Raw genomic sequence first — 199,595 nt, forward strand, 5'->3', positions numbered from 1 at the left:
CCGCTCACACTCGTCCACGCCTCCCCCCCCCCCCCCCCCCCCCCCCCCCCCGCCCCCCCCCCCGCGGCGGGGGGGGGGGGGGGGGGGGCGGCCCCCCCCCCCCGGCTCTTGCCGGACGTACCAAAGTGGCGGGGCCCCCTCACCCCGACCCTCTCCCCAGAGGGGAGAGGGAGAAAGTGCCCCCTCACGCCGCCTGGGGCCGCGCCGACGGGGCGATCTCGCCCTTGCGGTTCAGGGCCTTGGCCAGCGCGTCCAGGCGCCGCTGCACGGCTTCCCCGGCGGGGACGCTGTTGTCGTCCGGCAGGGTCAGCGTCAGCCGTTCGCCGGCCACCTTCAGGGTCGTGCGCTGCAACAGCGCCGTCGCTCCCCCGGTCAGCGTGTGCGCCAGCCGCAGCGCCAGGCCCAGCACCGTCGCCTTCAGCGCCTGCGCCTCGTTCAGCAGGGAGCGCGGGCCGACCGTCGCCGGCCCGTCGATGGTGCCGGCGTAGCGGGCGTAGACGGCCAGGGCCAGGAACGCCCGCTCGTCGTGGTCCACGCCGGGGAAGGGATAGCGCAGGATGCGCAGGCAGGCGTGCTCGGCGCGGTAGTCCGGGTGTTCCCCCCAGCCCACGTCGCTCAGCAGGCAGGCGGCCTGACGCAGCCGCTGCGCCGCGTCGTCCTCGCCGGCGAACAGGCCGCTGGTCCAGGACACCAGCAGGGCCGGGTCGCCCATCCGGCCGAAGCGCTGCGCCCAGTCGTCGGCCGCCGCGATCAGCGGGTCCTGGCGCTGCACCTCCGGGCGCAGCAGAGAGAACAGATGCCCTTCGCGCAGCCCGAAGGCCGAGAACACGACCGTCGAGGGCTGGGCCGCCCGCAGCAGGCGTTCGAACACCAGGGCGGCGTAGGGCAGCGTGTCGACCCGGCGGCGGGAGCCGGACATCTTCTCCAGCGACGACCGGCTCTGCTTGGCGATCAGCCCGGCGAAGTCGCGCGCCTCGCCGCAAGGGACGGCGTAGTGGTGGATGATGTGCAGCGGGTGCTTGACCTGCTCCATGTGCAGCTTGGCGAGCGCGCGCCAGCCGCCGCCCACCGGGTAGAACGGCTTTCCCTTCACGCGCGGCAGCCAGTCCAGCTTTTCCAGATGCTGGTCGATCACCCGGTTCAGCCCGTTCTGCTTGCCGCTGGCCGATTCCATCAGCCGCAGGGGGCCGAGCGGCATGGTCACATGCTCGCCGATCACGCCGCGGTCGAGCCGGACCAGCTCCAGGCTGCCGCCGCCCAGGTCGCCGACCAGCCCGTCGGCGGCGGGCGTGCCGGACAGCACGCCGAGCGCGGACAGCCGCGCCTCCTCCTCGCCGCTGATGACGCGGACCTCCAGGCCCGTGCGCGCCTTCACGGCATCGACGAAGGCCTCCCCGTCGCTGGCGTCGCGCACGGCGGCCGTGGCGATGATGTCCAGCCGGCCGACGCGCATGCCGGCGGCCAGCACGCTGAACCGCTCCAGCGCGTCCAGCGCCTGGGCCACGCCCTCCGGGTTGAGGCGGCCGGTCTTCTCCACGCCGCGCCCCAGCCCGCACAGGACCTTCTCGTTGAAGACCGGCAGCGGCGACCGTTTCAGCGCGTCATAGACAACGAGCCGGATGGAGTTGGACCCGATGTCGATCACCGCGACGCGCTCCACCCGGTCGAGAACACCGTTCTCGACAACGCCAGTGTTCGGCGAGCCGGCCCCGTTTTCCTGCGCAGACGTCATGGGAATCCGTCACTCCTTGCTTCAGGTCACCGTACGGAGCTTCAACCGCGGCGGCGTCCGTTTGCTGCTCAGCGCGCTGCCCCGGCCCGACAGGCTGGGGTTGGTCATGAAGTAGTTGTGGGCGCTGAAGCCGTCCGGGCCGGCTTCCACACGGTGGTACACGCCGTCGGGGCCGAGCGTCCAGCTGTTCGCCTCGTCCTTCAGGTTGGCGACCATGATCTGGTCCAGCACCTGCTCGTGCACGGTGGGGTTCTCGATGGGCACCAGCGTCTCGATTCGGCGGTCCAGGTTGCGCGGCATCCAGTCGGCCGAGGAGATGTACAGCTTGGCCTGCGGGCTCGGCAGCGCGTGGCCGTTGCCGAAGCAGATGACGCGCCCATGCTCCAGGAAGCGGCCGACGATGCTGCGCACGCGGATGTTCTCCGACAGGCCCTTCACGCCCGGCCGCAGGCAGCAGATGCCGCGGATGACCATGTCGATCTGCACGCCCTTCTGGGAGGCCTTGTAAAGCTTGTCGATGATCTCCGAATCGACCAGCGAGTTCAGCTTCACCCAGATGTGCGCCGGCTTGCCGGCGGCGGCGTGGGCGATCTCCGCGTCGATCAGCTCGCCCAGCCGCTGGCGCAGCGTGATCGGCGCGATGGCGATCTTCTCCAGCACCTTCGGCGTGGCGTAGCCGGTCATGAAGTTGAACATCACCGCCGCGTCGTGGCACAGCGCCGGGTCGCAGGTGAAAAAGGACAGGTCGGTGTAGATCTTGGCGGTGATCGGGTGGTAGTTGCCGGTCCCGAAATGGACGTAGCTGCGCAGCGCCTTGTTCTCGCGCCGCACGACCAGCGACACCTTGGCGTGCGTCTTCAGATCGACGAAGCCGTAGACCACCTGCGCGCCGGCACGCTCCAGGTCGCGAGCCCAGCGGATGTTGGCCTCCTCGTCGAATCGGGCCTTCAGCTCGACCAGGGCGGTGACCGACTTGCCGGCCTCCGCCGCCTCGATCAATGCCGCGACGATGGGGCTGTCCTTGCTGGTGCGGTAGAGCGTCTGCTTGATGGCGACCACCTGCGGGTCGCGCGCAGCCTGCCGGATGAACTGCACCACCACGTCGAAGGACTCGTAAGGGTGGTGGACGACGATGTCCTTGTCGCGGATCGCCGCGAAGCAGTCGCCGCCGAAGTCGCGGATGCGCTCCGGGAAGCGCGCGTTGAAGGGCCGGAAGACCAGGTCCGGCCGCTCGTCCACGATCAGGTGCTTGGTGTCGGTCAAGCCGATCAGCCCGTCCAGGATGAACACGTCGTCGTTCGACACGTTCAGCTCGTGGCGCAGGAACTCGCGGAGATCCGCGGCCATGCCCGCGTCGGTGGCCAGCCGGATGACGCTGCCGCGGCGACGGCGCTTCAGCGCGCTTTCGAAGGTGCGGACCAGATCTTCCGCCTCCTCCTCGATTTCGATCTCGCTGTCGCGCAGCACGCGGAAGACTCCGTGCGCCTTCACCTGGAACGGGGGGAACAGGCGGTCGATGAACAGCATCACCACCTTTTCCAGCTGGATGAAGCGGATGTCCGACCCCGGCAGGCGGATGAAGCGGTCGAGCTGCGCCGGCAGCGGCACCAGCGCGTCGAGGTGCCGTCCCTTGGCCGAATCGTGCAGCTGCAGCGCCAGCGAGAAGCCCAGGTTCGGCAGGAACGGGAACGGGTGCGCCGGGTCCACCGCGATGGGGGTCAGGATGGGGAAGATGTCGTCCAGGAACTTCGCTTCCAGCCAGTCCTTCTCGCCATCGGTCAGCTCGTCGGCGTCGACCACGGCGATCCCGGCCTCGCGCAGGTCCACCTTCAGGCTGCGCCACATGGCCTGCTGGGCGTTCATCAGCTCGATGATGCGCTGGTTGGTGGCGGCCAGCTGCTGGGCGGGGGTCAGGTTCTCCGGGCTCGGCGCCTTCACGCCGGCGGCCACCTGCCCCTTCAGGCCGGCGACGCGGACCATGTAGAATTCGTCCAGGTTGCTGGCCGAGATCGACAGGAAGCGCAGCCGCTCCAGCAACGGGTGGTTGGGGTTCGACGCCTCCTCCAGGACCCGCTGGTTGAAAGCCAGCCACGACAGTTCGCGGTTGATGAAGCGCTCCGGCGCGTTCGCTTCGATGCAATACGCTTCCAGGTCCTGAAGGTTCGTCACAGCAGCCTCGGGCTTTCGCGTGGATCACGGGGCCGGTAGAGTCCGGCGGGTACGGTCGGGGCGGGCAGTCTACCCCATGTCGGTTACGGTTTCGGGTCAATCAACGTGATTCAACGATAGACCCGCGCCTAAAACAGGTTCAAGAGCGGCCAATCACGCCGGGAGGGGCAATCCGCCATGAAAACCCTATACCTTCTGCGCCACGGCAAGTCGTCCTGGGACGATCCGTCCGTCGACGACCACGACCGCCCCCTGGCGCCGCGCGGGCAGAAGGCCAGCCGGCGGGTCGGCGCCTACCTGAAGGACCGCAAGGCGCACATCGACCTCGCCCTCTGCTCCACCGCGGTCCGCGCCGAGGACACGCTGCGCCGCGTCCTCGCCGCCATGGACGCGCCGGACCTGCCCGTGGAGTTCGAGCGCGGCCTGTATCTCTGCGGCGCGCGGGTCCTGCTGGAGCGGCTGCGCGACGCGCCGGACTCGGCGGCGTCGCTGCTGCTGGTCGCCCACAACCCCGACCTCCACGACCTCGCGCGGGAGCTGACAGGCTCCGGCGACGACGGGCACCGCCGGGCGCTGGAGGAGAAGTTTCCGACCGGCGCCTGCGCGGTTCTGCTGTTCGAAGCGGCCCACTGGCGCGACCTCGACCTCGGCGCCGGGCGGCTCGCCGATTTCGTCCTGCCGCGCAAACTCTCTTAACGCCCTTCCCCGGTTGGGGTATTTCAGGCCTGCACCATTCCGGCCAGCCCTGTCAGGGAGTTCCGCCCCTTGCCGACCGCTCCCCCGACCGCCGCCGTCCCTGTGCCGTCTGCTGCGCCGTCCGCCGTGCGCGAGGTGGAGATGAAGCTCCACCTCGACCCGCGCGACCTCGGCCGCGTGCCGGCGCTGCCCGCCCTGCGGGAGCATGCGGACGGCGAGCCGGTGGTCCGCGATCTGCACACGGTCTATTTCGACACGCCCGACCTGCGGCTGTACGCCAACGGCGTGGCCCTGCGCGTGCGGCGGGAGGACGGCCGCTTCATCCAGACGCTGAAGACGGTCAACTCCGCCACCTCCGGCGATTCGGCCGCCGTCGCCGTCCGCAAGGAATGGGACTGGACCATCGCCGGCCCCGAGCCGGACCTCGCCCCGCTGGAGGCGGAGGGCGTGGCGCTGCTCGTCCCGGCGGACGCGCGCGGCGCGCTGGCCCCTCTCTTCACGACGGAGTTCCGGCGCACCACCCTCCTCCTCCGCCCCGACGCGCTGACCGCGATCGAACTCGCCGTGGACGAAGGGCGGATCACCGCCGGCAACGCCTGCGCGCCCATCAGCGAAGTCGAGCTTGAGCTGAAGTCCGGGCGCGTCGGCCGCCTGTTCGACACCGCATTGGCACTCCAGCGCAGCGTGCCCGCCCGCATTGGGACGGAAAGCAAGGCGGAGGTCGGCTACCGCCTCGTCACCGGCCGCCTCCCCGCCCCCGTCCTGCCGGAGCCGCTGGGCCTGTCCCCCGTCACCACGGTGGCGGAGGCATACCGGCACATCGTCCGCCACTGCCTGCGCCAGCTTCTCGCCAACGAGGCCTGCGCGCTGGCCGGCGGCGACGTGGAAGGCCTGCACCAGATGCGCGTCGCCCTGCGCCGGCTGCGCACCGCGATCCGCCTGTTCCGCCCCCTGGTCGGCAAGCCGGAGGCCTGCCGCGCCGACAACGGCATAGATAAAACCAGCGGCGACGGCATCCGCTGGTTCATCGGCCAGCTCGGCCCGGCGCGGGAATGGGACGTGCTGCTGTCCGGCGTGATCGCCCCCTTCGCCGCAACGGACAAGGCGCCCGACGGCCTGCCCGCCCTGGCCGACGCGGTGCGCCAGGCGCGGCGCGACCCGGCCGAGGCCGCCGTGCGGGCCATCCAGTCGCCGCGCTGCACGGGGCTGATCCTGGCGCTCGGCGCGTGGCTGGAGGACGGACGCTGGCACAGCGGGGCCGACCCGGCGTTGCGCGCCCAGCTCGACCGCCCGATGGCCAGCCTGTCCGGCGCGTGGCTGGCCGTCCAGCACGCCAAGGCGCTGAAGGCCGGAAAGGAACTCTCCGATCGGGACGGCGACGAGGTTGGAGGCGCCGCGCGCGACCGGCTGCGCCGGCGCCTGCGCAAGCTGCGCTACACGGCGGAGTTCTTCCGCGGCCTCTACGCCGAATCCGCGACCGTCCCCTTCATCGGCGCGCTGGAGGCCATGCTGGACGCCCTGGACGCCGACCACGACGCGGTCGTCGCGCGGGCCCTGCTGCGCCGGCTGAGCGACGAGGATCGGGCCCGCCGCTCCGCCGCCGACGCGGCGGCCAAATGGCTGGCGAAGCGCGCCGGCAGACGGCGCAAGCAGTCGGTCGACCTATGGAAGACGTTCCGTGACACGCCGGTCTTCTGGCAGGCGTGACCGGCACGTTCCGCGTGACGAAACTTCTTTGTACGCAAACAACCCAAACGTGTAACGTTTCGCCGCACCCCTTGACTTCAGGTTCCAAAATCGCCCCCGATCGCGGAAACATTGTGCCCCGTGAAGCGGCCCGGCGCCGCCCCGCACAAGAACGAGAACCCTGGGGGCTACGCGATGCGAAAGATTCTACTCGGCCTGTCGATGGTGTTCGCGCTGACCGGCGCTGCCTCCGCGCAGACCTTCAAGATCCACACCGGGATCATCCCGCCCTACATCAACGAGGCGGAAGGCGGCAAAGGCAGCGGCGTGATCCTGGAGATCATGACGGGCGCCCTGTCGGCCGCGAACCTGAACTATGAGATCATCAGCGCCGTGCCGTGGAAGCGCGCCCAGTCCGACGCCATCGGCGAGCCGGGCAGCCTCGTGTCGCCCTTCGCCCGCACCCCGGTGCGCGAGCCCGACTGGACCTGGGTGGCGAAGATCCTGGAAGAGAAGATGTACGTCTACGTCCCGGCCGGCGCCGCCAAGCCCGCCAACAAGGACGAACTGCTCCAGGTCGCGTCGCTCGGCGTGCTGTCCGGCGGCGCGCCCGAGAGCGTGGCGAAGGAACTGAACCTGGAAGGCGTCATGCAGGGCGTCGCCGCCGAGTCCATGAACGCCAAGAAGCTCGTCGCCGGCCGTCTCAACGCCTGGATGTCGCAGGGCTACATGGCCACCGCCGGCATGCGCGAGGCGGAAGTCCCGGCCGGCCAGATCGAGCGCAAGTTCGAACTGCGCGACCTGCCCCTGTGGGTGGCGACCTCCAAGTCGACCCCGCCGGACCACGTCGCCCTGCTCCAGGCCGCGTTCGAAAACTTCCTGAAGACCCCGGCCTACACGGCCATCCTCGCCAAGTACCAGTGAGCGGAATCCCCTGACACCACTCTGCCACTCCCGAAGGCGTGTTCGTCGGGTGCGAAGCCCTTCTCCCCTTGTGGGAGAAGGGTTTGGGTTGAGGGGTATTTACGCCCGGATGGGCGGATATGAATGCCCGTCCGGCCATCGCCAGCGTTTCCCCCTCACCCCACCCCCTCTCCCACAAGGGGAGAGGGGCTCGCGGCTGCCTCCGAGTTCCACGCCATAGACAGGAGGCCTCCCACCGTCACAGCGTCCCCGGATAAGCCCCGCCGTCCAGCAGCACGTTCTGCCCGGTCATGAAACCGGACTGCGCGGAGCACAGGAAGGCGCACATCGCCCCGAATTCCGCCGGATCGCCGAAGCGGCCGGACGGGTTGGTGGCGCGGCGGGCGGCCATCTCGTCGTCGACGCTTCGGTTGTTGGCCTTGGCGGCCCCTTCCATGGTGGTGCGCAGGCGGTCGGTCTCGAAGGGGCCGGGCAGCAGGTTGTTGATGGTCACGTTGTGGCGGACCGTCTGCCGCGACAGGCCGGCGACGAAGCCGGTCAGGCCGGCGCGCGCGCCGTTCGACAGGCCCAGGTTGGAGATCGGCGCCTTCACCGCGCCCGAGGTGACGTTCACGATCCGCCCGAACTTGCGGGCGATCATGCCGTCCACCGTCGCCTTGATCAGGAAGATCGGGGCCAGCATGTTGGCCTCCACCGCGCGGATCCAGTGCTCGCGCTCCCACTCGCGGAAGTCGCCCGGCGGCGGGCCGCCGGCGTTGTTCACCAGGATGTCGGGCTCCGGGCAGGCGGCCAGGGCCGCGGCGCGCCCCTCCTCCGTCGCGATGTCGCCCACGGCGGTGGTCACGGTGACGCCGGTCGCCTTGCGGATATCCTCCGCCGTCGCTTCCAGCAGGTCGCGGCTGCGCGCGGTGATGGTGACGTGAACGCCTTCCTGCGCCAGCGCCAGCGCGCAGGCCTTACCCAGCCCCTTGCTGGCTGCGCACACGATGGCGCGGCGACCGGCGATTCCCAGATCCATCGTCCTTACCTCCCGTTTCGTGGTCCAGCTCGGCCAGCACCTCGCGGGCGAGCGGGACGGTCAACGGACGGTGTGCGGCCAACGACGCCCGGTCAAGGGCGGCGACCACCCGGCGCGCGGCGTCGAGCGAGCGCTCCATCCGCGTCAGCAGGTAGGTGAGGAGATCCATGCCCGGCCGCAACTGGCGGTCGGCGAACAGCTTCACCAGCACAGCGGCCAGCAGGGCGTCGTCGGGTGCCTCCACCCCCACCGCGGGCGCCGCCTTGATGCGCGACCGCAGGTCCGGCAGCTTCACGCGCCAGCGCGCCGGCGGCTTGCGCGACAGCAGCAGCAGATGGCCGCCCGAGTCGCGCGCAAGGTTGTAGAGATGGAACAGCGCCTCCTCCCGCGCGGGCGCGCCGGCCACCCGGTCGGCGTCCTCCACCACCACGGCGTTGGCGCGGCCGAGCAAGGCCGGCAGGTCGGCCGAATCCAGCGCATCCCCGCTGACGATCGGCGCGTGGCTGCGCGCCCGCCAGACGTGGCCCAGATGCGTCTTGCCGCAACCCGCCGGCCCGTAGACCGCCAGGGCGGGCGCCGGCCAGGATGGCCAGCGGTCGAGCCACGCTACGGCGTCGGCGTTGCTGGGCGCGACCAGGAAATCCTCGCTCCCGATGGCCACGCGGTGGCCGAGGTCGAGCGGAAGCTGCGCCGCGATGGTCATGGCCGCCCCGCCGTCATGGCGCCGCACCGCCCCGATAATAGGGGCTCTGCAGGTAGCGGCCGAGCGCGAAGCGCGTCAGGACGCCGATCACCGCCGCCACCGGCACGGCCAGCAGCACGCCCACGAAGCCGAACAGCGTTCCGCCCGCCAGAAGGGCGAAAATGACCCACACGGCGTGCAGCCCGACCTTATCCCCCACCAGCTTCGGCGTCAGGACGTTGCCCTCCACCGCCTGGCCGAACAGGAAGATCCCCACCACCACGCCGACCCGCCACAGTTCGTCGAACTGCAACAGGGCCAGCCCGGTGCTCGACACGAAGCCGAACAGGGTGCCGACATAGGGGATGAAGGACAGAAGGCCCGCCAGCAGCCCGATGACCAGCCCGAAATCGAGGCCCGCCACCGACAGCCCCACCGCGTAGAACAGCCCCAGCACCAGGCAGACCAGCGCCTGCCCGCGCACAAAGCCGGCCAGCGTCATGTCCACCTGCCGCGCCTGCTCCCGAATCGTCTCGGCGTGGTCCAGCGGCAGCCAGCTGTTCACCTTGGCGACCAGCAGGTCCCAGTCGCGCATCAGGTAGAAGGCGACGATCGGCGTGATGAACAGCACCGACAGCACATCGAACAGCGCCAGCCCGCCCGACAGGATCCCGGACAGCACCCGGCCGACCCAGCCGACCATCTCTCCCGCGTAGTTCCCGGCGGCCCCGCGCAGCCGCTCCACGTCCTCCGGCGACAGGCGGTGCACCAGCCGGTCGATCATCGGGAGCACCCGCTCCTTCATCGCGGTGGCGTAGTTGGGCAGCACCTCGATCAGGTGGGCCACCTGCGCCTGCACCAGCGGCAACAGAAGCAGGCTCAGCAGCACGAGGACGACGACGAAGGACAGCAGCACCAGCGTCGTGGCCAGCCAGCGCGGCAGGCGCCAGCGCTCCAGCCGGTCCACCACCGGATCCAGCAGGTAGGCGACGGCCAGCCCGACCACGAAGGGCAGCAGCATGCCGGACAGCAGCCACAGGGCCAGGACGAACAGCCCCAGCCCGATCAGCCAGAAACGCAGCTGACGGTTCGTTGCTGGCGGGTCCGACAGGCGCTGGTCCGGCATCAGGGCACGCCCCCATGCCGGTTGAACAGCAGGCCGCCCCGGTAGACGTAGGCCAGCCCGGACAGCACCGTCGTCACGGCGCAGGCCCAGATCAGCAGGGGAAGGACGCCCATCCCGAACAGCTGGAATTCCGGAAGCCCCAGCCCGGCCGGGGCGAGCGCCGCCGCGGCGAGCGCCAGCTGCACCGCCGTGTTGATCTTGCTGATGTAGAGCGGCTGCATCGCCAGCGACTCCTTCAGCGTGTACAGCAGCATCACGCCGCCGACGATCATCACGTCGCGGAACACCACCAGGATCACCAGCCACAGCGGCAGCACGTCCATGTGCCCCAAGGAGACATAGACGCTGACCAGCAGCGCCTTGTCGGCGATGGGGTCGAGATAGGCGCCCAGCACCGTGCGTGCGCGGAACATGCGCGCGACCGCCCCGTCCAGCCCGTCCGACACGGCGGCGCCGACGAACAGCCAGAAGGCCACGCCCAGCTCGCCCGCCAGGATGAAGTAGACGGCGACGGGAACGATCAGGATACGCAGGAAGGTGATGATGTTCGGAATGCTCACCGCGGACTCTTTCGCCGTTGCGACACTTTGAAACAGGCCAGGCTCAATAACGAGTCGGCCCGGTCGCGGGCAAGGTCCCCAGAACGCGCGGCGGCGCCCCCGGCGCCACGCCGCCAGTGACGGCCCCGCCGACCGGCGCCGGCGCGGCACCGGACAGCGGCGCGGGCGCGGCAACGGCCGGCTGGACCGGCGCGGTCGACAGCAGGTCGGCCCCGGCGCCGCGCGGCAGCACCTGCAACTGCCAGTCGGCGACCGGCTGCGCCACCGGCGGCATCCCCGGCTGGACCGGCTGGACCGGAGCCGCCACGGCGCCGGTGCGGGACAGGCCGAGGTCGCGGCGGGCCATCTGCTGGCGCAACCGCTCCACGTCGCCGCGGTGGGTCAGCGCGACCACCGCCTCATACCGGCTCAGCGACACCACGTCGGTGCGGGTGATGCCCTGCACGCCGCCCAGACGCTTGCGGGTCTCCACCCAGTCGGTCAGGCTCGACAGCGGCACGCGCACCAGGGTGGACTGCTCCGGCCCGGTCGGCATGGTGTTCTCCCGGCGCCAGGATTCGTCCACCGCCGCGGTGACGAAGGTGACGGCGCGGCCCAGGAAGTCGGCGGTGCGGTCCGACACGTCGGCCTTCACATTGACCGCCTGCTGGTCCTTCGACCCGTCCGGCGCGTAGCGGGTGACCTCCACCGTCAGCGGCCGGCCGAGGTCCGGCCCGCCGCTCGGCAGCTCCGTCTTGGCGACGATCACGCCCGCGGCGTTGTAGCGCTGGGCGATGCGGGCCAGCGCCTCCGGCGTGCCGGCCAGCGCCTCGTTCACGCCGATGGCGGAGATGTCCGACAGCTCGCCGTCCGGCACGACCAGCGGCACCAGCGTCCCGCCGGCCGGCCGGCCCTCCCAGGCCTCGCGCCAGGCGGTGCGGTCCTCCCACAGGACCGGGCGCCCGTCGGTCACGGTGACCGGCAGCACGACGAAGGGCCGGGCCGGCGGCTCCACATACTGCTGCGCGGCGCCGCCCAGCATGTCGCGCACCGCGTTGGGGCGGAATCGCACGGTGATGCTGCCGAGGTAGCGGGTGGCCGACACCTTCTCGTCGTCGATCTCGAAGCCCTGCACCAGCCGGGCGAGGTCGTTGTCCGACACCTTCGGCGCCGTCGTGGCGTTGGGGACCAGCCGCTTGTACATCTCGGCCCAGGCCTTGACCTGCGCTTCGCGGATCGCCTGGTCGCGCGCGGCGTTGGCGTTGGCCGCGCTGACGTCCACCTTGACGCCCTGGACCGTGTAGCCGTCCGCCGCCAGCGCCGCGGACGGCGCCAAACCTGGAGCGGCCACCGGAGCGGCCACCGGAGCGGCGGGCGGGGCGGCCCCCGGCGCTTGCGCCCGGGCGGACCCGGCGGGAACGGCCAGCGTCAGGAGGGCGGCGGCCACGATGACGGGGGCGAAGCCCGCAAACAGCGGCGCGTGGCGGCGGTGGAGCATTGCAATGCCTTCCGATTCGAGTATGTTCGGCCCGTTCCGGCGACCCGGCCGAATTGGCCCAGGTATATAGCTCAGCCCAAGCGAGGATACCATCAGCACCCAGTCTAATAACACGTCCGACGCCTACAAGCAGGCCGGCGTGGACATTGACGCGGGCAACGCGCTCGTTGACGCGATCAAGCCGCTCGCCCGATCCACCGCGCGCCCGGGCTCCGACGCCGGGCTGGGCGGCTTCGGTGCCCTGTTCGACCTCCGCGCGGCCGGGTACCGGGATCCGCTCCTGGTCGCCACCACGGACGGCGTCGGCACGAAGCTGAAGGTCGCCATCCTGGCGAAGAAGCACGACACGGTCGGCATCGACCTCGTGGCGATGTGCGTAAACGACCTCGTCGTGCAGGGCGCGGAGCCGCTGCTGTTCCTCGACTATTACGCCATGGGCAAGCTGGACGTAGCCGCCGGCCGCGCCATCGTCGCCGGCATCGCCGAGGGCTGTCGCCAGGCGGGCTGCGCGCTGGTGGGCGGCGAGACGGCGGAGATGCCCGGCATGTACGCGGCCGACGACTACGACCTCGCCGGCTTCTCCGTGGGTGCTGTGGAGCGCGAGAACGCGCTGACCGGCTCGAAGGTGCAGGCGGGCGACGTGCTGCTGGGCCTCGCCTCCTCCGGCGTGCACTCCAACGGCTACTCGCTGGTGCGCAAGCTGGTGGAAAAGTCCGGCCTCGGCTACGACTCGCCCTGCCCCTGGGACGCCGGAAAGACGCTGGGCGAGGCGCTGCTGGTCCCGACGCGCATCTATGTGAAGAGCACGCTGGCCGCCATCCGCGCCGGCACCGTGAACGCCATGGCGCACATCACCGGCGGCGGCCTGATCGAGAACATCCCGCGCGTCCTGCCGGACGGGCTGGGCGTGACGCTGGACGCGGCCAAGTGGCCGCTGCCGCCGGTCTTCTCCTGGCTGATGAAGACGGGCGGGCTGACGCCGCTGGACATGGCGCGCACCTTCAACACCGGCCTCGGCATGGTCGTCGCGGTCCCGGCGGAGAAGGCGCAGCAGGCGGCCGAGATCCTGGCCCAGGGAGGCGAGACGGTCTTCACCGTCGGCACGGTCCACGCCATCCAGGACGGCGAGGCCCGCGTGACCGTCAGCGGGATGGACACGGAATGGCGCGCCTAACGCCATCTCCATTGAGGGTCGGCGTCCTGATCTCCGGGCGTGGCAGCAACCTGCAGGCGTTGCTCGACGCCTGCGCCGCCCCGGATTTCCCGGCCGAGATCGCGCTGGTCCTGTCCAACAAGGCCGACGCCTACGGGCTGGAACGCGCGGCCTCCGCCGGCGTTCCGACCGCCGTGGTCAGCCACCGCGACTTCCCCGGCGACAAGCGGGCGTTCGAGGAGGCGATGGACGCCCGCCTGCGTGCGGCCGGGGTCGAGCTGGTCTGCCTCGCCGGCTTCATGCGCCTGCTGTCGCCCTGGTTCGTGGACACGTGGCGCGACCGGCTGATCAACATCCACCCGTCGCTGCTGCCCTCCTTCAAGGGTCTGGACACGCACGGGCGGGCGCTGGCCGCCGGGGTGCGCTTCCACGGCTGCACGGTCCACTACGTGCGTCCGGAGATGGACGAGGGGCCCATCATCGCCCAGGCGGCGGTCCCCGTGCTGCCCGGCGACGACGCCCACACGCTCGCCGACCGGGTCCTTGAGTCGGAACACCGGATCTACCCGCAGGCCGTCCGCCTGATCGCCGAGGGGCGCACCCGGGTGGAGGGCGACCGCGTCCTGCTCAGCGGCGACATGCCCGCCCTGCCCGCGCTGATCAACCCGCCGGCCTAAGCTGATCGTTGGCCACGCCAGCGGAACCCTTGCCGGAACCGTTGGCACCCCTTACATTTTCCGCCGAATAAGGCGCAATCAACGGGGGGACGACATGGCGGTTACCGAACACACCCACAACGAGGTCAGCGACGAGCTGGTCCGCGAGCACGCGGCCGGCTGGCACGCCTTCACGCGCTTCCTCACCATCGGCACCGTCGCCGTGGTGGTGCTGCTGATCCTGATGGCGATCTTCCTGCTGTAGCAGAAGCACCGTAGGTTGGGTGGAGCGCAGCGCAACCCAACATCGTCCGTGTGGCGACGTGTGTTGGGTTGCGCTGCGCTCCACCCAACCTACGGAAACTGCCTCACTGCCCCGGCAGGCGGCCCAGCAGCAGGTCGCGCATGTCGCCGACCAGCGCGTCCACCTGCTGTTCCCAGGCGTCCTGGCCGCCCTGGATGGCGTGCATGACGTGGGTCGCCAGATGGATCAGCCCGGCCCGGACGCAATCCTCCGGCGCGAAGTCCAGGTCCAGCGCGTCGCGCAGGAACACGCCGAGCTGGTCGGCGGAGTTCCAGGGGTGCACCACCACCGTGTCGAAGCCGCTCGTCCCCAGGAACACCGCGTTCAGCGCCGTCGCCTGGCCGTTGATGGCGTCGATGGCGGTGTCCAGGTCCAGCTCTTCACCCAGCACCTGCTGGAAGGCCGACAGGCACTGGTCCACGTAGCCGCGCACCAGCAGCTCGACCACGCCGGGCTCGCCCAGGTCGTTTCGCCCCGCCGTGAGCTGGGGCAGCGGCTCCAGAAGGGAGGCGACGATCGGCTTGCTGTCCTGGCTTTCCATGGGGGTACTCCTGACGGTTGCCACCCCGAATACTCGAACTCGCCCCGCCTGTCCACGGGGCTTTGCCCGCGCCGCGAGACAAGTTCGTGACGGGGAACGCAAAAAGGCCGCCCTGATGGGGCGGCCCTTCGGCGATCCTCATGAACCGGTGGCTGGAATCAGCCGACCAGCTCGATGCCGGCGAAGAAGAAGGCGATCTCCTGCGCGGCGGTCTCCGGGGCGTCGGAGCCGTGCACCGAGTTGGCCTCGATCGACTCGGCGAACTCCTTGCGGATGGTGCCCTCGGCGGCGTTGGCCGGGTTGGTGGCGCCCATGATCTCGCGGTTGCGGGCGATGGCGTTCTCGCCTTCCAGCACCTGCAGGACGACCGGGCCGGAGATCATGAAGGAGACGAGGTCGTTGAAGAACGGGCGCTCGCGGTGCACGCCGTAGAACTGCTCGGCCTGGGCCTTCGACAGCTGGACGCGCTTCTGCGCGACGATGCGCAGGCCGCCGTCCTCGAACTTGGCGTTGATCTTGCCGGTCAGGTTGCGGCGGGTGGCATCGGGCTTGATGATCGAGAGGGTCCGTTCGACGGCCATGGCGGTGGGCTCCTGCTGGAAAGGCATTATGGGGCGCCACCTGTTGCCCGGGGCGCCGGTTGCGCGGGGTTATATAGGCGCTTTTCGATCACGGCAACCGCTTCGTGGAGGCTGCCATGATCGACGCTTGTCACCCGTTCCGCTTCAAATATGGTGCGGCCTCGTGGTACACCGACCCGGCCATGCTGCACATCAACGATCTGACGTTCCGCTTCGGCGGACGGGTGCTGTTCGACCGCGCGACCGCGGTCGTGTCGAAGGGCCACCGCGTGGCCCTGGTCGGCCGCAACGGCACCGGAAAGTCCACCCTGCTGAAGCTCATCGCCGGCCAGCTCCAGACGGACGCCGGGGCGATCTCCGTGCCGACGGGCACGAAGATCGGCATGGTCGCGCAGGAGGCGCCGAGCGGCTCCACCAGCCTGATCGACGCCGTTCTCGCCGCCGACACGGAGCGCACCGCCCTGCTGGCGGAGGCGGAGACGGCGACCGACCCCATGCGCATCGGCGAGATCCATTCCCGCCTGGCCGACATCGAGGCGCACTCCGCCCCCTCGCGCGCCGCACAGGTGCTGTCGGGCCTGGGCTTCGACGCCGACGCGCAAGCCCGCCCCTGCTCCGACTTTTCCGGCGGCTGGCGGATGCGCGTGGCGTTGGCCGGCGTGCTGTTCGCGCGGCCGGATCTGCTGCTGCTCGACGAGCCGACGAACCACCTCGACCTGGAAGCCACACTGTGGCTGGAGAGCTACCTTAAGAATTACCCGCACACCATCCTGCTGGTCAGCCATGACCGCGACCTCTTGAACTCGGTCCCGACCACGACCATCCATGTGGACCACGGGAAGCTGGTGACCTACGCCGGCAACTACGACCAGTTCCTGAAGCAGCGCCGCGCCAACCAGGAGCGGCTGCAAGCCATGGCAACCAAGCAGGAGGCCAAGCGCAAGCACATGATGGCCTTCGTCGAACGCTTCCGCTACAAGGCCACCAAGGCCCGCCAGGCGCAGAGCCGCCTGAAGGCGCTGGAGAAGCTGGAGACCATCACGCTGATGGAGGACGACGCCGAGGTCGTCTTCAACTTCCCCCAGCCGGACGAGATGGCCCCGCCGCTGATCGCGCTGGAGAACGTCACCATCGGCTATGGCGAGCGCGCCATCCTCCGCCGCGTCAACCTGCGCATCGACATGGACGACCGCATCGCCCTGCTGGGCGCCAACGGCAACGGCAAGTCCACGCTGGTGAAGCTGCTGGCCGGCCGGCTGGACGCCATGGGCGGCGACGTGCGGCGGCCGAACAAGCTGCGCGTCGGCTATTTCGCCCAGCACCAGCAGGACGAGCTTGACCTGTCGCTGACCCCCATCCAGCAGACCCAGCGCATCATGCCGCTGGCGCCGGAGGAGAAGGTGCGCGCTCATCTCGGCCGCTTCGGCTTCCAGCAGAGCAAGGCGGAAACCCGCATTTCCGACCTCTCGGGCGGCGAGAAGGCACGCCTTCTGCTCGCGCTGATGAGCCGCGAGACGCCGCACATCCTGATGCTCGACGAGCCGACGAACCATTTGGACGTCGACAGCCGCGAGGCGCTGATCGAGGCGATCAACGGCTTCGAGGGCGCGGTGATCCTCATCAGTCACGACCCGCACCTGATCGAGCTGACCGCCGACCGGCTGTTGCTGGTCGCCGACGGCACCGTTTCCGCCTACGACGGCGACCTGGACGACTACCGCCGCTTCCTGCTCGACCGGGCGAAGGCGGAGCGCGCCGTCGCCAAGGGCGATGCCGCGGACGCGGGGCCCAGCCGCAAGGACCAGCGCCGCGCCGCCGCCGAGGCGCGCGCGACGCTCGCGCCTTTGAAGAAGAAGGCGACCGACGCCGAATCGCTCGTCAACAAGCTGAGCGAGGAGAAGCGGAAGATCGAGGCGAAGCTCGCCGACCCCGCCCTTTACAGCGGGCCCAGCGACAAGTTGCAGAAGCTGCAGATCGACCTGGGCCTGGTCGAAAAGAAGCTCGCCACCGCCGAGGAGAGCTGGTTGGAATTCCTGGAAGCCTACGAGTCCGCCGCCGCGGAGGCCGGCGTATGAGCGCGTCCCGCGACGTGCCCTACACCGGAACGGCCACCGGCGAAGAAACCGAGGAGCGCACCTCCGACGTCCTCGCCGCCTTCCGCGCGAACCTGCCGGAAGGCCGGGTCTCGCTTGGCGACCTCGTCCGCGCGTTGGGCGACCGCTCGCTCGGCACCATCCTGCTGGCGCTGGCGCTGCCGACCGTGGCGCCGGTGCCGCTCGGCGTGTCCTGCCTGTTCGACCTGCCGATCCTGCTGTTCTCCGCGCGCATGGCCTTCGGCCGGACCGGCACGGCCCTGCCCGACTGGCTGCTGCGCCGGTCGGTCAGCCGGACCCTCGCCGGGCGCATGATCGACGCGGCGATGCCGCGCCTGACGGGGATCGAGCGCATGCTGAAGCCCCGCTTCCCGCGCTTCGCCCACATCGACGGGGAGCGCTGGTTCGGCGTTCTGATCCTGTTGCTGTCGCTGACCTGCGTGGTGCCGCTGCCGCTGACCGGCTGGCTGCCGGGCTTCGCGCTGGTGCTGCTGTCGCTCGGCCTGATCGAGCGCGACGGTGCGGCGATCGCGGGCGCGCTGGGCCTCACAGTCGCCTCCCTGGTCTTCTTCGCGCTGGTCGCCAGCGGCCTGTCCTACGCAGGGCAGGAGCTTTTGCGCTAGCACCATCGTCATACCGGCCGGGCTTTCCCGCGGGTTGCAGGGGGGTGGCGGATCGGACATAAGTGCTTAACGGAAACTAACGTTCGGGACCCCCTGCGGCTCTTGCTTGTTTAGCCCCGGGGTTAAAACGCTCAACAGCCAACGGCGAAAGGCCGACCATGACACCAACGGAAATCACCGTCGCCGAAAAGCAAAAAAGCGGCAAGACGCCGCCGGCCGCGTGGCTTTTCTTCCAGCGTTGGTTGGCAAATCCCCTGTCCATGGGCTCCGTTACACCGTCCTCCGGTGCCTTGTGCAAACTGATCCGTCAGCATGTCGTCTGCGGCCCCGACCAGATCGTCGTTGAATTCGGCGGCGGCACCGGCGCGATCACCAAGGCCCTGCTGCAATCCGGCATCCCCGGCGAGCGCATCTTCACCTTCGAGATCGACGACCACCTCAGCCACTTCCTGCGCGGCCACTACCCGGACGTGAACGTCATCCACGACGACTGCCGCAAGGCGGCGGACCGGCTCGGCCCCAACCTCGTCGGCAAGGTCGGCACGGTGGTCATCGGCATCCCCATGCTGAACCTGCCGATGCGCGTCCAGAAGGAGGTGGTCGAGGCCTGCTTCCGCATTCTTCCCGAGGGCGGACGCTTCGTGCTCTACACCTACGGCGTCGGCTCCCCCCTGAACCAGCGCGCGCTCGGCCTGAAAGGCAAGCGCCTGGGCTTCACCCCCCTGAACGTCCCACCCGCGTCGGTCTGGGGCTATTCCAAGGCGTAGCCGGACCGTTGGGTTCCGCTGCGCTTCACCCAACCTACGCCCCTACGCCCCCCGCCATCGCGACACCCGTAGGTTGGGTGGAGGCGAAGCCGCAACCCAACATCACTGGGACTGTTTTCCCGCATCGCAAAGTTCCTGCGTTGGGCCCCCACCCAACCCTCCCCCACTTCGCGGGGGAGGGCTTTCAGGGACGCGTGGCGGCAGTCCCCTCCCCCGTCGAAGATGGGGGAGGGTTAGGGTGGGGGCCCAACGCGACACCCCCCCTCACCCCTTCCGCGGCGCCTGCCGCAGCAGCGCGTCCGTCCACCTCGCCGGCAGCGCCGCCATCAGCCAGACCGCCGCAACCATCGGCCAGGGGAAGGAAATCCGGCCCCGGTTCCGCGCCAGACCGCGCCGGATGACCTGCGCCGCGCGGTCCGTCTCCATCAGGAAGGGCATGGGGAAGCGGTTCACCGCGGTCATGCGGCTCTTCACGAAGCCGGGGCAGATCACCGACACGCCGATCCCCTGCCCGGCCAGATCCCCGCGCAGCGATTCGCCGTAGACCCGCACCGCCGCCTTGCTGGCGCAGTAGGCCGGCGCTCCCGGCATGCCGCGGAAGCCGGCCAGCGACGCCATCAGCGCGATCTGCCCGCGCCGCCGCGCCTGCATACCCGGCAGCAGCGGGTGCACGGTGTTCAGGACGCCGTCCAGGTTCACCTGGAAGATGCGCCGCGCCTGCTCCTCGCTTTCCGTGCCGTTGCCCGTCCCGGCCGACACGCCGGCGTTGGCGATCACCAGATCCACCGGCGCCCGCCGGTCCAGCCCGGACAGCCAGTCCGCCATCGCCGCCCAGTCGGCCGCGTCGATCACCACGTCCTCGACCTCCGCCCCTAAACCCCGGCACCGTTCGGCCACCGCCGCCAGCCGCCCCGCGTCACGCCCGGTGAGCGCCAGCCGGACGCCCGGTGCCGCGTAGGCATAGGCCAGTTCCTCCCCGATGCCGCTCGACGCCCCGGTGATGACGATGGAGCGCGGATCGCGCATGTTCCCTCCCTCTCCTTAGCCTTGTTGCCTCGGCGTCGCGACGCTATAACTTGAGCCCCGAGATCCCACAAATTGTAGTCGAGGCTGTTTTGTCCGCCCAACGCCCCGCTGTATCCAGCATGACCGGCTTCGCACGCGTGGACGGACACGCCGACGGCTATTCCTGGACCTTTGAGGCGAAGAGCGTCAATGGGCGCAACCTCGACATCCGCTGCCGCCAGCCCACGGGCTTCGACACGCTGGAGGCCGCCGCCCGCGCGGAAATCCCCAAGCGGCTGGCCCGCGGCAGCGTCAACGTGAACCTGACCGTGAACCGCAGCCAGGCTGTGACGCAACTCCGCATCAACCGCGAGCTGCTGGCCCAGGTTCTGGAACTGGCGCGCGAGATCGAAGGCGCCGGGGCCGCCCCGCCGCGGCTCGATTCGCTGCTGTCCGTGCGCGGCATCATCGAACCGGTCGAGGAGGACGAGAGCGAGGCGCGGGAGCGCGTGGAGACGGCGCTGAAGGCCGACCTCGGCCGCCTGATCGACCAGCTCGCCGCCGCGCGCCTGTCCGAGGGCGCGCGACTCGTCACCGTCCTGAACGGCCACCTGGACGAGATCGAGCGGCTGGTCGCCGCCGCCTCGGCCTGCGCCAGCACCCAGCCGGAGGCGCTGCGCGACCGCCTGCGCAACCAGGTCGCCGCCCTGCTCGACGCGTCCCCCGCCCTGCCGGAGGAGCGGCTGGCCCAGGAGGCCGCCATCCTCATCGCCAAGGCCGACGTGCGGGAGGAGCTTGACCGCCTGCGCGCCCATATCCAGGCCGCCCGCGACATGCTGAAGGAGGGCGGCGCCATCGGCCGCCGCTTCGACTTCCTGTGCCAGGAGTTCAACCGCGAGGCCAACACGCTCTGCTCCAAGTCATCCGACGTCGAGCTGACCCGGATCGGCCTGTCGCTGAAGGCCTCCATCGAACAGCTGCGCGAGCAGGTCCAGAACATCGAATAAGTCAGACACGGCACCGCACCCATGATCGCCAAGCCCATTTCCAGGCGCGGCCTGATGCTCGTCCTGTCCTCCCCTTCCGGGGCGGGCAAGACCACCATCTCCCGACGCCTTCTGGACATCGACCCGAACATCACCATGTCGGTGTCAGTCACCACCCGGCCGATGCGCCCCGGCGAGAAGCCGGGCGTGGACTACTACTTCGTCGACATGCCGGAATTCGACCGCATGGCCGAGTCCGGCGACCTGCTGGAACACGCCCGCGTCTTCGGCAACTGCTACGGCACGCCGCGCAGCACGGTGGAGCAGGCGCTGGGCGCCGGCCGCGACGTCCTGTTCGACATCGACTGGCAGGGCACGCAGCAGCTCGCCGCCAACGCCCGCGCCGACCTCGTCAGCGTCTTCGTCCTGCCGCCCTCCGGCGCCGAGCTGGAACGCCGCCTGCACACCCGCGCCCAGGATTCGGCCGAGGTGATCGCCCAGCGCATGGCCAAGGCGTCGGACGAGATCAGCCACTGGGCCGAGTACGACTACGTCATCGTCAACAACGACGTGGACGAGAGCGTGGCCGCCGTGCAGGCCATCCTGCGCGCCGAACGCCTGCGCCGCACCCGCCAGGTCGGCCTTCCGGCCTTCGTGCAGAGCATCCAGGCGGCACTTTAATTCCCTCTCCCGTCCCGGGAGAGGGTGGCCGCTGAAAGCGGCCGGGTGAGGGTAGAACCAAGAATCAGCGCCGGATTCTCGCGCGACCCTCACCCTGCGCCTTACGGCGCTTCCCTCTCCCGGGGCGGGAGAGGGATGTTCGCCCGGTACGCCCGCGCCAGCGCCGCGAACTTCGCGACGCTCACCTCTTCCGCCCGCGCAGTCGGCTCGATGCCGGCCGCAGCCAGCAGGGCCTCGGCGTCGCCCAGGCTCTTCAGGCTCTGGCGCAGCATCTTGCGGCGCTGGCCGAAGGCGGCGGCGGTGACCTGCTCCAGCGCCTTCCACTCCGCCGGCTCCGGGTTGGCGCGCGGGGTCAGGTGCACGACGGTGGAGGCGACCTTCGGCGGCGGGGTGAAGGCTTTGGCCGGCAGGTTGAACAGCACCCGGGCGTCCGCCCGCCACTGCGTGATGACCGACAGGCGCCCATAGGCCTTGCTGCCCGGCTTGGCGACCAGCCGGTCGGCGACCTCCTTCTGGAACATCAGCGTCAGGCTGACGAACTCCTCGATCCGCGCCAACCAGCCGATCAGCAGCGGGGTCGCCACGTTGTAGGGCAGGTTCGCCACGATGGCACGCGGGGCGGGGGCGATTGCGATGGGATCGACCTCCAACGCGTCGCCCTCCACGATGGCGAGCCGCCCGTTCGCCGCCTGCACCACGTCCTGCAAGGCCTCGATGAAGCGGTGGTCGCGCTCGATGGCGATGACCTGACGCGCCTTGGTGGCGAGCAGGGCGCGGGTCAGCCCACCGGGGCCGGGCCCGACCTCCACCGCCGTCACGCCGGTCATGTCCCCGGCGGAGCGCGCGATGCGCCCCGTCAGGTTGAGGTCGAGCAGGAAGTTCTGCCCCAGCGCCTTGCGGGCGTCGAGCCCGAAGCGGGCGATCACCTCGCGCAGCGGCGGCAGTGCCTGCGGGTCGAACGGAGCGGCGGAGTCGTTGGTCGGGGCAGCGTCGGTCATGCCGACCTTATAAGGCCGCCAGTTTCAATCGTCACCCCTCCAGCAGGAAGCCGCGCACCGCCGCGATCTGGTCCTCGGTCATCAGGGCCGGGGCGTGGCCGGTGTTGGCGAACTCCACGACGCGCGCCCTGGGGCCGCGCCGGGTCATCTCCTCCGCCGTCTCGCGCAGCAGGATGTCCGACGTCGCCCCGCGCAGCACCAGCACCGGGCATTGGATGCGGTCCCAGAAGGCCCAGAGGTCGACGTCCTGCATCGGCTGCGCCTTGAACGCCTCCGCGATGCCGGGATCGTAGGCGAGGCCGTAGCGCCCGTCCGGCCGCGTCCGCGCGCTGTGCTCCGCCATGTGCCGCCACGCCTCGTCGGGCAGGCGGCCGAAGCCCATCAGGACGAAGCGCAGGTAGGACTCGACCGCGGCGATGTCCTCGAAAACCGGATCCTTGCCGACATAGTCGGCGATCCGCTGCAGCCCGATCTTGGAGACGAAGGGCCCGACGTCGTTGATGACCAGGCGGCGGATCGGGCTGTTCGGCTGCGCCGCCAGCATCAACCCGATCAGCCCGCCCATGGAGGTGCCGACCCAGTCCACCTGCTCGACGCCCAGCCGCGCGACCAGCGCCGCCATGTCCGCGCAATATTGCGGGTAGCCGTAGAGCGCCGGGTTGGCGAGCCACCCGCTCTTGCCGCGCCCGACCACGTCCGGGCAGGCCACCCGCCAGCCGTCGGCCAGATCCAGCGCCAGCGCGTCGAAGTCGCGCCCGTTGCGGGTCAGCCCATGCACGCAGACCGCCGTGCGCGGCGCGTCGTCGCGGCCCCACTGGGTGTAGGCCACCTTGTGGAAGCCGGCCGCGCTGAGGCCGAGAAAGCTGCGTTCGGACATCGGCACGGTGCGCGTCTCCCCTGTTCCTGAGCGGAAAATCAACCTTTGTTCGGCCGCGCCAGTTCGGCCGCCTGCCGGGTCACCAGCGGCGACGGCTCCGCCACGGCCGCGTCGAACGGGTGCCGCGGCGCGTCGTACAGGCGGCGGATGGCGCGCACGTAGTTCCGCGTCTCGTCGTAGGGCGGAACGCCCTTGTAGCGGTCCACGGCCCGTTCCCCCGCGTTGTAGCCGGCCAGCGCCAGCGTAACGTCCCCTTGGAAATAGGCCAAGAGCCAGCGCAGGTACTTGATGCCCCCCTTGATGTTTTCGGCGGGGCTGAAGACGTCGGCGACGCCGAACCGCTCCGCCGTGTCGGGGATCAGCTGCATCAGCCCGGCCGCCTCCTTCGGCGACACCGCGTCGGAGCGGTAGGCGCTCTCCACCTGGATCACCGCCAGCACCAGCGCGGGGTCGAGCCCGTATTTCGGCGCCTGCTCCCGCACCATGGCGACGATCTGCGGGGGCGGCGGCCCGATCTCCCGCAAAGGGGCGGCACCCGGCCGGCACCAGGGGCGGACATGCCCCATGCGGCCCGGCACATAGGCAACCAGCCGGCGCGCGTCCGGATGCCCGCGCGAGGCGGCGGCGCGCAGCCAGGCCGTGCCGACGCGCTGGTCACGCCGCACGCCCACGCCGAACAGGAAGTGGCGCGCGACCCGGTAGGCGGCTGCGGCGTCACCCTTCTCCGCGGCTTCGCAGTCGGCGGAGAAGGCCACCCGCTGCGCCGGGCCGCCCCGCGCCACGCCCGGCTTGGCCTTCGTCGCGGCCTCCCCGACGGCGGGCGCCGTCACCGCGACCAGACCGGCCAAAGCCCCAAGCAAGGCCAACGATAATGCGCGCACGGCCACCCCTAAGCGTCGGTTCGAGCCGGCAGCTATATGCGAGCCGTCCCCCGAATCGGCAAGCTTTCGGCCCAACTACCCCCTATTCGCCAGGCGCAGGGCCCACCCGCGCAGGTTCCGCAGCATGCCGTGCGCCGCGTCCTTCACCCGCGCGGCGAGGCGCTTGACCGCCACCCAGGGCGGCAGCGCGTTCAGCCAGTCGAGCCAGCGCACCACGCGGACGTAGCACCAGGCGAAGGCCGGGATGGTCAGCAGCTTGTCCCGGCTGATGCGGAACAACCGCTCCACCAGGGTGATCTTGATGATCTCGGCCGCCGCGATGATCGCCCCGCCCTCCAACGGATGGCCGGTGCCCATAAGGTAAAGCCCGACGGGCTTCAGCGGCTCCAGAACGACCAGGGGAACGACGAACAGCGCCAGCGTCGGGTAGGGGCCAAGGCGCCCGATCCAGGCGGCGATGCGCGCGACGATCTTCAGCCGGCCGATCCAGGCGGCGACGGGACGCAACGCCGCGAAGACCAGGGCGTCGACCAGAAAATACAGCACGGCCGCCACGGTCAGCAGCGGGCGCAGCAGTGCTTGCCTCACCCATTGTCCGGGCGTTCGGGGCATCGCTCCTCCGTTCAGTGTAGTCAATACGTCCTTCGGCCGCCGCCATGGTCCCGTTCGTCGGATTGGGCCGGTTCGGGAATTCCCCTATGTAACACTCCGGCGCTTCGACGTCCCCGGAGTCTTGCGCGCCGTCGTTCCCCGTCCTGATGGTGCTCACCCATCGTGCCTGGCCATTACGATCCGTTTCTCGTCGCCCTGTCCGTCGTCGTCGCTGCCTTCGGCGGGTATGTGGCGCTCGACCTCGCATCACACGCGCGGGAGGCGCGCAGCGGGCGCAACGCGTGGCTCGCCGCCGCCGCGGTCGCCCTGGGGGCCGGGATTTGGTCCATGCACTTCATCGGCATGCTGGCCTTCCGCGCGCCGGCCCCGGTGGCCTACGACCTTGCCCTGACGGCGCTGTCCTTCCTGCTGGCCGTCGGGGTGTCGGGGGCCGGACTGTTCGCCGTCGCCCGCGCCCCGCAGCGCCGCCTCGCCCTGGCGATGGCCGGCGCGCTGACCGGGCTCGGCATCGTGTCGATGCACTATGTCAGGATGGCCGGCATGCGCATGCCGGCGCGCATGACCTACGACCCGGCGCTGGTCGCGCTGTCGGTCGCCATCGCGCTGGCCGCCTCCACGGCGGCGCTCTGGCTCGCCTTCCGCACCGCCAGCCTGAGGCAGCGGCTGGCCGGCGCGCTGGTCCTGGGCTTCGCGGTGGTCAGCATGCACTACACCGGCATGGCCGCCGCCAGCTTCGGCGAGTCCCACGCCGCCACGCCGCACGAACCCCTCCCCGGCGAAACCGCGCTGTCCGATCCGCTGCTCGCCGTGGGGACCGGGGCGGCCACGCTGCTGATCCTGTCGCTGGCGCTCGCCTCCGCCCTTCTCGACCGGCGCCGCGAGGCGGAACGCGCGGCCGAGCAGGAGGCCCGCTACCGCTCCATCGTCGACACGGCGGTCGACCCCATCGTGGTGATCGACGAGACGGGCACCATCCAGTCCTTCAACCGCGCCGCGGTGACGACCTTCGGCTACACGGTGGAGGAGGCGGTGGGCGCCAACGTCCGCCTGCTGATGCCGGACGACCACCGCGACGCCCACGACGGCTTCCTCGCGCGCTACCGTGAGACGGGGGAGAAGCGGGTCATCGGCATCGGGCGGGAGGTCGAGGGGCGGCGCAAGGACGGCTCCACCTTTCCCCTGGAACTGTCGGTCGCCGAATGGCAGGGCGGGCGCAAGCGCTTCTTCACCGGCATCATGCGCGACATCACCGCCCGCAAGGCGGCGGAGTCCGCGCTGCGCCGCGCCAAGGAGGACGCGGAGCGCGCCGACCTCGCCAAGACCAAGTTCCTGGCGGCGGCGAGCCACGACCTGCGCCAGCCGCTGCAATCGCTGTTCTTCTTCGCCCACGCCCTGTCCGACCGGCTGCACGGGCACCCCGCCTCGCCCCTGCTGGCGAGCATGAGCGAGTCCCTGACCGGCCTGCGCCTGCTGCTCGACAGCCTCCTGGACGTGTCGCGGCTCGACGCCGGGGTGGTCAACCCCGCGGTGACGCAGTTCGCGCTCGGCGCCCTGCTGGAGCGGCTGGCCAACGAATACCGACCGCGCGCCGCCGAGGCCGGGATCGAGCTGCGCTATCGGCCGACCAGCGGCTGGACGGTCAGCGACCCGGCGCTGCTGGAACGCATCCTGCGCAACATCATCGAGAACGCGATCCGCTACACCGAACGCGGCCGCATCGTCATCGGCTGCCGCCGGGTCGGTGCGACCCTGCGGATCGAGGTGCTGGACACCGGCATCGGCATCCCCGCCGACGAGCAGAAGGCGATCTTCGAGGAGTTCACGCAGCTCGCCAACCCGGAACGCGACCGGCGCAAGGGCCTGGGCCTCGGCCTCGCCATCGTGCGGCGTCTGGCCGGCTTGCTCGACCACAGCCTGTCCCTGCGGTCGGAGCCGGGGCGCGGCAGCGCCTTCTGCATCGCCGTCCCGTCCGTCGCCTCCCGCCCCGTGCCGAAGACCTGCCGGCCCAACGGGCAGCCGGCGAACAGCAAGGGCCTCGTGGTGCTGGTGGACGACGACGCCATCATCCTGCTCAGCATGCGCACCATGCTGGAGGGCTGGGGCTACGAGGTTGTCGCCGCCATGTCGGCGGACGAGGCCATCGGCACGCTGACCAGCCTGGGCCAGACGCCGAGCATGATCGTCGCCGACTACCGCCTGCGCGAAGGGCGGACCGGCCTCCAGGCCATCCGCGACATCTTCGGCGTCTGCGGCATCCGCGTGCCCGCCCTGGTCCTGACCGGCGACACCGACCCCGCCCGCATCGCCGAGGTGCAGCAGAGCGGCTACCGCGTCCTGCACAAGCCGGTGTCCGCCGCCGTCCTGCGCGACGCCCTGTCCTCCGCGGCGTAGGCGCCACGCGCATTGCACACCATGTGTTAGCGGGAGGTGGTCGCGTCGGGCCCCCCTCCCAACCTCCCCCCACTTCGCGGGGGGAGGGGCTTGTCCGCGGAGCGGCGGCAGTCCCCTCCCCCGTCGAAGATGGGGGAGGGTTAGGGTGGGGGCCCAGCGCAACCACTCCACCACGCGCCGCAACACCCCCCGGGAACCGGAGCCCGCATGATCCGCCGCGTCCTCGTCGTCGTGCTCGCCGTGCTGGCTTTGGTCGTCCTGGTTCCGGCCGTCGGCGCGGGCGGCTTCCTGCTGTGGATGCGGGAGCAGGCGCCGGCCTACAGCGGCAGCGCCTCCGTGCCCGGCCTGGACCGCCCGGTGGAGATCCTGCGCGACCGCCACGCCATTCCCCACATCTTCGCCGCCACCGAACGCGACGCCTATTTCGCGCTGGGCTATGTCCACGCCCAGGACCGGCTGTGGCAGATGGAAACCATGCGCCGCGGCGGCGCCGGCCGCCTGTCGGAGCTGGTCGGCACCCGCTTCGGCGACTGGGCGCTGCGCCTCGACCGCTCCATGCGCACGCTCGGCGTCTACCGCCGGGCGGAGGCGATCTACGAGGACATGCCGCCGGACGTGCGCGGCGCCTTCGACTCCTACGCGGCCGGCGTGAACGCCTGGCTGGAGACGCACACGGAGGCGCTGCCCATCGAATTCCAGCTGCTCCGCCACACGCCGGAGCCCTGGCGCCCCGCCGACAGCGTCGTGTGGGGCAAGCTGATGGCCTTGCAACTGTCCGGCAACATGTACGACGAGCTGTTCCGCGCCCGCGCGCTGCAAAGCCTGTCGCCGCAGCAGGTGCAGGACCTCTTCCCCGCCGACCCTCCCGGCGCGCCGGTCACCCTGGCAGCCGAGTTGCAGGGAATGGACCTCAAGCGCGCCCTGGCCGCCCTGCCCGACCTCGGCTTCGACACCGCCTCCAACGAATGGGTGTTGACCGGCAAGCGCACGACGACCGGCAAGCCGATCCTCGCCAACGACCCGCACCTGGGGCTGGAGGCGCCGATCCTCTGGTACCTCGCGCGCATCGACACGCCCAACCACAGCGTCGCCGGCGCCACGATCCCCGGCGTACCGCTGACCATCCTGGGGCACAACCGCACCGTCGCCTGGGGCTTCACCACCACCCACAGCGACACAGAGGACCTGTTCATCGAGAAGATCGACCCGCAGGACCCCACCCGCTACATCACCCCGGACGGACCAAAGCCCTTCGACACCCGCACCGAGACGATCAAGGTCGCCGGCCAGCCGGACGAGACTCTGACCGTGCGCGAGACGCGGCACGGCCCCGTGCTCACCTCTCCCGACCTGGCCGGCGTCGCGCCGGAGGGGCATGTGCTGGCGCTGGCCTTCCCCGGCCTGACCGCGCGCGACACCTCGCCGGAGGCGCTGTACCGGCTGAACCACGCCGCCGACGCCGAGGCGGTGCGCGAGGCGTTGTTCCTGCACGTCGCCCCGCAGCAGAACGTCGTCTACGCCGACACCGGCGGCACGGTCGGCTTCCTGTCCCCGGCGCTGGTGCCGGTGCGGCGGGCGGGCGACGGGCGGGTGCCGGTGCCGGGCTGGACCGGGGAATACGACTGGGTCGGCTACATCCCCTTCGACGCGCTGCCCCAGGCGATCGACCCGCCCGCGGGGCAGTTCGTCAACGCCAACAACGCGGTGGTCGGCCCCAACTACCCCTACCTGCTCGGCAGCGACTGGCCCGACCCGGCGCGCGCCCAGCGGATCGGGCAGATGCTGGAGAAGGACCGCTTCTCGGTCGAGGACGTCGTCTCCCAGCAGATGGACACGCTGTCGCTGCCGGCGCGCGAGCTGCTTCCCCTCCTGTTGACCGTCCCGCCGGACGGCAAGCAGATGGCCGAAGCCCTGGACCTCTTGAAGGGCTGGGACGGCCGCATGGTCCGCGACCGGCCGGAGCCGCTGATCTTCGACTGGTGGCAGCGGGAGCTGGTGCGCACCCTGTTCGCCGACAAGCTCGGCACCCTGTTCCTGCCCTATTGGGACCTGCGCCCGCGCGCCGTCCAGCATGTGCTGACGGAGGCGCCGCAGTGGTGCGACGACATCACCACCCCCGCCAAGGAAAGCTGCGCGGTGGCGCTGGCCGGGGCGCTGAAATCGGCGCTGGCCCAGATCGAACGCCGGCACGGACCCACGATGGCATCCTGGCGCTGGGGCAACGAGCACAAGGCCGACCTGACCCACCGCCTGCTCGGCCGCATCCCGCTGCTGAACCAGATGTTCGACCTGACCATCGAGACGGACGGCGGCGCCTTCACCGTCAACCGCGGCACGACCCGCGTGCGCGACCCCCAGAACCCCTTCGCCCATGTGCACGGGGCCGGGCTGCGGGCGGTCTACGACCTGTCCGACCTCGACAACTCCCGCTTCATGATCGCCACCGGTCAGTCGGGCAACCCCTTCTCGCCCCACTGGGGCGACCTTGTGAGCCGCTGGCGCGACGGCGGGACGCTGCGCCTGTCCGGCGACCGCGGCGCGCTGGCCGCCGACGGCGCCCGGCTTTTCACCCTCGTTCCCCGCGACCCTGGAAAATCGTCATGAGCACGCCGTCTTCCAACACTGTGGCCGACTCCGCCCCGCTTGCCATCTCCATCGATGACGTGCGCGCCGCCGCCGACCGCCTCCGCGGCCTGCTTCCGGTCACCCCCGCGGAAGCCTCGCCGCGCCTGTCGGAGCTGGCCGGCTGCACCATCGTCCTGAAGCTGGAGAACCAGCACTACACCGGCTCCTTCAAGGAACGCGGGGCGCTGAACAAGCTGCTGTCGCTGGGCGAGGCGGAGCGGCGGGCCGGGGTGATCGCCATGTCCGCCGGCAACCACGCCCAGGCCGTGGCCTGCCACGCCAGCCGGCTCGGCATCCGTTCCACCATCGTCATGCCCAGCTTCACCCCCTTCACCAAGGTGGAGCGGACGGAGGCGCTGGGCGCCCGCGTGGAGCTGCACGGCGACACGCTCAGCGACGCGGCGGCCTACGCCCAGGACCTCGCGGCAAAGGAGGGGTTGACCTTCGTGCACCCCTACGACGATCCCCTGATCGCCGCCGGCCAGGGCACCGCGGCGCTGGAGTTCCTGGAGGCCGCGCCCGACCTCGACGTCCTGGTCGTCCCCATCGGCGGCGGCGGGCTGATCGGCGGCATGGCGGTGGCGGCCAAGGCGCTGAAGCCGGGCATCCAGGTGATCGGCGTGCAGTGCGCCATGTACCCGGCGATGCGCCAGGCGCTGGCCGGGCAGGACATCGCCTGCGGCGGCGCCACCATCGCGGAGGGCATCGCGGTCAAGGCGCCGGGCGCGGTCACCCTGCCGCTGGTCCGCCGCTGCGTGGACGACGTGGTCATGGTCGGCGAGCCGCGCCTGGAGGAGGCCGTCTACCGCCTCGCCACGCTCCAGAAGCTGGTCGCCGAGGGGGCCGGCGCCGCGGCGCTCGCCGCCGTGCTGGACGACCCGGCGCGCTTTTCCGGGAAGAAGGTCGGCGTCGTCGTGTCCGGCGGCAACATCGACGCCCGCATCCTGGCCCAGGTGCTGATGCGCGGCCTCGTCGACGAGGGGCGCATGGTGCGCCTGCGCATCGGCATCACCGACGCGCCCGGCGCGCTGGCCCGCGTCGCCCGCCTGCTGGGCGAAGCCGGCGCCAACATCGTGGAGGTGCACCACCAGCGCCTGTTCCACAACGTGCCCGTGCGCATGGCGGAGATCGACGTCGTGCTGGAGACGCGCGACCGCAACCATGTCCAGCAGCTGATCGCCCGGATGCAGGACTCCGGCTTCCCGACGGAGCTGATGACGGAGATTTCGTAAGGTCGCCCTTACGCGAGCTTCTGATACCCGCCGCGGAAATACAGGAGCGGCTGGCCGCTCTCCGACCCCTTCAACCGACGGACACGGCCGACGATGATCACGTGGTCGCCGCCGTCGTAGAGGTGTTCCCGGTCGCATTCCAGGTTGGCGAGGCAGCCCGTGAGGATCGGCACGCCGGTGTCCCAGCGCTCCACGCCCAGCCCCTCCCAGCGCTCCTGCAGGTCGCGGCGGGAGAAGCGCGCCGACAGCTCCGCCTGGTCCTCCGCCAGGATGTTCACGGCGAAGGACGGGGCGGTCGTGAAGGCCTCGAACGACATGGCCGCGCGGCCCAGGCAGAACTGCACCAGCGGCGGCTCCAGCGACACCGACGAGAAGGAGTTCACGGTCACGCCGATCTTCTCCCCGTCCGGGGCGATGGTGGTGACGACGGCGATGCCGGTGGCGAAGCATCCGAGGGCGTTGCGGTAGGCCCGAGAATCAAAAGTCATGGCGGCCTTTGTTCGGCTCGACGAAAGGGCGGTTGCCGGGGCTTAACCCAGCCGGCCCGCCGGCGCAAGCCGGAACTGCCGCGGCAAAAGTCCCCGGCGACCCGGCGTACGCTCCGCTCCATTAAATGGATCTTAAGGATGAGGGACCAACCTTCGGACGCTCGACGAATCCACAAGGTCCGACCCGCCCGCCATGTCCGCGAACCCCGGCGGCACCGAACAGCCGATCATCATCAAGAAGAAGAAGGGCGGGCACGGCGGCCATCACGGCGGCGCGTGGAAGGTGGCCTACGCCGACTTCGTGACGGCGATGATGGCCTTCTTCCTGCTGCTGTGGCTGCTGAACGTCACCACCTCGGACCAGCGCAAGGGCATCGCCGACTATTTCTCGCCCGCAGCGGTCAGCCGGGAGCAGTCGGGCTCCGGCGGCATGCTGGGCGGCCGCACCATCACCGCGCCGGGCGCGCAGATGTCGCCCTCCTCCCCCATGTCGGCCGACGTGCCCGTCTCCGGCCCGCCCGGCTACGCGACGCAGGACGGCGACGAGTCCGCCGACCCGACCGAAGCGGCGTCCAACCAGTCGTCCTCCCCGACGGAGCAGAAGCCCAACGAGTCGCGGATGGACTACCAGAAGCGGCTGGAGGAGCAGGCCAAGCAGCTGGGCATCCCCGGCCAGAAGCCGGGGGAGAAGCTGTCCGACTTCGCCGACCGCGTGAAGGAGGGCGGCGAGAAGCTGGTGGAGGCCCAGAAGGAGGCCCGGCAGTTCCAGCAAGCGGCCACGGAGATCCGCCAGGCCATCCAGTCCGTGCCGGAGCTGGAGCCGCTGGCCCAGAACATGATGATCGACCAGACGCCGGAAGGCCTGCGCATCCAGATCGTCGACCAGGACCGCGTGTCGATGTTCCCCGGCGGCTCCGGCCAGATGTACCCGCAGACCCGGCAGCTGGTCATGCAGGTGGCCAAGGCGCTGGCGAAGCTGCCCAACAAGCTGTCGATCAGCGGCCACACCGACGGCACGCCCTTCCCCTCCGGCTCGGGGCGCGACAACTGGGACCTCTCGGCGGAGCGCGCCAACGCCACGCGCCGCGCGCTCGTCCAGGGCGGCATCGCGGAGGACCGCATCCAGGAGGTGACCGGCCGCGCCGACCGCGACCTGCTGGTCCCCGACCAGCCCGGCAGCCCGCGAAACCGCCGCATCAGCATGGTCCTGATGCGCGAATCCCAAACCGGCGCCGCCTCCCCCGCGACCGGCGGGGCGTCCGCTGCACCGGCTGATACCAAAGCCGCAACGCCGCCGGCACCTAAGCGTTAGCTTCTTTCTTTCCGCTATACCACTTCTTGTTCTGTCATTGCGTCGCACAACGCCCGGAACGTTTGCCCCTGTTCAAAACGCGAAACGTTGGTCCATACTTCCTCTCGGACACCATTGCCATTCGGCATCGGTCAATTGAGAGCAGAAGCTGCGGGGGAGTCTGTGAGCGTACCCGAGGGCAAACCGACCGACCTTCTGTCATCCTACGATCCGGGCCTGTACCACGACGAGCTGTTCGGCGGCCGTGACCGCCCGGCCGATCACGCGGCGCTGATACGGCAGCGGCTGGCCGGGCTGAATTTCGAGGAGCTGCTGCGGCGCTCCCAGGACGCCGAACGGGAGTTGTACAACCTCGGCATCACCTTCCTGGTCTATTCGAACAAGGACGCGGTGGACCGCATCCTGCCGTTCGACATCATTCCCCGGGTCATCTCGGCCAAGGAATGGGCGCATCTGGAGGCCGGGATCAACCAGCGCGTCGCCGCGCTGAACCTGTTCCTCCACGACATCTACCACGACCAGAAGATCCTGAAGGACGGGGTGGTCCCGGCGGACCTGGTGCTGGGCAACAACTGCTTCCGGCCGCAGATGGTCGGGCTGGACGTGCCCTTCGACACCTACATCCACATCATGGGCGTGGATCTGGTGCGCGACCGCGAGGGCACCTTCCGCGTGCTGGAGGACAACGGGCGCGTGCCGTCCGGCGTGTCCTACGTGGTGGAAAACCGCCACATGATGCAGCGCGTCTTCCCCGACCTGATGCAGGACATCGGCATCCGCCCGGTGGACAACTACGGCCACAAGCTGCTGGACGCGATGATGGAGATCGCGCCGCAGGACGTGGGCGATCCCCAGGTCGTGCTGCTGTCGCCGGGCTCCTACAACTCGGCCTATTTCGAGCACATCTTCCTGGCGCGCGAGATGGGCGTGCCGCTGGTCGAGGGCCGCGACCTGGTGGTCGAGAACGACCGCGTCTACATGAAGACGACCAACGGGCTGGCGCGGGTGGACTCGATCTACCGCCGCATCGACGACGCCTTCCTCGACCCCAAGGCCTTCAACCCCGACAGCATGCTGGGCGTGCCCGGCATCCTGGAGGCCTACCGCAAGGGCAACGTGGCGCTCGCCAACGCCATCGGCACCGGTGTCGCCGACGACAAGGCGATCTACTGCTACGTGCCGCGGATGATCAAATACTACCTGGACCAGGACGCGATCATCCCCAACGTCGACACGCGCATCTGCCGCGAGGCGGATTCGCTCCGGTACACGCTGGACAACCTGGACAAGCTGGTGGTCAAGCCGGTCGGCGAGGCCGGCGGCTACGGCATCACAATCGGCCCCCGCGCCAGCAAGGAGCAGCTGGCGGAATGCCGGGACAAGCTGCTGGCCGACCCGGCGAACTACATCAGCCAGCCGGTCGTCGACCTGTCGGTCTGCCCCACCGTGACGGAGGACGGGATCGAGCCGCGCCACGTCGACCTCCGCCCCTTCGCCATCACCGGCAAGAACACCTGGGTCCTGCCCGGCGGCCTGACCCGCGTCGCGCTGAAGAAGGGCACGCTGATCGTCAACTCGTCGCAGGGCGGCGGCTCGAAGGACACCTGGGTTCTCCAGGATGGTGTCGGGGTTCAGGAAGGGGGCGCGTCGTGAATCTTCTGGCCCGTTACGCCGAGTGCATCTTCTGGATGGCCCGCTATATGGAGCGGGCGGAGAACCTCGCCCGCATCCTGGACGTGCACGAGACCTTCGCCCGCGACACGCGCGGCATGACGAACTGGTTCTCCATCGTCCAGCTGAACGCCGACGAGAAGGACTTCTTCAGCCGCCACGACCGGCCGACGGCCGAAGCGGTGGTGCGCTACTACATGTTCGACACCCAGCACCCGAACTCGCTGGTGTCGATGCTGCGCATGGCGCGTGAGAACGCGCGCGTCCTGCGCCCCTGGATCTCGACCGAGATGTGGACGCAGATAAACGTGTTCCACAACAAGCTGGTGGAGATGAGCGGCAAGGACGTACCCATTCCCAACCTGTCCAAGGTCTGCACCTGGATCAAGGAGGAATGCCAGACCCACACCGGCATTACCGAGGGCACCTTCTACCGGGACCAGGGCTGGTATTTCTACCAATTGGGCAAGTACATCGAGCGGGCCGACCAGACGACTCGGCTGCTCGACATCAAGTACCACACGCTGCTGCCCTCCCCGCTCGACATCGGCTCGACCCTGGACATGAGCCAGTGGACCACCGTGCTGCGGTCGGCCGCCGGCTATCACGCCTTCCGGCGTGTCTACCCGCGGGGCATGACGCCCACCACGGTCGCCGGCTTCATGATGTACAACGAAGGTTTCCCGCGATCGGTTGTGATGTGTGTGCGACAGATCGACGGCCTCTTGACCCGCATGAAGTCGCGCTACACCTTGCGCGGTGGCAGCGAGGCGATGGAGAAGGTGGACGAACTGCTGGGTGCGCTGTTGGCGCGTCCGATCGAGGAGGTGATCCACGGCGGCCTGCACGAGTATCTGGACTGGGTGCAGGGCCAGCTGAACGGCATCACCAACGAGATCGGGCTTGCATTCTTCGGCCGGGAACCCGTCGCAGCCACCCAAATCCAGAGCCAATAGGCCCCAAAGCCAATAGGCTGCCAAGCCAACAGGCCCAGACCCCAACAGCCGGTTTCCATGTCGGTCATCCAGCCGCAGCACCGCCCGCTCCAGCAGTTCTTCCGGTCCGGGCCGATGCCCTGCCCCTATCTGCCCGGGCGGGTGGAGCGGAAGCTGTTCACCCGGCTGTTGGGTCCCTATTCGGCGGAGGTCAACTCCACCCTGTCCCGCGCGGGCTTCCGCCGCAGCCACGACATCGTCTACCGCCCGGTCTGCCCGAACTGCCAGGCCTGCGTGCCGGTGCGCATTCCCGTGGCGACCTTCGAGGCGAGCCGGTCGCAGAAGCGCGTGGCCCGCATCAACCAGGATCTCCGTCTCAACGAGGCGCCGGCCGTCGCCACGGGGGAGCAGTACCGGCTGTTCGCCACCTACCAGAATTCCCGCCACGGCGAGTCCGACATGGCCCGCATGGCCATGGCCGATTTCGCCGCGATGATCGACGAGGGGCGCGCCGACACCAGCCTGTTCGAAGCCCGCGACGCGCACGGCCGGCTGGTCGGCTGCATGCTGACGGACCGGCTGACCGACGGCTTCTCCGCCGTCTACAGCTTCTACGACGCGCGGCAGGACCGGCGCAGCCTGGGCACCCACATGATCCTGAGCCTGATCGAGCGCGCCCAGGCGGAGGGGCTCCCCTACGTCTACCTGGGCTACTGGATCGAGCAGAGCCGCAAAATGGCCTACAAGGCAAAGTTTCGCCCGCTGGAGGCCCTTGGCCGCGATGGTTGGTACCGGCTGCCCGAAGACGCGAACCGCTGAGCGTTTAGCCACCGATCGGGCGGGCTTTTCGCTCGCTCTTATTGCGGCAATCCCGTAAGTACCCTTCCAAGCTCTTGCAAAATGCTAGTCGCCTGCGGAATATTGCCGCAGACGACACCCATTGGTGTTACCTTTTAAGATTGGGCCATCGTCGTCGGCGCGCCGCCTACGGCTTCGGTCAACGGACAACAAAAAGGGACAGAGCGGGGCGCGCCCCGCTTCTTGCACAGGGAGGCTCTCCGTTGAGGTTCCTGCTCCGAATCAGCGGGCTCATCGATGCTGTCAACGACGGAATCGGCAAGCTCGTCTACTGGCTGGTGCTGGCCGCCGTCGTGGTCAGCTCCGTCAACGCGGTGGTCCGCTACAGCATCAACTACAGCTCGAACGCGTGGCTGGAGCTGCAGTGGTACCTGTTCGCCGCCATTTTCCTGTTGTGCTCGGGCTACACGTTCCTGCGCAACGAACACATCCGCATCGACATCATTCTCGGCCGCTTTTCCAAGCGGGTCCAGGCGGCGGTCGACATCTTTGGCATCCTCGTTTTCCTGTTCCCGATGGCGATCCTGATCATGTGGCTGTCCTGGCCCATGTTCCGCGACAGCTTCGTCACCAACGAGATGTCGAGCGACGCCGGCGGGCTGATCCGCTGGCCGGCCAAGCTTCTGGTTCCCGTCGGCTTCTTCCTGCTCACCGCGCAGGGCCTGTCGGAGCTGATCAAGCGCATCGCCTTCCTCGCCGGGGTCATCGACCAGCCGGGCGAGAAGATGCACAGCCACTAAAGCACCGGGAACCCGACCATGGCTGAATTCCTCGTCGCCAACATGGCGCCACTGATGTTCGTGGCGCTGATCTTCTTCCTTCTGATGGGCTTCCCGGTCGCCTTCGCGCTGGCCGCCAACGGCCTCCTGTTCGGCCTGATCGGGGTGGAGCTTGGGCTGTTGACCCCGGCGCTGTTCCAGGCTCTGCCGGAACGCGTGTTCGGCATCATGCGCAACGACACGTTGCTGGCGATCCCCTTCTTCACCTTCATGGGCCTGATCCTCGAACGATCCGGCATGGCGGAGGACCTGCTCGACACCATCGGGCAGCTGTTCGGCCCCCTGCGCGGCGGTCTGGCCTACGCGGTGATCTTCGTCGGCGCCCTGCTCGCCGCGACGACCGGCGTGGTCGCCGCGTCGGTCATCTCCATGGGCCTGATCTCGCTGCCGATCATGCTGCGCTACGGCTATGACCGGCGGCTGGCGTCGGGCGTCATCGCGGCGTCGGGCACGCTGGCCCAGATCATCCCGCCGTCGCTGGTGCTGATCGTTCTGGCCGACCAGCTCGGCCGCTCGGTCGGCGACATGTACGCCGGCGCCCTGGTCCCGGGCCTGGTGCTGACCGGCCTGTACACCGGCTACATCCTGATCACGACCATCGTGCGGCCCGACTTCGCGCCGGCCCTGCCGCCGGAAGCGCGCAGTTTGCGCGGCTTCAAGCTGCTGCTGCGCGTGCTGACCTCGCTGGTGCCGCCGCTGGTGCTGATCTTCCTGGTGCTGGGCACCATCTTCCTCGGCGTCGCGACACCGACGGAAGGCGGCGCCATGGGTGCCGCGGGGGCCATCCTGCTGGCGCTGGCCAAGCGGAAGCTGGGGCTGAGCCTGCTGCGGCAGGCGATGGACACGACGGCCAAGCTGTCGTCCTTCGTGATCTTCATCCTGATCGGCTCGACCGTGTTCGGCCTCGTCTTCCGCGCGGTGAACGGCGACCTGTGGGTGGAGCACCTGCTGACCAGCCTGCCGGGTGGCGAGCTGGGCTTCCTGATCGTCGTCAACCTGATGGTCTTCCTGCTGGCCTTCTTCCTCGACTTCTTCGAGCTGGCCTTCATCATCGTGCCGCTGCTCGGGCCGGTCGCGGAAAAGCTGGGCATCGACCTGATCTGGTTCGGCGTGCTGCTGGGCGTGAACATGCAGACCTCCTTCATGCACCCGCCCTTCGGCTTCGCCCTGTTCTTCCTGCGCAGCGTCGCGCCGCGCGAGGATTACAAGGACAAGATCACCGGCAAGATCATCGCGAAGATCACCACCGGCCAGATCTACTGGGGTGCGGTGCCCTTCGTCTGCATCCAGCTGATCATGGTGGCGTTGGTCATCATCTTCCCCGAGCTGGTCTTCTCCGGCCTGGACCGCGGCGAGAAGATCGACCTCGACAAGGTGAAGATCGAGATCCCGCAGTTCGACACCAACGAACCGCCCCCGCCCTTCGGCACGCCCGACCAGCCGGCCGACGATCCGAACGCGGACATCATGAAGCAGTTGCAGGGCAAGTAAACGCAGCCAAAGCCCCTCTCCCGCCCCCGGCGGGAGAGGGAGGGACCCACGAAGTGGCAGCCCTTCGTAGGTTGGGTGGAGGCGTAGCCGAAACCCAACATTGCCGGCATCGCGACGTGTGTCGGGTTCCGCTGGCGCTCCACCCAACCTACGCATCGAACGGAGACTTCGTAGGTTGGGTGGAGGCGTAGCCGAAACCCAACATCGCCGGCATCGCGACGTGTGTTGGGTTCCGCTGGCGCTCCACCCAACCTACGGATCCACAAATCCCGGTCCGGCAACAAAAAAGCCCCGCTTTCGCGGGGCTTTTTCTTGTGCAGCCTTCTCAGCCCTTCGTCTTGGGCGGCGGGGCGCCGAAGACGAAGTTGTCGAAGGTGTTTTCGGCGACGCGGAACCACAGGTATTCCTCGTCGCGGAACTTGCGCCACTGCTCGTAGACCTTCTTGAACTTCTCGTTCCGGGCGGCCTCTTCCTCATAGACCTCGAAGCTCGCTTGGTAGCAGGCTTGCAGCATCTCGCGCGGGAAGGGCTTCAGGATGGTGCCGGCGCCGACCAGCCGCTTCAGGGCGCGCATGTTTTGGACGTCGTACTTGCCGAGCATGTCCAGCGTGGCGTCGGAGCAGGCGGCCTCGAAAACCGCCTTGTAGTGCTTCGGCAGCTGTTCCCACTGCGGCAGGCTGACCAGCATCGACACCTGCGGGCCGCCTTCCCACCAGCCGGGGTAGTAGTAGTACTTGGCGACCTTGTTGAAGCCCAGCTTCTCGTCGTCGTAGGGGCCGACGAACTCGGCGGCGTCGATGGTGCCCTTTTCAAGCGCCGGGTAGATGTCGCCGCCGGCGATCTGCTGCGGCACGACGCCCAGCTTGGTCAGGATGGTGCCGGCGTAGCCGCCGATGCGGAACTTAAGGCCCTTCAGGTCCTCAATGGTCTTCAGCTCCTTGCGAAACCAGCCACCCATCTGCGTGCCGGTGTTGCCGGCGCCGAACTGGATGATGTTGTAGCCCTTGTAGAACTCCCGCATCAGGTCCATGCCGCCGCCGTGGGTCATCCAGGCGTTCTGCTGGCGGGCGTTCAGGCCGAAGGGCATCGCCGAATCGAAGGCGAAGGTCGGGTCCTTGCCGACATAGTAGTAGGAGACGGTGTGGCCGCACTCCACGGTGCCGTCCTTGACGGCGTCGAGCACCTGCAGGCCGGGCACGATCTCGCCGGCGGCGAAGGTGCGGATCTGGAACTTGCCGTCCGTCATTTCGGCGACGCGCTTGCCGACGAACTCGGCACCACCATAGATGGTGTCCAGGCTCTTCGGGAAGCTGGAGGCGCAGCGCCACTTGATCTCGGGGTTGCTCTGCGCGATGGCCGGGGCGGCCAGGGTGCTGGCGGCGACACCGACACCGGCGGTGGTCAGGAATGCACGGCGTTTCATCAAAGTCTCCCTGAGTCCCTTCCTTGGAGCGCCCGTGCACGCCGTCGTTCCGGCCCCCGAACGGGAGCCCGGCCTGCAAGGCGGGAAGGTGTTGCGTGAGTGATTGGCAGCGCCAGGGCGCCCATTACCGCGTGGGCTACGGCCGACGCATAACGGTCTCGTTTGCCGGTGCGCGGTCACACGGAGTGGCGGAGCCCATGCGTTTGCCTCCCTGCGGTCCGGAGCTTGGCCATTCCGGGGTAACCCCAGGGACAAACCGCTCCGGCTCCATTTGATGGAACGACTATGCCGGAAACGCGGGTCAGAGTTCAAGTCAAAGCATGGCTTGGCCGTCGCGGAATCGAAATTTTGTGCGCGAACAAGCGTCGAAAGTGAAACGGGAGGCCGAAGCCTCCCGTTCCCTTGTGCGTCAGGTGAAGCGGTTCACCTTGGGGAAGCCGTTGGGCGGCATCTTGCCGACACCGGCCCGGTTGCCGAGCCAGCCGGTCAGGTTGGTCACGTTGAACTGCCGCTCGCCGTGCTTCCAGCTCAGGCCCTCGGCCAGGGTGAAGACCTTCAGGTCGGACAGGCTGCCGTCCTTGTACTTCTGCAGCTGCACGCCCTTGCCGCGCGCCATCACCGGCACCTGGTCCAGCGGGAAGACCAGCAGCAGGCGGTTGTTGCCGATGACCGCGACGTGGTCGCCTTCCGCCGGGATGCAGATCTTGGCTTCCTTGTTGTCGTCCGGGTTCAGCACCTGCTTGCCGGCGCGGGTCTGGGCGACGACCTCCGTCTCCTCGACCTGGAAGCCGCGCCCGTCCTCCGACGCGACCAGCAGCTTGCGGCCGGGCTGGTGCTTGAACAGCGCGAGGATGTCCACGTCGTTGCCAAGCTCGATCATCAGCCGCACCGGCTCGCCGAAGCCGCGGCCGCGCGGCAGCTTGTCGGCCGACAGCGTGTAGAACTTGCCGTTGGTGCCGAAGACCAGCAGCTTGTCGGTCGTCTCGCAATGGACCCAGAAGCCCTCCGCGTCGCCGTCCTTGTACTTCACGTCGGCGCGCTCGGCCTCGTTCAGGTGGTTGCGCACCGCGCGGATCCAGCCCTTCTTGGAGCAGAGCACGGTCAGCGCCTCGCGCTCCACCATGGCGTCGACGGGGATGTCGATCACCGCGGCGGCCTCGGCCACCTGGGTGCGGCGGTCCTCGCCGAAGCGCTTGCGCGTCTCCTCCGTCTCCTTGCCGATGGACTTCCAGCGCAGGGACTCGTCCGCCAGCAGCTCGACCAGCCCCGCCTTCTCGGCGCTGAGCTTCTCGTTCTCCTTGCGGATTTCCATCTCCTCCAGCCGGCGCAGGTTGCGCAACCGCATGTTGAGGATGGCTTCCGCCTGCACCTCGGTCAGCCCGAAGGCGCGCATCAGCTCCGGCTTTGGCTCGTCGGCCTCGCGGATGATACGGATGACCTCGTCCAGGTTCAGGAAGGCGATGAGGTAGCCGCCCAGCACCTCCAGCCGGTGGTCGATCTGCGCCAGCCGGTGGCGGCTGCGGCGGACCAGCACCTCGTGCCGGTGGTCGAGGAAGGCGTCCAGCACCTCGAACAGGTTCATCACGCGCGGGACGTTGTCCTTGTCCAGCACGTTCATGTTCATGGCGAAGCGGATCTCCAGGTCGGTCGCCTGGAACAGCGAGGCCATCAGGACCTCGGGGTCGACGTTGCGGCTCTTGGGCACCAGCACCAGTCGGACATCCTCCGCCGACTCGTCGCGCACGTCTTCCAGCAGCAGCAGCTTCCGGTTGGCCAGCAGCTCCGCGATCTTCTCGACCAGCCGGGCCTTCTGCACCTGGTAGGGCATCTCGGTGACGACGACCTGCCAGGTCCCCTGGCCGAGCTTCTCCACCTCCCACTTGGCGCGCAGGCGGAACGATCCGCGTCCGGTTCGATACGCTTCGACAACGTTCGCCCGCGGCTCCACCAGCACGCCGCCGGTGGGGAAGTCGGGGCCGGAGATCAGCGTGACCAGATCCTCGATCTTCGTCGGCGCCGGCTTCTCCTTGCCGGCGAGAACCGCCTTCACGCAGTCCTGCTTGTATTTCAGGACCAGCCGCAGGGCGGAGCAGATCTGGGCGACGTTGTGCGGCGGGATGTTGGTCGCCATGCCCACGGCGATGCCGCTGGAGCCGTTGGCCAGCAGGTTGGGGAAGTTGGCCGGCAGCACCGCCGGCTCCTCCCCGTCGCCGTCGTAGGTCGCCCGGAAATCGACGGCGTCCTCGTCGATGCCCTCCAGCAGGGCCTTGGCGACCTCGGTCAGGCGGGCTTCCGTGTACCGCATGGCCGCGGCGTTGTCGCCGTCGATGTTGCCGAAGTTGCCCTGCCCGTCGATCAGCGGGTAGCGCACGGCGAAGTCCTGCGCCAGGCGGACCAGCGCGTCGTAGACCGCGGTGTCGCCGTGCGGGTGGAACTTGCCGATCACGTCGCCGACGACGCGGGCCGACTTCTTCGGCGGCGTCGACGGGTCCAGCCGCAGCTGGCTCATGGCGAAGAGCAGCCGCCGGTGCACCGGCTTCAGGCCGTCGCGCACGTCGGGCAGCGACCGCGCCATGATCGTGGACAGGGCGTAGCTCAGGTACCGCTCGCTGAGGGCTTCGCGGAGCGGCTTGTCCGAAATGTCGAGGACGGGGTCTTGGGACGTCATGCCTTTTCTACTACCAAATCTAGCTGCGGCGCGCCACCGCGTTCGCGTAACGTTCTCTTAATCGTTCACGGGCCGGCGGCACGGGGCCGCTCAGCACGTGGCGTTCCAGGAAGTGGCCGGTCAGCCGCAAGCCCTCCTCCACCTCGCGCGGGCCGCCGCCGCTGAGGCCGATCAGGAAGCCCGGCAGGGGCAGCAGCCGGTCGCGGTACGGCTCGCCGACGGCCGCCGACACGGCGCGGCCGGTCCGCGGGCTGACATAGGCCAGATAGTCGTTGGTGCCGGTCACTGCGCAGCGGTCGAGGTCCAGCCCGAAGCCCAGCTCGCCCAGCAGCCCGACCTCCCACCGCACGTAGGTCTCGGCCCAGGCGTCGGTGCCCAGCAGGCCGAACAGGGCCAGCAGGCCGTCGAACAGGGCGGTGTGCGGCTCATGCTCCGGGATCGCCGCCTCGACCAGCGCGCAGGCGGCGGTCAGCGCGGCCAGCCGCAGCGGGTCGTCCAGGAAGGCCGCTGCGTAGCCGTGCGCCGTCTCCAGCGAGAAGTTGCCGAGATGCTCGGGCAGCCGGCCGCGCCAGCGCGCCGCGACCAGCGTGCCGGGTTCCAGACTGCCGCGCTGCCGACTGGACCGGCCGCCCATCACCATCCCGGCGTGGCGCCCGTGCTCCCGCGTCAGCAGGCTGGCGACCGCCGACGTTTCGCCATGGGGGCGCGTCGACAGCACGATGCCCTGATCGGACCATTCCATGCCCATGCTCTACCAAGTTGTCCGCGGGCCCGCAATTCGTCCGACGGTTCCCGGCGGCCGCCGCCTGCGCGTCAAAGACGTTTCGTCGGCGCGGAAGAAAGTTCGTAAGGGCACGAACTTCACCTCTCCTTCACCATTCCGGCACTATGGTGGCCGCCGGCGTGCGGACGTTGCGGGGGTCAGGCGGCGGCACGGTCACCGCGGGTTCATGAGGGGGGTCTTGAGCAGCACGATCGACCGTTACCTGTTGGCCGAGAAAGCCGGCTCCGAGGGCGTTTGGGACTGGGACCTGCGCAACGACACGATGTTCCTGTCCCCGCGCTTCAAGGAATTTCTCGGACTGCCGCCGGGCGACTCGAACCGCCCGGAGGATTGGCTCGACCGCGTCCACCCCGAGGACATCGACTGGCTCTACGCCTCCTTCGAAGGTCAAATGGTGGGTGTTTCGGTCCCTTTCCAGATCGAACACCGCGTGCTGCGCGCCGATTGCGACTCCACGGACGACCCGGGCGCGAACCCAGGCGCGAACGGCGGCTGGCGCTGGCTGGTGTGCCGGGGCATGGCCGTTATGGACGAATCGGGCGACCCGGCCCGCCTCGTCGGGTCGGTCGCCGACATCACCGACCGCAAGAACGCCGAGCGTGACCTGCGCCGCAGCGAGGAACGCTACGCCCTGGCCGCCGCGGCCAGCAACGACGGGCTGTTCGACTGGGACCTCGCCGCGGGCACCGTCTATTACTCCCCGCGCTGGACGGCGCTGCTGGGATTCGCGGACAAGACGATCGGCAACAGCCCGGAGGAGTGGCTGGGCCGCGTCCTGCCCGACGACCGCGCCGCCCTGCGCGCGGCGCTGGACGCGCTGGGGACCGACAACACCCTGTTCCAGATCGAATACCGGATGCGCGACGCGGCGGACGGAGTCCGCTGGATGTCCTGCCGCGGCATCGCCGTGCTCGACGCCCACGGCACGCCGGTCCGGCTGGTCGGCAGCCAGGCCGACGTCACCGACCGCAAGACCGCCGAACAGCGCCTGCGCCAGAGCGAGGAGCGCTACGCCCTGGCCGCCGCCGGCGCCAACGACGGTCTGTGGGACTGGCGGATCGGCACGGGCGAGGTCTACTACTCGCCCCGTTGCGCGTCCCTGCTCGGCCTCGACGCGGCCACCCCGCCCAACACGATCGAAGCCTGGTTCAATCGCATCCTGCCCGACGACCGGGAGGGGCTGAAGACCGCTATCGACCTGCATCTGGCCGGCGAGCGCGACCACGTCGAGCACGAATTCCGCATCCACGCCGCCGACGGCGGGACATCCTGGCTGCTGGTGCGCGGCCTCGCTGTCCGCGAAGGCGGGCGCGAAGGCGGGCGCGCGGTGCGCATCGCCGGCTCCATGACCGACATCACCGCGCGCAAGAGGGCGGAGCAGCAGGTACTGTTCGACGCCTTCCACGACGGCATGACCGGCCTGCCGAACCGCACGCTCCTGCTCGACCGCGTCGGGCAGGCGCTGGACCGCAACCGGCGCGCGGGGGGCAAGCCCTTCGCCGTGCTGCTGATCGACCTCGACCGCTTCAAGGCGATCAACGACGCGCTGGGGCCGGCGGCCGGCGACACGCTGCTGAAGATCATCGCGGAACGGCTCGATTCCATCCGCCGGATGGGCGACACGCTGGCCCGGCTGTCGGTGGACGAGTTCGCCATGCTGCTGGACGACGTCGCCGACGTGGGCAGCGCCCTTGCGGCGGCGGAGCGGATGGCCGCGACCATCAGCCGCCCACTGGCGCTGGACGGGCACGAGTTGGCCCTGACCGCCTCCATCGGGATCGCGCTCAGCGCCACCGGCTACGACCGGGCGGAGGACATGCTGCGCGACGCCGGGCTCGCCATGTACCGGGCAAAATCGGGGGGCCGGGCGCGCATCGACGTGTTCGACAGCAACCTGCGCCGGCAGGCGATGACGCGCATCCGCACGGAAACCGACCTGCGCACGGCGTTGGAGCAGAACCAGCTCTGCCTCTTCTACCAGCCGATCATCGCTGTGTCGGCCGGGCGCATCGCCGGCTTCGAGGCGCTGATGCGCTGGCGCCACCCGGAACGCGGGCTGGTCCCGCCCGGCGAGTTCATCCCGCTGGCCGAGGACTCGGGCCTGATCGTCCCCATGGGCCGCTGGGCCCTGCGCGAGGCAACGCGGCAGCTCAGCCTGTGGCAGCGCGGCTTCCCGCGCCGGACGCCCCTGTTCATGAGCGTCAACGTCTCCTCCCGCCAGTTCCGCGACGACGACCTCGTCGGGCTGGTGCAGGAGGTGCTGATTGAGAACGGCGTCCCACCCTCCAGCCTGAAGCTGGAGATCACGGAAAGCCTGCTGATGCAGGACCCGGCCAAATGCCGGGAGCTGATGCAGATGATCCGCGACATGGACGTCCGCCTGTCCATCGACGATTTCGGCACCGGCTATTCGTCGCTGTCCTACCTGCACAAGTTCCCGGCCGACACGCTGAAGATCGACCGCAGCTTCGTCCAGGCGGTGTCCACGGGCGAGGGCAACGCCGCCATCGTGCAGGTCATCACCACGCTGGCCACCATCCTGGGCATGGACGCCGTCGCCGAGGGCGTGGAGACGGAGGAAGAGGCCGAGTTCCTGCGCGACATCATGTGCAAATACGCGCAAGGCTACCTCTACGCCCGCCCCGCCCCGCCCGAGGAGATCGAGCGGCTGCTGGTCAAGGAACTGGCCGAACCGCTGGCCGACGGCATCGCCTGACCGCCGGCCTATCCTTGACCCAACGGGGACTTCCCCCGGGACCCGCTCTGTGCGAGTGTCCGCGCTCGCCACCAGGACATAGAGGAATTGGGGTTATGGCCGACCGCACCTGCGGAGAGTGCACGCTGTGCTGCAAACTGATGGGCGTGCCCGAGCTGAAGAAGCCGTCGGCCAAATGGTGCGTGTCCTGCGACCAGGGCAAGGGCTGCACCGTCTATGAGGAGCGCCCGCCCTCCTGCCGGAACTTCCAGTGCTTCTGGCTGATGGACGAGAACTTCCCCGACGAGTTCCGCCCCGACCGCATCCACGCGCTGGCCGCCTTCAACGACACCAAGGACAGCTGCGTCCTCCACGTCGACCCGGCCAAGCCCCGCGCCATGTCCAGCCCGGAAGTCAACGCGCTGATCGACGCCCTGCTGAAGGCCTACAAGAAGGTCTTCATCCTCTCCGGCAAGGAAAGCGCCCTGATCCAGCGGTGAGATTTGCGTGTTGGGTTGCGTTAGCGCTCCACCCAACCTACGAACCACGAAACCGTAGGTTGGGTGAAGCGCAGCGCAACCCAACAGACCACAGCTACCGCCGAACCACCGCCATGCACGTCGCCAGGAACGCGCCGAACACGATCAGCGCGTTCGCCGCGTGCGCCCATTCCCATCGGCGGCGCAGCGCCTCCCAGTTCTCCGGCTGCCGGGTCCAGTTCGCGGTTTCCTGGTTGGCCGGGAAAATCCAGGCGAAGAACACGACAAGGCTCAGGAGAACCAACAGGGCCGCCACCCCGGCCCAGCGCGCAGCCGCGCGATCACGGCGACGCTCCAGAACCGCCAGGGCACCGTTCGCGAAAACCGCAACGATGATCGGAACGCCGAACAGGGCCCAGCCGGCGTAAACGCCCTGGACCACGAAATAGGGCTCCCGCTCCATCCCGATCTTGGCCGGCAACTCGAAGAGGTGAGCGCCGCTCGGGACGAGGATGATCGCCATGACGGCGATGGTGAACAGCCGCAGCATGGTCATGGGGGACATCGTCTTGCGCAAAATCCCTCTCCCGTCCCGGGAGAGGGAAGGGGCCCGCGCACGAGCGCGGGAAGGGTGAGGGTCCATCCAAGCATCAGCGATCGATCCTCGGCCTTACCCTCACCCGGCCCTTCGGGCCACCCTCTCCCGGGTCGGGAGAGGGGACAGAGCAAACCGTCGGCGTCGATCCTCACCCCGCCAAACTGCGCCCCGCCGACCCAAGATCCGCAAACGCCTCGTCCAGGCGGGCGGCGACGCCCTTCTCGCCGACCCGCAGCCACTTGCGGGGATCGTAGAGCTTCTTCTGCGGGGCGCCGGTCGCCGGGTCGATCTGGTGCGTGAAGGCGACGGGGTTCGCGTTCACATAGCCGCCGATGGCCGAGGCGAAGGCGAACTGGGTGTCCGTGTCGATGTTCATCTTGAACACGCCGTAGGACACCGCGTCGCGGATCTTGTCCTTCTCCGACCCGGACCCGCCGTGGAAGACGAGGCTGAGCGGCTTGTCGCCGCCCGTCCGTACCGCGACCGCCTCTTGCGAGGCCTTCAGGATTTCCGGACGCAGCTTCACGTTGCCCGGCGCGTAGACGCCGTGGACGTTGCCGAAGGACGCCGCGATGGTCACGTGGCCGATGGGCGACAGCGCGTCCCAGGCGCGCAGCACGTCCTCCGGCTGGGTGTAGAGGTGCGCGTTGTCCGCCGATTCCTCCAGGTCATGGCCGATGCCGTCCTCCTCGCCGCCGGTCACGCCCAGCTCGATCTCCAGGCTCATTCCCAGCGGAGCCAGCCGTTTCAGCACCTTGGCGCATTCGGCGATGTTGGTCTCCAGCGGCTCCGCCGACAGGTCGATCATGTGGGAGGAGAAGAGCGGCTTGCCGGTGCGGGCCATGAAGGCCTCGCCGTGGTCGATCATGCCGTTCACCCAGGGCAGCAGGGACCGGTCGGCGTGGTCGGTGTGCATGATGACGCAGACGCCGTAGGCCTCGGCGAGCAGATGGACGTGCTGCGCGGCGGAGACGGCGCCGAGGACGCGGGCGGTGTGGGCGTCCGGGCATCCCTCGCCGGCGAAGAAGCGCGCGCCGCCGTTGGACAGTTGGATGATCACATCCGACTTGTTGCGGGCGGCCGCTTCCAGCACCGCGTTGATGCTGTTGGTGCCGATCACGTTCACCGCCGGCAGGGCATAGCCGCCGGTCCGGCAGGCGTCCAGCAGGGCCAGGTAATCCGCCCCCGTGACCACGCCCGGCGCCAGCTTCGGACGCTGCCGGAGTTCCTGATCAGACATTCGTTCCTCCCAACCTTCATTGATCGCCGGCGCAGAATGCCCCGGACGGTCCGGACCTGTCGAGCGTCGCGACACCGCACCGCTCGACAGGTCGCCCCCCTTCAACACGGTCGCCCCGCCTTCCACGCAAAAACCTTTCATTAACCATAACCCCCCACCCTGCCGGCGCCCCTTCACCAGCGGACCGCCGGACGATGACCGCATTTCTCCGCCTCCTCCTGGCCCGCCTTCTCCTGGCCCGCCTCCTCCTGGCCATCGCGCTCTCCACCCTGCCTTCCCTGCCCTTGGCCGGTCTCGCCCTGGCGGACGGCCCCCTGGCCTTCGGCAACGATGGCGGGGAGGCCTGGACCTTCCGCAAGACCGTGGAGGGCACCGTCGCGCCGGGCGCCTGCGACCGCGTGGAGGTCGACTCGCCGCTCGGCTCCGCAGTGGCGGAGGTCGACGGCACGCGCTTCATCGCGACGGTTCCACTGGCGTCGGGCGCCAACGATCTCCGCGCCGTCTGCCTGCGCGATGGCCGCCCCTCGGCCACCGACGCGCAGCGCTGGACGGTCCGGCTTCCCGACGGGCCGAAGGCCTGGGTGCGCGCCGTCGCCACCGCCGACGGCCTGATCCTCGACGCCGGCCGCAGCGAGCCCGCCGAAGGCCACCCAAGCGTCATTGCGAAGGCGGAATGGCGTGCCGCGCCCGGCAATCCGGCACCGCTCCCGTCATTGCCCAGCACCGAAAAGCGCCTGACCCTGCCCACGCCGCCGGCCGACGGCGACTACCGCGTCACGCTGCGGGTGACCGACGCGCTCGGCCGGACCGACGAGAGCACGGCCTTGTTCCGGGTCCGCAACGGCCGCGCGGAAGCCATCGACCCGCAGCGCCACCGCCCCTCCTGGATGGCCGGGGCGGTCGTCTACGGCGTCGTCCCGCACCTGTTCGGCCCGCGCGGCCTCGCCGACGTCACCGCGCGCCTGGACGACATCGCCGCGCTGGGCGCAACCGCCCTGTGGCTGTCGCCGCTGACGGAGGCGCCGGGGCTCGATTTCGGCTATGCGGTGACCGACCATTTCCGCGTCCGCGCCCGTTTCGGCCGCGAGGACGACCTGAAGGCGCTGGTCGCCGCTGCCCACGCTCGCGGCCTGCGCGTGCTGATGGACTTCGTCCCCAACCATCTCGACGAGCATCACCCCTACCACGCCGACGCCGCGGCGCACGGCCCGGCCTCGCCCTATTACCGCTTCTTCGACCGCAAGCCGGACGGGGCCGTGTCCAGCTACTTCACCTGGACCAACCTGAAGAATCTCAACTACGACAACCTAGAGGTGCGGCGCTACATGACCGCGGCCTTCGCCCATTGGGTGCGCGATTTGGGCATCGACGGGTTCCGGGTGGACGCCAGTTGGGCGGTGAAGGAGCGCGCGCCGGAGTTCTGGCCGAGCCTCCGCGCGGAGCTGCGCCGCATCAACCCCGACCTTCTGCTGTTGGCCGAGGCCTCGGCCCGCGATCCCTGGTATGTGGAGAACGGCTTCGACGCCGCCTACGACTGGACCGACCAGCTCGGGCAATGGGCGTGGCAGGATGCCTTTGGCGACGGCGCCTTCGACAATGGCGCCTTCGACAACGGCGCGCCCACCGCCGCCCGCCTGCGCGCGGCGCTGTCAGCCTCGGCGCCCGGCACGCCGGTCTTCCGCTTCCTCAACAACAACGACACGGGCGCCCGCTTCATCACGCGCCACGGTCTGGCCCGCACGAAGGTCGCCGCCGCCCTGCTGATGACCCTGCCCGGCATCCCCGGGCTCTACACCGGCGACGAGGTCGGCGCCGCCTACGAGCCCTATGGCGAGCCGAAGCCGATCGCCTGGGACGACCCGCAGGGCCTGCGCCCCGTCTACACCCGCCTGACCGAACTCCGCCGCAGCGAACCCGCCTTGCAGGGACCGGCGCTGGAGTGGCTGGACACCGCCAGCCCCGACACTGTCCTGGCCTACCGCCGTCCCGGCCCGGAGCCGGTCACCGTCGTGCTGAACTTCGGCGCGGAGCCGGCCAACCCGCCCCGCTTCGCCGGCCCGATGCGCGACCTGCTGACCGGCGCCGTCCTACCGCCCGGCGCGGCGCTGCCCCCTACCACCGCCTGGGTGCTGAAGCCCGCCAACGCGCAGATGTGAATTGCGAAAAGGACCACTTTCCTATAGGATCACACCCATCGTCGCCCGGCCGGCGGCGGATGAAACATCACGCGAAAACACGTCGCACGGTGTTTCATAGCGTTTCATCCGGGGCCACCAGCGCGTCGCCCCAGTCCAGCCGGCGCGCAGCCTTGAAGAGCGCGCCGTCGCGCTTGCCCAGCACCCGCTCCGACGCGCCGCCGTCCCGGCCGCAGAGCTTGAAGCCGATGCGGCCGTTCCCGGCCGACCAGGGCGGGGCGATGATCCGGGCCTCCGACCGGGCCCCGGGATGGCGGGAGGCGGCCACATAGGCGTACTTCTCGTCCTCCCACGGCACCTCGGCCCCCTTGGCCAGCCGGTGCAGCCGGGACCGCGCCACCCGGCGGGAGAAATGGCACCAGTCCGGCGCCGCCAGCGGGCAGGCCGCGCTGTGGACGCAAGGCGCCAGGATGTGGGCGCCGGCCTCCGCCAGCCGCCGCCGCGCCCGCAGGATGCGGCCCCACCCCGCCGGGGTGCCCGGCTCCACGATTAGCAGCGTGTCCGCGGTCAGCGCCCACAGCCGGTCGACCAGCCGGTCCCGCGCCTCCTCCGACAGCTCGTCCAGGACATAGGCCAGCGTGACCAGATCGCGCGGCTCCCCCTCCGGCAGGGCCGAGGCCACGTCGCCCGCCCGCCACTCGATCCGGGCCGGCGCCGCCTCCCGCGCCAGCGCCTCGCCCACCGCGCGGATCGCCGGGCTTCCCTCGACCAGAAGGACATCGTCCAGGCTCGCCCAGCAGTCCGCCGCCGCCCACAGCGCCGTCCCCGGCCCCGCCCCGACATCCAGCCCCGTCACCGGCGCAAAGTCCGGCCGCACCTCCGCCACTGCGCCCATGCTGGCGCGCACCGCGGCGTAGGTGGCCGGCAGCCGGGTCGCCAGATAGGCCCGCGCGGCCAAGTCGTCCGACAGGTGGAAGCGCCCATCCCGCACCTCCGCCCGGTACCGCTGCGAGAGCCGGTCCGCGGCGCGCTTCAGATCGGACAGCGCGATGCCATCCAGCGCGCGGTCCACCGCGCGGCGCAGCGTGGGGGGAAGGTCCATGGCCGTGGGTTCAGAGGTGGGAGGTCAGGCGTTGTCCGCCTTTTTACAGCCCGGCCGCGCCGCCACCGGCCAGCGCCACGCAGACACGGTCCTTGCCTTCCAGGCTGCCGCAACCACCGCTGCGCTGGGACACGAAGCGGATGACCACCCGCTCCCCCTTGGCAGCGGCGTTCGGCGGCAGGAGCGCTTCGGCGACCATCGTCTCGACGGAATGCTCCCCGGGCTTGGCCGCGACGGCCCGCGCATTCGCTGAACTGCTGCGATCGGCGGCGGCGACGAACTCCAGGACGGGCTTGGCGCTGGACCGCCCCTTCGGCTCGACCGAGCGCGGCGGAGGCGGTTCCAGAGCGGCGACCGCCACGGAGGGAGCGGCGGGGGCCGGCGTGCCCGGCTCAAGCCGCGGCTCCGGCTTGGGTGCCTCCGCGACCACCACGCTGGGGGTTGGCTGCGGAGCGGGCTGCGGCGCGGTTGCCGGAACGACGGCCACCTCGATGGCGGTGGCGCCCGCCGACTGCGAGGCCGTGCGCGGTTCGACGCCCCGGAGCACCGGCGTCAGCGCCGCCAGATACATCTTGGTCTCGCGCGGCAGCTTCTGCTTCTTGGCAAGGACCGCCGCATAGCAGGCCGGGCCGCAGTTGTAGGCCGCCAGGAACCCCGGCGCGCCGAACAGGTCGTACATCTCGCGCAGGTAGGCGGTGCCAGCCAGGATGTTGTCCCGCGGGTTCGACGGGTCCGCACCCAGCCCGTACTGCCAGCGCATCATATCGTAGGTGCCCGGCATCACCTGCATCAGGCCGATGGCGCCGGCCGAGCTGGTGATGGTGCGCCCATTGACGACGGAGCGCCCGCCGCTCTCCCGCATCATCACCGCGCGGATCCACTTCTCCGGCACGTCGAACCGTTCCGACGCCTCGCGGATGTGCGGCACCCAGGGGGCCAGCGGATCATTCGGGTCGATGGGATTGGCCGCCACCTCCACCGGTGCAATGGGGGTCGTCGCGGTTTCCGGAGCGTTCGAGGCGCAGCCCGCCAGACCGATGGCGACAATCAGGGCAACACCGGCGGCACGGGCCGCTTTGAGGTCTCGATAAGCCACAAGGAAGGGTCCGTGCTGGTGGCGCAAAGTCGAAGGCGTTACCCCCTCTTTGCGATGTATAGAAGGCCGCTGTCAAGCATCAACGCGGGTGTAATGGCCGGATTCGACGGCATTTAGCTTTTTTCATCTCCGTATGGAATGGATTCGCCGCAAAAGCCGTTCATCCACTTTCCGTCTTCCCTGGCGAACGGCGTAGCCGGATTTGCCGAAGCCCGTCCACGGGAAACGCGCTGTTTTGTCACGCCTTCCGCGCGTGGCGTTTGGGCGGAAAAAGGCTGACAAAGCCTTGACGTCTATACGGTCGATGCTTATTGAATGAGTGTTCATTTAGTTCTGAGCCGACATGCCCGACGCCGCCCCGCCGTCCGCCACACGCCGATCCCGCCGCAAGGAAGCCCGCCCGGCCGAGGTCATCGAGGCCGCGCGCGACCTGTTCATGTCGCGCGGATACGCCGCGACGAAGCTGGAGGATGTCGCCCGCAAGGCCGGGGTCAGCGTCGGCCTGCCCTACCTCTATTTCGAGAACAAGGAAGGGCTGTTCAAAGCCGTCGTCCGCGAATCGATCTTGCCCCAGTTCCGCATGGGGGAAGAGATGCTGGACAGCTTCACCGGCAGCAGCGAGGAGTTCCTCCGCTTCCTGGCCCACAAGTTCTGGGAGATGGAGCAGAGCCCCAACGCCGGCCTGTCGAAGCTGGTGATCGCGGAGGCCGGCAACTTCCCCGACATCGCCCGCTTCTACATGGAGGAAGTCGTGCTGCGCGGCCGCCGCTTCTTCGCGCGCATCCTCCATCGCGGCATCGACCGGGGAGAGTTCCGCCCGATGGACGTGGAGCAGATGGCCCGCGTCGCGGCGGCCCCGCTGACGATGCTGTCACTGTGGAACCGCTCCCTGCGGCCCTACGAGCCCGACCCGGCCCACGCCGCCGGCGAACCCTACATCGACGCCTACCTCGACCTCATCCTGCACGGGCTGAGGGCCGCACCCAAGGACGCACAGCGCCATGATTGACGCCAACCCCGGCACTCTCGATCAATCCAGGGGGGACCACCCCGTGGGCCCGCGCCGCAGCTGGCTGCGCCGCTTGGCTCTGCCGGTGCTGATCGTCGCCACGTTGGCGGCGGGCGGGGCAGCCTGGAAGGCCCACACCGCCGGCGAGGCCGCGGCCGTGCCGACCCATGTCCCGCTGCCGGCGGAGCGGCCGGTCGAACTGGCGGCGGTCGAGATCACCCGCGCCGCGCCGCGTACCCTCGTGGAGACCGTCCGGGTCAGCGGGTCGGTGCAGCCGCTGGAACAGTCGCTCGTGAAGTCGGAGGTCGCGGCGCGGCTGGTCGAGGTGCCGGTGCGCGAGGGGCAGGCGGTGCGCAAGGGGCAGGTGCTCGCCCGCTTCGACACCGTGGAGCTGACCGCCAAGCTGAACGAGAAGCTGAGCAACCTGGAAGGCGCCAAGGCGCAGCTGGTGCTGGCCGAGAAGACGCGGGCGAAGAATTTCGCCCTGCGGCAGAAGGACATCGTGTCCGAGACCAACATGGACCAGGCGCAGAGCACCTTCCGGTTCCAGCAGGCCGCCGTGTCGGCGCTGGAGGCGCAGGTGGAGCTGAGCCGCAAGGCGCTGCGCGACGCCACCGTACTCAGCCCGATCGACGGCACCGTGGCGGAGCGCGCGATCAACCCCGGCGAGACGCTGGCGGTCAACGCCAAGATGTTCTCGGTCGTGGACCTCAGCCGCGTGGAGGTCGAGGCGACCGTGCCGGCCGACGACGTGGCCCGGCTGAAGCCCGGCCAGACCGTGCGGCTGCGCGTCGAGGGCTTCGGCGCGCGGGAATTCGTGGGGGAGATCGCGCGCATCAACCCCATGGCCCGCGCCGGCACCCGCGCCATCCCGGTCTATGTCAGCCTCGACAACGCCGACGGCAGTTTGCGCGGCGGCATGTTCGCGGCCGGCGACGCGGTGGTCGCCCAGGCCGACCGCGCCTTCGCCCTGCCCCCCGCCGCCGTGCGCCACGACGCCGAGGGCGACTTCGCCCTGGTCGTCGCCAAGGACCGTGTGGAGCGCCGCAAGGTGCAGGTCCTGGGGACCTGGTCGCGCGGCGACCTCGTGCAGGTTGACGGACTCGCGGAGGGCGACGTGGTGGTGACCGCCCCGCTGCCCGGCCTTGCCGCCGGGCGGGCGGTGAAGGTCGTGGGGAGCTGAAGTTTTTTAAAGATTGAGGGGGCCGATGCCCATCACCCGCATCAGCGTCGACAACCCCGTCTTCGCCACCATGATGATGGTGGCGCTGATGGTGCTGGGCCTGTTCTCCTACCAGCGGCTGGGCGTCGACCAGTTTCCCGACGTCGACTTCCCGCTGGTCGTCGTCTCGACCGAATATCCCGGCGCCAGCCCGGAGTCGGTGGAGACGGACGTCACCCGCCCCATCGAGGACGCGGTCAACACCATCGCCGGCATCAAGACGCTGACCTCCCGCTCCTACGAGAGCCGGTCGGTGGTGATCGCCGAATTCGACCTGAAGACCGCCTCCACCCAGGCGCTCCAGGACGTGCGCGAGAAGGTCTCGGCGCTCCGCCCGTCCTTCCGGGACGAGGTGAAGGACCCACAGATCACCCGCTTCAACCCGGACGATCAGCCCATCCTGTCGATCGCGGTCAAGTCGGACATCCGCACGCTGCGCGACCTGACGACGATGACCGACCAGATCGTGCTGAAACGGTTGCAGAACGTGCGCGGCGTCGGCCGGGCGACCATCGCCGGCGGCGTCAAGCGGCAGATCCAGGTGCGGCTGCGGCCGGAGCGGCTGGAGGCGCTGAACGTCGGCGTCGACCAGGTCATCAAGGCGATCAAGGACGAGAACCAGGACCTGCCCGCCGGCACCGTGTCGGGCGGCGGGGCGGAGCGCGTGGTCCAGGTGGACGGGCGGGTGATCGACCCGCGCCAGCTTCTCGACCTGATCGTGGCGCGGCGCGGCGGCGAGCCGGTCCGGCTGCGCCAGGTGGCCGAGGTGCTGGACGGGCAGGAGGAGCAGGAGTCCGTCGCCCTCTTCAACGGCGCACCGGCGCTGGCCGTGGACGTGGTCAAGATTCAGGGCTCCAACACGGTGGAGGTCGCCCGCGGCCTGTACAAGGCGCTCGACGAGTTGCGCCGCGACGGCTCCCTGCCCAGCGACGTGGCGCTGGAGGTGGTCCGCGACACCTCGCGCGGGATCACCAACTCGCTCAGCAACGTGCAGCGGACGCTGGTCGAGGGCGGCGTGCTGACCGTCTTCATCGTCATGATCTTCCTGGGATCCTGGCGCAGCACCGTGATCACCGCGCTGACGCTGCCGGTGGCAGTCATGGGCACCTTCGGGGTGCTGGCGGCCTTCGGCTTCACGCTGAACGTCATGACGCTGATGGCGCTGTCGCTGGCGATCGGCATCCTGATCGACGACGCCATCGTGGTGCGCGAGAACATCATGCGCCACCTGGGCAAGGGCCAGGGGCACCGACAGGCGGCGCTGGACGGTACCAAGGAGATCGGGCTGGCGGTTCTGGCCACCACGCTGACCATCGTGGCCGTCTTCCTGCCCGTCGCCTTCATGGGCGGCATCATCGGGCGCTTCTTCCTGCAGTTCGGCATCACCGTTTCCGCAGCGGTCCTGATCTCCCTGTTCGTGTCCTTCACGCTGGATCCGATGCTGTCGAGCCTGTGGTACGACCCGGCGGCGCACGGGCGGCACGGGCGCGGCCTGTTCGGCCGCTTTGCCGGCGGCTTCCAGCGCGGCTTCGACGCCATCGCGCGGGTCTATGGCCGGCTGCTGGGCTGGGCGCTGCGCTGGCGCTGGCTGGTGCTGCTGATGGCTTTTGCCATCTTCGTCGGCAGCTTCTTCCTGGTGCCGCGCATCGGCGTCGAGTTCGTGCCGGCCGCGGATCTGGGCGAGTCGGTCGTGGACGTGGAGACACCGGTCGGCTCCTCCCTCGACTACACCGCGGCCAAGCTGCGGCAGGCGGAAGCGGCGATCCGCGAGTTTCCGGAGGTCGCCTACACCTACGGAACGGTCAACACCGGCGCCGCCGTCGGCAAGAACCGCGGCAGTATCTACGTCCGGCTGGTGCCGATCGACCAGCGCAAGCGCTCCCCCAACGACCTCGCCCCGGCGATCCGCGAGCGGCTGGCGGCCATCCCCGGCATCAGCGTCGGCATTGGCATCCCCGGCGTGGGCGGCGTGCAGAAGCAGATCCAGGTGTCCGTCCAGGGCCGCGACATCGCGGAGCTGGACCGCATCGCCCAGCAGGTGACCGCCGCCATGGGCCGCATTCCCGGCTTCGTGGACGTGGACAGCAGCCTGAAAGCGGCCAAGCCGACCCTGTCCGTCCGGCTGGAGCGGGAGATCGCCAGCGATCTGGGCGTCGGCACCGCGCAGGTCGCCAACACGCTGCGCCCCCTCTTCGCCGGCGACACCGTGTCGACCTGGAAGGCGCCGGACGGCGAGAGCTACGACGTGCTGGTCCGCCTGCCGGAGGGCGACCGGGTCGGCCGGGCCGACCTGGACCGCATCTACCTGACCGGCACGAACGACGACAACGGCATGCCGCGCATGGTGCCGCTGTCGCAGGTCAGCCGCGTCTCCACCACGCTCGGCGCCTCCCAGATCAACCGCCGCGACCTGTCACGGGAGGTCAACGTCGCCGCCAACGTCCAGGGCCGCGCGGCCGGCGACGCCGGAAAGGAGCTTCAGGCGGCCATTGCCGACATCAAGCTGCCGCCCGGCTACCGCATCGTCTTCGGCGGTTCCACCAAGGACATCGCGGAGACGACCGGCTACGCCGCGCAGGCGCTGCTGCTGGCGGTGATCCTGATCTACCTGATCCTGGCCTCCCAGTTCGGCAGCTTCCTCCAGCCCGTGGCCATCATGGTCTCCCTGCCGCTGTCGCTGGTCGGCGTGTTCCTGGGCCTGCTGGTCGCGGGGTCCACCCTGAACATTTTCAGCGCCATCGGCTTCATCATGCTGATGGGGCTGGTGACCAAGAACGCCATTCTGCTGGTGGACTTCGCCAACCAGGCCCGCGCCCGCGGCGTGGAGTTGCGCGATGCGGTCGTCGAGGCCGGCGTGATCCGCCTGCGCCCCATCGTCATGACCACCATGGCGATGATCTTCGGCATGATCCCGCTGGCGCTCGGCCTCGGGGAAGGCGCGCAGCAGCGGGCACCCATGGCCCACGCGGTGATCGGCGGGCTGATCAGCTCCACCCTGCTGACCCTGCTGGTAGTCCCCGTGATCCTGACCTACCTCGACGCCGTTTCACGGCGTTTCAAGCGCTGGTTCGGCCGCAAGGATCCGGACGCCGTGGCGCACGGTGTGGCGGCGGAATGACACCGCGTCACACGTTCGTGTCCTCGGACAAGGCGAAGGACGTGTGGCGCACGCGCAGTGTGTCGCAGGTCAGTTCCAGGCCGTACATGTAGAAGGTGAACAGCCGCTCGGCCAGGAAGCCCATGGCGCGGGACTGGTAAGGATCGTCCGGGATCACGATGCGGGCCGCGACGCGCTCCAGGACCGGCATCGACATCGACATGTAGTCGTCGAACAGTTCCGCCCGCAGGACGAACAGGTTGCCGAAATAGTCCCAGTACTGCTGGAACGGCGTCAGCGGGCGGAGGCGCGCGAAGAACGGTTCCTTCAGCATCTCCTCCATCAGGACGTCGAAATGCTCCCGCACATGGGCGCCGGCATAATGTTCATCTGGGGGCACGTTGCGCCCCGTGCGGTAGGGCAGGATGGCGTCGTGGGCGCCCGCGACCGCGCGCAGCCGCTCCACCTCCCCACTGGTCAGCGCGTTCAGGGCGCGCAGGCAGGACAGGAAGCTTTCGCGGTCGATGGTCAGCGCCTGGAAGGACGAATAGCGCACCGTTTCGGCGTGAAGCTGCCGCAGCACCGGGTCAGGGTTGGTGAAGTTCCCGGTCGGCCAGATCATCACCCGGCGGTAATGCTGGAACCCGACATAATCGAACCGGTGCAGCAGGTTCTTCCAGACGTAATGGTGTCCGCGAATCTCGCAATAGGACGCGCGTTCCAGAATATGCTCGGGACGCTCCACCGGCAGGCGCGGACAGGCGACGGAGGGCGCGCGCTGCATGTGAAGAGCGTAGAACGGCCCGTTATCGAGTGGGATCACCGGATCCTTATGATACAATGTGAAGATACCAAGCCGCACGTTTCACCTTCACCGTGAACGATCTGTCCGGCAGGGTATCACGCCGGGAATCCCCCAGCATCGGGAATGTCGAACGGGAATTTGGGGCGTGGACTGGAGCGGCTTTCCCATCGTGATCGTCGGCGCCGGCTTTTTCGGCGCCACTATCGCCGAACGCGTGGCGATGGTCCTGGATCGTCCGGTCCTGCTGCTCGACCGGCGCACGCACGCCGGCGGCAACAGCTTTTCCCGGCCCCACCCCGGCACCGGGATCGAGCAGCACCTTTACGGAACGCACGTCTTCCACACCTCCAACGCAGAGGTGTGAGGGTATGTCAGCCGCTTCTCCCGCTTCAACAACTACCGCCACAGGGTCTTCACCCGGCGCCGGGGGCGCGTCTTTTCCCTCCCCATCAACCTGAGCGCGACCTCCGGCCGGCGACCGTGGTCATGCGCGAATATTCGCGCGGCGCCGGCCGCGGGGACGAGCCCTACTACCCCATCGGCACGCCCCGCGACCGGGCCCTGTACGACGCTTATCGCGATCTGGCCCGGCGGGAGGAGCGGGTGATCTTCGGCGGTCGCCTGGGAAGCTACCGCTACCTCGACATGGATCAGGCCATCGGTGCCGCCCTGACATGCTTCGACCGCGACGTCCGCCCGCGCCTGACGGGGGAGATGCCCATGGGACCGAAGGCGTAGGGTTCCCCTACTCCCCGCCCGGCACGGGATGGCCGGCGTCGGGGGCCACCGCGGGGCGGCGCTTCAGCAGGCGGGCGACGGCGTTGCCGGCGCTGTCCATGTAGAGGTAGAGGACCGGCGTGATGTAGAGCGTCAGGATCTGCGACACGCACAGGCCGCCGACCACGGCGAGGCCCAGCGGCTGGCGCAGTTCCGCCGCGGCGCCGTGAGCGATGGCGATGGGCAGGGTGCCCATGACCGCGGCCATGGTCGTCATCATGATCGGGCGGAAGCGCAGCAGGCAGGCCTGCTCGATCGCCTCGCGCGCGGTCATGCCCTGGTTGCGCTGCGCATCCACCGCGAAGTCGATCATCATGATCGCGTTCTTCTTCACGATGCCGATCAGCATCAGGATGCCGATGATCGCGATCATGCTGAGTTCCTGCCCGAACACCATCAGCGTGGCGAGCGCGCCGATGGCCGCCGAGGGCAGGCCCGACAGGATGGTCAGCGGGTGTATGAAGCTTTCGTAGAGGACGCCCAGCACGATGTAGATCACCAGCACCGCGGCCAGCAGCAGCAGGCCCTGGCCCGCCTGGGCGTCCTGGAAGACCTGGGCGGTGCCGGCGAAGCCGGTGGTGATGGTCGGGGGCAGCGCCATCTCCTGCTCCACGGTGCGGATCGCGGCCACCGCGTCGCCCAGCGCGGCGCCGGGGGCGAGGTTGAAGGACAGCGTCACCGCCGGAAGCTGGCCCTGGTGGTTGACCGTCAGCGGCCCCGCGGTGCGCCGCACGCTGGCGAAGGCGTCCAGCGGCACCAGCTTGCCGGTGGTGGAGCGGACGTAGATGCGCGACAGGGCGTCGTCGCCCACCTGGTACTTCGGCGCCAGTTCGATCAGCACCTGGTAGTCGTTGCTGGGCGTGTAGATGGTGGACACCTGGCGCTGGCCGAAGGCGCTGTAGAGGGTGGAGCGCACCTGGTCCACGCCGATGCCCAGCGTCGCCGCCTTCTCGCGGTCCACATGCACGTAGGCCTGCGGGCTGTTGAGCTGGAGGTCGCTGGTCACGTCCTGCAGGATCGGGATGTCGTGCAGCGCGCGTTCCAGCCGGCCCGACCACTGGTACAGCTCGTCCAGGTCCAGGCCCTGGATGGTGTACTGGTAGAGGCTTTTCGACTGGCGGCCGCCGATGCGCAGGTTCTGCACCGGCTGCATGAAGACCGCCATGCCGGGGATGCCGGCCAGCTGGCGGCGCAGCTGCTGGATCACCTCGCCGGCGCCGGGGCGCTCCTCGCGCGGCTTCAGCACGACGAACATGCGGCCGGAATTGATGGAGTTGCCGCCGATCGCGACGGAGGAGGTGACGTCCTCCACCGCCGGGTGGGCCTTGATGATCGCGGCGGCCTTCTGCTGCCGCTCCGCCATCGCCGGGAAGGAGATGTCGGGGGCGGCCTCCGTCGTCACCTGGATCTGGCCGATGTCCTCCGTCGGGAAGAATCCCTTCGGGATGGCCTGGAACAGGATGGCGGAGCCGATCACCGTCCCGATCATGACGATGCCCATGATCGGCCGGTATTTCAGCGCCAGCCGCAGGGTCGAGCCGTAACCCCGCAGCAGGGCGTCGAAGCCGCCTTCCAGGATGCGGCCGAACGGGCCCTCCTTCGCGCCGTGCGGCTCGTGCGTCAGCATGCGGGAGCACATCATCGGCGTCAGCGTCAGCGCCACGAAGGCCGACGCGGCGATGGACATGGTCACCACAAGCGCGAATTCGTGGAACACGCGGCCGACCACGCCGCCCATCATCAGGATGGGGATGAAGACCGCCACCAGCGACAGCGTGATCGACACGATGGTGAAGCCGATCTCGCGCGATCCCTTGATGGCCGCCTCGTAGGGGCGCATGCCCTCTTCGACGTAGCGGACGATGTTCTCCATCATCACGATGGCGTCGTCGACCACGAGGCCCACCGCCAGCGTCAGCGCCATCAGCGAGATGTTGTCGATCGAGAAGCCCATCACATGCATGCCGCCGGCCGTGGCGATCAGCGAGATGGGCACGGTCAGCGCCGGGATCAGGGTCGCCGACAGGCGGCGCAGGAACAGGAAGATCACCATCACGACCAGCGCAATGGTCAGGCCGAGCGTGAACTGCACGTCCTCCACCGCCTGGCGGATCGAGGTGGAACGGTCGTTCATCACCTCCACCTTGGCGCTGGGCGGCAGCTGGGCGCGGAAGGTCGGCAGCAGGGCCCTCACCCGGTCCACCACCTCCACCGTGTTGGCGTCGGGCTGGCGCTGGACGGCCAGCACGATGGCGCGCGTGCCGTTGTGCCAGCTGGCGGTGCGGACGTTCTCCACGCTGTCCAGCACGGCGCCGACGTCGCCCAGCCGCACCGGCGCGCCGTTGCGCCAAGCGATGATCAGGTCGCGGAAGGCCGCGGCGTTGGGCAGCTGCGGGTTGGCGGCGATGACCAGCTGCTGCTTCTCGCCGGACAGGGTGCCGACCGGCGTGTTGGCGTTGGCGGCGGCCAGCGCCTTTTGCAGCTCGTCGATGCCGATGCCGCGCACCGACAGGGCGTTGGGGTCGACCTGGACGCGGACCGCGTATTTCTGCGAGCCGTAGATCTGCACCTGCGCGATGCCCGGCAGGGTGGCGACCTTCGGCTGCACCGCCGTTTCCGCGAAGTCGTTCAGCTGCGACAGCGGCAGCGTCGGGGAACTGAGCGACAGCAGCAGGATCGGCGCGTCGGCCGGGTTGACCTTGCGGTAGCTGGGCGGGGTCGTCATCTCCGCCGGCAGGCGGCGCTGGGTGCGGGCGATGGCCGCCTGCACGTCCTGGGCGGCGGCGTCGATGTCCCGTTCCAGCACGAACTGGATGGTGATCGAGGTGTTGCCGAGGCTGGAGGTGGAGGTCAGCGTGTCGATGCCGGCGATGGTGGAGAACTCGCGCTCCAGCGGGCTGGCCACCGACGCGGCCATGGTTTCCGGGCTGGCGCCGGGCAGCGTGGCGGAGACGTTGATGACCGGGAAATCCACCCGCGGCAGTGCGGCGACCGGCAGCTGGCGGTAGGCCGCGAGGCCCCCCAGCACGAGCGCCGCCGTCAGCAGGATGGTCATCACCGGACGGCGGATGCAAAGCTCCGAAATGCTCACGACGCACCTCTCAAAGGAAACCCGCCCCTGCCAGCGTGGATTTCACGCGATCGAACGACACGTGCCAAGGTTTGTTGTGTGGCCGCAACGGTTCCCAGTCGCCCAGGGTCTCGCCGACGACGCAGCCGTACCGCGCGCCGCGCAGGTTCGCGATGCGCCGGAACAGCCAGTTCAGGTACAGATCCATCTGGAGTTCGCAGACGGAAACGGACGGATCGCAGTAGACCAGGTTCGTCAGCCCGGCCCCGTGGGCGGCGACGATGTGGGTCGCCTCGGCGAAGCGCTGGGCCTGCTCCCGCAGCGGCATGCCGTCGGTGTCCAGGATCTCGTAGCCGGCGGCCGCCAGCAGGCCGATGATCGCCTCCTCGTTCACCAGCTTGCGGTTTTCCGCGTTCCGGCGGGTGACGTAGAGGCGGCGGTGCGGCGGCCGGGTGGGTACGCCGGACAGCACGCGGCCGAAGACGGACAGCTGCTCCGGGCGCGGGCGCGCCCCGAACTCCCCGATGTTGGGGATGAGGATCAGCTCGTCCAACTCGACTGTTTCGCAGTTCGGGACCGCCTGGACCCGCATCGCACGGTCGCCGGCCACGGAGGCCAGCATGTCCCAGTGGTAGGGCTGCGGCAACGGCGGCACCAGGAACAGGTCGTCGAAGCAGGCGTCGGGCAGCACGGAAAGCCGCGACACGACGTCCATGGTCCAGTGGTAGTAATTGCGCGACCCGCCGCCGGCCAGAAGATGCACGGCGCGCCCCGGCAGCCGGCTTTTCCCGTTGGTCTGCAAGGAAATGAGGCCGCTGTCGGTGTGGAACTCGATGCCATGCTCCTTGGGCACGAGGTACTGGAGCGTCTCGTCCAGGAGGAGGAACCAGCCCTCGTCGGAGTCGCGCCGGAACGCCTTCACCATGACGATGCCGCAGTCCGAATGGACCGCCGCGCCGCGCAGGCGGTAGAGGCGCACCGGGTCCACCCTGTAGCGCTCCTCCCTCCAGGCGCCCTCGTAGGGTCGCTCGAACACCGGGCGGGCGGAGAAGTCGCGGTCGCCGAAGGCGAGCGGAGCGATGGACACCTCGCGGGACGGCAACAGTTCGACCGACTCCACGACCGGGCGCCCGTCCTCGGTCACCAGATCCAGCGCCTCAAGCTCCGGCAGCGGCAGGCTCCCACGGGTGGTCATGTCAGGCGGCTCCGCGCGTCACGATGCACCTCCGGGGGACGCGGGGGCGAGGTCGCTCTTCTTCTTCTCGTCGGTCTTCTCGGGGCCGCGGGCGCTGACCTTGGCGCCGGGGAAGAGGCGGGATTGGCCGTCGACCACCACCCGCTCTCCGGCCTGGAGGCCGTTGGCGATGACGGCGAGGCCGTCCTGGCTGCGCGACACGGTCACCGGGCGGACCTCCACGGTCTCGTCCCCCTTCACGACGTAGACGAAGCGGCCCTGCTGGCCGGTCTGCACCGACTCGTCGGGCAGGGTCAGGGCCTGCGGCTCGACGCGCAGGGTCAGCACGACGTCCACGAACTGGCCGGGCCACAGGCGGGTGTCGGTGTTGGGGAACTGGCCCTTCACCAGGATGGTGCCGGACTGCTGGTCCACCTGGCTGTCCACGAAGGACAGGACGCCTTCCTCCGGCGCGCGGCTGTCGCCGGGGATGCCGGCGGTGACCGGCAGCTTGCCCGTCTCCATCGCCTTGCGGATGGTCGGCAGGTGGCGCTCCGGCACGTTGAAGGCGACGGTGATCGGCCGCAGCTGGGTCAGGGTGACCAGCGGCGTGGCGTCGGCCGCGCGCACCATGGTGCCGGCCTTGGCGTTGACGGCGCCGGTGCGGCCGTCCATCGGCGCGGTGATGCGGGTGAAGGACAGCGCGACCCGCGCCGCCTCGATTGCCGCGTTGTCGGCCTTCACCGTGCCTTCCAGCGCGTCCGCCGTGGCGGTGGCGGCGTCGAGCTGCTGGCGCGAGATGGCGTTGGAGCGCACCAACTCGCTGTAGCGCCGCACGTCGCCGCGCGCCTTCTCCAGGTTGGCCTTGTCGCGTTCCAGGTTGGCCTGGGCCTGGCGGAGCTGGGCGTCGAGCGCGCGGGCGTCGAGCGAGAACAGCAGGTCGCCGGCCTTCACCTCCTGCCCTTCGGTGAAGTGGACGGTGTCCACCACCGTGTCGACGCGCGCCTTGATGGCGATCGCCGCCAGAGGTTGGACCGATCCAATGGTGCCGAGCCGTTCCGGGACCGCGCGAACCTCCACCGGCTTCACCACCACGGGCACCGCGCGTGGGGCGCTGGCCGGGGCAGCGGCCTTGGCAACCTCCGCCCCGCCGGTCTTCAGGCTGTACCAGTACCCGCCGCCGGCCAGCGCGGCCACCAGCAGGACCGGAAACACTATGCGTCTCGTCACGTCGAACTCCCGGCGCGGTGGCCTTGATCAGCCAAGGCTTCGGCCCTGGCCACGGTGGTGGCGTCTGTTATGGTGGTGCCTGCGGTCACGAAGTCGAGGACGGCGCGCTCCAGCCGCTCGCGCGGGCGCTCGCCCAGCCCCATGACGCCGCCGCGCACCATGCCGATGATCAGCATCGGCGTGATGTCGGTGTCGAGCGCGCGGAACTGGCCGGCGGCGATCCCGTCCTCCAGCACCGTCCGCAGGACCGCAGCCATGTGGGCGTTGCGGTGGCGGATCAGGCGGCGGCCCTGCTCCGCCAGGTCGGACTGGTGGCCGCCCAGCAGCTTCAGCGTGGGCAGCTGTTCTCCGAAGATGTCGATCAGCGCCGACACCCAGGCGCACAGCCGGCTGCGCGGGTCGGAGCCGACCGGCGCCAGGGCCGACATCCGGCCTTCCAACTCATCGAGTGCGCGGGCCAACGATTCGAGGTACAAATCCTCCTTCGACGGGAAATAGCGGTAGAGCGTCGCCTTCCCCACCCCCGCCAGCTTCGCCACCTCGTCCACCTGGACCGCGGCGTAGCTGCGCTGCGCGAACAGGGTCGAGGCGGCCGCGAGGATCGCTTCGCGTCGCTTCAGGCGCCAGCCGGGCGCCGCGTCGCCGGGTGCCACGTCAAAGGGCATCGATCCGGATACCTCGAATGTCCGATGAAGAAAAAATGAAACTCGCCGGTTTCAAAAACTGAAAATACCTGAGCGCCGTACGCTGTCAAGCCGCATGGTTCGCGTACGTCTGCATACGGGGTAATTCGGCGGCCCCTTGCGCGCGGGGCGGCGACATCGGAAGATCGGCCCGACATCATCGAACCCACACCCAAACGGTCACATAACAGGGGGGCACCCACAACATGACCGCGATCAGCCTGCGTTCCACCCTTATCGGGGCGACCGTCGCCCTGGGCCTGTCCACCCCGGTCGCGGCCTTCGCCGAGACCTGGGACATGCCGACGCCCTACCCCGACACGAACCTGCACACCATCGTGGTGCGCCAGTTCGCCGACGACGTGAAGGCGGCCACCAACGGCAAGATCCAGATCACCGTCCATTCCAACGGCTCCCTCATCAAGCATCCGGAGATCAAGCGCGCCGTGCAGTCCGGCCAGGCGCAGCTGGGCGAGGTGCTGATCAGCTCCTGGGCGAACGAGGACCCGCTGTACGGCCTCGATTCGGTGCCGTTCCTGGCGACCGACTTCGCCTCGTCGAAGAAGCTCTATCAGGTCTCCAAGCCGTATCTGGAGAAGAAGCTGGAGCGCCAGCGCCTGAAGCTGCTCTACTCGATCCCCTGGCCGCCGCAGGGCCTGTACGTGAAGGAGGACATCAGCTCCGTCGCCGACCTGAAGGGCCAGAAGTTCCGCGCCTACAACCCGGCCACCACCCGCATCGCCGAACTGGCCGGCGCCGTCCCGACCAAGATCGAGGCCGCGGAGGTCGCGCAGGCCTTCGGCACCGGCATCGTCACCGCGATGATCACCTCGGCCGCGACCGGCGTGGACACCAAGGCCTGGGACTTCGTGAAGGACTATTACGACATCCAGGCCTGGCTGCCCCGCAACATGGTCTTCGTCAGCGCCGAGGTCTGGAAGGGCCTGGACGCCGCCACCCAGAAGGCCGTCCAGGACGCCGCCGCCAAGGCCGAGGCCACGGGCTGGGCCGAGTGGGAGAAGAAGACCGCCGACCTGAACAAGACGCTGGCCGACAACGGCATGAAGGTGCTGGCCCCGACGCCCGCCATCAAGGACGGCTTCGCCGCCATCGGCAAGACCATGACCGACGAGTGGATGAAGGCCGCCGGCGCGGACGGCGAGGCGATCATCGCGGCGTATAAGAAGTAAGGGCAGCGGCCCCCTCCCTCCCACGCTTACGCGCGGGTCCCTCCCTCCCCCGCTTTCAGCGGTGGAGGGGAAAGAACCGGCAGTCCCCTCTCCCGCGAAGCGGGGGAGGGTTAGGGAGGGGGCATCGGCCCACACAACAACAACTCCCCGCCCGATTTCCGGAGGTGGTTGCGCCATGCGCACCGCATTGTCCTTCCTTTACCGCGCCGCCGAGTTCCTGGGCGCGGTGTTCCTGGTGCTGATCGGCGTGCTGATCGTCAGCCAGGTGTTCGCGCGTCTGGTCGGGCGCATGGTGCCGGGGGCCGACGAGCTGGCCGGCTACTGCATGGCCGCGTCCTTCTTCCTGATGCTGGGGCCGGCGCTGCGCCGCGGCGCGCACATCCGCGTCGGCGTGCTGGTGGACCGCCTGCACGGCGCCCCACGGCGCGTGTTCGAGGTGGTCTGCCTGGGCTTCGCCAGCGCGCTCAGCCTCTATTTCGCCTTCTACTGGGTGCGCATGACCTACGATTCCTACGATTTCGGCGACCTGAGCCAGGGCGTGCTGCCGATCCCGCTGTGGATCCCGCAGGCGGCCATGACCGCCGGGCTGGTCGTGCTCGTCGTGGCGCTGCTCGACGACCTTGTCGCCGTTCTGATGGGGCGCGAGGCGTCCTACCAGAGCGCCGGCCTGCAGAGCGAGGGCTGAGCCATGGACCAGTCAACCGCCTCCATCATCGTCATGGTGACGATGTTCGTGATGCTGGGCGCCGGCATCTGGGTCGCACTCGCGCTGGCCGGCGTCGGCTTCGTCGCCATGGCCCTGTTCACGTCGCGCCCCATCGGGCTGGTCATGGCGACCAACGTCTGGGGGGCCAGCACCAGCTGGACGCTGACCGCCCTGCCGCTGTTCATCTGGATGGGCGAGATCCTGTTCCGCACGCGCATCTCGTCCGACATGTTCAAGGGCCTAGCCCCCTGGATGGGCTGGCTGCCCGGCCGGCTGATGCACGTGAACATCGTCGGCTGCTCCATCTTCGCCGCCGTCTCCGGCTCGTCGGCCGCGACGGCCGCCACCATCGGGCGCATGACCATCCCGGAGCTGACCCGGCGCGGTTATGACCCGATGATGATCGTGGGATCGCTGGCCGGCGCCGGCACGCTGGGCCTGCTGATCCCCCCGTCAATCATCATGATCGTCTACGGTGTCGCCGCCGACGTCTCCATCGCCCGGCTGTTCATCGCCGGAGTCATCCCCGGCATCCTGCTGACCGGCCTGTTCATGGCCTATGTCGGTGGCTGGTCGCTGTTGAACCCCCGCCGCGTGCCGCCGCCGGAACCGCCGCAGAGCTTTGCGGAGAAGATCCGCGACACCGGGTCGCTGATCCCGGTGATTCTGCTGATCGTCGCCGTGCTCGGCTCCATCTACGTCGGCATCGCGACGCCGACGGAGGCCGCGGGCGTGGGCGTGCTGGGCTCCCTGATCCTGGCGCTGGTGACGGGCACGCTGAGCTGGGCGACCTTCCGCGACAGCGTGCTGGGGGCGGCTCACACCTCCTGCATGATCGGCTTCATCCTGGCGGGGGCGGCCTTCCTGACCGTCGCCATGGGCTACACCGGCATCCCGCGTCTGCTGGCGGAGTGGATCACCTCCATGCAGCTGTCCACCGCGGCGCTGCTGGTCGTGCTGACCATCTTCTTCATCATCATGGGCTGCTTCCTGGACGGCATCTCCATGGTGGTGCTGACCACGTCGGTCATCATGCCGATGGTGCAGAAGGCGGGCATCGACCTGCTGTGGTTCGGCATCTACATCGTGATCGTGGTGGAGATGGCGCAGATCACCCCGCCGGTCGGCTTCAACCTGTTCGTTTTGCAGCCGATGACCGGCAAGGACATCTTCACCATCGGAAAGGCCGCGTTCCCATTCTTTCTCGTCATGGCGCTGATGGTCGCCCTGCTGTGGATCTTCCCGGGGCTGGTGACGTGGCTGCCGTCGAAGATGATCGGGTGAGGAAAGGCTTGTGACTGTGCGTTTCACGACGGCCGGCGACACCGCCTTCAACGTCGAGTTCGGCGAGGGCATCGACCGGCCGACCAACGCCCGCGTCATGGCTCTGCACGCCCGCCTGAAGCGGGCGGCGGTGCCGGGCCTTGTGGAGACGGTGCCGACCTTCCGCTCCCTCCAGGTGGTCTACGACCCGGCGGCGACGTGCCGCCGGGAGGTCCAGGCCGCCGTGGAGGCGCAGATCATTCCCGACGACGAGGCGGCGGCGGAGGGTGCGCTGTGGCGCCTGCCCGTCTGCTACGACCCGGAGCTTGGCCCCGACCTGCTGGAGGTCTCCGCCGCGCTGGGCCTGACGCCGGAGCGGCTGGCCGCGCTGCACGGGGCGGCGGAGTATTTCGTCTACATGCTGGGCTTCATGCCGGGCTTCGGCTACATGGGCGATCTGCCCGCAGAACTGGAACGGCCGCGCCGGACGGAGCCGCGGGTGCGCGTGCCGGCGGGCTCGGTCGCCATGGCCGGGCGGCTGACCACCGTCTACCCGTGGGAGAGTCCCGGCGGCTGGCACCTGATCGGGCACTGCCCGGTGCCCCTTTATGACGGCACCCGCCCCTCCCCCGTCCTGCTGGCCGCCGGCGACCGGGTGCGGTTCGAGGCGGTGGACCGCGCGCGCCACGACGCGCTGGCGGCGGAGGTCGCCGCCGGCCGTTTCGATCCGGAGACGTTGAGGGCTTCGGCATGAGCGCGCCCGAATTGCGTGTGGTCCGGCCCGGCCTGTTCGCCACCATCCAGGATCTCGGCCGCGTTGGCTATCAGGAGCTGGGCATGCCGGTGGCCGGCGCGCTCGACCCCATCGCCCTGCGGCTGGCCAACGCGCTGGTCGGCAACCCGGCGGGAACGGCGGGGGTGGAGATCGCCCTGCTCGGCCCGGCGCTGAAGGTCGAGGCCGAGTCGGTGCGCGTCGCCGTGGTCGGCCCCATGGCCCTGCGGCTGGAGCGCGAGGGCGAGCCGCCCGCAGCGTTGGAGCCGTACCGCACGCACACGCTGGCGCGTGGCGACGTGCTGGCGCTGGGGGCCGTGACCGGCGCGTCGGTCGCCTATCTGGCCGTGGCCGGCGGCTTCGCGCTGGAGCCGTTCCTGGGGAGCCTGTCCACCTACGTGCGGGCCGGCATCGGTCCGCTGGGCGGCAAGCCGCTGGGCGACGGCGCGCGGATTCCACTGGGTCGCAACGCCGCACCGGCCGGGGCCGATGTCGGGTTGCCGGAGCCTCCGGAGTATGGCGGCGGTCCGGTGCGCGTGGTGCTGGGGCCGCAGGACGACCGCTTCACCGCCGCGGCGGTGGAAACCTTCCTGTCCGCCACCTACCGCGTCGGCAAGGACGCCGACCGCATGGGCCTGCGGCTGGAGGGGCCGACGCTGGCGCATAGGGGCACGGCCGACATCCCGTCGGACGGGCTGGTGACCGGGTCGATCCAGGTGCCGGGCAACGGCCAGCCGATCCTGCTGCTGAACGACCACCAGACGGCCGGCGGCTATGCCAAGATCGCCACGGTGATCTCCGCCGACCTGCCCCGCGTCGGCCGCCTGCGGCCGGGCGACCCTCTCAGCTTCCGCGCCGTGAGCGTGGAGGAGGCGGAGGCGATCCGCCGCCGGCAGGAGCAGGCCATCGCGGGCTGGATCCGCGCCATCCGCACGGTGCGTCCGGCCGGCGGCGTGGACCTGGACGCGCTCTATTCGGAAAACCTCGTGTCCGGCGTCGTGGACATGCGCAACGCCGATGATTCGTAGGTTGGGTGGAGGCGTCAGCCGCAACCCAACAGCGTTCGCCGTGCGAGGTCTGTTGGGTTTCGCTGCGCTCCACCCAACCTACGGGGAAAGATTTTTGGGAGGATCCTCATGACCATCACGGTCAACCTGAACGCCGACCTGGGTGAAGGGTACGGCGCCTACGCCATGGGCGACGACGAGTCGATGCTGGGCATCGTCGCGTCGGCCAACGTCGCCTGCGGCTACCACGCGGGCGACCCGCTGGTGATGACGCGCACGGTGAAGAGCGCGCTGGCCATGGGGGTCAGCCTGGGCGCGCATCCGGCCTTCCCCGACCTGCAAGGCTTCGGGCGCCGCCAAATGCGCCTGTCGGCGGCGGAGCTGGAGGCCATGGTCGCCTACCAGATCGGCGCGCTGATGGGCATCGCCGCGACCTGCGGCGGCCGGGTCACCCACGTAAAGCCGCACGGCGCGCTGAGCAACATGGCGGCGGTAGACGAATCCATGTCCATGGCCATCGGCCGCGCCATCAAGGGCGTCGATCCGTCGCTGATCTTCCTGGCCATCGCCGGTTCGGAGATGGCGGAGGCCGGCCGCCGGCTGGGCCTCGCCACCGCGGAGGAGGTGTTCGCCGACCGCGCCTACGACGACAACGGCAACCTCGTCTCGCGCGCCCTGCCCGGCGCGATGATCCACGACCCGGACGTGGCGGCCACCAACGTGCTGCGTATGCTGGAGGAGGGCGTGATCGTGTCTATCACCGGCAAGCGCATTCCCTGCACCGCCCATTCCGTCTGCGTCCACGGCGACGAGCCGAGCGCGGTGGCGATGGCGACGAATTTGCGGAAGACGCTGGAGGCAAAGGGCGTGCGGATCGCGACCCTGCCGGAGATGCGGGAAGGGTTCTAAATTCCCTCTCCCGCCCCGGGAGAGGGTGGCGCCGGAAGGCGCCGGGTGAGGGTGCCGGCGAGGATCAGCGCCTTCTCCGTTGCGCGACCCTCACCCTTCCCGCGCCACCGGCGCGGGCCCCTTCCCTCTCCCGGGGCGGGAGAGCGAGCTTACTCCGCCGGATGCGCTGCCGCGCCGTGCGGCGGGTGGGCGGTGGTGGCGTCCTCCGCGGGGAAGGGCTTCTTCTTGGCGATGTAGCTGTAGACCGTCGGCACGACGAACAGCGTCAGGAAGGTGCCCAGCATCATGCCGCCGACGATCACCGCGCCGATGGCCTGACGGCTCTCGCCGCCGGCGCCTTGGGCGTTGGCGAGCGGGACGGCGCCCAGGACCATGGCGCCGGTGGTCATCAGGATGGGGCGCAGGCGCAGCACGGCCGCCTCCTCCACCGCCTTGCGGATCTCCACCCCCTCGCGCTGGAGCTGGTTGGCGAACTCCACGATCAGGATGCCGTGCTTGGTGATCAGGCCGACCAGCGTGACGAGGCCGATCTGGCTGTACACGTTCATGGTGGCGCCGGTGTAGTGCAGCGCCGCCAGCGCGCCGGTCATCGACAGCGGCACCGTCAACATGATGACGAAAGGGTCGATGAAGCTCTCGAACTGCGCGGCCAGCACCAGGTAGATGAAGGCCAGCGCCAGAACGAAGACGAAGTAGAGGCCGGTCGCCGATTCGCGGAACTCGCGGCTCTGCCCGGCGTAGTCGGTCTGGGCGGTGACGGGGAGGACGCGGTTCGCCGCCTCCTGCAAATAGCCCAGCGCCTCGCCCAGCGAGGTGCCCGGCGCCAGCGTGGCGGTGATGGTGACGGAGCGCAGCTTGTTGAAGTGGTTCAGCTCCTTCGGCGCCACCCGCTCCTCGACACGGACGAGGTTGGCGAGCGAGATCATCGATCCCGCCGTGGTGCCGACGCCGGCCGCCGACGCCATGGGCGGCGTGCCGCGCACGTAGATGGAGGCGATGTCGTCCGGGTTGCGCCGGTCCACGTCCGCGACCTTCACGATCACGTCGTACTGCTTGCCTTCCTTCTTGAAGCGGGTGACCTGCCGGCCGCCGAGCAGCGTTTCCAGCGTGCGGCCCACCGTCTCCACGTCCACGCCCAGGTCGGCCGCCTTGTCGCGGTCGATGGTGATGCGCAGCTCCGGCTTGTTCAGCTTCAGGTCGGTGTCGAGGTTGGTCAGGCCGGGGAACTTGCGCGCCTCCGCCAGCAGGCCGTCCACCATCTTCTGAAGCTCCCCGTAGGGCAGCGAGCTTTGGATGACGAAGTTGACCGGCTTCTCCACAGGGCTCTGCCCCAGGGACGGCGGGTTGGTGACGAAGGCCAGGATGCCGGGGATGCCGAACATCTTCGGGAACAGCTGCGCGGTGATCGCCTGCTGCTTCACGTCGCGCTGGTCCCAGTCGACGAGGCGGACGAAGCTGATGCCCTGGTTCACCACCGGGAAGCCCACCACGACGAAGAACTTCTCCAGCACCGGGATGGTGCGGAAGAGTTCCTCCATGCGCTTGGCGTAGCTCTCGGTGTAGTCGAGGGTGGAGCCTTCCGGCGCAATGGCGATGCCGACGATGGTGCCGCGGTCCTCCACCGGCGCCAGTTCCGACTTCAAGCCGGTGAACAGCGTGTAGCTGAGTCCCGCGACGCCGGCCCCGACCAGCAGCACGAGCGGCCGGGCGCGCAACGACAGGCGCAGCACCGCGCGGTAGCCGCTGGTCAGGCCGTTCAGCAGCCGCTCGATCGCGTTGTAGATGAAATTGTGCTTGGTCTGGTGCTTCAGCAGCTTGGAGCACATCATCGGCGACAGTGTCAGGGCGACGAAGCCCGACACGATCACCGCCCCCGCCAGGGTCAGCGCGAATTCGGAGAAGAGGCGCCCGGTGCGGCCGGTCATGAAGCCGATGGGGGCGTAGACCGCGGCCAGCGTGATGGTCATGGCGATGACCGCGAAGCCGATCTCCTTGGAGCCCTTCAGCGCCGCCTGGAAGGGGGGCATCCCCTCCTCCACGTGGCGGTAGATGTTCTCCAGCATCACGATGGCGTCGTCCACGACGAGGCCGATGGCCAGCACCATGGACAGCAGGGTCAGCGTGTTGACCGAGAAGCCGAAGGCGTACATCAGCGCGAAGGCGCCGATCAGCGACACCGGGATGGTCACCAGCGGCACCAGCGTGGCGCGAAGGCTGCGCAGGAAGACGAAGATGACCAGGACGACCAGAACGATCGCCTCGAAGATCGTGTGGAACACGGCGTCGATCGACCGGGCGATGAAGACGGAGCTGTCGTAGCCGACGTCCACCCCCATGCCCTCCGGCACGGCCGCGCGGATCTTCGGCAGCGCCTCGGTCACCGCCTTCGACACGTCCAGCGGGTTGGCGGTGGACTGCTTCACGACGCCGATGGCGACCGCCGGGCGGCCGTTGAAGCGGGCGCTAACGCGCTCGTCCAGCGCGCCGATCTCCGCGTGGCCGACGTCTTTCAGGCGGACGAGGTAACCGGCCTCGTCGCGCAGGATGATGCGGTCGAACTCCTCCGGCGTGCGCAGGTCGGTCTCCGACACCACGGTGAACTCGCGCGCCTTGCTCTCCACGCGGCCGGCGGGGATCTCCACGTTCTGCTTGCGCAGCGCGTTCTCCACGTCCTGCGGGGTGACGCGGTAGGCGGCCATGCGCTGCGGGTCAAGCCAGAGCCGCATGGCGAAGCGCCGCTCGCCGAAGATGCGCACCTGGGCGACGCCGGGCAGGTTCTGGAGGCGGTCCTTGACGTAGCGGTCGGCGAAGTCGGTCACGTCCAGCGACGAGTGCCGGTCGGAGGAGAAGGCGAGGTAGATGATCGGCTGCGCGTCGGCCTCCACCTTCGCGATGACCGGCTCGTCGATCTCGTTGGGCAGCTGGGCGCGGACGCGGCCGGTGCGGTCGCGCACGTCGCTGGCCGCCACGTCCACGTTGCGGTCCAGGCGGAAGCGGAGCGTGATCTGGCTCTTCTCTGCGCGGCTGATGGAGGACATCACGTCGATGCCCTCGATGCCGGACAGGCTGTCCTCCAGGATCTGGGTGACCTGGGATTCGATGATCTCGGCGGACGCGCCCTTGTAGGTGGTCTCCACCGTGACGACGGGCTCGTCGATCTTCGGGTATTCGCGCACCGACAGGCGCTGGTAGGAGACGAGGCCGATGAGCATGAGCGCGAGGCTCATCACCGTCGCCAGGACCGGCCGGCGGATGGAGATGTCGGAGAGGACCATCGGATCAGCTCCCCGCCGGCTTGGCGTTGATGACCGCGACCGGGGCGCCGTCGCGGATCTTCAGCTGCCCGGCGGTAACGACCATGTCGCCCGGCTTCAAGCCCTCGGCGATCTCCACCTCCGCGTTGCGGCGGCCGCCCAGCGTCACGGGGGCCTGCACGGCCTTGCCGTCCACGACCTTGAAGACGAACTGCTTGTTGCCGAAGGCGACGATCGACTGCTCCAACACCAGGACGGCGTTCGGCTGCGTGTCGATGGTCAGGCTGACGCGCGCGAACAGGCCGGGGCGCAAGCTGCCGTCGGCGTTGGCGACGCGGGCGCGGACCGCCACGGCGCGGCCGTTCACGTCGACCAGCGGGTCGATGGCGATGACCTTGCCCTCGAAGCTGCGGCCGGCGAAGGCGTCCACCGCGACCTGGAGCGTCTGCCCGGCCTTGACCGCGGGCAGGTACAGCTCCGGCACGCGGAAATCGAGCTTCAGGGTGTCGATGGCCTCCAGGTTCACGATGTCCTTGCCGGCGGCCACCACGTCGCCGACCGACACCTTGCGCAGGCCCAGAACGCCGTCGAAGGGGGCGACCAGGGTCATCTTCTCCAGCTGGGCCTTCGCCAGCTGGATCGCAGCCTCGTCGGCCTGGAGCTTGGCCTGCGCCTGCTCCTTGTTGCGGGCGGGGCCGGTCTTCTGCCGGTACAGCTCGTCGGCGCGGTTCAGCTCGGCGCGGGAGAAGGCGATGCTCGCCTGCGCCTGGGCCAGGGTGGCGCGCGCGATGCTGTCGTCCAGGCGGACCAGAACGGCCCCCTTCTTGACGGCCTGCCCTTCCTGGAAGGCGATCTCCGCGATCTTCCCGGCGACCTCCGGCCGGATCACCACCGATTCGTTGGACAGCAGCGAGCCCACCGCGGTCACCGTGCGCGACACCGCGCCGACCCGGACCGGCACGGCCTCCACCGGCATCGGCGGCATGCCGCCGGGGGGAGCACCGGCCGGGGGCTTGCCGGCGGACGCGCCGCCGGGCGAGGGAACGAAGGTTCCGGCCAGCAGCGTGTCGATCGTCCCGCCCTGCTTCACGAAGTACCAGTAGGCGCCACCGCCGAGGGCGACCAGAACCAGAAGGGCGACGATCCGAAGCGTGTGGCGCATGAAAACGGGACCCGGACAAGCCCTTCCGCGCGCGGCGGAGCGGATGGGACGTTTCGTTTCAACCGCGCCGCGATGTGCAGCGGACGGCAAACTGAACTATATCGTTCAGTTCACTTCCGGAGTCGAGAAAGTTGCGCGTCTTTACGCAGTATACAGGCGATTCGGTTCGGAAACCATCTGCCCGCCCTGCATAATCAGCCGTTCCCCCTCGGCGGTGACCAGCATCAGGTCGGCGGGAAGGCCTGGTCCGATGCGGCCGTCGGCCTCCAGAGGGCGGACGCTGCCGCCGTCCAGGCACAGGCCCGGCGCGCAGCAGGGCGACTCGCCGGCCGGCAGGATGGCGCGGATGCGCCCCTGCTCGATGCGGAGGTCGGCGAGCAGGAAGCCGTCCGGCCCGGCGCTGGGAGTTTCGGCGGGACTGTCCGCGGCGAGATGAGCGGCGTCGATTCGCGCGCGCTTCAGCCAGAACTTTCCGTTCGCCAGCAGACGCCCGAGCAGGCAGGTGGTGGAAGTGCCCATACCCCGTCCCGATGCAACACGACCGATCTGTCGAGTATCATAGTCATCGAATTGTAAAGGAAGGTTTGCCGTCCGACGGAATGCTTGCCCGGCGTTGCAAAATCGGCGATGTCGATGGCCGGGCCAATCTATGGCCGAGCCAAACCTTCTGACGGGTGCCCGATGCTGATCGCCCAGATCTCCGACCTGCACGTCGTGGCCCCCGGAAGCACCCCCACCACCGCCTACGACACCAACGCGCGGCTCGCGGCGGCGGTCGCCCACCTGAACGCGCTGGACCCGCGTCCCGACCTGGTGCTGATCACCGGCGACCTGATCAACGGCCCGAAACCCGGCGAGTACGAGGCGCTGGCCGAGATTCTGGCGCCGCTCGCCATCCCCTACCGGGTGCTGGCCGGCAACCACGACGACCGCGACGGGCTGCGGCGGAGCTTCGCCGGCACGGGCTGGATGCCCATGGCCAACGAAGACATTCAGGGCGACTTCATCCAGTACGCGGTGGAGGAGTTTCCCGTCCGCGTCCTGATGCTCGATTCGGTGGTGGCGGGCAGCCCGGTGGGCGCGCTGTGCGAGCGGCGACTCGCCTGGACGGCGGAGCGGCTGGCGGAGCAGCCGGAGCGGCCGACGATCATCGCCCTGCACCACCCGCCCTTCGACACCGGGCTCGCCTTCCTGGACACGCTGCGCTGCGTGGAGGGGGCGGAGGAACTGGGGCGGCTGGTGCGATCGAGCCCGAACGTGCTGGCAGTCCTCAGCGGCCACACCCACCGGCAGACCGCGCTGAACTGGAACGGCGCCTACGGCTATGTGGCGCCGTCGATCGCCTACCAGATCGCGCTGGACCTGACGCCGGAGCCGCCCTACCGCTGGACGGAGGAGCCGTCGGCCCTGGCGCTGCACCTGTACCGGCCGGGCGCCGGGCTGATCACGCACCTGAGCCCGATCGGCGGCTACCCGGCCAAGGACTTCTCCCGCAAGGCCAGGAATTCCTGAAAGTTCGCGCAGCGGCCGCCCCGGTGCGCGGCCTCGTAGGCGGCGTTCAGGGCCCGCTTGGCCTCCAGAGCGGCGGCGAAGCGGCGGCGCAACATCTCGTCTTGGATGCGCAGCCCGTCGCCCTCCAGCCGGGCGAGCACATGGCGGTAGCAGCGCTCCGCCCGGTCGCCGCTGTCGGCGGAGAAGGTGATGGAGCCCTCGCGCTGCCGGTACTCGTAGAGAGGCTGGCCGACGAGCGGCAGCGGGCCGACGCGGTCGATGACCTGGACGTTGAAGACCACGTCGTCGCAGAAGTTGACATCCTCCTCCCAGCCGGGGACGAGGTCGCGGCGCACCACCGGGAACATCGGCACGGAGGTCGCCAGGAATCCGTCGGCGTCGAGTTCGCCCACCCCCTCGGTCGGTGGGAAGAGGGTGGAGAGCGGCGCGCCGTCGCGGTCGCGCACCACGGCCACATTGTCCACCGCGGCACCATGCCGCAGCGCCAGCGGCGCCAGCCGGGCGAGCCGGCCGGGCAGGAAGCGGTCGTCGGCGTCGAGCGGCGCCACCAGCGGCTTCGACGCGGCGCGGAGCCCGGCGTTGCGGGCCGCCGGGGCGCCGGCGCCGATCCGGCCGGTGCTGGTGAAGACCAGCCGCGGGCCGCTGAGGCCGGCCGCCTCCAGCGTGGCGCGGTAGTCGGTGCCGTCGTCGCTGACCACCACCGCTTCCCAGTCGGCCCAGCCCTGGTCCAGCAGGCTGGAAACGGCGCGCGCGATCGTGTCGTGCGCCCGGTGGGCCGCGATGATGACCGAGACTCCGCCCCCGTCCATATCTCGAACTCCTCTTACCGCCCGGCAGTGTGCCGAGCGCGGGGCCGGAGGCGCAAGTCCGAAGCGGGGCCTATGCCGATCTCCGGGGGGCCACCCCAACGGCAACTGGGCGGGATTTGGCGTCGCGGCCCGTTGAACATTGACCCCATACGGGCTATGTGGAGAGCCGAGAGGCGCGATGCGGCTCACATCCGATGGCCTGATAAAGGCACGACAGCCGAAGCCCCCCGATAGACTATGCCGACGTCAGGGAGATCAAAAACGATGGCGCACGACGGATACACCCGCTTCGACGACGAACCCGAGCAGGAGCCGGACGAGAAGTCGAAGGAAAGCGCCCAGCCGCCCTTCGCGGCCGTGCAGTCGAACCTGTTCAAGGCGCGCACGGTCCTGATCTTCGGCCAGATCGACATGAAGCTGGCGCAGGCGGTTTCCGCCCAGCTGCTGGCTTTGGCGCATGAGAGCAACGACGACATCACGGTGGTGGTGAACTCCCCCGGCGGCCACGTCGAGGCGGGCGACACCATCCACGACATGATCCGCTTCGTGAAGCCGCGCGTGAAGATGCTCGGCACCGGCTGGGTCGCCAGTGCTGGCTGCCACATCTTCCTGGCCGCGAAGAAGGAAGACCGCTTCTGCCTGCCCAACACCCGCTTCCTGATCCACCAGCCGCTGGGCGGCACGGGCGGACGCGCGACGGACATCGCCATCGAGGCGAAGGAAATCATCCGCATGCGCGAGCGCCTGAACCGGATCATCGCGCGTGAGACGGGCCAGCCCTACGAGAAGGTCGCGAAGGACACCGACCGGAACTTCTGGATGCAGGCCGAGGAGGCCCGCGAATATGGCATCGTCAGCCACATCATCGACACCTTCGATGAGCTGAAGTAACCGGCGCCATCCGGAACACGCGAAAGCCCCTCCCAACAGGGAGGGGTTTTTTTTGGTGGATGCACGATTGCTTGAGTGTAGTGCGCAAGCGCACTACAATGTCGAGACACAGGAGGAGTGACATGGCTCATCCCGTTTCCGTCCGCCTGGACGATGACGTCCAGTCCACTCTTGAAACCGCCGCCAAGCAGCGTGGCATCGGACTATCGACCTACCTGCGTGAACTTGCATCCGCAGAAGCGAAGCGCGTCCGAAGAGAGCGCATCCGGGAGCAGAGTCGCGCCGTCGGGCGCCATGCCGCCTCTTCCCAGGATGCGCAAAGCTTCTATGAGGACTGGGGCATGCCAAGCCCCCTTAGCGACGCACAATGAACTTAGAAGCCGGGCAAATCGTCCTGGTGGACTGGCGCGACGCGCTGCCCAAGGAGCCGAACAAACTGCGCCCCGCCATTGTGGTCGAGGACAGCGATCTGTTCGACCCGTCCTATCCAAACGTCATCCTGGTGCCGCTCACCACGGAACCACAGATAGCGATTGAAGACCTATCGGTGACAATCGTGCCGTCCGTCGAGAACGGGTGCAGCAAGCCGAGCTTTGCGCTGGCCCATCATGTGACCACGACGTCGAAACACAGGATCAAGCCCACATCGTCGCGCGTCACCAACGACCAACTTTCCGAAATCCGGATGCTGATCGGCATTTCCGTCGGACTTGGCTAAAGGTCCCGCCGATTCACACCACGATGTTCAGGTTCTGGCCGCGCGTCGCGGTGACGTTGCCGCCGGCGCTGCTGCCTGCGGGCTGGAGCAGGCTGGTGACGGCCTGTTGCTGCTGCTGGGCCGACTGGTTCAGCGTCTTCATGCCGAAATCGGCTTGGCCCTGCGCCTGACGCAGGCCGATGGCCGCGCCCATGGATGAGGAGGTGACGTCGAGTGCCATGGGTCAGCGCCCTTCAAGAATCCTGAACCGGATCGTCCGGATCAGATGACCACGTTGACGCGCGCGCTGCCGGAGCCTGACGAGGTTCCCGACGGTGCGGCGGCGTGCGTGGTTGCGGGCGTGGAATGTACCACGGTCGGCGGGTAACCGGAAGTGGTGTGCGTCTCCACGCCGGCGCCGCGGTGCGGACTGGTCCCCGGCCCGGTCCCTTGCCCGGTCCCCTGCCCGGCCCGCTGGCCCGTGGCGAGGTCGCTGGACGCGCTTCCCTGCCCCGGCTGCCGGGCTTGGCCATCGTCCGAGCCGCCCACGAGCAACTGCAGGGACGATCGGCCGTCCTTCCGGTCCTTCTGCGCTTCCCGGTACTGCTTCAGCGCCGCCTCGGTCGGGATCTGCTCGACGGTCGCACCGTCGGCCGGATTGCGGAACAGGAGGACGAGGCGCGACGCGTCCTGGTCGAAACGGACGGCGACCCGCGGGTAACGCCCGAGGATCGGCAGATCCTCTCCGGACTTTCCGGTATCGACCTTGACCGCCGACGTGTCCCCGGCGGCGTCGGCCGCGGACGGAGTCCCGGTGTCGGCCCCCTTCCCAACGGCAATGCCGTTGCGGGCCGCCATGACGGGCAACGGCGCCTGGGCCGTTGCGGTGGCGAGGGCCACGTTCATGACAGGAACACCGGTCTATGGACACGATCAGCTTCTGATATTGCATCCAATGCCGAGCATTGTAAAGGGTTTGTTCATTATTATACGGTCTACGACGAAGGTCGGAGTCACCCAGGCTGTCAAGCGCCCGGCCGGTTCGCATTCGGGTAGGTTCGGCAAGGCCTTCCAATCTTTTTTACAGCCCGACAAGCGCGCCCACGCTTGCGGATCGCGGACGGCGCCCTTAAGCCTTCGCCATGGCTACGATCGCGGAAGCGCTGGCGCTTGCCCTGGACCACCACCTCGCCGGCCGGCTGGCCGAAGCGCAGGAACTCTACCACCGCATCCTGGACGCCGAGCCGGACCAGCCCGACGCCCTGCATTTCCTGGGCGTGCTGGCGGGCCAGGTGGGGGAGCACGCGCTTGGCCTGCAGCTGATCGGCCGCGCGCTGGCCCAACGGCCGGACGCCGCGGACATGCACGCCAACATCGCCAACATCTGGCGGGCCGCCGCAAGGCCGGCGGAGGCCGTGGCGTCGTACCGGCGCGCCATCGCCCTGCAACCCGACTTCGCCGAAGCCTGGACGGACCTGGGCAACGCCCTGCACCACAGCGGCGACACCCCCCGCGCCATCGCGGCGCTGGAACGCGCCGTGGCCGCCGCACCGGCCCTGGACGTGGCGCGCGAACGGCTGGGCGCCCTGCTGCACGAGCGCGGCCGGCTGCTGGTGGAGGCCGGGATGGGCGTGGAATCCCTGCCCGCCCTGGCCCGCGCGGCGGCGCTGATGCCGCTGGACGCCGACGTCGCCTTCCTGCACGGCAACGCGCTGTTCGCGCTGGGCCTGCGCGAGGACTCGCTGGCCGCCTACCGCAACGCGCTGGCGATCACCCCGGATTTCCCGTCGGCGGCCTTCAACCTGGGCATCGCGCTGGGCACGGTGGACCGCCTGCCGGAGTCCGCCGCGGCACTGGAGCGCGCCGCCCGCCTGAATCCGCGCCACACCGAGGCGATCGACCGGCTGGTCGTGGCGCTGGCCCTGCTCGGGCGGGAGGAGGCGGCGGCTGCCTGGGGCGAACAGGCGCTGGCGCTGAAGGACGGGACGGCGCGCCACCGCCGGCACGGCCTGCCCTTTCCCAACTCTTGAAACATCAACCCCTGAACAGGCCGGAGTAGGCCAGCGCCGCGATGAGGACGCTGACCAGCAGCGTCACGATCGACGCCAGGAACCAGCGCAGGGTCTTGGCGTATTCGGCCTCGTCGTCGTCGGAGAGTTGCAGCGACCGCCACAGGCAGACCATCTGGAACAGGATCGACACCGCGAGGATGACGGCCGCGATGACGGACGGCACCGTCCAGGCCCCTTCCGCCTCGAAGCTCCAGAAGCGCAGGAAGACGAGCGAGAAGCCGAGGATCACCGTCACAGCGGTGATGATGCCCTGCCGGTAACCCGGCGGCAGTTCCTTGCGCGCCGGCTTGGCGGCCGGTTTGGCAGGAGAATCGGGCGTGCCGGTCATGCGTCCGCCCCCCGCACCGCGACCACGACCAGCCCGTCGACCGGTTCGCCGCTTTCGAAACGCAGCGTGTCGCGGGACAGGCGGGCCATGGACAGCCCGGCGGCGTCGAGGCACCCGCGGACGTAGCCTTCGGCGTGGGCGTAGCGGCCGTGCGGGCTGACGCGGTGGGGCTGCGCCGCGTCCAGCCGCTCCACCGTGAAGGCGAGCCGGCCGCCGGGGCGCAGCGCCGCCGCCGCCTGCGCCAGGACCGTGTCGAGCGCGCCGAAGTAGCACAGCACGTCGGCGGCCACGATCAGGTCGAAGGCGCCGGGGTGGGCGGACAGGAAGGCGCCCAGCTCCGCCTCCGCCAGTTCGTCGTACAGGCCGCGCGCGCGGGCGTGGTCCAGCATGCCCGGCGACAGGTCCACCCCGACCAGCCGGCGCGCCCAGGGCCGCAGGAGCGGCGCGCAGAGCCCGGTGCCGCAGCCGGCGTCGAGCATCGCGAGAGACGTGTCGGCCGGCGCCCCCTCCTTCTCCAGGGCGTCGGCCAGCAGCGCGGGCGCGCGGTAGCCGAGTTCGGCCAGCTTGCTCTCGAACTCCCCGGCGAAATGGTCGAACACCTGCCGGACATAGGCGTCCGACGCCCGGTCGTCGGGGACGAATCCGGCAAGCGCCGCGCCGATGTGGCGCGCCACGGGGTGGTCCGGATGGTCGCGCAGCCACAGCCGGGCGAACCGCGCGGCCTCCTCATCGCGCCCGTCCTCGTGCAGCAGGTAGAGGGCGCCGGACAGGTTGTCGTGCGCCTCGTCCCAGTCCGGCCGCAGCGCCAGCGCCCGCCGGTAGGCGTCCGCGGAGTCGGTCAGCCGGTCCTGCTCGCGCAGCAGGTTGGCGAGGTTGTTGAAGGCTTCGGCATAGTCCGGCCGCATCGCCAGGGCGCGGCGGAAGGACCGCTCGGCCGGCCCCGCCTCGCCCACCGCCTTCAGGGCCGAGGCGAGGTTGTAGTGGACCAGCGGGTGGTCGAGCCCGCAGGCCAGCGCCTCCCGGTAGGCCGCCACCGCCTCCGCAACCCGGCCCAGGGCGCGCAGCACGTTGCCAAGGTTGTTGTGCGCCTCCGCCAGCCGCGGATCGAGGGCGAGCGCGCGGCGGTAGACGGCCTCCGCCTCCGCGGGGAGGCCCTGTTCGGCCAGCGCGTTGGCCTCCGCGAAGAGGCGCTGGGCCTTGGCGGCGAAGCCGCCCAGGCGGAACGGAGTGCTCGGTTCGGTCACGGACAGCCTCCCGGCAGCGGTGCGGCAACAACAGCTTCTTTACCTGGATCGGCGGATCATGGCACTCCCTTCCGCAAGCCCTGGCCCAGGCCCATAAGGGGCGAGGCGGGACCGGCAACGGACGATAAGGCGATGACCATGGACCAGCGCGCGAAACACGGCACGGCGGCCGACATCGCCGCGGCGCTCGGCCGCGCGGTCGGGCACCATCAGGCCGGCCGCCTGCGCGAGGCGGAGCGCGACTACCGCGCCGTGCTGACCGCCGACCCGCAGCATCCCGACGCGCTGCACCTGCTGGGCGTGCTGGCGTTGCAGGTCAACCAGCCGGCGGCGGCGGCGGAGCTGATCGGACGGGCCATCGGGCACGACGGCGGGGTGGCCGACTACCACGACAACCTCGGCAGCGCGCTGGCCGCCCTGAACCGCCATGCGGAGGCGGCGGACGCCCACCGCCAGGCGATCGCGCTGGCCCCCGGGTCGGCGCAGCCGCGCTACAACCTCGGCAACGCGCTTCAGGCGCAGGACCTGCCGGGACTGGCGACGCTGGCCTTCACCGCGGCGGTCGAGCTGCGGCCGGACTACGCCAAGGCCTGGTACAATCTGGGCAACGTGCTGCGCGCCCAGCACCGCACCGCCGACGCGGTGCGGGCGCTGCAACGGGCGGTGCGGCTAGCCCCGGCCATGGTCGAGGCGCACAACAACCTGAGCGACGCGCTGACCGCCAGCGGCCGGCTGGACGAGGCGCTGGCCCAGACGCGCTTCGTGCTGCGCCAGCGGCCCGACGACGCCAAGGCGCACTACAACCTGGGCGCCGTGCTCCAGAAGAAGCAGGCGTATGAGAGCGCGGAGATCGCCTACCGCGAGGCGCTGAAGCGCGCGCCCGACCATCTGATGGCCCTGAACAACCTGGGCTCCGTGCTGCAGAAGCTCGGCCGGCTGGAGCAGGCCGAGCAGTGCTTCCGCGAGGTGCTGCGGCGCCAGCCCCATTTCGTGGAGGCCATCTACAACCTGGGCAACGCCTTGCAGGCGCAAGGCAGGCTCGACAAGGCCGAGGCCTGCTACGAGGAGGCGCTGGCCCACAAGCCGGACCTCGCCACGGCCAGCTACAACCTCGCCCTGCTGGCGCTGCTGCACGGGCAGGTCGGGCGCGGCTGGCAGGGCTATGGGACGCGCTTCGCCGCCGGCCAGGTGGTGCCCGACCGGCGCATCGACGCGCCGCTGTGGCAGGGCGAGGGGCTGCGGGGCCAGCGCCTGCTGGTCTGGCGGGAGCAGGGCGTGGGCGACGAGATCCTGTTCGCCTCCTGCTACGCCGAGGTCATCGCCTTCAGCGGCGGGCGCGTGACGATCGAGACGGACCGCCGGCTGGTCGGCCTGTTCGCCCGCTCCTTCCCGCGCGCCACGGTGCGCGCCCAGACCATCGACGCCGACGGGCGGGAAACCATCGTCCCGCCGGATTTCGACCGGCACATCCCGGCCGGGTCCCTGCCGCGGCTTCTGCGCTCGACGCTGGCCGGCTTCGACCAGCCCGGCCCCTGGCTGGTGCCCGACTCGGCGCGGGTCGCGCTGTGGCGGGAGCGGGTGGCGGCGCTGGGGCCGGGGCTGAAGGTCGGCATCGGCTGGCGCAGCCAGCTGATCACGCCGGAGCGCAAGGCGGCCTACACGACGCTGGACCAGTGGGGTCCGCTGTTCGCGCTGCCCGGGGTCACCTTCGTGAACCTCCAGTACGACGACTGCGCGGCGGAGATCGCGGCGGCGGAAACGCGCTTCGGCGTGCGCATCCACCGCTGGGCCGACCTGGACCTGAAGGACGACTTCGAGGGTGCCGCTGCGCTGACCGCCAACCTCGACCTCGTCATCACGCCGGCCATGTCAGCGGGCGAGCTGGCCGGTGCGCTGGGGGTTCCGACCTGGCGCTTCGGGCACCGGGACTGGACGCAGCTCGGCACGGACGCGCGCCCCTGGTTCACCAGCATGCGGGTGTTCCAGCCACGCCCCGGCGAGACGTTCGACGGGGTGATCGCCCGCATGGCCGCCGCGCTGGCGGGGCTGGCCCGGACGGCCGCCGTTCCGGTTCCTCAGCCTGTGCCGCAGCCCTCCCCGCCCTCCACTGAGGAGCGGTTGACCCAGGCGATCCGGCTGCATCGCGCGGGCCGGCTGGACGAGGCCATGGAGTCCTACCGCGGCGTCCTCGACGCGCAGCCGGACCACGGCGACGCGCTGCACCTCCTCGGCCTCGCGGCGCACCAGTCCGGCCGGCACGCGGATGCGGAGGCCCGCATCGCCGCGGCCCTGCGGCTGGACCCGGAGTTCCCGGCGGCCTGGAACCATCTGGGGCTGGTCCATCAGGCGCTGGACCATCCGGGGCGCGCGCAGGCCTGCTTCGCCCGCGCCATCGCGCTGCGCCCCGATTTCCCGGAGGCGCTGACCCACCTGGGCCTGGGGCTGCACCGGGCGCCCACCGTCGCGGCGGCCAAGCGCTGGCACCGGCGCTCCATCGCGCTGGCCCCGGAGAACCCGGCCGCCCACACCAACCTGGGCCATGCCTGCGAGGTGGCGGGGTCCTTCGCCGAGGCCGCCGGCCATTACCGAAGGGCTCTGACCCTGCGCCCGGACTCCGTGGACACGCTGAACAACCTCGGCACCATGGCGAAGGCGGAGGGGCGCGACGCGGACTCCCTGCGGCACATCCGGCGCGCGGTGCGGCTCGACCCCGCGCAGCCGCTGGCGGCCTGGAACTTCAGCCTGCTGGCGCTGGCGGAGGGGGACCTGGGAGCGGGCTGGGCCGGCTTTGAGCGGCGCTTTTCCGCCCGGCAGCTCCAGCGGGCGCGGCGCATCGCCCTGCCGTGGTGGCGCGGCGAGGACCTCGCCGGGCGGCGCCTGCTGGTCTGGCCGGAGCAGGGGCTGGGCGACGAGGTGCTGTTCGCCTCCTGCTTCGAGGATCTGCGCGGCTGCTGCGATACGGGCGGCGGCGCGGTGGTGATCGAGTGCGATCCCCGGCTGGTCCCCCTGTTCGCCCGCGCCTTCCCCTGGGCGGAGGTGCGCACGGAGTCCGGCGACAGCTCCGGCCGGGAGTCCATCGATCCGCCGGACTGCGACCTGCAAATCGCGGCGGGGTCCCTCCCCGCCCTGCTGCGCCGCCGGCTGGACCGCTTCCCCGCCCGCCGGGCTTTCCTGAGCCCGGACCCGGAGCGCGCCGCGCTGTGGCGCCGCCGCGTGGACGCCCTCGGCCCGGGGTTGAAGGTCGGCATCAGCTGGCGCAGCCAGATCGTCACGGCCCAGCGCGAGAGCGCCTACACCGCCCTTGAGGACTGGCGGCCGGTGCTCGACCTGCCCGGCGTGCAGGCCGTGAACCTGCAATACGGCGACTGCGCCGCCGAGCTGGCCGCCTTCGAGCGGGACGGCTGCCGGCGCCTGCACCGCTGGGACGACCTGGACCTGAAGAACGACCTGGAGGGGCTGGCCGCGCTTATGGGCGCGCTCGACCTCGTCCTGCTGCCGGCGACCGCGGCGGGCGAGTTGGCGGGCGCGCTGGGCGTGCCGGTGTGGCGCGTCGGGGGCCTCGACTGGACGCAGCTCGGCAGCGGGGCGCGCCCCTGGTTCCCGACCCAGCGCCTGTTCCAGCCCCGTTCGGGCGAGGGGCTCGGCGACGTGGTCCGGCGCATCGCCGCTGTGCTGGGCGGCATGGTGCGGACGGCATAGACGCGCAACAAAGCTCTGCCGAAAGGCAAAGACCCGCAACGAACGGCAAGGCGGAGCCCTATGCGGCGAATTGTCCTATCCCCCATCGTTCGGGGCGGTCATCCCCCGTCTTTGGTGTACTAGGACAAAAGTTTAGGGTTGTTTGGCGGCTCGGATGGGTGAACACTATGGTTTCCGGCCTGCCGGACTTGGCAGGAGCCGGTTCGATCCGATGGAGAGCAGACCATGCACACTGATGCTCGCCTATCTTCCTTGCAGGAAAAGCACATGCGTCTCGACCGCGCGATCCTCGACGAGGAAAAGCGCTCTTGGCCGGATGAGAGCGCGATCAAGCGCCTTAAGATCGAGAAGTTGCATGTAAAGGAAGAGATTGATCGCTTGGCCAGAACCTCCCACCGGGTGAATTGACGCACCCACAGACCTTTCCCGTTTCGGTGAAAAGCCAGGGGTGGTTCAAAAGGCCATCTCTGGCTTTTTTTATTGGCCCGCGCGAAGCGGCTGTTCCGCCAGACGGCACAGGCGGCGCGCGATCAGGGGCAGCGCGCCCGAGGTCGGCTGGCCCGGCGGCGCCGTCACGAGGGTCATGCTGGGGAACCACGGCCGCGTCCCGGTGCCGAGCGCCGTCCAGTCCCCGCCCAGGCCGAAGCGCCAGACCGGTACGCCCAAGGCGCCGGCCATTTCCCCGACGGAACTGGCCGGCGTGATCACGAGGTCGAGTCCCGCCATCAGCGCCGCAACGCCGTCCAGGTCGTCCTTGAGGTCCAGGTCGGGCCAGGTGTGGATGGTCACGCCGAACCTCCGCTGCGCCTCCGCCAGTTCGGCCGCGCAGTCGCCATACTGGAGATTGACGAAGCGGACGCCCGGCACCGCGAAAACCGGCCCCCAATCCCCAATGGCGGCGTAGGCGCCGCGCCGTTCCGCGGTGACCAGGCCGCTGCGCCACGCGATGCCGACCCTCAAGCCCGGCCCCGGGGCGGCCACCCGCTCCCGCCAGCGCAGGACCTGCGCCGGGTCGGGGACGAGGTATCCCGCGCGCGGCGGGAAGTCGGCCAGCCCCGGCCGCAGCAACCGGGGAAGCGACCCCATCGCCACATGGCGGTCAATGCGGCGGTCGATCCCCGCGCAAGGCGCCTCGGGGTCGGCCGGCGCCGGCCGTATCGTCGCCGCCGGGAAGGACCGGGCAAACAGCGGGACCAGCCGGCGGTCGCACTCGACGGTGACGGACCCCGCCCGTGCGATCAGCTCCGGCAGGCAGCCGCAGAACAGGATTTCATCGCCGAGGCCCTGCTCCCGCCAGACCAGCAGGTGGAGGCCTGCGGGATCCTCGCCCTCCCAGGGCGGCACCGGCAGGACGCGCGCCGCCCCGGCCAAGTCCCGCGCGCGGAAGCGGCGGTCGTAGCCCCACCAGCCCGTCGGGAGGTCGCCGCGCGTTAGGCACAGCAGGCCCTTGTTGAAGGCGGCGGCCGGCTGGTCCGGATCCAGGGCAAGCGCGCGGTCGCACCAGCGCTCCGCCTCCTCCGCCCGGCCGAGGTCGCGCAGCAGGCGGCCGAGGTTGGCGAGCGCGTCCGCCGTGCCGGGTTCGAGCGCCAACGCCCGCCGGAGCGCGTGGTGCGCGACGGGCCATCGGCCGGACCGCCGCAGCGCGACGCCCAGGTTGAGCCAGCCCGCCCCGCGGGCCGGCGCCAGAGCCACGGCCCGCCGGTGGCTCGCGGCCCCGTCGTCGAGGCGGCCCAGGCGGGTCAGGACGGCCCCCCGGTTGTCGTGCGCCTCGGCCAGCGCCGGATCGGCCAGCGCGGCGCGCTGGTGGGACAGCGCGGCGCCCTCCAGGTCGTGCCCCGCTTCCAGCGCGTTGCCGAGGTTGGTCAGGGCGGCGGCCGAGGCCGGCTGCAAGGCGAGCGCCCGGCGGAAGCGGCCCGCCGCGGCGTCCGGTTGCCGCGTGTCGAGAAGGACGGTTCCAAGGCTGGTCTGGGCCGCCGCGTAGGCGGGCATGTGGGACAGGGCTGCGGCGATCCGCTCCACGGCCTCCTCCGACCGGCCGGTCTGGTGGGCGAGCAGACCGGAGAGGTGCAGCGCCACGGGATGGTCGGGCTGCGACCGGAGCACGCGGTCGTATAGCGGGGCGGCGTCGGCGAGGCGGCCGGCGCGGTGGTGCGCGGCGGCCTGTTCCAGCAGCGCCTCCGGGTCCGGCGGCGGGGATGGTGGCGGAGGAGCGCTCGACGGTTCCGGCATGAGTCGGCGCAAGACCACGGCCATGCGGGCCAGGACCTCCCCCAGCCCTTCGCCGGGACGCGGCTGGAAGAGGCGCTGGGTCGGGTACCAGGGGCGTGCCCCGGTGCCGAGCTGGGTCCACTCCGGCAGTCCGAAGCGCCACACCGGCACGCCCAGCGCGCCGCCCAGTTCGCCCGCCGACATGGCCGGCGAGATCATCAGGTCGAGGTTCGCGGCCAGGGCGGCCGTGCCCTCGAAATCGTCCTTCAGGTTCAGGTCGGCCCAGCGGTGGATGCGCACGCCGAAGCGCGCCTCCGCCGCCGCGATCTCCGCTTCGCAGTCGCCGTACTGCACGGTGATGAAGGTGACGCCCGGCAGCGCGAACAGCGGCCCCCACTGGTCGAGCGCGGTGTAGCAGTGCCGGCGGTCGCCGTCCATGAGCTGGCTGCGCCACGCGATGCCGAGCTTCAGCCCCGGCCCGAGCGCCGCCACGCGGTCCCGCCACAGGGCCACGCGCTGCGGATCGGGCACCAGCCAGGGCTGCGCCGGGAAGCGCTTCAGGTCCGGGCGCAGCAGGCGCGGCAGGCTTCCCGCCGCGACCTGCACGTCCACGTCGCGCGGGTCGGGGGTCGGCGGGCGGACCGTGGCGCCGGGGAAGGACCGCGCGAACAGCGTGACGAGGCGGCGGTCGCATTCGATGACCAGATGCCCGGCCCGGCGCTGAAGATCCGGATAGCAGGAGGCGAAGAGGATCTCGTCGCCCACCCCCTGTTCCCGCCAGACCAGGACGCGGGCGGCCGAAATGTTCTCCCCCCGCCAGCCGCGCGCGGCGAAGCGCCGCGCCTGGTGAAGGAACTGCGGCGACCCGAAGCGCCATTCATGGTCCGCCCAGCCCGGACGCAGCGCCCCCTCCTCCAGCAGCAGGAGCGACAGGTTGTAGCGGGCGGTCGCCAGCCGGGGATCGGCCTGGATCGCGTCGCGGTAGGCGGCCTTCGCCTCCTCCAGGCGGCGCTGGCGCCCCCAATGGATGCCCAGGTTGGCGTGCGCCTCGGCCAAGTCCGGGGCGAGGTCCAGCGCGCGCCGGTGGCAGGCGAGCGCCTCCGCGAGCCGGTCGCGCTGGTCGAGCACGCTGCCGAGGTGGCTCCAGGCCGCGGCCTCGCCCGGCGCGACCCGCGTCGCGCGCCGCAGGAGCGTTTCCGCCTCGGGAAGGCGCTGCGCGTCCTGGAGAGCGGTCGCCATGTTGACCAGCTCCGCCGCCCCGGACGGCGCCAGGAGGAGCGCCAGCCGATGGCTGCGCGCGGCGCCGGCCCGGTCGCCCCGTCCGGCGCGGAGGTGGCCGAGGTGGGTGTGCGCCGGCCCCAGCCCCGGACGCAGCAGAAGCGCGCGGCCAGCGGCAGCCTCCGCCCCATCCGATTGTCCCAGGGCGCGCAGGAGCGCCGCGCGGTTGACCCAATGCTCCGCGCCATCCGGGCGGGCGGCGATGGCGTGGCGCTGCGCGGCCTCCGCTCCGGCGGTGTGGCCCAGCGCCTGAAGGGCGTCGGCCAGCGCCGCATGGGCGGCGGCGTTTCCGGGATCGGCGGTCGCGGCGCGGGCGAGCACCGCGGCGGCCTCGGCCGGCTCCCCCCGCCGCCGCAGCAGGATGCCGAGGAGGTGGAGGGCAACGGCGTGATCCGGCGACGCGTCGAGCGCGGCGCGGCACAGGCGCTCCGCCCCGGCCGGGTCGCCCGACCGGTGGCGGTCGATGGCGTCGGCGACCAGCCGGTCGACGTCGGCGGGTTCGGATGGCGCGGCCGGCGCCGCCGCGGCGCGCATCCGGTCCAGCGTGCGCGCCATGCGGGCCAGCATGTCCTCCAGCCCCTCGCCCGGGCTGGGCTGGAACAGGCGCTGGGTCGGGAACCAGGGGCGCACGCCGCTGCCGAGCTGCGTCCAGTCCCGGTGCCCCAACCGCCAGACCGGCACACCGAGCGCGCCGGCCAGCTCGCCCGCGGAAATCGCCGGGGTGATCACGAGGTCAAGGCCGGCGATGAGCGCCGCGGTCCCCTCGAAATCGTCCTTCAGGTCCAGGTCGTCCCAGCGGTGGATGCGCACGCCGAAGCGCGCCTCCGCCGCGGCGATCTCCGCGGCGCAGTCGCCGTACTGCACGGTGACGAAGACGACGCCCGGCAGCGCGAACAGCGGCGCGAAGGCGTCCAGGGTCACGTAGGCGGCCTTGCGGTCGGTCGTCATCATCTGGCTGCGCCAGCCGATGCCGACCTTCAGCCCCGGCCCCAGCGCGTCCAGCCTTTCCCTCCAGGCGGCGGCACGGGCCGGATCGGGCACCAGCCAGGGGGCGGCGTCCGAAAAGGCGGACAAGGCCGGGCGGACCAGGCGCGGCAGCGCGCCGGCGGCGATGTGCGCGTCGCAATCCATCGGCACGATGGTCTCGCGCCCATCGTCGGTCAGGGTTTCCGCGCGCACCATGGCCCAGGAGAAGGACCGGGCGAAGAGGCTGACCAGGCGCCGGTCGCATTCGACCACCACATGGCCGACCCGATCCGCCGCCGCGCGGAAGCAGGAGGCGAACAGGATTTCATCGCCGACGCCCTGTTCCCGCCAGACCAGCAGGCGCTTGCCGGGCATGGGCTCGCCCCGCCAGGGCGGGGCCGCGACCGCCCGGTCCCGGTAGCCCTTGGCGCGGAAGCGCCACTGGTAGGACTCCCAGCCGACGCCGAGCTTGCCGAGCGCCAGGCTGACGAGGCCGAGGTTGAGATGGGCAGCGGCCAGCGACGGGTCGAGGTCGAGCGCGTGGCGCAGCGGCCCCTCCGCCTCCTGCGGCCGGTTGGTCAGCCACAGGAGCATGCCCAGGTTGGCGTGCGCCTCCGCGTTTTGGGCGTCGATCTCCAGGGCCGCGCGGTGGGCGGCCTCGGCCTCCTCCGGATGGCCGAGCATCTGGAGCGCCAGGCCGAGCGCGGTGCGCGCCGGCGCGTTGCGTGGGGACAGCCGCACGGCCCGGCGGTGCACCGCCAGCGCCTCCGCCCAGCGGTCCAGCGGGTGCAGGGACGTGCCCTGGTTGGTGTAGGCTTCGGCGTGCTCGGGCTGGGCGACGATGGCCATGCGGTGCAGTCGGATCGCCTCCTCGTGGCTCGCCACGCTCGCGAGCGCGTTGCCCAGGTTGTCCAGCGCCTTGGCGTAGTCGGGCCGGACGGCCAGCGCCCGGCGGTAGACCGGCACGGCGTCGCCGGAGCGCTCCAACGCTTCGAAGCCCGTGCCGAGGTTGTTGAGCGCCATGGCGTCGGCCGGTTCCAAGGCCAGGCAGGCGCGCAGGGCCGCCGTCGCCTCCTCCGCGGCGCCGAGGTCGAGGAGGACCACGCCCAGGTTGTTCCAGGCGCTCGCCAGCATCGGCTCGTCGGCCAGGGCGCGGCGGTAGTCGTCCGCCGCCTCGGCCCGGCGTCCCTGGTTCTGCAGCGCGCCGGCGAGCGCGAAGCGCAGGCGCGCGTGCGCGGGAGTCGCGTCCAGCGCGGGGCGGAGCACCGCCTCCGCCTCGGCCCAGCGCTGCCGCTCGCCAAGCAGGGTTCCAAGCTCGATGGCAAGGTCGGCGTCGCCGGGAGCGTCGGCCAGCGCGCGGCGCAGGCAGGCCTCCGCATCGGGGTGGCCGAGCGCGCGCAGGGCGAGCGCCAGCGAGCGCCAAGCCGGGGCGTGGCCGGGCGACGCCTTGACGGCCTCGTGGAAGCAGACCGCCGCGCGGTCGAGGTCGCCCAGCTGCTGGTGCAGCAGGCCAAGGTTGTGGAGGGTGCCCGGACGGGCGGGTTCCAGCCGCAACGCCTCGTTGTAGGCCGCCAGGGCGTCGGCGTGACGCCCCTCGGCCTGCCGGACGGTTCCGAGGTTGCCGAGCGCTTCCGCATAGCCGGGCTGGAGGGTGATGGCGCGGCCATAGGCCGCAGCCGCCTCGCCCCAGCATCCCGCGTCGGCCAGCGTGTTGCCCAGGCTGTTGTGCGCCTCCGCAAAGGCCGGATGGGCGGCGAGCACGGCGCGGAAACGGCGCGCGGCGGCCTCCGCGCGGCCCGACTGGTAGTCGGCGATTCCGGAAAGGTGAAGCGCGTCCGCGTGGTCCGCCCGCAGGGCCAGGATCCGGGCATAGAGCCGCTGCGCGTCGGCCAGCCGGCCGGCTCGATGGTGGTCGATGGCGGCGTTCAGCTGTTCCTCAAGCATCCGGCCCTCAAGCGAACCGGCCCGGCTGGGCCTGTCTGCCGGAACCGGCGCTCTTCCGGAGGGGTCGCGGCGGTTCCCGACGCGCGTCACGGGGCCGGATCGGCGGAGGAATCGCCGGAGCCGCGCGCCGTCTCGTCGGCGGAGTCCGGGCCGCCCCGAAACATCTTACGGCACAGCTTGAGCGCGCGATAGTAGTTGCGCGATTCCACCAGACGTTCGATCTCGTCGAGGTCCTTGGCGCAATCGGGGCGCGCTTCCCGCGTCTCGTTCAGGATGGAGGCGAAGCGCTGCAGGTTCAGCGTTCCGTCCTCGGGAAAAATGTAGACGAGCTGAATGACGAAATAGAGCTTCTTCTCGATGCAGTCGATCTGCTCTTCCTTCAGCACTTCCCGGCCGCGCAGGAAGTTCGCCGTGTTGTACAGGAAGAAGGAGCCCGGACGGTCTCCGGCGCCGATGACGGCGCCGTTGATGATGACTTTTTCGTTGGGGCGAAGAACGAACTTCAAAGGCATGACAACCGACCCGGTCTTGGCTGGGCGGTGCGGGGAACCGGGGCGATCCCCCGGAGGCGCCGCGCACCAAATGGAACGGGCGGCGGCTCGCGCCGCCGCCCGCCGGGCGTGATCCTACCCGAAGTTCCCGGCTTAGAACAGGCGCAGGATCGACTGCTGCGACTGGTTGGCCAGCGAAAGGGCGATGGTGCCGAGCTGCTGACGGGTCTGCAGCATCAGCAGGTTCGCGCCTTCCTCGTTCTGGTCCGCCAGCGTCAGCTTGCTGGCGCCTTCCGTCAGCACGTCGCTGAACTCCTTGGTGAAGTTTTCGCGGGTCGTGATGATGTTCAGGTTCGTCGACAGCGTCTGCGAGGCCGAACGCAGGTTCTGCTTCGCGTAGTCGATGCTGGCGACCGCCTTGTCGATGTCGGAACGGTCGGTCCAGTCGTTCTGGGCGTAGTCGAGGCGCAGGCCCTGGCCGCTGGTGGTCAGGTTCTGGGCCTTCACCGTGATCGCGTTGGTGTTGCGCTCGTTCAGCTGCACCGACAGGTCGTTCGACGTGTTGGCGTCGGTCACCTGGACCGTCACCAGGTTCGCCGCCGAGTTGGCCGAGGCCGCCTGCTTGATCTTGTTCTGATCGACGCTGAAGCGGACCGTGCCGGTGTCGAACGCGAAGGCGTTCTCGCCGTTGGACAGCTTGCCCTCGCCGCGGTTGGCCATGCCGTCGCGGGTGATGGTGGCGCCGCTGAGGTTGCTGGCCTGGACCTGGATGTCGACCTTCTTCTCGATGGTCGAGATGCCGTTGCCGCCGTTGGCGGCCTGCTCCAGCAGCTTGCGGTCGACCGTGAAGGACACGACCGTGCCCGACGAGAAGCTCTCGGAGATGCGCTTGGTCAGGGCGTTCTCGGAGGTGGCCTTGACGCTCATCTCGCGCGTGGAGTTCGGCGAGGTGGCGCCGGTCAGCGTGATCGTGCCGTTGGTCGAGACGGTGACCGTCTTGGCGTCGCTGGTGGACAGGCGGCCGGTGCCGGCGATCGCGGTGCTGATCGAGTTGCGCAGCGCCGAGGCGACGTTGGCCCGGGCGTTGCTGCCGACCGCGACGTCGCTGGCCGTGGCCGTGTAGGAGAAGGTCTGGTCTTCGATGGTGATCGTGAAGGTGTCGCCCGCTTCGATCGTGCCGCCCAGCTGGACGTTGGTGACCTGCGCGGTGCCGGACGTCGACGCCCGGGTCGTGTTGGCGGCGATGGTCTGGCTGTTGTCGAAGTACTTGACCGTGCGCGACTCGGTGCCGTCCGACACGATGAAGGAGCGCTCGCGGCCGGTGGCGCCGCGGACCTCGATCTGCACGTCGGAGAAGCTGCCGGCGGTGGTGGACATCGTGCCCGACAGCTTCAGGCCGACCAGGCCGTGCGCCATTTCGGCGTTGTTGATGTCGCCGGCCGCACCCTCGATGGAGCCGTCGCCCTTGACGCGCACCGTGTAGGTGTCGGCCGACACCACGTTGGTGACGCGGGCGTTCTCGATGCCCTGGATGGTGTTGACCGCCTGGCGCGAGGCGCTGGTGCTGTCCATGCGCAGGCCGTTGCCGGCCAGCAGGTTCTTGCCGCCGTAGCTCGAGTCACCGGCCAGCTTGTCGATCTGGTCCTTCAGCGCGTTGAACTGCGAGGCCAGCGACTTGCGGGTGGCCATCGAGCCGGCGTCGTTGCCCAGCGCCGAATAGGCGGCGGTGGTCAGGCCGCGGGCCTGCTCGATCATGTCGTCGATGGAGGTCAGGCCCTTGTCAGCCGCCTTGATGGTGCTGATCGCCTGGCCCATCGTGTCCTTCAGCGCGGTCAGGTCGCCGGCGCGCTGGTTCAGACCCTTGGCCGCGAAGAAGGAGGTCGGGCCGTCGAGGGCGGTGTTGATCTTGTTGCCGGTCGCGAGGATGTTCTGCTTTTTCGCGATCGAGTCCTGGACGCCCTGCAGCTGCAGCAGGTTCGTGCGCATGGACGACGAGAGCGAGACGCCATTGGTAGCCATGATGGTCACTCCATTTGGAGGATTGTGATCCGCCGCGCTTCGCGCTGGCGGAGAGGGACTAATTCCCTCGGGGCTACGCTAGGCAAAATACGGGCCAGCCCAAAATTGCCGCTCTTTCGTGGTATTTCCTGCCGGTCGGCAAAAGCAGGGTCGGCAAAAAATGCCTACCGCCCGGCAGAATGTGCCGGGTTCCCGGCACCCTTTGCCGCCCCGTCCGCGCCGGCGGCAGAATTTGCCGGGCTCTCCACCGGGTTGCCGTCGGCGTCGATCCGCATCGTTCCGCACACATCCAGCGGGCCGGCCGTGAGCGCGGCGCTTCCCCAGGACCAGCCAACGCCGAAGCCGGACAGCAGAAGCCGCGCGGGAGCGGAGCGCAGCCGGCCGCCAAGCTCCGACGCCAGGGCGAGCGGGATGGAGGCGGAGCTGGTGTTGCCGTAGCCGGCCAGCCCGACCACCGTCTGGGCCGGGACGGCGCCGAGCTTCTGCGCCAGATGGCGGATCATCTGCGCGTTCGCTTGGTGCAGGACAAGGTGGTCCACCCCGTCCATGGTCCAGCCGGCAAGGTCGAGCGCGGCGCGGACGCTGGCCGGCACCTCCCGCAGGGTGAAGGCGAAAACCTGGGTGCCGTCCATGAAGAGGTGGGCGGGGGCATCGGGCTCCCGCAGGGCGCCACCGGGCACGGTGAGGTAGGGCGCGCCGGCCCCGTCGCTGCCGAGCGTGAAGGCCATGGGGGCGGCACCGGGGTCGGTTTCGAGCGCGGTCGCCGCGGCGGCGTCGCCGAACAGCGGGGCCACGGCCCGGTCGTTGGGGTCGAGCACGCGCGAGGTGGTGTCCCCGGCCACCAGCAGCGCCCGCCGCCCCCCGGCCGCCTTCAGCATCGCCGCGGCGGTCCACAGACCGTAGACGTAGCCCGAGCAGCCGAGCGTCAGGTCCATCACCGCCGCCTGCCGGCCCAGGCCCAGCCGATGGTGCAGCATGAGGCCGGAGGCCGGCATGATGCGGTCGTGCGTCTGCGTCACCATGACCAGCAGGTCGACCGTGCCGGCGTTCCAGCCCAAGCCGTCGAGCAGACGCCGTGCCGCGGCCTCGCCCAGGTCGGAGGTGCACTGGTGCGGGGGCACGAGGTGCCGCGCCTCGATCCCCGTGGCCTTGGCGACCTTGCGGGCGGCGTCCTCCCCGAAACGGGCGGCCAGATCCTCCACCGTCTCGCGCCGTTCCGGCACGCAGGCGACCAGCCCGCGGAGGGCGACGCCGTCGATCACGCTCGCGACCATGGGCTGCTCCTGCTTCCGGTTGCCGTCAGCCGGTGATGCCGCCGTCCACGACGATCGTCTGGCCGGTGACGAAGGCGGCCCCGTCGCCGAGCAGGAAGCGGACCACCGGGACCACGTCGGCCACCTCCCCCAGCCGGCCGAGCGGCGTGCGGCGCACGATCTGCTCCCGCTGGCCCTCCGCCAGGGTGCCGGACATCTCGGTGGTCAGGTAGCCCGGCGCCACCGAATTGACGGTGACCTGGAGCCGTCCGACCTCCCGCGCCAGCGCGCGGGTCAGCCCGTCCAGGCCGGCTTTCGACGCGGAATAGGCGGCGAGCCCGGTGTAGCCGCGCTGGCCGATGATGGAGGAGATGTTGACGATCCGCCCCGGCCCGCGCTTCAGCAGCTTGGCGCGCAGGAAGGCGCGGGCGACCTGGATCGCGCCGGTGAGGTTGGTCTGGATGACCTCCTCCACATCGATCTCGGGGAAGGTGGCGAGCACCCCCTCCCGCGCGATGCCTGCGTTGTTGACCACGCCCCACAGCGGCGACGCCCCGCCCCACTCCACCGCCGCGTCGACGAAGGCGCGGACCTCGTCCCCGTCGCCGACGCGGCAGGCCTTCCAGAACAGGTCGGGGCCGGCCAACCGCTCGAGTGCCGCGCTGGGCGCGCGGCTGCAGGTGGACACGCGGTAGCCATCGTCCAGCAGGGCCTCCACGAGGCCGAGGCCGAGGCCCCGGCTGCCGCCGGTGACGATGACGTGGCGCTTGACGGTGTTGTGTTGGGTGGCGGTTTCCGTGGCGTCGCTCATGCGGCCCCTTCCCGTGTCTTCTTGCCCGCGGAGCCCAGCGGGATGTGGTCGGCCAGGGTGATGACGCGCGGCCGCGCGGCCGGCGGGAGATCCGCGATCGCCTCCCGGACGGCGGCGCGGACATCCGCTTCCGTCACGCCGGGGGCCGGCACGACGGTCGCCGTCAGGATATGCCCGGTGATCGGGTTGGCCGCGGCGCGGACCAGGGCGTCCTGGACGTCGGGCACCCCGAGGAGACGCTGCTCCACCGCCTCCGGAGACACCTTCACGCCGCCGACATTGACGCGGCCGTCCAGCCGCCCGGCGAACAGAGCGCGGTCGCCGCGCACCTCCACCACGTCGCCGGTGGACAGCCAGCCGTCGGCGTCCGGTGCCCCGCCGCCGGGGCCGGCATAGCCGGTCATGGCGCGCGGGCTGCGCACCTCCAGCACGCCGTCGCACAGCCGCAGGGCGACGCCGTCCACGCCCGTCTCCAGCCAGGACGCCGGGAAGCCGGCGCGCCCGTCGGTGACGGCGAACAGAGCCCCAGCCTCGGTGGAGGCGTAGATGTGGCGCAGCTTCGCACCCGGGAAGCGCGCGGCCAGCCGGTCGAGCAGGGGCTGGTCCACCGCCTCCCCGCCCAGCGTGACCGACGCCAGGGGCGGGCCGGCGTTGCCCAGGGCCATCAGGAAGGCGCGCCAGAAGCTGGGCGTCGCGCTGACGTGGGTGACCGCGTGCCGGAGCGCCGCCTGGGCAAGCTCCGCAGCACCCCCGCCGGGCACCGACACCAACGTCCCGCCGGAGGCCAGCGCGGTCAGGATCACCTGGAGGCCGGCGAAAGAGGCTGGCTCAAAGGTCAACAGCCAGCGCGCGTCCGGATCGGGGGCGCCGCGCAGCCGTCCCCGCAGCCGGTCGAAGCCGTGCCGGGCCCGCTTGGGCGCCCCGGTCGTGCCGGAGGTTTCCAGCAGGACCGCGAAGCCGGGCATGGCCGGCGTTGCGTCTTCAGCGACGGGAGCCCCCGGATTTGGGCCATGGCGTTTCAGGAAGAGCGGGACATTGGCGCGTTCGGCGGCGATCAGCGCGGCGGCGACGGTGGAGGCACGGTCGCCCTCAACGGTCGCTATGCCGACGGTCGCCATGCCGGATTCGCGGCGGAATGTCGCCTCCAGCGCGTCGGCCGCCGCCGCGATGTCCGGCCAGCCGAGATGCGTGTCCGCTTCGATCAGGCGGACGCCGGGATCGATCCAGGGCGGCGGGACCGCACTCATGCCGCGCCGGTCGGGGCGTCGAGGCGGTAGAGCGCCGCCAGTTCGCCGACCGTGGTGAACTGGATGAAGCCGGCGCGGAAGGGATCCTGGCCGGTGCGCTGTTCCAGCACGACCAGCAGCGTGGCGAGGTCGAGGGAGTCGATCGGCAGATCGCCGCCCAGGAACCGGGTGTCCGGCCCGACCGGTGGCAGAGTCTCCCCCTTGTCGGCGGCGATGCGGGCGAGTTCTTCGGCGATCAGGGCGAGCATGGTCTGGGTCATGAAGGATCGTGGGTGGCGAGGAAGTCGCGGAGGATGGCGGTGACGGGTGTCGCGGCCTCACTATGCGGCAAGTGCCCGGTGTTGTCGAAGACATGCAGCGGGGCCGCGGGCGGCAGCCGGTCGCGCGGCGGCAGGGGGATGATGCGGTCGTCACGCCCCCACAGCAGCTGGACCGGCGGGGCGACGGCGCCCCAGTCCACCGGCCGCCAGCGTTCCGCCGCCGTGGCGAAGGAGCCCTCGACGATCCGTTCCAGCGCCGCGCGGCGCGCGGGGTCGGCGGCCTGGGCGTGCAGGACCTCGCCGATCCGCTCCGCCAGCGGCGACGGTTCGGCGAACAGGCGGTCGGCACAGGCCTGCCCCTCGGCGGGGGAGGACAGCGCGGTCACCCGGCGCAGGAAGGCGAGGTCGAAGTCGGGCCCGAGCCCGGCGCTGGCGATCAGCGACAGGCTCGCCACCCGCTCCGGCGCCTGCCGGGCCAGTTCGAGGGCGACGAAGCCGCCCATGGAATGGCCGATGGCGTGAACGCGCGGGATCTCCAGCGTGTTCAGCAGCCGCACCAGCCAGGGTGCGAAGGCGCCGACCCGCCCGTCGCCCACGTCGAGCGTCGAGCCGCCATGGCCCGGCAGGTCCACCGCCAGCACCCGGCGGACGGCGGCCAGGGGCGAGAGGTTGTACTGCCAGGTCAGCGAGTCCCCGGCGAAGCCATGCAGCAACAGGGCCGGAACGCCACCGCGCCCAAGCGACAAGTAGGCGGCCGGGCCGCCCGCGATGTCGGCCCGCGCGCGGCGGAGACGGCCGGTGGTGTTGGTCATGGGGACGGTCGTGGGTTGAGTGAGGCGGTCGCGTTGGGCCCCCACCCTAACCCTCCCCCACTTCGCGGGGGAGGGGACTTGGTCGCGGAGTGGCGGCAGTTCCCTCCCCCGTCGAAGATGGGGGAGGGTTAGGGTGGGGGCCCAATGCCAGGACCTACTCCCCCCAGTTACGCCGCGACGGCGACGCCGGCGAGCGCCAGCAGGTCGTCGACGGTCTTGGCCTTGGCGAGCTTCTCGCCCTCTACGACCAGACCCAGCTTCTCGTCGACCAGCGCGATGAAGCTGATGACGGCCAGCGAGTCCCAGTTGTCGAGCGACAGAAGCTCCTCCGCGCCGGTCAGGGTGCCGGCGTCCAGTTCCAGCATCTCGTCGAGGGCGAGCAGGAATTCCTTGCGGTCCATGGGAAAAACTCCGTGTCAGTGCAGCGTGCGCTGGCGTACAGCGCGGTTGATGTCGGCCCAATCGGGATGCTGGTCCAGGAGTTTGCAACAATCCTGCCACCCGAAGTCGGGCTTTTCGGGAAGGAGAGCCCCCAGCAGCGTGCGGATGAGGTCCAGGTCGGACGGCTCGTCCACGCACCAGCGCTGGTCCACGGGGGCCCCGTCGGGCTGGAGGGGCGCGCCGAGGCGGAAGCGGTCCGGGCGGCGGTAGATGTGGGCGGTGACGTGCTCGCGCTCCGCCGGGTCGGTGGCGTTGGCGGCGGCCTCGTCCAGGGCGGCGCGGGTGAAGACCTCCGCATCGAGGCCGCGCGGGTAGCGGGTGACGTCCAGGCTGACGTAGTCGAGCGGCGGATCGGACTCCAGCAGCGCCGCGACCACGCGGTCCACGAGATCCGGGTCGATCAGCGGGCAGTCGGCGGTCACGCGCACCACCACGTCGGCCCCGGCCATGGCGGCGGCCCCGGCGAAGCGGGACAGCACGTCATGCTCGCTGCCGCGGAAGACCGGCACGCCGAGCGTCGCGGCGAGATCCGCGACGGGGTCGTCGGTGGCGTTCACGGTGGTCGCCAGAACCAGCGCGTCGAGGTTGCGGCAGCGCGACAGCCGGCCGAGATGGTGCGCCAGCAGCGGCTTCCCCGCCGCCTCCATCAGCACCTTGCCTGGCAGGCGGGTCGAGGTCATGCGGGCCTGCGAGATGCAGACGACGCGCGGCTTTCCGGTGGTCATGGCGTGTCCTCCGGCAACAGCATGTCCCAGCGCAGGGGGGCGCCGCGTTTGAGATCGCGGGCGGCGCGGCGGCCGAGGACGGCGGGAAGGTGCTTGGGCTCCATGCCGAAGCCGGGGCGGATGGAGCGGACGTTTTCCGCGGTCAGCGACGCGCCGGCCGGCACGTCGGCGACGACGTAGAGGGAGCGGCGGTAGTCGCGCCCGCCGGCCTCGCTCGGCTCTACGCCGTAATGGACGCGGCCGAGCGCCGCCCAGGCGGTGCGCACGCTGTCGGCCATCGCCTTGAACTCGGCCGGCTCCAGGGAGAAGGCGCTGTCCACCCCGCCCTCGGCGCGGGACAGGGTGAAGTGTTTCTCGATCACCACCGCGCCCAGCGCCGCCGCGGCCACCGGCACCGCCACGCCGTGCGTGTGGTCGGACAGGCCGACGGCGACGCCGAAGGCGTCGGCCAGATGCGGGATGGTGCGTAGGTTGCAGTCCTCCGGCGGCGTCGGATAGCCGCTGACGCAGTGCAGGAGGACGAGCGGAACGTCGCCGGCAGCCTCCACCGCCTCGGCCACCTCGCCCAGCGTGGCGAGGCCGGTGGAGACGATCAGCGGCTTGCCCGACCGCGCGGCGCGGCGGATCAGGGCCGAGTCGTTCAGCTCGAAGGAGGCGATCTTGAAGGCCGGGGCGTCCAGCCGTTCCAGGAGTTCCACCGCGGTGTCGTCGAAGGGGGAGCTGAAGATGGACAGGCCGATGGAGCGGGCGTGGGCGAACAGGGGCTCGTGCCAATCCCAGGGCGTGTGCGCCTCGCGGTAGAGGTCGTGCAGGGTGCGCCCCTGCCACAGACCGCCCTCCAGCCGGAAGCCGGGGCCGTCATGATCGATGGTGATGGTGTCGGCGGTGTAGGTCTGCAGCTTCACCGCGTCCGCCCCCGCCGCCTTGGCGGCGTCGACCAGCGCCAGCGCGCGCGCCAGCTCGCCGTTGTGGTTGCCCGACAGCTCGGCGATCAGATAGGGCGGGTGGCCGGGGCCGATGGGGCGGCCGTTGATGATGACGTCGCGCGGCACGGGTGTCGTTCTCTGATCTGTTGCGGTGCCCACTGTGCCACGGGACCGGTTAACGGGTCTTAATTTTGTGCGGCCTTTGAGGTGCGGGCTCGCAGAAGGTTGCGGGCTTCCTCGCCGTAGGCCAGCAGGCGTTCGGTGCAGCGGTGCCGGTCGCCGACGGTCTCGAACCGGGCGCGGGACAGGGCGGCCTGCCGGGCGCGCTCCGCCGGTTCCGCGAACAGGGCGGCGGCGCGCTCCACGAAGGCGGCGCGGTCGGGCACGGGGATGCCCTCCCCCGCTACGCTGGCCACGTCGCCCCAGGCGAGCGTCACGACCGGAAGCTCCTCCGCGATGGCGTAGGCGGCGCTGCCGCCGCCGCCCTGGCGGGAGGGGTTCAGGTAGACGTGGCAGCGCCGGTAGAAGGCGCGGATGTCCGCCACGTGCCCGAGGCTGCGCATGCGGGCGGCGTTGCGCGTGGCGGTGAGGCGCGCGGGCAGCTGCTCCACCCGGCCGGCGAAGGCCATCACGGCGCCGGGGCAGCGGTCGAGGATGGCGTCGGCGAGATCGAGGAACTCCGCCGTCACCTCCTGGTCCAGGCGCGTGCCGACCACGCAGAAGACGAAGGGCGCGCCGCCGAGGCCGTAATCGCCCTCGTCGCCCGCCGTGGGCGGTGGGGAGAAGCCCAGCGTGAAGGGCCGGAAGCGCCGCGCGAAGGGTTCCCGGTAGAGCGCCGGCATGTGCGCCGTGTGGTCCCCCTCCTCGTAGCCGAGCACGAGGTGGGCGAGCGAGATGGTCATGCCGGAGGTCGTGGGGATGCAGACGACCGGCCGGGCGTCGCCGTCGGCGAACAGGTCACCCACCACGTTGGCGCCGCCGAAGCAGACCAGCAGGTCCGGGTCGAAGTCGTCGATCGCATCGACGATGGCGCCGATCTTGTCCTTGGAGAAGGCCCGGTCGGTGAAGGAGGCCATCTTGACGCGCCGGCCGAACATCTGGAGCGCGGTGACGCCTTCATAAGCGGCGACCACCTCCGCCATCATCGGCGGGATGAACAGGTTCTCCAGCCGCAGCGGCATGGTGTTGCAGTTGATGATGGCGACGTCCAGGCCGAAGTCGTCCTGCAGGCGGCTGGCGTAGTCGAAGCAGTCGCGCGAGGGCTGGTGCTGGTCGTTGGTCAGCTGGTTGGTCAGCACCGCCACGCGGCGGATCGGCCCGTCGCGAGGGGTCCGGCGCGGCGGCACGATGCCCCAGCGGCGGGGCACCGCCCGCACCAGCTCCTCATAGAAGCGGAACAGGTCGCAGGGGCCGAAGCTGGCGGCCTTTTCCGGCGCCGCCGCCCCCAGGAACAGCTGCCGTGCCATGCACCAGTAGGTGTAGTGCATCAGCTCCGGCCCGACCCGCTCCCCGCCCAGCAGCAGGTAATGGAGGATGCGCTCATAGTGGTAGAGGTCGCCGGTCAGCTGGAACAGCACCGACTGGAGCAGGACCGTGTCGCCGCTGGGTGCCGCCCGCCGCAGCGCGTCGGCGACGGCGCGGCGCGTGTCCGCGTCCAGACGGCGGCGCAGCGCGTCGCAGTGGGCGGACAGCCGGTTGACCTTGTCGGCATTGAACTGCCGGTCGGCCAGCAGGGTCGTGAGGGCGGCGGTCTCCGCCGCGACGGTATCGGACATCAGGTGGGCCTCCGCGCCGCGTCCGGCCCGTCAGGTGTCGCGGCCGCCGATCACGCTGGCCGCGACGGCCAGGCTTTCGGGCGTGCCGAGGTCGATGAAGCGTGCCTTGGCGATGTGGGCATGCAGCGTGCCCGGCGGCATCTTGTGAAGCACGTCGCGGGTGAGCGAGCCGGTGTCGGTGGTGTCGAGCCGGTCAAGGAAGGCGGCGGAGAACAGGTAGACCCCGGCGTTGATGACCCCGCGCCCCGGCGTCTTGTCGATGAAGCGGCGCACGCGGCTGTCCGGCCCGACCTCCACCCGGCCGAAGCGGGCGGCGTCCTCCACCTCCACGCAGAGGACCGACGCGTCGGCCCCGGATAAGCGGTGGGACGCGACGAAAGCGCGCAGGTCGGCGTCGAGGAAGGTGTTGCCGCTCATCACCATCACCGTGCCGGTGCTGAGATCCTTGCGGACGTAGCCCAGCGCGGCGGCGGAGCCCAGCGGGCGCGGCTCGATCTGGCAGACGACGTCGAGCGACCGGTTGGTGTCGCCCTGCGCCAGCCAGGCGGTGACGTGGTCGGCGAGGTGCCCCAGGCACAGCACCACGCGGCGCGCGCCGTAGGCCGCCAGATAATCCAGCAGGTGGCCGAGGAAGGCGCGGCCGGCGATGGGGGCCAGCTCCTTCGGCGCGTCACCCGACACGCCGCGCATGCGCGTGCCGAGCCCGCCGGCGAACAGCATGACGTCGATGTCCGTCAAGGCTTCCTCAGGACGCACGATGCCTCCCCTTCCCGCTGTCGGCGCGGCAACACCGCTCCACACCCGCCGCATACCGCGTCGGCGGTGGATTGGTCAAACATTCGGTTGGGGTCGGCGCCGACTTTCGGAACCGAAGCCTGTGACAAGGCTCTCTTCCGGGCATCTACCCGGCAAAAGCGGCCAGGGTCTTGTCCCGGGGGAACAGGTGGGGGTGCGTCTCCCAGTCGCTGCGCAGCGTTTCGAACACGTACACGTCGTGGAAGCGGCCGTTCTTGTGGACGTGCTGGCGCAGCACCCCGACCTCCCGCGCCTTCAGCAGGCGCTGGATGCGGATGACCGCGTCGTTGCCCTCCATGAACTGGTTGACCAGCTTGTTCATCCCCAGCCCGTAGAAGCAGTAGTCCATGATGAAGGGGTGCAGAAATCCCGCCAGCTTCCGCCGGTCCTCCGGCTCCGCGATGTAGGAGCCGGAGGAGCAGCGCCGGTGCACGGGGTCGATCTCGGAATAGGACAGGTAGCCGACCGGCCGCCCCTCATGCTCGATGATGAAGTGGCGGAAGTCGCTGCGCTCCTCCATGGCCGTCAGCCAGGCGCGCTGCCGCTCCACGTCCGGGTTCTCGATGTCGGTGAACATGAAGCGCGTGATGAAGGGGTCCGTGCGCCAGCGCAGCAGCATCGCGGCGTCGTCGAGCGTCGGGCGGCGGAAGCGGAACATGGGGACTCACCGTTCTGAAAAAAGCGCGCGTTATTTCGCCAAATACCCGCCGTCCACCGGCAGCATGACGCCGTTGATCCAGCGGCTGGCGTCGGACAGGAGGTAGGCGATAGCGGACGCCACGTCCTCCGGCTTGCCGAAGCCCATGGGGTGGGCGGCGCGGATGGCGTCGAACTGCTCCGCGGTCGTGGTCTGGCGGAAGCGTTCCATCATCTCCGTCTCGACCATGGCCGGGGCGACGCAGTTGACGCGGATGCCGTCGCGCAGGAACTCCATGGCGAGGCCGCGGGTGGCCGACACGAGACCGCCCTTGGCCGCGGAATAGACCACGTTGCCCGGCTGGCCGATCTCCGCCGCCACGGAGGAGACGAGCACCATGGCGCCCGACTCGGCGTGGCAGCCCTTCTGCCGGAAGCCGCGGGCGAGCGCCAGCGCGCTCAGCAGGTTGGCGTGCAGGATCTGGTCGAAAAAGGCGCGGTCCACGCTCCGCACCGGCTTGCCGACCTGGACGCCGGCGCAGTGGGCCACGCCGTCGAAGGGGCCGCCGGACTCCGCCTGCGCCTTGACCCAGGCGGGAATGGCGTCGGTGTCCGACAGGTCGAAGGCGGCGGTGCGGTGCCCCTCCCCGGCCAGCAGAGCCAGCGTTTCGGCAAGCCGCGTCGCGTCGCGGCCGTTGAGCGTCACCCGCGCGCCGAGCCGCGCGGCCAGCACCGCCGTCGCGCGCCCGATGCCGGCCGAGGCGCCGGTGACGAGGACGCGCCGGCCCGACAGGTCGACCAGCGGAGAGTTGGTGTCGGTCATTCCGCGGCCATGCGGTCCAGATAGGCCTTGTGGAAGGCGAAGATGCGCTCCTCCCCCCAGCCCGGCACGGCGGGGCGGGTGACCTGCTTCAGCCCCTTGTGCGCGGCCTCCGACACCACCTGGTCCTCGCGCAGGACCTGGACGTTGAAGCCGCGGAGGTTGTCCTCCACCGCCTTGCGGGCGGCGCCACCCTTGGTTTGCGGCTTGGAGGTCTCGCCCAGGAACAGGCGGTAATGCAGGTTGCAATGGTCGGGATCGACCGGGTCGTAGGTCTGCACGCTCATCAGCGAGCCGTGGGTGATGCCGATGGCGAGGTTGGGGAAGACGAAGAAATGGTCGTAGTTGCGCAGCATCTCGCTGCGCGGCAGGCCCATCTTCTGGTTCACGCCGTCCCACCAGCGCACGCTGCCGTCCGACAGGTGGGTGGTGCCCCGCGAATGCTCCTTCTCGTAGGAGCAGTCCCAGACCTTCTTGGTGAACTTCTTGAAGGTCTCCGGGTGGGTGGCGTCGACGTGGTAGACCTCCAGCACGCTCTCCACACCGGCCTTCCAGTTGGCCGCCCAGGGCAGGATGCCGTCGTCGATGCGGTCGGTGAAGGTCTCCGACAGGTGGTCGAGGACCAGGCCGTAGGCGCCCAGCTGCTCGTCCAGGCTCGTCCCGCCGGCCTCCAGCCGGACGAAGACGAAGCGGCCGCGCACCGCGACCTCGAACCGCGGCAGGGCGAGGCGCCGCCTGTCCTCCTCGCTGAAGCCGAACTGCTCCCGGTTGCCGGGGATGCCGACGGGGACGCCGTCCTTGTTGAAGACCCAGCCGTGGTAGGGGCAGACCGGCTTGCCGTTGCCGCAGGGCCTGAGGTGGATCAGGGAGTAGCGGTGGGTGCAGACGTTGTGGAAGGCGCGCAGTTCGCCGTCGAAGTTCTGGACGAGCACCGAGGTGCCGGCGATCTCCGCCGTGATGAAGTCGTTGTCGTTGCGCAGGTCGTCCGCAAAGCCAACGAACATCCAGGACCGCCGGAAGATCTTGGCGACTTCTTCGGCGTAGGCGGCGTCACCGGAATAACGCTGGGGCGGGATCACCGTGGTCGGCAGGGGAGGAAGCTGGCGTTGCTGAGCCCGGTCGTCCATGGTTGGTCCCATTTATCGGTTCGTTAATCATTCGACCCTAGCGTCTTGTCGGTTAATATTTCCCGAATGTGCCGGGCCGGTGCATAGACCGTTATAGGATAGAGGGAGTATCCGGTGAAGGCGATCATCGAAGGCGTGCGCATCGCGGGGTTCCGGGCCGCCGTGCCGCCGCACCGCCATTCCTTCATGGAGGACCACTCCCTGTTCTCCGCCGAAGAGGCGGAGAAGCTGCTGGCGACCACCGGCGTGTACGAGCGCCGCATCGCGCCCCCGCACATCTGCGCGTCGGACATGTGCGTGGCGGCGGCGGAGGGGCTGCTGGCCCAGCTGGGCTGGGACCCGGCCACCGTCGACGTGCTGGTCTTCGTGTCGCAGGATCCGGACTACAACGTCCCCGCCACCTCCTGCGTCATGCAGAAGCGCCTGGGCCTGCCGACGAGTGCCGCCTGCTTCGACGTGAATCTCGGCTGCTCCGGCTTCGTCTACGGGCTGTGGATGGCAGGAAAGCTGCTGGGCGGGTCGTCGGGCAAGCGGGCGCTGGTGCTGTGCGGCGACACCAGCTCGCGCCACCTCGTGCCCGGCGACCGCTCCACCCTGCCGCTGTTCGGCGACGCCGGCGGCGCGGCGGCGCTGGAATGCGTGGAGGGCGCCACGCCGATCCACGTCGTCGTCGGCACCGATGGCGGCGGCGCCAAGAACATCTGGGTCAAGGCCGGCGGGCGCCGCAACTCGCTGGTGCCGGGGCGGGAGCCCTGGCCGGCGGAAACGCAGGAACGCCTGTTCACCGACTCGCGCCTGTCGCTGAACGGGGCGGAGGTCTTCGCCTTCACCCTGCGCGCCGTGCCGCCGCTGGTCCGCGACACGCTGGAGTTCGCGGGCATCGGCGTGGAGGACATCGACCTGTGCGTCATGCACCAGGCGAACGCCTTCATGCTGGAGCATCTGCGCAAGAAAACCAAGTTCCCGCCGGAAAAATTCGTCGTGGACATGCACGATTTCGGCAACACCAGCTCCGCCTCCATCCCGCTGGCGGTTAGCCACCGGCTGGGCGAGGCGCTGTCCACCGGCACGCGCAAGATGCTGCTGGCCGGCTTCGGGGTCGGCTGGTCCTGGGGTGCCGTGGTCGCCGACGTCGGCCCGATCCCGGCGCCGGAGGTGCAGGAGATCCCCGACGACTTCCCCCTGCTGACGCCCTGAGCCGACCATGCGCAACCCGCTCGACCTCACCGGCCGGCGCATCCTGGTGACCGGCGCCTCCGCCGACAGCGACATCGGGCGGGAGCTGTGCCGGACGCTGGCCGACCTGGGCGCCGCGCTGACGCTGGTCGGCCGCCGGGCCGATGCGCTGGAGGCGACGCGCGCCCTGCTGGCGGAGCCGGAGCGGCACATCGTCGCCCCCTTCGACCTGACCAATCTGGACGCCATTCCCGGCTGGATGAAGGGCTTGGCCGAGGCCGACGGGCCGTTCCACGGGCTGGTCCACTCCGCCTCCGAACAGGGTTACTCGGTGCTGCGGCAGGTCAATCGGGCGCAGTTCGAGCGGTACTTCACGCTGAACGTCGGGGCCTCGCTGATGCTGGCGCGCGGCTTCCACCAGAAGGGCGTGTTCGCGCCGGGCGGCGGGGCTATCGTCTATGTGGGCTCCGTCGCCGGGCTGAAAGGGCAGAAGGGCCGGTCCCTCTACGCGGCAAGCAAGGCGGCGCTGGTGTCGGTCGCGCAGTCGCTGGCGCTCGAGTTGGCCGACCGCAAGATCCGCGTGAACGTGGTGGCCCCGGCCGTCGTGCTGGGCGCGAAGGCGGAGAAGCAGTTCGCCATGCTGCCGGCGGAGCAGAACGCCGCCCTGGCGGCGGCCCACCCGCTGGGCTACGGCAACCCGCAGGACGTGGCCGACGCGGTGGCCTACCTGCTGGCCGACAGCGGGCGCTGGATCACCGGGACCGCCCTGCCGGTGGACGGCGGCTTCACCGCGCAGTGACGCGTCGGGCCAGCGCCTCCGCGATGCGCACGGCCCCCTGCCCATCGACGATCCCCGACAGCCGCGCGGCCATGGCGACCCGCAGCGAGGGGTCCGCCCACAGCGCCGCGGCGGTCTCGGCGATGCGCTCCGGCGCGTCCGGGATCCGGCCGTTCACCAGCCGGCACCAGCCCAGCGCCTCCGACTGGCGGGCGGCCTCAAGCTGGTTGTCGGCGATGGTCACCAGAACGGCCGGCGTGCCGATGGCCGCCAGTTCCGCCGTCGTGGTGCCCGCCGCCGACACGGCCAGCCCAGCCCCAGCCATCAACTGCCCCATGCGGGGCGTGTCGCGATGCACGCTGACCCGGTCGCCGAGAGGTGCTGCGGCTTGCACCACCGCGTCGGCGTTCGGCGCCGCCCCGCCGACCGCCACGTCGATGCGCACGTCCGGCGGCAGCGCCGCGGCGAGACGAACCAGCACCGGCGCGGTCAGGCCGAGGGGGTCGGAGCCGCCGAAGGTGACCAGCATCGCGCGGCGCTCCGGCAAAGGCGCCTTCACGGCGGCGGCAGCCCGACGCACCTCCCGCCTCAAGGGCGCGTAGGCCGGGCCGAGCAGCAGCGTGGCGTCCGGGTTCCCGGAACCGTACGGCAGGCGCGCGGCGTCGGGTGCCGCGTTGACGATCAGGGCGGCGTGCAGAGGCTCGCCCGTGCCGGCGTCGTCAAAGGCGAGCACCGGCAGCCCCGCCCCCGCCAGTCCGGCCCGCCAGTCCGGCCCGAAGCGGTAGCCGTCCACGACGATGGCGGCGGCCTCGCAATCCCGTATGACTATAAGCGTCGCGGCAAGGTCGTCCTCGCTGCCGGGCTCCGCGTCGATGCGGTGGACGTCCATGCCGGCCGCTTGCAGGCGGTCCTCCAGCGCCGGCGGCAGCGCGGCGGACACGAACCCTGCGGCAAAGCCCATGTCCTGCACGGCCTCGGCGACCGCGAGGCAGCGCATGACGTGCCCGGCGCCGATGGACGCGCCGGCGTCGGCGCGGAACAGGATCACGGGGGACACGGCGACCGGTCCGCTCAGTGCAGGGTCGGCGCGTTCGGACCGGTCGGGCGCAGGCGGGCACGGGCGGAGGACAGCAGGAACGCGTGCCAGAACAGCGCGACCAGCGCGGCCGGAAGGCCGGACACCTCGTGGCCGGGCAAGGCCGCGATGCCCGCGGCGTGGGCCATGGCGGCGTTGGCGGCGTTGACGCTGCGCTGCGCGGCCGGGCCGATCAGGGACAGCGTCTGCCCGAGCGCCTTGGCGTCGAAGCGCAGGGTCGCCGGGGCGACGGTCATCTGGGCAGCGCCATCGCGCATGCGGCCGATGGCGACGTAGGCCTCCAGCAGGTCCTGGCGGTCCTCCGGGCGCAGCACCGCGGCGACGACGCGGTTGCCGGTCAGCGGGCCGGTGCCGTCGAATTCGAAGACCACGGCGCGCTCTGCCTGACGGGCCTCGGCCAGCGCCGCGGCGCGCTCCCCGGCCGACACGCCGGTCAGGCGGACGGCCTCCGCGAACAATTCCGGCCGCTCGCCGCCCTCCGCGTGGACGACCAGCGGCGCGTCCACCGTGGCCGCGACGGCGAGCCGCCGGGCCATGATGTTCACAGCCTCCTCCGGCCCTTCAACCATCTGTTCCGGGGCCATCTGTTCCTGGAGCAGTTCGGCGCCTTTGCGCAGCATCACCTCGGCGAAGCTGATCTCCGGGGCGAAGGCGGGTTCGTGGTTCATGGCGCTGTCTCCTGCCGCAGATAGTGGATGTTTTCTACGACAGGGCCGACGTCAATGGTAGCCGGGTTAGTGATAGCCGATCGCACCGGTCACCTTGCCGCGGAAGACCCAATAGCTGTAAGCGGTGTAGATCAGAATCGTCGGGATCAGGAAGGCCATGCCGACCAGCAGGAAGACCTGCGTTTCCGGCGGGGCCGCCGCCTGCCAGACGGTGATCCGCGGCGGCACCAGCATCGGCCACAGGCTGATCGCCAGCCCCAGGTAGGACAGCGCGAACAGCCCCATGGCGAAGACGAAGGGCAGCACGTCCCTCCCCTCGTCCAGCGACCGCCACAGGCCGAAGGCCAGCACCGCCACCATCAGCGGCACCGGCGACAGCAGCAGGATGTTGGGCATGGAGAACCAGCGCTGGGCGATGGTCGGCTCCAGGAACGGAGTCCACAGGCTGACGACGGCGACCAGCAGCAGCACCACGACCAGCAACCGCCGCGCCGTTTGATAGCACCAGTCCTGCAGCCGCCCGATGGTCCGCCAGATCAGCCAGGTGCTGCCCAGCAGAGCGTAGCCGCCGATCAGCGCCACGCCGCAGAACAGGCTGAAGGGCGTCAACCAGTCCAGCATCCCGCCGGCGAAGGCCCGCCCCTGCACCTCGATCCCCTGGATGAAGGAGCCCAGCACCACGCCCTGCGCGAAGGTGGCCAGCAGCGAGCCCAGGAAGAAGGCCTTGTTCCACAGGTGCCGGCTGGTCCGCGCCTTGAACCGGAACTCGAAGGCCACGCCGCGGAAGATGAGCGCGATCAGCATCAGCAGCAGCGGCAGGTACATGGCCGGCAGCACCACCGCGTAGGCGATGGGAAAAGCGGCGAACAGACCCGCCCCGCCCAGGATCAGCCAGGTCTCGTTGAAGTCCCAGACCGGCGCCACCGAGTTCATCATGACGTCCCGCGCCTCCTCGCTGGGCGCGAAGGGATACAGGATGCCGATGCCCAGGTCGAAGCCGTCCATCAGCACGTACATGAAGACCGCGAAGCCGATGATGGCGACCCAGGCGAGGGTGAGGAGGCTGCCTTCCATGGCTCTTACTCCGCTGGCTCGATGGATTCGCCGGGCAGCGACAGCGGCCGCTTCGGGCGTTGCGCCTCCTGCACGGCCTGGGGCGCATAGTCCTCGTCCCGCAGAACGGCGGGTCCCATCTTCAGGATCCGGATCAGGTAGTAGGTGCCGAAGCCGTAGATCAGCGTATAGACCACCATGAAGGTGACCAGCGAGACCAGCACCGCCCCGCCGGTCAGCGCCGGGGTGACGGCGTCGGACGTCCGCAGATGGCCGTAGACCACCCAGGGCTGGCGCCCGATCTCCGTCGTGAACCAGCCGGCCAGGATCGCCACGAAGCCGATGGGCATGCAGGCCACCAGCACCCGATGGAACCAGTTGGGGGTGTAGAGCCGCCCCATGACCCGCAGCACCAGATGGACCAGCGCGACCGCCAGCATCAGCAGCCCGATCCCGACCATGATGCGGAAGGTCCAGAAGATGATGCGCGGGTCGGGCCTCTGGTCGGCGGGGAACTGCTTCAGCCCCGGCACGGCGCCGTTGAAGTCATGGGTCAGGATCAGGCTTGAGAGCGCCGGGATGCCGACCTCCAGGTGGTTCTTCTCCTGCTCCACGTCGGGGATGGCGAAGAGGACCAGCGGCGCGCGGGTCCCACCCTCCCAGTTGCCTTCCATGGCGGCGATCTTGGCCGGCTGGTGCTCCAGCGTGTTGAGCCCATGCAGGTCGCCCAGGAAGATCTGCAAGGGCGCCAGGATCGTGATGAGGCCGAGCGCCATGCTGAGCCCCACCCGCGCGTGGTCCAGGAAGCGGTTGCGGATCAGGTAGAAGGCGCTGATGCCGGCCACCACGAAGCTGGTGGTCAGGAACATCGCCGTCAGCATGTGGGTCAGCCGGTAGGGGAAGGAGGGGTTGAAGACCACCTGCCACCAGTCGGTGACGTAGAACCTGCCGTCCCTCAGTTCCGCCCCGGCGGGGGTGTGCATCCAGCTGTTGGCCGAGAGGATCCAGAAGGAGGACAGCACGGTCCCCGTGGCCACCAGCACCGCCGCCATGAAGTGGATGCCGCGGGGCACGCGGTCGCGGCCGAACAGCAGGATGCCGAGGAAGGCAGCCTCCAGGAAGAAGGCGGTGACGACCTCGTACTGGATCAGCGGGCCCAGCACGTTGCCCACCACGTCCGACCAGCGCGCCCAGTTGGTGCCGAACTGATAGGTCATCACGATGCCGGAGACCACGCCCATGCCGAAGGAGATGGCGAAGATCTTGGTCCAGAACTCCGCCAGGCTGCGGTAGAGCGCCCGGCCGGACATCAGCCACCGCGCCTCCAGCACCGCGATCCAGCAGGCCAGCCCGACCGTGAAGGCGGGGAAGAGGATGTGGAAGGAAATGACGAAGGCGAACTGGATCCGGGAAAGGATCAGCGGATCGAGGTCCATGGCCGCGGTCCCTTCGCGCAAGATGATGGGGCAAGAAGATGCCGAGGCTGGCGTACGGCCCCAACCTCCAAGCCTCACCCCCAAACGCGGCCAGGGCCGTTCGGTTCCGCGCCTTTTTTAATGCCCCCTGCCCTTGAAGCGCACCGCCGCCCGCCTATTTATAAGCTCTTCCCGACATCCACCCTTATGTCTGGCCGGCCCTGGGCCAAAAACCGACCCCGCTCCGTCCTCCTGGTCCACACGCGGCTGACCAGTCTGGAGTGCGGCGGTGTTCGCAGGGCGTTCGAGGATGCCGGAACAGGAGATGGTCTTTGACGGAACAGGTTGTTTCTGGCGAACCCCTCACGCAGTTTTTGAAAGAAACCCGGAAGTACGAGTATCTGACGCCCGACCAGGAACGTGATCTCGCCCTGCGCTGGCGGGATCGGCAGGACCGGGCGGCCTTGGACAAGCTGATCGGCAGTCACCTGCGCCTCGTCTTCAAGATGGCGCGGGGTTACCAAGGCTATGGCCTGCCCCTGTCGGACCTGATCGCCGAGGGCAACGTCGGCGTCATGCAGGCGGCGCAGAAGTTCGACCCCGACAAGGGCTTCCGCTTCGCGACCTACGCCAGCTGGTGGGTCCGCGCGGCGATCCAGGAGTATGTGCTGCACAACTGGTCGCTGGTGAAGATCGGCACCACCGCGGCGCAGAAGAAGCTGTTCTTCAGCCTGCGCCGGCTGAAGGCCCGCATGAACGACCTCGACAGCGCCGGCTCGGGCGACCTGACGCCGGAGGCGGTGGAGAGCATCGCCACGGAGCTGAACGTCCCGCAGGCCGAGGTGGTGGAGATGAACCGCCGCCTGGGCATGGACCGCTCGCTGAACGCCAGCCTGGCGGAGGACGGCGACAGCGAGTGGCAGGACCTGCTGGCCGACGACAGTCCGGACCAGGAAACGGTGCTGGCCGGGACGGAGGAGCGCAAGCGCCGCCAGCAGTTCCTGAAGCTGGGCCTCGGCGTGCTCGACGACCGCGAGCGGCAGATCCTGGTCGCCCGCCGCCTGCGCGAGGAACCGCTGACCCTGGAGGAGCTGAGCCAGCACTTCCACGTCTCGCGCGAGCGTGTCCGACAGTTGGAGGTGCGTGCGTTTGAGAAGGTCCAGAAGGCCGTCATGGCCCAGGCCCGGCAGCAGCCGGGGGCCGCGGCGGGCAAGGCCCTGGTCAATGCGTAAAGGGTCAACGCGTAACGGCGAGGGGGCGGCGTCCCCTCGCGCTGACCTCCCAGGGGTCGAAAGACCCCTGGACGCCCTTTTGAATGAAACGGAATGAAACACCGTGAAACGTCGGCACGCGTGGTGTTTCAAAGAGCCCGGCCCGCAAAGCCCGATTCCGCGACACCCGATTCCATGACGTCCGGATCCGCGATGTCCGGGTCCAGCCAGTCGTCCGGACCGTAGGGAAGCCGGCGGTGCGCGTGCTCCCGCTCCGGCAGGGCGGCCATCTCGGCGGCCTGCTCCGCGGTGGGACTGAAATCCTTCTCCATGCCCATGGGATCGTCGTCGTCCAGACGGTAGCGGTCCATCATGCCCAGCCGGTCCGCGGCCCAGCGGACCGTCTTCATATCCCCCCGCGACACCGCCGTTTCGATCTGCACCGCCACCATCTTGTGCAGCGAGCGGATGGCCTGCCGCGCCTCGCGCTCGTGATGGCGCTTTTCCCACGCGATCCGGTGCCGGAAGTCCGGCGACGGGGTGTAGGCCCGCCACAGCGTGCTGCGGCTGCACCCCATGGTCCGCGCCACCTGGATGAACGGACACCCCGCCGCGATCATGTAGGCCGCCCGCGCCCACTGCTCGTCCGAAAAGCGCGACCCCGGCACCAACTGCCCACCCGGCGGCTCCGGCGGTTCGTCCAGCGGGTGGATGTGCCCATAATCGGGCGTCTTCGCCCACCCCTTCCACGTCGGCACCGGCCCAGCGAAGCCATCCTTCGCACGAGCCTCCATCGCGGCGCGGTGGGCGATTTCGTCAGGGTCGTCGTTGCGGATCATGGGAGGGCCTCCTGTGATAGAGAATGGACTATTTTCCTATCATAGAGCGGCGCCGATTTTCAAGAAAAGCCATTCCTTCAAGCGCAAATCCTCCCTCTCCCGCCCCCGGCGGGAGAGGGAGGGACCCGCCGCCCCAGCGGCGGGAGGGTGAGGGCTTGGTTTCATGGAATGACCTTGCCCTCACCCTCCCGCTTCGCGGGCCCCTCCCTCTCCCTGCGGAGCAGGGAGAGGGGCTTGGCGCGCCGGCTTCCGTCTGGAAATGCACCCTTTTGCCGCCTATACTCCCTTCATGAGTCACGCACCCGTCAACACACCGGAAACGTGGCTGCTGTCCCTCGCCGAAAGTGAGGCCCAGCTTGCCGCCGGTCAGACCGTTCCAGCAGCACCCGCCCTGGAGCGCCTTCGTGGCAGCATTGCCCGGCTTGAAGCTGAGGCGAACGGAGGGAAGCGCCGAGAGGCTGTGCCCCGGCGGTGATCGAGTTCACGGGCAGAGCGCGGAATCGGAGCCATCATTCGCTCAAGCGCATACGGGAGGACGGGAGGACGTGTCGATCATTGACTTCAGCCATCTGTCGCTTCAGGAACGCCTGGACCTGATCAGCGAGCTTTGCGACAGCCTGGACCAACAGCAGGTGCCGTTGACACCGGCGCAGGATGCGGAACTCGACCGGCGGATCGCCACAGCCGACGAGGATTTGGCCGACTCCGTGCCGTGGGAGAGCATCCGAACCGAGATCGCCCGGCGCTTTGGATGATGCGCGCGGTCGTCTTCACGAAGGCCGCTCGTCAGGAATTGTTTGACGCCATTGATTGGTATGAGAGCCGGCGGCCGGGATTGGGGCAACGGTTCGCCGATGAAGTCGGCGCCCTGACCGAACGCATGGCCGCCTCTCCGCAGCAATTCCCCGTCATTCGGCAAAATATCCGAAAAGCACCTGTGCGCAGCTTTCCTTATCGACTGATTTTCCGGACGACCTTGGATATCGTCCAAGTTATAGCTTGCTTCCACACCAGCCGAAGCCCGATGACTTGGCAGTCACGACTACCCTGAGGATTGGTGAAAGAGTGCTGTTATTCCACACCCGTGATGATGCTTTTTCCAGGCGGTGCCGGAAATCCGGCGACAGGGTGTAGGCCCGCCAGAGTGTGCTGTGGCCGCGCCACTTGGATGAACGGACACCCCGCCGCGATCATGTAGGCCGCCCGCGTCCACTGCTCGTCCGAAAAGCGCGCCCCCGGCACCAACTGCCCGCCTGGCGGCTCCGGCGGTTCGTCCAGCGGATGGAAGTGGCCGTAATCGGGCGTCTTCGCCCCCCTTCCACGTCGGCGCCGGCCCAGCGAAGCCATCCTTCGCACGAGCCCCCATCGCGGCGCGGTGAGCGATTTCGTCGGGTTCGTCGTTGCGGATCATGGGGGATCTCCCGGGACAGGAAATGGACATTGTTCCAAATATGGAGATACTAAAATTTCAAGTGAGCCAATTGAAGGTGTGAACGAGGGGTTAGCCAAGCATCATCTTCCCAGAACGTTGCGCCCCCATCGCAACCACAGCCAACAGCGTCAAGGGCATTGATTTATAAATAAAATATAGAGCTTTCACTATATCTTCCACATGCTAGAGTGTAGCAAAAAACATCTTGTAGATAGGATCCTTAACATTCTCCAGCAAAAAGCGCTTCAGTTTACTTTTTTCTTCGCTTCCGAAGTTCTCAGATTGCAAAACCTCAAGGCAAATTAAAAATTTATGCAAGGGGAATGTCTTGTCAGCCGCGTTTCCATGCTTAAAATAAAGAATATCTCTGCCATCAAATTTTTCTGCCAATCTAATATTGTCCAAGTTCCTCAACACGGACGCGGCTCCAGACAAACCTCTATCGCTAACCTTTCGCTCGATCTCGGTACAAAGTTTTTGCATTCGCCGAAGCCGGGGGAGTGTAGCAACAACTTGCCTTGCAAGAAATGAGCTGGACAGCCATCGACTCGTATTGTAGTTAATAAAGTTTCTGAGTTGCCCATCCTCCGCATATTTCGCATTGAGCCACACTGAACCCACTAAATTATGACGATCTTCCTTTTCTATTTGAATTGCCAACTCTCGTATTCTGTGCGCGGCATCGTCATTCCACTCTATGTGCCAACCGACCAAAACCCTTACTGCGGAAAACATAGAAACGTCATCGATAGAGTGCTTACTCTCCAAATAAGAACAGATATGATCTAGCCGTGATTTAGAGGGCCCTAGTGAAGAGTAATACCTGAATATAGCATCTCGCAATTCAGGAGAGCTGGACAGATGCTCAGGCATAAGATCGGATGCAAATTCATCATTCAATTCCGCGAATAGACCAAGATACCTCTTAAAAACTTTACCCCAACGCCCTCTCCTTTCACCGTCATGGAACTTCCTAAACCTTTTTCTTAATACACCGATAGTCTCAGAGGAATCCCAACCCTTCTCGCAATTTTGGATGATTTCCTTTACATCATCGAGAAATGAGTTCTCACTGGAAAAAAGATAATCGCTAGCTTTTTCAGCACTTAATATTTTTGTCTTTGAGCTGTTAAGCCGCTACCCTCGCGTCATAAGAAGTTCGTCCAACCTGCATAAAAGAACTTTCGCCTCCTCCTCCGACTTCGAAGGGATGTCAATATCATCCATCCAACGAACGAATACATCATCTGTCATTGAAGCCAGATCTTTATCTATCTCAAAGAGAAATGCATGACCCAATAGCCTAGGAGCATCAAAATCTACTTGAGGAAGTCCTGATCCCGTGGGAGGTAAGTAATCAGGCCGCCAAGAGAACCCTTCAAGGCAGAAAAACAGAAAGTCTAGAATGTCCTCCCCCATACCGGTCAGCGATGAAACTACGTTCCTCAGGGATTTTAGGTCGATGTTATCGAAATAGTTAGCTACGTCCGCGACAATTAGGTATGGATATGCATCGGTAATGCGCTCTAGCTTTTTAACAAATTTTCTATATTGGACAAACCAGACATAGTCGATTTCGAAGTTAATCCTCGGCAGGTTAGCTTTGTGGCTCCTGCTATAAAAAGCATTTTCGGAAGGTTGCATATTCAAGATGTGAGGTGCTATTTTTTCGACTACCGTCTGCAGAACGACAGCATCTTCAGCCGAAGGAACCGCGATTCTTCGGCAAATTCCATTACTCTTTTCAAGACGCAAAAAAAGTGGCGGAGCTGGTTTGTAGTTTCCTTTTCGGATATCTTGGCGCAGCTGGGTCAAACGCTCTCTGATGTTGCGGTGAAAGTCATAGTTGTCATGTAGATCAAGCCAGTATTGGCTCCTCATTCCTTGTTTTACATATTTTTTCCATGCGCTTTCCATATTACGGACGGTGAAAACATCGCTAAGAGTTGCCTGACGATGCTCTAGCCGCGCTGTATGGTGGGAGCTAACAATGGAAGACGGGCGACTGTTGGATTCGACGTAGCTTCGCCCTTTGGCGCGCTCCTGAACATCAATGTCACCATTTGATACAGTGGCATGTCGATTTTTCATGAGCACACTCTCTCCGTCAGCCAAACAGTTACCGCGAAAATACAAGCTGGTGGATGCCACCGGAAGAGGATCAACCACCCCAAGGTTAGCCGTATGTGGCGTGATTTGCGAGGCTGAATGCGCTGAGCTGAGCCCAATGGGACAGCTTCACCATGAAGCGCTGCCCCTGCGTCTCGTGTGCGCGAGAGAAGAGCCGTAACGATGCTCGTCGCGTCGCGGTGGCGTTCCGTGAAGTCCACAGCTATGGGAAAGAGTTTTCTTAACCGATCCTCGGCGCATCTCTGGACGATCTGCGGGCGTTGGTAGAGGCTTAACCGGCGATTCAGCACCGCTGGCCGGTCCTGGTTGCCGCTTTGGCGTTCGGGGTGGCGCCGGGGGATCGGCTGGGAGGAACGGTCCGCCGCGGGGGCGCTCGTGTCGGCTCCGTCGCAAAGCGTTTGATCCGATTTATCGTCAAGGATGAACTCTTGGCACGGAGTCTCCTGGCGTGTTTGCGCGTTTCATTCCTGTTGACGGGCTGTCGCCGGTGATTTTCCAGCGGCTTGATCCGTCTGTTGTTTGTCTTCAGGGTGATTTTTGAAGCGATCTTTCAACGACATTATTTTGGAGACAGGAAATGAGGCGAGTATTTGCCGCTGGTTTGTTTGTTCTTGCTTCGGCGTCTCTGTCCGCTTGCGGGACGACCACGGATGCCAAGGCGCCCTCGGCACAGGGCGGCGGGTGCTCGGTGTCCGGTGGTTCGTCCTGCCATGGGGCCACGGGTCAGACCAACATGGCGACGCAGCCGCCGGTCGCGTCCCGCGGCAGCAGCGGGTCGGGGATCAGCGCGTCGCCGGGCAGCAAGGCGGGGCGGAGCGGGTTGGGCGGAGCGGGCGGCGGGCGTGGGACCGGCGCTGGGGGGCGTGGCGGAGCCGGGGGCGGCGGGACGCACTGAGGCGGGCCTGTTTGGCAGGGGGTTGCGTCGTCGCCGGACGTACCAAGGTGGCGGGACCCCCTCACCCTCCCGGTCGCTCGCAAGTCTCGCGACCACGCTCCGCCTACAGTCGCCTTCGGCGCCTGTCCCGCCTTCGGCGGTCGGCTTCACGCCCCAGGGGGGAGAGGGTGTTGATATGCGGCGCTCTTGCGCGCTCGGTTAGGCGGGGTAAGGGTGACTTTTTTGGGGCAGGCGGTTGCGCGACAGGCGGTCGCAGGTGGCGCTAGGTAGAATACTAGTATACCAATATGGGACCTCGACGGGGCGCCGGTGGGTGGCTCCGGTGGGGTCAACGCTGATAATCGTGAGGAAATCATGCTCAAGAACGGTATCTCCACCAAGGCTTTCCGGGCGCGGCGCGCGCTGCTGGCCGGGTCGGCGGCGGCTTTGGCTCTGCCGGCGGTCGCGGCTCCGCTGGCCTCGGCGCTGGCGCAGCAGGACGAGGCGGGCGCGGTCGCCAAGGCCGTGGAGGCTCTGCGCGCGGCGATGCTCGCCGGCGACGGGGCCGCGCTGAAGGCCATGACCATGGAGGAGCTGACCTACGGGCATTCCAACAGCCGGTTGGAGGACAAGGCTGCCTTCGTCGCCAGCCTGGACGGCAAGAACGCCTTCAAGTCCATCGACCTGTCCGACCACGCGATCCAGGTCGTCGGCGACACCGCCATCGCGCGCCACACCTTCGACGCCGTCAACAACCTGCCGGACGGCAAGACCAGCACCGCGCACATCAAGGTGCTGCAGGTCTGGAAGAAGGACGGCGGCGCTTGGAAGCTGCTGGCGCGGCAGGCGGCTCCGCTGCCGGCGTAAGGGCTTTATTGCCCCCACCCCGACCCTCCCCCGCTGGGCGGGGGAGGGAGAGTGGTTACCAGCGATGATGGTGGCGGTGGTGGTGGGGGCGGCCGTGGTAGCCGTAGGCGGGCGGGCCGGAGTAGCGGTAGTGGGGGCGCTCGTAATAGCCGTAGCCGCCGTAGCCGCCGTAGCCGTAAACGGCCGGGGGCGACGCGTCGACGACGTAGCAGCCGGTGAGCAGCAGGCCGGTCAGGGCGAGAAGCGACAGGCTGCGGAGCGATGGAATGCGGAGCGTCATGTGTGGCCGTCTGTGCCGTTGTTTGCGGCGATCCCCGTGGGGATCGCCTGTGGGAATGAACGGCGGCGGCGGGGGATTTATTCCGGATGAGCGTCAGCGCCTCGCGCGGCGGGCCTGCTTCTTGGGGGCGCCTTCGGGGATGCCGCGGGCTTGGCGGGCGGTGCTGATGCCGATGCTGCCGGGCTGCTCCAGGCCCAGGTCCATGGCCTCCAGCCGGCGGAGTTCGTCGCGCAGGCGGGCGGCCTCCTCGAACTCCAGGTCGGATGCTGCGGCCTTCATGCGCTTTTCGATGTCGGCCATCACGGACTTCAGGTTGTGGCCGACCAGCTCCGTCGCGTTCAGGCCGGTTTTCACGGTGACGTGGTCGCCGCGCTCGTAGACGCTCTCCAGGATGTCGCCGATGGCCTTCTTCACGGATTCCGGCGTGATGCCGTGCTCCAGGTTGTAGGCCTGCTGCTTCTCGCGGCGGCGCGCCGTCTCGTCGATGGCGTACTGCATGCTGGCGGTGATCTTGTCGGCGTAGAGGATCGCGCGGCCCTCCACGTTGCGGGCGGCGCGGCCGATGGTCTGGATCAGCGAGGTCTTGGAGCGCAGGTAGCCCTCCTTGTCCGCATCCAGGATCGCGACCAGCGAGCATTCGGGGATGTCCAGGCCCTCGCGCAGCAGGTTGATGCCGACCAGCACGTCGTAGGCGCCGAGCCGCAGGTCGCGGATGATCTCGATGCGCTCCAGCGTCTCCACGTCGGAGTGGATGTAGCGGACGCGCAGGCCGGCCTCGTGCATGTATTCGGTCAGCGCCTCGGCCATCTTCTTGGTCAGGGTGGTGACCAGGACGCGGTTGCCCTTCGCCACCACCTCCTTGCACTCGTGGATCAGGTCGTCGACCTGCGTCTCGGTGGGGCGGATGATGACTTCCGGGTCGATCAGGCCGGTCGGGCGGACCACCTGCTCCGCGAAGACGCCGCCGGTGCGCTCCAGCTCCCACGGGGCGGGGGTGGCCGAGACGAAGACCGTCTGCGGGCGCATGCCCTCCCACTCCTCGAACTTCAGCGGGCGGTTGTCCATGGCGCTGGGCAGGCGGAAGCCGTACTCGGACAGCGTCTCCTTGCGCATGCGGTCACCGCGGTACATGCCGCCGATCTGCGGCACCATCACGTGGCTCTCGTCCACGATCAGGAGCGCGTCGCCGGGCAGGTATTCGAACAGGGTCGGCGGCGGATCGCCCGGCGCGCGGCCGGTCAGGTAGCGGGAGTAGTTCTCGATGCCGGCGCAGGAGCCGGTCGCCGCCATCATCTCGATGTCGAAGGTCGTGCGCTGTTCCAGGCGCTGGGCTTCCAGCAGCTTGCCCTGGGCGTTGAACTCCTCCAGGCGGAGCTTCAGCTCGCGCTTGATCTGCTCGATCGCTTGGTTGAGCGTCGGCTTGGGCGTCACGTAGTGGCTGTTGGGGTAGACGCGGACGGCCTCCAGCGCGGCGATCTTCTCGCCGGTCAGGGGGTCGATCTCGTGGATGCCCTCGATCTCGTCGCCGAACAGGGAGATGCGCCAAGCGCGGTCCTCCATGTGGGCGGGGAACAGCTCCACCGTGTCGCCGCGCACCCGGAACAGGCCGCGGCCGAACGCCGCGTCGTTGCGCTTGTATTGCAGTTCGGTGAGCTTGCGGAGGAGATCGGGCTGGGCGACGACCTCGCCCTTGCGCAGGTCGACCGTCATCTCCGAGTAGGTCTCGACCGAGCCGATACCATAGATGCAGGACACGGAGGCCACGATGATGACGTCGTCGCGCTCCAGCAGCGCCCGCGTCGCCGAGTGGCGCATGCGGTCGATCTGCTCGTTGATCGAGGATTCCTTCTCGATGTAGGTGTCGGTGCGCGGGACGTAGGCCTCCGGCTGGTAGTAGTCGTAGTAGGAGACGAAGTATTCCACCGCGTTGTTCGGGAAGAAGGACTTCATCTCCCCATAGAGCTGCGCCGCCAGTGTCTTGTTGGGGGCGAGGACCAGGGTCGGGCGCTGGACCCGCTGGATGACGTGCGCCATCGTGAAGGTCTTGCCCGAGCCCGTGACGCCCAGCAGCACCTGGTCCTTCTCCCCCGCGCGCAGGCCGCCGGTGAGTTCCTCGATGGCCTTGGGCTGATCGCCGGAGGGTTTGAACTCCGACACCAGCTCGAACTTCTTGCCCGCCTCCAGCTTGGGGAGGGACTTCTGCGGCATCACGGAAAGGACGGGACTGGCCATGGGGAGCGGGGTCCGGGAAGGGTACGGAACGGGAACCGATTATATGGCCCGTAACCCCTCCCCTGTCGAGCGTGGGCTTGTCGGGGAGGCAACTCATAAGCTGGGATATGCCCGGCGAAATGCTTCCACCAGGATCCAGAACTTGGGAACAGGCCATTTTTGGCATTTACAAAATGCCAAAACCAGCATATTTCTCGTTTGCCACCCACAATCGTTCCAAGGAGAAGCAGACCAGGATCTGCTGCGCATAGAGCCCCCTTCCAAACCCGGAGACCCACCATGATGCGCCCTACCTTCATTTCTCGCGTCGAGCGAAGAGGAATACACTATGGCTCCCAAAGAGAAGGCTGTTTTATGGGTTTCGAGTGCGCGCGATGATCTTGTCGATTTCCCAATCCCGGTCAAAAGAACGATTGGCTTCGCTGTCCACCTTGCCCAAATCGGCCTGAAGCATGAACAAGCCAAGCCGTTGCAGGGCTTTGGCGGGGCTTCCGTGCTGGAGGTGGTGGAGGATCACCGGGGCGACACCTACCGGGCCGTCTACACGGTGCGGTTCGAGGACGCCGTGATCGTGCTCCACGCTTTTCAAAAGAAGTCCAAACGAGGGATTGCCACGCCCGCCCACGAGATCGACCTGATCCGTAAGCGGCTGAAGCTGGCTGAGGAGTTGTACGCGCAATGGAAGACAGGAAAGCGGAAGCCGAGCTGACGCTCGTCGAGGGAAGCGGCAACGTCTTCGCGGATTTGGGCATCGCCGATGCCGAAGAGTCCATGGCGAAGGCGCGGCTGGCCGGGCAGATCGCGCTGGCGATTCGCGACCTTGACCTGACGCAGAAGCAGGCGGCGGAGCGCATGGGGCTGGACCAGCCCAAGGTATCCGCGCTAATGCGCGGGAAGCTGGCCGGCTTCTCGATCGAGCGGCTGGTGCGTGGGCTGGTGGCGCTGGATCGCGACGTGGAGATCACCGTCCGGCCGAAGCCGGAGTCGCGAGATCATGCGCGGGTCGTGGTGGTGGAGCGGTAGGCACTGGATTGCCCCCTCCCCGGCCCTCCCCCGCTTCGCAGGGGAGGGAGAGAGGAGCGCGGTAGCGCTTACCCGCGCACCAGCGCGTCGTAATCCTTCACCAGAGCCTCGCATACCGGGCCCGGGGTGAAGCTGTGGTCGCCGATCTGGCCGACGGGGGTGACCTCGGCGGCGGTGCCCGTTAGGAAGACCTCCTGGGTGTTGGCCAGTTCGTCCGGCTGGATGTGGCGTTCGATCACCTCGATGCCGCGCTTCCGTGCGAGATCGATCACCGTGCGACGGGTGATGCCGTCCAGGAAGCAGTCGGGCTTGGGCGTGTGGATCTTGCCGTCCATCACCAGGAACAGGTTGGCGCCGGTCGCCTCCGCCAGGTAGCCGCGGTAGTCCAGCATCAGCGCGTCCTGGTAGCCCTTGGCCTCCGCCTCGTGCTTCGACAGGGTGCAGATCATGTAGAGGCCGGCGGCCTTCGAGGCGGTCGGGGCGGTGTCCGGGGCCGGGCGGCGCCACGGGGCCCAGGTCAGCTTGATGCCGGCCATCTTCGCTTCCGGGCTGAAATAGCTCGGCCACTGCCAGACGGCGATGGCAACGTGGATCCGGCTGTCCTGCGCGGCCACACCCATCATCTCGCTGCCGCGCCACGCCACCGGGCGGACGTAGGCGTCGGTGAAGCCCATCGCCTTCACGGTCTCGTTCGTCGCCGCGTCGATCTCCGCCACCGAATAGGGCAGATCGAATCCCAGGATGCGGGCGGACGCCGCCAGACGCTCGCTGTGCTCCGTCAGTTTGAAGACCTTGCCGTTGTAGACGCGTTCGCCCTCGAAGACGCAGCTGGCGTAATGCAGGCCGTGCGTCAGGACGTGCAGGTTCGCCTCGCGCCACGGGACCAGCGCGCCGTCGTACCAGATCACGCCGTCACGGTCGTCGAAGGGAAGGATGGACATGGGTGTTTCCTGCGTGGCTTTGGCCCCGCGGTGGGAAAAATTCCTCCGGGAGATTTTGGCCCGGAAATTTTACCACGGGGAATTTGTTGAGCGTTTCCCTTGTTTAAGGGCGTTTGTTCGTTTATGTCTGTGTGACTGACCCATTTGTAACGATTTGCACCGATCACGTCAACATGGCTGACATAAAAGCAGGCGTGAACCAGCTGTTCCTCCGCGAGGAGGAGCTGCGGACGGGGATGGAACTCCTGTTCTACGCCTACCGGGAATTCACGGCGGAGCCGGACGAGATTCTGGCGGAGATCGGTTTCGGCCGGGCGCACCACCGCGTCATCTATTTCGTCGGGCGCTACCCGAAGATCACCGTGTCGGAGCTGCTGGCGATCCTGAAGATCACGAAGCAGAGCCTGTCGCGCGTGCTGGGGGAACTGGTCCGGCAGGAATACATCCTGCAGCAGACGGGCGTGCGCGACCGCCGGCAACGGCTTCTTGAGCTGACGGACAAGGGCGTGGAGCTGGAACGGCTGCTGTCGGAAACGCAGCGGCAGCGGATCGCCCGCGCCTATCGCATGGCGGGAGCCGAGGCGGTGGAAGGCTTCCGCAAGGTCATGCTGGGGATGATGGACGAAGAGGACCGGGCGAAGTTCGCGCCGCCGGTGCCGGCCCGGCTCGCCGCCGTGAAGCGGTAGGAACCAGGCGCGGCCCGCGTGACGCGCCCCGGACGCTAGTCGTTGTTGTTCGGGGCGGCCGCGTTGGACGCGTCGCCCGTCGACGCATCGCCGGCCGGGGCTTCACCGTTCGGAGCGGCGGGCGCGCCCGCCGCCTCGTCCTTGCCGGCCGCGGGCGCGCCACGGCGGCGGAAAGAGGTCCTTTTGTAAACCACGCTGTCGGAGGACCCCGGCGGGCACTGAACGATCTTGCCCCCCTTCGCGAGGAACTCGCGGGTCATGGAGTCGATCTCATTCCGATCCGCGCTGCGGTTATCGGATGCCATGCATGCCTCCTGCGATCGTGATCGGCCCTTTTTGGATCGGAGCGCCGGATCCATGCGCTGGGATCCATGCGCTGGACTGCGGCGACAAAAAAGGGCGCTTCCTGGACGTGCGGCTTTGGAAATGCCGGATTCGGAAAAGCCTTCGTTCAAACGGCCTTCAGGTTCGCCGCCGCGCTCTTGCCCTTCTTCGGGTCGCGCTGCAGCTCGTAGGACAGCTTCTGGCCTTCGTGGACGTTGCCGATGCCCGACCGCTCGACGGCGGAGATGTGGAGGAACACGTCCTCCGTGCCGTCTTCCGGCTGGATGAAGCCGTAGCCCTTGGTGGTGTTGAACCATTTGACGGTTCCGATAGCCATCTGGCAGTTCCTTGGACGCAAGTTGCCCACGGCAGACCTGCCGCGGGCATCAAATCCCGAGGGGGGACCAAACGCAGAACCCTGCACGCGGACCGCATTCCCAGAAATTCGACTCCTTAGACGTGGGGTTTGCGGGGCCTGGATGCAACCCAACCCCTTGGCCCGTCCGGTTAAGACCGGCACGCCGGAACGGCAGGACGGGGTAGCCAAGCCTGCCCAATGGCCGAATTGTGCGCCTTGCGGACGATACCCCATAGTTTCCGCCACCATGAACGTGCGAGGGAGGCGAAGGCGTGCAGCGTGCCCATCTCGTGGCTGCCTTCCTGGCCTTCGCCGCCCTGTGCGTCGGCGGGTCGGCGCTGTCGGTCTGGCATGACCGCACCGCCACGCTGGACCAGGCGCAACGGGAGATCGCCGCCACCGCGCAGCTTCTGGACGAGCACGCCAACCGGGTCTTCGAATCGGGCGACACGCTGCTGCAACTGTTCACGGCCGTCGTGGCAGGGTGGGACCTGACCGACCCCGACGAGGAACGGCGGGTGTGGGAGACGCTGCGCGCGCGCATCGACCGGATGCCGCAGCTGGACGCCGTCCGGGTGGTGGACGCCGAAGGGCGGACCGTCCTGGACAGCGCGCGGCCGCCCGGGACCGCCCACGCGCGCGCGCCGGCCCCAGCCCTGGCCCCGTTGGATCGGGACACCGTCCAACGCTCCATCCTGGCGCACCGCGTCGGCGGCCTGCGCGTCGGGACGGCCATGGGAGAGGCCGACGGCGCCCGCGACCGCTTCACGATCAGCCGCGCCTTGCACAACGCTGACGGCCAGGTCCGCGCAGTCGTCGTGCTGGCGATCCGCGGCAGCTATTTCTCCCGGATCTACGGGCAGACCGGGTGGGGCACCGGCGCGCGCCTCGCCCTGTTCACCGCGGCGCGGGAGCGGCTTGCCGAATGGCCGCCGGACGGGACGGTGGAGCCCCCGGTCGCCGCCTGGCCGCAGCCCTGGGATCCGCCGGACACGCCGGCCATGCCCGACGGCACCCACCTGACCGCCGCCCGCCAGCTCGACCCCTACCCCGTCGTCGTCGTGGCAAGCCGGCCGCTGCACGAGATCCTGGCCGGCTGGCGGGAACGCGCCGCCTGGGCCGGGGCCATCACCGGCGGCGTCCTGGCCGGCACGGGCCTGCTGTTCCTCTATGCCCTGTCCGGCATCCGGCGCGAGGAGGCGGTGCGCGCCGAGCTGGTCCGCGCCAACCTGAGCCTGGACGAGCGCGTCCGCCGCCGCACGGCGGAGCTGGAGGGGGCGCTGCGCGCGGCCGAAACCGCCAATCTCGCCAAGATGAAGGTGCTGGCCACCGTCAGCCACGACCTGCGGCAGCCGCTCCAGGGGCTGGCGGCCTTCCACGACCTGCTGCTGAAGGATTCGCCGAACCCCGACCTGCACCGGCTGGGCCGCATGGCGTCGGCCTCGCTCCAGGCCGGGCAGAGGCTGCTCGACGACCTGCTGACCCTGTCGCGGCTGGAGGCCGGGGTGGTCCCGGTGGAGGAGGCCGACTTCGCCGTCGGGCCGCTTCTGGAACAGCTGGCGGCCGAGCTGGCGGCGGAGGCGGCGGGCAAGGGCCTGCGGCTGCGGGTCGTCCCGACCACCGCCCGGGTGCGCAGCGACCCCGCGCGGTTGCAGCCGATCCTGCGGAACCTGCTGTCCAACGCGGTGAAGTACACCATCAGTGGCGGCATCGTCGTCGGCGTGCGCCGGCGGGGCGACCATGTGCGGGTGGAGGTCTGGGACAGTGGCCAGGGCATCCCCCAGGCCGAACTGGGGACCATCTGGGAGGAGTTCTACCAGATCGGCAACCCGGCCCGGGACGGGTCGCGCGGCGCGGGGCTGGGCCTGTCGATCGTGGACCGCACGGCGCGCCTGCTGAACCATCCGCTGGACGTGCGGTCGCGCCCCGGCCGCGGGTCCGTGTTCACGGTCACGCTGCCGCGCGCCGAGCCCGCAGGCCGGGGCGGGCTGGTGGATGACAGGGCTGCGGATGTGGCGGCGGAGCCGGCGCCGGCGCCGGTGCTGGTCCTCCCCGTGGGAACGGCGCCCACGGCCGCGGCCCGGGCGGCGACGTCCGCCGGGCGGCTCGGCGGGCGGGTGATCCTGATTGTCGAGGACGACCCGTTGCAGCGCAGTTCCCTGACCCTGCTGCTGGAACAGGCCGGCGCCGTCGTGGTGGCCGCTGACAGCTTCGACGCCGCGCTGGCCATGACGCGGGCGGCCGTGAACGCGCCGTCGGCGATCCTCAGCGACTATCGCCTGCCGGGCGGCACGGACGGGCTGAGCGGGATCGAACGGCTGCGCGCCACGCTGGGCACCGGCCTGCCGGCCGTCCTGCTGACCGGGGAACTGTCGGCCGAACTTGCCCGCGCCGCTGAGGGCGCCCGCTGCACGGTGCTGACCAAGCCGGCCCAACCCGCGCGAATCCTCGCCACCCTGGCCGAGCTGACCACCGCCGAGGCCGCGGCGTGAGGTCACCGTGGACAACGCCTGATGGCGGTTGTCCTTCCGCCACCCTTTCGCTACCGTTGTTCCGTGATCCGCCGCGCGCCGCGGCGCTGTGACGGAGGCGGTTGGTGATGGGCGGACGCGGATTGGTCGGGCTTTTCGTGGCGATGGCCGTTGTCTTGGGCGCCGCGCCGCTCCTCGCCCAGACGACGCCCCCGCCGCAGCCTCATCCTCCCGGGGGCCATCCGCCGCCGCCCCAGGCCTATGAGGACTGCCGCGGCCGGAAGGCCGGGGAGACCGTCCAGCACACGACCCCGCGGGGCCGGGTGCCCGCCACCTGCGAGCCGTCGCCGGAGGGGCTGGTCGCACGCCCCCACCACCCGCCGCCGCCCGCATCCCCGCCACCGCCCCCGCCACCCGCGCCTCCACCCGCGCCGCGCGGCTGAGGCCGCCACCGGCGGATGGTGCGGCGCGCGCGGGCGCGCGATGGTGTAGCGCGCGCGGGCGCGCTATAGTCGCGCCATGACCGAAGACCAGCCCCACATCCTGGTTGTCGATGACGACACCCGCCTGCGCGAGCTGCTGCGCAAATACCTGGCCGGCAACGGCTTCCTGGTGAGCACCGCGAAGGACGCCGCCGACGCGCGGGCCAAGCTGGGCGGGCTTTCCTTCGACCTGCTGGTGCTCGACATCATGATGCCGGGAGAGACCGGGCTGGAGCTGACCGAGTCGCTGCGCCGGGACCGCGACATGCCCATCCTGCTGCTGACCGCGCGCGGCGAGCCGGACGACCGCATCGCCGGGCTGGAGGCCGGGGCCGACGACTACCTCGCCAAGCCCTTCAACCCGCGGGAACTTCTGCTGCGCATCAACTCCATCCTGCGCCGGCAGGCCAGCCGCCCGCCGGAGCCGGTGCCGCCGCAGCCGGTGAAGCTCGGCCCCATGATCTATTTCCCGGACCGCGACGAACTGCGCGCCGGCGAGGAGGTGATCCGCCTGACCACGGCGGAGGCCAGCCTGCTGCGCATCCTCGCCGCGTCGCCCGGCACCACCTTCTCGCGCGAGGAGCTGACCGAGCGCAGCAAGGTCGCCGGCAACGCCCGCACCATCGACGTGCAGGTGACCCGGCTGCGCCGCAAGATCGAGCCGGACCCGCGCGAGCCGCGCTATCTGCACACCGTGCGCGGCGAGGGTTACGTGCTGCGCCCGGATCCGTAAGGAAAGAGGACGTTTCCATGACCGCCGACGCCGCCGCGGGTCCAGCCCCCCTGCCGAAACGGGAGCGGACGGGCTTCCTGAAGCGATTCCTGCCGCGCACGCTGTTCGGACGGTCGCTGGTCATCATCGTCACGCCGGTCATCCTGGCCCAGGCGGTGGCGACCTGGATCTTCTACGACCGCCACTGGGACACCATGACGAACCGGCTGGCCTTCGCGGTCGCCGGCGACATCGCCATGGTCATTTCCGTGCTGGAGCACGACCCGACCCCGGAGGGGCGGAACTGGATGCTGGCCAACACCGCGCGCAGCACCGACCTGATCGTGACGCTGGAGCCCGGCAACACCCTGCCCGAACAGCGGCCGCAGCTGCGCGGCCTGCTGGAGCGCACGCTGGGCAAGGCGCTGGACGAGCGGGTGCACCGGCCCTTCGCCATCAACACCCGCGTCGCCCACGAATGGTACGAGATCCGCGTGCAGATGCCCGACGGCGTGCTGTCGGTCATGTCGCCGGAGCGGCGGCTGTTCAGCCCGACCAGCTACATCTTCATCCTGTGGATGGTCGGCTCGGCGCTGGTGCTGTTCACGGTGGCGATCATCTTCATGCGCAACCAGATCCGGCCGATCAAGCGGCTGGCCGCCGCCGCGGACGCGCTGGGCAAGGGGCGCGACGTGGCGAACTTCAAGCCGGAGGGCGCCACGGAGGTGCGGCAGGCCGCCGCCGCCTTCCTGAAGATGCGCGAGCGCATCCACCGCCAGATCACCCAGCGGACGGAGATGCTGGCCGGCGTCAGCCACGACCTGCGCACGCCGCTGACGCGCATGAAGCTGGCGCTGGACATGCTGGGCGACGGGCCGGAGGTCGAGGAGCTGATGACCGACGTCGCCGAAATGGAAACGATGATCGAAGGCTACCTGGCCTTCGCCCGCGGCGAGGGGACGGAGGCGGTCGCCCCCACCGACCTGACACGCATCCTGAACGAGACGGTCGCCGGCGCCCGCCGCGAGGGGGCGGAGGTGCTGCTGGAGACGGAAGCGGACATGACGCTGCCGCTGCGCCCCAACGCCATGCGGCGCTGCCTCGCCAACCTGCTGTCCAACGCCCGCCGCCACGGCGCCCGCATCTGGGTGCAGGCGGAGCGGCGCGGCGCCAGCATCGAGATCCTGGTGGACGACGACGGGCCGGGCATCCCCAAGGGATCGCGCGAGGACGTGTTCAAGCCCTTCTTCCGCCTGGACAGCTCGCGCAACCAGGCGACGGGCGGCGCCGGCCTGGGCCTGACCATCGCCCGCGACGTGGTGCGCAGCCACGGCGGCGACGTCACGCTGAGCGACAGCCCCCACGGCGGCCTGCGCGTGCTGATCCGCCTGCCGGTGTGAGGGGATGAGATGAGCGCTGGGAGTTGAGCCCCCACCCTAACCCTCCCCCACCTTCGGCGAGGGAGGGGACTGCCGCCGCTCCGACGCTTAACTCCTCCCCCCGCGAAGTGGGGGGAGGTCGGGAGGGGGGCCCAATTCAACCACGCTCCCGATCCGCCGCTCAGTACAGCCGGCCGCCGTTGGGGACGGGCTGGGTCGGGGCGATCAGGACGACGGCGTCCTCGGCGTCGGGCAGGCCGAGGCACAGGACCTCGCTGGTGAAGGGGCCGATGCGCTTGGGCGGGAAGTTGACCACGGCCAGGACCTGCCGGCCGACCAGCTCGTCGAGGGTGTAGTGGGTGGTGATCTGGGCGGAGCTGCGCTTCGTGCCGATCTCCGGACCGAAGTCGACGGTCAGCTTGTAGGCCGGCTTGCGCGCTTCCGGAAAGGGTTCCGCCGCCACGATGGTGCCGACGCGGATGTCCACCTTGAGAAAGTCGTCGTAGCTGATGGTCACGGTGCGTCCTTGCCCAATAGGAATGTCCGAGGGAGGCTAGCACCGGCTCCGCAAACGCGAAAGGGCCGCCCCAAGGCAGGGCGGCCCTTTCCGGAAACATCCGCGGCGGATGCTTACTTCGCGCTCTTGGCGATGGCGGCCTTGACCTCGTCCAGGCTCTCCGACACGCGCTTGGACAGCACGTCGGCGGCCTCGGTGTTGGACTTGGCGACCAGCTCGGCCAGCTCCTTGATGTTGGACAGCGCCTTCTCGAAGGCGACCTTCACCAGCTCGGCCTGCTTGGCGGCCTTCTCCTCCGGCGTGCCGGCGGCGACGACCTGGTTCACGTAGGTGCCGGCCTCTTCCACCGAGGCGCGGACGATCTCGGCCTGGCGGCGCAGGACGGCCTGCAGGCCTTCGATCGCCAGCTGGTTGGCGGCGGTGACGGCCTCGATGTTCTTGCGCTGGCTCGCCAGGATGGCTTCGACGTCCATGCCGGGGACCTTGTAATCGCCCAGCACCTTGGAGACGTCGAATTCGAGGAACGGGTTACCGGACGACTGCTTGGCCATGTTCATCACCCCCGACGAAAGGTTTTGCCGGTATGCTGCGGCGCAACATACCTGGAGCGGGACTATGCAGAGTGCCAAAAAGATAGTCAACGCGTTTGTGCGTCGCACCATGCGCTAGACCGGAGCGACGGACATTCAACCGACGGACGCGGGTTCCGGTTCCTTCAGATCGCCGGATCGATCGCACCCGCCGGGGGTTCCACCGGCTGGGAGCGGCGCGGACGGCGGCGCAGCGTGCCGGCCCAGCGCTCCGCCCGGCGCAGCTCCGCGTCCAGCGCCGCCATGGTGCGGGACAGGTCGGCGGTGTCGTCGTCCAGGAACACGCGCATCACGCGCGCCTGCACGGCGCCCAATCCGGCGGTCAGGACGGCGCCGCCCAGCCGGTCGGCCTCCACCCCCGCGGCGCGCAGCATCCAGGCCATGGAGCGGCCGAACTGACGGGAGAAGGCCAGCGCGGTCAGCGGCTCCCCCCGCAAGTCGCGCATCACCACGCGCAGGCCGTCGCGGTAAGGTTGCAGCGCGTCATAACGACGCATCATCACGTCGAACAGCCGGTCGCGGGCGCTTTCCCCCGAATCCAGGGCCGGGTCGGGGGGCTGGTCGTCGGCCAGCACGGCCATGTCCGCGGTGCGGGACACGGCGGCCAGCACGTCGGCGCGGTCCGGATAGCGTTGGTAGAAGGCGGCGGCGGACAGGTCCGCGGCCCGCGCGATGTCCAGAAGGCCGGTGCGCGACCAGCCCTGCTCCGCGGCCAGCCGCATCGCCGCGGCGGCGACGCGCCGGTCCATCTCGGCGGCCTTGGAGCCGGGCTCGGAACCGGAGCCGGTTTGGGGCTCGGTGTGGAAGGGGGAATCGGCGGTGTCGTCCATGGGTCCGGGCCTCTCGTCTGATGCCCCTTATGTGGTGGGCCGTGGCGCCGCCGCACAGGTCAGCACGGCGGCGCGCAGCCACGCGTGGGCCGGGTCGCCGTGCCGACGCTCGTGCCACAGCTGGGTGATGGCGAAGGCGGGCATCGGCACCGGCGGGTCGAAGACCGCCAGCGGCACCATGGCCCGCAGATGCTCGGCCAGCCGGCGCGGCAGCGTCAGGACGAGGTCGCTCTCCGCCACGATCAACGGCGCCGCCAGGAAATGCGGGGTGCGCAGCACGATCCGGCGGGCCAGCCCCAGCCGGTCCAGCGCCGCGTCCACGAAGCCGGCGCGGCTGCTGTCGCGCCCCACCGTCAGGAAGGCGTGGCGCAGCCCGGCAAACCGCTCCGCCGTCATCGGGCCGTCCTGCAGCGCCGGGTGGTCGGCGCGCACCACGCAGGCGAAGTCCTCGCGGTAGAGGGTCTGCTGGTAATAGCCGGCCTCCGCCACGTCGAAGACTCCGATGGCGAGGTCGATGGTGCCGGAGGCGATCCCCTCCTCCGCCGCCGGGCCGTGGAGCACGACCTCGACGTCCAGGTTGGGGGCGACCTCGGCGAAATGGGCGAGCAGGCGGGGCAGCAGCACGACGGTCTGGTAATCGACGGTGGCGATGCGGACGGTCCCGGTCTGCGCGGCCGGGTCGAAGTCCGGCGGCTGGACCATGCGCCCGACCTCCGCCAGCACGCGGGCGAGCGGGGCCGCCAGCGCCTCCGCCCGCGGAGTCGGCTCCAGCCCCGCGGCGGTGCGGACCAGCAGCTTGTCGCCGAACAGGGCGCGCAGGCGGCCGAGCGCCCGGCTCATCGCCGGCTGGCTGAGCCCGACGCGCCCGGCGGCGCGGGTCACGTTCCGCTCATCCAACAGCGCCGCCAGGGCGACCAGCAGGTTCAGGTCGATGCCGGCCAAATTCACTTCACGCATGGAGATCATATACTCCATGCATTGGGCACATGCGAGCGGGATCCGTATCGTCACCGGCAGACAAGACTTCCACGGGCCAAGACTTCCACGGGCCAAGACTTCCACGGGCCAAGCCTTCCACGGACGGAGACGGAACCATGTTTGCAGTGATGGGCGTGACGGGACACACGGGCGCCGCGGTGGCCGAGACCCTGCTGGCGCGCGGCGCCGAGGTGCGGGTGGTGGTGCGCGACGCCGGCAAGGCGGCCCCCTGGGTCGCGAAGGGTGCGGAGGTCGCGGCGGCCGACGCCCGCGACGCCGACGCGCTGACCGCGGCGTTTCAGGGCGTCGAGGGCGTCTACGCGCTGAACCCGCCGGGCTACGGCTCCGACGACCCGCTGGCCGAGGCGCGGGCGGTCGGGGCGGCGCTGGCCGACGCCGTGGCGCACACACACGTGCCGCATGTGGTGGCGCTGTCCTCCATCGGCGGGCACCGGCCGGATGGGACCGGCATCATCGTGACGACGCACCTGCTGGAGAACGCCCTGCGCGCCGCCGGCCGGCCGCTGACCATCGTGCGCGCGGGATTCTTTATGGAGAACTGGGCCAACGTTCTGGCGCCGGCGCTGGGCCAGGGCGTGCTGCCCTGCTTCACCCTGCCGCTCGACAAGCCCTTCCCGACGGTCGACGTCGCCGACATCGGCCGCACCGCCGCGGAGGCGCTGCTCGGCGGGCCGCGTGGCCTGCGCGTGGTGGAGTTGAACGGCCCGGCCGACCGCACCCCGCAGGACGCCGCGGCGGCGCTGTCCGCGGCGGCCGGGCGGCCGGTGCAGGCGGTCGCCGTCCCGCGCGAGGCCTGGGTCCCGACCCTGCTGGCCGCCGGCCTCGCCCAGCGCCCCGCCGAGCTTCTGGCCGAGATGTACGACGGCCTGAACGAGGGCCGCGTCGTGCAGGAAGACGGCACCGAGCGCGCGAACGGCACGGTGACGCTGGAACAGGCCATGGCGCGGCTGGTCCAGGGCGCGCGGGCGGCGGCGTAACATGAGAAACCCTCTCTCGCCCCCGGCGGGAGAGGGAGGGACCCGCCGCCATGCGGCGGGAGGGTGAGGGCTTGGTTTCTCGGGAAGACCTTGCCCTCACCCTTCCCACTTCGTGGGCCCCTTCCCTCTCCCTGCGGGGCAGGGAGAGGGAGCTTACGCCCACCCCTTACCGGCAGAAGGGGAAGGTCTCCACGTGCTTCATGTAGGTGGGGATCCAGTAACACTGGCCGGCGGGGCTGGGCAGGCGTCGGCCCTCGATGACCGGCCAGACATGGGCGACCAGGACGACCAGCGCGACCGTGCCGTAGATCCAACGGCGCGTCTTCGCGCGCTCCAGAAGGCCGGGGAAGCGCACCAGCACCCAGGCGGCGGCGAGCGCCACCAGCGGGTCGGTGTAGGCGGCGTAGGCGCGCTGGAAGCCGCGCAGGGAGAACAGCGTCTCCAGCCCCCAGGCGACCAGCAGGAGGAATCCCGCCTGCACCGCCGCCAGCCGCTCGCCCCGGCGCCACAGGGCGATGGCGCCGCCGATCACGAACCACTCCACGACCACGGTCTGCGGGACGTTGTCCGGGTGCAGGACGATGGTGCGGATCGCCAGCGTGCGCCACAGGCCCTTGGCCAGCAGCAGGAACAGGCTTTCCGACAGCACCTGCTGCTCCCCGCCCAGCGCCGCCTGGTGCTTCCAGGTGGTGAAGACGAACATGTGCTCGATCAGGTTCGAGACGGCGATCACGTTCTGCTCGTGCAGCCGAATCTCCAGCGCCAGCACGCCGAGCGCCAGGCCGAGCACCACCGCCCCCGCGCAGGCCAGGGCGAAGGCCGGGCGGACGCGCCACACCGCGGCATAAACCATCATGCCGAGGAAGACCCAACCGACGATGATCCCCTGGTAGACGCCCGACAGGCCGCCGCCCACCGTGTGATAGGGGAACATCGCGTGGCCCGCGTCGGCGATGCCCTGCCGGATCAACGCCACTGCGGGCATCGCAGCGATCCCGGCGACGGCCAGCAGAAGCAGGGCGGCCAGCCACCAGCCGGGGCGCGGGACGGACGCGAAGCGCCGGCCGAAGAGCAGCGCGATCACCGGGATTCCCATCGCCAGGAAGATCGCCTGGATCTTGGTGACGACCGCCAGCGCCGCGAGCAGGCCCGCCAGCCCAAGCATCAGCACCGGCCGCCAGCCCGGCGCCGTCCGCACGGCGGCCAGGGCGAGGAGAAGGGCGGTGACGACGAAGGAGGCCGACAGCAGGTCGGTGCGCATCTGCCGCGCCTGGGTCGTGATGCCGATCCCGAAGGCCAGCACGATGGCCGACAGCAGCGCGACGCGGCGGTCGCCGACCAGCGCGCGGACCAGCGTTGCATAAACCATGACGAAGCCGGCCGTGAGGGCGATGGACAGCGCGCGCCCGGCCTCCACGAGGTTCTGCCAGGCGGCGTCATAGGCGGCGGTGTCGGCGGCCGGCGGCAGGCCCGAGACGGTGATGACCGGCATCAGCCCGAGCGCGTGCAACAGCCGGTACCAAGCCTCGATCACCAGGAAATAGGTGTAGCCGGGGTGGTCGAAGTACTCCTGCGTAAGCCCCTGGTTGAACAGCAGCCCATGGTAGGCGAGCACAAGATCCTGGTCGGCGTGCGCCCAATAGGGCAGCCGGAAGCCCACCAGCAGCGACGAGACGGCCATCACCGCGGCCAAGCCAAGGCACAGCCCCCACCAGGGCCACCGGTCGAAGACGGAGCGGGCCGGGAAGGCGACGTGATCGAGGAGGGTCATGAAGGGCTCGGCGATGGTGGACGCGGTGATTTTACAGGATATCCCCTCTCCCGCTCACGGCGGCCAATGGCCGCCTGTCGCCGACAGCGCCCGCAAGCGGGCGCGAAAGGCCAGGGGGGAGAAGGGATGCTCCGGGGTTGTGCACGATTCCGGACGGTTTGGGAACCCGGACCGGGTCGGGCTGTTGGATGCATTGCACAAGTTGCAGGCATTTTCCTGGATTGATGGAGCTGAGCCACCGCAATGCCAGACCCCGACGATCGCACCCCGCTCCGCTCTCCCGACACCGCCATGCAAGGCCAGAGCGCGGACGGCGCTTCGGTCTCCGCACCGGCCCCTACGGGCCGCGCGCTGGTGATCCTGCCGCTGCTGCCCGGCGAGACGTCGACCCGCCAGCCGCAGGCCCGGCTGGCCGAGGCCGTAGCGCTCGCCGAGGCGATCCGGCTGGACGTGCCGCACTGCGAAGTCGTCAAGGTGGCGCGGCCGGATCCGGCCAGCCTGTTCGGGCGCGGCACCGCGGAGCGGATCGGCGGCATGGCGGAGGCCTTCGAGGCCGACCTGGTGGTGATCGACCACGCGCTGTCCCCCGTGCAGCAGCGCAACCTGGAACGCATCTGCATGGCCAAGGTGATCGACCGCACCGGCCTGATCCTGGAGATCTTCGGGGAACGCGCCCGCACCCGCGAGGGGCAGTTGCAGGTGGAGCTGGCGGCGCTGACCTACCAGCGCTCCCGCCTCGTGCGGTCCTGGACCCACCTGGAGCGGCAGCGCGGCGGCTTCGGCTTCCTGGGCGGCCCCGGCGAAAGCCAGCTGGAGCTGGACCGGCGCCTGATCGCCGAGCGCATCACCCGCCTGAAGCGGGAGCTGGAGGAGGTGCGCCGCACCCGCGGCCTGCACCGGGCCTCGCGCCAGCGCGGCGACACGCCGCTGGTCGCGCTGGTGGGCTACACCAACGCCGGCAAGTCCACCCTGTTCAACCGCCTGTCGGGTGCCGACGTGACGGCGCAGGACATGCTGTTCGCCACGCTCGACCCGACGGTGCGGCAGGTCCCGCTGCCGTCGGGGCGGACCATCGCCCTGTCGGATACGGTGGGATTCATCTCCGACCTGCCGACGCAGCTCGTCGCCGCCTTCCGCGCCACGCTGGAGGAGGTGCAGGCGGCCGACGTCATCCTGCACGTCCGCGACGTGTCCCACCCCGACAGCGAGGCCCAGAAGGCCGATGTGGAGCGGGTGCTGGCCGAACTGGGCATCGACGCGGAGAACGACCCGCGCGTGGTGGAGGTGCTGAACAAGACCGACCTGCTGCCGGCCACCGCGCGCGGCGCGCTGGGGATGCGGCTGACCAACCAGCGGATGATGGAGGGTGCGGAGCGCGCGGTTGCCGTGTCGGCCCTGACCGGGCTGGGCCTGGACGACCTGCTGGATACGCTGGACCGGCGGCTGTCCAGCGGCTGGCGCGTGATGGAGCTGTCCATCGACCTCGCCGACGGGCGGGCGCTCGCCTGGCTCTACGCGCACGGGCAGGTGCTCGACCGCCGGGACGAAGAGGGGATGGCCCGGCTGCGCGTGGCGCTCGATCCGGCCGACGCGGCGCGCTTCGAGACCCAGTTCGCCGCCGGCTGAGGCCAATTCCGAAACTCCGGCGCGGTTTGCCCGTTGAAGCGGAAAGGCCGTTCCCCAACGCGCCGGGATCGTGCTTCCCGGCGGCGATGGCCGCGGAACCGCCGGAGCGAGGAGGCCGATTCCCCATGAGCGACAAGACCGAGCGCATCCAGCGCCGCGCCCACGAGATCTGGGAGCGGGAAGGCCGGCCGCACGGCCGGCACGACGAGCACTGGTCCCAGGCCCAGGCGGAGATCGACGCGGAGCTTCGCGCTGAGGCGGAGGGTTCCGCAGGAAAGGCCAAGCCGGCGCGTGCCAAGACCGGCGCGGCGAAAGGCAGCACGCGCGCGGCGGCGGAGAACCTGTCGGCGGTCGCCGCCGGGCGGACGGAGCAGACCGGGACCACAAAGACCGGCGGGCAGATCTCCCGCGGGGGTGCGTCGCGCGGCAAATCCGCCAAGGCCTCCCGCAAGGACGCCTCGCCGGGCTGATCCCCTAGGCGTCGGCGCGGCGTTTTCCGGGCCGGGCGCGCCTTTGTGCCCGCCGCAGCCCTCCCATGCCTCCACCCACCTTTGCCTTCACAACGAGAGGTCTGGTTTCTGCCGGAAGGGATTGCTAGTGTTGCGGCCAACACGCATCCGCACGCAATGTTCGATCTCTGAGGTGGACCCATGCCGCACTACCGTTCCCGCACTTCCACGCACGGCCGCAACATGGCGGGCGCCCGCGGCCTGTGGCGCGCGACGGGGATGAAGGACGGCGATTTCGGCAAGCCGATCATCGCCATCGCCAATTCCTTCACGCAGTTCGTCCCGGGGCACGTGCACCTCAAGGACCTCGGCCAGCTGGTCGCCCGCGAGATCGAGAAGGCCGGCGGCGTCGCCAAGGAGTTCAACACCATCGCCGTGGACGACGGCATCGCCATGGGCCACGACGGCATGCTGTACAGCCTGCCGTCGCGCGAGCTGATCGCCGACGCGGTGGAGTACATGGTGAACGCCCACTGTGCCGACGCGCTGGTGTGCATCTCCAACTGCGACAAGATCACGCCGGGCATGCTGATGGCCGCCATGCGGCTGAACATCCCCGTCGTCTTCGTGTCCGGCGGCCCGATGGAGGCCGGCAAGGTCAACTGGCGCGGCAAGACCAAGTCGGTCGACCTGATCGACGCCATGGTCGCCGCCGCCGACCCGACCGTGACCGACGAGGAGGCGGAGGCAATGGAGCGCAGCTCCTGCCCGACCTGCGGCTCCTGCTCCGGCATGTTCACCGCCAACTCCATGAACTGCCTGACCGAGGCGCTGGGCCTCGCCCTGCCCGGCAACGGCACGATCCTCGCCACCCACGCCGACCGCAAGGAGCTGTTCCTGGCCGCCGGCCGCATGGCCGTGGAGCTGTGCCGCCGCTGGTACCAGGAGGAGGACGCCACCGCCCTGCCCCGCGGCATCGCCACCTTCGAGGCGTTCGAGAACGCCATGACGCTGGACATCGCCATGGGCGGCTCCACCAACACGGTGCTGCACCTGCTGGCCGCCGCACAAGAGGGCCAGGTGCCCTTCACCATGGCCGACATCGACCGGCTGTCGCGCCGCGTCCCCAACGTCTGCAAGGTCGCCCCGGCCGTTGCGGACGTGCATATCGAGGACGTGCACCGCGCCGGCGGCATCTTCGGCATCCTGGGCGAGCTTGACCGCGCCGGCCTGCTGAACCGCGACGTCGCCACCGTCCACGCCAAGACGCTGGGCGAGGCGATCGAGCGCTGGGACGTCAAGCGCACCGGCGACGCCAGCGTGCACACCCTCTACAAGGCGGCCCCCGGCGGCATCCCGACCACCATCGCCTTCAGCCAGGAAAAGCGCTGGCCTGACCTGGACCTGGACCGCGACAAGGGCGTCATCCGCTCCGTCGACAGCGCCTTCAGCAAGGACGGCGGGCTGGCCGTGCTGTTCGGCAACATCGCGGAGAAGGGCTGCATCGTGAAGACGGCGGGCGTGGACGCGTCCAACCTCGTCTTCGCCGGCCCGGCCCGCGTGTTCGAGAGCCAGGACGCGGCGGTCGAGGCCATCCTGGGCGACAAGGTCCAGGCCGGCGACGTTGTGGTCATCCGCTACGAAGGGCCGCGCGGCGGCCCGGGCATGCAGGAGATGCTGTACCCGACCAGCTACCTGAAGTCGAAGGGGCTGGGCAAGGCCTGCGCCCTGGTCACCGACGGCCGCTTCTCCGGCGGCACGTCCGGCCTGTCGATCGGCCACGCCTCGCCGGAAGCGGCCCAGGGCGGCGCCATCGGCCTGGTGCAGGAAGGCGACCGGATCGAGATCGACATCCCGAACCGCTCCATCCGCCTCGCCGTGGCGGACGAGGAGTTGCAGCGCCGCCGCGACGCGGAGAACGCCAAGGGTGCGGCGGCCTGGAAGCCGGCCGGCCGCAACCGCGTGGTCTCCCCCGCGCTGCGCGCCTACGCCGCCCTGACCACCAGCGCCGACCGCGGCGCCGTGCGCGACGTCAGCCAGGTCGAGGGGCTGGCCGTGAAGCGTTGAGGGGCAAGCGCCGGGCCGGCGGTCATAGGACCAAAGCGGAATCCGCGGCGACTCGGGGGCGAATCGGAGCCTCCGAGTCATACGGAATTCGATATATATTAGAATAACATTCATGAAATGAGCGCCGCCGTGCCAGTCACGGCGGCGCTTTTCCATAATGTTGTCCGCGATGACATACATCTGTATGCAGAAGCGGCGTCTTCTAAAAAAGAATCGGTCGCAGATTGGTTTGAAATCCACAAATCTGGAATTGCATGCTCTAATATGTCAAAGAGAGCTCCGGCGGGGGGCTTCATGGCAAACGCACGTTTCGACTTGGTTGGGATACCGGAGGGACTGCCCGGAGCGGCGGGGCCCCGCACCATGCCCGCGCACCCGGAACCGGAGGTTGCGGACGGCGGCCCGGACGGCGCGATCCGCCGCAAGCCGCCGGAGCGCAAGGTCGTCACCGTCCTGTTCGCGGACATCGTCGAATCGTCGAGCATGGTTTCCGGCCGCGACCCGGAAGAGGCCGACCAGACGCTTCTGGGCATCCTCCAGATCCTGACGGACAGCGTCGCGCGGTACGGCGGCACCATCGCGCAGATGCTGGGCGACGGCATGATGGCGGTGTTCGGGGCGCCGGCCGCGATGGAGGACCACGCGCTGCGCGCCTGCCTCGCCGCCCAGGACATCGCCCGCGCGGCGATCGATTCCGCCGATTTCAAGGTGCGCGTCGGCATCAGCTCCGGCGAGGTGGTGGCCCAGGTCGTGGAAAGCGGCGTGTGGACCGACTACCGCACCGTGGGCGAAACCGTGCACGTCGCCGCCAAGCTGCAGCAGCGCGCCGAGCCCAACAGCGTGCTGCTGTCCCGCGGCACGGTCGACCTGGTGCCGACCGGCCTGACCGTGCGCCCGGCGGGGACGCTGCGCCTGGCCGCCGCGGCCGAGCCGGTGGCCGCCCACGCGCTGGAATCCGTCCGCGCCATGCGGCGCACGGCCATGGACATGCTGTCGTCGGATGGGAACCTGTTCGTCGGGCGGCAGCAGGAACTGGCCGAGCTGACCGAGGCCCTGCACCGCGCGCAGGAAGGCGAAGGCGCCTTCATCCTGCTGAGCGGCGAGGCGGGCATCGGCAAGTCGCGCCTGACCAGCGAGCTGACCCGCACCCCGGCGGCGCAGGGATTCGGCACGCTGTACTGGCCGCAGTTCCCGATCCGCCGCCTGGGCGAGCCCGACGACCTGGAAGCGGTGGCGCAATCCCTCGTCCGGCTGGTCGGTGGAAGCGCCGCGAACGGCGACTCCACGGCGCTGCTGGCGGCGGCGGCGGAGCGCGGCGGCGGCGAACTGGCCGGCGAGGCCATGCGGGAACTGCTGGGTGTACCCTCCGCGCACCCCATCTGGCAGGGGCTGGATCCGGCCCAGCGGGTCGATTTCACCATCGAAGGGCTTGCGGCGGCGCTGGTCGACCTGTCGGCCGCGCAGCCCCTGCTGGTCCTGGTGGAGGACGCGCACTGGACGCGCGGCCTGACCACCCGCCTGCTCGACACGCTGGCGGGGGTGGCGGAGGACGCGCGCCTGCTGATCCTGGTCACGTCGCGCCCCAGCACGCCCGGAGGCTGGAAAGCCCCCGAGCAGCTGCGCCGCATCGAGCTGGAGCCGCTGGAAGCGCTGCAGGTCGACGAGTTCCTGGACCACTGGCTGGGCCACCATCCGTCCCTGTCCGAACTGAAAGGGCGGCTGGCCGCCCAGAGCCAGGGCGTTCCGCTGTACCTGGAAGAGTCGCTCCGTTCGCTGGAGACGGCGGGGATCATCGTCGGCACCCCCGGGCATTACCAGGCCGGCGACACCGACGCGAAGCTGGTCCTGCCGACGACGATCCACGGGCTCCTGGCGTCGCGGATCGACACGCTGGATCCGGACGCGCGGCGCACCCTGATGCACGCCGCGGTGATCGGCCCCTCGGTCGACCTCGACCTGCTGCGGCTGATCGCCCCGGTTCCCTCGGGCGAGTTGCCGTCGATCCTGGCCCGGCTGGAACAGGGCGGCTTCTTCGCCGCATCCCGCCTCCTGCCGAACATGGAGGTCATGTTCCGCCACGCGCTGGTCCAGGAAGTCGCCTACGCGACTCTGACCAAGCGCGAGCGCCAACCGTTGCACGGGCGCATCCTTCACCGGCTGCGCAACCGCCGGGAACGCGAGTTGCCCGGCCGCATCGAGCTGATGGCGCACCATGCCTTCTACGCCGAGGACTGGGCGGCGGCCTGCGTCTATGGCCGCCGCGCCGGGAAGCGGGCGGAGGGAAGCTGCAAGCACGCCGACGCCGGCCGGTATTACGGGAACGCGCTGAAGGCGCTGGACCACCTGCCGGAAACGCGGCGCAACCAGCAGCGCCGGATCGACCTGTGGATTTCCATACCGCTGATCCTTCTGCCCCAAGGCGGGCGGAGCGCCGACAACCTGCTGGACAAGGCATGTTCCCTGGCGGAAGTTCTCGGCGACCGGTACCGCTACGCGCGGGCGGCATCGCTCATGGCGTCCTTCCAATGGGTGTACGGCGACCTGGACGCCTCCGTCGCCCTGTGCCGGGCCGCCATGGCGGCCCTTCGCGACGACGAAGCCCGGGACGTGCGGGTCCAGATCCTGCTCCGCCTCGCGGGCATACTGATGGATCAGGGGAATTTCCGCGAGTGCCATGACGCGGTGAGCGAGGCGCAGAAGCACCTGCAACCCGGCGACCTGCAAGGCCGCTACGGGCTGACCATGGTCGCGGCCACCTGCGCTGCCTCCTGCCGGGCCCGCTGCCTGGCCGAATTCGCCGAACACGCGGAAGCGGAGCGGGCGGCGCGGCTGGCGGTGGACATCGCCGACGAAAGCGGCCACGGCTTTTCAAAAGCGGTGGCGAACCTTTATCTCGGTCTGGTCTGCCTGATCGGCCAACGGGTCGAATCCGCGGTTCCGCCATTGAAGGCGGCGCTGAACATCATGGAGGCCACCCGCCTCCATATCTTCCAACCGCTCGCCCTTGGTGCGCTTGGCAGTGCGCTGGTCCGCACCGGGCAAGCGCAGGAAGGCCTTCCCCTGCTTCTCGCGAGTCGCGAGCACGCCCGCATGCTGCGCGTAAGCCGGCAGGAGCCGCAAATTCTGATCTGGATCGCCGACGCCGCTCTGCGAACGGGGAATGCGGACCAAGCGGTCGCGACCGCGCGCGAAGCCGCCCGACTCGCGCGCACGGCCGGCCAGTTGTCCGACGTCGCTTGGGCCAGTCTGGTCCTTTCCATGGCTCACGCCGCGCAGAGCCAAGCGTCGCCGTCCATCGACGCGCTCGAAGAGGCTGAGAGTCTTGCCGAACGCCTGTCGCTGACGGCGCTGCTTGCGAAATGCCGGGCGCAACGGTTTTTGACGGCACCGGCACCCCGTCCCTGACGGGAAGGTCCGCCCGTTCCGGAAACCCGCGGCATCGGCGGCCGCCGTCCGGGACGGATGCCCCACGCAAAGCCGAGTCCCGCCGCGTCAAACCGTGAGCCGGTTCCACCGCTCAGACCGCAAGCGCCGGGCAGCCCGCCGCGCCCTCGCGGAAATAATTCAGCACATAGACGCGCACGGAGGTTGCGAACGGGATGCCGGCGGATCGACCCCGGTCGATGTCCGTGCAGAGCGCCTCGATTGAGCGGCTTTCCCGCTGGGCAATGTCCTTCAGCCCGTCCCAGACGGTCGATTCCAGCCGCAGACTGGTCCGGCGCCCGCCGACGGTGACCGAACGTGACACAACGGTCGGCGGTGCCGCCAGGGAGCTGAGATCGGCCATCTCGTCAAGGCTGCGGGGGATACGGCGATCCATCTTCATCGGTGTGCTCCTGGCGGCGTTGAGCTTGCGGTGCGCGTGCGCACGCGTGTGGGTGTTTTGTACCGCCGGAGGTACCTCGCGGCGTGTGAAGTTCTTCACAGTCTGGACGGCCCCTTCCCGACGACAGTCTGGGCATACCGCGGTATTCGCGGACCCCGACAAACGCCGAAGACAAGGAGCAACGTCCATGACCACCACCATCAGCCAGACCGCCCTCATCCGTGGCGCCGACGGCCGTCTCTTCTCCGTGTCCGCCCAGGGCGTCGCCGAGGTTGCCGAGCAGGCCGCCACGCTGACCGCCTCCACCCGCATCGGCGACCGCCGCGGCTTCGGCAACGACGACCACCAGGCCGGCCGCAACTGGATCACCCCGGGTCTCTGATCGCCGGGTTTACCCTGCGTCTTCGGGCCGTGGCGGCCGGCATCGATCCGGCCAGCCACGGTCCCGCGCAGAGGATGTCCCCAGCGAACGGGACAGTTTGAAAAGTTGATCGATTCCCCGCGACTGTCCATTCTCGCGTTGCCTTCGGACCGTCCATCGCGTTGAATATGGAATGATGTTCCGAACGGACGCGCGTTCCCCATGCCGTTGAGCACGCTCTTCCGATTGCGCAAGAACGTGGCGCTTGGGCTGGTTTTCGGCGTCGCGGCCTTCGTGGTCGCCCTGGTCGTCCGGATGGCGATCGGCGATCGGCTACCTCCCGGCTTTCCCTACCTGACCTTCTTTCCGGCCGTCATCATCACCACCGTCCTGGCCGGACTGTGGCCGGGCATCCTGACCGCGGTGCTGAGCGGTCTGGCGGCGTGGTACTTCTTCATCGAGCCGCTGAATTCCTTCGTGGTCACCTCCGGCACGGCGCTGGCGCTGGGCTTCTACATCGTCGTGGTCGCGGTGGACATCGCCGTCATCCACATCATGAACGTCGCGCTGGAACGGCTGGCGGAGGAGCGCAACCGGAGCGCCGCGCTGACGCAGCAGGCGCAGGTGATGTTTTCCGAGTTGCAGCACCGCGTGTCGAACAATTTGCAGCTCGTCTCCGCCCTCATGCTGATCCAGAAGGCCAACGTGACCGATCCGGCGGCAAGGCGCGCGCTGGAGGACGCCTGCGGACGCCTGACGACGCTGGGCCGCCTGCACCGCACGCTGCACGATCCCAACCGCGAACGGACGTCGCTGGCGGAGTTCCTGTCGAGCCTGTGCCAGGACGTGCTGGACAGCGCCGGCGCGGACAAGGTCCGCTGCCCCGTCTCCGCCGACGCGGTTGACATCCCCGCCGACAAGATGATCCCGCTGGCTCTGATCGTCACCGAACTGGTCAGCAACGCGCTGGAGCATGCCTTTCCCGGCGATAGCGGCGGGACGGTCGCGGTCGGCCTGCGGGCGGACGGGGACGCGGCGGTGCTGACCGTGCGCGACAACGGCCGCGGCCTGCCCGACGGCTTCAGCCTGGACCGGCCGAGCAGCCTGGGGCTGAAGCTGGTGCAGGCGCTGGCGGGGCAGATCGGCGGCCGGTTCAGCATGACGGGCGCCAGCATGGGAGATGGGGGCATGACGGGTGGCGGGACCACCGCCACGCTTCGGTTTCCGAACGCTGCCGCGTGACGGGCGGGTTTGGCCGCCGTGTTTGGCCACCGTGATTGTTGCAACTGCAAAATTCCGGATGGCCGGGCTGCGCTCTTTGGGTTTGTGGAGCCCGCCGCAGCGCTTCACACTGCCAGCATGCCGAACACGCCCCCTCCCCCCGCCCAAAGCCCGCCCCAAACGCCCGCCGGAACGCAGGACGTCCGCTTCGGCGAATTCGTCGCGCTGATGGCGCTGCTGATCGCGCTGACCGCCCTGTCGATCGACATCATGCTGGTAGCACTGCCGGACATCGCGCAGACCTACGCGCTGACCGGGGCGAACGACCGCCAGCTGATCATCACCGCCTACATGCTGGGCCTGGCGGTCGGCCAACCCTTCCACGGCCCGCTGTCCGACCGGTTCGGGCGCAAGCCGATCCTGGCCGTGGGCCTGATCATCTTCGCCATCGGGTCGCTGGGCGCCGCCTTCGCCCCCAGCTTCACCACGATGCTCGCCGCCCGCGCCTTGCAGGGGCTGGGCGCCGCGGCGCCGCGGGTGGTCGCCATCGCCATCGTGCGCGACCGCTTCCTCGGCCGCGAGATGGCGCGGGTGATGTCCTTCGTCATGATGATCTTCATCATCGTGCCGGTCATCGCGCCGAGCCTGGGCGAGGGCATCCTGCGCCTGGGCACCTGGCCGTGGATCTTCGGCGCGCTGTTCCTGGCGAGCGCCTTCGCCTTCGCCTGGTCGATGCTGCGCCTGCGCGAGACGCGCCGGCCGGAGGACCGCATGTCGCTGACCCCCGCCGCGCTCGGCCACGCCTTCCACAGGGTGGTCACGACCCGCGCCACCGTCGGCTACACCACGGCCATGGGCTTCCTGTTCGGCGGGCTGCTGAGCTACGTCGGCAGCGCCCAGCAGATCTTCCAGGACGTCTATGGGCTGGGCAGCCTGTTCCCCGTGGCCTTCGGCGCCATCGCCGGGGTCATGGCGCTGGCCTCGCTGACCAACGCGCGGTTCGTCGGGCGCGTCGGCATGCACCGCGTGTCGCACATGGCGCTGATCGGCTATGTGGCGGCCGGCACGGTCATGGCCCTGATGGGCTTCCCGGAGCACCCGCCCCTGCTGGTGCTGGGCCTGTTCATGGCGGTGATCTTCTACTGCTTCGGCCTGATCGCGCCGAACTTCAACGCCATGGCCATGGAGCCGCTGGGCCATGTGGCCGGCATGGGGTCGTCCTTCGTCGGCTTCTACAGCACGGCGACCGGCGCCATCGTCGGCATGGTCATCGGCCGGTCCTTCGACGGCACCGTGCGGCCGCTGATCATCGGCTTCGTCTGCCTGGGCTATCTGGCGCTGGCCACCGTGCTGGTGACCGAGGGCGGAAAGCTGATGCGCTCCCACCACGCGCCGGCCCCGCAGGCCGGGGAATGAGCCCGGCGCTCAGGGCTTCGTGAGACCGTAGCGTTCCAGCACCGCCTGGCCGACCTCCGACAGGATGTGGTCGGCCAGCGCGTTGCCCCGTGCCGCGTTCCCCTTCTTCAGCACGACGAGGCCGTAGACCGCCCCGACGGCGAGCGATTCGGGAATGGCGACGACCTTCAGCACCGGCTCCTCCTCCACTGCCAGGCGGGCGTTGGTGCAGTAGGTGAGGAAGACGTCGGCGCGGTCCTGCTCCATCAGCCAGCCGTAGACGCTGCGGTCGTCCGGCGGCTTCGGCGAATCGGGCGCGCCGGTCAGCTGCATGGCCTTGGCGCGCAGCACCCGCCCGCTGCCGGGGCGCAGCGCGTCGGCCTTGGCGAACAGCTCCCACGCGTGGTCGCCGGCCGCGTCGGCCTTGGGCGTCGCGGTGCCGACCCGCACCGCGGGGTCGAGCAGCCGGTCGAGCAGCGTCGCGCTGGTCAGCGCCACCGGCGGGCGGGCCAGCGCGCAGAACGGGTTGCGCGCGAAGGGCCGCGCCGGCATCGCCTGCCCGCCCTGGGCCAGCGCCTTGGGATGCTCCATGTTGGTCGAGGCGAAGACGTCGGCCGCGGCGCCGCCGGCCAGTTGGTCCTTCAACAGGCGGTCCTTCAGCGCGCCGGATGGGCCGAAAGTGGCCTCCACCCGAATGCCGGTGATCGCCTCGAAGTCGCGGGCGACCTCCGTCAGGGCCGGCTTCAGGCTGCCCGCCGCGAACAGCCGGACCGTGTCCTCCGCCGCCGCCAAGCCGGCGACCATCATCATAGCTCCACCGAGACAAAATCCGGCAAGGCGACCCAGCTTGCCCGTCATGCGTCCCCCAAGCTCCAGAACCCTTGAGTTCCTGCATGCCCGGAACCCCGCTTGCCGCGTGTCCACGCCCGCATGCATAATTTACGGAGAGCCGGAATTTCTGCAAATCCGGCCTTCTGCATTATGGGAGAAACGCCCTGTTCCGCAAGTTCAACTATCTGTTGGCGCTGGCGCGCGAGCAGCACTTCGGGCGCGCGGCGGAGGCCTGCCACGTCTCGCAGCCGACCCTGTCCAACGCCATCCGCCAACTCGAAGAGGAGTTGCGCGTCCCCATCGTGGAGCGCGGGCAGAAGTTCGCCGGCTTCACCACCGAAGGGTTGAAGGTGCTGGAATACGCCCGCCGCATCGTGGGGGAGCGGGACGGGATGTATCAGGAGCTGGCGGCGCTGACCAAGGGTCTGTCCGGCCACCTGCGCATCGGCGCCATCCCGACCGCCCTGCCGGTGGTGCCCCTGCTGCTCGCCCGATTCGCGGAGCGCTACCCGCACATCCAGTCCAGCGTGGTCTCGCTCAGCTCCCGCGACATCCAGCGCGACCTGGACACCTTCGAGCTGGACGCGGCGGTGACCTATCTGGACAACGAGCCGCTGAACAACGTCCGCACCGCGCCGCTGGTGTCCGAGCGGTATTTCCTGCTGGCCCCGCGGACCAGCCTGCCGGAAGGCACCGCCAGCGTCCGCTGGGCCGACGCGGCCGACCTGCCGCTCTGCCTCCTGACGCCGGACATGCAAAACCGCCGGATCGCCGACGCCGCCTTCCGCATGGCCGATCGCAAGGTGACCCCGCTGGTGGAGACCAACTCCATCGTCACGCTCTACACCATCGCGCGCGGCGGTCTGGGCGCCAGCGTGGTGCCCAGCCAGCTGCTGACCCTGGTGGCGCCGCACCCGGACGTGGTGGCCCTGCCGCTGGTCGAGCCGGACCTGACCTACGCCGTCGGCCTCGTCTACGCCGACCGCGAGCCCATCGCCCCGCTGACCAAGGCGCTCGCCGCCGTGGCCGGCGAAAAGGGCCTGGGCGACCGCATCCGTGCCATCACCGAGGACGCGCTGGCGCCGTGGAGAAGGTGACAGCATGGTCTTCTAACCCTCTCCCCTCTGGGGAGAGGGCAGGGTGAGGGGGTCCCGCCACCTTGGTACGTCCGGCACACGCACAACCCCCTCACCCTAACCCTCTCCCCAGAGGGGAGAGGGGATGTGCCGCGGTAACGCCCCAAGCGCGATAGCCAAACCCTATCACCGCATCAAGAAATCAAATTTGCCGCCTCCCCGATCGTCCGCCACCCTAACGGACGAGACACGAAACAAGCGCCCCACCGGGCTTAAGCCGGGGCGCGGGGGAGGAGACCATGAACGCTCGATCTCCATGGAACGCGGAGCGCGCCGCGGCGATCGTCGAGGCCAACCGGCACCTGCGCGGCAACCTGCTGCCGATCCTGCACGCCCTGCAGGAGGAGTTCGGCTGCATCGACGAGGACGCCGTGCCCCTGCTGGCCAGCGAGCTGAACCTGTCGCGCGCCGACGTGCACGGGGTGGTGTCCTTCTACCACGAGTTCCGCCGCACCCGCCCGGGCCGCCACACCATCAAGGTCTGCCGGGCGGAGGCCTGCCAGTCGATGAACGCCGACGGGCTGATCGACCACATCCGCCGCCGCCTGAAGGTGAACTTCCACGAAACCACCGCCGACGACGCCTTCACGCTGGAGCCGGTCTTCTGCCTGGGCAACTGCGCGCTGGCCCCCGCCATGATGGTGGACGAGACGCTGCACGGCCGGGTCAGCCCCGGCCGGTTCGACAGCATCGCCGCCTCCACCCTCGCCGCGGAGGCCGCCCGATGAGCGCCACCATGCACACCGTCTACGTTCCGCGCGACGCCGCCGCCCTGTCGGTGGGCGCGGAGGAGGTCGCGGCGGCGATCCGGGCGGAGGCGACCAAGCGCGGCCTGCCGCTGCGCATCGTCCGCAACGGCTCCCGCGGGATGCTGTGGCTGGAGCCGCTGGTCGAGGTGGAAACGGCGGAGGGCCGCGTCGCCTACGGGCCGGTGAGTGCGGAGGACGTGCCCGGCCTGTTCGACGCCGGCTTCCTCCAGGGCGCGGAGCACGCGCTGGGCCATGGCCTGACTGAGGCGATCCCCTACTTCGCCAAGCAGGAGCGGCTGACCTTCGCCCGCTGCGGCATCATCGACCCACTGTCGGTCGAGGATTACCGGCTGCACGGCGGCTTCCGCGGGCTGGAGCGGGCGCTCGCCATGACGCCGGCGGAGATCGTCGCGGAGGTGACGGAGTCCGGCCTGCGCGGCCGCGGCGGCGCCGGCTTCCCGACGGGCATCAAGTGGAACACGGTGCTGAACGCGTGGGCGGACCAGAAATACATCTGCTGCAACGCCGACGAGGGCGACAGCGGGACCTTCGCCGACCGCATGATCATGGAGGGCGACCCCTTCTGCCTGATCGAGGGCATGACCATCGCCGCCATCGCGGTGGGCGCCACCGAGGGCTACATCTACATCCGCTCCGAATACCCGCACGCCGTCGCGACGATGCGCGAGGCGATCCGGCTGGCCTATGACGAGAAGTGGCTGGGCGACGCGATCCACGGCACCGCCCACCGCTTCCACCTGGACGTCCGCGTCGGGGCCGGCGCCTACATCTGCGGCGAGGAGACCTCCATGCTGGAAAGCCTGGAGGGCAAGCGCGGCACCGTCCGCGCCAAGCCGCCGCTGCCGGCGCTGGAAGGCCTGTTCGGCAAACCGACGGTGGTCAACAACGTGCTGTCGCTGACCTCCGTGCCGGTCATCCTGGACAAGGGCGCGGCCTACTACCGCGACTTCGGCGTCGGCCGGTCGCGCGGCACGCTGGCCTTCCAGCTGGCCGGCAACATCAAACACGGCGGCATCGTGGAGAAGGCCTTCGGCGTCACGCTGCACGAGCTGCTGTACGAGTTCGGCGGCGGCACCATCACCGGCCGGCCGATCCGCGCGGTGCAGGCCGGCGGCCCGCTCGGCGCCTATCTGCCGCCGTCGCTCTTCGACCTGCCCAAGGACTACGAGGCCTTCGCGGCGGTGGAAGCGATGGTCGGCCACGGCGGCATCGTGGTGTTCGACGACGGCGTGGACATGGCCCGCCAAGCGCGCTTCGCCATGGAGTTCTGCGCGGCGGAATCCTGCGGAAAGTGCACCCCCTGCCGCATTGGTGCTGTCCGCGGGGTGGAGGTGATGGACCGCATCATCGCCGGGCAGAATGTGGCGGCCAACGTCACGCTGCTCCAGGACCTGTGCGAGGTCATGACCGACGGCTCCCTCTGCGCCATGGGCGGCATGACGCCGATCCCCGTGCGCAGCGCGCTGAAGCATTTCCCGGAAGATTTCACCCGCAGCCCCACGGCTGTCGCGGCCGAGTGACCGCTTGCCCCCTCCCCGACCCTCCCCCGCGTTGCGGTGGAGGGAGTCTGGTCCCCTCTCCCGCGCCAGCGGGGGAGGGTTAGGGAGGGGGCCTTGACCGGCGCTTCCCCAAAAAGGATTGAGACCATGTCGAACACCATGTCGGTCGGGGACATCGATTACGGCACCCCGGCCCGCGACTCCGCCACGCTGGTGACGCTGGACATCGACGGGCGCTCCGTCACCGTTCCGGAGGGCACGTCCGTGATGCGCGCGGCCATGGAGGCCGGCATCACCATCCCGAAGCTGTGCGCGACCGACAGTCTGGAGCCCCACGGCTCCTGCCGGCTGTGCATGGTGGAGATCGAGGGGCGGCGCGGCACGCCGGCCAGCTGCACGACGCCGGTGGCGCCGGGCATGAAGGTGCACACCCAGAACGACCGGCTGGGCCGGCTGCGCCGCGGCGTGATGGAGCTGTACATCTCCGACCACCCACTGGACTGCCTGACCTGCCCGACCAACGGCAATTGCGAGCTTCAGGACATGGCCGGCGCCGTCGGCCTGCGCGCCGTCCGTTATGGCTTCGAGGGTGAGAACCACCTGAAGGCCGAAAAGGACGAGAGCAACCCCTACTTCACCTTCGATCCGTCCAAGTGCATCGTCTGCTCCCGCTGCGTGCGGGCCTGCGGCGAGGTGCAGGGGACCTTCGCGCTGACCATCGACGGCCGCGGCTTCGACAGCAAGGTCTCGCCGGGCGCGCTGGAAAGCTTCATGGACAGCGAGTGCGTGTCCTGCGGCGCCTGCGTCCAGGCCTGCCCGACCGCGACCCTGACCGAAAAGTCAGTCATCGAGCTGGGCCAGCCGGAGCACAGCGTCATCACCACCTGCGCCTATTGCGGTGTCGGCTGCTCCTTCAAGGCGGAGATGAAGGGGACGACCGTGGTGCGCATGGTCCCCCACAAGGACGGCGGCGCCAACGAGGGGCATTCCTGCGTCAAGGGCCGCTTCGCCTGGGGCTACGCAACCCACGCCGACCGCCAGACCAAGCCGATGGTCCGCGACAGCATCGACGAGCCGTGGCGCGTCGTGTCGTGGGAGGAGGCGATCAGCTTCGCCGCGCAGCGCCTAATGGCGGTGCAGGCCAAGTACGGCCGCGGCTCCATCGGGGGCATCACGTCCTCCCGTTGCACGAACGAGGAGGTGTATGTCGTCCAGAAGATGATCCGCGCCGCCTTCGGCAACAACAACGTCGACACCTGCGCCCGCGTCTGCCATTCGCCGACCGGATACGGCCTGAAGCAGACCTTCGGCACCTCGGCCGGCACGCAGGACTTCCGCAGCGTCGATCAGGCCGACGTCATCCTGGTCATCGGCGCCAACCCGACCGACGGGCATCCGGTGTTCGGCAGCCGCATGAAGAAGCGGCTGCGCCAGGGCGCGAAGCTGATCGTGCTCGACCCACGCCGCATCGACTTGGTGCGCAGCCCGCACGTCGCGGCGACGCACCACCTCCAGCTCCAGCCCGGCAGCAACGTGGCGGCGCTGAACGCGCTGGCCCATGTGGTGGTGACCGAGGGGCTGGTGGCCCGCGACTTCGTCACCGAGCGGTGCGACCCGGTCGAGTTCACCCGGTGGGAAGCCTTCATCCGCGACCCGCGCCACAGCCCGGAGGCGGTGGAGGAGCACACCGGCATCCCGGCGGCCGAACTGCGCGCCGCGGCCCGCCTCTACGCCACCGGTGGCAACGCGGCCATCTACTACGGCCTCGGCGTGACGGAGCACAGCCAGGGCTCCACCGCCGTGATGGGCATGGCGAACCTCGCCATGGCGACCGGCAACATCGGGCGCGACGGCGTCGGCGTGAACCCGCTGCGCGGCCAGAACAACGTTCAGGGCTCCTGCGACATGGGCAGCTTCCCGCACGAGCTGACCGGCTACCGCCACGTGTCGGACGACGTGGTGCGCCAGCAGTTCGAGGCGGTGTGGAACGCCACGCTGGACAGCGAGCCCGGCCTGCGCATCCCCAACATGTTCGACGCCGCGGTGGACGGCAGCTTCAAGGGCCTGTTCGTGCAGGGCGAGGACATCGCCCAGTCCGACCCCAACACCCAGCATGTGTTCGCGGCGCTGCGCGCCATGGAGATCGTCGTCGTGCAGGACCTGTTCTTGAACGAGACCGCCGCCTTCGCCCACGTCTTCCTGCCCGGCACCTCCTTCCTGGAAAAAGACGGCACCTTCACGAACGCGGAGCGCCGCATCAACCGCGTGCGCCCGGTGATGCCGTCCCAGACCGGCAAGCAGGAGTGGGAGGTGGTGTGCGAGTTGGCCGCCGCCATGGGCTATCCCATGCGCTACGAGCACGGTTCACAGATCATGGACGAGATCGCCCGCCTGACCCCGACCTTCGCCGGCGTCAGCTTCGCCAAGCTGGACCGGGTGGGCAGCGTGCAGTGGCCCTGCACCGACGAGGACTCGGTCGGCACGCCGATCATGCACGCCGACGGCTTCGTGAGGGGCCAAGGACGCTTCATGATCACCGAGTATGTGCCGACGCCGGAGCGCGCCTCGCGCTTCTACCCGCTGATCCTGACGACGGGGCGCATCCTCAGCCACTACAACGTCGGCGCCCAGACCCGCCGCACCGCCAACGTGGCCTGGCACCCGGAGGACATCCTGGAAATCCACGCCCACGACGCGGAGCAGCGCGGCATCCGGGACAACGATCTGGTCTCCATCGCCAGCCGCATCGGCGCCACGACCCTGCGCGCCCGCATCTCCGACCGCATGCCGCAGGGGGTGGTCTACACCACCTTCCACCACCCGGTGACGGGCGCCAACGTGGTGACCACGGACAACTCCGACTGGGCCACCAACTGCCCGGAATACAAGGTGACGGCGGTCCAGGTGACCCGCAGCAACCACCCGTCGGATTGGCAGATCCAGCGCGGGGCGGTTGTGGAGGTGGCGGCGGAGTGAGGGGGTCCCCTCTCCCGCGCCCTTAATCCCCTCTCCCCTCTGGGGAGAGGGTTAGGGTGAGGGGGTCCCGCCACCTTGGTACGTCCGGCACACGCGCAACCCCCTCACCCGGCGCTACGCGCCACCCTCTCCCCGGAGGGGAGAGGGACCCCCCTCACCCTCCCCTCTCCCCGGAGGGGAGAGGGAAAAGGAACGCCGTTGGGGATTGGAGAAGACGCATGCTCACCCTCGCCCATTCGCGGCCAGCCAGCGGGACCGGTTTCCCCACCCCCGCCAACCAGGCCGACATCACCTGGCTGGTCGCCGAGGAAACCCCGGTGGCGTTCGAGTACAATGGGCGGTCGCACGCCGTCATGATGGCGACGCCGGCCGACCTGGAGGACTTCGCGCTGGGCTTCAGCCTGTGCGAGGAGATTGTCGGCTCCCCCGCCGACATCGACCGCGTCACGGTGCGCAGCGTGGAGGAAGGCATCGTCCTGGGGATCGAGGCCGACCCGTTGCGACTTCTGCGCGGCTCGCTGCGGCGGCGCTCCTTGGAGGGGCGGAGCGGCTGCGGGCTGTGCGGGGTGGACAGCCTCGCCAACGCGGTGCGGGTGCCGCCGCCGGTTACGGCCTCCTTCACGCCGTCGGTGGAGGCGGTGGCCGCCGCCTTCGCCGCCCTGCCCGACCACCAGCCGATGAACCGCGCCAACCGCTCCCTGCACGCCGCGGCCTGGGCCGATCCGACCGGTCGCATCCTGCTGGCGCGCGAGGACGTCGGCCGCCACAACGCACTGGACAAGCTGGCCGGCGCGCTGGCGCGGGAACGGGTGGACCGGTCCGGCGGCTTCGCCGTCATGTCCAGCCGTTGCAGCTTCGAGCTGGTGCAGAAGGCCGCGACCATCGGCATCCCGCTGCTCGCCACCATCTCCGCCCCCACCGCGCTGGCCCTGAAGCTGGCGCGCGACGCCGGCATGGCGCTGGCCGCGCGGTCGCGCGGCGACGGCGTCATGCTGTTCCGTTGATTTTCTCGCCCTGGAGTTTGTGATGCACGCCCACGATCCCGCCCACAATCCCGTCCGCGACCTTGTCCGCATGGCGAACCAGATCGCCGGCTATTTCCAGTCCTATCCGCGCGAAGAGGCGGTGACCGAGACCGCCGGCCACATCCGCAGCTTCTGGGAGCCGCGCATGCGCCAACGCCTGCTGGAGCATGTGGGCGCTGGTGGCGAGGGGCTGCATGAGATCGCGTTGCAGGCGGCGGGGCAGTTGCGGGCGTAGCGGGGTTTTTGCCCCCTCCCTAACCCTCCCCCGCTTTGCGGTGGAGGGAACTGCCGCCGCGGTGCCCAAGTCCCCTCTCCCGCGGAGCGGGGGAGGGTTAGGGAGGGGGCCGGAAACATCCGCGCCTCAAAACGCGTAGCGGACCCGGCAATAGGGCAGCTCGCGCGCCAGCACCTCGCGGAAGCGCGCGATCATCTTGCCCTTCAGGCCGGCGCGGTAGCGGACGTTGACGGCGCCGTTCTCCGACGTCTTCGCCTCCTGCCAGCGCGGGGTCCAGAGATAGTCCTCCGCTTTGGGGTGCCAGCGCAGGTTCACCCCGTGCAGATCCTCGTTGTGGGTGAGGAAGATCACCTCAGCGGCGAGCTGCGCCTTGGCCTGCATGTCGAGTGCGGCGTCCACCTGGCGGAAGAGGTCGGCGTAGTCGGTGGTCCAGCCCTCGTAGACCACGACGGGGCTGAAGTTCAGGTGCACCTCCCACCCCGCCCGGACGAAGTCGTTGATGGCGACGATGCGCTCGGGGATGGGGGTGGAGCGGACGTCCAGCGTGCGGGCAAGGTGCGCCGGCATCAGGCTGAAGCGGATGCGCATGCCGCCCGCCGGGTCGTAGGACAGCAGGTCGCGGTTCACGTACTTCGTCGCGAAGCTGCCCTTGGCATTGGGCAGGCGGCGGAACAGCGCGGTCAGGTCACAAACGTTGTCGGAGATCAGGGCGTCCACGGAGCAGTCGCCGTTCTCCCCCACGTCGTAGACCCAGGCGCGGGGGTCGATCTGATTGGGCTCCGTCTTCGGCCCTTGTTTGGCGGCGTGGCGCTCGATGGCGGCCATGATGCCGTCGATGTTCACGAAGGTGGTGATGGGGTTCGCGTAGCCCTTGCGCCGCGAGACGTAGCAGTAGGCGCAGGCCATGGCGCAGCCGTTGGAATGCGACGGCGCGATGAAGTCGCCACTGCGCCCGTTCGGCCGGCAGGCCAGCCCCTTCTTCACGCCCAGCACCAGGACCGTGCGCTTCGTGCGCACCCAGCTCTCCACCGCCTGCTCGTCGCCGTGCAGGTCGGGGATGTTCCAGTGGGAGGGGACCTCGATCCGCTCGGCGTCGGGGAAGCGGCCCAGGATCGCTTGCCCGCGCGGGTGGGCCGCGGCGGCCGGTTCCACGAAGATGCGCGCGACGTCGAGCGGCGGGAGGGTGGCGGCGTCGGGGAGCGGGGTGTCGGGGGTCAGCATGGGGAAGGAGGTGGGTCGACGGCGGAGGATTTCACCTCACCGCAGCTGCCCGGTCAACGCCGTCAGCGCGCCCAGCAGGACGACGTAGAGCGCGAGGTCGAACAGCGGCGGGTGCCAGACCCAGCCGTAGAAGCCCACGGCGCGCAGGCCGCGGCGCAGCAGGCCGGACAGGCCCCAGGCCAGCACGGCCAGGATCAGCAGCGGGGGGATGAACAGGCCGTAGACGTCGATTTCGCCGATCATGGGATCACCCAGCTCAAGCAACGGATTCAAGGAGGACCGGCGGCGCCACTGGCGCCGTTCCGGGGAACAGGCTGCGCCGCAGGCCGGCCAGGGCGACCACCGCGCGGTCGCGCTCCGGCGAGCGGGGCTCGGCCGCGACGTTGGACAGGGCGGCGTCGAGCATGGGCAACACCTCCGCCGGGGTCGGGGTCGGGCGCTTGGCCGACAGGTCGCGGAAATGCTGGCCCACCGCACCCAGCAGCTTCGCCACATGCGGGGCCGCCGGGGCGCCGAGCGCGCGGCGGGCGCGCTGAAGCTCCGCGATGTTCAGGCCGATGCGCAGGTCGTTGACCGCGTCGGCGGCGGACAGGTCGCGCTGCTGCGACCCGGCCAGCGCCAGACGCGAGGACAGCAGGCCGACGCGGTCGAGCATGCGGTTCTCAAAACTGCCGGCAGGAGTACCGCCGCGCGCCGCGGTCATCGCCGCGATCTCCCGCCAGCCAGCGTGCAACAGGCGCCGGGCGCTCCAGGCCGCGCCGACGGAGCGGCAGAGCTGCGTCACCACCAGCGCCGTGGCGATGCCGACCACTTGCCCCAGGTTGCTGTTGAGGAAGGAGGCGAAGTCGCCCTGCCCCGTGTCCATCAGGCTGAGCGAGCCGCCCACCCCCATCAGCAGCGCCATGGCCTTGCCCATGGTCGCCGGCCGCGCCACGAAGACGCCCAGCACCAGGAAGGTCGGCGCCAGCCCGAGGACAAGCAGCGGGTAGCTGTCGAAGTTCGGCAGGATGACCAGCAGGTAGAAGGCGGCCAGCGGCACCGACAGCACGGTGAAGACCAGGAACATCCGGATGCCCGGCACCGGGTCGTCGAGCGAGGCGAAGAAGCAGACGAAGACCGCCGTCATCATCGCCGCCGCCGATCCCGACGACCAGCCGGTGGAAATCCAGAAGGCGCAGACCAGCGCGATAGCCAGCACCGCCGCCGCCCCGGACCACAGCGCCATGCCGTGGTCGAGGTGGAAGATGCCGCGCGAGCGGGTGCGGGCCAGCGGGTCCAGGTGGTCCGGCAGGGCGGAGTTGCCCTTGCGGATGTTGTCCCGCAGGTCGCGGCAGTCCTGGTGGATGTCGACCATGGCGCGCAGGCGGTTCAGCAGGTTCAGCAGCGTGGCCTCGCGCCAGCCGGATTCGGTGCCGATCGCCGGCATCAGCCGGTCGAGTGCCGCGCGCAGGGTGGCCGTGTCGTCGGCCGCCGCGTCGCGGGCGATCCACAGCTTCACCCGCTCCAGCACCGCGGCGACTGCGGGCGGTAGTTCGCCATCGTCGGCGCTGAGCGCGGCCAGCCGGTCCTCCACCGCCGCCAGGACCGGCAGCAGGTAGGCCATGCGGTCCTGGAGCGCGCGCACGGAGCGGGTCATCCAGCGCACGTCCGACGTGTCGTAGGGCAGATGCGTCGCCATCCCCCGCAGCTCGCTGATGTCGCGGGCGAGCTTCTGGCGGTCTTGCGCGCTGGCCGCGTTGCCGTTGAGGGCATCCAGCGTCCAGCGCTCCGCGTCGCGCAGCGTGGCGTCGAGCCGGCCGAGCAGGACCGGGCCGAGGCTCTGCGGGAACACGACGCTGTGCACGACGGTGGCGCAGACGATGCCCAGCAGGATCTCCTCCACGCGGGCCAGCCCGGTGTCGAAGATGCTGCCGGGGTCGGTCACCGCCGGAAAGCCGATCAGCCCGACCGTGTAGCCGGCGAGCATGAACACGTAGCTGGACGGCGTGCGGTCGAGCAGCGAGATGTAGAGGCAGACCGCCACCCACAGGCCGAGCGCCAGGGTCAACAGCTCCGGCGCGTCGGCCAGGGTCGGCACCAGGGCGATGGCCCCGGCCGAACCCAGCGTCGTGCCGAGCACGCGGTACAGCGCCTTGGAGCGCACGGCGCCCGACAGCGGGCCGGACACGATGTAGGCGGTCAGCATGGCCCAGAAGGGCCGCGGCAGCCCCATGCCGAAGGCGACGTAGAGCGCCATCATGGAGGCGGCGAAGGACTTGAGGGAGAACAGCGCCTCCCTCCAAGTCGGCACCAATGTCTTGAGTTTCATAGCCCCGCTACGGTCTTGGGCTGGGCCCCGCGGTCCTTCACGACTTCGACGGTCACGGTGCGGCCGGCGACGAGGTCGCGGGGGTCGGGCACATGCTCCAGCCGCACGCGCACGGGAATGCGCTGGGCGAGCCGCACCCAGTTGAAGGTCGGGTTCACGTTGGGCAGAAGGCCGGTGCCCTCCGTCCGGTCGCGGTCGACGATGGCGCGGGTGACGCTGTCCACATGGCCGCGCAGCTTGTCCGCCACGCCCATGATGGTGACGTCCACCGGGTCGCCGACGTGGATGCGCGGCAGCTTCGTTTCCTCGAAATAGCCGACCACGTAGAAGCTGTCGCTGTCGATCACCGCGATGACCGGCTGGCCGGCGGTGACGTAGTTGCCTTCCTTCAGCTGAAGGTTGGTGACGAAGCCATCCACCGTGGCCTTGACCTGCGTCCGCTCCAGGTTGAAGCGGGCGAGGTCCAGCGCCGCCTCCGCCTGACGTGCCGCGGCGGCGGCCTTGTCCATGGCCGAGGCGACCTCCTGCTTCTGCGCGGTGGAGACCACGTTGGTGCCCAACTGGTTGTAACGGCCGAATTCCGCCTTGCGGTAGCCGAGTTCGGCGCGGGCGCTCTGCAGGTTGGCCTCCGCCTGCTCGACGGCGAGCTGGTAGCGGTTGGGGTCGATGACGAACAGCACGTCGCCCTTGTGGACCGGCTGGTTGTCGACGACCTTCACCTGCGTGACCAGCCCGGCGACGTCGGGCGACACCTGGACGATGTCGGCGCGCACGCGGCCGTCCCGCGTCCAGGGCTGGTTCATGTAGTAGTCCCACAACCACCAGCCGGCGCCCAGCGCCGCCACCGTCACCACCAGCGTGACCGCGAAACGGGTCAGGAAAGACAGGAATCTCACGGGTTTTGTCCTAGAAGCGGATTCTTGGTGACCGAAGCGGCTGCTTTCAAAGCCCTTCTCCCCTTGGGGGAGAAGGGTTGGGATGAGGGGTCGTTACCGCCGGAAGGCGGGAAAAATTTCCGGCCAGCTCCGCTGGCGCCACCCTCACCCCAACCCCTCTCCCCTCAAGGGAGAGGGGCTTTGTGCGGTTCCACGCGGTGGTCACGGCCGCAGGTTCTTGGCGTTGGTTTCGATGACCGACAGCACGCGGAGGCAGGCGTCGATGTCCTGCGGCGGGGCGCCTTCCAGGATGCGGCGGCGCACGCCGTTCAAGGCCGCGTTCACCCGCACCAGGAGCGCCCGGCCCTCGTCGGTGAGGTGCAGCGTCTTCGCCCGGCGGTCGTCGGGATCCTCGCGCCGCTCGACCAGCCGGGAGGATTCCAGGCAGTCCAGAAGGCGGACCAGCGACGGCCCCTCCACCCCCATCTCCTCCGCCAGTTCGCGCTGCCGCATGCCATCGCCGAGTTCGCTCAGCAGCATCAGCGGCGAGATCACCGAGGAGGAGAAACCGCAGTCGGCCAGCACCTTGTTCGCCTCGCGGCGCCACAGGTGCGCGGCGCGGAACAGGTGGATGCCGAAGCTGGCCGGGAAGCCCAAGGGCTCCTCGTCCAACGTCGTGGCGTCCAAAGGCCCAGCGGAGGTGGGTGTATTCGTTGTCATGCCTATTTAATAGGTTACCTATCGATTACCGTCCAGTGACCCATCGGGTTCCCGGCGTCATTGCAGACATGCGCGCAGGCGGGGGGTCATGAAGTCGAGGAAGGCCTGGACCCGACGCGGCGCGCGTTCCCGCCCCAGGTAGACGGCGTGGAAGGCCTCGCTGTCGACCAGCACGTCGTCGAGCACGGAGACGAGCCGCCCCGCGGCGAGGTCCGCCCGCACGTGGAACTCCCCTAGCCGCGCCAGCCCGAGACCGAGCACCGCCATGTGGCGCACCGTCTCGCCGTTGTTGGCGACGATGCGCGTGTCCACCTCGCGATCCACCAGCCGGCCGCCACTCTTCAGCGGCCAGACCGCGGCGGCGCGGCGGAAGTTGAAGCCCAGGCAGTCGTGATGCTCCAGATCGGCGGCGCTCAGCGGCGTCCCCTTGCGCGCGAGATAGTCCGGCGAGGCGACGATCCGCCGCCGCACCTCGCCCAGCCGCACCGCCAGCAGCGCGGAGTCGGTCAGCCGACCGGCGCGGAAAGCGACGTCGGCTTGCGCGGCGTAGAGGTCCACCACCTCGTCGGTCAGGGTCAGGTCCAGCCGGATGTCGGGGAAAGCGCGGGTGAATTCCGGGAGAAGCGGCAGCAGGCAATGCCGCCCGAAGGGGACGGAGACGGTGACGCGGATCAGCCCCGTGGGCGCGCGGGCGCCGCCCGCCACCTCCGCGTCCAGCGCGTCCAGTTCGCCCAGCAGCGCCTCGGCGCGTTCCCGGTACAGCTCCCCCTCCGCCGTCAGGCGCAGGCGGCGGGTGGAGCGCTCGATCAGGCGCACGCCCAGCCGCTCCTCCAGGCGGGTGATCAGCTTGGCGGTGGAAGACGGCGTCATGCCGACCTCCCGCCCCGCCGCGCTGAAACTGCCCAGCGCCGCCACGCGCAGGAAGACCTTCATGTCCCAGGCCCGCGTGTCGCTCATGTTTCTCCCTCAATCCTGCAATTTCACCCTCTCCCAGCCCCGCTGGGAGAGGGAGGGACCCGCCGCAGGCGGGAGGGTGAGGGCTAGGATTCTCGGGATAACCTTGCCCTCACCCTTCCCACGCCTTTGGCGTGGGCCCCTTCCCTCTCCCGCCGGAGGCGGGCGAGGGAGGTTGGCCCATCTTGTCATGCAATGACAAGATCATGGGAATCCGGACGGTATTCCGCATCCCGGCCTTTTGCCTCATCTGATGCGGCCTGCACAGTCCGCATGGATGGGAGTCCTTGTCATGCCACTCGCACTGCTGGCGCTGGCCATCAGCGCCTACGCGATCGGAACCACGGAGTTCGTGGTGGTCGGCCTGCTGCCGACCGTCGCCACCGACCTGAACGTCAGCCTGCCGCTGGCCGGCATGGTGGTCAGCGTCTACGCGCTGGGCGTCACCTTCGGCGCGCCGGTTCTGACGGCGTTGACGGGCGGGGTGCGGCGCAAGGCGCTGCTGCTCGGCCTGATGGGCATCTTCGTGGCCGGCAACCTTTTGGCCGGCTTCGCCCCGAATTACGAGATGCTTCTGGTCGCGCGGGTGCTCAGCGCCTTCGCCCATGGCGTGTTCTTCTCCGTCGGCTCGACCATCGCCGCCGACCTCGTGCCGGAGGACAAGCGCGCGTCGGCCATCGCCATGATGTTCTCCGGCCTGACCATCGCCATCGTCACCGGCGTGCCCATGGGCACCTGGATCGGCCAGCATTTCGGCTGGCGCGCCACCTTCCTGGCCGTCTCGGCGCTGGGCGTGATCGGCGCGCTGGGCGTGGCCGCGCTGGTCCCGGCGAAGCTGAGCCAGCCGCCGGCCGCCGGCCTCGGCGCCCAGGTCCGCGTGCTGGGCAAGCCGCGGCTTCTGCTGGCCTTCGCCATCACCGCGCTGGGCTACGGCGGCACCTTCGTCGCCTTCACCTTCCTGGCGCCGATCCTGGAGACGATCACCGGCTTTTCCAACAGCACGGTCAGCTTGGTGCTGGTCCTCTATGGCGCTGCCATCGCAGTCGGCAACGTGGTGGGCGGCAAGGTCGCCAACCGGCGCCCGGTCCGCGCGCTCGCCTGGCTGTTCGCCCTTCAGGCCGCCGTGCTGATCGTCTTCACCTTCACCGCCGCCAGCCCGGTGCCGGCGCTGGTGACGCTGGCCGGCATGGGCGCCCTGGCCTTCGCCAACGTCCCGGGCCTCCAGCTCTACGTCGTGCAGCTGGCGCAGCGCCACGCGCCGGGGGCGGTGGACGTGGCGTCGGCCCTGAACATCGCCGCCTTCAACCTGGGCATCGCCGCCGGCGCCTTCTTCGGCGGGCAGGTGGTGGATTCGGCCCTGGGGCTGGCCGCGACACCGTGGGTCGGCGGACTGTTCGTGCTGGGCGGGCTTGCCCTGACGCTGCTGAGCGGCGCGCTCGACCGCCGCGACGGCACCATTGCCCAGGCCGCGTGATTTGTTTCAAGGAAAAGGAAAAGCGATGCACAACGTCACCGCCAACGGCGCTTCCATCCCGGCCCTCGGCTTCGGCACCTTCCGCATGAGCGGTCCGGACGTGCTGCGGATGGTCCCACAGGTTCTGAAGCTCGGCTACCGCCACATCGACACCGCGCAGATCTACGGCAACGAGGCCGAGGTCGGCGAGGGCATCGCCAACTCCGGCGTCAAGCGCGGCGACGTCTTCCTGACCACCAAGGTGTGGGTCAGCAACTACAAGCGCGCCGACTTCCTGCGCTCCGTCGACGAGAGCCTGGGCAAGCTGCGCACCGATTACGTGGACCTGCTCCTGCTGCATTGGCCGAACGAGGCCGTGCCGCTGGCCGAGCAGATCGGCGCGCTGAACGAGGTGCAAAAGGCCGGCAAGGTCCGCCACATCGGCGTCAGCAACTTCAACCGCGCCCTGCTGACCGAGTCCGTGCGCCTCAGCGACGCGCCGATCGTGACGAACCAGATCGAGATCCACCCCTACATCGACCAGTCCGTGATGCTGGAGGCGGCGCGCAAGGCTGGGCAGTCGGTCACCGCCTACTACGCCATGGCCGACGGCAAGGTGTTCGCCGACCCGGTCCTGAAGGACATCGGCGCACGTCATGGAAAGAGTGTCGCCCAGGTCGTTCTGCGCTGGCTCGTGCAGCAGGAGGGCGTCATCGCCCTGTCCAAGACCGTGGGCGAGCAGCGCGCGGCGGAGAACCTCGCCATCTTCGACTTTGAGCTGACGGCGGAGGAGATGGCGGCCATCCACGGCCTCGCCCGGCCCGATGGGCGCATTGTCAGCCCGGACGGTCTGGCGCCCGTCTGGGACTGACCGGCGGCCTGTCAAGCATCCTTATGACGGAAGGGGGTATGGGGCGGTTTGCTTGGACGCCCTGCCCCCTTTTCGCGTAAGAGGCTGCTTCGACAGGACGTGAGGGAGGCCCTTGTATGGTGGGGAAACGCAGCCTTGCCGCGTGGATGCTGGCCGCCGGAATCGGCGTGTCCGGGAACGCCCTGGCGGCGGATACACCGTCCGCGCTGGCCGCGAAGACCTGCGGCGCGCTGGTGTCGCGCGTGGACGAAATCCCCGGCACCGGCCCGGTGTTCCTGCGCAGTTACGACAGCCAGTTCGGCATCGGCCAGACCAGCGAGCTGGCGCTGGGCAACGCCGCCTTCACCTACGACAACGCGCTGGCGGTGATCGCGCTGGTCGCCTGCGGCAAGCAGCCCCAGGCGCTGCGCATCGGCGAATCGCTGTTGTCCGCCGCCACGCTGGACCGCGCCCGGCTGAAGGGCCGGCTGCGCAACGCCTACCGCGCCGGGCCGCAGAACCAGAAGCCGATCCCGCCCATGGGCTGGTGGGACGTGACCGCCAACCGCTGGTTCGAGGATCCCTATCAGGTTGGCAGCGCGACCGGAAACGTCGCCTGGGCGGGGCTCGCCCTGATGACGCTGGGCGAGGCGACGGGGGAGGAGCGGTTCCGCAACGGTGCCGCCGAACTGGCGCGCTGGATCGTCAAGACCGCCGGCGACCCGCGCGGCCCCGGCGGCTACACCGGCGGCGTCCAGGGCTACGACGACAAGCCGCAGCCGCTGACCTGGAAGGCGACGGAGCACAACACCGACCTCGTCGCGCTGTTCGTCTGGCTGGAGCGCACGAAGACCGCTGGTGACTGGGCCGGCCCCGCCAAGGCGGCGCGCGGCTTTCTGGACGCGATGTGGGCGGCGGGGGATGGGCATTTCCCGACGGGGACGACGCCGGACGGCATGACGGTCAACCGCGCGACCTCCGGCCTCGACGCGCAGCTCTGGCCGCTGCTGCTGGCGGGCGCGCCGGAGGAGTGGCGCGCGGCGCTGGGCTATGCCGAAAAGGCGCACGGGGTGGACGGCGGTTTCGACTTCAACGACGACCGCGACGGCATGTGGGTGGAGGGCACGGCGCAGGCCGCACTGACCTACCGCGCGGTGGGCCGGCTCGAGGATGCCGACCGCCTGCTGGCCGAGGTGGGCAAGGAGATCAGCCCCGGCGGCTATGTCTGGGCGACGCGGCCGGACAGCATTACGACCGGCCTTGCGATCGGGCCGGACAGCACGACGGACGATTTCCGGTATTATCGGCGCCCGCACCTGGGGGCGACCGCCTGGGCGGCGCTGGCCGCGGTGGGGTGGAACCCGTTCACGGGGGAACGGGTGAGGTGATGTTTGTGGGGTGGGGAGTGGTCGCGTTGGGCCCCCACCCTAACCCTCCCCCACTTCGCGGGGGAGGGGATTGGCTCCTCCCCCCGTCGAAGATGGGGGGAGGTTGGGAGGGGGGGCCCAACACGACCACCCTCCCAAACAAGCGCTTACTTCCGGACCTTGGCGATCTCGGCCTGGAGATCCTTCAGCTGCTCGGCACCGCCTTCCGCCGCGAACTTGTCCATGGCGGGCTTGACCATCTCGCGCATGCGGCCGAGCTCGGCGTCGCTCAGCTCGTTGATCTGCATGCCCTTGTCCTTCAGGTAGGCGATGGACTGCTTGGAGGCGTCGCGGCTGTCCTTGCGCTCGAAGTCGCGCGAGGCGACGGCGGCTTCGTTGATGATCTTGCGCTCATCGGCCGACAGGCCGTCGAACCAGCGCTTGGAGGCCAGAACGATCCAGGGGCTGTAGACGTGCTTGGAAATGGTCAGGTACTTCTGGACCTCGTAGAACTTCGAGGACTGGATGGTCGTGACCGGGTTCTCCTGGCCGTCGACGGTGCCGGTCTCCATGGCGGTGAACAGCTCCGAGAAGGACAGCGGCACGGCGTTGGCGCCGAAGCCGTTGAACATGTCGATGTAGACCGGGTTCTGCATGACGCGCAGCTTGATGCCCTTCAGGTCCTCGACCTTGGTGACCGGGCGCTTGCTGTTGGTCAGGTTGCGGAAGCCGTTCTCCCAGTAGACGAGGCCGACGAGGCCCTTCTCGTCCAGCTTGGCCGCCAGCTTCTGGCCGAACGGGCCGTCGAACACGGCGTCGGCCTCCTGCTCGTTGTTGAACAGGAACGGCAAGTCGAACACGGCGAAGTCCTTGACGATGCCGACCAGCGTGGCGGTCGAGCCGACCATCATCTCCTGCGCGCCGCCGATCAGGGCGTTCTGCATCTGGATGTCGCTGCCCAGGCTGGCGTCGGCGAAGCCCTTCACCTTCAGCTTGCCGCCGGAGCGCTTCGCCATCTCGTCAACGAAGAACTTCACGGCGCGGCCCTGGTTGCTGCTCTCCGACAGGCCATAGCCGAAGCGGATCAGGCGCGGCTTGATGTCCTGGGCGTTGGCGGCGACAGGGGCCAGGGCGGCGGCGGCGAGGCCGGTCGCGACGAGGAGGGAACGCAGGAACTTCATGGGTCGATCTCTTCCCTGGATGGAATTGATTTGTTTAGCGGAACATGTGGAGGGGGCCCGTGATGATCTCCGGAACGGCGATCAGCAGGGCGGTCAGGACGAGGTAGGTCAGCAGGAACGGCCAGATGCCGCGGGTGGCGCTTTCCAGCGAGATGCGGGCGACGCCGCACACCACGTTCAGCACCGTGCAGACCGGCGGGTGGATCAGGCCGAGCGTGCCGATCAGGACGAACATCACGCCGAAGTAGGTCGGGTCGATGCCGGCAGACACGGCGAGCGGGGTCAGCACCGGGCCCAGCACCAGGATGGTCGGCGTCAGGTCCATCACCGTGCCGACGGCCAGAAGCAGCAGCGCGATGGCGGCCATGAGGATCTTCGGGTGGCCGAGCAGCGGGGCCAGCATTTCGTTCATCTGCTGCGGCAGGTCGGCCAGCGTCACCATGTAGGAGGACACCAGCGCCGCGGCGCAGAGGAACATGACCGTGCTGGTGGTGCGCGCGGCCTGGACGAACAGCGGCATCAGGTCCTTCACCGCGACCTGGCGGTAGATGAACAGCGCCACGAACAGCGAGTAGACGGCGGCGACCACCGCGGCCTCGGTCGGGGTGAAGATGCCGCCGCGCAGGCCGCCGATGATGATGACCGGCAGAAGCAGCGCCCACAGCCCCTCGACCAGCGCCCCCCGGCGCTCGGCCCAGCTGGCCTTGGGCTGGAGCTTCACCTCCATGCCGCGGACCACCCACAGCCAAGCCAGCACGAGGCCGGCGCCCATCATCAGGCCGGGCACGATGCCGGCCATGAACAGGCTGCTGATCGAGGTGTTGGTCGTCACGCCGAAGATGATGAAGGGCATGCTGGGCGGGATGATCGGGGCGATGATGCCGCCCGACGCGATCAGGCCGGCGGAGCGCGGCACCGGATAGCCGTGGTCGCGCATCATCGGGATCAGCAGGGTCGCCAGCGCCGCCGTGTCGGCGATGGCCGAGCCCGACAGGCTGGCCAGCATCACCGAGGCGCCGATGGTCACGAAGCCCAGGCCGCCGCGGATGTGGCCGACCAAGCTGACCGCCAGGTTGATGATCCGCTGCGAGATACCGCCGGCGTTCATCAGCTCGCCGGCCAGGATGAAGAAGGGCACCGCCATCAGCGGGTAGTTGTCGGCGCCGCTCAGCATGTTCTGGGCGACGAGCTGCGCGTCGAAGAAGTCCAGGTGCACCATCAGCGCGACGCCGGTCAGCATCAGCGCGAAGGCGATGGGCATGCCGAGCAGCATCAGCCCGAACAGCGAGGACAGGAAGACCGTGAGAGCCATGGAACGGGGTCCCGAATCAGAAAGGCATCAGTGCCCGGGCATCAGTGTTCGACGAGCACGCCTTGCGGCGCGCTGCCGGGAACCACCGCGTCGCGGTCACCGGACAGGATCTTCCAAAGGTTCGCCAGGATGGTCAGCGCCATGGCGATGGCCGGGAAGAAGCCGGCGGCGGCGTAGAAGGCCATCGGGAAGCGCAGCACCGTGGAATAGGTCTGCGTGCCGATCAGCAGCTGCGTCCAGCTGCCCGTCACGAACAGGTACAGCGCGTAGAGCATCAGCAGGTGGCTGACCACCGCGCAGGCGCGGCGCACGGAGGCCGGCAGGCGGGCCTGCAGGAAATCCAGCCCCAGGTGCTGGTTGCGGCGCAGCGCCAGCGTGGCGCCCAGGAACACCAGCCAGACGAACATCAGGCGGGCGATCTCCTCGGCGGCGACGATGCCGCTGTTGAAGATGTAGCGAAGCACCACGTTGCCGAAGACCAGCGCCACCATCACGGCGAGCATCAGCGCCATGATCCATTCGGTGACGCGCTCCAGCGCTGCAACCACGCGATTCATGCACACTCCTTGGCCCCGCGCGACCGGGCACGCGCGGGACTCACGTTTGATCGGCAAGCGGCGGAGAACGGGAGAAGGCCGGCGCGGCCGGATCCCCAGCCGGAACACCGTTGGCTTCCTCCCGTCGGTCTCTTGCCGGGACCTTGTTCGTTGGGCGCGGAAAATAGATGAGCGTCTCAATCGTGTGAAGAAGATTTTCTTCATAAGGCCATATCGCTGCGCTGCGATCGGCGCTCTGACGAAAATTATCTTCACAAAATGAAGGCCCTGCGCGTAGGGTCCGGGCCATGGCCACCCCAGGGACAGGGTGTCCGCAAGGGGCTTGCGAAGGCCGGGAATTGACCGGACACTGCGCCCCATCCCCCGCCTCCGGCGCCCGATTCGGCGCCCACTTCGGTGAGAGAGGCCCGATACAAGAAGGGACAGACGGTTCCCCATGCTCCAGCCGCTGAACATCCTCGACCACATCCGCGGCCGCCTGCCGGAGCTGAAGAAGTCTGAGGCGCAGGTCGCCGACATGGTGCTGGCCGACCCGCACAAGGTGCTGGGGCAGAGCATCACCGTGCTGGCCCAGGCCGCGGGGGTGAGCGAGGCGACGGTCGTCCGCTTCTGCCGCAGCATCGGCTGCGGCGGCTTTCCCGATTTCAAGCTGCGGCTGGCCGAGGGGCAGGCGCGCGGCACGCCCTTCGTCAGCCAGGACGTGGCGCCCGACGACGACGTGCTGATGGTGGCGCAGAAGGTCTTCGCTTCGGCCGCCGCGGCGCTGAACGACGCGGCCGGCGCGCTCGACATGGAGGCGGTGGCCCGCGCGGTGGACCTGCTGGCCGGGGCCTCCAGCATCCTGTGCATCGGCACCGGCGCCTCGGCCGTGGTGGCGGAGGACGCCGCGCACAAGTTCCTGCGCTTCGGCATGGCCGCCCAGGCCAGCGCCGACCCGATGATGGTGCGGATGCTGTCGGTGAACCTGGGCGAGAAGGGGGTTCTGCTGGCGATCTCCAACACCGGCCGGACCTTCGTGGTGACGGAGCTGGCGCAGACCGCGCGGGAGCAGGGCGTGCCAGTGATCGCCATCACCGCGCCGGGATCCCCGCTCGCCGCCGTCTCCACCGTCACCATCGGCCACACGCCGGTCGAGGACGCGGAGATCTACACGCCGATGGCCTCGCGGCTGGTGCATCTGGCGATCATCGACGTGCTGTCCACCGGCGTGGCGCTGAAGATCGGCACCGGCGCGCGGCGGCACTTGGCGAAGGTGAAGGCCGTCCTGGCCGACACCCGGGCGGCGCGGGATGGGAAGCCCACGCGAGGGCGCAGACAATAGCCCTCTCCCCTCTGGGGAGAGGGTGGCCCGAAGGGCCGGTGAGGGGGTCCCGCGACGCTGGTCCGTCCGGCAACAGCGCAACCCCCTCACCCTAACCCTCTCCCCGGAGGGGAGAGGGGATAGCCCTTGCCATCGCGTCCGCAATCCGCCAATTGATGCGGCTGCTTCCTCGCCACCATGTTCCGCGCGTCATGAAACCCATCGCCCTCAGCGTCGCACCCATGATGGACTGGACGGACCGGCATTGCCGGACCTTCCATCGGCTGCTGTCGAAAAACACGCTGCTCTACACCGAGATGGTGACCACCGGCGCCGTGCTGCACGGCGACCGGGAGCGGCTGCTGGGCTATGACGCGGCGGAGCATCCGGTGGCGTTGCAGCTCGGCGGGTCGGACCCGGCGGAGCTGGCGGCCTGTGCCCGCATCGCCGAGGAGTGGGGCTACGACGAGGTGAACCTCAACGTCGGCTGCCCCAGCGACCGCGTGCAGTCCGGCCGCTTCGGCGCCTGCCTGATGGCGGAGCCGGACCTCGTTGCGCGGCTGGTCGGCGCCATGCGCGAGGCCGTGTCGATCCCGGTGACTGTCAAGCACCGCATCGCCATCGACGAGATGGAGGAGTGGCCGACGCTCGACCGCTTCGTGCGCACGGTCGCGGCGGCCGGCTGCACGCACTTCATCGTGCACGCGCGCAAGGCTTGGCTGAAGGGGCTCAGCCCCAAGGAGAACCGGGACATCCCGCCGCTGCGCTACGAGCTGGTGCACCGGCTGAAGCAGGAGAACTCGGGCCTCACCATCGCCATCAACGGCGGCATCCGCACGCTGGACGAGGCGGAGGGGCATCTGGCGACGCTGGACAGCGTGATGATCGGCCGCGCGGCCTACGAGACGCCCTACATCCTGGCCGACGCCGACCGCCGCCTGTTCGGCGGAGAGGCCGGACCGGACCGCCACGCGGTGGTCGAGGCGATGATCCCCTATGTGGAGGATCGGCTGTCGAAGGGCACGCCGCTGTCCGCCATCACGCGGCACATGCTGGGCCTGTTCCAGGGGCTGCCGGGGGCCCGCGCCTGGCGGCGGCACATCAGCGAGAACGCCCACCTTCCCGGCGCCGGGCCGGAGGTGTTGCTGAAGGCCGCGGCGCTGGTGCCGCGGCGGCAGCCGGTCACCGAACCAGCGGTATAAGGGCGGCCAGCGTCAGGCAGACGACGGTGGTCAGCACGGTCCGCAGGCGGCCGAACCAGCCTGGGTAGCGGCCCTCCGCCACCGCGAGGCGGTCGGCCGCCCAGGCCAGCCCGAAGGACAGGACCAGCACCATCAGGGTCAGCGCCTGCGGAAGCAGAACGGCGAACCAGCCCAGGAGCGAGGGCGCCACGCCCCAGACGAGCCAGGCCGACCCGCTCCGCTCCTCCTCCCGTCCCGCCAGCACGCGGCCCCAGTGGATGGCGCCGATGAAGGACAGGATCGCCACGGCGTAGACGATCACCGCCTGGAGCGCGAAGGCCCGCCAAGCGCCGTCGGTTGCCCAGGCGAGGGCGCCCCCGCCAACGAAGGGGATCAGCCCGCCGTATGACAGCAGGCGGACGGTCGCCGCCTGTTTGCTCCCGGAGTCCGGCTCGGCGTTCGGCTGGGCGTCCACGGCGACCATCCTCATTGCCCCGCGACGGGGGGACTGGAGACGGGCTGGGCCAGCGCCTGGTCGATGGCCGACGCCAGGGCGGGCGCGTCGGGCGTGACGGCGCTGGGGAAGGTCGCGGCCAGACGGCCGTCGCGCCCGATCAGGATCTTGTGGAAGTTCCAGCGCGGCACGCCGGTGGGGCCGGTCTCCCCGGCGGCCCAGCGGTAGAAGGGGTGCGCGTCCGGGCCGACGACGGCCTGCTTTTCCAGCAGCGGGAAGTCGACGCCATAGTTCAGTTCGCAGAAGGAGGCGACCTGGGCGTTGCTGCCCGGCTCCTGCCCTCCGAAGTCGTTGGACGGCACGCCGAGCACGACCAGCCCGCGGTCGCGGTAGGCGGCCCACAGCTTCTGGAGGCCGGCGTACTGCCCGGTGTAGCCGCATTGCGACGCGGTGTTCACCACCAGCACCGCCCGGCCCTGGAAGAGCGCGGCCGGCAGCGTGCCGCCGTCGATGGCCGGCAGCGGCAGCGACGACCAGTCGACGGTCTGCCGGGGCGACGCCGCCCCCACCTCGAAGGAAGCAGCGGATAGAAGGAGGGCAGCAGACAGGGCGGCGGTGCGAACGAGCGGTGGCATGCACGTCTCCAGCGTTTTGCTGCCCATTACGTCGCGGAGCGGACTTTGGATCTCATCGCGCCGCCTCCGCTTCAGGCGGCGGTCCCCGATTGCATGGGTGCCATGGCAATGTTGCCGTGCCGGCTGGGGCGCGTCCTGCACTACGGTTGGGACTCTGACCAATTCACCCACGACCAAACTTCGGCGGCGGCCCTCCCCTTCCCATGCGCCTTCTCATCCTGATCCTCGGCCTCGCCGGTTTCGCGAGCGCCTTTTCGCTGCGAGCGACCGACCCGATGCTGACCGTCATCGCGGCGGACCTGGGCGTCGGCGTGGCGGAGGCCGCCCTGCTCTCCTCCGCCTACACGCTGCCTTACGCGGCGATGCAGCTGATCCTCGGGCCGGTGGGCGACGCCATCGGCAAGACGCGGCTGATCCGGCTGTCGCTGGTGATCCTGACCATCGGGGTCGCCCTGTCGTCCATCGGGTCCGGCTATTACGGGGTGATGGCGGCGCGCGTGCTGGCCGGCGCCTTCGCCGGCGGCATCATTCCCGCCTCCATGGCGCTGATCGGCGACCGGGTGGACTACACGGAGCGGCAGTTCGCCATCAGCCGGTTCCTGCTGGCGGTCATCCTGGGGCAGATGTCCGGCTCCGCCGTGGCCGGCGCGCTGGCGGAGGTGGCGGGCTGGCGCGCGGTGTTCGGGCTGGCCGCGGGAACGACCGGCATCATCGCGCTGATCGCCATGATCGGCCTGCACCGCGAGCGGGAGGCCCGGCACCCCCTGTCGCTGGCCGACGCGCGGCGGCGCTACGCCTCGGTGCTCGCCAACCCGACCTCGGTCTGGGTCTTCGCCACCGTGGCGGCGGAAGGGCTGCTGATCTTCGGCGTGTTCCCCTTCGTGGCGCCGATGCTGGCCAAGCACGGCGCGACCGGAGCGTTTGAAGCCGGCGTCACCATCGCGGCCTTCGCCATCGGCGGGGTCTTCTACAGCGTGGTGGTGCGCCGCCTGCTCGGCCGGCTCGGCCAGTGGGGCATGATGCGGATCGGCGGCCTGCTGGGCGGCGCGGCCTACTTGGCGATGGCCATGCCGGTTCCCTGGCCGGTGGTGTCGGTGCTGTTCCTGGTCGCCGGCTTCGGCTTCTACATGCTGCACAACACGATGCAGACCCAGGCGACCGAGCTGTCGGCCACGGCGCGCGGGTCCGCGCTGGCGCTGTTCGCCTCCTCCTTCTTCCTCGGCCAGGGCATGGGGCCGGTGCTCTACGGCGCCGTCGCGGCTCAGGCCGGCCTGAACGTGCTGTTCCTGGGGGCCGGCGTGCTGATCGCCGCGCTGGGGATCGGGGCGGTCGGGCTGATCCGTGGGCGCACCCGAACAGATATCCCCAAAAGCTGTGGATAACTCTGTTGGCGAATCGAGGGGTAACCCATTGGGAAGCCCCCTCCCTCAAGGGATCCGCGTGCTTTGCCTAAATTTTGGGCGCGCCGGAAATCGGCAACAATCAAGCATTTTCGCGGGGTCGCAGCGGATTGGTTAGGTCCCGAAGTGACAAAAGGGTGTCAATGCCGGAGTCAAGCGAAGGATGTTTCAGCCTGTGAACAACTCCGCTTGACAGGAGCGGGGTGTGCCGTCAGACGGCTGTCCATGCCCTGCGAGAGCGTGTCCCGACGGGAGAGATTCCGGGGGTCCGGCGCCTTGCGGACGGACGGGCGTTGCGGCATCCTGCCGGCATGTTCACGGTCAGCGAATCCGAAGCCGAAGCGATCCGCCGCGCCTTCCACGAACGCGGCGAATGGGCCGCCGTCGTGGAGCTGCGACGGCTGTTCCCGGTGTTTTCCAACAACCCCGAAGCCCTGCGCTGCGTCCGCGCCATCGCCGGATGGTCACCGCTGCCCGAAGCGGCGGCCCCCCCGGCAGAGAAGGTCACCGCGCTGCGGCGGCGTAAACCGGCAGATCCACGCTGACCGTCGTGCCGGCCCCGGCGCGGCTGGCGATGCGCAGGACGCCGCCGTGCAGTTCCACCAGTGACCGCGCCAGCGGCAGGCCGAGCCCGGTGCCCTCGTAGCGGCGCTGCAGCCCGTTGTCGATCTGCTCGAAGGGGCGCAGCACGGCGTCGATCCGGTCTTCCGGAATGCCGATCCCGGTGTCCACCACCTCCAGCGTCACGTAGCCGCCGCGGATGCGGTGCGCGCCGACGCGCACGATGCCGCCCGGCAGGGTGAACTTCACGGCGTTCGACACGAGGTTCAGCAGGACCTGGCGCAGGGCGCGCTCGTCGCCGTTCACCGGCGTCGGCCCGGCGGGCATGTCCTCGGCCAGCGTCACACCGCCTTCCCGCGCGCGGGGCGCCAGGGTTCGCAGGGTGGCCCGCACCACCGCGCCGAGGTCCACCGCCTCGCGCTCCAGCACGTAGCGGCCGGCCTCCACCTTGGCGAGGTCGAGCACGTCGTTGACGATGGACAGCAGGTGCGCGCCGCTGTCGTGGATGTCCGCCCCGTATTCCAGGTAGCTCGCGTCGCCCACCGGGCCGTGCGCCTGGTCGCGGATCATCGCCGAAAAGCCGATGATCGCGTTCAGCGGCGTGCGCAACTCGTGGCTCATGCCGGCGAGGAACTGGCTCTTGGCGACGCTGGCGCGTTCGGCCGCGTCGCGCGCGTCCTCCAGCGCGCGGGCGACGCGCCGCCGGTCGGCCAGCGCGCGCAGGACGAGCTGGATCGACAGCACCGCCAGGGCGGCCACCAGCACCAGGATGCCGACCATGCCGTCCTGGAAGCGGTCCAGCGCCGCCCCCTGCCCCTTCAGCACGCGCACCGCCCGGTCCTGCGCGGCGTCCAGCAGCGGGATCACGTCGAGAATGGCGTCGTTGACCCGCCGGTCGCACAGGCGCAGCACCAGCGGCGACGTCGGCGGCAGGCCGTGGATGCCCGATTCGAGCCAGCCGCGCACGTCGATCAGCACCGGGTTGACGATGGCGTGCACCGCCGACGCGCCGACCATGTCGTCGAAGGCGTGGCTGCTGCGCATGCGGGACAGCCAGGATTCCGCCGTGGCCAGATGGTCCAGGATGTGGGCGATGTCGAGGTTGATCCCGCCCTCCACGGCCCGTCCGCCCATGCGCGCCGTCCGCAGGTCGAGCAGGAGCCGCTCCATCGCGTTGCTGAGGCCGGCGATCTCCCGCTCCTGCTCCATCACCGCGACCGGCAGGCCGGCCCGCACGGTGCGCAGCGTCGTCTGCACGTAGCCGACGACCCCGATCGACAGCGAGATCACCACGGCGACCAGCATGAAGGCGACGGCGCGGCCGTGCCCGGCCTCCTCCTCCAGTCCGGGCACCGGCTCGCGCGGCGCGGCGGCATCCTTCATCGGATCAGCCCCTGCTCGCGGTAGAAGCGCTCCGCACCCGGGTGCAGCGGGATGGAAACGCCGTCGAGCGCGCGCTCGGGCCGGATCTGGGCGCCCTTGGGATGCCCCTTCGCCAGGATGCCGAGCGTGCGCTCCGACCACAGGGTGCGCGTCAGCCGGTAGACCAGCGAGTCGTCAAGGTCGGCGCGCACCAGAAGCTGGGCGCCGACGGCGATGGTCGGCGTGTCCGGCACGCCGGGGTAGGTGCCCGCGGGAATGACCATCCGGCTGTAGAAGGGCAGCCGCCCGAGCAGCCCGTCCACCTCCGGCCCGTCGATGGGAACGAGCGCGACCGCCTGGCGGCTGGCGGCCTCCTGCAGGATGCCCATGGGGGCGCCGGCAACGATGAAGAAGGCGTCGAGCATCCCGTTCCGCATGCGCGCCAGCGCGAAATCGGGCTTCACGAACTCCGGCTTGAGGTCACGCTCCGACAGGCCGTGGGCGGCCAGCAGTTCGCGCACGTCGCCGAGCGTGCCGGAGCCGGGCTCGTCCAGCGACACGCGCTGGCCGCGCAGGTCGGCGACCGACCGGATCCCCGCCGCGGGGCGGGCGACCAGATGCAGGCTTTCCCGGTAGAGCGTGGCGACGGCGCGCAGGGAGGTGGCGGGGGCGGCGCCCTGGAACCGTCCGGTGCCGCGGAAGGCCCATTCCGCGATGTTGGACTGGGCCAGCGCCATCTCCACTTGGCCGCGCTGCATCGCCTCGACGTTCGCGACGGAGCCGTTGGAGGTCTGCGACACGATCAGCAGGTCCGGCAACCGGCTGCGGGACGGGCCGCCGCCCCCGCCCGGCGCCGACCCGCTGAGCACGGTCAGCGCCTCGGCGATCAGGGCGCCGATGGGGTGGTAGGTGCCGCCGACCCCGCCGGTGGCAAAACGCAGGACCTGCGGTTCCGCCGGCGAAGGCGCGTGCGCGGACGCGGCGGTCGCGCCCGGCAGCCCGAACAGGACCAGCGCCGCGACCCCCAACCACCCCCACAAGAACCGGACAAGCCCGCGCACCCGCTCCTCCCGATGTTGCGGTTTCGGGACAAGCGTTAATGACCAAGCGTGAACGTATGGTTAGGATCGCGCCCACGGGCGCTTAAAGCGGATTGCGATCCGCTTTGGACCGCGACTGCGGTCCCGGCCGCCCGTGCGGCCGAAGCCCGGCCTCTCGCGGGAACGAAGTTCCCGCTGGCGGCAGGCGGATGCCATAGGCATCCGCTGAGAGCCGGCAAATGAGGCCATATGAACCTAAAGCGAATGAAAATTCGCTTTAGGAGACCGCCTTCGGTTCCTTTTCGGTGAGGGGGACGACGTTGCCCGCGTCGGACACCACCTCCAGCAGCGGGCCGGCGGATACCCGATCGGCCAGCAGGGTCTCCAGCATCGCCTCGACCTTGGGCATGTGGACGACGCGCTGGTCGAAGGGCATCTGGATGCCCTGGTCGCGGAACTGCTCGATGATGCGCATGCGCAACTCGTTGCGCACCGGCAGGATGTGGTCGGTGTTGGCGACGAAGGCGCGCAGTTCGAACTCCAGCCCGCTCGGCCCGAAGTCGCGGAACATCACCACCGGCTCCGGGTTGCGCAGCACCAGGTTGTGCCCCAGCGCGATCTTCAGCAGGAGCGCGTCGACCAGCCGGACGTCCGAGTCGTAGGTGACGCGCACCTTGATCTCGATGCGGGTGGTCTTGTCCTTCAGCGTCCAGTTCACCACCGCCTTGGAGATGAACTCCGAGTTCGGGATGATGACGGAGGCGCGCTGGAAGGTCTGGATCTCCGTCGCGCGCACGCTGATGCGGCGCACCGTGCCCTCCAGCCCGTTCACCACCACCCAGTCGCCCACCTTCACCGGCCGCTCCACCAACATGATCAGGCCGGAGATGAAGTTGCTGACCACGTTCTGCAGGCCGAAACCGATACCGACCGACAGCGCGCTGGCGATCATGGCGAGGCTGGACAGGTCGAGCCCCAGCGAGCCGACCGACATCAGCACCGCCATGGTCGTGCCGAGGTAGCCGACGCCGGTGCGGATGGAGTTGCGCACCCCCTCGTCGATGGCGACGCGGCGCAGCACCCGCTCGTCCAGCTGGCGCTGCACGAAGCGCGTCACCGCGATGACCACGCCCAGCACCAGGAAGGCCGACATGATGTCGCCCGGCACGATGCGCACGCCGCCCACCGTGACGCCGCCGAGGAAGCCGTCGGCGACGCCCTTCATCTCGGTCACGGTCATGCCGGTCAGCGGCAGCACGAAGAAGGCCGCGACGGCAAGCAGGCCGAGGTCGATCGCCGCGCGGCCGGCGTGGCCGACCAGGCGCCGGCCGCGGTCGGTGACGACGACCATGTCGCGCACCTCCGCCATCTGGCCGCTGTCGCGCTCCAGCACCACGCACAGCAGCTCGCGCAGGACGCCGCGCGCCACCAGCAGGACGCCGCCGATGATGATCGTCGTCAGCATCAGCTTCGACGCGTAGACCGCCAGCGTCAGGTAGCCGGCGGCGGAGGCGGCGAGCGACAGCAGCGCCACCGCGCCGATCAGCAGCCGCAGGCGCAGCCAGACGACACGCGGCTTGGCCGGCTCCGCAGGGGACTCCGGGGCCGGAAGCGTGACGTCGGGGGCGTCGGGCGGGCAGCCGCAGTCGGTCTCCGCGGCCGGTTCCGCGGCGGCGATCCACAGCCGGTGGGGCAGCAGCGACAGCAGCGACAGGGCGATCAGCGCCATCGTGCCGAAGCCGACGACCGCGCGCATCTCCGGCGGGGTGAACAGGCCTTCCGACAGGCCGATGCCCGTGCCGGCGAGCGCCAGCCCAACGGCGGCGAGCGCGATCCGCCGCACCAGCCGGCGGGCGCTGGCCGGGTCGAGGTCGGCCAGCTGCCAGGCGGGATGGTCGGGCGCCAGCGTCGCGCGCGCCACGCCGGTCACCAGGAAGAAGGCGGTCAGCCCGCCGGACACGCCGAGGATCAGGGTGGTCAGCGGCCCCGCGTCGTAGACGTCGCGCAGCAGCCCGACGAGCGAGCCGGACAGCGCCACCGTCGGGACCACCGGCATCAGGCAGCGAGCGATGGCCTCCACCGCCATGGCCACGACGCGCTGGCGGTAGCCGGGCCGCTCCCCCCCATCTCCGGGCATATCCCGGTGGCCGTAGCGGCGCAGCAGGGCCCGGCGCACCGGCCAAGCGATGAAGAACAGGAAGGCCGCCAGGACGCCGAGCCCGAGGAAGCGCTCCCGCCATTCGCCCTCGTCCAGCACGATGGTGAAGGCGCGGGCGACGCGCTCCTGCATGTAGGCGACCTGCTCCGGCAGGGCGGCCCAGACGCTGGGCAGCAGCGGCACGGGTCCGCGCTTGACCAACTGTTCGGTCAACTGGGTCATGCGCTGGTCGGCGGCGGTGCGCAGAAGGATGTCGACGCGGGTGACGATCAGGTCCGCCTGCTTGCCGCGCCCCTCCAGCTCCGCGATGGTCTGGGTCAGGCGCTTGCGTTCCGCGGCGACGCCGGCCTCCTCCGCCGGGGCGCCCTGGGCCGGCGGCGGACCCAGCGCGTCGAGCATCCGCTGCGCGGTCTCGCGCTGGGCCCCGGCCGCGGCACCGGCCTCGCGCGCGTCGTGCTGCACCGTGGTCAGACCGGCGCGCAGGGCCTCGTATTCCGTGTTCACCAGGTCGCCGACGGCGACGCGGTTCGCCGCCTTGTTCAGGGCGTCCTGCCATTGCCCCAGCCGCGCCTTGAAGTCCGCGGCCTCGGCCTGGGCCGGGGCGGCCGGCTGGGCCTGCGCGGCGGCGGGCGCCAGGGATCCGGACAGCAGCAGGCCGACGACCAGAGCGGGCGGAACCAGAGCGGTCAGGATGCGGCGGATGAGGCGGGGGAAGGCGAACATGGCGGTCCGGAGTCTCTCGTCTGCGGAATCGGCGCTGGTGGATCGGCGCTGGGGAACGGCGTCCGGACCGGCGCCGGCCAACTCCTACCCTGTCCCGGGCGGCGGCAAAAGGGGCTACCGGCGTGTCACCGCGATGTGACAGGACGCCTGTCCCAAGATTCGCCGAAGGTCCCGGCCGGTCCGAAGACTTCGGACCCAGCGCCGCGTCGCCTTTCCACAGTCTTTATGGAAACCGGTGGAGCGGCACCCATCCAAAAGGTATAGGCGACTGTTCTACTGAGGATTGGTCATGGCATCGGGCTGCGGATTGGTGGTAGTAGAACGGTGTCTCTGCACCACGTCCGCTCCCACCATGACCGGTTTGACCGATATTGACCGAACCTTGCTCCGCACGGCTCTGAAAGCGGCCAAGCGTCACGACGCACCGTCCGTCGGCATGCCGACGGCCACGCTGGAACGCCTGCTGGCCTATCTGGCCGTTCTGGAAGGCCACCAGACCCAGGCCTCCGCCGGCGCCGAGAACGGTTCGGACTGATCCCGCCCCCCGCCTTTGCGGGGCACAGAGGAAATCCGCCCGCAAGCGCATACTGCTATATGCATGCGGACCTTGTGACAACGCCGCCGCTCCGCAACCTTTACTCGACGACGCAAGGCCAAAGCATTAATGCTTTGGAACCTACTCCTTTCGAGAGACTCCTGCGGTGTGCCGGTTTGCGACCAACGACTGCGGCTTCGCCTGCCGCGCCATACAACGTGTGCGTGCCCACAGCCGCGGCCCTGTTGGGCTGGACGCGCGCGCGTACCTGATCCGGGTCGAGCGCCGGCTGATCGAATTCCATTGCAGCGCCCCCGGCGGCGTGCCGGCCCCGGACGTGGAGCGTGCCGCCGAGTGAGCGCGGCCTCAGGACCGACGGTCGGACGGGGCGTCGCGCGGGTCCCCGCCGCGGTCATTCCCACGGCCTGAACCGCCGTGGTCCGTCGCCCGGTCGTCGGACGCTTCCTCCCGCTCCCGCTGGCGCTGCCACTGGTCGAACTTCTCCGGGTCGGTGACGAGGTCGATGACGGACGGCTTCGGGGCGCGGTCTCCGTGGCTGTCTGGGCGGCCGTCTGGGCGGCCGTCTGGGCGATTGTCTGGGCGATTGTCCGGCATGGACGCCTCCATGGATGCTGCCCCCCTTAACAGTCCAGACGCCCGGATGCCTCACCTCGTTCGGCGAGCGCGCCGTACCACCTCGGGCCGTCCGGATTTTGACACAGCACGGGCGCCGTCAAACGCATAGCCTGCTTCGACAAGCAAGCACTTCGGGGGGCAACATGCTGCGGTTGGGAACGCGCGTGAGAATGGCGGGCCAGGATGGGCTCGTCGTCGCCCGGACCCTGGCCGGCACCCCGGCCTACGACCTGCGGCTTGCCGACGGCCGCGTCGTGAAATACGCTGCCGAGTCCGATTTCGAGGTGGTCGAATCGGACGCTCCCGCCCGCCCTGCCCGCCCCCGCGACTGACGCCGGCCAAAACGCCGCCGTTCTAAAGCCGCTTGGCCCCAATCGGCGCCGCGCGCACTTCCCCCGATTCCGAAACAGACACGCGACGTCCGAATGACCCGTGACGACTTCCCCTTTTCGCTCCAGCCCTACGCGATGCCGGACGGCGGCGACGCCACCGCCGATGTCGAGGGGTGGAGCCTTGTCCTGCTCCGTGCCGCCGACGAGGCGGAGCGCGTCTGGTTCCGCAACCACGGTTTCGCCATGCAAGGCCGCGTCTGGGTCCGCAAGGCGCCCGCGGTCCGCAAGCCGGATGCCCCGACCGACGCCCCCAAGGACTCCCTGGGGGGCACCGACCTGGACACCGATCCCGCGCCCGCCAACCCGACGCCTGCTGACCCAACGCCTGCTGACCCGACGCCCGCCGACCCGACGCCCGGCGTCGCCGCCTGACACTCCCTTCCCCTGGGCTGGCGACGCCCACGACCGTGATCCCCATGCCCGACTGCATCGATTCCGACCGCCTGGAGCCTGAGCCTTCCTCCGGCCCCGCGATCATCGCCTCGCCCGGCCCGGCCCGGGACTCCGCCGACCGCGGCCTGACCGCCGCCCACGGGGAGGTGCTGCTGCGCCTGCGCCGCGCCGCGGCCGGCAACACGCGGCCGGAGGACGGGGTGGAACTGCTGGGCGCCGTGCGCCGCAGCGTGACGGTCGGGGCGCTGCTGACTCTGACCATCGACTGGACCACCGAGGTGGAGATCCGCACCGGCGCGGAGATGATCCGGTCGGCCATCCACTGCCGCAACACCGCCGAGCTGAACGCCACGCTGGCCCGCGAGCTGGACGCGGAGGCCGCCTCGCTGGAGACCGCGCACCGGCTGGCCGCGCTGATCGGCTCGCCCGAGGTCGCGGTGGCGGAGGGGGAGGAGCTTCCGGCCATCGCCGCGCTGCGCGGTCCCTACTACCTGCACGAGCCCTGCCCGCGCTGCAGCGGCGGCGGCGTGCGCGCCTGCACCGGCCCGGACTGCCGCGGCGGCAAGGTGAAGTGCGACCATGAAAATGCCGCCGACTGCGAGGCCTGCGGCGGGCGCGGCGCCCTGCGCTGCCCGGTCTGCGTCGGGAACGGCGTGGTGGTGTGCGAGCAGTGCGGCGGGGTCGGGCAGTTCACCCACATCCACCGCCCGCGCCTGACCGCCCGCCCGTCGCGCGGCTTCGCCGTGCCGCCCGAGGCGCCGGCCGCCCTGCGCACGGTGCTTGAGGCGGTGGGCATCGACCGCTTCGACACGATCGCCGAGGCCGAACCGCTGAGCGTCCGCCATTCCGGGACGCAGCTTCTGTACGAGCGCCGCGGCATCGTGCCGGTGGTCACCCTGTCCTGCGCCTGCGGCACCATGCCGTTTGAGGTGGAGACGGTGGGGCCGGACGCGCTGGTGCCCGCCATGCCACCCTTCCTCGACGCCGCTCTGGCGCCCGTCCTGGCCCGCCTCCGCGCCGCCACCGGTCCGGAGGCCTTCGCCGTGGCGGGTGCCTTCCGTCTGACCGGGATGGTCGCCGACGCCGTCCGCGCCGGGCGGGAGCCGGATGTGGAGGGCATCGTCGCCGCCCATGAGGGCTGCGTCAGTCCCGCCTTCGTCGCCGAGGTCGCCGCCACGCTCCAGACGCGCTTCGCCGAGACCAGCCGGGCCGCCGTGGCGCGCTGCTGGATGGCCGGCGCCGGGGCGCTGGCGCTCGTCCTGCTGCTGGTCGGGGCCGTGGACCTGCCGGCGCTGCTGACCGGCGCCACGGCGGAGGATCCCGCACCGCTGCCGCTGCGGCTCATCTGGGATCTGGGCGTGCCGGTCCTGGCGGGGTTGGGGCTGTGGCTGGCGGTCGGCGGGCTGTTGCGCCGTGCGCTCGACCTGGCGCTCGGCGGCGTGACGCGGGCGATTCCGCAAGGGGTCTGGCCGGCCGGCGTGCTGGGCTCCGCGGCGCTGCTGCTGGTCGGGCTGCTGACCATTTGGCACGGCGCGCCGGGGGCGAGCCGCCTGCGCCACACGCTCGACCTCGCCGCCATCGCCGAGACCCGTCCGCCCCTGCCGATGCCCCACACGCCCAGCGCGTCGGAGCGCGTCATGGCCGCGCAGCGCGCGCTGGCCCGGCTCGGCCGCTACGACGGGGCCATCGACGGCAAGATGGGCGAGGCGACGAAGGCCGGCCTCGCCAGCCTGTCGACGCTGACCGACGCCGGGGACGTCGACGCGAACGCCGACTCCCTGGACCTCGCCGTCGCCATCGCCGCCGATCGCGTCCCCGTCAACGTGCAGACCCCCGACCTGCTGATCGGCAAGGGCTGGAGCAACGCGACGCGCCTGCGCGTGACGCCGGACGACCAAGCGGTGATCGCCGGGGCCTTCCTCAGCGCGCTGGCCGCACCAGGGACGGCCAAGGACTGGACGTCCGGCGACGGCAGCCGGTCCGGGCGGATCACGGTCACCGGCCGCGTCGAGGATCCCAAGGACAAGCGCCGCCTGTGCTTCGGCTTCACCCACGTGGTGACCACCCCCGCCGGCCGCGACGCCGGCGCGCCCCTGACCGCCTGCCGCACCGACGGCCGCTGGATGCTGGAGGAGTAGGGGGCGAACTGCCCCTTGGAAAGCCCTTCTCCCCTTGTGGGAGAAGGGTTGGGATGAGGGGTCATTACGCCCGGAGGGCGGAGATAAATTTCCGGCCGGTATGCGCCGGCGCCACCCTCACCCCATCCCCTCTCCCCTCTCCCCTCAAGGGAGAGGGGCTTTTCTGCGCCAAATCAACGGCTTACCGTTTTAACGGAATGTGTTGATAGGCGGGGGCGAGGGACAATTCGCTCCCTACCGGAAGAACACCCAGGTCACCAGGACGAACAGCGGCACCAGGATGCCGAAGGACCACAGCATGTAGCCGAAGAAGCTGGGCATCTTCACGCCCCGCTCCTCCGCGATGGCCTTGACCATGAAGTTGGGCGCGTTGCCGATGTAGCTGTTGGCGCCCATGAACACCGCACCAGCGGAAATCGCCGTCAGCGTCACGGCGAGGTCCTTCATCAGCACCTGCGGATCGCCGCCGGCCGTGTTGAAGAAGATCAGGTAGGTCGGCGCGTTGTCGAGGAAGCTGGACAGGATGCCGGCCGCCCAGAAATAGGCGGCGGGGACCGGCTGGCCGTTCTGGTTCACCGCCGCGATGATGGCGCCGAGCGCGCCTTCGGTGCCGGCGCGCAGGATGGCGATGGCCGGGATGATGGTCAGGAAGATGGCGGCGAACAGCTTCGCCACCTCCACGATCGGGCCCCAGGTGAAGGCGTTCAGGCGGCGGCTGTGCGCGCTGGTCAGCTTCAGCGACAGGCCGGTGATCAGCAGCAGGAGCGCCTGGCTGACGATGGTCTCCAGCGGCACATGGACGTGGAAGATCGTCACCCCGGCGTCCGGGTGCCAGACGCCGCTGAGCAGCACGGCGCCGACGATGGCGACCAGCAGCAGCAGGTTCACGGCACCCTCGATCCGCACCGGCTCGCGCTCGTGCACGCCCTCGATCAGCGGGTGCTTGCCGGGGTCCTTGGTGTGCAGGTAGAGGTCCAGCGCGAAATAGATCGCCAGCAGGCAGGCCGCCACCAGCATCATCGGCGCGAACAGGTGGACCGTCGGCCAGAAGAAGTCCACGCCCTTCAGGAAGCCCAGGAACAGCGGCGGATCGCCGAGCGGCGTCAGGGAGCCGCCGACGTTCGACACCAGGAAGATGAAGAAGACGACCGTGTGGACCTTGTGCCGCCGGTGCTCGTTCGCGCGCAGCAGCGGGCGGATCAGCAGCATGGAGGCGCCGGTCGTGCCCATCACGCTGGCCAGCGCCGTGCCCAGCGCCAGCCCCACCGTGTTGGCCATCGGCGTTCCCACCAGCGACCCGGCGATGCGCACGCCGCCGGCCACCGTGAACAGCGCGGTCAGCAGCACGATGAAGGGGATGTATTCGAGCAGCGCCGTGTGCAGCAGCTCATAGGCCGCCAGATCCACGCCGAACAGCGCGGCGAAGGGCACCAGGAAGGCCAGCGCCCAGCCGGCGGCGATCTTGCCGAAATGATGGTGCCAGACGGTCGGCGTCAGCAGCGGCAGAAGCGCGATGGACAGCAGGATACCGGCGAAGGGAACGACCCAGATCGCCCCAAGCTGCCGCCCGTCGAGGTGCGGCGCGCCCGCCGCCTCCGCGGCCAGGGCGAGCTGCGGCAGCCCGGCGACCGCCAGCGCCGACAGGGCGGCAACAGGGCGGGACAGGCGGCGGGACAGGCGGCGGGCCAGACGGTGGGAAGGCGGGCAGGCGTTGGTCATCACACGCGATTCGGCTGTCGTTGAGGGGGCGGAGTATGCGTCGCACGACAGCTGAAGCCAAGCCGGAATGGCTACGGGCATACCCGTAATTCCAGGGGGCTGGGCTCCGTCGCGCCGGTCCAGCCGTGCAGCGGCCGGCAGTCGGCTCCGGCGCAGAGGGTGTGGTCGGCGGTGAAATCGGACGCGGCGAGGACGACACGCTCCTGCGGGGCCAGCCGGGGGTTCCAGACGAACCAGCCGCCAGACAGGCGGGCGTCCGGCGGCGGCTCCATGCCGGCGCCGGTGCCCTTCACGCGGGCTTCCGCCAGGACGAGATGGTGGTCGGCGATGGTCCAGGACTCCCGCCACTCCGTCTTTTCGATGGAGTGGGTCCAGGACAGGGTGAAGGACGGCCCCGGCAGGGCGGCCAGCACCGCCCCGCCGAGAACCGCGACACAGAGCGCGGCGCTCATCCCGCCGGGCGGGTGATCACCGGGGCCGACCGGGCGCGGTGGCGCTGCCAGAGCAGGAACAGGCCGGTCAGGACGAAGGCCATCTCGTCGGTAAGCGGAAGCGCCAGCACGAACAGGAACGCTCCGGCGGCGGCGAAGACCCGCTCCGGCCAGTTCAGCGGCGTCCAGAAGAAGCCGATGGTCGCAGCACCCCACAGGCCGATGGCGATGCAGGCCTTCAGAAGGATGTAGGCGACGGCGAGCGGGTCGGAGGTTTGCAGCATCAGTGCCGGATCGTACACGGCCATGAAGGGCACGACGTAGCCGGCCATGGCGACGCGCGTGGCGATCAAGCCAATCTGCATGTGGCTCGCCCGGCAGATTGACGAAGCGGCCAGCGCCGCAAGGGCGACCGGCGGCGTCAGGTCCGCCATGATGCCGAAGTAGAAGACGAACATGTGCGACACGATCAGCGGCACGCCCATCTGCAACAGGGCCGGTGCCGCGATAGCGGCCGTGATGATGTAGTTGGCGGTGGTCGGCAGGCCGGTGCCGAGCACGATGCAGGCGAGCATCGTCAGCAGCAGCGCCAGCAACAGGTTCCCGCCGGACAGTTGCACGATGGTCCCGGCAAAGCTGGAGGCCAGCCCGGTGAGCGTCAGCATACCGATCAGGACGCCGACCAGCGCGCAGGCCACGCCCACGCCCACGGCGTTCTTCGCGCCGTCGGCGAGGCTCTGCACGAGCAGGGCCAGCGTCTCGCGCCCACCCCTGAAGAACAGGCAGGGCACGACGAGAAGACCGACGATGGCGAAGGCCAGATGCTCGGTCCGCAGTCCCAGCCTCCACAGTCCCGCCGCCACGAGGCCGAGAAGCACCCAGAAGCCGACGCGGAGAACCGAAGGGGCGAACCCGCCGGCGATCCGGCTTCCCAGGATCAGCGCCACGGTGGCCGCGATGCCGATCACCCCCGCGAACAGCGGCGTGAACCCGGAGAACAGCAGATAGACGAGAGCGGCGAGCGGCAGGATCAGATACCAACCCTCCGACAGGGCGCGCATGACGCTTGGGCACTGGTCCTTGGGAAGGCCGACGAGGTTGCGCTTGCCCGCTTCCAGATGAACCATCCAGAAGGCGCTGCCGAAATACAGGATCGCCGGAATGGCGGCGGCGATCGCCACCTCGCTGAAGGGAACGCCGATGGTCTCCGCCATGATGAAGGCGGCCGCCCCCATCACCGGCGGCATCAGCTGCCCGCCCATGCTGGCCGTGGCCTCCACCGCCCCGGCGAAGGCCGGGCGGTAGCCGAAGCGCATCATCAGCGGGATCGTGAACTGCCCCGTGGTCAGGACGTTCGCGACGCCCGAGCCGTTGATCGTCCCCATGAAGCCCGACGAGACGACCGCCACCTTCGCCGGACCGCCCTTGGCATGTCCGACCATGCCGAGCGAGACGTCGTTGAACAGCTTGATCATGCCGGCGCGTTCCAGGAAGGCGCCGAACAGGATGAATAGGAAGATGAAGGTCGCCGACACGAATGTCGGCGTGCCGTAGATGCCTTCGGTCGACAGGAACAGGTTGTCGATCACCTGGTCGATGTCGTAGCCGCGGTGCGACAGGCCGAAGGGCAGGACGCGGCCGAACAGCGCGTAGGGGATAAAGACGCCGCAGATGATGGGCAGCGCCAGCCCCATGATACGCCGCGCCGCTTCGAACACCAGCGCGACCGTGATCGCCCCCACCACGAGGTCGGCGGTGTTCGGGTCGCCCGAGCGCTGGATCAGCTCGGTCTCGAACACATAATGGTAGAGGCCCAGGACAAACCCGGTCAGGCCGAGCAGCCAGTCGTACCAGGGCACGCTGCGCCGTTCGCCATGCTGGCGGAAGCCGAACAGAGCGAAGGTCATCAGCAGCAGGAAGCCGACATGCACGGAGCGGACGACCATGCTGGACAGCGGGTTGAAGGCCGCCGTCCAGACCTGGAACACCGAGAAAGCCACGGCGATGGCGAAGACGGCCTTGCCGGCCACGCCTTCGAAGGCCACCACCGTGGAGGGATTCTCGCGGTCGATCGCTTGGCGGATCTTGGCATCCGCCTCGTTCGAGGATGCGTTCATCTAACGGGTCCGATCGGTCTTGCGCCTACATCAGGCCCTTTTCCTTGTAGAACTTCGCCGCCCCCGGATGCAGCGGCACCGGCGACTTCAAGGTCGAGGCGTCGAGCTTGATCTGCTTGGCGGCGACGTGGGCGGCGGCCAGCGCGTCCAAATTCTCGAACAGGGACTTGGTCATGGCGTAGGCCGCGTCGTCCGACACGCCGGAATGGGTGACCAGCAGGTTGCGCACCGCCGCGGTCGGCACGGCCTCCGCCTGGCCGCTGTAGGAGTTGGCCGGGATCGTCTCCGCGATGTAGGCGGGGTCGCCCACCTTCTCGACCACGTCCGCCGGCACCGACACGATGGTGATGTCCTGCGAGGTGGCGAGATCCTTGATCGCCGCCACGCCCAGCCCGGCGGAGATCAGCGTCGCGTCCAGCTGCCGGTTCTTGATCAGGTCGACCGATTCGGCAAAGGGCAGATACTCGGTCTTGGCGAAGTCTTTGTAGGTCAGGCCGGCGGCGCCGAAGATGGCGCGCGCGTTCAGCTCCGTCCCCGACTTCGGCGCGCCGACGGAGATGCGCTTGCCCTTCAGGTCGGCCAGCGTCTTCACGCCGGAGTCCTTGCTGGCGACGATCTGGATGTAGTTGGGGTAGATCGCCGCGATGGTGCGCAGCTTCTCCAGCTTGGACTTGAAGCCGGCCTCCTCGTCGCCCTTCCAGGCCTGGCTCAGCGAGTCGCCCAGCGTGAAGGCGATCTCGCCCCGGCCGGCCTGGAGCAGGTTCAGGTTCTCCACCGACGCCTTGGTCGCCTGCACGGTGACCTTTGCCCCCGGGATCGCCTTGCCGTAGATGCTGGAGAGCGCCACGCCCAACGGGTAGTAGACGCCGCTGGTGCCGCCGGTCAGCACGGTGATGTACTGCTCCGCCTTGGCCGGCAGGGCGACGGCGACGCAGACCCCGAGCGCGGCCAGAAAACGCTTCATCGGCTTGACCTCCCACAAGATTGTTTATTGAGCACACAGTTGAGAGTGCGATTGTCTGCTACACTAACGCGGCGCCGGAGGGTGCGCCAGTCCGTATGATCCGCAAGGCCGGGCCGCACCCGGATCGAAGCTGGGCCGAACCTGGGCCGAACCGCACCAACCAAAGCGGGCAATCCTTTCGGCGGAGGACGAAACGGCGCCTTGACCCGGACGGGTTCTGGCCTTCTATCCTTATGCTAGTCACGACCTAACGGGCCGACAGACATAAGCAGGGAGGGCAACGTATGCCGTGCACCGTATCCATGACCGTCAACGGCAAGGCGGTCTCGCGCGAGGTCGAGGAGCGGACCCTTCTGGTCACGTTCCTGCGCGACCATCTGGGCATGACCGGCACCCATGTCGGGTGCGACACCAGCCAGTGCGGCGCCTGCGTCGTGCATGTGGACGGCCGGTCGGTCAAGTCCTGCACCATCCTGGCGGCCCAGGCCGACGGCGCCGAGATCACCACCATCGAGGGGCTGGCTGCGGCCGACGGCACGCTGCACCCGATGCAGGCGGCCTTCCGCGAGCACCACGGCCTGCAATGCGGCTTCTGCACGCCGGGCATGGTGATGAGCGCGATCGACCTGGTGAAGGACAATCCCACCCCGACGGAGCAGGACGTCCGCGAAGGGCTGGAGGGCAACATCTGCCGCTGCACAGGCTATCACAACATCGTCAAGGCGGTGCTGGCGGGGGCCGAGGCGATGAACGGCGGATCGGTGAAGGCGGCTGCGGAATAACAAAAAGCAATCGCGGCAGCCCCTGTTCCGGCAACAACGGGAGGAATTGAGAGATGGCGAACCCCAACGGCATCGGCGCCTCCGTGCGCCGGCGCGAGGATGCGCGCTTTCTGACCGGGCGCGGCACCTACACCGACGACATCAGCCGGCCCAACCAGACCCACGCGGTCTTCGTCCGCTCCCCCTACGCCCACGCCCGCATCCGCGGCATCGACGCCGGCGAGGCCATGACGGCGCCCGGAGTCGTCGCCGTGCTGACCGGCGCCGACATGGAGGCCGACAAGGTCGGCAGCCTGCCCTGCGGCTGGCAGATCCACTCCAAGGACGGCTCCCCCATGAAGGAGCCGCCGCACTTCCCCATCGCCCGCGACCGCGCGCGCTACGTCGGCGACGCGGTCGCCGTGGTCATCGCCGAGACGCGCGAGCAGGCCAGGGACGCGGCCGAGCTGGTCATGGTCGATTACGAGGAACTGCCGGCAGCGGTGACCTCGGTGAAGGCGCTGGACGGCACAGCACCGCTGGTGCACGACGACGTGGCCGGCAACCTGTGCTTCGACTGGCACCTGGGCGACGCGGCGGCGGTGGACGCGGCCTTCGCGCAGGCGGCACACGTCGCCAAGCTCGACCTCGTCAACCAGCGCCTCATCCCCAACGCCATGGAGCCGCGGGCGGCCGTCGGCGAATACGACCGGGCCACCGGCGAGCACACGCTGACCACCACCAGCCAGAACCCGCACGTCATCCGCCTGCTGATGGGCGCTTTCGTCCTGGGCATTCCGGAGCACAAGCTGCGCGTCGTCGCCCCGGACGTCGGCGGCGGCTTCGGGTCGAAGATCTTCCATTACGGCGAGGAGGCCGTGGTCACCTGGGCGGCCCGCAAGGTCGGCCGGCCGGTGAAGTGGACGGCGGAGCGTTCCGAAAGCTTCCTGACCGACGCGCACGGCCGCGACCATGTCAGCCACGCGGAGCTGGCGCTGGACAAGGACGGCAACTTCCTGGCGCTGCGCGTCGCCACCATCGCGAACATGGGCGCGTACCTGTCCACCTTCGCGCCATCGATCCCGACCTACCTCTACGCCACGCTGCTGGCCGGCCAGTACAAGACCCCGGCGATCTACGCGGAGGTGAAGGCCGTCTTCACCAACACCGCCCCCGTGGACGCCTACCGCGGCGCCGGCCGGCCGGAGGCCTGCTACCTGATCGAGCGGCTGGTGGAGGTGGCGGCGGCGGAGACCGGCATCGACAAGGCGGAGCTCCGCCGGCGCAACTTCGTCCCGGCCAGCGCCATGCCCTACCAGACGCCGGTCGCCTTGCAGTACGACACCGGCGATTTCGCCAAGAACCTGGACATCGCGCTGCCCATGGTGGACTACGCAGGCTTCGCGGCGCGCAAGGCGGAATCGGCGCGGCGCGGCAAGCTGCGCGGTATCGGCTTCGCCACCTACATCGAGGCCTGCGGCATCGCCCCCAGCAACGTCGCCGGCGCGCTGGGCGCGCGGGCGGGCCTGTACGAATCGGCGGAGGTGCGCTTCCATCCCACCGGTTCGGTGACGGTCTTCACGGGATCGCACAGCCACGGGCAGGGGCACGAGACGACCTTCGCACAGCTGGTGGCGGAGCGCTTCGGCGTGCCGATCGAGAATGTGGAGATCGTGCACGGCGACACCAGCAAGATCCCCTTCGGCATGGGCACCTACGGTTCGCGGTCCCTGGCGGTCGGCGGGTCGGCCATCGTGAAGGCGATGGACAAGGTGGAACGCAAGGCCAAGAAGATCGCCGCCCACATGCTGGAAGCGGCGGAGACCGACATCGAGGTGAAGGACGGCCGCTTCGTCGTCGCCGGCACCGACAAGGCGTTGAGCATCGGCGACATCGCCCTCCAGGCCTACGTCCCGCACAACTTCCCGCTGGACGAGCTGGAGCCGGGGCTGGACGAGCAGGCCTTCTACGACCCGAAGAACTTCACCTACCCCAACGGCTGCCACGTCTGCGAGGTGGAGATCGATCCGGAGACCGGCGTCGTGGAGGTGGTGAACTTCGCCGCCGTGGACGATTTCGGCCGCGTCATCAACCCGCTGATCGTCGAGGGGCAGGTGCACGGCGGCCTCGTCCAGGGCATCGGGCAGGCGCTGTACGAAAACTGCGTCTACGACGAGGAATCGGGGCAGCTGATCACCGGCTCCTACATGGACTATTGCATGCCGCGGGCCGACGACGTGCCGTCCTTCGCCGTGCAGTACCACGAGGACCAGCCCTGCACCCACAACCCGCTGGGCGTGAAGGGTTGCGGGGAGGCCGGGACCATCGGCGCGTCGGCCGCCGTCATGAACGCGGTGGTGCACGCCCTGTCCGACCTGGGCGTCACCCACATGGACATGCCCGCCACGCCGGAGCGGGTCTGGCAGGTCATCCAGCGGCACAGCCACGCGCAAGCGGCCGAGTGAGGCCGTCGGAGAAGGAGAAGACCGGATGTACGAGTTCACCTATCACCGTCCCACGTCCCTCGCCGACGCCGCCGCGATGCTCGGCCGGTCGGAGGAGGCGAAGCTGCTCGGCGGCGGGCAGACGCTTCTGCCGACGCTGAAGCAGCGGCTCGCCCGCCCGTCGGACCTGATCGACCTCGGCCAGATCGCGGAGCTGAAGGGCATCCGGGAGGAGGCCGGCGGCCTCGCGATCGGCGCCTTCACCCGCCACGCGGAGGTCGCCCACTCCGACCTCGTCCGCCGCGTCATCCCGGCGCTGGCCGACTTGGCGGAGGGCATCGGCGACCGGCAGGTGCGCAACATGGGCACGCTCGGCGGGTCCATCTGCAACGCCGACCCGTCGGCCGACTACCCCTCGGCCGTGGTGGCGCTGAAGGCCACGGTGAAGACCGACCGGCGGGAAATCGCGGGCGACGACTTCTTCACCGGCATGTTCGAAACGGCGCTGGAGCCGGGCGAGATCGTCACGTCCGTCACCTTCCAGAAGCCGGACAAGGCCGCCTACGCCAAGTTCCGCAACCCGGCCAGCCGCTACGCCATCGTCGGCGTGTTCGTGGCCCGGTTCGGGGGTGAGGTGCGCGTTGCGGTGACCGGCGCCGGTCCGTCGGTCTTCCGCGCAACGGACATGGAAACGGCGCTGGCCGGCAACTTCAGCCCCGACGCCCTGAACGGGATCAAGGTGGCCTCCGACGGCCTGAACGCCGACATCCACGCCAGCGCGGACTACCGCGCCCATCTGGTGACCGTGATGGCCAAACGGGCGGTGGCCGCCGCGGGCTGACGGGCGCCAAAATCCCCTCTCCCGCCCCCGGCGGGAGAGGGTTAGGGTGAGGGCAAGGTTTTCCCGCGAAACCAAGCCCTCACCCTCCCACGGCTGCGCCGTGGGTCCCTCCCTCTCCCGCCGGAGGCGGGCGAGGGGTTGAAGACCGTCGCATCGTGAGTTCCATGCCCAACACCCTCCCCACCTCCGTCGATGCCACGCTGGAGACGCTTCAGCGCGGGAACTATGTCGCCGACCGGTCGCTGGCGACGGCGCTCTACCTCGCGCTGAAGCTGCGGCGCCCGCTGTTCCTGGAGGGCGAGGCCGGCGTTGGCAAGACCGAGATCGCCAAGGTGCTGTCCGCCACGCTGGGCCGCCGGTTGCTGCGGCTGCAATGCTACGAGGGGCTGGACGTCGCCGCCGCGGTCTATGAGTGGAACTACGCCCGGCAGATGATGGAAATCCGCCTCGCCGAGGCGTCGGGCGACCGCGACCGGGACACGCTGGGGGCGGACATCTTCTCCGAGCGCTTCCTCATCAAGCGGCCGCTGCTTCAGGCGCTGGAGCCCGACCTGTCCGGCGCGCCCGTGCTGCTGATCGACGAGCTGGACCGCACCGACGAGCCGTTCGAGGCCTACCTGCTGGAGGTGCTGTCCGACTTCCAGGTCTCGATCCCGGAGTTCGGCACGATCCGCGCGCCGGAGCCGCCCATCGTCATCCTGACCTCCAACCGCACGCGCGAGATTCACGACGCGCTGAAGCGCCGCTGCTTCTACCACTGGGTCGACTACCCGACGGCGGAGCGGGAGCGCGCCATCCTGGCGGTGAAGGCGCCGCAGGCCGACGCGCGGCTGGCCGCGCAGGTGGTCGGCTTCGTGCAGAGCTTGCGCGGCCTGGACCTCTACAAGGCGCCGGGCGTGGCGGAGACGCTGGACTGGGCGCAGGCCCTGGTCGAGCTGAACCAGCTGGAGCTGGAACCGGCGGTCATCAACGACACGCTGGGCACGCTGCTGAAGTACCAGGACGACATCGCCCGCATCCAGGGCAGCGAAGCCGCACGCATCCTGGCCCAAGTGAAGACGGAACTCGCCGCCACCACGGCGCGCTAGCCTCGCCATGGACGGCAGCATCGCCATCAACCTCATGCACTTCGCGCGCGCGCTCCGCACGGCGGGGCTGCCGGTCGGGCCGGGAAAGCTGCTCCAGGCCGTGGAGGCGGTGGAGGCGGTCGGGATCGCCAGCCGGGCGGACTTCTATTGGGCGCTGCACGCGGTCTTCGTGAACCGGCGCGACCAGCGGGAAGTCTTCGACCAGGCCTTCCACGTCTTCTGGCGCAACCCGGACATCCTGAAGCGGATGATGGGGCTGATGCTGCCCACCGTCCGCACGGAGGCGCAGGAGGACCGCAACGCCATGTCGCGCCGCGTCGCCGACGCGCTGCGCGGCACCGCGCCGGAGGCGGAGGGGCCGGAGAAGACGGAGATCGAGGTGGACGCCGCCTTCACCGTCTCCGCCCAGGAACGGTTGCAGGAGAAGGACTTCGAGAAGATGTCCGCGGCGGAGATGGCGGACGCCAAGCACATGCTCGCCCGCATCGCCCTACCGGTGGCGGAGGCCGCGACGCGACGCTACCGCACCGACCCGCGGGGGGAGCGGGTGGACCCGCGCGCCACGCTGCGCCGCATGCTGCGCTCCGGCGGAGACCTGGCGGATCTGGCGCGGCGCAAGCGGCGCACCCGGCCGCCGCCGCTGGTCGTGCTGTGCGACATTTCCGGCTCCATGACGCGCTATTCGCGGATGCTGCTGCATTTCATGCACGCGCTCAGCAACGACCGCGACCGGGTCCACAGCTTCGTCTTCGGGACGCGGCTGACCAACATCACCCGCCACCTGCGGCACAAGGACGTGGACGTGGCGCTGGATGCCATCTCCGCCGCGGTGGAGGACTGGTCGGGCGGGACGCGCATCGGCACGGCGCTGCACGCCTTCAACCGCACCTGGGCGCGCCGCGTGCTGGGCCAGGGGGCCGTCGTGCTGCTCATCACCGACGGGCTGGACAGGGATGCGGGGGAAGGGCTTGCGGCGGAGGCCGAACGGCTGCACAAGAGCTGCCGCCGCCTGGTCTGGCTGAACCCCCTGTTGCGCTGGGAAGGTTTCGCACCAAGATCAAGCGGTATCCGGGCCCTGTTGCCGCACGTCGACGACTTCCGCCCGGTCCACAACCTGAACAGCCTGGCCGGGCTGGCCGACGCGCTGAACCGCGAGGGGCCCCGCCGGGCGCATGGGCTGCGCAAATGGCTCGATCAGGCCAAATGACCTGTAAGGTTCCAAAGGGCGCCGCGTGAAGGAGGCCACATGACGGACGACATTCTCCAGCAGGCCGCGAGTTGGCGCGCGGACGGGCGCAAGGTGGCCATCGCGACGGTGGTGTCCACCTGGGGCTCCTCGCCCCGCCCGGTGGGCAGCCAGATGGCCGTGGACGACAGTGGGTCGATGATCGGCTCCGTGTCCGGCGGCTGCATCGAGGGCGCGGTGGTGGACGAGGCGCGCAAGGCCATGGCCGACGGGGAGCCGCGCCTGATGTCCTTCGGCGTCAGCAACGAGCTGGCCTGGGAAGTGGGGCTGGCCTGCGGCGGCAAGGTGCAGGTCTACGTCGAGGCGGTGGAATGAAGACCGACCTGCTCGGCCGGCTGCTGGCCGCCAAGGCGTCCGGCACCCCCGTCGCCCTGGTCACCGACCTGACCAGCGGGCTCCAGACGCTCGTCTTCGAGGACGCGATCCACGGCTCCTTCGGGCTTGAGGAGGAGCAGCTGGCCGAGGTGCGGGAGCGGCTGCGCCAGGACCGCTCCGGCCTGATCGGCGACCTGGAGGACGAGGACAGCCCGCGCCTGTTCGTCCACGCTCACAACCCGCCGCTGCGGCTGCTGATCGTCGGGGCGGTGCACATCGCCCAGCCACTGGCGCCCATCGCCGTGCTGACCGGCTACGCCGTCACGGTCATCGACCCGCGCGGCTCCTTCGCGACGGCGGAGCGCTTCCCCGGCGTCGCCCTGGTCGATGCCTGGCCCGACGAGGCGCTGGCCGACCTGAAGATCGACAGCCGCACCGCCATCGTCACGCTGACCCACGACCCGAAGCTGGACGACCCGGCGCTGATGACCGCGCTGCGCTCCCCCGCCTTCTACGTCGGCTCGCTGGGCAGCAAGCGCACCCACGCCAAGCGGGTGGAGCGGCTGACGCAGGAAGGGCTGACCGGGGACGAGCTGGCCCGCCTGCACGCGCCCGTCGGGCTCGACATCGGGGCGGTCACGCCGGCCGAGATCGCGATTTCCGTGATGGCGCAGATCACCGCCGTGCGCCGCAAGGGCCGCACGGCGTAAGTTGGTGCAAGGGAGAGTGTCGATGTTCTTCGGCCCGCTGCCGCTGCGGGAGGCGGAAGGCGCCATCCTGGCCCATTCCGTCCGCCGCGGCGCCGTTTCCTTCAAGAAGGGCCGCATCCTCAGCGCGGAGGACGTCGCGGCACTGCGCGACGCCGGCCTCACCAGCGTGACCGCCGCCCGCCCCGGCCCCGACGACGTGGGGGAGGACGCCGCCGCGGCCCGCATCGCCGCGGCGCTGAAGGGCCAGGGCGTGACCGTGGGCGCCGCCTTCACCGGCCGCGTCAACCTGTTCGCGGAAGCCGCCGGGCTGTTCCTGCTGGACGCGGAGCGCATCGACGCGCTGAACCAGATCGACGAGAGCGTCACCGTCGCCACCCTGCCCCCCTTCGCGGCGGTGGAGGCCGGGCAGATGGTCGCCACCGTGAAGATCATCCCCTTCGCCGCCCCCCGCGCCGCGGTGGAGGGGGCGGAGGTGGAGGCGTCCGCCGGCCAGCCGGCCCTGCGCGTGGCGCCCTTCCGCGCGCTGACCGCCGCGCTGATCCAGACGCGCCTGCCGGGCATCAAGGACAGCGTGCTCGACAAGACCGTGGCGGTGACGCGGGAACGGCTGGAGGCGCTGAACGCCCGGCTGGTCCGCGACTCCCGCTGCTACCACGGGGAGGCGGCGCTGGCCGACGCCATCGCGGCGGCGGGCCGGGTGGACCTGCTGCTGATCGCCGGCGCCTCGGCCATCACCGACCGCCGCGACGTGCTGCCCGCCGGCATCGAGCGGGCCGGCGGCGTGATCGACCATTTCGGCATGCCGGTCGATCCGGGCAACCTGCTTCTGCTCGCCCGCATCGGCGACACGGCGGTGCTCGGGCTGCCGGGCTGCGCCCGCTCGCCGAAGCTGAACGGCTTCGACTGGGTGCTCCAGCGCATTGCCGCGGGCATCCCGGTGGAGCGGCGCGACGTGATGCGCATGGGGGTGGGCGGCCTGCTCGCCGAGATCCCCTCCCGCCCCCTGCCCCGCGCTGGCACCGCCGCGGCGGCCGAGCCCCCGCGCGCCCCGCGCATCGCCGCCCTGGTGCTGGCCGCCGGCCGGTCGAGCCGCATGGGCGGCAGCAACAAGCTGCTGGCCGAGGTCGGTGGACAGCCGCTGGTCGCGCGGACGGTGGAGGCAGTGCTGGCCTCCCAGGCCAAGCCGGTCGTGGTGGTGACCGGGCACCAGGCCGAGGCCGTGTCGGCGGCGCTCGCCGGCCGGCCGCTGACGCTCGTCCACAACCCGGACTATGCGGACGGGCTCAGCGCGTCGCTGAAGGCCGGGCTGGCGGCGCTGCCCGGCGACGTGGACGGGGTGGTGGTGTGCCTGGGCGACATGCCGCGCGTGTCCCCGGCGGTTATCGACCGGCTGGTCGCCGCCTACAACCCGACCGAGGGCCGCGCGGTCTGCATCCCGACCGTCCAGGGCAAGCGCGGCAACCCGGTCCTGTGGGACCGCGGCTTCTTCGCGGAGATGATGAAGCTGACCGGCGACGCCGGCGCCAAGAGCCTGCTCGCCCGCCACGCCGACCAGGTGGTCGAGGTCCCGGTGGTCGAGGGCGGCATCCTCTACGACGTGGACACGCCGGAACTGCTGGCGGAGTTGCGTGGGGGAGAGGGGCAATCGTAGTCGTAGGTTGGGTGGAGCGCAGCGCAACCCAACAAATCGCGCCATGGTCGGCGATGTTCTCCGCCACCGGCTGTTCGCGGGTGACCAGGCCGACGCTCTGGCCGGCCATCAGGGAGCCCGTCTCGATG

General features: G+C 69.6%; 176 protein-coding genes. 87 read left to right on the forward strand and 89 right to left on the reverse strand.

Going from position 1 to position 199,595, the window contains the following annotated elements:
- Nucleotides 1-184: 184 nt before the first annotated feature.
- Both J2851_RS20760 and J2851_RS20765 read right to left on the reverse strand, forming a co-directional pair.
- Entirely contained in the window at nt 185-1,732 is a 1,548-nt protein-coding gene (locus J2851_RS20760) for a Ppx/GppA family phosphatase (protein ID WP_209768591.1), read from the reverse strand.
- A gap of 21 nt (nt 1,733-1,753) precedes the next feature.
- Nucleotides 1,754-3,901: an RNA degradosome polyphosphate kinase gene (locus J2851_RS20765; RefSeq protein ID WP_209768593.1), complete on the reverse strand. Its 2,148-nt coding sequence runs from the start codon at nt 3,899-3,901 to the stop codon at nt 1,754-1,756.
- Between the two features lie 177 nt (nt 3,902-4,078).
- On the opposite strand from J2851_RS20765, the gene J2851_RS20770 reads away from it, so the two are divergent.
- The 3 genes from J2851_RS20770 (at nt 4,079) to J2851_RS20780 (ending at nt 7,207) form a co-directional block, all read left to right on the forward strand.
- Nucleotides 4,079-4,597 (forward strand): SixA phosphatase family protein, encoded by a 519-nt coding sequence (locus tag J2851_RS20770; protein ID WP_209768594.1) that lies wholly within the window; start codon nt 4,079-4,081, stop codon nt 4,595-4,597.
- Nucleotides 4,598-4,666: 69 nt separating this feature from the next.
- The gene (locus tag J2851_RS20775) at nt 4,667-6,304 is read left to right on the forward strand and encodes a CYTH and CHAD domain-containing protein (protein WP_209768595.1); all 1,638 of its coding nucleotides are present in this window, start codon (nt 4,667-4,669) and stop codon (nt 6,302-6,304) included.
- Nucleotides 6,305-6,478: 174 nt separating this feature from the next.
- The gene (locus J2851_RS20780; protein WP_209768596.1) at nt 6,479-7,207 is read left to right on the forward strand and encodes a substrate-binding periplasmic protein; all 729 of its coding nucleotides are present in this window, start codon (nt 6,479-6,481) and stop codon (nt 7,205-7,207) included.
- A gap of 238 nt (nt 7,208-7,445) precedes the next feature.
- Here J2851_RS20780 and J2851_RS20785 read toward each other — a convergent pair whose 3' ends face one another.
- Genes J2851_RS20785 through J2851_RS20805 form a run of 5 tightly spaced genes read right to left on the reverse strand, consistent with a single transcriptional unit; the run spans nt 7,446 to nt 12,070 of the window.
- On the reverse strand, nt 7,446-8,225 hold the full coding sequence (locus tag J2851_RS20785; protein WP_209768597.1) for an SDR family oxidoreductase: 780 nt from the start codon (nt 8,223-8,225) through the stop codon (nt 7,446-7,448).
- On the reverse strand, nt 8,164-8,928 hold the full coding sequence (locus J2851_RS20790) for an HdaA/DnaA family protein (protein ID WP_209768598.1): 765 nt from the start codon (nt 8,926-8,928) through the stop codon (nt 8,164-8,166). Before J2851_RS20790 ends, J2851_RS20785 begins: the two co-directional genes overlap by 62 nt.
- A 13-nt stretch (nt 8,929-8,941) precedes the next feature.
- Complete coding sequence (locus tag J2851_RS20795) at nt 8,942-10,033, reverse strand: AI-2E family transporter (RefSeq protein ID WP_209768599.1); 1,092 nt, start codon at nt 10,031-10,033, stop codon at nt 8,942-8,944.
- Nucleotides 10,033-10,593, reverse strand: a complete 561-nt coding sequence (locus tag J2851_RS20800) for a CDP-alcohol phosphatidyltransferase family protein (protein ID WP_209768600.1) — start codon at nt 10,591-10,593, stop codon at nt 10,033-10,035. The genes J2851_RS20795 and J2851_RS20800 overlap by 1 nt, the downstream gene beginning before the upstream one ends.
- Before the next feature lie 43 nt (nt 10,594-10,636).
- Nucleotides 10,637-12,070, reverse strand: a complete 1,434-nt coding sequence (locus J2851_RS20805) for a DUF2066 domain-containing protein (RefSeq protein WP_209768601.1) — start codon at nt 12,068-12,070, stop codon at nt 10,637-10,639.
- Nucleotides 12,071-12,209: 139 nt separating this feature from the next.
- Here J2851_RS20805 and purM point away from each other — a divergent pair, with 139 nt between their 5' ends.
- The 3 genes from purM to J2851_RS20820 all read left to right on the forward strand — a co-directional run bounded on the left by purM (nt 12,210) and on the right by J2851_RS20820 (nt 14,144).
- Nucleotides 12,210-13,244 carry a phosphoribosylformylglycinamidine cyclo-ligase gene (gene purM, locus J2851_RS20810; protein ID WP_370881321.1) on the forward strand — a complete coding sequence of 345 codons (1,035 nt, stop codon included), beginning with the start codon at nt 12,210-12,212 and terminating at the stop codon, nt 13,242-13,244.
- Nucleotides 13,232-13,900, forward strand: coding sequence for a phosphoribosylglycinamide formyltransferase (purN, locus tag J2851_RS20815; protein WP_209768603.1), 669 nt, complete (start codon nt 13,232-13,234; stop codon nt 13,898-13,900). Before purM ends, purN begins: the two co-directional genes overlap by 13 nt.
- A gap of 94 nt (nt 13,901-13,994) precedes the next feature.
- Complete coding sequence (locus tag J2851_RS20820) at nt 13,995-14,144, forward strand: aa3-type cytochrome c oxidase subunit IV (protein WP_209768605.1); 150 nt, start codon at nt 13,995-13,997, stop codon at nt 14,142-14,144.
- 103 nt (nt 14,145-14,247) lie between these two features.
- Here J2851_RS20820 and J2851_RS20825 read toward each other — a convergent pair whose 3' ends face one another.
- Together J2851_RS20825 and ndk are read right to left on the reverse strand one after the other, a co-directional pair.
- Nucleotides 14,248-14,724, reverse strand: coding sequence for a hypothetical protein (locus J2851_RS20825; RefSeq protein WP_209768606.1), 477 nt, complete (start codon nt 14,722-14,724; stop codon nt 14,248-14,250).
- Between the two features lie 158 nt (nt 14,725-14,882).
- Nucleotides 14,883-15,305: a nucleoside-diphosphate kinase gene (gene ndk, locus J2851_RS20830; RefSeq protein WP_014197473.1), complete on the reverse strand. Its 423-nt coding sequence runs from the start codon at nt 15,303-15,305 to the stop codon at nt 14,883-14,885.
- A gap of 182 nt (nt 15,306-15,487) precedes the next feature.
- Here ndk and J2851_RS20835 point away from each other — a divergent pair, with 182 nt between their 5' ends.
- From J2851_RS20835 to J2851_RS20845, 3 genes are all read left to right on the forward strand, one after another.
- On the forward strand, nt 15,488-17,380 hold the full coding sequence (locus J2851_RS20835; RefSeq protein ID WP_209768801.1) for an ABC-F family ATP-binding cassette domain-containing protein: 1,893 nt from the start codon (nt 15,488-15,490) through the stop codon (nt 17,378-17,380).
- On the forward strand, nt 17,377-18,021 hold the full coding sequence (locus J2851_RS20840; protein ID WP_209768607.1) for an exopolysaccharide biosynthesis protein: 645 nt from the start codon (nt 17,377-17,379) through the stop codon (nt 18,019-18,021). The genes J2851_RS20835 and J2851_RS20840 overlap by 4 nt, the downstream gene beginning before the upstream one ends.
- A 158-nt stretch (nt 18,022-18,179) precedes the next feature.
- Nucleotides 18,180-18,788 carry a class I SAM-dependent methyltransferase gene (locus tag J2851_RS20845; protein ID WP_209768608.1) on the forward strand — a complete coding sequence of 203 codons (609 nt, stop codon included), beginning with the start codon at nt 18,180-18,182 and terminating at the stop codon, nt 18,786-18,788.
- A 264-nt stretch (nt 18,789-19,052) separates the two neighbouring features.
- On the opposite strand, the gene J2851_RS20850 is transcribed toward J2851_RS20845, so the two are convergent.
- The gene (locus tag J2851_RS20850) at nt 19,053-19,814 is read right to left on the reverse strand and encodes an SDR family NAD(P)-dependent oxidoreductase (RefSeq protein ID WP_209768609.1); all 762 of its coding nucleotides are present in this window, start codon (nt 19,812-19,814) and stop codon (nt 19,053-19,055) included.
- A 119-nt stretch (nt 19,815-19,933) separates the two neighbouring features.
- On the opposite strand from J2851_RS20850, the gene J2851_RS20855 reads away from it, so the two are divergent.
- Complete coding sequence (locus tag J2851_RS20855; protein ID WP_209768617.1) at nt 19,934-20,800, forward strand: YicC/YloC family endoribonuclease; 867 nt, start codon at nt 19,934-19,936, stop codon at nt 20,798-20,800.
- Between the two features lie 21 nt (nt 20,801-20,821).
- Entirely contained in the window at nt 20,822-21,460 is a 639-nt protein-coding gene (gene gmk, locus J2851_RS20860) for a guanylate kinase (RefSeq protein ID WP_209768619.1), read from the forward strand.
- Between the two features lie 101 nt (nt 21,461-21,561).
- Here gmk and rsmA read toward each other — a convergent pair whose 3' ends face one another.
- The 4 genes from rsmA to J2851_RS20880 all read right to left on the reverse strand — a co-directional run bounded on the left by rsmA (nt 21,562) and on the right by J2851_RS20880 (nt 24,804).
- On the reverse strand, nt 21,562-22,458 hold the full coding sequence (gene rsmA / locus J2851_RS20865) for a 16S rRNA (adenine(1518)-N(6)/adenine(1519)-N(6))-dimethyltransferase RsmA (RefSeq protein ID WP_209768620.1): 897 nt from the start codon (nt 22,456-22,458) through the stop codon (nt 21,562-21,564).
- 31 nt (nt 22,459-22,489) lie between these two features.
- Nucleotides 22,490-23,341 (reverse strand): alpha/beta fold hydrolase, encoded by an 852-nt coding sequence (locus J2851_RS20870; protein ID WP_307420363.1) that lies wholly within the window; start codon nt 23,339-23,341, stop codon nt 22,490-22,492.
- Between the two features lie 32 nt (nt 23,342-23,373).
- Nucleotides 23,374-24,216: a lytic transglycosylase domain-containing protein gene (locus J2851_RS20875; protein WP_307420365.1), complete on the reverse strand. Its 843-nt coding sequence runs from the start codon at nt 24,214-24,216 to the stop codon at nt 23,374-23,376.
- 75 nt (nt 24,217-24,291) lie between these two features.
- Nucleotides 24,292-24,804, reverse strand: a complete 513-nt coding sequence (locus tag J2851_RS20880) for a hypothetical protein (RefSeq protein WP_307420367.1) — start codon at nt 24,802-24,804, stop codon at nt 24,292-24,294.
- Nucleotides 24,805-24,990: 186 nt separating this feature from the next.
- Between J2851_RS20880 and J2851_RS20885 the strand changes: the two genes are divergently transcribed.
- From J2851_RS20885 to J2851_RS20895, 3 genes are all read left to right on the forward strand, one after another.
- The gene (locus J2851_RS20885; protein WP_209768623.1) at nt 24,991-27,219 is read left to right on the forward strand and encodes a hybrid sensor histidine kinase/response regulator; all 2,229 of its coding nucleotides are present in this window, start codon (nt 24,991-24,993) and stop codon (nt 27,217-27,219) included.
- 207 nt (nt 27,220-27,426) lie between these two features.
- Nucleotides 27,427-29,823, forward strand: a complete 2,397-nt coding sequence (locus tag J2851_RS20890; protein ID WP_209768625.1) for a penicillin acylase family protein — start codon at nt 27,427-27,429, stop codon at nt 29,821-29,823.
- Nucleotides 29,820-31,076 carry a threonine ammonia-lyase gene (locus tag J2851_RS20895; RefSeq protein ID WP_209768627.1) on the forward strand — a complete coding sequence of 419 codons (1,257 nt, stop codon included), beginning with the start codon at nt 29,820-29,822 and terminating at the stop codon, nt 31,074-31,076. The genes J2851_RS20890 and J2851_RS20895 overlap by 4 nt, the downstream gene beginning before the upstream one ends.
- A gap of 8 nt (nt 31,077-31,084) precedes the next feature.
- On the opposite strand, the gene J2851_RS20900 is transcribed toward J2851_RS20895, so the two are convergent.
- The gene (locus J2851_RS20900) at nt 31,085-31,564 is read right to left on the reverse strand and encodes a flavin reductase family protein (RefSeq protein ID WP_209768629.1); all 480 of its coding nucleotides are present in this window, start codon (nt 31,562-31,564) and stop codon (nt 31,085-31,087) included.
- A gap of 193 nt (nt 31,565-31,757) precedes the next feature.
- Here J2851_RS20900 and J2851_RS20905 point away from each other — a divergent pair, with 193 nt between their 5' ends.
- The 6 genes from J2851_RS20905 (at nt 31,758) to J2851_RS20930 (ending at nt 38,610) form a co-directional block, all read left to right on the forward strand.
- The gene (locus J2851_RS20905; protein ID WP_209768630.1) at nt 31,758-32,876 is read left to right on the forward strand and encodes a flagellar motor protein MotB; all 1,119 of its coding nucleotides are present in this window, start codon (nt 31,758-31,760) and stop codon (nt 32,874-32,876) included.
- Between the two features lie 162 nt (nt 32,877-33,038).
- On the forward strand, nt 33,039-34,529 hold the full coding sequence (locus tag J2851_RS20910; protein ID WP_209768631.1) for a circularly permuted type 2 ATP-grasp protein: 1,491 nt from the start codon (nt 33,039-33,041) through the stop codon (nt 34,527-34,529).
- Nucleotides 34,526-35,503 carry an alpha-E domain-containing protein gene (locus J2851_RS20915; protein ID WP_209768632.1) on the forward strand — a complete coding sequence of 326 codons (978 nt, stop codon included), beginning with the start codon at nt 34,526-34,528 and terminating at the stop codon, nt 35,501-35,503. Before J2851_RS20910 ends, J2851_RS20915 begins: the two co-directional genes overlap by 4 nt.
- A gap of 57 nt (nt 35,504-35,560) precedes the next feature.
- On the forward strand, nt 35,561-36,301 hold the full coding sequence (locus tag J2851_RS20920; RefSeq protein ID WP_209768633.1) for an arginyltransferase: 741 nt from the start codon (nt 35,561-35,563) through the stop codon (nt 36,299-36,301).
- A gap of 242 nt (nt 36,302-36,543) precedes the next feature.
- On the forward strand, nt 36,544-37,080 hold the full coding sequence (locus J2851_RS20925) for a TRAP transporter small permease subunit (protein ID WP_209768634.1): 537 nt from the start codon (nt 36,544-36,546) through the stop codon (nt 37,078-37,080).
- 18 nt (nt 37,081-37,098) lie between these two features.
- On the forward strand, nt 37,099-38,610 hold the full coding sequence (locus tag J2851_RS20930; RefSeq protein WP_209768635.1) for a TRAP transporter large permease: 1,512 nt from the start codon (nt 37,099-37,101) through the stop codon (nt 38,608-38,610).
- 325 nt (nt 38,611-38,935) lie between these two features.
- Here J2851_RS20930 and J2851_RS20935 read toward each other — a convergent pair whose 3' ends face one another.
- From J2851_RS20935 to recO, 3 genes are all read right to left on the reverse strand, one after another.
- The gene (locus J2851_RS20935; RefSeq protein WP_209768636.1) at nt 38,936-40,033 is read right to left on the reverse strand and encodes a TRAP transporter substrate-binding protein; all 1,098 of its coding nucleotides are present in this window, start codon (nt 40,031-40,033) and stop codon (nt 38,936-38,938) included.
- A 409-nt stretch (nt 40,034-40,442) separates the two neighbouring features.
- Nucleotides 40,443-42,701, reverse strand: a complete 2,259-nt coding sequence (gene parC, locus J2851_RS20940) for a DNA topoisomerase IV subunit A (protein WP_209768637.1) — start codon at nt 42,699-42,701, stop codon at nt 40,443-40,445.
- A gap of 19 nt (nt 42,702-42,720) precedes the next feature.
- Nucleotides 42,721-43,443 carry a DNA repair protein RecO gene (gene recO, locus J2851_RS20945; protein ID WP_209768638.1) on the reverse strand — a complete coding sequence of 241 codons (723 nt, stop codon included), beginning with the start codon at nt 43,441-43,443 and terminating at the stop codon, nt 42,721-42,723.
- A 220-nt stretch (nt 43,444-43,663) separates the two neighbouring features.
- Here recO and J2851_RS20950 point away from each other — a divergent pair, with 220 nt between their 5' ends.
- Both J2851_RS20950 and J2851_RS20955 read left to right on the forward strand, forming a co-directional pair.
- Complete coding sequence (locus J2851_RS20950; protein WP_209768639.1) at nt 43,664-46,201, forward strand: sensor domain-containing protein; 2,538 nt, start codon at nt 43,664-43,666, stop codon at nt 46,199-46,201.
- A gap of 95 nt (nt 46,202-46,296) precedes the next feature.
- Nucleotides 46,297-46,680 carry a hypothetical protein gene (locus J2851_RS20955; protein WP_209768640.1) on the forward strand — a complete coding sequence of 128 codons (384 nt, stop codon included), beginning with the start codon at nt 46,297-46,299 and terminating at the stop codon, nt 46,678-46,680.
- A gap of 94 nt (nt 46,681-46,774) precedes the next feature.
- On the opposite strand, the gene J2851_RS20960 is transcribed toward J2851_RS20955, so the two are convergent.
- Both J2851_RS20960 and fbaA read right to left on the reverse strand, forming a co-directional pair.
- Complete coding sequence (locus tag J2851_RS20960; RefSeq protein WP_209768641.1) at nt 46,775-47,215, reverse strand: anthrone oxygenase family protein; 441 nt, start codon at nt 47,213-47,215, stop codon at nt 46,775-46,777.
- 190 nt (nt 47,216-47,405) lie between these two features.
- Nucleotides 47,406-48,497, reverse strand: coding sequence for a class II fructose-bisphosphate aldolase (fbaA, locus tag J2851_RS20965; protein WP_209768642.1), 1,092 nt, complete (start codon nt 48,495-48,497; stop codon nt 47,406-47,408).
- Nucleotides 48,498-48,691: 194 nt separating this feature from the next.
- Between fbaA and J2851_RS20970 the strand changes: the two genes are divergently transcribed.
- The gene (locus J2851_RS20970; RefSeq protein ID WP_209768643.1) at nt 48,692-50,653 is read left to right on the forward strand and encodes an alpha-amylase family glycosyl hydrolase; all 1,962 of its coding nucleotides are present in this window, start codon (nt 48,692-48,694) and stop codon (nt 50,651-50,653) included.
- Nucleotides 50,654-50,747: 94 nt separating this feature from the next.
- On the opposite strand, the gene J2851_RS20975 is transcribed toward J2851_RS20970, so the two are convergent.
- Both J2851_RS20975 and J2851_RS20980 read right to left on the reverse strand, forming a co-directional pair.
- On the reverse strand, nt 50,748-51,734 hold the full coding sequence (locus J2851_RS20975) for a small ribosomal subunit Rsm22 family protein (RefSeq protein ID WP_209768644.1): 987 nt from the start codon (nt 51,732-51,734) through the stop codon (nt 50,748-50,750).
- Nucleotides 51,735-51,777: 43 nt separating this feature from the next.
- Nucleotides 51,778-52,830 (reverse strand): lytic transglycosylase domain-containing protein, encoded by a 1,053-nt coding sequence (locus tag J2851_RS20980; RefSeq protein WP_209768645.1) that lies wholly within the window; start codon nt 52,828-52,830, stop codon nt 51,778-51,780.
- Between the two features lie 343 nt (nt 52,831-53,173).
- Between J2851_RS20980 and J2851_RS20985 the strand changes: the two genes are divergently transcribed.
- From J2851_RS20985 to J2851_RS20995, 3 genes are read left to right on the forward strand one after another with little or no spacing between them, the layout of a single operon-like run.
- The gene (locus tag J2851_RS20985) at nt 53,174-53,839 is read left to right on the forward strand and encodes a TetR/AcrR family transcriptional regulator (RefSeq protein ID WP_209768646.1); all 666 of its coding nucleotides are present in this window, start codon (nt 53,174-53,176) and stop codon (nt 53,837-53,839) included.
- The gene (locus tag J2851_RS20990; protein WP_209768647.1) at nt 53,832-55,022 is read left to right on the forward strand and encodes an efflux RND transporter periplasmic adaptor subunit; all 1,191 of its coding nucleotides are present in this window, start codon (nt 53,832-53,834) and stop codon (nt 55,020-55,022) included. The genes J2851_RS20985 and J2851_RS20990 overlap by 8 nt, the downstream gene beginning before the upstream one ends.
- Nucleotides 55,023-55,047: 25 nt before the next feature.
- The gene (locus J2851_RS20995; RefSeq protein ID WP_209768648.1) at nt 55,048-58,179 is read left to right on the forward strand and encodes an efflux RND transporter permease subunit; all 3,132 of its coding nucleotides are present in this window, start codon (nt 55,048-55,050) and stop codon (nt 58,177-58,179) included.
- Between the two features lie 7 nt (nt 58,180-58,186).
- On the opposite strand, the gene J2851_RS21000 is transcribed toward J2851_RS20995, so the two are convergent.
- Nucleotides 58,187-58,981, reverse strand: coding sequence for a DUF4422 domain-containing protein (locus tag J2851_RS21000; protein WP_209768649.1), 795 nt, complete (start codon nt 58,979-58,981; stop codon nt 58,187-58,189).
- 127 nt (nt 58,982-59,108) lie between these two features.
- Here J2851_RS21000 and J2851_RS21005 point away from each other — a divergent pair, with 127 nt between their 5' ends.
- Nucleotides 59,109-59,327 carry an NAD(P)-binding protein gene (locus J2851_RS21005; protein WP_209768650.1) on the forward strand — a complete coding sequence of 73 codons (219 nt, stop codon included), beginning with the start codon at nt 59,109-59,111 and terminating at the stop codon, nt 59,325-59,327.
- 116 nt (nt 59,328-59,443) lie between these two features.
- Entirely contained in the window at nt 59,444-59,701 is a 258-nt protein-coding gene (locus J2851_RS21010) for a UDP-galactopyranose mutase (RefSeq protein ID WP_307420377.1), read from the forward strand.
- 7 nt (nt 59,702-59,708) lie between these two features.
- Here J2851_RS21010 and J2851_RS21015 read toward each other — a convergent pair whose 3' ends face one another.
- The 4 genes from J2851_RS21015 to J2851_RS21030 are packed head-to-tail and all read right to left on the reverse strand — an operon-like array spanning nt 59,709 to nt 65,879.
- Nucleotides 59,709-62,831, reverse strand: coding sequence for an efflux RND transporter permease subunit (locus tag J2851_RS21015; RefSeq protein ID WP_209768652.1), 3,123 nt, complete (start codon nt 62,829-62,831; stop codon nt 59,709-59,711).
- 10 nt (nt 62,832-62,841) lie between these two features.
- Nucleotides 62,842-64,005, reverse strand: a complete 1,164-nt coding sequence (locus J2851_RS21020) for a glycosyltransferase family 61 protein (RefSeq protein WP_209768653.1) — start codon at nt 64,003-64,005, stop codon at nt 62,842-62,844.
- Between the two features lie 18 nt (nt 64,006-64,023).
- Entirely contained in the window at nt 64,024-65,214 is a 1,191-nt protein-coding gene (locus J2851_RS21025) for an efflux RND transporter periplasmic adaptor subunit (RefSeq protein ID WP_209768654.1), read from the reverse strand.
- The gene (locus J2851_RS21030) at nt 65,211-65,879 is read right to left on the reverse strand and encodes a TetR/AcrR family transcriptional regulator (RefSeq protein ID WP_209768655.1); all 669 of its coding nucleotides are present in this window, start codon (nt 65,877-65,879) and stop codon (nt 65,211-65,213) included. The genes J2851_RS21025 and J2851_RS21030 overlap by 4 nt, the downstream gene beginning before the upstream one ends.
- Before the next feature lie 224 nt (nt 65,880-66,103).
- Between J2851_RS21030 and J2851_RS21035 the strand changes: the two genes are divergently transcribed.
- The 6 genes from J2851_RS21035 to J2851_RS21060 all read left to right on the forward strand — a co-directional run bounded on the left by J2851_RS21035 (nt 66,104) and on the right by J2851_RS21060 (nt 71,744).
- Nucleotides 66,104-67,087, forward strand: a complete 984-nt coding sequence (locus tag J2851_RS21035) for a TRAP transporter substrate-binding protein (RefSeq protein ID WP_209768656.1) — start codon at nt 66,104-66,106, stop codon at nt 67,085-67,087.
- Between the two features lie 175 nt (nt 67,088-67,262).
- A complete protein-coding gene (locus J2851_RS21040) occupies nt 67,263-67,772 on the forward strand; it encodes a TRAP transporter small permease (RefSeq protein WP_209768657.1) in 510 nt (169 codons plus the stop codon).
- Nucleotides 67,773-67,775: 3 nt separating this feature from the next.
- Nucleotides 67,776-69,077 (forward strand): TRAP transporter large permease, encoded by a 1,302-nt coding sequence (locus J2851_RS21045; protein WP_209768658.1) that lies wholly within the window; start codon nt 67,776-67,778, stop codon nt 69,075-69,077.
- A gap of 10 nt (nt 69,078-69,087) precedes the next feature.
- Nucleotides 69,088-69,810, forward strand: a complete 723-nt coding sequence (gene pxpB, locus J2851_RS21050) for a 5-oxoprolinase subunit PxpB (protein ID WP_209768659.1) — start codon at nt 69,088-69,090, stop codon at nt 69,808-69,810.
- On the forward strand, nt 69,807-70,856 hold the full coding sequence (locus tag J2851_RS21055) for a 5-oxoprolinase subunit C family protein (RefSeq protein WP_209768660.1): 1,050 nt from the start codon (nt 69,807-69,809) through the stop codon (nt 70,854-70,856). The genes pxpB and J2851_RS21055 overlap by 4 nt, the downstream gene beginning before the upstream one ends.
- 108 nt (nt 70,857-70,964) lie before the next feature.
- Nucleotides 70,965-71,744, forward strand: a complete 780-nt coding sequence (locus J2851_RS21060) for a LamB/YcsF family protein (protein WP_209768661.1) — start codon at nt 70,965-70,967, stop codon at nt 71,742-71,744.
- A gap of 149 nt (nt 71,745-71,893) precedes the next feature.
- Here the strand turns inward: J2851_RS21060 and J2851_RS21065 are convergent, their stop codons facing one another.
- The 3 genes from J2851_RS21065 to J2851_RS21075 all read right to left on the reverse strand — a co-directional run bounded on the left by J2851_RS21065 (nt 71,894) and on the right by J2851_RS21075 (nt 76,679).
- Nucleotides 71,894-75,019: an efflux RND transporter permease subunit gene (locus J2851_RS21065; RefSeq protein WP_209768662.1), complete on the reverse strand. Its 3,126-nt coding sequence runs from the start codon at nt 75,017-75,019 to the stop codon at nt 71,894-71,896.
- 4 nt (nt 75,020-75,023) lie between these two features.
- Entirely contained in the window at nt 75,024-76,160 is a 1,137-nt protein-coding gene (locus J2851_RS21070; protein WP_209768663.1) for an efflux RND transporter periplasmic adaptor subunit, read from the reverse strand.
- Between the two features lie 141 nt (nt 76,161-76,301).
- Nucleotides 76,302-76,679 carry a hypothetical protein gene (locus J2851_RS21075; protein WP_209768664.1) on the reverse strand — a complete coding sequence of 126 codons (378 nt, stop codon included), beginning with the start codon at nt 76,677-76,679 and terminating at the stop codon, nt 76,302-76,304.
- A 162-nt stretch (nt 76,680-76,841) separates the two neighbouring features.
- Between J2851_RS21075 and J2851_RS21080 the strand changes: the two genes are divergently transcribed.
- Nucleotides 76,842-77,672 carry a phosphodiesterase gene (locus tag J2851_RS21080; protein WP_209768665.1) on the forward strand — a complete coding sequence of 277 codons (831 nt, stop codon included), beginning with the start codon at nt 76,842-76,844 and terminating at the stop codon, nt 77,670-77,672.
- Here the strand turns inward: J2851_RS21080 and J2851_RS21085 are convergent.
- The gene (locus J2851_RS21085) at nt 77,630-78,481 is read right to left on the reverse strand and encodes a glycosyltransferase family 2 protein (RefSeq protein WP_209768666.1); all 852 of its coding nucleotides are present in this window, start codon (nt 78,479-78,481) and stop codon (nt 77,630-77,632) included. The two genes, J2851_RS21080 and J2851_RS21085, sit on opposite strands and share 43 nt — an antisense overlap.
- Nucleotides 78,482-78,745: 264 nt before the next feature.
- On the opposite strand from J2851_RS21085, the gene J2851_RS21090 reads away from it, so the two are divergent.
- The 3 genes from J2851_RS21090 (at nt 78,746) to J2851_RS21100 (ending at nt 80,090) form a co-directional block, all read left to right on the forward strand.
- Nucleotides 78,746-79,372 (forward strand): ATP-dependent Clp protease proteolytic subunit, encoded by a 627-nt coding sequence (locus tag J2851_RS21090; RefSeq protein ID WP_209768667.1) that lies wholly within the window; start codon nt 78,746-78,748, stop codon nt 79,370-79,372.
- Nucleotides 79,373-79,494: 122 nt separating this feature from the next.
- A complete protein-coding gene (locus J2851_RS21095; RefSeq protein ID WP_209768668.1) occupies nt 79,495-79,743 on the forward strand; it encodes a hypothetical protein in 249 nt (82 codons plus the stop codon).
- Nucleotides 79,740-80,090, forward strand: coding sequence for a type II toxin-antitoxin system PemK/MazF family toxin (locus J2851_RS21100; protein ID WP_209768669.1), 351 nt, complete (start codon nt 79,740-79,742; stop codon nt 80,088-80,090). The genes J2851_RS21095 and J2851_RS21100 overlap by 4 nt, the downstream gene beginning before the upstream one ends.
- A gap of 13 nt (nt 80,091-80,103) precedes the next feature.
- Here the strand turns inward: J2851_RS21100 and J2851_RS21105 are convergent, their stop codons facing one another.
- Both J2851_RS21105 and J2851_RS21110 read right to left on the reverse strand, forming a co-directional pair.
- Nucleotides 80,104-80,310 (reverse strand): hypothetical protein, encoded by a 207-nt coding sequence (locus J2851_RS21105; protein ID WP_209768670.1) that lies wholly within the window; start codon nt 80,308-80,310, stop codon nt 80,104-80,106.
- Between the two features lie 41 nt (nt 80,311-80,351).
- Nucleotides 80,352-80,975 carry a hypothetical protein gene (locus tag J2851_RS21110; RefSeq protein WP_209768671.1) on the reverse strand — a complete coding sequence of 208 codons (624 nt, stop codon included), beginning with the start codon at nt 80,973-80,975 and terminating at the stop codon, nt 80,352-80,354.
- 236 nt (nt 80,976-81,211) lie between these two features.
- Between J2851_RS21110 and J2851_RS21115 the strand changes: the two genes are divergently transcribed.
- Nucleotides 81,212-82,099, forward strand: a complete 888-nt coding sequence (locus tag J2851_RS21115; RefSeq protein WP_209768672.1) for a tetratricopeptide repeat protein — start codon at nt 81,212-81,214, stop codon at nt 82,097-82,099.
- Nucleotides 82,100-82,103: 4 nt separating this feature from the next.
- Here the strand turns inward: J2851_RS21115 and J2851_RS21120 are convergent, their stop codons facing one another.
- Both J2851_RS21120 and J2851_RS21125 read right to left on the reverse strand, forming a co-directional pair.
- Complete coding sequence (locus tag J2851_RS21120) at nt 82,104-82,469, reverse strand: hypothetical protein (protein ID WP_209768673.1); 366 nt, start codon at nt 82,467-82,469, stop codon at nt 82,104-82,106.
- A complete protein-coding gene (locus tag J2851_RS21125) occupies nt 82,466-83,713 on the reverse strand; it encodes a tetratricopeptide repeat protein (RefSeq protein ID WP_307420381.1) in 1,248 nt (415 codons plus the stop codon). The genes J2851_RS21120 and J2851_RS21125 overlap by 4 nt, the downstream gene beginning before the upstream one ends.
- Before the next feature lie 132 nt (nt 83,714-83,845).
- Here J2851_RS21125 and J2851_RS21130 point away from each other — a divergent pair, with 132 nt between their 5' ends.
- Both J2851_RS21130 and J2851_RS21135 read left to right on the forward strand, forming a co-directional pair.
- Nucleotides 83,846-87,412: a tetratricopeptide repeat protein gene (locus tag J2851_RS21130; protein WP_246500817.1), complete on the forward strand. Its 3,567-nt coding sequence runs from the start codon at nt 83,846-83,848 to the stop codon at nt 87,410-87,412.
- A 225-nt stretch (nt 87,413-87,637) separates the two neighbouring features.
- Entirely contained in the window at nt 87,638-87,820 is a 183-nt protein-coding gene (locus J2851_RS21135) for a YdcH family protein (RefSeq protein ID WP_209768674.1), read from the forward strand.
- A gap of 69 nt (nt 87,821-87,889) precedes the next feature.
- On the opposite strand, the gene J2851_RS21140 is transcribed toward J2851_RS21135, so the two are convergent.
- From J2851_RS21140 to J2851_RS21220, 16 genes are all read right to left on the reverse strand, one after another.
- The gene (locus J2851_RS21140; protein ID WP_246500818.1) at nt 87,890-93,808 is read right to left on the reverse strand and encodes a tetratricopeptide repeat protein; all 5,919 of its coding nucleotides are present in this window, start codon (nt 93,806-93,808) and stop codon (nt 87,890-87,892) included.
- An 86-nt stretch (nt 93,809-93,894) separates the two neighbouring features.
- Nucleotides 93,895-94,320, reverse strand: coding sequence for a flagellar biosynthesis repressor FlbT (locus J2851_RS21150; RefSeq protein ID WP_209768675.1), 426 nt, complete (start codon nt 94,318-94,320; stop codon nt 93,895-93,897).
- Between the two features lie 132 nt (nt 94,321-94,452).
- Nucleotides 94,453-96,318 carry a flagellin N-terminal helical domain-containing protein gene (locus tag J2851_RS21155; RefSeq protein WP_209768676.1) on the reverse strand — a complete coding sequence of 622 codons (1,866 nt, stop codon included), beginning with the start codon at nt 96,316-96,318 and terminating at the stop codon, nt 94,453-94,455.
- Between the two features lie 164 nt (nt 96,319-96,482).
- The gene (locus tag J2851_RS21160; protein ID WP_209768677.1) at nt 96,483-97,592 is read right to left on the reverse strand and encodes a 3-oxoacyl-ACP synthase III family protein; all 1,110 of its coding nucleotides are present in this window, start codon (nt 97,590-97,592) and stop codon (nt 96,483-96,485) included.
- Between the two features lie 25 nt (nt 97,593-97,617).
- Nucleotides 97,618-98,382 carry an SDR family NAD(P)-dependent oxidoreductase gene (locus J2851_RS21165; RefSeq protein ID WP_209768678.1) on the reverse strand — a complete coding sequence of 255 codons (765 nt, stop codon included), beginning with the start codon at nt 98,380-98,382 and terminating at the stop codon, nt 97,618-97,620.
- A complete protein-coding gene (locus tag J2851_RS21170) occupies nt 98,379-99,629 on the reverse strand; it encodes an ANL family adenylate-forming protein (RefSeq protein ID WP_209768679.1) in 1,251 nt (416 codons plus the stop codon). Before J2851_RS21170 ends, J2851_RS21165 begins: the two co-directional genes overlap by 4 nt.
- On the reverse strand, nt 99,626-99,889 hold the full coding sequence (locus J2851_RS21175) for an acyl carrier protein (RefSeq protein ID WP_209768680.1): 264 nt from the start codon (nt 99,887-99,889) through the stop codon (nt 99,626-99,628). Before J2851_RS21175 ends, J2851_RS21170 begins: the two co-directional genes overlap by 4 nt.
- Entirely contained in the window at nt 99,886-100,701 is an 816-nt protein-coding gene (locus J2851_RS21180; protein ID WP_209768681.1) for an alpha/beta fold hydrolase, read from the reverse strand. Before J2851_RS21180 ends, J2851_RS21175 begins: the two co-directional genes overlap by 4 nt.
- A 167-nt stretch (nt 100,702-100,868) precedes the next feature.
- Nucleotides 100,869-101,102: an acyl carrier protein gene (locus tag J2851_RS21185; RefSeq protein ID WP_209768683.1), complete on the reverse strand. Its 234-nt coding sequence runs from the start codon at nt 101,100-101,102 to the stop codon at nt 100,869-100,871.
- A gap of 15 nt (nt 101,103-101,117) precedes the next feature.
- Nucleotides 101,118-101,867: a cytidylyltransferase domain-containing protein gene (locus J2851_RS21190; protein ID WP_209768685.1), complete on the reverse strand. Its 750-nt coding sequence runs from the start codon at nt 101,865-101,867 to the stop codon at nt 101,118-101,120.
- Nucleotides 101,864-102,919 carry a pseudaminic acid synthase gene (pseI, locus tag J2851_RS21195; protein WP_209768686.1) on the reverse strand — a complete coding sequence of 352 codons (1,056 nt, stop codon included), beginning with the start codon at nt 102,917-102,919 and terminating at the stop codon, nt 101,864-101,866. The genes J2851_RS21190 and pseI overlap by 4 nt, the downstream gene beginning before the upstream one ends.
- Nucleotides 102,920-102,978: 59 nt before the next feature.
- Nucleotides 102,979-104,568, reverse strand: coding sequence for a glycosyltransferase (locus tag J2851_RS21200; protein WP_209768687.1), 1,590 nt, complete (start codon nt 104,566-104,568; stop codon nt 102,979-102,981).
- A 30-nt stretch (nt 104,569-104,598) separates the two neighbouring features.
- On the reverse strand, nt 104,599-105,306 hold the full coding sequence (locus J2851_RS21205; RefSeq protein WP_246500819.1) for a sugar phosphate nucleotidyltransferase: 708 nt from the start codon (nt 105,304-105,306) through the stop codon (nt 104,599-104,601).
- A 163-nt stretch (nt 105,307-105,469) separates the two neighbouring features.
- Nucleotides 105,470-106,021 (reverse strand): GNAT family N-acetyltransferase, encoded by a 552-nt coding sequence (locus J2851_RS21210; protein WP_209768689.1) that lies wholly within the window; start codon nt 106,019-106,021, stop codon nt 105,470-105,472.
- Between the two features lie 30 nt (nt 106,022-106,051).
- Nucleotides 106,052-106,822: an SDR family NAD(P)-dependent oxidoreductase gene (locus J2851_RS21215; RefSeq protein ID WP_209768690.1), complete on the reverse strand. Its 771-nt coding sequence runs from the start codon at nt 106,820-106,822 to the stop codon at nt 106,052-106,054.
- A complete protein-coding gene (locus J2851_RS21220) occupies nt 106,819-107,946 on the reverse strand; it encodes an aromatic ring-hydroxylating oxygenase subunit alpha (RefSeq protein WP_209768691.1) in 1,128 nt (375 codons plus the stop codon). The genes J2851_RS21215 and J2851_RS21220 overlap by 4 nt, the downstream gene beginning before the upstream one ends.
- A 114-nt stretch (nt 107,947-108,060) precedes the next feature.
- On the opposite strand from J2851_RS21220, the gene J2851_RS35895 reads away from it, so the two are divergent.
- Together J2851_RS35895 and J2851_RS21230 are read left to right on the forward strand one after the other, a co-directional pair.
- Nucleotides 108,061-109,143: a 3-oxoacyl-ACP synthase III family protein gene (locus J2851_RS35895; protein WP_209768693.1), complete on the forward strand. Its 1,083-nt coding sequence runs from the start codon at nt 108,061-108,063 to the stop codon at nt 109,141-109,143.
- Nucleotides 109,144-109,150: 7 nt separating this feature from the next.
- Entirely contained in the window at nt 109,151-109,921 is a 771-nt protein-coding gene (locus tag J2851_RS21230; protein ID WP_209768694.1) for an SDR family NAD(P)-dependent oxidoreductase, read from the forward strand.
- On the opposite strand, the gene pseG is transcribed toward J2851_RS21230, so the two are convergent.
- The 4 genes from pseG to J2851_RS21250 all read right to left on the reverse strand — a co-directional run bounded on the left by pseG (nt 109,908) and on the right by J2851_RS21250 (nt 114,153).
- Nucleotides 109,908-110,957 carry a UDP-2,4-diacetamido-2,4,6-trideoxy-beta-L-altropyranose hydrolase gene (gene pseG / locus J2851_RS21235; protein ID WP_307420388.1) on the reverse strand — a complete coding sequence of 350 codons (1,050 nt, stop codon included), beginning with the start codon at nt 110,955-110,957 and terminating at the stop codon, nt 109,908-109,910. The two genes, J2851_RS21230 and pseG, sit on opposite strands and share 14 nt — an antisense overlap.
- Before the next feature lie 14 nt (nt 110,958-110,971).
- Nucleotides 110,972-111,664, reverse strand: a complete 693-nt coding sequence (locus tag J2851_RS21240) for a hypothetical protein (protein WP_209768696.1) — start codon at nt 111,662-111,664, stop codon at nt 110,972-110,974.
- A 66-nt stretch (nt 111,665-111,730) separates the two neighbouring features.
- Complete coding sequence (gene cydB, locus J2851_RS21245; protein WP_209768698.1) at nt 111,731-112,738, reverse strand: cytochrome d ubiquinol oxidase subunit II; 1,008 nt, start codon at nt 112,736-112,738, stop codon at nt 111,731-111,733.
- Nucleotides 112,739-112,743: 5 nt separating this feature from the next.
- Complete coding sequence (locus J2851_RS21250) at nt 112,744-114,153, reverse strand: cytochrome ubiquinol oxidase subunit I (protein ID WP_209768699.1); 1,410 nt, start codon at nt 114,151-114,153, stop codon at nt 112,744-112,746.
- A 311-nt stretch (nt 114,154-114,464) separates the two neighbouring features.
- Here J2851_RS21250 and rpoH point away from each other — a divergent pair, with 311 nt between their 5' ends.
- Nucleotides 114,465-115,364: an RNA polymerase sigma factor RpoH gene (gene rpoH / locus J2851_RS21255; RefSeq protein ID WP_209768700.1), complete on the forward strand. Its 900-nt coding sequence runs from the start codon at nt 114,465-114,467 to the stop codon at nt 115,362-115,364.
- 128 nt (nt 115,365-115,492) lie between these two features.
- Here the strand turns inward: rpoH and J2851_RS21260 are convergent, their stop codons facing one another.
- A complete protein-coding gene (locus J2851_RS21260) occupies nt 115,493-116,182 on the reverse strand; it encodes a hypothetical protein (RefSeq protein ID WP_209768701.1) in 690 nt (229 codons plus the stop codon).
- Between the two features lie 545 nt (nt 116,183-116,727).
- On the opposite strand from J2851_RS21260, the gene J2851_RS36595 reads away from it, so the two are divergent.
- Together J2851_RS36595 and J2851_RS21270 are read left to right on the forward strand one after the other, a co-directional pair.
- Nucleotides 116,728-116,937, forward strand: a complete 210-nt coding sequence (locus J2851_RS36595; protein WP_209768702.1) for an addiction module protein — start codon at nt 116,728-116,730, stop codon at nt 116,935-116,937.
- A complete protein-coding gene (locus tag J2851_RS21270; RefSeq protein ID WP_209768703.1) occupies nt 116,934-117,233 on the forward strand; it encodes a type II toxin-antitoxin system RelE/ParE family toxin in 300 nt (99 codons plus the stop codon). The genes J2851_RS36595 and J2851_RS21270 overlap by 4 nt, the downstream gene beginning before the upstream one ends.
- A 564-nt stretch (nt 117,234-117,797) precedes the next feature.
- Here J2851_RS21270 and J2851_RS21275 read toward each other — a convergent pair.
- Together J2851_RS21275 and J2851_RS21280 are read right to left on the reverse strand one after the other, a co-directional pair.
- Entirely contained in the window at nt 117,798-118,349 is a 552-nt protein-coding gene (locus J2851_RS21275; protein ID WP_209768704.1) for a hypothetical protein, read from the reverse strand.
- Nucleotides 118,350-118,751: 402 nt separating this feature from the next.
- Nucleotides 118,752-119,705, reverse strand: a complete 954-nt coding sequence (locus tag J2851_RS21280; RefSeq protein ID WP_209768706.1) for an RNA-directed DNA polymerase — start codon at nt 119,703-119,705, stop codon at nt 118,752-118,754.
- Nucleotides 119,706-120,993: 1,288 nt separating this feature from the next.
- On the opposite strand from J2851_RS21280, the gene J2851_RS21285 reads away from it, so the two are divergent.
- Entirely contained in the window at nt 120,994-121,485 is a 492-nt protein-coding gene (locus J2851_RS21285; RefSeq protein ID WP_209768708.1) for a nuclear transport factor 2 family protein, read from the forward strand.
- A gap of 55 nt (nt 121,486-121,540) precedes the next feature.
- Here J2851_RS21285 and J2851_RS21290 read toward each other — a convergent pair whose 3' ends face one another.
- Nucleotides 121,541-121,765 carry a neuropeptide-like protein 29 gene (locus tag J2851_RS21290; protein WP_209768709.1) on the reverse strand — a complete coding sequence of 75 codons (225 nt, stop codon included), beginning with the start codon at nt 121,763-121,765 and terminating at the stop codon, nt 121,541-121,543.
- Between the two features lie 93 nt (nt 121,766-121,858).
- Nucleotides 121,859-123,997, reverse strand: coding sequence for an excinuclease ABC subunit UvrB (gene uvrB, locus J2851_RS21295; RefSeq protein ID WP_209768710.1), 2,139 nt, complete (start codon nt 123,995-123,997; stop codon nt 121,859-121,861).
- Nucleotides 123,998-124,325: 328 nt separating this feature from the next.
- Between uvrB and J2851_RS21300 the strand changes: the two genes are divergently transcribed.
- On the forward strand, nt 124,326-124,706 hold the full coding sequence (locus J2851_RS21300; RefSeq protein ID WP_209768711.1) for a type II toxin-antitoxin system RelE/ParE family toxin: 381 nt from the start codon (nt 124,326-124,328) through the stop codon (nt 124,704-124,706).
- Nucleotides 124,676-125,020, forward strand: a complete 345-nt coding sequence (locus J2851_RS21305; RefSeq protein ID WP_209768712.1) for a helix-turn-helix domain-containing protein — start codon at nt 124,676-124,678, stop codon at nt 125,018-125,020. The genes J2851_RS21300 and J2851_RS21305 overlap by 31 nt, the downstream gene beginning before the upstream one ends.
- A 68-nt stretch (nt 125,021-125,088) precedes the next feature.
- On the opposite strand, the gene J2851_RS21310 is transcribed toward J2851_RS21305, so the two are convergent.
- Nucleotides 125,089-125,961, reverse strand: coding sequence for a branched-chain amino acid aminotransferase (locus tag J2851_RS21310; RefSeq protein WP_209768713.1), 873 nt, complete (start codon nt 125,959-125,961; stop codon nt 125,089-125,091).
- Nucleotides 125,962-126,134: 173 nt separating this feature from the next.
- Here J2851_RS21310 and J2851_RS21315 point away from each other — a divergent pair, with 173 nt between their 5' ends.
- Entirely contained in the window at nt 126,135-126,647 is a 513-nt protein-coding gene (locus J2851_RS21315; protein WP_209768714.1) for a MarR family winged helix-turn-helix transcriptional regulator, read from the forward strand.
- 35 nt (nt 126,648-126,682) lie between these two features.
- Here the strand turns inward: J2851_RS21315 and J2851_RS21320 are convergent, their stop codons facing one another.
- The gene (locus tag J2851_RS21320; protein ID WP_209768716.1) at nt 126,683-126,952 is read right to left on the reverse strand and encodes a hypothetical protein; all 270 of its coding nucleotides are present in this window, start codon (nt 126,950-126,952) and stop codon (nt 126,683-126,685) included.
- A gap of 146 nt (nt 126,953-127,098) precedes the next feature.
- Nucleotides 127,099-127,308, reverse strand: a complete 210-nt coding sequence (locus J2851_RS21325; RefSeq protein ID WP_209768718.1) for a cold-shock protein — start codon at nt 127,306-127,308, stop codon at nt 127,099-127,101.
- A gap of 293 nt (nt 127,309-127,601) precedes the next feature.
- Between J2851_RS21325 and J2851_RS21330 the strand changes: the two genes are divergently transcribed.
- The 3 genes from J2851_RS21330 to J2851_RS21340 all read left to right on the forward strand — a co-directional run bounded on the left by J2851_RS21330 (nt 127,602) and on the right by J2851_RS21340 (nt 132,394).
- The gene (locus tag J2851_RS21330; protein WP_209768720.1) at nt 127,602-129,821 is read left to right on the forward strand and encodes an ATP-binding protein; all 2,220 of its coding nucleotides are present in this window, start codon (nt 127,602-127,604) and stop codon (nt 129,819-129,821) included.
- Nucleotides 129,822-130,319: 498 nt separating this feature from the next.
- The gene (locus J2851_RS21335) at nt 130,320-131,015 is read left to right on the forward strand and encodes a response regulator (protein WP_209768721.1); all 696 of its coding nucleotides are present in this window, start codon (nt 130,320-130,322) and stop codon (nt 131,013-131,015) included.
- Nucleotides 131,016-131,032: 17 nt separating this feature from the next.
- The gene (locus J2851_RS21340; protein ID WP_209768723.1) at nt 131,033-132,394 is read left to right on the forward strand and encodes an ATP-binding protein; all 1,362 of its coding nucleotides are present in this window, start codon (nt 131,033-131,035) and stop codon (nt 132,392-132,394) included.
- A gap of 160 nt (nt 132,395-132,554) precedes the next feature.
- Here the strand turns inward: J2851_RS21340 and J2851_RS21345 are convergent, their stop codons facing one another.
- The 4 genes from J2851_RS21345 to J2851_RS21360 all read right to left on the reverse strand — a co-directional run bounded on the left by J2851_RS21345 (nt 132,555) and on the right by J2851_RS21360 (nt 135,267).
- Nucleotides 132,555-132,890 carry a tRNA-binding protein gene (locus J2851_RS21345; protein WP_209768725.1) on the reverse strand — a complete coding sequence of 112 codons (336 nt, stop codon included), beginning with the start codon at nt 132,888-132,890 and terminating at the stop codon, nt 132,555-132,557.
- A gap of 113 nt (nt 132,891-133,003) precedes the next feature.
- The gene (locus tag J2851_RS21350; protein WP_209768727.1) at nt 133,004-133,441 is read right to left on the reverse strand and encodes a phasin family protein; all 438 of its coding nucleotides are present in this window, start codon (nt 133,439-133,441) and stop codon (nt 133,004-133,006) included.
- 164 nt (nt 133,442-133,605) lie between these two features.
- Nucleotides 133,606-134,310, reverse strand: coding sequence for a TetR family transcriptional regulator (locus tag J2851_RS21355; RefSeq protein WP_209768728.1), 705 nt, complete (start codon nt 134,308-134,310; stop codon nt 133,606-133,608).
- Nucleotides 134,311-134,337: 27 nt separating this feature from the next.
- Nucleotides 134,338-135,267, reverse strand: coding sequence for a LysR family transcriptional regulator (locus J2851_RS21360; RefSeq protein WP_209768729.1), 930 nt, complete (start codon nt 135,265-135,267; stop codon nt 134,338-134,340).
- 137 nt (nt 135,268-135,404) lie between these two features.
- On the opposite strand from J2851_RS21360, the gene J2851_RS21365 reads away from it, so the two are divergent.
- On the forward strand, nt 135,405-136,286 hold the full coding sequence (locus tag J2851_RS21365; protein ID WP_209768730.1) for an NmrA family NAD(P)-binding protein: 882 nt from the start codon (nt 135,405-135,407) through the stop codon (nt 136,284-136,286).
- Between the two features lie 166 nt (nt 136,287-136,452).
- Here the strand turns inward: J2851_RS21365 and J2851_RS21370 are convergent, their stop codons facing one another.
- A complete protein-coding gene (locus J2851_RS21370) occupies nt 136,453-138,057 on the reverse strand; it encodes a glycosyltransferase family 39 protein (RefSeq protein WP_209768731.1) in 1,605 nt (534 codons plus the stop codon).
- Nucleotides 138,058-138,348: 291 nt separating this feature from the next.
- On the opposite strand from J2851_RS21370, the gene hflX reads away from it, so the two are divergent.
- From hflX to J2851_RS21390, 4 genes are all read left to right on the forward strand, one after another.
- Entirely contained in the window at nt 138,349-139,683 is a 1,335-nt protein-coding gene (gene hflX / locus J2851_RS21375; protein ID WP_209768732.1) for a GTPase HflX, read from the forward strand.
- 125 nt (nt 139,684-139,808) lie between these two features.
- Nucleotides 139,809-140,153, forward strand: a complete 345-nt coding sequence (locus tag J2851_RS21380) for a DUF2934 domain-containing protein (RefSeq protein ID WP_209768733.1) — start codon at nt 139,809-139,811, stop codon at nt 140,151-140,153.
- Between the two features lie 180 nt (nt 140,154-140,333).
- The gene (gene ilvD, locus J2851_RS21385) at nt 140,334-142,199 is read left to right on the forward strand and encodes a dihydroxy-acid dehydratase (RefSeq protein WP_209768734.1); all 1,866 of its coding nucleotides are present in this window, start codon (nt 140,334-140,336) and stop codon (nt 142,197-142,199) included.
- Nucleotides 142,200-142,562: 363 nt separating this feature from the next.
- Nucleotides 142,563-145,604 (forward strand): ATP-binding protein, encoded by a 3,042-nt coding sequence (locus J2851_RS21390; RefSeq protein ID WP_209768736.1) that lies wholly within the window; start codon nt 142,563-142,565, stop codon nt 145,602-145,604.
- 112 nt (nt 145,605-145,716) lie between these two features.
- On the opposite strand, the gene J2851_RS21395 is transcribed toward J2851_RS21390, so the two are convergent.
- Nucleotides 145,717-146,025 (reverse strand): ribbon-helix-helix domain-containing protein, encoded by a 309-nt coding sequence (locus tag J2851_RS21395; RefSeq protein ID WP_209768738.1) that lies wholly within the window; start codon nt 146,023-146,025, stop codon nt 145,717-145,719.
- Between the two features lie 187 nt (nt 146,026-146,212).
- On the opposite strand from J2851_RS21395, the gene J2851_RS21400 reads away from it, so the two are divergent.
- From J2851_RS21400 to J2851_RS21410, 3 genes are all read left to right on the forward strand, one after another.
- Nucleotides 146,213-146,407, forward strand: a complete 195-nt coding sequence (locus J2851_RS21400) for a hypothetical protein (RefSeq protein ID WP_209768739.1) — start codon at nt 146,213-146,215, stop codon at nt 146,405-146,407.
- Between the two features lie 201 nt (nt 146,408-146,608).
- Complete coding sequence (locus tag J2851_RS21405; RefSeq protein ID WP_209768741.1) at nt 146,609-147,628, forward strand: sensor histidine kinase; 1,020 nt, start codon at nt 146,609-146,611, stop codon at nt 147,626-147,628.
- 117 nt (nt 147,629-147,745) lie between these two features.
- Nucleotides 147,746-149,023, forward strand: coding sequence for a multidrug effflux MFS transporter (locus tag J2851_RS21410; RefSeq protein ID WP_209768743.1), 1,278 nt, complete (start codon nt 147,746-147,748; stop codon nt 149,021-149,023).
- A gap of 9 nt (nt 149,024-149,032) precedes the next feature.
- On the opposite strand, the gene J2851_RS21415 is transcribed toward J2851_RS21410, so the two are convergent.
- Nucleotides 149,033-149,812 carry a molybdate ABC transporter substrate-binding protein gene (locus J2851_RS21415; RefSeq protein ID WP_209768744.1) on the reverse strand — a complete coding sequence of 260 codons (780 nt, stop codon included), beginning with the start codon at nt 149,810-149,812 and terminating at the stop codon, nt 149,033-149,035.
- Nucleotides 149,813-149,997: 185 nt separating this feature from the next.
- Between J2851_RS21415 and J2851_RS21420 the strand changes: the two genes are divergently transcribed.
- The 6 genes from J2851_RS21420 to J2851_RS21445 all read left to right on the forward strand — a co-directional run bounded on the left by J2851_RS21420 (nt 149,998) and on the right by J2851_RS21445 (nt 157,474).
- Nucleotides 149,998-150,930: a LysR family transcriptional regulator gene (locus J2851_RS21420; RefSeq protein WP_209768810.1), complete on the forward strand. Its 933-nt coding sequence runs from the start codon at nt 149,998-150,000 to the stop codon at nt 150,928-150,930.
- 278 nt (nt 150,931-151,208) lie between these two features.
- A complete protein-coding gene (locus J2851_RS21425; RefSeq protein ID WP_209768745.1) occupies nt 151,209-151,697 on the forward strand; it encodes a formate dehydrogenase subunit gamma in 489 nt (162 codons plus the stop codon).
- Nucleotides 151,694-153,259, forward strand: coding sequence for a formate dehydrogenase beta subunit (locus J2851_RS21430; RefSeq protein WP_209768746.1), 1,566 nt, complete (start codon nt 151,694-151,696; stop codon nt 153,257-153,259). The genes J2851_RS21425 and J2851_RS21430 overlap by 4 nt, the downstream gene beginning before the upstream one ends.
- A 126-nt stretch (nt 153,260-153,385) precedes the next feature.
- Nucleotides 153,386-156,214, forward strand: a complete 2,829-nt coding sequence (gene fdhF / locus J2851_RS21435; protein WP_370881322.1) for a formate dehydrogenase subunit alpha — start codon at nt 153,386-153,388, stop codon at nt 156,212-156,214.
- 218 nt (nt 156,215-156,432) lie between these two features.
- On the forward strand, nt 156,433-157,218 hold the full coding sequence (gene fdhD / locus J2851_RS21440; protein WP_209768747.1) for a formate dehydrogenase accessory sulfurtransferase FdhD: 786 nt from the start codon (nt 156,433-156,435) through the stop codon (nt 157,216-157,218).
- Nucleotides 157,219-157,240: 22 nt separating this feature from the next.
- Nucleotides 157,241-157,474 carry a formate dehydrogenase subunit delta gene (locus J2851_RS21445; protein ID WP_209768748.1) on the forward strand — a complete coding sequence of 78 codons (234 nt, stop codon included), beginning with the start codon at nt 157,241-157,243 and terminating at the stop codon, nt 157,472-157,474.
- A gap of 126 nt (nt 157,475-157,600) precedes the next feature.
- Here J2851_RS21445 and J2851_RS21450 read toward each other — a convergent pair whose 3' ends face one another.
- From J2851_RS21450 to J2851_RS21475, 6 genes are all read right to left on the reverse strand, one after another.
- Nucleotides 157,601-158,695 carry a spore photoproduct lyase family protein gene (locus J2851_RS21450; protein WP_209768749.1) on the reverse strand — a complete coding sequence of 365 codons (1,095 nt, stop codon included), beginning with the start codon at nt 158,693-158,695 and terminating at the stop codon, nt 157,601-157,603.
- Nucleotides 158,696-158,731: 36 nt separating this feature from the next.
- Entirely contained in the window at nt 158,732-158,938 is a 207-nt protein-coding gene (locus tag J2851_RS21455; protein WP_209768750.1) for a DUF1656 domain-containing protein, read from the reverse strand.
- 13 nt (nt 158,939-158,951) lie between these two features.
- Nucleotides 158,952-160,985, reverse strand: coding sequence for an FUSC family protein (locus J2851_RS21460; RefSeq protein ID WP_307418814.1), 2,034 nt, complete (start codon nt 160,983-160,985; stop codon nt 158,952-158,954).
- A gap of 14 nt (nt 160,986-160,999) precedes the next feature.
- The gene (locus J2851_RS21465; protein ID WP_209768754.1) at nt 161,000-161,899 is read right to left on the reverse strand and encodes an efflux RND transporter periplasmic adaptor subunit; all 900 of its coding nucleotides are present in this window, start codon (nt 161,897-161,899) and stop codon (nt 161,000-161,002) included.
- 201 nt (nt 161,900-162,100) lie between these two features.
- Nucleotides 162,101-162,550 (reverse strand): MarR family winged helix-turn-helix transcriptional regulator, encoded by a 450-nt coding sequence (locus J2851_RS21470; protein ID WP_246500821.1) that lies wholly within the window; start codon nt 162,548-162,550, stop codon nt 162,101-162,103.
- Nucleotides 162,551-162,655: 105 nt separating this feature from the next.
- The gene (locus J2851_RS21475) at nt 162,656-163,555 is read right to left on the reverse strand and encodes a LysR family transcriptional regulator (RefSeq protein ID WP_209768756.1); all 900 of its coding nucleotides are present in this window, start codon (nt 163,553-163,555) and stop codon (nt 162,656-162,658) included.
- Nucleotides 163,556-163,844: 289 nt separating this feature from the next.
- On the opposite strand from J2851_RS21475, the gene J2851_RS21480 reads away from it, so the two are divergent.
- The 3 genes from J2851_RS21480 to J2851_RS21490 all read left to right on the forward strand — a co-directional run bounded on the left by J2851_RS21480 (nt 163,845) and on the right by J2851_RS21490 (nt 167,243).
- Nucleotides 163,845-165,026 (forward strand): MFS transporter, encoded by a 1,182-nt coding sequence (locus J2851_RS21480; protein WP_209768757.1) that lies wholly within the window; start codon nt 163,845-163,847, stop codon nt 165,024-165,026.
- A 25-nt stretch (nt 165,027-165,051) separates the two neighbouring features.
- The gene (locus J2851_RS21485; protein WP_209768758.1) at nt 165,052-165,876 is read left to right on the forward strand and encodes an aldo/keto reductase; all 825 of its coding nucleotides are present in this window, start codon (nt 165,052-165,054) and stop codon (nt 165,874-165,876) included.
- Between the two features lie 116 nt (nt 165,877-165,992).
- Entirely contained in the window at nt 165,993-167,243 is a 1,251-nt protein-coding gene (locus J2851_RS21490; protein WP_209768759.1) for a hypothetical protein, read from the forward strand.
- A gap of 146 nt (nt 167,244-167,389) precedes the next feature.
- Here J2851_RS21490 and J2851_RS21495 read toward each other — a convergent pair whose 3' ends face one another.
- Genes J2851_RS21495 through J2851_RS21505 form a run of 3 tightly spaced genes read right to left on the reverse strand, consistent with a single transcriptional unit; the run spans nt 167,390 to nt 170,272 of the window.
- On the reverse strand, nt 167,390-168,403 hold the full coding sequence (locus J2851_RS21495; RefSeq protein WP_209768760.1) for a TRAP transporter substrate-binding protein: 1,014 nt from the start codon (nt 168,401-168,403) through the stop codon (nt 167,390-167,392).
- A 34-nt stretch (nt 168,404-168,437) separates the two neighbouring features.
- A complete protein-coding gene (locus J2851_RS21500) occupies nt 168,438-169,715 on the reverse strand; it encodes a TRAP transporter large permease (RefSeq protein WP_209768761.1) in 1,278 nt (425 codons plus the stop codon).
- Between the two features lie 41 nt (nt 169,716-169,756).
- Nucleotides 169,757-170,272: a TRAP transporter small permease gene (locus J2851_RS21505; RefSeq protein ID WP_209768763.1), complete on the reverse strand. Its 516-nt coding sequence runs from the start codon at nt 170,270-170,272 to the stop codon at nt 169,757-169,759.
- Nucleotides 170,273-170,708: 436 nt separating this feature from the next.
- Here J2851_RS21505 and hexR point away from each other — a divergent pair, with 436 nt between their 5' ends.
- Both hexR and dusA read left to right on the forward strand, forming a co-directional pair.
- Nucleotides 170,709-171,593, forward strand: coding sequence for a transcriptional regulator HexR (gene hexR / locus J2851_RS21510; RefSeq protein ID WP_209768765.1), 885 nt, complete (start codon nt 170,709-170,711; stop codon nt 171,591-171,593).
- A gap of 191 nt (nt 171,594-171,784) precedes the next feature.
- A complete protein-coding gene (dusA, locus tag J2851_RS21515; protein WP_209768767.1) occupies nt 171,785-172,774 on the forward strand; it encodes a tRNA dihydrouridine(20/20a) synthase DusA in 990 nt (329 codons plus the stop codon).
- Here the strand turns inward: dusA and J2851_RS21520 are convergent.
- Nucleotides 172,755-173,228, reverse strand: a complete 474-nt coding sequence (locus tag J2851_RS21520) for a DUF3429 domain-containing protein (RefSeq protein ID WP_307418812.1) — start codon at nt 173,226-173,228, stop codon at nt 172,755-172,757. The genes dusA and J2851_RS21520 overlap by 20 nt on opposite strands.
- An 11-nt stretch (nt 173,229-173,239) precedes the next feature.
- Nucleotides 173,240-173,842: a glutathione peroxidase gene (locus tag J2851_RS21525; RefSeq protein WP_209768769.1), complete on the reverse strand. Its 603-nt coding sequence runs from the start codon at nt 173,840-173,842 to the stop codon at nt 173,240-173,242.
- 203 nt (nt 173,843-174,045) lie between these two features.
- Here J2851_RS21525 and J2851_RS21530 point away from each other — a divergent pair, with 203 nt between their 5' ends.
- Complete coding sequence (locus J2851_RS21530; protein WP_209768770.1) at nt 174,046-175,224, forward strand: MFS transporter; 1,179 nt, start codon at nt 174,046-174,048, stop codon at nt 175,222-175,224.
- Between the two features lie 329 nt (nt 175,225-175,553).
- The gene (locus J2851_RS21535) at nt 175,554-175,787 is read left to right on the forward strand and encodes a hypothetical protein (protein ID WP_209768771.1); all 234 of its coding nucleotides are present in this window, start codon (nt 175,554-175,556) and stop codon (nt 175,785-175,787) included.
- Here J2851_RS21535 and J2851_RS21540 read toward each other — a convergent pair.
- The 3 genes from J2851_RS21540 to J2851_RS21550 all read right to left on the reverse strand — a co-directional run bounded on the left by J2851_RS21540 (nt 175,747) and on the right by J2851_RS21550 (nt 181,086).
- Nucleotides 175,747-177,186 carry a sensor histidine kinase gene (locus J2851_RS21540; RefSeq protein WP_209768772.1) on the reverse strand — a complete coding sequence of 480 codons (1,440 nt, stop codon included), beginning with the start codon at nt 177,184-177,186 and terminating at the stop codon, nt 175,747-175,749. The two genes, J2851_RS21535 and J2851_RS21540, sit on opposite strands and share 41 nt — an antisense overlap.
- Entirely contained in the window at nt 177,183-178,226 is a 1,044-nt protein-coding gene (locus J2851_RS21545) for a TAXI family TRAP transporter solute-binding subunit (RefSeq protein ID WP_209768773.1), read from the reverse strand. The genes J2851_RS21540 and J2851_RS21545 overlap by 4 nt, the downstream gene beginning before the upstream one ends.
- A 256-nt stretch (nt 178,227-178,482) precedes the next feature.
- Nucleotides 178,483-181,086 (reverse strand): DUF3772 domain-containing protein, encoded by a 2,604-nt coding sequence (locus J2851_RS21550; RefSeq protein ID WP_246500822.1) that lies wholly within the window; start codon nt 181,084-181,086, stop codon nt 178,483-178,485.
- A 382-nt stretch (nt 181,087-181,468) separates the two neighbouring features.
- On the opposite strand from J2851_RS21550, the gene J2851_RS21555 reads away from it, so the two are divergent.
- Together J2851_RS21555 and J2851_RS21560 are read left to right on the forward strand one after the other, a co-directional pair.
- Nucleotides 181,469-181,621 carry a hypothetical protein gene (locus J2851_RS21555; RefSeq protein ID WP_246500823.1) on the forward strand — a complete coding sequence of 51 codons (153 nt, stop codon included), beginning with the start codon at nt 181,469-181,471 and terminating at the stop codon, nt 181,619-181,621.
- A gap of 166 nt (nt 181,622-181,787) precedes the next feature.
- Nucleotides 181,788-181,979, forward strand: a complete 192-nt coding sequence (locus J2851_RS21560) for a hypothetical protein (RefSeq protein ID WP_209768776.1) — start codon at nt 181,788-181,790, stop codon at nt 181,977-181,979.
- Between the two features lie 8 nt (nt 181,980-181,987).
- Here the strand turns inward: J2851_RS21560 and J2851_RS21565 are convergent, their stop codons facing one another.
- The gene (locus J2851_RS21565) at nt 181,988-182,236 is read right to left on the reverse strand and encodes a hypothetical protein (protein WP_209768778.1); all 249 of its coding nucleotides are present in this window, start codon (nt 182,234-182,236) and stop codon (nt 181,988-181,990) included.
- Nucleotides 182,237-182,427: 191 nt separating this feature from the next.
- Here J2851_RS21565 and J2851_RS21570 point away from each other — a divergent pair, with 191 nt between their 5' ends.
- The 3 genes from J2851_RS21570 to J2851_RS35905 all read left to right on the forward strand — a co-directional run bounded on the left by J2851_RS21570 (nt 182,428) and on the right by J2851_RS35905 (nt 185,180).
- Nucleotides 182,428-182,589, forward strand: a complete 162-nt coding sequence (locus J2851_RS21570; RefSeq protein WP_246500824.1) for a hypothetical protein — start codon at nt 182,428-182,430, stop codon at nt 182,587-182,589.
- 93 nt (nt 182,590-182,682) lie between these two features.
- Nucleotides 182,683-183,021, forward strand: coding sequence for a hypothetical protein (locus J2851_RS21575; protein ID WP_209768782.1), 339 nt, complete (start codon nt 182,683-182,685; stop codon nt 183,019-183,021).
- Between the two features lie 44 nt (nt 183,022-183,065).
- Nucleotides 183,066-185,180: a peptidoglycan-binding domain-containing protein gene (locus tag J2851_RS35905; RefSeq protein ID WP_246500825.1), complete on the forward strand. Its 2,115-nt coding sequence runs from the start codon at nt 183,066-183,068 to the stop codon at nt 185,178-185,180.
- Nucleotides 185,181-185,414: 234 nt separating this feature from the next.
- Here J2851_RS35905 and J2851_RS21585 read toward each other — a convergent pair whose 3' ends face one another.
- The 4 genes from J2851_RS21585 to J2851_RS21600 form a co-directional block, all read right to left on the reverse strand.
- The gene (locus J2851_RS21585) at nt 185,415-186,899 is read right to left on the reverse strand and encodes a sodium:proton antiporter (RefSeq protein ID WP_209768783.1); all 1,485 of its coding nucleotides are present in this window, start codon (nt 186,897-186,899) and stop codon (nt 185,415-185,417) included.
- 71 nt (nt 186,900-186,970) lie between these two features.
- On the reverse strand, nt 186,971-187,351 hold the full coding sequence (locus J2851_RS21590; RefSeq protein ID WP_209768784.1) for a DUF1850 domain-containing protein: 381 nt from the start codon (nt 187,349-187,351) through the stop codon (nt 186,971-186,973).
- On the reverse strand, nt 187,348-189,447 hold the full coding sequence (locus J2851_RS21595; protein WP_209768785.1) for a TRAP transporter permease: 2,100 nt from the start codon (nt 189,445-189,447) through the stop codon (nt 187,348-187,350). Before J2851_RS21595 ends, J2851_RS21590 begins: the two co-directional genes overlap by 4 nt.
- A 25-nt stretch (nt 189,448-189,472) precedes the next feature.
- Complete coding sequence (locus J2851_RS21600) at nt 189,473-190,411, reverse strand: TAXI family TRAP transporter solute-binding subunit (protein WP_209768786.1); 939 nt, start codon at nt 190,409-190,411, stop codon at nt 189,473-189,475.
- 284 nt (nt 190,412-190,695) lie between these two features.
- Between J2851_RS21600 and J2851_RS21605 the strand changes: the two genes are divergently transcribed.
- The 8 genes from J2851_RS21605 to J2851_RS21640 all read left to right on the forward strand — a co-directional run bounded on the left by J2851_RS21605 (nt 190,696) and on the right by J2851_RS21640 (nt 199,467).
- A complete protein-coding gene (locus J2851_RS21605) occupies nt 190,696-191,193 on the forward strand; it encodes a (2Fe-2S)-binding protein (RefSeq protein WP_209768787.1) in 498 nt (165 codons plus the stop codon).
- 53 nt (nt 191,194-191,246) lie between these two features.
- A complete protein-coding gene (locus J2851_RS21610) occupies nt 191,247-193,637 on the forward strand; it encodes a xanthine dehydrogenase family protein molybdopterin-binding subunit (protein WP_209768788.1) in 2,391 nt (796 codons plus the stop codon).
- A gap of 25 nt (nt 193,638-193,662) precedes the next feature.
- Entirely contained in the window at nt 193,663-194,457 is a 795-nt protein-coding gene (locus tag J2851_RS21615) for an FAD binding domain-containing protein (protein ID WP_209768790.1), read from the forward strand.
- A 164-nt stretch (nt 194,458-194,621) separates the two neighbouring features.
- Nucleotides 194,622-195,545: an AAA family ATPase gene (locus J2851_RS21620; RefSeq protein ID WP_209768792.1), complete on the forward strand. Its 924-nt coding sequence runs from the start codon at nt 194,622-194,624 to the stop codon at nt 195,543-195,545.
- Nucleotides 195,546-195,552: 7 nt separating this feature from the next.
- Nucleotides 195,553-196,752 carry a vWA domain-containing protein gene (locus tag J2851_RS21625; protein ID WP_209768793.1) on the forward strand — a complete coding sequence of 400 codons (1,200 nt, stop codon included), beginning with the start codon at nt 195,553-195,555 and terminating at the stop codon, nt 196,750-196,752.
- Between the two features lie 39 nt (nt 196,753-196,791).
- Nucleotides 196,792-197,106, forward strand: coding sequence for an XdhC family protein (locus J2851_RS21630; protein ID WP_209768795.1), 315 nt, complete (start codon nt 196,792-196,794; stop codon nt 197,104-197,106).
- On the forward strand, nt 197,103-197,816 hold the full coding sequence (locus tag J2851_RS21635; RefSeq protein WP_209768797.1) for an XdhC family protein: 714 nt from the start codon (nt 197,103-197,105) through the stop codon (nt 197,814-197,816). Before J2851_RS21630 ends, J2851_RS21635 begins: the two co-directional genes overlap by 4 nt.
- A gap of 22 nt (nt 197,817-197,838) precedes the next feature.
- Nucleotides 197,839-199,467, forward strand: coding sequence for an NTP transferase domain-containing protein (locus tag J2851_RS21640; protein WP_209768799.1), 1,629 nt, complete (start codon nt 197,839-197,841; stop codon nt 199,465-199,467).
- Nucleotides 199,468-199,595 lie beyond the last annotated feature (128 nt).

This window comes from Azospirillum rugosum (assembly GCF_017876155.1).
GTDB classification, from domain to species: domain Bacteria; phylum Pseudomonadota; class Alphaproteobacteria; order Azospirillales; family Azospirillaceae; genus Azospirillum; species Azospirillum rugosum.

What these genes read in the sequence shown, in the direction of transcription:
- J2851_RS20760 (WP_209768591.1), bottom strand. Translation starts at nt 1,732, where the DNA reads ATGACGTCTGCGCAGGAAAACGGGGCCGGCTCGCCGAACACTGGCGTT.
- J2851_RS20770 (WP_209768594.1), top strand. Translation starts at nt 4,079, where the DNA reads ATGAAAACCCTATACCTTCTGCGCCACGGCAAGTCGTCCTGGGACGAT.
- J2851_RS20780 (WP_209768596.1), top strand. Translation starts at nt 6,479, where the DNA reads ATGCGAAAGATTCTACTCGGCCTGTCGATGGTGTTCGCGCTGACCGGC.
- J2851_RS20785 (WP_209768597.1), bottom strand. Translation starts at nt 8,225, where the DNA reads ATGGATCTGGGAATCGCCGGTCGCCGCGCCATCGTGTGCGCAGCCAGC.
- J2851_RS20790 (WP_209768598.1), bottom strand. Translation starts at nt 8,928, where the DNA reads ATGACCATCGCGGCGCAGCTTCCGCTCGACCTCGGCCACCGCGTGGCC.
- J2851_RS20795 (WP_209768599.1), bottom strand. Translation starts at nt 10,033, where the DNA reads ATGCCGGACCAGCGCCTGTCGGACCCGCCAGCAACGAACCGTCAGCTG.
- J2851_RS20805 (WP_209768601.1), bottom strand. Translation starts at nt 12,070, where the DNA reads ATGCTCCACCGCCGCCACGCGCCGCTGTTTGCGGGCTTCGCCCCCGTC.
- purN (WP_209768603.1), top strand. Translation starts at nt 13,232, where the DNA reads ATGGCGCGCCTAACGCCATCTCCATTGAGGGTCGGCGTCCTGATCTCC.
- J2851_RS20820 (WP_209768605.1), top strand. Translation starts at nt 13,995, where the DNA reads ATGGCGGTTACCGAACACACCCACAACGAGGTCAGCGACGAGCTGGTC.
- J2851_RS20825 (WP_209768606.1), bottom strand. Translation starts at nt 14,724, where the DNA reads ATGGAAAGCCAGGACAGCAAGCCGATCGTCGCCTCCCTTCTGGAGCCG.
- ndk (WP_014197473.1), bottom strand. Translation starts at nt 15,305, where the DNA reads ATGGCCGTCGAACGGACCCTCTCGATCATCAAGCCCGATGCCACCCGC.
- J2851_RS20835 (WP_209768801.1), top strand. Translation starts at nt 15,488, where the DNA reads ATGCTGCACATCAACGATCTGACGTTCCGCTTCGGCGGACGGGTGCTG.
- J2851_RS20840 (WP_209768607.1), top strand. Translation starts at nt 17,377, where the DNA reads ATGAGCGCGTCCCGCGACGTGCCCTACACCGGAACGGCCACCGGCGAA.
- J2851_RS20845 (WP_209768608.1), top strand. Translation starts at nt 18,180, where the DNA reads ATGACACCAACGGAAATCACCGTCGCCGAAAAGCAAAAAAGCGGCAAG.
- J2851_RS20850 (WP_209768609.1), bottom strand. Translation starts at nt 19,814, where the DNA reads ATGCGCGATCCGCGCTCCATCGTCATCACCGGGGCGTCGAGCGGCATC.
- J2851_RS20855 (WP_209768617.1), top strand. Translation starts at nt 19,934, where the DNA reads ATGACCGGCTTCGCACGCGTGGACGGACACGCCGACGGCTATTCCTGG.
- gmk (WP_209768619.1), top strand. Translation starts at nt 20,822, where the DNA reads ATGATCGCCAAGCCCATTTCCAGGCGCGGCCTGATGCTCGTCCTGTCC.
- rsmA (WP_209768620.1), bottom strand. Translation starts at nt 22,458, where the DNA reads ATGACCGACGCTGCCCCGACCAACGACTCCGCCGCTCCGTTCGACCCG.
- J2851_RS20890 (WP_209768625.1), top strand. Translation starts at nt 27,427, where the DNA reads ATGATCCGCCGCGTCCTCGTCGTCGTGCTCGCCGTGCTGGCTTTGGTC.
- J2851_RS20895 (WP_209768627.1), top strand. Translation starts at nt 29,820, where the DNA reads ATGAGCACGCCGTCTTCCAACACTGTGGCCGACTCCGCCCCGCTTGCC.
- J2851_RS20900 (WP_209768629.1), bottom strand. Translation starts at nt 31,564, where the DNA reads ATGACTTTTGATTCTCGGGCCTACCGCAACGCCCTCGGATGCTTCGCC.
- J2851_RS20905 (WP_209768630.1), top strand. Translation starts at nt 31,758, where the DNA reads ATGTCCGCGAACCCCGGCGGCACCGAACAGCCGATCATCATCAAGAAG.
- J2851_RS20920 (WP_209768633.1), top strand. Translation starts at nt 35,561, where the DNA reads ATGTCGGTCATCCAGCCGCAGCACCGCCCGCTCCAGCAGTTCTTCCGG.
- J2851_RS20930 (WP_209768635.1), top strand. Translation starts at nt 37,099, where the DNA reads ATGGCTGAATTCCTCGTCGCCAACATGGCGCCACTGATGTTCGTGGCG.
- J2851_RS20935 (WP_209768636.1), bottom strand. Translation starts at nt 40,033, where the DNA reads ATGAAACGCCGTGCATTCCTGACCACCGCCGGTGTCGGTGTCGCCGCC.
- parC (WP_209768637.1), bottom strand. Translation starts at nt 42,701, where the DNA reads ATGACGTCCCAAGACCCCGTCCTCGACATTTCGGACAAGCCGCTCCGC.
- recO (WP_209768638.1), bottom strand. Translation starts at nt 43,443, where the DNA reads ATGGAATGGTCCGATCAGGGCATCGTGCTGTCGACGCGCCCCCATGGC.
- J2851_RS20955 (WP_209768640.1), top strand. Translation starts at nt 46,297, where the DNA reads ATGGCCGACCGCACCTGCGGAGAGTGCACGCTGTGCTGCAAACTGATG.
- J2851_RS20960 (WP_209768641.1), bottom strand. Translation starts at nt 47,215, where the DNA reads ATGACCATGCTGCGGCTGTTCACCATCGCCGTCATGGCGATCATCCTC.
- fbaA (WP_209768642.1), bottom strand. Translation starts at nt 48,497, where the DNA reads ATGTCTGATCAGGAACTCCGGCAGCGTCCGAAGCTGGCGCCGGGCGTG.
- J2851_RS20970 (WP_209768643.1), top strand. Translation starts at nt 48,692, where the DNA reads ATGACCGCATTTCTCCGCCTCCTCCTGGCCCGCCTTCTCCTGGCCCGC.
- J2851_RS20975 (WP_209768644.1), bottom strand. Translation starts at nt 51,734, where the DNA reads ATGGACCTTCCCCCCACGCTGCGCCGCGCGGTGGACCGCGCGCTGGAT.
- J2851_RS20985 (WP_209768646.1), top strand. Translation starts at nt 53,174, where the DNA reads ATGCCCGACGCCGCCCCGCCGTCCGCCACACGCCGATCCCGCCGCAAG.
- J2851_RS20990 (WP_209768647.1), top strand. Translation starts at nt 53,832, where the DNA reads ATGATTGACGCCAACCCCGGCACTCTCGATCAATCCAGGGGGGACCAC.
- J2851_RS20995 (WP_209768648.1), top strand. Translation starts at nt 55,048, where the DNA reads ATGCCCATCACCCGCATCAGCGTCGACAACCCCGTCTTCGCCACCATG.
- J2851_RS21020 (WP_209768653.1), bottom strand. Translation starts at nt 64,005, where the DNA reads ATGACCACCCGTGGGAGCCTGCCGCTGCCGGAGCTTGAGGCGCTGGAT.
- J2851_RS21030 (WP_209768655.1), bottom strand. Translation starts at nt 65,879, where the DNA reads ATGCCCTTTGACGTGGCACCCGGCGACGCGGCGCCCGGCTGGCGCCTG.
- J2851_RS21035 (WP_209768656.1), top strand. Translation starts at nt 66,104, where the DNA reads ATGACCGCGATCAGCCTGCGTTCCACCCTTATCGGGGCGACCGTCGCC.
- J2851_RS21040 (WP_209768657.1), top strand. Translation starts at nt 67,263, where the DNA reads ATGCGCACCGCATTGTCCTTCCTTTACCGCGCCGCCGAGTTCCTGGGC.
- J2851_RS21045 (WP_209768658.1), top strand. Translation starts at nt 67,776, where the DNA reads ATGGACCAGTCAACCGCCTCCATCATCGTCATGGTGACGATGTTCGTG.
- J2851_RS21055 (WP_209768660.1), top strand. Translation starts at nt 69,807, where the DNA reads ATGAGCGCGCCCGAATTGCGTGTGGTCCGGCCCGGCCTGTTCGCCACC.
- J2851_RS21060 (WP_209768661.1), top strand. Translation starts at nt 70,965, where the DNA reads ATGACCATCACGGTCAACCTGAACGCCGACCTGGGTGAAGGGTACGGC.
- J2851_RS21065 (WP_209768662.1), bottom strand. Translation starts at nt 75,019, where the DNA reads ATGGTCCTCTCCGACATCTCCATCCGCCGGCCGGTCCTGGCGACGGTG.
- J2851_RS21070 (WP_209768663.1), bottom strand. Translation starts at nt 76,160, where the DNA reads ATGCGCCACACGCTTCGGATCGTCGCCCTTCTGGTTCTGGTCGCCCTC.
- J2851_RS21075 (WP_209768664.1), bottom strand. Translation starts at nt 76,679, where the DNA reads ATGGGCACTTCCACCACCTGCCTGCTCGGGCGTCTGCTGGCGAACGGA.
- J2851_RS21080 (WP_209768665.1), top strand. Translation starts at nt 76,842, where the DNA reads ATGCTGATCGCCCAGATCTCCGACCTGCACGTCGTGGCCCCCGGAAGC.
- J2851_RS21085 (WP_209768666.1), bottom strand. Translation starts at nt 78,481, where the DNA reads ATGGACGGGGGCGGAGTCTCGGTCATCATCGCGGCCCACCGGGCGCAC.
- J2851_RS21090 (WP_209768667.1), top strand. Translation starts at nt 78,746, where the DNA reads ATGGCGCACGACGGATACACCCGCTTCGACGACGAACCCGAGCAGGAG.
- J2851_RS21095 (WP_209768668.1), top strand. Translation starts at nt 79,495, where the DNA reads ATGGCTCATCCCGTTTCCGTCCGCCTGGACGATGACGTCCAGTCCACT.
- J2851_RS21100 (WP_209768669.1), top strand. Translation starts at nt 79,740, where the DNA reads ATGAACTTAGAAGCCGGGCAAATCGTCCTGGTGGACTGGCGCGACGCG.
- J2851_RS21105 (WP_209768670.1), bottom strand. Translation starts at nt 80,310, where the DNA reads ATGGCACTCGACGTCACCTCCTCATCCATGGGCGCGGCCATCGGCCTG.
- J2851_RS21110 (WP_209768671.1), bottom strand. Translation starts at nt 80,975, where the DNA reads ATGAACGTGGCCCTCGCCACCGCAACGGCCCAGGCGCCGTTGCCCGTC.
- J2851_RS21115 (WP_209768672.1), top strand. Translation starts at nt 81,212, where the DNA reads ATGGCTACGATCGCGGAAGCGCTGGCGCTTGCCCTGGACCACCACCTC.
- J2851_RS21120 (WP_209768673.1), bottom strand. Translation starts at nt 82,469, where the DNA reads ATGACCGGCACGCCCGATTCTCCTGCCAAACCGGCCGCCAAGCCGGCG.
- J2851_RS21130 (WP_246500817.1), top strand. Translation starts at nt 83,846, where the DNA reads ATGACCATGGACCAGCGCGCGAAACACGGCACGGCGGCCGACATCGCC.
- J2851_RS21135 (WP_209768674.1), top strand. Translation starts at nt 87,638, where the DNA reads ATGCACACTGATGCTCGCCTATCTTCCTTGCAGGAAAAGCACATGCGT.
- J2851_RS21140 (WP_246500818.1), bottom strand. Translation starts at nt 93,808, where the DNA reads ATGCTTGAGGAACAGCTGAACGCCGCCATCGACCACCATCGAGCCGGC.
- J2851_RS21150 (WP_209768675.1), bottom strand. Translation starts at nt 94,320, where the DNA reads ATGCCTTTGAAGTTCGTTCTTCGCCCCAACGAAAAAGTCATCATCAAC.
- J2851_RS21155 (WP_209768676.1), bottom strand. Translation starts at nt 96,318, where the DNA reads ATGGCTACCAATGGCGTCTCGCTCTCGTCGTCCATGCGCACGAACCTG.
- J2851_RS21160 (WP_209768677.1), bottom strand. Translation starts at nt 97,592, where the DNA reads ATGGTCGCGAGCGTGATCGACGGCGTCGCCCTCCGCGGGCTGGTCGCC.
- J2851_RS21165 (WP_209768678.1), bottom strand. Translation starts at nt 98,382, where the DNA reads ATGAGCGACGCCACGGAAACCGCCACCCAACACAACACCGTCAAGCGC.
- J2851_RS21170 (WP_209768679.1), bottom strand. Translation starts at nt 99,629, where the DNA reads ATGAGTGCGGTCCCGCCGCCCTGGATCGATCCCGGCGTCCGCCTGATC.
- J2851_RS21175 (WP_209768680.1), bottom strand. Translation starts at nt 99,889, where the DNA reads ATGACCCAGACCATGCTCGCCCTGATCGCCGAAGAACTCGCCCGCATC.
- J2851_RS21180 (WP_209768681.1), bottom strand. Translation starts at nt 100,701, where the DNA reads ATGACCAACACCACCGGCCGTCTCCGCCGCGCGCGGGCCGACATCGCG.
- J2851_RS21185 (WP_209768683.1), bottom strand. Translation starts at nt 101,102, where the DNA reads ATGGACCGCAAGGAATTCCTGCTCGCCCTCGACGAGATGCTGGAACTG.
- J2851_RS21190 (WP_209768685.1), bottom strand. Translation starts at nt 101,867, where the DNA reads ATGACCACCGGAAAGCCGCGCGTCGTCTGCATCTCGCAGGCCCGCATG.
- J2851_RS21200 (WP_209768687.1), bottom strand. Translation starts at nt 104,568, where the DNA reads ATGTCCGATACCGTCGCGGCGGAGACCGCCGCCCTCACGACCCTGCTG.
- J2851_RS21210 (WP_209768689.1), bottom strand. Translation starts at nt 106,021, where the DNA reads ATGTTCCGCTTCCGCCGCCCGACGCTCGACGACGCCGCGATGCTGCTG.
- J2851_RS21215 (WP_209768690.1), bottom strand. Translation starts at nt 106,822, where the DNA reads ATGACCGACACCAACTCTCCGCTGGTCGACCTGTCGGGCCGGCGCGTC.
- J2851_RS21220 (WP_209768691.1), bottom strand. Translation starts at nt 107,946, where the DNA reads ATGGACGACCGGGCTCAGCAACGCCAGCTTCCTCCCCTGCCGACCACG.
- J2851_RS21230 (WP_209768694.1), top strand. Translation starts at nt 109,151, where the DNA reads ATGCGCAACCCGCTCGACCTCACCGGCCGGCGCATCCTGGTGACCGGC.
- J2851_RS21240 (WP_209768696.1), bottom strand. Translation starts at nt 111,664, where the DNA reads ATGAACCACGAACCCGCCTTCGCCCCGGAGATCAGCTTCGCCGAGGTG.
- cydB (WP_209768698.1), bottom strand. Translation starts at nt 112,738, where the DNA reads ATGGAAGGCAGCCTCCTCACCCTCGCCTGGGTCGCCATCATCGGCTTC.
- J2851_RS21250 (WP_209768699.1), bottom strand. Translation starts at nt 114,153, where the DNA reads ATGGACCTCGATCCGCTGATCCTTTCCCGGATCCAGTTCGCCTTCGTC.
- J2851_RS21260 (WP_209768701.1), bottom strand. Translation starts at nt 116,182, where the DNA reads ATGATCCGCAACGACGACCCTGACGAAATCGCCCACCGCGCCGCGATG.
- J2851_RS21270 (WP_209768703.1), top strand. Translation starts at nt 116,934, where the DNA reads ATGATGCGCGCGGTCGTCTTCACGAAGGCCGCTCGTCAGGAATTGTTT.
- J2851_RS21275 (WP_209768704.1), bottom strand. Translation starts at nt 118,349, where the DNA reads ATGTTTTCCGCAGTAAGGGTTTTGGTCGGTTGGCACATAGAGTGGAAT.
- J2851_RS21280 (WP_209768706.1), bottom strand. Translation starts at nt 119,705, where the DNA reads ATGAAAAATCGACATGCCACTGTATCAAATGGTGACATTGATGTTCAG.
- J2851_RS21285 (WP_209768708.1), top strand. Translation starts at nt 120,994, where the DNA reads ATGCTCAAGAACGGTATCTCCACCAAGGCTTTCCGGGCGCGGCGCGCG.
- J2851_RS21290 (WP_209768709.1), bottom strand. Translation starts at nt 121,765, where the DNA reads ATGACGCTCCGCATTCCATCGCTCCGCAGCCTGTCGCTTCTCGCCCTG.
- uvrB (WP_209768710.1), bottom strand. Translation starts at nt 123,997, where the DNA reads ATGGCCAGTCCCGTCCTTTCCGTGATGCCGCAGAAGTCCCTCCCCAAG.
- J2851_RS21300 (WP_209768711.1), top strand. Translation starts at nt 124,326, where the DNA reads ATGGCTCCCAAAGAGAAGGCTGTTTTATGGGTTTCGAGTGCGCGCGAT.
- J2851_RS21305 (WP_209768712.1), top strand. Translation starts at nt 124,676, where the DNA reads ATGGAAGACAGGAAAGCGGAAGCCGAGCTGACGCTCGTCGAGGGAAGC.
- J2851_RS21310 (WP_209768713.1), bottom strand. Translation starts at nt 125,961, where the DNA reads ATGTCCATCCTTCCCTTCGACGACCGTGACGGCGTGATCTGGTACGAC.
- J2851_RS21315 (WP_209768714.1), top strand. Translation starts at nt 126,135, where the DNA reads ATGGCTGACATAAAAGCAGGCGTGAACCAGCTGTTCCTCCGCGAGGAG.
- J2851_RS21320 (WP_209768716.1), bottom strand. Translation starts at nt 126,952, where the DNA reads ATGGCATCCGATAACCGCAGCGCGGATCGGAATGAGATCGACTCCATG.
- J2851_RS21325 (WP_209768718.1), bottom strand. Translation starts at nt 127,308, where the DNA reads ATGGCTATCGGAACCGTCAAATGGTTCAACACCACCAAGGGCTACGGC.
- J2851_RS21335 (WP_209768721.1), top strand. Translation starts at nt 130,320, where the DNA reads ATGACCGAAGACCAGCCCCACATCCTGGTTGTCGATGACGACACCCGC.
- J2851_RS21340 (WP_209768723.1), top strand. Translation starts at nt 131,033, where the DNA reads ATGACCGCCGACGCCGCCGCGGGTCCAGCCCCCCTGCCGAAACGGGAG.
- J2851_RS21350 (WP_209768727.1), bottom strand. Translation starts at nt 133,441, where the DNA reads ATGGCCAAGCAGTCGTCCGGTAACCCGTTCCTCGAATTCGACGTCTCC.
- J2851_RS21355 (WP_209768728.1), bottom strand. Translation starts at nt 134,310, where the DNA reads ATGGACGACACCGCCGATTCCCCCTTCCACACCGAGCCCCAAACCGGC.
- J2851_RS21360 (WP_209768729.1), bottom strand. Translation starts at nt 135,267, where the DNA reads ATGCGTGAAGTGAATTTGGCCGGCATCGACCTGAACCTGCTGGTCGCC.
- J2851_RS21365 (WP_209768730.1), top strand. Translation starts at nt 135,405, where the DNA reads ATGTTTGCAGTGATGGGCGTGACGGGACACACGGGCGCCGCGGTGGCC.
- J2851_RS21370 (WP_209768731.1), bottom strand. Translation starts at nt 138,057, where the DNA reads ATGACCCTCCTCGATCACGTCGCCTTCCCGGCCCGCTCCGTCTTCGAC.
- hflX (WP_209768732.1), top strand. Translation starts at nt 138,349, where the DNA reads ATGCAAGGCCAGAGCGCGGACGGCGCTTCGGTCTCCGCACCGGCCCCT.
- J2851_RS21380 (WP_209768733.1), top strand. Translation starts at nt 139,809, where the DNA reads ATGAGCGACAAGACCGAGCGCATCCAGCGCCGCGCCCACGAGATCTGG.
- ilvD (WP_209768734.1), top strand. Translation starts at nt 140,334, where the DNA reads ATGCCGCACTACCGTTCCCGCACTTCCACGCACGGCCGCAACATGGCG.
- J2851_RS21390 (WP_209768736.1), top strand. Translation starts at nt 142,563, where the DNA reads ATGCCCGCGCACCCGGAACCGGAGGTTGCGGACGGCGGCCCGGACGGC.
- J2851_RS21395 (WP_209768738.1), bottom strand. Translation starts at nt 146,025, where the DNA reads ATGAAGATGGATCGCCGTATCCCCCGCAGCCTTGACGAGATGGCCGAT.
- J2851_RS21400 (WP_209768739.1), top strand. Translation starts at nt 146,213, where the DNA reads ATGACCACCACCATCAGCCAGACCGCCCTCATCCGTGGCGCCGACGGC.
- J2851_RS21405 (WP_209768741.1), top strand. Translation starts at nt 146,609, where the DNA reads ATGCCGTTGAGCACGCTCTTCCGATTGCGCAAGAACGTGGCGCTTGGG.
- J2851_RS21410 (WP_209768743.1), top strand. Translation starts at nt 147,746, where the DNA reads ATGCCGAACACGCCCCCTCCCCCCGCCCAAAGCCCGCCCCAAACGCCC.
- J2851_RS21415 (WP_209768744.1), bottom strand. Translation starts at nt 149,812, where the DNA reads ATGATGATGGTCGCCGGCTTGGCGGCGGCGGAGGACACGGTCCGGCTG.
- J2851_RS21425 (WP_209768745.1), top strand. Translation starts at nt 151,209, where the DNA reads ATGAACGCTCGATCTCCATGGAACGCGGAGCGCGCCGCGGCGATCGTC.
- J2851_RS21430 (WP_209768746.1), top strand. Translation starts at nt 151,694, where the DNA reads ATGAGCGCCACCATGCACACCGTCTACGTTCCGCGCGACGCCGCCGCC.
- fdhF (WP_370881322.1), top strand. Translation starts at nt 153,386, where the DNA reads ATGTCGAACACCATGTCGGTCGGGGACATCGATTACGGCACCCCGGCC.
- fdhD (WP_209768747.1), top strand. Translation starts at nt 156,433, where the DNA reads ATGCTCACCCTCGCCCATTCGCGGCCAGCCAGCGGGACCGGTTTCCCC.
- J2851_RS21445 (WP_209768748.1), top strand. Translation starts at nt 157,241, where the DNA reads ATGCACGCCCACGATCCCGCCCACAATCCCGTCCGCGACCTTGTCCGC.
- J2851_RS21450 (WP_209768749.1), bottom strand. Translation starts at nt 158,695, where the DNA reads ATGCTGACCCCCGACACCCCGCTCCCCGACGCCGCCACCCTCCCGCCG.
- J2851_RS21455 (WP_209768750.1), bottom strand. Translation starts at nt 158,938, where the DNA reads ATGATCGGCGAAATCGACGTCTACGGCCTGTTCATCCCCCCGCTGCTG.
- J2851_RS21475 (WP_209768756.1), bottom strand. Translation starts at nt 163,555, where the DNA reads ATGAGCGACACGCGGGCCTGGGACATGAAGGTCTTCCTGCGCGTGGCG.
- J2851_RS21480 (WP_209768757.1), top strand. Translation starts at nt 163,845, where the DNA reads ATGCCACTCGCACTGCTGGCGCTGGCCATCAGCGCCTACGCGATCGGA.
- J2851_RS21485 (WP_209768758.1), top strand. Translation starts at nt 165,052, where the DNA reads ATGCACAACGTCACCGCCAACGGCGCTTCCATCCCGGCCCTCGGCTTC.
- J2851_RS21490 (WP_209768759.1), top strand. Translation starts at nt 165,993, where the DNA reads ATGGTGGGGAAACGCAGCCTTGCCGCGTGGATGCTGGCCGCCGGAATC.
- J2851_RS21495 (WP_209768760.1), bottom strand. Translation starts at nt 168,403, where the DNA reads ATGAAGTTCCTGCGTTCCCTCCTCGTCGCGACCGGCCTCGCCGCCGCC.
- J2851_RS21500 (WP_209768761.1), bottom strand. Translation starts at nt 169,715, where the DNA reads ATGGCTCTCACGGTCTTCCTGTCCTCGCTGTTCGGGCTGATGCTGCTC.
- J2851_RS21505 (WP_209768763.1), bottom strand. Translation starts at nt 170,272, where the DNA reads ATGAATCGCGTGGTTGCAGCGCTGGAGCGCGTCACCGAATGGATCATG.
- hexR (WP_209768765.1), top strand. Translation starts at nt 170,709, where the DNA reads ATGCTCCAGCCGCTGAACATCCTCGACCACATCCGCGGCCGCCTGCCG.
- dusA (WP_209768767.1), top strand. Translation starts at nt 171,785, where the DNA reads ATGAAACCCATCGCCCTCAGCGTCGCACCCATGATGGACTGGACGGAC.
- J2851_RS21525 (WP_209768769.1), bottom strand. Translation starts at nt 173,842, where the DNA reads ATGCCACCGCTCGTTCGCACCGCCGCCCTGTCTGCTGCCCTCCTTCTA.
- J2851_RS21530 (WP_209768770.1), top strand. Translation starts at nt 174,046, where the DNA reads ATGCGCCTTCTCATCCTGATCCTCGGCCTCGCCGGTTTCGCGAGCGCC.
- J2851_RS21535 (WP_209768771.1), top strand. Translation starts at nt 175,554, where the DNA reads ATGTTCACGGTCAGCGAATCCGAAGCCGAAGCGATCCGCCGCGCCTTC.
- J2851_RS21540 (WP_209768772.1), bottom strand. Translation starts at nt 177,186, where the DNA reads ATGAAGGATGCCGCCGCGCCGCGCGAGCCGGTGCCCGGACTGGAGGAG.
- J2851_RS21550 (WP_246500822.1), bottom strand. Translation starts at nt 181,086, where the DNA reads ATGTTCGCCTTCCCCCGCCTCATCCGCCGCATCCTGACCGCTCTGGTT.
- J2851_RS21565 (WP_209768778.1), bottom strand. Translation starts at nt 182,236, where the DNA reads ATGCCGGACAATCGCCCAGACAATCGCCCAGACGGCCGCCCAGACGGC.
- J2851_RS21570 (WP_246500824.1), top strand. Translation starts at nt 182,428, where the DNA reads ATGGCGGGCCAGGATGGGCTCGTCGTCGCCCGGACCCTGGCCGGCACC.
- J2851_RS21575 (WP_209768782.1), top strand. Translation starts at nt 182,683, where the DNA reads ATGACCCGTGACGACTTCCCCTTTTCGCTCCAGCCCTACGCGATGCCG.
- J2851_RS35905 (WP_246500825.1), top strand. Translation starts at nt 183,066, where the DNA reads ATGCCCGACTGCATCGATTCCGACCGCCTGGAGCCTGAGCCTTCCTCC.
- J2851_RS21585 (WP_209768783.1), bottom strand. Translation starts at nt 186,899, where the DNA reads ATGACCAACGCCTGCCCGCCTTCCCACCGTCTGGCCCGCCGCCTGTCC.
- J2851_RS21590 (WP_209768784.1), bottom strand. Translation starts at nt 187,351, where the DNA reads ATGAGCGCCGCGCTCTGTGTCGCGGTTCTCGGCGGGGCGGTGCTGGCC.
- J2851_RS21595 (WP_209768785.1), bottom strand. Translation starts at nt 189,447, where the DNA reads ATGAACGCATCCTCGAACGAGGCGGATGCCAAGATCCGCCAAGCGATC.
- J2851_RS21600 (WP_209768786.1), bottom strand. Translation starts at nt 190,411, where the DNA reads ATGAAGCGTTTTCTGGCCGCGCTCGGGGTCTGCGTCGCCGTCGCCCTG.
- J2851_RS21605 (WP_209768787.1), top strand. Translation starts at nt 190,696, where the DNA reads ATGCCGTGCACCGTATCCATGACCGTCAACGGCAAGGCGGTCTCGCGC.
- J2851_RS21610 (WP_209768788.1), top strand. Translation starts at nt 191,247, where the DNA reads ATGGCGAACCCCAACGGCATCGGCGCCTCCGTGCGCCGGCGCGAGGAT.
- J2851_RS21615 (WP_209768790.1), top strand. Translation starts at nt 193,663, where the DNA reads ATGTACGAGTTCACCTATCACCGTCCCACGTCCCTCGCCGACGCCGCC.
- J2851_RS21620 (WP_209768792.1), top strand. Translation starts at nt 194,622, where the DNA reads ATGCCCAACACCCTCCCCACCTCCGTCGATGCCACGCTGGAGACGCTT.
- J2851_RS21625 (WP_209768793.1), top strand. Translation starts at nt 195,553, where the DNA reads ATGGACGGCAGCATCGCCATCAACCTCATGCACTTCGCGCGCGCGCTC.
- J2851_RS21630 (WP_209768795.1), top strand. Translation starts at nt 196,792, where the DNA reads ATGACGGACGACATTCTCCAGCAGGCCGCGAGTTGGCGCGCGGACGGG.
- J2851_RS21635 (WP_209768797.1), top strand. Translation starts at nt 197,103, where the DNA reads ATGAAGACCGACCTGCTCGGCCGGCTGCTGGCCGCCAAGGCGTCCGGC.
- J2851_RS21640 (WP_209768799.1), top strand. Translation starts at nt 197,839, where the DNA reads ATGTTCTTCGGCCCGCTGCCGCTGCGGGAGGCGGAAGGCGCCATCCTG.